Annotated in this window: 187 protein-coding genes, 1 tRNA gene, 2 rRNA genes and 3 pseudogenes (2 of these 193 running past the window's edge); 117 read left to right on the top strand and 76 right to left on the bottom strand. The window is 64.5% G+C overall.

The features are described from left to right. The 4 genes from E5673_RS11115 to E5673_RS11100 all read left to right on the top strand — a co-directional run. On the top strand, positions 1-1,221 hold the 3' portion of the coding sequence (locus E5673_RS11115; protein WP_136190051.1) for a DUF4173 domain-containing protein. It extends 396 nt beyond the left edge of the window; the window shows 1,221 of its 1,617 coding nt (coding positions 397-1,617); the start codon falls outside the window, past its left edge; the stop codon is at positions 1,219-1,221. 11 nt (positions 1,222-1,232) lie between these two features. Next, positions 1,233-1,940: a response regulator transcription factor gene (locus E5673_RS11110; protein ID WP_247599339.1), complete on the top strand. Its 708-nt coding sequence runs from the start codon at positions 1,233-1,235 to the stop codon at positions 1,938-1,940. Next, the gene (locus E5673_RS11105) at positions 1,925-3,532 is read left to right on the top strand and encodes a HAMP domain-containing sensor histidine kinase (protein WP_247599338.1); all 1,608 of its coding nucleotides are present in this window, start codon (positions 1,925-1,927) and stop codon (positions 3,530-3,532) included. The genes E5673_RS11110 and E5673_RS11105 overlap by 16 nt, the downstream gene beginning before the upstream one ends. Positions 3,533-3,875: 343 nt before the next feature. After that, positions 3,876-4,670: a class I SAM-dependent methyltransferase gene (locus E5673_RS11100; protein WP_136190049.1), complete on the top strand. Its 795-nt coding sequence runs from the start codon at positions 3,876-3,878 to the stop codon at positions 4,668-4,670. Positions 4,671-5,214: 544 nt separating this feature from the next. Here the strand turns inward: E5673_RS11100 and E5673_RS11095 are convergent. Continuing rightward, positions 5,215-6,129: a LysR family transcriptional regulator gene (locus E5673_RS11095; protein WP_168711610.1), complete on the bottom strand. Its 915-nt coding sequence runs from the start codon at positions 6,127-6,129 to the stop codon at positions 5,215-5,217. A 151-nt stretch (positions 6,130-6,280) separates the two neighbouring features. Here E5673_RS11095 and E5673_RS11090 point away from each other — a divergent pair, with 151 nt between their 5' ends. The 6 genes from E5673_RS11090 (at position 6,281) to E5673_RS11075 (ending at position 13,569) form a co-directional block, all read left to right on the top strand. Further along, a complete protein-coding gene (locus E5673_RS11090) occupies positions 6,281-8,548 on the top strand; it encodes a beta-glucosidase (protein ID WP_136190047.1) in 2,268 nt (755 codons plus the stop codon). Beyond that, positions 8,545-9,171 (top strand): hypothetical protein, encoded by a 627-nt coding sequence (locus E5673_RS20040; protein ID WP_247599337.1) that lies wholly within the window; start codon positions 8,545-8,547, stop codon positions 9,169-9,171. Before E5673_RS11090 ends, E5673_RS20040 begins: the two co-directional genes overlap by 4 nt. After that, positions 9,150-10,556, top strand: coding sequence for a glycoside hydrolase family 3 N-terminal domain-containing protein (locus E5673_RS11085; protein WP_247599336.1), 1,407 nt, complete (start codon positions 9,150-9,152; stop codon positions 10,554-10,556). Before E5673_RS20040 ends, E5673_RS11085 begins: the two co-directional genes overlap by 22 nt. Positions 10,557-10,899: 343 nt before the next feature. Next, the gene (locus tag E5673_RS11080; protein WP_136190046.1) at positions 10,900-13,185 is read left to right on the top strand and encodes a TonB-dependent receptor; all 2,286 of its coding nucleotides are present in this window, start codon (positions 10,900-10,902) and stop codon (positions 13,183-13,185) included. 7 nt (positions 13,186-13,192) lie between these two features. Continuing rightward, positions 13,193-13,357, top strand: a complete 165-nt coding sequence (locus E5673_RS19675; RefSeq protein WP_168711609.1) for a hypothetical protein — start codon at positions 13,193-13,195, stop codon at positions 13,355-13,357. Between the two features lie 26 nt (positions 13,358-13,383). Next, positions 13,384-13,569 (top strand): amidohydrolase family protein, encoded by a 186-nt coding sequence (locus E5673_RS11075; RefSeq protein WP_210731729.1) that lies wholly within the window; start codon positions 13,384-13,386, stop codon positions 13,567-13,569. Between the two features lie 162 nt (positions 13,570-13,731). Here E5673_RS11075 and E5673_RS11070 read toward each other — a convergent pair whose 3' ends face one another. Next, a complete protein-coding gene (locus E5673_RS11070; RefSeq protein ID WP_136190044.1) occupies positions 13,732-15,402 on the bottom strand; it encodes a carboxylesterase family protein in 1,671 nt (556 codons plus the stop codon). A gap of 47 nt (positions 15,403-15,449) precedes the next feature. Next, positions 15,450-18,425: a TonB-dependent receptor gene (locus E5673_RS11065; protein WP_136190043.1), complete on the bottom strand. Its 2,976-nt coding sequence runs from the start codon at positions 18,423-18,425 to the stop codon at positions 15,450-15,452. Between the two features lie 360 nt (positions 18,426-18,785). On the opposite strand from E5673_RS11065, the gene E5673_RS11060 reads away from it, so the two are divergent. The 5 genes from E5673_RS11060 to E5673_RS11040 all read left to right on the top strand — a co-directional run bounded on the left by E5673_RS11060 (position 18,786) and on the right by E5673_RS11040 (position 26,260). Continuing rightward, the gene (locus E5673_RS11060) at positions 18,786-21,053 is read left to right on the top strand and encodes a glycoside hydrolase family 3 C-terminal domain-containing protein (RefSeq protein WP_136190042.1); all 2,268 of its coding nucleotides are present in this window, start codon (positions 18,786-18,788) and stop codon (positions 21,051-21,053) included. A gap of 216 nt (positions 21,054-21,269) precedes the next feature. Then, on the top strand, positions 21,270-22,598 hold the full coding sequence (locus tag E5673_RS11055; RefSeq protein WP_210731863.1) for a citrate:proton symporter: 1,329 nt from the start codon (positions 21,270-21,272) through the stop codon (positions 22,596-22,598). Beyond that, on the top strand, positions 22,595-23,938 hold the full coding sequence (locus E5673_RS11050) for an acyclic terpene utilization AtuA family protein (protein WP_136190040.1): 1,344 nt from the start codon (positions 22,595-22,597) through the stop codon (positions 23,936-23,938). The genes E5673_RS11055 and E5673_RS11050 overlap by 4 nt, the downstream gene beginning before the upstream one ends. A gap of 1 nt (position 23,939) precedes the next feature. Continuing rightward, positions 23,940-24,248, top strand: a complete 309-nt coding sequence (locus E5673_RS11045; RefSeq protein ID WP_136190039.1) for a hypothetical protein — start codon at positions 23,940-23,942, stop codon at positions 24,246-24,248. An 11-nt stretch (positions 24,249-24,259) separates the two neighbouring features. Further along, complete coding sequence (locus E5673_RS11040; RefSeq protein WP_136190038.1) at positions 24,260-26,260, top strand: alpha/beta hydrolase domain-containing protein; 2,001 nt, start codon at positions 24,260-24,262, stop codon at positions 26,258-26,260. 147 nt (positions 26,261-26,407) lie between these two features. Here the strand turns inward: E5673_RS11040 and E5673_RS20035 are convergent, their stop codons facing one another. From E5673_RS20035 to ltrA, 6 genes are all read right to left on the bottom strand, one after another. Next, positions 26,408-26,593, bottom strand: coding sequence for a hypothetical protein (locus tag E5673_RS20035; RefSeq protein WP_247599335.1), 186 nt, complete (start codon positions 26,591-26,593; stop codon positions 26,408-26,410). Further along, positions 26,584-26,967 carry an alpha/beta fold hydrolase gene (locus E5673_RS11035; protein WP_247599334.1) on the bottom strand — a complete coding sequence of 128 codons (384 nt, stop codon included), beginning with the start codon at positions 26,965-26,967 and terminating at the stop codon, positions 26,584-26,586. The genes E5673_RS20035 and E5673_RS11035 overlap by 10 nt, the downstream gene beginning before the upstream one ends. 102 nt (positions 26,968-27,069) lie before the next feature. After that, on the bottom strand, positions 27,070-27,762 hold the full coding sequence (locus E5673_RS11030; protein WP_136190037.1) for a DUF4336 domain-containing protein: 693 nt from the start codon (positions 27,760-27,762) through the stop codon (positions 27,070-27,072). 213 nt (positions 27,763-27,975) lie between these two features. Beyond that, positions 27,976-29,625, bottom strand: coding sequence for a CHAD domain-containing protein (locus E5673_RS11025; protein ID WP_247599333.1), 1,650 nt, complete (start codon positions 29,623-29,625; stop codon positions 27,976-27,978). 193 nt (positions 29,626-29,818) lie between these two features. After that, positions 29,819-30,148, bottom strand: coding sequence for a multidrug efflux SMR transporter (locus E5673_RS11020; RefSeq protein WP_056481244.1), 330 nt, complete (start codon positions 30,146-30,148; stop codon positions 29,819-29,821). A 232-nt stretch (positions 30,149-30,380) separates the two neighbouring features. After that, complete coding sequence (gene ltrA, locus E5673_RS11015) at positions 30,381-31,670, bottom strand: group II intron reverse transcriptase/maturase (protein ID WP_210731728.1); 1,290 nt, start codon at positions 31,668-31,670, stop codon at positions 30,381-30,383. A 720-nt stretch (positions 31,671-32,390) separates the two neighbouring features. On the opposite strand from ltrA, the gene E5673_RS11010 reads away from it, so the two are divergent. After that, a complete protein-coding gene (locus E5673_RS11010; protein ID WP_136190035.1) occupies positions 32,391-34,769 on the top strand; it encodes a TonB-dependent receptor in 2,379 nt (792 codons plus the stop codon). 47 nt (positions 34,770-34,816) lie between these two features. Next, positions 34,817-36,025, top strand: coding sequence for an aminotransferase class V-fold PLP-dependent enzyme (locus E5673_RS11005; protein WP_136191459.1), 1,209 nt, complete (start codon positions 34,817-34,819; stop codon positions 36,023-36,025). Between the two features lie 156 nt (positions 36,026-36,181). On the opposite strand, the gene E5673_RS11000 is transcribed toward E5673_RS11005, so the two are convergent. From E5673_RS11000 to paoA, 6 genes are all read right to left on the bottom strand, one after another. Then, positions 36,182-36,964 carry a retroviral-like aspartic protease family protein gene (locus E5673_RS11000; RefSeq protein ID WP_168711608.1) on the bottom strand — a complete coding sequence of 261 codons (783 nt, stop codon included), beginning with the start codon at positions 36,962-36,964 and terminating at the stop codon, positions 36,182-36,184. 349 nt (positions 36,965-37,313) lie between these two features. Next, positions 37,314-38,069 (bottom strand): glucose 1-dehydrogenase, encoded by a 756-nt coding sequence (locus E5673_RS10995; RefSeq protein ID WP_136190033.1) that lies wholly within the window; start codon positions 38,067-38,069, stop codon positions 37,314-37,316. Between the two features lie 40 nt (positions 38,070-38,109). Further along, positions 38,110-38,520: a cupin domain-containing protein gene (locus E5673_RS10990; RefSeq protein WP_136190032.1), complete on the bottom strand. Its 411-nt coding sequence runs from the start codon at positions 38,518-38,520 to the stop codon at positions 38,110-38,112. 107 nt (positions 38,521-38,627) lie between these two features. After that, the gene (gene paoC, locus E5673_RS10985) at positions 38,628-40,838 is read right to left on the bottom strand and encodes an aldehyde oxidoreductase molybdenum-binding subunit PaoC (protein ID WP_136190031.1); all 2,211 of its coding nucleotides are present in this window, start codon (positions 40,836-40,838) and stop codon (positions 38,628-38,630) included. After that, on the bottom strand, positions 40,835-41,785 hold the full coding sequence (locus E5673_RS10980) for a xanthine dehydrogenase family protein subunit M (protein ID WP_136190030.1): 951 nt from the start codon (positions 41,783-41,785) through the stop codon (positions 40,835-40,837). The genes paoC and E5673_RS10980 overlap by 4 nt, the downstream gene beginning before the upstream one ends. Further along, positions 41,782-42,414: an aldehyde dehydrogenase iron-sulfur subunit PaoA gene (gene paoA / locus E5673_RS10975; protein ID WP_136190029.1), complete on the bottom strand. Its 633-nt coding sequence runs from the start codon at positions 42,412-42,414 to the stop codon at positions 41,782-41,784. The genes E5673_RS10980 and paoA overlap by 4 nt, the downstream gene beginning before the upstream one ends. Before the next feature lie 118 nt (positions 42,415-42,532). Here paoA and E5673_RS10970 point away from each other — a divergent pair, with 118 nt between their 5' ends. After that, positions 42,533-43,438: a LysR family transcriptional regulator gene (locus tag E5673_RS10970; RefSeq protein ID WP_136190028.1), complete on the top strand. Its 906-nt coding sequence runs from the start codon at positions 42,533-42,535 to the stop codon at positions 43,436-43,438. Between the two features lie 210 nt (positions 43,439-43,648). Here the strand turns inward: E5673_RS10970 and E5673_RS10965 are convergent, their stop codons facing one another. From E5673_RS10965 to E5673_RS10960, 3 genes are all read right to left on the bottom strand, one after another. Beyond that, positions 43,649-44,776 carry a PrpF domain-containing protein gene (locus E5673_RS10965; RefSeq protein ID WP_136190027.1) on the bottom strand — a complete coding sequence of 376 codons (1,128 nt, stop codon included), beginning with the start codon at positions 44,774-44,776 and terminating at the stop codon, positions 43,649-43,651. Positions 44,777-44,840: 64 nt separating this feature from the next. After that, a complete protein-coding gene (locus tag E5673_RS19670; protein ID WP_168711607.1) occupies positions 44,841-45,014 on the bottom strand; it encodes a hypothetical protein in 174 nt (57 codons plus the stop codon). A gap of 41 nt (positions 45,015-45,055) precedes the next feature. Then, entirely contained in the window at positions 45,056-47,581 is a 2,526-nt protein-coding gene (locus E5673_RS10960) for an HWE histidine kinase domain-containing protein (RefSeq protein WP_136190026.1), read from the bottom strand. Positions 47,582-47,875: 294 nt separating this feature from the next. Between E5673_RS10960 and E5673_RS10955 the strand changes: the two genes are divergently transcribed. The 5 genes from E5673_RS10955 to E5673_RS10935 all read left to right on the top strand — a co-directional run bounded on the left by E5673_RS10955 (position 47,876) and on the right by E5673_RS10935 (position 53,407). After that, complete coding sequence (locus E5673_RS10955) at positions 47,876-48,538, top strand: LuxR C-terminal-related transcriptional regulator (protein ID WP_136190025.1); 663 nt, start codon at positions 47,876-47,878, stop codon at positions 48,536-48,538. 76 nt (positions 48,539-48,614) lie between these two features. Continuing rightward, positions 48,615-49,079, top strand: a complete 465-nt coding sequence (locus E5673_RS10950) for a hypothetical protein (protein ID WP_136190024.1) — start codon at positions 48,615-48,617, stop codon at positions 49,077-49,079. A gap of 63 nt (positions 49,080-49,142) precedes the next feature. Continuing rightward, positions 49,143-49,898, top strand: a complete 756-nt coding sequence (locus E5673_RS10945) for a fimbria/pilus periplasmic chaperone (protein ID WP_136190023.1) — start codon at positions 49,143-49,145, stop codon at positions 49,896-49,898. Between the two features lie 271 nt (positions 49,899-50,169). Continuing rightward, on the top strand, positions 50,170-52,530 hold the full coding sequence (locus E5673_RS10940; protein ID WP_136190022.1) for a fimbria/pilus outer membrane usher protein: 2,361 nt from the start codon (positions 50,170-50,172) through the stop codon (positions 52,528-52,530). Further along, complete coding sequence (locus tag E5673_RS10935) at positions 52,499-53,407, top strand: hypothetical protein (protein ID WP_136190021.1); 909 nt, start codon at positions 52,499-52,501, stop codon at positions 53,405-53,407. Before E5673_RS10940 ends, E5673_RS10935 begins: the two co-directional genes overlap by 32 nt. Here the strand turns inward: E5673_RS10935 and E5673_RS19665 are convergent. From E5673_RS19665 to E5673_RS20230, 3 genes are all read right to left on the bottom strand, one after another. Further along, positions 53,385-53,918, bottom strand: coding sequence for a LuxR C-terminal-related transcriptional regulator (locus E5673_RS19665; RefSeq protein WP_210731726.1), 534 nt, complete (start codon positions 53,916-53,918; stop codon positions 53,385-53,387). The two genes, E5673_RS10935 and E5673_RS19665, sit on opposite strands and share 23 nt — an antisense overlap. 483 nt (positions 53,919-54,401) lie before the next feature. Beyond that, on the bottom strand, positions 54,402-55,397 hold the full coding sequence (locus E5673_RS20165; protein WP_136190019.1) for a GGDEF domain-containing protein: 996 nt from the start codon (positions 55,395-55,397) through the stop codon (positions 54,402-54,404). Between the two features lie 573 nt (positions 55,398-55,970). Beyond that, the gene (locus E5673_RS20230) at positions 55,971-56,294 is read right to left on the bottom strand and encodes a hypothetical protein (RefSeq protein ID WP_136190018.1); all 324 of its coding nucleotides are present in this window, start codon (positions 56,292-56,294) and stop codon (positions 55,971-55,973) included. 26 nt (positions 56,295-56,320) lie between these two features. Between E5673_RS20230 and E5673_RS10915 the strand changes: the two genes are divergently transcribed. Continuing rightward, positions 56,321-57,013 (top strand): OmpW family outer membrane protein, encoded by a 693-nt coding sequence (locus E5673_RS10915; RefSeq protein WP_247599673.1) that lies wholly within the window; start codon positions 56,321-56,323, stop codon positions 57,011-57,013. Positions 57,014-57,072: 59 nt separating this feature from the next. Beyond that, positions 57,073-57,801 carry a sterol desaturase family protein gene (locus E5673_RS10910; RefSeq protein ID WP_136191457.1) on the top strand — a complete coding sequence of 243 codons (729 nt, stop codon included), beginning with the start codon at positions 57,073-57,075 and terminating at the stop codon, positions 57,799-57,801. A 97-nt stretch (positions 57,802-57,898) separates the two neighbouring features. On the opposite strand, the pseudogene E5673_RS20020 reads toward E5673_RS10910, so the two are convergent. After that, positions 57,899-58,306 (bottom strand): annotated as a pseudogene (locus E5673_RS20020) (ABC transporter ATP-binding protein); the annotation flags it as partial. A 1,019-nt stretch (positions 58,307-59,325) separates the two neighbouring features. Beyond that, complete coding sequence (gene cydD / locus E5673_RS10900; protein ID WP_136190017.1) at positions 59,326-60,987, bottom strand: thiol reductant ABC exporter subunit CydD; 1,662 nt, start codon at positions 60,985-60,987, stop codon at positions 59,326-59,328. 120 nt (positions 60,988-61,107) lie between these two features. Between cydD and E5673_RS10895 the strand changes: the two genes are divergently transcribed. From E5673_RS10895 to E5673_RS10880, 4 genes are read left to right on the top strand one after another with little or no spacing between them, the layout of a single operon-like run. Next, positions 61,108-62,679, top strand: a complete 1,572-nt coding sequence (locus E5673_RS10895) for a cytochrome ubiquinol oxidase subunit I (protein WP_136190016.1) — start codon at positions 61,108-61,110, stop codon at positions 62,677-62,679. Positions 62,680-62,693: 14 nt separating this feature from the next. Next, the gene (gene cydB, locus E5673_RS10890) at positions 62,694-63,833 is read left to right on the top strand and encodes a cytochrome d ubiquinol oxidase subunit II (RefSeq protein WP_136190015.1); all 1,140 of its coding nucleotides are present in this window, start codon (positions 62,694-62,696) and stop codon (positions 63,831-63,833) included. Between the two features lie 25 nt (positions 63,834-63,858). After that, positions 63,859-63,981 carry a cytochrome bd-I oxidase subunit CydX gene (gene cydX / locus E5673_RS10885; protein ID WP_082470763.1) on the top strand — a complete coding sequence of 41 codons (123 nt, stop codon included), beginning with the start codon at positions 63,859-63,861 and terminating at the stop codon, positions 63,979-63,981. A 55-nt stretch (positions 63,982-64,036) separates the two neighbouring features. Then, positions 64,037-64,747: a Crp/Fnr family transcriptional regulator gene (locus tag E5673_RS10880; protein WP_136190014.1), complete on the top strand. Its 711-nt coding sequence runs from the start codon at positions 64,037-64,039 to the stop codon at positions 64,745-64,747. On the opposite strand, the gene E5673_RS10875 is transcribed toward E5673_RS10880, so the two are convergent. Then, a complete protein-coding gene (locus tag E5673_RS10875) occupies positions 64,744-65,280 on the bottom strand; it encodes a hemerythrin domain-containing protein (protein ID WP_168711606.1) in 537 nt (178 codons plus the stop codon). The two genes, E5673_RS10880 and E5673_RS10875, sit on opposite strands and share 4 nt — an antisense overlap. Before the next feature lie 60 nt (positions 65,281-65,340). Then, positions 65,341-65,955, bottom strand: coding sequence for a hypothetical protein (locus tag E5673_RS10870; protein WP_210731725.1), 615 nt, complete (start codon positions 65,953-65,955; stop codon positions 65,341-65,343). Positions 65,956-66,064: 109 nt separating this feature from the next. Between E5673_RS10870 and E5673_RS10865 the strand changes: the two genes are divergently transcribed. After that, complete coding sequence (locus E5673_RS10865; protein WP_247599332.1) at positions 66,065-66,685, top strand: GNAT family N-acetyltransferase; 621 nt, start codon at positions 66,065-66,067, stop codon at positions 66,683-66,685. Here the strand turns inward: E5673_RS10865 and E5673_RS10860 are convergent. The 5 genes from E5673_RS10860 to E5673_RS10840 all read right to left on the bottom strand — a co-directional run bounded on the left by E5673_RS10860 (position 66,677) and on the right by E5673_RS10840 (position 73,355). Then, positions 66,677-68,287 carry a SulP family inorganic anion transporter gene (locus E5673_RS10860; protein ID WP_136190012.1) on the bottom strand — a complete coding sequence of 537 codons (1,611 nt, stop codon included), beginning with the start codon at positions 68,285-68,287 and terminating at the stop codon, positions 66,677-66,679. The two genes, E5673_RS10865 and E5673_RS10860, sit on opposite strands and share 9 nt — an antisense overlap. Next, positions 68,284-70,902: an HAD-IC family P-type ATPase gene (locus tag E5673_RS10855; RefSeq protein ID WP_136190011.1), complete on the bottom strand. Its 2,619-nt coding sequence runs from the start codon at positions 70,900-70,902 to the stop codon at positions 68,284-68,286. Before E5673_RS10855 ends, E5673_RS10860 begins: the two co-directional genes overlap by 4 nt. Beyond that, positions 70,899-71,843, bottom strand: coding sequence for a L,D-transpeptidase (locus tag E5673_RS10850; RefSeq protein ID WP_136190010.1), 945 nt, complete (start codon positions 71,841-71,843; stop codon positions 70,899-70,901). The genes E5673_RS10855 and E5673_RS10850 overlap by 4 nt, the downstream gene beginning before the upstream one ends. Positions 71,844-72,001: 158 nt before the next feature. Continuing rightward, positions 72,002-72,703 (bottom strand): VIT family protein, encoded by a 702-nt coding sequence (locus E5673_RS10845; protein WP_136190009.1) that lies wholly within the window; start codon positions 72,701-72,703, stop codon positions 72,002-72,004. A gap of 1 nt (position 72,704) precedes the next feature. Next, complete coding sequence (locus tag E5673_RS10840; RefSeq protein WP_136190008.1) at positions 72,705-73,355, bottom strand: BON domain-containing protein; 651 nt, start codon at positions 73,353-73,355, stop codon at positions 72,705-72,707. A 171-nt stretch (positions 73,356-73,526) separates the two neighbouring features. Here E5673_RS10840 and E5673_RS10835 point away from each other — a divergent pair, with 171 nt between their 5' ends. From E5673_RS10835 to E5673_RS10800, 8 genes are all read left to right on the top strand, one after another. Further along, positions 73,527-74,345 (top strand): universal stress protein, encoded by an 819-nt coding sequence (locus tag E5673_RS10835; RefSeq protein ID WP_136190007.1) that lies wholly within the window; start codon positions 73,527-73,529, stop codon positions 74,343-74,345. Between the two features lie 262 nt (positions 74,346-74,607). After that, entirely contained in the window at positions 74,608-76,170 is a 1,563-nt protein-coding gene (locus tag E5673_RS10830; protein WP_168711605.1) for a PAS domain S-box protein, read from the top strand. Then, a complete protein-coding gene (locus E5673_RS10825; RefSeq protein ID WP_136190006.1) occupies positions 76,163-76,795 on the top strand; it encodes a response regulator in 633 nt (210 codons plus the stop codon). The genes E5673_RS10830 and E5673_RS10825 overlap by 8 nt, the downstream gene beginning before the upstream one ends. 82 nt (positions 76,796-76,877) lie before the next feature. Then, positions 76,878-77,294 carry a response regulator gene (locus E5673_RS10820; protein ID WP_136190005.1) on the top strand — a complete coding sequence of 139 codons (417 nt, stop codon included), beginning with the start codon at positions 76,878-76,880 and terminating at the stop codon, positions 77,292-77,294. A 38-nt stretch (positions 77,295-77,332) separates the two neighbouring features. After that, entirely contained in the window at positions 77,333-78,979 is a 1,647-nt protein-coding gene (locus E5673_RS10815; RefSeq protein WP_136190004.1) for an oleate hydratase, read from the top strand. A 69-nt stretch (positions 78,980-79,048) separates the two neighbouring features. After that, positions 79,049-79,627 (top strand): DUF1269 domain-containing protein, encoded by a 579-nt coding sequence (locus E5673_RS10810; protein ID WP_136190003.1) that lies wholly within the window; start codon positions 79,049-79,051, stop codon positions 79,625-79,627. After that, complete coding sequence (gene mgtA, locus E5673_RS10805; protein ID WP_136190002.1) at positions 79,624-82,131, top strand: magnesium-translocating P-type ATPase; 2,508 nt, start codon at positions 79,624-79,626, stop codon at positions 82,129-82,131. Before E5673_RS10810 ends, mgtA (E5673_RS10805) begins: the two co-directional genes overlap by 4 nt. A 6-nt stretch (positions 82,132-82,137) precedes the next feature. After that, positions 82,138-83,082: a lysylphosphatidylglycerol synthase transmembrane domain-containing protein gene (locus E5673_RS10800; protein ID WP_168711604.1), complete on the top strand. Its 945-nt coding sequence runs from the start codon at positions 82,138-82,140 to the stop codon at positions 83,080-83,082. Between the two features lie 40 nt (positions 83,083-83,122). Here E5673_RS10800 and E5673_RS10795 read toward each other — a convergent pair whose 3' ends face one another. The 5 genes from E5673_RS10795 to E5673_RS10775 form a co-directional block, all read right to left on the bottom strand. Beyond that, positions 83,123-83,407, bottom strand: a complete 285-nt coding sequence (locus tag E5673_RS10795; RefSeq protein ID WP_136190000.1) for a hypothetical protein — start codon at positions 83,405-83,407, stop codon at positions 83,123-83,125. A gap of 124 nt (positions 83,408-83,531) precedes the next feature. Beyond that, on the bottom strand, positions 83,532-84,557 hold the full coding sequence (locus E5673_RS10790; RefSeq protein ID WP_136189999.1) for an acetate kinase: 1,026 nt from the start codon (positions 84,555-84,557) through the stop codon (positions 83,532-83,534). Next, on the bottom strand, positions 84,545-86,929 hold the full coding sequence (locus E5673_RS10785) for a phosphoketolase family protein (RefSeq protein ID WP_136189998.1): 2,385 nt from the start codon (positions 86,927-86,929) through the stop codon (positions 84,545-84,547). The genes E5673_RS10790 and E5673_RS10785 overlap by 13 nt, the downstream gene beginning before the upstream one ends. A gap of 2 nt (positions 86,930-86,931) precedes the next feature. Continuing rightward, positions 86,932-87,963: an alcohol dehydrogenase AdhP gene (adhP, locus tag E5673_RS10780; RefSeq protein ID WP_136189997.1), complete on the bottom strand. Its 1,032-nt coding sequence runs from the start codon at positions 87,961-87,963 to the stop codon at positions 86,932-86,934. Between the two features lie 26 nt (positions 87,964-87,989). After that, complete coding sequence (locus E5673_RS10775) at positions 87,990-88,673, bottom strand: NAD(P)H-dependent oxidoreductase (protein WP_136189996.1); 684 nt, start codon at positions 88,671-88,673, stop codon at positions 87,990-87,992. Positions 88,674-89,171: 498 nt separating this feature from the next. Here E5673_RS10775 and E5673_RS10770 point away from each other — a divergent pair, with 498 nt between their 5' ends. The 8 genes from E5673_RS10770 (at position 89,172) to pelF (ending at position 99,287) form a co-directional block, all read left to right on the top strand. Beyond that, complete coding sequence (locus E5673_RS10770; protein ID WP_136189995.1) at positions 89,172-90,002, top strand: aldo/keto reductase; 831 nt, start codon at positions 89,172-89,174, stop codon at positions 90,000-90,002. A gap of 420 nt (positions 90,003-90,422) precedes the next feature. Continuing rightward, positions 90,423-91,820 (top strand): exopolysaccharide Pel transporter PelG, encoded by a 1,398-nt coding sequence (gene pelG / locus E5673_RS10765; RefSeq protein WP_136189994.1) that lies wholly within the window; start codon positions 90,423-90,425, stop codon positions 91,818-91,820. A gap of 14 nt (positions 91,821-91,834) precedes the next feature. Beyond that, positions 91,835-92,710, top strand: a complete 876-nt coding sequence (locus E5673_RS10760) for an endo alpha-1,4 polygalactosaminidase (protein ID WP_136189993.1) — start codon at positions 91,835-91,837, stop codon at positions 92,708-92,710. Then, entirely contained in the window at positions 92,710-94,431 is a 1,722-nt protein-coding gene (locus E5673_RS10755; RefSeq protein WP_136189992.1) for a hypothetical protein, read from the top strand. Before E5673_RS10760 ends, E5673_RS10755 begins: the two co-directional genes overlap by 1 nt. Then, positions 94,428-95,903: a hypothetical protein gene (locus tag E5673_RS10750; RefSeq protein WP_136189991.1), complete on the top strand. Its 1,476-nt coding sequence runs from the start codon at positions 94,428-94,430 to the stop codon at positions 95,901-95,903. Before E5673_RS10755 ends, E5673_RS10750 begins: the two co-directional genes overlap by 4 nt. Next, the gene (locus E5673_RS10745; protein ID WP_136189990.1) at positions 95,900-96,868 is read left to right on the top strand and encodes a hypothetical protein; all 969 of its coding nucleotides are present in this window, start codon (positions 95,900-95,902) and stop codon (positions 96,866-96,868) included. The genes E5673_RS10750 and E5673_RS10745 overlap by 4 nt, the downstream gene beginning before the upstream one ends. Further along, positions 96,865-97,779 carry a hypothetical protein gene (locus E5673_RS10740; protein WP_136189989.1) on the top strand — a complete coding sequence of 305 codons (915 nt, stop codon included), beginning with the start codon at positions 96,865-96,867 and terminating at the stop codon, positions 97,777-97,779. The genes E5673_RS10745 and E5673_RS10740 overlap by 4 nt, the downstream gene beginning before the upstream one ends. Then, positions 97,755-99,287 carry a GT4 family glycosyltransferase PelF gene (gene pelF / locus E5673_RS10735; protein ID WP_247599330.1) on the top strand — a complete coding sequence of 511 codons (1,533 nt, stop codon included), beginning with the start codon at positions 97,755-97,757 and terminating at the stop codon, positions 99,285-99,287. Before E5673_RS10740 ends, pelF begins: the two co-directional genes overlap by 25 nt. A 408-nt stretch (positions 99,288-99,695) precedes the next feature. Here the strand turns inward: pelF and E5673_RS10730 are convergent, their stop codons facing one another. After that, a complete protein-coding gene (locus E5673_RS10730; protein WP_136189988.1) occupies positions 99,696-100,010 on the bottom strand; it encodes a hypothetical protein in 315 nt (104 codons plus the stop codon). A 486-nt stretch (positions 100,011-100,496) separates the two neighbouring features. Here E5673_RS10730 and coxB point away from each other — a divergent pair, with 486 nt between their 5' ends. From coxB to E5673_RS10705, 5 genes are read left to right on the top strand one after another with little or no spacing between them, the layout of a single operon-like run. Beyond that, a complete protein-coding gene (coxB, locus tag E5673_RS10725; protein WP_136191452.1) occupies positions 100,497-101,465 on the top strand; it encodes a cytochrome c oxidase subunit II in 969 nt (322 codons plus the stop codon). After that, positions 101,462-104,008, top strand: a complete 2,547-nt coding sequence (gene ctaD, locus E5673_RS10720; protein WP_136189987.1) for a cytochrome c oxidase subunit I — start codon at positions 101,462-101,464, stop codon at positions 104,006-104,008. The genes coxB and ctaD overlap by 4 nt, the downstream gene beginning before the upstream one ends. Then, positions 104,005-104,388, top strand: a complete 384-nt coding sequence (locus E5673_RS10715) for a hypothetical protein (protein ID WP_136189986.1) — start codon at positions 104,005-104,007, stop codon at positions 104,386-104,388. Before ctaD ends, E5673_RS10715 begins: the two co-directional genes overlap by 4 nt. Continuing rightward, the gene (locus E5673_RS10710; protein ID WP_136189985.1) at positions 104,385-105,005 is read left to right on the top strand and encodes a cytochrome c oxidase assembly protein; all 621 of its coding nucleotides are present in this window, start codon (positions 104,385-104,387) and stop codon (positions 105,003-105,005) included. Before E5673_RS10715 ends, E5673_RS10710 begins: the two co-directional genes overlap by 4 nt. Further along, positions 105,002-106,030, top strand: coding sequence for a c-type cytochrome (locus tag E5673_RS10705; protein WP_136189984.1), 1,029 nt, complete (start codon positions 105,002-105,004; stop codon positions 106,028-106,030). Before E5673_RS10710 ends, E5673_RS10705 begins: the two co-directional genes overlap by 4 nt. 282 nt (positions 106,031-106,312) lie before the next feature. Here the strand turns inward: E5673_RS10705 and E5673_RS10700 are convergent, their stop codons facing one another. Next, positions 106,313-106,699 (bottom strand): helix-turn-helix domain-containing protein, encoded by a 387-nt coding sequence (locus E5673_RS10700; protein WP_136189983.1) that lies wholly within the window; start codon positions 106,697-106,699, stop codon positions 106,313-106,315. Between the two features lie 86 nt (positions 106,700-106,785). Here E5673_RS10700 and E5673_RS10695 point away from each other — a divergent pair, with 86 nt between their 5' ends. The 13 genes from E5673_RS10695 (at position 106,786) to E5673_RS20225 (ending at position 123,366) form a co-directional block, all read left to right on the top strand. Beyond that, on the top strand, positions 106,786-107,553 hold the full coding sequence (locus E5673_RS10695; protein WP_136189982.1) for an NAD(P)-binding domain-containing protein: 768 nt from the start codon (positions 106,786-106,788) through the stop codon (positions 107,551-107,553). A gap of 55 nt (positions 107,554-107,608) precedes the next feature. Then, a complete protein-coding gene (locus tag E5673_RS10690; protein WP_136189981.1) occupies positions 107,609-108,598 on the top strand; it encodes a zinc-dependent alcohol dehydrogenase family protein in 990 nt (329 codons plus the stop codon). Between the two features lie 277 nt (positions 108,599-108,875). After that, positions 108,876-109,139 (top strand): hypothetical protein, encoded by a 264-nt coding sequence (locus tag E5673_RS10685; protein ID WP_136189980.1) that lies wholly within the window; start codon positions 108,876-108,878, stop codon positions 109,137-109,139. Between the two features lie 1,512 nt (positions 109,140-110,651). Then, complete coding sequence (locus tag E5673_RS10680) at positions 110,652-110,945, top strand: hypothetical protein (RefSeq protein ID WP_136189979.1); 294 nt, start codon at positions 110,652-110,654, stop codon at positions 110,943-110,945. Continuing rightward, entirely contained in the window at positions 110,945-111,661 is a 717-nt protein-coding gene (locus E5673_RS10675) for a cellulose synthase operon protein YhjQ/BcsQ (RefSeq protein ID WP_136189978.1), read from the top strand. Before E5673_RS10680 ends, E5673_RS10675 begins: the two co-directional genes overlap by 1 nt. Beyond that, the gene (gene bcsA, locus E5673_RS10670; RefSeq protein WP_136189977.1) at positions 111,658-116,010 is read left to right on the top strand and encodes a UDP-forming cellulose synthase catalytic subunit; all 4,353 of its coding nucleotides are present in this window, start codon (positions 111,658-111,660) and stop codon (positions 116,008-116,010) included. Before E5673_RS10675 ends, bcsA begins: the two co-directional genes overlap by 4 nt. Beyond that, positions 116,007-119,369: a cellulose biosynthesis protein BcsC gene (locus tag E5673_RS10665; RefSeq protein WP_136189976.1), complete on the top strand. Its 3,363-nt coding sequence runs from the start codon at positions 116,007-116,009 to the stop codon at positions 119,367-119,369. The genes bcsA and E5673_RS10665 overlap by 4 nt, the downstream gene beginning before the upstream one ends. 5 nt (positions 119,370-119,374) lie before the next feature. Then, complete coding sequence (locus tag E5673_RS10660) at positions 119,375-119,821, top strand: hypothetical protein (protein ID WP_136189975.1); 447 nt, start codon at positions 119,375-119,377, stop codon at positions 119,819-119,821. A 22-nt stretch (positions 119,822-119,843) separates the two neighbouring features. Next, a complete protein-coding gene (locus tag E5673_RS10655; RefSeq protein ID WP_247599329.1) occupies positions 119,844-120,872 on the top strand; it encodes a glycosyl hydrolase family 8 in 1,029 nt (342 codons plus the stop codon). 422 nt (positions 120,873-121,294) lie between these two features. Then, positions 121,295-121,648 (top strand): tyrosine-type recombinase/integrase, encoded by a 354-nt coding sequence (locus tag E5673_RS10650; protein ID WP_136189973.1) that lies wholly within the window; start codon positions 121,295-121,297, stop codon positions 121,646-121,648. A 782-nt stretch (positions 121,649-122,430) separates the two neighbouring features. Next, positions 122,431-122,778 (top strand): AbrB/MazE/SpoVT family DNA-binding domain-containing protein, encoded by a 348-nt coding sequence (locus E5673_RS10640; protein ID WP_247599328.1) that lies wholly within the window; start codon positions 122,431-122,433, stop codon positions 122,776-122,778. Continuing rightward, positions 122,775-123,161, top strand: a complete 387-nt coding sequence (locus E5673_RS10635; RefSeq protein WP_136189971.1) for a type II toxin-antitoxin system VapC family toxin — start codon at positions 122,775-122,777, stop codon at positions 123,159-123,161. The genes E5673_RS10640 and E5673_RS10635 overlap by 4 nt, the downstream gene beginning before the upstream one ends. Positions 123,162-123,186: 25 nt before the next feature. Then, positions 123,187-123,366, top strand: coding sequence for a toprim domain-containing protein (locus E5673_RS20225; protein WP_348769898.1), 180 nt, complete (start codon positions 123,187-123,189; stop codon positions 123,364-123,366). A gap of 72 nt (positions 123,367-123,438) precedes the next feature. Here E5673_RS20225 and E5673_RS10630 read toward each other — a convergent pair whose 3' ends face one another. After that, positions 123,439-124,929, bottom strand: a complete 1,491-nt coding sequence (locus E5673_RS10630; RefSeq protein ID WP_168711603.1) for an alginate export family protein — start codon at positions 124,927-124,929, stop codon at positions 123,439-123,441. Between the two features lie 542 nt (positions 124,930-125,471). Between E5673_RS10630 and E5673_RS20015 the strand changes: the two genes are divergently transcribed. The 5 genes from E5673_RS20015 (at position 125,472) to E5673_RS10610 (ending at position 129,593) form a co-directional block, all read left to right on the top strand. Beyond that, positions 125,472-125,810, top strand: a complete 339-nt coding sequence (locus E5673_RS20015) for a hypothetical protein (RefSeq protein ID WP_247599327.1) — start codon at positions 125,472-125,474, stop codon at positions 125,808-125,810. 3 nt (positions 125,811-125,813) lie between these two features. After that, the gene (locus E5673_RS20010) at positions 125,814-126,023 is read left to right on the top strand and encodes a hypothetical protein (RefSeq protein WP_247599326.1); all 210 of its coding nucleotides are present in this window, start codon (positions 125,814-125,816) and stop codon (positions 126,021-126,023) included. 282 nt (positions 126,024-126,305) lie between these two features. Next, entirely contained in the window at positions 126,306-126,953 is a 648-nt protein-coding gene (locus E5673_RS10620; protein ID WP_136189969.1) for a BON domain-containing protein, read from the top strand. A 153-nt stretch (positions 126,954-127,106) separates the two neighbouring features. After that, entirely contained in the window at positions 127,107-128,615 is a 1,509-nt protein-coding gene (locus tag E5673_RS10615) for an acetyl-CoA hydrolase/transferase family protein (RefSeq protein WP_136189968.1), read from the top strand. A gap of 252 nt (positions 128,616-128,867) precedes the next feature. After that, entirely contained in the window at positions 128,868-129,593 is a 726-nt protein-coding gene (locus tag E5673_RS10610; protein ID WP_136189967.1) for an alternative oxidase, read from the top strand. 53 nt (positions 129,594-129,646) lie between these two features. Here E5673_RS10610 and E5673_RS10605 read toward each other — a convergent pair whose 3' ends face one another. The 4 genes from E5673_RS10605 to E5673_RS10595 form a co-directional block, all read right to left on the bottom strand. Continuing rightward, positions 129,647-130,042 carry a response regulator gene (locus E5673_RS10605; RefSeq protein ID WP_136189966.1) on the bottom strand — a complete coding sequence of 132 codons (396 nt, stop codon included), beginning with the start codon at positions 130,040-130,042 and terminating at the stop codon, positions 129,647-129,649. A gap of 131 nt (positions 130,043-130,173) precedes the next feature. Beyond that, positions 130,174-130,323 carry a hypothetical protein gene (locus E5673_RS19855; RefSeq protein WP_210731723.1) on the bottom strand — a complete coding sequence of 50 codons (150 nt, stop codon included), beginning with the start codon at positions 130,321-130,323 and terminating at the stop codon, positions 130,174-130,176. Between the two features lie 118 nt (positions 130,324-130,441). Next, positions 130,442-131,257, bottom strand: coding sequence for a histidine kinase dimerization/phosphoacceptor domain -containing protein (locus tag E5673_RS10600; protein WP_210731722.1), 816 nt, complete (start codon positions 131,255-131,257; stop codon positions 130,442-130,444). Between the two features lie 281 nt (positions 131,258-131,538). After that, positions 131,539-133,167 carry an oleate hydratase gene (locus tag E5673_RS10595; protein ID WP_247599325.1) on the bottom strand — a complete coding sequence of 543 codons (1,629 nt, stop codon included), beginning with the start codon at positions 133,165-133,167 and terminating at the stop codon, positions 131,539-131,541. Between the two features lie 299 nt (positions 133,168-133,466). On the opposite strand from E5673_RS10595, the gene E5673_RS10590 reads away from it, so the two are divergent. Further along, complete coding sequence (locus E5673_RS10590; RefSeq protein ID WP_136189965.1) at positions 133,467-134,450, top strand: zinc-dependent alcohol dehydrogenase family protein; 984 nt, start codon at positions 133,467-133,469, stop codon at positions 134,448-134,450. Positions 134,451-134,514: 64 nt separating this feature from the next. Here E5673_RS10590 and E5673_RS10585 read toward each other — a convergent pair whose 3' ends face one another. Then, positions 134,515-135,216 (bottom strand): VIT family protein, encoded by a 702-nt coding sequence (locus E5673_RS10585; RefSeq protein ID WP_136189964.1) that lies wholly within the window; start codon positions 135,214-135,216, stop codon positions 134,515-134,517. A gap of 559 nt (positions 135,217-135,775) precedes the next feature. Here E5673_RS10585 and E5673_RS10580 point away from each other — a divergent pair. From E5673_RS10580 to E5673_RS10565, 4 genes are all read left to right on the top strand, one after another. After that, complete coding sequence (locus E5673_RS10580; RefSeq protein ID WP_136189963.1) at positions 135,776-137,260, top strand: PAS domain S-box protein; 1,485 nt, start codon at positions 135,776-135,778, stop codon at positions 137,258-137,260. Next, a complete protein-coding gene (locus E5673_RS10575; RefSeq protein WP_136189962.1) occupies positions 137,257-137,880 on the top strand; it encodes a response regulator in 624 nt (207 codons plus the stop codon). Before E5673_RS10580 ends, E5673_RS10575 begins: the two co-directional genes overlap by 4 nt. A gap of 80 nt (positions 137,881-137,960) precedes the next feature. Continuing rightward, the gene (locus E5673_RS10570; RefSeq protein WP_136189961.1) at positions 137,961-138,377 is read left to right on the top strand and encodes a response regulator; all 417 of its coding nucleotides are present in this window, start codon (positions 137,961-137,963) and stop codon (positions 138,375-138,377) included. A 123-nt stretch (positions 138,378-138,500) separates the two neighbouring features. After that, the gene (locus tag E5673_RS10565) at positions 138,501-139,409 is read left to right on the top strand and encodes an HWE histidine kinase domain-containing protein (RefSeq protein WP_136189960.1); all 909 of its coding nucleotides are present in this window, start codon (positions 138,501-138,503) and stop codon (positions 139,407-139,409) included. 608 nt (positions 139,410-140,017) lie between these two features. On the opposite strand, the gene E5673_RS10560 is transcribed toward E5673_RS10565, so the two are convergent. From E5673_RS10560 to E5673_RS10550, 3 genes are read right to left on the bottom strand one after another with little or no spacing between them, the layout of a single operon-like run. Further along, complete coding sequence (locus E5673_RS10560; protein WP_247599324.1) at positions 140,018-142,183, bottom strand: copper-translocating P-type ATPase; 2,166 nt, start codon at positions 142,181-142,183, stop codon at positions 140,018-140,020. Positions 142,184-142,240: 57 nt separating this feature from the next. After that, positions 142,241-142,912, bottom strand: a complete 672-nt coding sequence (locus E5673_RS10555; RefSeq protein ID WP_210731721.1) for a hypothetical protein — start codon at positions 142,910-142,912, stop codon at positions 142,241-142,243. Beyond that, positions 142,854-145,511, bottom strand: a complete 2,658-nt coding sequence (locus tag E5673_RS10550) for an HAD-IC family P-type ATPase (protein ID WP_136189959.1) — start codon at positions 145,509-145,511, stop codon at positions 142,854-142,856. Before E5673_RS10550 ends, E5673_RS10555 begins: the two co-directional genes overlap by 59 nt. 337 nt (positions 145,512-145,848) lie before the next feature. On the opposite strand from E5673_RS10550, the gene E5673_RS10545 reads away from it, so the two are divergent. The 14 genes from E5673_RS10545 (at position 145,849) to E5673_RS10480 (ending at position 163,458) form a co-directional block, all read left to right on the top strand. After that, complete coding sequence (locus E5673_RS10545) at positions 145,849-147,324, top strand: FAD-dependent oxidoreductase (RefSeq protein WP_168711602.1); 1,476 nt, start codon at positions 145,849-145,851, stop codon at positions 147,322-147,324. Beyond that, positions 147,321-148,271, top strand: a complete 951-nt coding sequence (locus E5673_RS10540) for an NAD(P)/FAD-dependent oxidoreductase (protein WP_136189957.1) — start codon at positions 147,321-147,323, stop codon at positions 148,269-148,271. The genes E5673_RS10545 and E5673_RS10540 overlap by 4 nt, the downstream gene beginning before the upstream one ends. Positions 148,272-148,426: 155 nt before the next feature. Further along, complete coding sequence (locus E5673_RS10535; protein WP_247599323.1) at positions 148,427-149,788, top strand: MFS transporter; 1,362 nt, start codon at positions 148,427-148,429, stop codon at positions 149,786-149,788. A gap of 52 nt (positions 149,789-149,840) precedes the next feature. Next, on the top strand, positions 149,841-150,830 hold the full coding sequence (locus E5673_RS10530) for a 2-hydroxyacid dehydrogenase (RefSeq protein WP_136189956.1): 990 nt from the start codon (positions 149,841-149,843) through the stop codon (positions 150,828-150,830). Between the two features lie 112 nt (positions 150,831-150,942). Further along, positions 150,943-151,509, top strand: coding sequence for a general stress protein (locus tag E5673_RS10525; RefSeq protein WP_136189955.1), 567 nt, complete (start codon positions 150,943-150,945; stop codon positions 151,507-151,509). 5 nt (positions 151,510-151,514) lie between these two features. Then, positions 151,515-154,088: a magnesium-translocating P-type ATPase gene (mgtA, locus tag E5673_RS10520; RefSeq protein WP_136189954.1), complete on the top strand. Its 2,574-nt coding sequence runs from the start codon at positions 151,515-151,517 to the stop codon at positions 154,086-154,088. Continuing rightward, on the top strand, positions 154,060-155,091 hold the full coding sequence (locus E5673_RS10515) for a lysylphosphatidylglycerol synthase transmembrane domain-containing protein (protein WP_247599322.1): 1,032 nt from the start codon (positions 154,060-154,062) through the stop codon (positions 155,089-155,091). The genes mgtA (E5673_RS10520) and E5673_RS10515 overlap by 29 nt, the downstream gene beginning before the upstream one ends. A 98-nt stretch (positions 155,092-155,189) precedes the next feature. Further along, positions 155,190-156,011 (top strand): universal stress protein, encoded by an 822-nt coding sequence (locus E5673_RS10510; RefSeq protein ID WP_210731720.1) that lies wholly within the window; start codon positions 155,190-155,192, stop codon positions 156,009-156,011. 107 nt (positions 156,012-156,118) lie between these two features. Continuing rightward, the gene (locus tag E5673_RS10505; protein ID WP_136191445.1) at positions 156,119-157,348 is read left to right on the top strand and encodes a glycoside hydrolase family 130 protein; all 1,230 of its coding nucleotides are present in this window, start codon (positions 156,119-156,121) and stop codon (positions 157,346-157,348) included. A gap of 135 nt (positions 157,349-157,483) precedes the next feature. Next, entirely contained in the window at positions 157,484-159,865 is a 2,382-nt protein-coding gene (locus E5673_RS10500; protein ID WP_247599321.1) for a phosphoketolase family protein, read from the top strand. Then, the gene (locus tag E5673_RS10495) at positions 159,862-160,950 is read left to right on the top strand and encodes a class I fructose-bisphosphate aldolase (RefSeq protein WP_136189951.1); all 1,089 of its coding nucleotides are present in this window, start codon (positions 159,862-159,864) and stop codon (positions 160,948-160,950) included. Before E5673_RS10500 ends, E5673_RS10495 begins: the two co-directional genes overlap by 4 nt. Positions 160,951-160,958: 8 nt before the next feature. Further along, the gene (locus E5673_RS10490; protein ID WP_136189950.1) at positions 160,959-162,035 is read left to right on the top strand and encodes an acetate kinase; all 1,077 of its coding nucleotides are present in this window, start codon (positions 160,959-160,961) and stop codon (positions 162,033-162,035) included. 203 nt (positions 162,036-162,238) lie between these two features. Further along, positions 162,239-162,514 (top strand): hypothetical protein, encoded by a 276-nt coding sequence (locus tag E5673_RS10485; protein WP_136189949.1) that lies wholly within the window; start codon positions 162,239-162,241, stop codon positions 162,512-162,514. Further along, positions 162,511-163,458, top strand: coding sequence for a L,D-transpeptidase (locus E5673_RS10480; protein WP_136189948.1), 948 nt, complete (start codon positions 162,511-162,513; stop codon positions 163,456-163,458). Before E5673_RS10485 ends, E5673_RS10480 begins: the two co-directional genes overlap by 4 nt. Before the next feature lie 37 nt (positions 163,459-163,495). On the opposite strand, the gene E5673_RS10475 is transcribed toward E5673_RS10480, so the two are convergent. Further along, a complete protein-coding gene (locus E5673_RS10475) occupies positions 163,496-164,167 on the bottom strand; it encodes an NAD(P)H-dependent oxidoreductase (RefSeq protein WP_136189947.1) in 672 nt (223 codons plus the stop codon). Between the two features lie 98 nt (positions 164,168-164,265). Between E5673_RS10475 and E5673_RS10470 the strand changes: the two genes are divergently transcribed. Further along, positions 164,266-164,880, top strand: a complete 615-nt coding sequence (locus E5673_RS10470; protein ID WP_247599320.1) for a YoaK family protein — start codon at positions 164,266-164,268, stop codon at positions 164,878-164,880. Here E5673_RS10470 and E5673_RS10465 read toward each other — a convergent pair. Further along, the gene (locus E5673_RS10465; RefSeq protein WP_247599319.1) at positions 164,871-165,575 is read right to left on the bottom strand and encodes an NAD(P)H-dependent oxidoreductase; all 705 of its coding nucleotides are present in this window, start codon (positions 165,573-165,575) and stop codon (positions 164,871-164,873) included. The genes E5673_RS10470 and E5673_RS10465 overlap by 10 nt on opposite strands. A 316-nt stretch (positions 165,576-165,891) precedes the next feature. Here E5673_RS10465 and E5673_RS10460 point away from each other — a divergent pair, with 316 nt between their 5' ends. The 7 genes from E5673_RS10460 to E5673_RS10430 all read left to right on the top strand — a co-directional run bounded on the left by E5673_RS10460 (position 165,892) and on the right by E5673_RS10430 (position 172,997). Further along, the gene (locus E5673_RS10460) at positions 165,892-167,274 is read left to right on the top strand and encodes an NAD-dependent succinate-semialdehyde dehydrogenase (protein WP_136189945.1); all 1,383 of its coding nucleotides are present in this window, start codon (positions 165,892-165,894) and stop codon (positions 167,272-167,274) included. Positions 167,275-167,334: 60 nt separating this feature from the next. Beyond that, positions 167,335-168,468: an NAD(P) transhydrogenase subunit alpha gene (locus E5673_RS10455; RefSeq protein WP_136189944.1), complete on the top strand. Its 1,134-nt coding sequence runs from the start codon at positions 167,335-167,337 to the stop codon at positions 168,466-168,468. 10 nt (positions 168,469-168,478) lie between these two features. Further along, positions 168,479-168,820: an NAD(P) transhydrogenase subunit alpha gene (locus tag E5673_RS10450; RefSeq protein ID WP_247599318.1), complete on the top strand. Its 342-nt coding sequence runs from the start codon at positions 168,479-168,481 to the stop codon at positions 168,818-168,820. Between the two features lie 4 nt (positions 168,821-168,824). Next, positions 168,825-170,273: an NAD(P)(+) transhydrogenase (Re/Si-specific) subunit beta gene (locus E5673_RS10445; RefSeq protein ID WP_136189942.1), complete on the top strand. Its 1,449-nt coding sequence runs from the start codon at positions 168,825-168,827 to the stop codon at positions 170,271-170,273. 40 nt (positions 170,274-170,313) lie between these two features. Next, positions 170,314-171,393 (top strand): alcohol dehydrogenase AdhP, encoded by a 1,080-nt coding sequence (gene adhP / locus E5673_RS10440; protein WP_136189941.1) that lies wholly within the window; start codon positions 170,314-170,316, stop codon positions 171,391-171,393. 85 nt (positions 171,394-171,478) lie between these two features. Then, positions 171,479-172,624, top strand: a complete 1,146-nt coding sequence (locus E5673_RS10435; RefSeq protein ID WP_136189940.1) for an alkene reductase — start codon at positions 171,479-171,481, stop codon at positions 172,622-172,624. A gap of 91 nt (positions 172,625-172,715) precedes the next feature. Beyond that, positions 172,716-172,997 (top strand): flavin reductase, encoded by a 282-nt coding sequence (locus E5673_RS10430; protein WP_136189939.1) that lies wholly within the window; start codon positions 172,716-172,718, stop codon positions 172,995-172,997. Positions 172,998-173,018: 21 nt separating this feature from the next. On the opposite strand, the pseudogene E5673_RS20005 reads toward E5673_RS10430, so the two are convergent. Further along, a pseudogene (locus tag E5673_RS20005) lies at positions 173,019-173,087 on the bottom strand (hypothetical protein); the annotation flags it as partial. Between the two features lie 249 nt (positions 173,088-173,336). On the opposite strand from E5673_RS20005, the gene E5673_RS10420 reads away from it, so the two are divergent. Both E5673_RS10420 and E5673_RS10415 read left to right on the top strand, forming a co-directional pair. Continuing rightward, positions 173,337-173,573, top strand: coding sequence for a hypothetical protein (locus E5673_RS10420; RefSeq protein WP_136189938.1), 237 nt, complete (start codon positions 173,337-173,339; stop codon positions 173,571-173,573). 355 nt (positions 173,574-173,928) lie between these two features. Further along, positions 173,929-174,498, top strand: coding sequence for an alpha/beta hydrolase (locus tag E5673_RS10415; protein ID WP_168711601.1), 570 nt, complete (start codon positions 173,929-173,931; stop codon positions 174,496-174,498). Positions 174,499-174,610: 112 nt separating this feature from the next. On the opposite strand, the pseudogene yghU reads toward E5673_RS10415, so the two are convergent. The 9 genes and pseudogenes from yghU to E5673_RS10370 all read right to left on the bottom strand — a co-directional run bounded on the left by yghU (position 174,611) and on the right by E5673_RS10370 (position 184,043). Then, a pseudogene (gene yghU, locus E5673_RS10410) lies at positions 174,611-175,503 on the bottom strand (glutathione-dependent disulfide-bond oxidoreductase). A 459-nt stretch (positions 175,504-175,962) separates the two neighbouring features. Then, complete coding sequence (locus E5673_RS10405) at positions 175,963-176,397, bottom strand: hypothetical protein (protein WP_136189936.1); 435 nt, start codon at positions 176,395-176,397, stop codon at positions 175,963-175,965. 394 nt (positions 176,398-176,791) lie between these two features. Next, entirely contained in the window at positions 176,792-177,577 is a 786-nt protein-coding gene (locus E5673_RS10400; RefSeq protein WP_208622654.1) for a hypothetical protein, read from the bottom strand. A gap of 229 nt (positions 177,578-177,806) precedes the next feature. Next, positions 177,807-178,490 (bottom strand): hypothetical protein, encoded by a 684-nt coding sequence (locus E5673_RS10395; protein WP_136189935.1) that lies wholly within the window; start codon positions 178,488-178,490, stop codon positions 177,807-177,809. Positions 178,491-178,597: 107 nt separating this feature from the next. Then, positions 178,598-179,290: a hypothetical protein gene (locus E5673_RS10390; protein WP_136189934.1), complete on the bottom strand. Its 693-nt coding sequence runs from the start codon at positions 179,288-179,290 to the stop codon at positions 178,598-178,600. Positions 179,291-179,414: 124 nt separating this feature from the next. Beyond that, positions 179,415-180,557, bottom strand: a complete 1,143-nt coding sequence (locus tag E5673_RS10385) for a hypothetical protein (RefSeq protein ID WP_136189933.1) — start codon at positions 180,555-180,557, stop codon at positions 179,415-179,417. A gap of 162 nt (positions 180,558-180,719) precedes the next feature. Continuing rightward, positions 180,720-181,424, bottom strand: a complete 705-nt coding sequence (locus tag E5673_RS10380) for a DUF3142 domain-containing protein (RefSeq protein ID WP_210731719.1) — start codon at positions 181,422-181,424, stop codon at positions 180,720-180,722. Positions 181,425-181,446: 22 nt separating this feature from the next. Next, a complete protein-coding gene (locus E5673_RS10375; RefSeq protein WP_136189931.1) occupies positions 181,447-183,606 on the bottom strand; it encodes an outer membrane assembly lipoprotein YfiO in 2,160 nt (719 codons plus the stop codon). Continuing rightward, positions 183,600-184,043, bottom strand: a complete 444-nt coding sequence (locus tag E5673_RS10370; RefSeq protein ID WP_136189930.1) for a hypothetical protein — start codon at positions 184,041-184,043, stop codon at positions 183,600-183,602. Before E5673_RS10370 ends, E5673_RS10375 begins: the two co-directional genes overlap by 7 nt. Positions 184,044-184,336: 293 nt before the next feature. Here E5673_RS10370 and E5673_RS10365 point away from each other — a divergent pair, with 293 nt between their 5' ends. Continuing rightward, positions 184,337-185,386: a hypothetical protein gene (locus E5673_RS10365; RefSeq protein WP_136189929.1), complete on the top strand. Its 1,050-nt coding sequence runs from the start codon at positions 184,337-184,339 to the stop codon at positions 185,384-185,386. Positions 185,387-185,718: 332 nt separating this feature from the next. On the opposite strand, the gene E5673_RS10355 is transcribed toward E5673_RS10365, so the two are convergent. After that, positions 185,719-186,786: a reverse transcriptase domain-containing protein gene (locus E5673_RS10355; protein ID WP_210731718.1), complete on the bottom strand. Its 1,068-nt coding sequence runs from the start codon at positions 186,784-186,786 to the stop codon at positions 185,719-185,721. A gap of 992 nt (positions 186,787-187,778) precedes the next feature. Here E5673_RS10355 and E5673_RS10350 point away from each other — a divergent pair. Continuing rightward, complete coding sequence (locus E5673_RS10350) at positions 187,779-189,410, top strand: FAD-binding oxidoreductase (protein WP_247599317.1); 1,632 nt, start codon at positions 187,779-187,781, stop codon at positions 189,408-189,410. Here the strand turns inward: E5673_RS10350 and E5673_RS10345 are convergent. The 8 genes from E5673_RS10345 to E5673_RS10310 form a co-directional block, all read right to left on the bottom strand. Then, entirely contained in the window at positions 189,338-189,640 is a 303-nt protein-coding gene (locus tag E5673_RS10345; RefSeq protein ID WP_247599316.1) for a hypothetical protein, read from the bottom strand. The two genes, E5673_RS10350 and E5673_RS10345, sit on opposite strands and share 73 nt — an antisense overlap. After that, positions 189,630-190,688, bottom strand: a complete 1,059-nt coding sequence (locus tag E5673_RS10340; RefSeq protein WP_136189925.1) for a hypothetical protein — start codon at positions 190,686-190,688, stop codon at positions 189,630-189,632. The genes E5673_RS10345 and E5673_RS10340 overlap by 11 nt, the downstream gene beginning before the upstream one ends. Beyond that, positions 190,685-191,104: a DUF4383 domain-containing protein gene (locus E5673_RS10335; RefSeq protein ID WP_136189924.1), complete on the bottom strand. Its 420-nt coding sequence runs from the start codon at positions 191,102-191,104 to the stop codon at positions 190,685-190,687. Before E5673_RS10335 ends, E5673_RS10340 begins: the two co-directional genes overlap by 4 nt. Positions 191,105-192,431: 1,327 nt before the next feature. Continuing rightward, positions 192,432-193,346: a hypothetical protein gene (locus E5673_RS10330; RefSeq protein WP_136189923.1), complete on the bottom strand. Its 915-nt coding sequence runs from the start codon at positions 193,344-193,346 to the stop codon at positions 192,432-192,434. Positions 193,347-193,380: 34 nt separating this feature from the next. Then, positions 193,381-196,935 (bottom strand): hypothetical protein, encoded by a 3,555-nt coding sequence (locus E5673_RS10325; protein ID WP_136189922.1) that lies wholly within the window; start codon positions 196,933-196,935, stop codon positions 193,381-193,383. 2 nt (positions 196,936-196,937) lie between these two features. Then, positions 196,938-198,539 carry a hypothetical protein gene (locus E5673_RS10320; RefSeq protein WP_136189921.1) on the bottom strand — a complete coding sequence of 534 codons (1,602 nt, stop codon included), beginning with the start codon at positions 198,537-198,539 and terminating at the stop codon, positions 196,938-196,940. Positions 198,540-198,549: 10 nt separating this feature from the next. Next, entirely contained in the window at positions 198,550-199,077 is a 528-nt protein-coding gene (locus tag E5673_RS10315) for a hypothetical protein (protein ID WP_136189920.1), read from the bottom strand. A 15-nt stretch (positions 199,078-199,092) separates the two neighbouring features. Then, on the bottom strand, positions 199,093-200,334 hold the full coding sequence (locus E5673_RS10310) for a hypothetical protein (protein ID WP_136189919.1): 1,242 nt from the start codon (positions 200,332-200,334) through the stop codon (positions 199,093-199,095). Between the two features lie 398 nt (positions 200,335-200,732). Here E5673_RS10310 and E5673_RS10305 point away from each other — a divergent pair, with 398 nt between their 5' ends. The 13 genes from E5673_RS10305 to E5673_RS10240 all read left to right on the top strand — a co-directional run bounded on the left by E5673_RS10305 (position 200,733) and on the right by E5673_RS10240 (position 214,574). Continuing rightward, positions 200,733-201,989: a TerD family protein gene (locus E5673_RS10305; protein WP_168711600.1), complete on the top strand. Its 1,257-nt coding sequence runs from the start codon at positions 200,733-200,735 to the stop codon at positions 201,987-201,989. Positions 201,990-202,877: 888 nt separating this feature from the next. Continuing rightward, a complete protein-coding gene (locus E5673_RS10295; RefSeq protein WP_136189917.1) occupies positions 202,878-203,486 on the top strand; it encodes a TerD family protein in 609 nt (202 codons plus the stop codon). A 52-nt stretch (positions 203,487-203,538) separates the two neighbouring features. Beyond that, positions 203,539-204,705, top strand: coding sequence for a TerD family protein (locus tag E5673_RS10290; protein WP_136189916.1), 1,167 nt, complete (start codon positions 203,539-203,541; stop codon positions 204,703-204,705). Positions 204,706-204,747: 42 nt separating this feature from the next. Next, entirely contained in the window at positions 204,748-205,845 is a 1,098-nt protein-coding gene (locus E5673_RS10285) for a DUF475 domain-containing protein (RefSeq protein WP_136189915.1), read from the top strand. A 47-nt stretch (positions 205,846-205,892) separates the two neighbouring features. Then, complete coding sequence (locus tag E5673_RS10280) at positions 205,893-206,468, top strand: TerD family protein (protein WP_136189914.1); 576 nt, start codon at positions 205,893-205,895, stop codon at positions 206,466-206,468. Positions 206,469-206,562: 94 nt separating this feature from the next. After that, positions 206,563-207,144: a TerD family protein gene (locus E5673_RS10275; protein WP_136189913.1), complete on the top strand. Its 582-nt coding sequence runs from the start codon at positions 206,563-206,565 to the stop codon at positions 207,142-207,144. Between the two features lie 158 nt (positions 207,145-207,302). Next, on the top strand, positions 207,303-208,424 hold the full coding sequence (locus tag E5673_RS10270; RefSeq protein ID WP_247599315.1) for a serine protease: 1,122 nt from the start codon (positions 207,303-207,305) through the stop codon (positions 208,422-208,424). Between the two features lie 12 nt (positions 208,425-208,436). Next, on the top strand, positions 208,437-209,474 hold the full coding sequence (locus E5673_RS10265) for a DUF4236 domain-containing protein (protein ID WP_136189912.1): 1,038 nt from the start codon (positions 208,437-208,439) through the stop codon (positions 209,472-209,474). A 121-nt stretch (positions 209,475-209,595) separates the two neighbouring features. Continuing rightward, on the top strand, positions 209,596-210,741 hold the full coding sequence (locus E5673_RS10260; RefSeq protein WP_136189911.1) for a phosphoribosyltransferase domain-containing protein: 1,146 nt from the start codon (positions 209,596-209,598) through the stop codon (positions 210,739-210,741). Continuing rightward, the gene (locus E5673_RS10255) at positions 210,738-211,478 is read left to right on the top strand and encodes a sucrose-6-phosphate hydrolase (RefSeq protein ID WP_210731717.1); all 741 of its coding nucleotides are present in this window, start codon (positions 210,738-210,740) and stop codon (positions 211,476-211,478) included. Before E5673_RS10260 ends, E5673_RS10255 begins: the two co-directional genes overlap by 4 nt. A gap of 35 nt (positions 211,479-211,513) precedes the next feature. Next, positions 211,514-212,587: a cysteine protease StiP domain-containing protein gene (locus tag E5673_RS10250; RefSeq protein ID WP_168711599.1), complete on the top strand. Its 1,074-nt coding sequence runs from the start codon at positions 211,514-211,516 to the stop codon at positions 212,585-212,587. Beyond that, entirely contained in the window at positions 212,584-213,486 is a 903-nt protein-coding gene (locus E5673_RS10245; RefSeq protein ID WP_136189908.1) for an HpcH/HpaI aldolase/citrate lyase family protein, read from the top strand. Before E5673_RS10250 ends, E5673_RS10245 begins: the two co-directional genes overlap by 4 nt. A gap of 53 nt (positions 213,487-213,539) precedes the next feature. Then, positions 213,540-214,574 carry a toxic anion resistance protein gene (locus E5673_RS10240; protein ID WP_136189907.1) on the top strand — a complete coding sequence of 345 codons (1,035 nt, stop codon included), beginning with the start codon at positions 213,540-213,542 and terminating at the stop codon, positions 214,572-214,574. A 46-nt stretch (positions 214,575-214,620) separates the two neighbouring features. Here E5673_RS10240 and E5673_RS10235 read toward each other — a convergent pair whose 3' ends face one another. After that, positions 214,621-219,144: an AAA domain-containing protein gene (locus tag E5673_RS10235; protein ID WP_136189906.1), complete on the bottom strand. Its 4,524-nt coding sequence runs from the start codon at positions 219,142-219,144 to the stop codon at positions 214,621-214,623. Positions 219,145-219,312: 168 nt separating this feature from the next. On the opposite strand from E5673_RS10235, the gene E5673_RS10230 reads away from it, so the two are divergent. Together E5673_RS10230 and E5673_RS10225 are read left to right on the top strand one after the other, a co-directional pair. Further along, entirely contained in the window at positions 219,313-220,464 is a 1,152-nt protein-coding gene (locus E5673_RS10230; RefSeq protein WP_136189905.1) for a TerD family protein, read from the top strand. Positions 220,465-220,817: 353 nt separating this feature from the next. Beyond that, positions 220,818-221,294 carry a hypothetical protein gene (locus E5673_RS10225; protein ID WP_247599314.1) on the top strand — a complete coding sequence of 159 codons (477 nt, stop codon included), beginning with the start codon at positions 220,818-220,820 and terminating at the stop codon, positions 221,292-221,294. A gap of 49 nt (positions 221,295-221,343) precedes the next feature. On the opposite strand, the gene E5673_RS19850 is transcribed toward E5673_RS10225, so the two are convergent. Together E5673_RS19850 and E5673_RS10215 are read right to left on the bottom strand one after the other, a co-directional pair. Beyond that, complete coding sequence (locus E5673_RS19850) at positions 221,344-222,552, bottom strand: zinc ribbon domain-containing protein (RefSeq protein ID WP_210731716.1); 1,209 nt, start codon at positions 222,550-222,552, stop codon at positions 221,344-221,346. Continuing rightward, positions 222,549-222,983, bottom strand: coding sequence for a surface-adhesin E family protein (locus tag E5673_RS10215; RefSeq protein WP_168711598.1), 435 nt, complete (start codon positions 222,981-222,983; stop codon positions 222,549-222,551). Before E5673_RS10215 ends, E5673_RS19850 begins: the two co-directional genes overlap by 4 nt. 462 nt (positions 222,984-223,445) lie before the next feature. Here E5673_RS10215 and E5673_RS10210 point away from each other — a divergent pair, with 462 nt between their 5' ends. Both E5673_RS10210 and E5673_RS10205 read left to right on the top strand, forming a co-directional pair. Continuing rightward, positions 223,446-224,825 (top strand): hypothetical protein, encoded by a 1,380-nt coding sequence (locus E5673_RS10210; RefSeq protein WP_136189902.1) that lies wholly within the window; start codon positions 223,446-223,448, stop codon positions 224,823-224,825. A gap of 209 nt (positions 224,826-225,034) precedes the next feature. Beyond that, positions 225,035-225,802: a hypothetical protein gene (locus E5673_RS10205; RefSeq protein WP_136189901.1), complete on the top strand. Its 768-nt coding sequence runs from the start codon at positions 225,035-225,037 to the stop codon at positions 225,800-225,802. A 176-nt stretch (positions 225,803-225,978) separates the two neighbouring features. Here the strand turns inward: E5673_RS10205 and E5673_RS20000 are convergent, their stop codons facing one another. The 6 genes from E5673_RS20000 to E5673_RS10175 all read right to left on the bottom strand — a co-directional run. Next, on the bottom strand, positions 225,979-226,200 hold the full coding sequence (locus tag E5673_RS20000) for a hypothetical protein (RefSeq protein ID WP_247599313.1): 222 nt from the start codon (positions 226,198-226,200) through the stop codon (positions 225,979-225,981). 6 nt (positions 226,201-226,206) lie between these two features. Beyond that, positions 226,207-226,626, bottom strand: coding sequence for a hypothetical protein (locus E5673_RS19995; RefSeq protein ID WP_136189900.1), 420 nt, complete (start codon positions 226,624-226,626; stop codon positions 226,207-226,209). Between the two features lie 198 nt (positions 226,627-226,824). Continuing rightward, the gene (locus E5673_RS19990) at positions 226,825-227,400 is read right to left on the bottom strand and encodes a hypothetical protein (RefSeq protein WP_247599312.1); all 576 of its coding nucleotides are present in this window, start codon (positions 227,398-227,400) and stop codon (positions 226,825-226,827) included. A 100-nt stretch (positions 227,401-227,500) separates the two neighbouring features. Then, positions 227,501-227,577 (bottom strand) — tRNA-Met (locus tag E5673_RS10185). 121 nt (positions 227,578-227,698) lie between these two features. Next, positions 227,699-227,813 (bottom strand): 5S ribosomal RNA (gene rrf, locus E5673_RS10180). Positions 227,814-228,036: 223 nt separating this feature from the next. Beyond that, a 23S ribosomal RNA gene (locus E5673_RS10175) occupies positions 228,037-230,686 on the bottom strand; it runs 184 nt beyond the window's last position.

Genomic DNA, 230,686 nt, shown 5'->3' with positions numbered 1-230,686 from the left:
CGAGGGACGTCCTCCGGCGGCTTCCGCGCAATCGGGGCTGTCGTCGCGTTGCCCTCGGTAGGCGGTGTGGTTTTCCTTGGGCTGTTCGCGAACGCCAATCCGCTGATCGGTCAGGCATTTTCGCGGATCGTGCTGCCGGATCCGTGGGCAGTGACATGGCGGACGGTGTTCGGGCTCTGTGTGCTGATTACGATCTGGGCAAGCTTGCGGCCAAGTCGGCGCACGACGCGGGCAACGCAGATCGGCGAACGCTCGATCGGCACGGCGTTCGAGCCGGGGGTGGCGACGCTGATCCTGTCGCTTGTGACGTTCAATGTGATTTTCGCAGTCGAGAATGCGCTCGACATCGTGTTCCTGTGGAGCGGCGCAGGATTGCCTGCGGGCGTGACGATGGCGGACTATGCGCATCGTGGTGCGTATTCGTTGATCGTGACCGCATTGCTCGCCGCTGTGTTCGTGCTGCTGGCATTACGTCCGGGCAGTGCTGCCGCGGCGAGCCCGCTGGTGCGGCGGCTCGTGATGGTGTGGATCGTGCAGAACCTGCTGCTGGTGGCGTCGAGTGCATTGCGAACGCTCGATTATGTCGACGCCTACGGGATGACGGTATTGCGACTGTCCGCGCTTGCTTGGATGGGGCTGGTAGCGACGGGGCTGGCGCTGATCGGCTGGCGATTGCTGGCAGGCAAGTCAGCATCGTGGCTGATCAACGCCAATGCCCTGGCCGCGGTTACGGTGTTGGTGGGGGCGAGCGTCGTCGATCTTGGTGCGACCGCCGCGGCTTGGAATGTCCGCACGACACTCGTCAGAGGTAAGGCGGGACCGCCGCTAGACCTCTGTTATATGGCGCGGCTCGGGTCATCGTCGCTGGTCTCGCTGGCGATGCTGGAGCAGCACGCGAAACAGCCCGGTCTGCGCGACCGGCTGGCGTATCTGCGGTGGGAAAGTCAGGTCGAAACCGCGGACGGGCAAGCCTATTGGCGTCGCTGGACGCCGCGCAATGCGAGACGGCTTGCGACCGTCCGGGCGATGTTCGGCACCAAGGCGCCGCGTTTGCGGTCCGCGCCGGACGGACGAAGCTGCGACGGGCTGATCCTGCCGCCCCCAATGGTCGAGGAGACGTTGGCGCCGCTACCCATTCAGGCGTCGAAGACGTCTGCACCGCTGCCACCTTCACCTACAGCGCCAGCACCAAAGCCGTTGACGCCGGGCGCGCAACAATGATCCTATGCCCGATGCCCCGCACTATCCTGGTCGTCGACGACGATCCTCATATTCGCCAACTGCTCGTGTTCGCGTTCGACAAGGCCGGACTCAGCGCGATCGAGGCGGCGGACGGCGAAGCCGCGCTTGCGCTTGTCGAGACGCATGCGCCCGACCTTGTCGTGCTCGACATCAACATGCCGCGGATGGACGGACTGGAGGTATGTCGACGGCTTCGCGGCGGAGAGGGCGGGGCGGACATACCGATCCTTTTCCTGTCGAGCCGCGACGACGAGATCGACCGGGTGCTCGGCATCGAACTCGGCGCCGACGATTATGTGGTGAAGCCGTTTTCGCCGCGCGAGGTAGTAGCGCGGGTCATGGCGATCCTGCGCCGCACGTCCGCGCGGGCGCCGAACATCGAGGACGGGCGCGACCTCTCGCATGGCCGGTTGCGGCTCGATCTGGAAGGCTGGCGCGCGCTCTGGAACGAGGTCGAGATCGCGCTGACCGTTACCGAGTTCCAGATCCTGCGGCTGCTCGCGTCCATGCCGGGTCGGGTGTTTAGCCGCGACGCGATCATCGACCGGCTGCATGGCCCCGGTTTCGCGGTCACCGACCGGACGATCGACAGCCACATCCGCAACCTGCGCGGCAAGTTCGCGAAGGCCGGTGCCGACGACCTGATCGAGACGCGCGCGGGGATCGGCTATCGCCTCGGATCGTGCATGACTTCGTGATCGGCAGGATCAAGGACTGCGCGAAACGCCACTGGCCCCGGATGCGCTTACGGACGATCCTGTTCGCGACGCTGTTTCTGGTCGCCGCGCTACCCGGGTTCGGCGCGGTGTTCCTGCGTGTCTACGAGAACACGCTCGTTCGCCAGACCGAGGCCGAGCTGATCGCGCAGGGTGTGGCGCTGTCCGCGACCGCTGCGGCGCTCTGGCCTGCCGCACCCCTCGGTCGTGTCGCGCATCACGAGGTTGCAGGCGACGACAACCCCTACGTGCAGGCGCCCGCATCCGGCATCGACCTCAGCACGACGCCGATCGGTGCGGAGCGGCCCCCGGTCGCGGCTGGCCCTAGACCATCGCCCGACGCGGTGGTCGCCGCCGCGCTCCTTTCGCCGATCATGGACGCGACGCGGGCCACCACTTTCGCCTCGATCATCCTTCTCGATCGCAACGGCAGCATCGTCGCCGGGAGTTCGGCCATCGGCAGCTACGCCGCACTCCCCGAAGTTGCCGCCGCACTTGCTGGGCGCGCCACGACCGTGCTCCGCCGCAACGGAGCATACCGCGCGACGTACCGTTTCGAATGGCTGTCCCGAGCAGCAGCGATCCGCGTCCATTACGCGCGCCCGATCATCGTCGGCGACCGCGTGGTCGGCGTGCTCCTGCTGTCGCGCTCGGCCCGTGCGCTGTTCCGGGGATTGTACGAAGACCGCGGCAAGATAGCGTTGGGGATCGCTGCGATCTTCGGGTTGCTCGTGGTGCTGAGCGGCATCATCTCCCGCGGCGTCACGCGCCCGATCGAACAGCTCGGCGCGGCGACGCGCGCCGTCGCGAGCGGCCGCGGTCGCGTCCCCAATCCGCCACCGACCGCGGCGATCGAGATCCAGGGCCTCTACGCCGATTTCGCGGTGATGGCGGCGGCGATCGAGCGTCGCTCGCGCTATCTGCGCGACTTCGCCCACGCGGTCAGCCACGAGTTCAAGACCCCGCTCGCCGGCATCCGCGGCGCGGTAGAATTGCTTCAGGATCACCCCGATATGGTCGCGGAAGATCGCTACCGCTTCCTGGCGAATGCTGAAGCCGACGCGCGCCGGCTGACCCTTTTGGTAACGCGACTGCTGGACTTGGCTCGTGCCGACATGGCGGAACCGGAAGACGCTAGCATCAACGCCGGGGAAGTTGTCACGAGGGTCGCCAATTCCTGGAGAACGGCGAGTTTCGCGATCGAATTTGTCTGTGACTCCGCCCTACCCATGGTCCGTGTGCCAGCGGCGACGTTGGAGGCCGTTCTCGTAACATTGTTGGAAAACAGCCGACAGGCAAACGCCCGATCGGTGACGATCCGTATGCTTGTCGAGGATACCTCCCTGAAACTCCTAGTCGTCGATGACGGTCACGGCGCGTCTCTTGCAGACCGGGCACGATTGTTCGAGCCGTTCTTTACTACCAAGCGGGACAAGGGTGGGACCGGTCTTGGTCTCGCGATTGCTCGATCGCTGTTGGAGGCCAGTTCGGGGGAATTGGTGACAATGGACGGCGAGAATCTTGGGTTCATGATCAGCGTACCCATTCACTTCGCAATCAAATACGTGGCTTGAGCCGCCTAGCAAAAGAAGCAGTTACGTACAGTGCGAGCCCATTATAACGATTGATTGTATCGGCACGAATACCATTCAGCGCAAATCGCGTATCGTGACAGACCTATCGGCAGTAATGGCCCATCTCCGGTCATTCGGAGCGCACTTCGATCCGCCCGACTTTCGCCGCGTAAGCATTACGATTTGAATCCTGATAGCAGCCTATTGCCGTGATTAAACACAGTTGACGCCCTGGAACTCTTGGCGAGAAATCTCTGCGTATGGTCTTGAGGGTACCAGAAAGCGGACTTCTGTTGCGCGCCATGATCGGGTAACACTGCACCTCCCTCGCGAAAGGTACGTTATGCGTTCTGGCCCTGCCCTCCTCGCCTTGGTGCTTACCGCCGGCTCCGTCGCTGCCGCTCGGCCGGCATCGTCGCCTGCCCTGATGGCAGCGGTAAAGGCGTCAACGCGCTCACCTGCCAACGTCGCGCGCGATCGCTATCGCCACCCCGTCGAGACGCTGCGCTTCTTCGGGGTGAAACCCACGGACACCGTGGTCGAAATTTGGCCGAGCGGGGGGTGGTACACGGAAATCCTCGGTCCGTATCTGGCAGCGCATGGGACGCTGTATGCGGCCGGGCCGGACGACAAAGGGCTTGCTGCCGTCAAGGCCAAACAGTCCGCAGCGCCGTCTGCGTACGGCTCCGTGAGATTCGCGACATTCCCGGCCGGACCGGGCGCGACCTCGGTGCCAGCGGGCAGCGCGGACGTCGTCCTGACCTTCCGCAACGTCCATAATTGGCGCTTCGGTGCGACCGACCGGACGCAGGCGGCCTTCGATCAGATGTTCGCCATGCTGAAACCGGGCGGCACGCTGGGCGTCGTCGAGCATCACTTGCCCGAGGCGTCCGGTACGATCGAGGAGGCGCGCAGCGGTTACATGAAGCGTTCGTCCGTCCTCGCCTATGCGACCAAAGCCGGCTTCAGGCTCGCCGGCGAGAGCGCGATTAATTCCAATTCCAAGGATACGCACGACTACCCCAAGGGGGTGTGGACACTGCCGCCGGGCTTCGCGGACGGTGATCACGATCGCGCGCGTTACGCTGCCATTGGCGAGAGCGACCGAATGACACTGAAGTTCATGAAGCCGAAGTAATCGGGTGCGGTGACAGTATCCCCGAAGGTCGGCGTCGCGCCATTCCTGGCGTGCGCGTCTAGGTAGTCTGCCAAATCTGGCGCGATCGCCGACCGCTCGCGGAACGCAACCGCCCGCCTCCCGACCGCCGCTTGAAGTGAACCATGTCGCGCTATTCGATCTCGTGCGAGCGGCGACGCTTCCTGTGCCGTCTCCAAGGGTTGGCTCGAAGCGTTGACCGCTCGCTTGCTGGCAAACTGGCCTGCGCGGGATAGCGGTTGACGAAGAACCCTGGATACTTTGCGTCCGAGGCCAATGCTGCGATGATGTCCGACGACGAGAGCGCCGGATCGGTCGGGTTCCTCGCCTCGGGGGTTTGGACCCAGAAGCGGATATTTCGCCACCTTGCCTTGTTGCCCAACTTCAGACGCTCGGTCGGCGGATCGCCAGCGAAACTGTTGTCAAGTAAGGCGGCCTCCAAACTACCATCAGCCGAGGATACTCGACGAGGCAGAATACACTACGGACTCACAGAGTATTCTACTGGTATCCACGATTTACCAGATCAGCTCTTTGGATCGTTAGAGCTAGCCAAACTCACCGTGAGACGTGGCCAACGGGCCAGAACATGCTGGAGGAATGCCGACGCGGCTGGCGGCAAAGTGCGATCGGCGAGCCACGCCATGCCGATCGTCCGGCTAATCATAGGAGCCGTCAGCGGACGGGAGACGAGCGTAACCTGCCCCAGCATGGCGAGCGTCGATTGGGGTAGCGCGCTGATCCCGAGACCGGCCGCGAGCAACCCGCCCATCGTCGCAAGTTGCGTACATTCGTACAGTGGCTTCACGCTGACGGCCGCCTTGATGAAGGCCGTATCGGTCAGGGCACGGACGCTGCTCCGCGCCGCCATCGCGATGAACGGATTTTCCGCGAAGATCGACCAGTCGGCCGTACCGGGCAGATCGACTGCATGGCCGGTACGGCAGACCAGCACGTAATCGTCTTCGAGTAACGGTTCGAACTGGAAATTGTCCTCGTCGGGCGGCGTCGTGATGGCGAGATCGATCTGTCGATCCTGCATTTCCTGATAGAGCGTACCCGAGAGATGATCGTGCAGGATGATCTCGACCAATGGGTAAATTGCCTGGAAACCCGCGATCATGCCGGGGAGTGCCCCCGCCGCGACCGACGGCAGCGCACCGACGACCACGCGGCCTCGCTCTCCAGCGAAATTTTGACGCACCGAGGTAAATGCGTGGTCGAAGTCCGCGGTTAGACGCTCGACGATCGGCAGAAGAGTCTCCCCCGCCGTCGTCAAGGTGACGTTGCGAGAATTCCGGTCGAACAGGCGGACGTCCAGCGTCTCTTCGAGCAGGCGGATCGTACGGCTGAGTGCAGGTTGCGAGACGTTCGTCATCCGCGCGGTCTCGCTGAAGCTCAGATTATGCGCGATCTGCATGAACAGTCGAAGGCTAGACATGCTGGGAGACTTCGACATGCTGACCTCTTCATCGATACGGCGTTGGTCGCGAGCAATCACAAATACGAATTGATCTATGCGTAATCTCTATTTCTTAAATCATCGCGCGCCTTCGATAAGGGTGCAAGCGAGAAAAAAGCGGGAGAGGCATATGACGAGAACGATCTGGCAGGCCAGCGTGGCTGCAGCGGCGCTCATGACGAGCGTACCGATGGCAGCGCAGACCGCCCCGGCAAAGGCGTGGATGGACGCAAGCCGCACGCCCGACGAACGCTCCGCGCTGATCCTCGCGCAGATGACGCTCGACGAGAAAATTGCGATGGTCAACGGGACGTTCGGATCGGCGCTGAAGAGGGGCAATCCGAACGAGACGCGGACCGGCGCGGGGCATGTTCCGGGTGTTCCGCGGCTCGGTATTCCCGATCTGTACGAGAGCGACGCGAGTCTCGGCGTCGCGAACGGCGGCGAGATGCGCAAGGGCGATGTCGCAACCGCCCTCCCCGGCAGCCTGCTGACCGCATCCACCTTCGATCCGACCATCGCCGAGGCCGGTGGGCGCATGATCGGCAGCGAATCCCGCGCGAAGGGCTTCAACGTGCTGCTAGCGGGCGGCGCCAACCTGGTCCGCGATCCGTGGAACGGCCGCAATTTCGAATATCTGAGCGAGGACGTGCTGCTGACCGGCGTGATGGCCGGCGCGGCGATCAAGGGCATCCAGTCGAACGGCATCGTCTCGACGATCAAGCACTACGCGCTGAACGCGCAGGAGAGCGGCCGCAACGTGCTCGACGCGAAGATGGCCGAAGCGCCGATGCGCGAGAGCGACCTGCTGGCGTTCGAGATGGCGATCGAAGCCGGCAAACCCGGTTCGGTGATGTGCGGCTACAACCAGGTGAACGGGCATTATGCCTGCGAGAACGACTTCCTGCTGAACACCGTCCTGAAGAAGGACTGGGGCTATACCGGCTGGGTGATGTCGGACTGGGGCGCGGTGCACTCGACTGTCAAGGCGGCAACCGCAGGACTCGACCAGGAATCGGGCCAGGAACTCGACAAGCAGGTGTTCTTTGGTGCGCCGCTGAAGGCCGCGGTCGCCGCCGGCACCGTCCCGGCTGCGCGACTGGACGACATGGTCCGCCGGATCCTGCGGACGATGATCGCGCATGAGCTGGTCGATCGGCCGACCCCGGCAACCCCGCAGCCGATCGACTACGCCGCCAACGCGAAAGTCGCGCAGGCGACGGCCGAGGCGGGGATCGTCCTGCTCAAGAACGACCGCGACCTGTTGCCGCTGGCCGCGACCGCCAAGACGATAGTTGTGATCGGTGGCCATGCCGATGTCGGCGTGCTGTCGGGCGGCGGATCGTCGCAGGTCCGTTCGGTCGGCGGCGTGCCGCTCGAACTGCCGATGCCCGGCGGCGGGCCGCTCAGCAGCTTCATCAAGATTACCTATCACGCGTCGTCGCCGCTCGCGGCGATCAAGGCGCGCCTTCCTCAGGCTCAGGTGACCTATCTCGACGGCAACGACGTCAGGGCCGCCGCCGCCGCCGCCCGCGCGGCCGATATCGCGATCGTGTTCGGCGAGCAGTGGCGCACCGAAGCGCAGGACGTAGAAACGCTCGACCTGCCGGGGACGCAGAACGCGCTGATCGACGCGGTCGCCGCCGCCAATGCGAAGACCGTGGTCGTGCTGGAGACCGGCGGCCCCGTGACGATGCCATGGGCAGGTCGCGTCGGCGCGATCCTGGAAGCGTGGTATCCCGGCCAGAAGGGCGGCGAGGCGATCGCATCGATCCTGGTCGGCGACGTGAACCCGTCGGGCCGTCTGCCCGTCACGTTCCCCGCCAACGCCGCGCAGGCGCCACGCCCGACGATCCCCGGCCTGGCGCTCGTGAAGGCAGCGGACGCGCGCAACGCCGCCAAGCCCAAGGTGACGACGCTCGACCTGAGTACGGTCGACCTGACCGGTGGCGTACCCTCGTTCCCGGTCGAGTATCCCGAGGGCGCGGACGTCGGCTATCGCTGGTATCAGCGCAAGGGTGCCGCCCCGCTCTTCGCGTTCGGTCACGGCCTCTCGTACACCAAGTTCGCCTATCGCGACCTCAAGGTCGTTGGCGACGCGATCAGCTTCTCGGTTACCAACACCGGCAAGCGCGCGGGCGCGGACGTCCCGCAGGTCTATGCCGCGCCCGCCGGGCAGATGCACAGGCTGGTCGGATTCCAGCGCGTCATGCTGCAACCCGGCGAAACCAAGCAGGTCAGCGTCACGATCGATCCGCGCCTGATCGCGCGCTACGACACGGCACGGCCCGGCTGGTCGGTCGCGGCCGGTGCCGTGCCGATCACGGTCGGCCGCCAGGCGGGCGACGCGGTCCTGTCGGGCACGATGCAAGTGGCGGCGCAGGCCATCAAGCCATGACCGTGCGGTCGTCGTCGCCGTCGTCGTCGTCGTCGCGCTGGTTGATCGGCGCGGCGCTCCCGGCGGTCGCCTTGCTGGCCCAACCCGCCGCCGCCGATCCGCACGTCCAGAGCCGCAAGGGCCCGATGCTGACGGTCGAGGGCAGCCAGTATCGCGACCTCGATCGTAACGGACGGCTCGATCCGTACGAGGATTGGCGACTATCGCCCGAGCGCAGGACCGACGATCTGGTCCGTCGCATGACGCTGGAGGAAAAGGCGGGCACGATGATGCACGCTTCGCTGCCGGGCGCGGGCAGCGGCGCCAATGCGTCGATCGGCGTCTCAGCCGACGGTTACGACCTGAGGCGCGTTGGTGAGATGATCGGGCAGCGCGGTATCACCAGCTTCATCACCCGGCTGGCGTTGCCCCCGCGCCGTTTCGCCGAAGCGAACAACGCGGTCCAGCTGCTCGGCGAGGACTCGCGGCTCGGCATTCCGGTGACGATCAGCACCGATCCGCGCAACCATTTCCAATATGTGCTGGGTGCTAGCGCGCAATCGAAGGGCTTTCGCAATGGCCCGATCCGCTCGGCTTCGGCGCGATCGGCGATCCCTCGGTCGTGCGCGCGTTCGCGGATATAGCGCGGCAGGAATATCGTGCGGTCGGGATCCACGAGGCGCTGTCGCCGCAGGCCGACCTCGCCACCGAACCGCGCTGGTCGCGGATGACGGGCACGTTCGGCTCCAACCCGGCGCTCGTCTCGCCGCTCGTCGCGGCCTATGTCGAGGGTTTCCAGCACGGCCCGAACGGTGTCGCGCGCGACGGCGTGATGGCGATCGTCAAGCACTGGGTCGGCTATGGCGCGGAGCCGAACGGGTTCGATGCGCATAACTATTATGGCCGCATCGCGCGCCTGGACGATCGCAGTTTCGCCGAGCACGTCGCCGCGTTCGACGGCGCGTTTAAGGCGAACGTCGCAGGCGTCATGCCGACCTATCCGATCCTCCAGGGCGTGACGGTCGACGGTGCCCCGCTCGAACAGGTCGGCGCAGGCTTCAACCGCCAGCTGCTGACCGGGCTGTTGCGCGGCACGAAAGGCTATCGCGGCATCATCCTGTCGGACTGGGCGATTACCAACGATTGCGGTCCCGGATGCCGCGCGCCCGACAAACCGCAAGGCGTAAGAGACATTGCGATGCCGTGGGGCGTCGAGACGCTGAGCGAGGCGCAACGCTTCGAAAAGGGCATCATCGCCGGGCTCGACCAGTTTGGCGGCGTCGACAAGCCCGCGGCGATCATCGCCGCTGTGCGGGCGGGTCGCATCGCGGAAGCGCGGATCGACGACTCCGTTCGGCGGATCATGATCGCCAAGTTCGAACAAGGGCTGTTCGACGATCCCTATGTCGATCCCGCCGCAGCCGAACGTTTCGCCGCGCGTCCCGAGCATCAGCGCTTGGCGGACGCGGCACAGCGAAGGTCGCAGGTCCTCCTGGAGAACCGGTCGGGCGTCCTGCCCCTCACGGGCAAGCGCAGGGTCTTCGTCTACGGACTTTCACCCGACGCGGTGACCGCGAAGGGCTTTACCGTCGCCGCCCGCCCGGAGGATGCAGACGTCGCGATCATCCGCCTGGAAGCGCCGAGCGAGATGCTCCACCCGAACAACTTCTTCGGCAGCCGTCAGAAGGAAGGCCGGCTCGACTTTCGCAACGGCGACGCCGGCTACGAGGCGTTGAAGACGGCCAGCGCGCATGTCCCGACGATCGTCTCGGTCTATCTCGATCGGCCGGCGATCCTGACCAATGTTCGCGACAAGGCGGCGGTGCTACTCGCCAATTTCGGAGTGAGCGACGCCGCGTTGATGGATGTGCTGACCGGGCGCGCTAGCGCGTCGGGCCGGCTGCCGTTCGAACTGCCATCGTCGATGGCTGCCGTCAGCGCGCAAGATCCGGCGGTACCAGACGATTCCGCCAAGCCACTCTATGCCGTTGTTGCCGGGATCATGGGTGCGGTGCGCCTCAGGCGATGATCGACGCCGACACGCCTGCCGGGACAAGCTTTCTAAGCCGCATCGACGTCAGGCTAGGTCCCAACGAGCACTTGGGACGTCGCGTGAGCGTTGCCTGGAAGGCCTGACGGTGAACGCGATCTATCGGCGTTGTTCATGACGAGATCATGCACGGACGACGTAGACCCGACCAAACCTCTCCACGAGCATAACGGCATTGTATCGATCGATCACAAACTTGTATTTTACTGATCGAGATTAATCGTCGATCACGCTCTCTCAAGAACACGAGACGGAGACGCTCGACCGTTCCGACCATTCGAAAACGAACGGCGGACAGGTGGGGCGATAGGAGGGGAAGACGATGAGCAAGCGTTTGTTGGCATGTGGGGTTTCCGCGTTCGCGGTCTTTGCGACACCGGTCGCAGCGCAGCAGATCGGACCGCCGTCGACGCTTCCCGACCAAAGCGTGCAACGGGTCGGCGAAGCTCCGGCCTCCGCCACCGAGGCGGAATCGAACAGCGCGTTGCAGGCATCCGAAGGCGATATCGTCGTCACCGCCAACCGTAATGAATCCCTCGCATCCAAGACCCCGATCGCGCTGACCGCGATCACTGGCACGGCACTGTTGTCCGCAGGCATCACCAATCCGACCACGCTGGGCGAGCAGGTGCCGAACCTTTCGATCGATCGGGGCAACGGCCTGCAGATCACGATCCGCGGCATCACGAGCACGGATGGCACCGAAAAGGGCGATCCGTCGGCAGCTTTCATGACCGACGGCATCTACATCGCGCGACCGCAGACGCAGGAAGTGAGCTTCTACGACATCGCCCGCGTCGAGGTGCTGCGCGGTCCACAGGGTACGTTGTTCGGCCGCAACACGACCGCCGGCCTCGTCAACGTCATCACCAACCATCCGGTCGACCGGTTCGAAGCGTCGGTCGACGCGAGCTACGGCAATTACGACAGCCGCCTGCTGACCGGCATGATCAACGTGCCGATCTCCAGTTCGATCGCCGTCCGCGCGGCGTTCAACTACGATCGCCGCGACAGCTTCCTCGAGTCCGGGCCGCGAGTCCGTACCGACCTCAGCCCGTTCCGCGACAACGTGTCTGGGCGCTTGTCCGCCTCCTGGTCGAGCGGCCCGGCCAAGCTGCTGATCATCGGCGACTATTCGCATGTCGGCGGGCAGACCGTGAACAGCGTCCTGACGAGCAATTTCTACACCGGGTTCAACACCGTCGGGGTCGACCCCGTCTATAATCCGGTCTCGGGGAAGACGGCACAGCGTACCGTGGTCGCGCCGTATACGACCAAGCTCGGTCGCGACAACGACGTCTACGGCGTGCTGGCCGATTTCAGCTATGACTTTGGCGGAGTGACGCTCAACTATCTCGGATCCTACCGGAAGTTCGAGCGTCGCGAGGATTTGAGCCTGACGCCCGGTACCGGTGCCACCGTATTCCCGTCGCGCGACGATGCGGCGTACAAGCAGAACAGCCAGGAACTGCGTCTCTCGACCGACCTCGGACCACTCTCGATCCAGGCTGGTGGCTATTATTTCCACGAGACCGGGTTCCAGAATTACTACATCTTCGGCCTGCTCAACGCGACGCCGGGCGCGCCCGGCTATGTCTTCGGCTTTCCGCAGCGCTATGTGAAATCGGAATCGCTGGCGGGCTTCGGCCAGGCGACGCTGAAGCTGACCGACCGGTTTCGCGTGACCGGCGGGGTCCGCTATTCGCACGACGAGAAGGCGCGGATCGGGGCGACCGTCATCTGCGGCGCGGTCGCCTGCACCGGCGCACGGGATACGAGCACGGTCAACAATGCGGCGAGGACGTTTTCGAAAGTCACCTATCGCGGTGGCGTCGACTACGACCTGAACTCGCGCAGCCTGCTCTACGCGGTCGTCTCGACCGGCTACAAGGCGGGCGGGTTCAACGATGGCTGCGAAGCCGGAACCGGCGCGGGCTGTACGCTGAGCGCAACCGCACTCTATTATAACCCGGAGACGATCACCTCCTATGAGGGCGGCATCAAGACGCATCTGGCGGGCAACGTGCTGCGGGTGAACCTGTCGGGCTTCCACTATGATTTCGCGGGCATCCAGTTGAGCCAGCTCTCGACGATCTGCGGCGGCCCTTGCCAGGTGACCACCAACGCCGGCCAGGCCAAGGTCGACGGAGTCGAGCTGGAGACCGTGGTGAACCCCGGCCCGAACACGCGCTTCGATGCGTCGGCATCATGGCTGAACGCGCGCTATACGAACTTCTTCCCGACCCCTGCCGTCAGCTTTGCCGGCAGGAAGCTCGATCGGTCGCCCGAATGGACGGTGACCGCCGGGATCACGCAGACCGTCCCGCTCGCCGGCGGCGCGAACATCCAGGTGTCGGCGCGGACGCGACTGAGCGACAGCTATTACCTGTCGGCGCTGGGGACGCTCAACCAGTTTCGCCAGCCGAGCTTCACCAAGACCGACCTGTCGCTTACCTACAACGCAGCGGGCGAACGCTGGTATCTACAGGGCTTCGTGCGCAACCTCGAGAACAGCCTCGTGGTGTCGGGCGCGTCGTCGGGCGCCTATAGCGGCGTGACGTTGCAGGACCCGCGCACCTATGGCGTGCGAACCGGCTTCCGGTTCTAGACCCGTCATGCCGAGCATCCGCCGCCGCCCAGTGCCTGCCGTCGTGGCGGCGATAGCGGCGGCGGTCGTGCTGACTGGCGCCTTGCCTAGCATGAGCCTGTCGATCTGGCAGGCGCAGCCGAGCACGACGACTGCGGAGAGCGTGCCGCCTGGGTCTCGAGCTATCCGCTGAAGGAGGTCGACCGGTACATCGAGCGGTTGGTCGATGCAGGGTGCGAGGATCGCGTCATGTTCGGGACCGACGAACTCATCTGGCCGGGCTTGATGCGCTATTCGGTCGGCATAATCCAGAACGCAGACTATCTGTCGCGCGAGCAGAAGCGCGATATCCTCTACAACAACGCTGCGCGCTTTCTATGGTTGACGCCGGTGAGGGCCGGATAATATCACTGGCCGCCCGACCGACATTGGTCGCGCCGCTGGCGTTACTTGAACTCAACCACCGGCGACGTTCCCAACGTGGCCGCATGCCCAACGCATCACGGTCACGTCCAAGGTCTAGGCATGGTCGACGCGCCTGTATGGCACGTCGACCATGCCCATAACTCACGGACGCATCGACACCTTGGCCAGATCGGCGTCGATCGCCTTCAGCTTGGCATCGGTCAGTGAGGGGATGTAGGATTGCAGTGCCTCGAGCGTCACGCCGCGTGCCATGCCGATCTGTTCGCTCTTGATCACGTCGGGAATCTGGCGTTCGAGCACCGCCTTCGCCGCGGGGTCGTCGAGCATCTTGCCGAGCGGCGTGGTGATCGAGGTGTAGTGCCCCGAGGCCTGCGCACTGGCCAACCGCGCCTTGCCGGCTTCGATATCGGCGCCCCACGGATCCTTCTGCGCCACAGCCTTGCCGTCCGCACCGAAATCCATCAGCTGGTCGCCGGTGGCGGTGTAGGCGGGCCAGGACGGCAGGCCGCTTCCGTTCGGATTCCCGGTCTTGGCGAAGTTGACGACATAACCGCTGATCGTCTTGCCGACCGCGATGTCCTTGGCGGTGGTCTTGTCGCCATACTTCACCTGCGTGGTATCGAAGAAGAACGGGATGTCCGTGGCATGCTGCGCGCCGGGCTGACCGACCGAATCCGCGACGTAGGAGAAGCGATACTCCCAGACCGGTACGCCCTTGCCGGCGATCGCTGCCGACGCCTCGCGCGCGCCGGCGATCATGAAGCCCGACTTGCCCCCCATGTCGGCGCTGGTCGCGCCGATCACCGTCGGCACGCGCGCGAAGCGGTTCGCGGCATAGGCGCCGCCCAGATCGACGACGACCTTGCCGTCGACGAACGGACCGGTATTAGTCGGCGGGCCCGCCTTCGGGCGGAACATCTGCATCATGCTGAGTCCGTCGGTAACCTCCTCGGCGCTCAGAGCGCGCAACTTGGCAAGCGCGTCGGGCGCGGCCGGATCGATGTTCTTCGACCGCGCGAAATTGGCACCGATCTGCTCGACGTCGGCGAGCGTGCGCTTGTCCGACTGGCCATTGCCACCCGACATCACGAAGGCCTTGCTGAACAGGCCGCGGGCCAGCGGCGAGGTGTTGAGCATGTGCACCGACATACCGCCGGCGCTTTCGCCGATGATCATCACGTTCGCCGGATCGCCGCCGAACGACGCGATGTTGGCGCGGACCCATTTCAACGCCGCGATCTGGTCCATGATGCCGTAATTGCCGAGCATGCCATCATCGGCATTCTGCCGGGTAAGCGGCGGCAATGCGAACGTGCCGAACCGGCCGACACGGTAGTTGAAGCTGACGAACACCACGCCCTGCTTGGCGAGGTTGGCACCGGAATAGGTCGGCGGTGACGCGCCGCCATTCACGAAACCGCCGCCGTAGATCCATACGATCACCGGCAGCTTGGCCGACGCGCTCGCCGCCGCCGGCTTCCAGACATTGGCGTACAGGCAATCCTCGGCGGGCTGCGTCCCGAGCGGTGCGGCGTCGCTGGGGAACGGGACCTGCATGCAGTCGTGCGAGTAGGCGGTCGCGTCCTTCACGCCTTTCCACGCCGCAGCTGGCTGAGGGGCGCGCCAGCGCAGCGCTCCGACCGGGGCGGCGGCGAAGGGGATACCCTTCCAGCTGGCAACGCCGTCGGCGCTCGCGCCGCGGACTTCGCCGCGGTCGGTGGCGACGACATTGGCACTGGTTTGGGCGGTCGCGACGACTGGGCTCGTCAAGGCGACGATGGCGGCAGTTAGCAATAGGCGGTGTGCAATCATGAGCGGTAAATCTCCGAACGAGCAGGAATATGGCCAGGATGACCGGATCAGAAGGCCTTTGTCAGTTGGAACGTGGCGATACGTCCGAAGATGTTGGCGTTGGACGGATCATAGGCTCCGTAGTTGTTGCCCGCCTGCGTCAGTACCAGCGGGGGATCCTCGTTCGTCACGTTCTGGAAATTGGCGCTCAAGCGGACGCCACCCAGCACGCCGCTCGACCGGGGTACCGAATAGGTGATGCCGACGTCCAGCGTCTTCCATGACGGCACCTTGGTTTGCGGCCGGCCGGTGATCGGGATCGTGTTGTCGTAGGATCCGGTATAGTTCAGGAAGGCGTTGACCCCGACCCGCCCCAGCGTCCAGCCCAATTGGCCACGGCCACGCAGGCTCACCGGGTAATAATAGGTGTCGAGCACATCCTGCTTCGCACCACCGGAGACCTGTTGCAGCGACTGGTTCAGGATCTTGGTGACGCTTACGCCCACATTCCATTTTCCGATCCCGGTATCGAACTGGTAGGAGGTCTGGAAGTCCAGCCCATCCTGCGAGGTAGTCGCGGCATTGGCGCTGCGTGCATCCAGGATGACCCCGACCGTGCAGGCGCTGAGCACGGGCGTATTGTAGAGCGCGGGATTGGCGGCGATGAAATTCGCCAGTACCGGATCATAGGTCGCGGGACTGCCGTTCACGCAATTCGCCGGATTGTTCACCGGCGTGATGTACGGGCTATATAGCGCCGCATTCTGCGGGCTCGATAGGAACAGTCCGACATTCTGGCCGACGATCTGGTTGGCATAGCGCGTCTTGTAATAGGTCCCGGAGAACCGGAAACCCGATCCCACCGGCTTGACGTCGAAACCCGCCGACCAGGTCTTGGCGGTCTCCGGTCGCAAATTCCGATTGGCACCCAGCAACAGATAGGTGCTGCTGAACCCCGGGTATAACAGCGCGATATCGTTCCGCCCCGATGCGTTGGCGAACGGCAGACCGATCACCGCCGACGAATAGTTTTCGGGATTGGTATCGGTCAGTGCCGGGGCGCGGAATGACGTGCCCCAGGACCCGCGGACCGAGAGGAAATCGTTCACGGTCCAGGTCGCGCCGATCTTGGGATTGGTCGTGCCCCCGAAATCGGAATAATTGTCGTAGCGTACGGCCGCGTCGATGTTCAGCGCCTGCACGAGCGGAACGTTCATGTCCTCGCCGACCAGCGGCACGAACAGCTCGGCGAACACGCTGGCGGTGCTGCGATGCGTCGTACTGTCGTTGGTGACCGCAAAATTGTTGTTGGTGCGGTCCTGCTCGAACGCGTTGTTGCTGCCGTTCAGCAGGTGCTGGCGGTTGTAGGCGAGCTCTCCGCCGATCGCCGTGCGCACCTCGCCGCCGGGCAGCGAGAATAGCGGACCATCGACCTTGACCACGGAATCGATGAACGTGTTGTACGAGAACTGCGTGTTGGTGCCCAGGAAGCTTCCATATTGCCCGGCAGTCAGCGGCGTCGACTGGTACGGATTGATCGCTCCCGCCGTGATCTGCGATGCCAGCGCGGCACCATTGGCGTTGTTGTCGAAATTGCAGATGCCGCAGGTCGTATCGTGCGCGTAGGTGAAATAGGTATCGATGTTCCACCGATTGGGCAGGTGACCGGTGACGCCGCCGGTCACGCTGATCGTCTCGGTCGGGTTCTTGGTGACCGACGGGCCGCCGAAGAACGTGATCGGGTTGACTGCCACCGTCTGGGCGAGCCCACCGCCGCAATCGGCGTTGGCGGCCGACGCCGAGGCCGGCGCGCCGCTGATGTAATAGGGACTGCCCTGACAGACGAGCAGGTTGTTGCCGACGCGCGAGTTGCCATAGCTGCGGCTCGATGTCTGGCGCTTGGTGTAGAAGGATTCGAGGTAGACCGAGATCGACGGTGCCAGTTCCTGGTTGAAGAACAAAGCCGCCTGATCGCGTTTCTGTCGCGGCAGGAAATCGGTGTAGTCGGATTGGTCGGCAAGGGCGGCGCCCGGGGTCAGTTGTCCGAACGCGACGCCGGGACGCGCGTCGGGTGCCACCGTAAAATAGCTGTACGGGACGCCGTTGCCGCCGACGATCAGCGCCGGGCTGGTGACACCGAGGTTGGCGTTGTTAGCGCGAGAGTCGATACCCCCGAGCGAGCTGAGATCGCGCCGCAGGAATTTCGACCGACCGTTGACGAACGGACGACGATCCTCGTGATCGTAGGTCAGGATGATATTGCCCGTATCCCAGCTCTTCCCGCCGGTCACCGAGACACCCCAGGTGTTGTGATAGCGATCGACACTGTCGCGACCGGAGACTTCGAGCCCGTCGAACCGCTTGCGCAACACATAGTTGATCACGCCGGATACCGCGTCGGAACCGTAGATCGCGGAATTGCCGTCGCTGACCACCTCGATCCTCTCCAGCGCGGCGACCGGGATCTGGATGGATTCTGTGAACGTGCTGGCGGCACCACTCGGCACGACGCGGCGGCCATCCACCAGCGTCAGCGTCGCCGAGGTGCCGAGCCCGCGCAGATTGATCGCGTTGCCCTGTGTCGAATTGCCACCGTAGCCGGACGTGCCGCCCTGCCTGTAGACCGGGCCGGAGCCGCCTGAATTGGGGTTGTTCTGTACCTGCGGCAGCGTCTGCAGCACGTCGTTGACGTTGGTGTAGCCGGTGGCGAGCACCTGCGATCGATCGATCGCCAACGTCTGCGATCCGACCGGCTTGACGCCGGAGATGTTGGTGCCGGTGACGATGATGTCTTTTTCGCTCGCGACCTCCGCGGCGCTCTCGGCCGCTGGCTGTTCGGCGGTGGTGACCTTCGCGCCGGTGGTCGCGTCGGCCTGATCGGCGGCAGTCGCCTGTGCCGGCGCCACGGGCACGTCGCTGGTCGCCTGCGTCGCTTCGGTCGATCCGCTGGTGGCCTGCTGCCCTAACGCCGGCGCCGCCTGCGTGGCGATGACCAGTGCGAGTATGCTGGCGCCGCGGTGGACCAGGCGTATGTTCGGATTCATGACATCCCCCCTTGTTTGCCGGGGTCGTTAATCCGCCCCGTGCTAAACCAACCGTTCGTTCGCGCTGCGGGACGTCGAGTCATGCCGGCAGACCAGCATGGGTGATGTGTCGCGTCGGATCGACAGTCGATGCCTCTGCATGCGGCGCGCCAAGCCAATAGAAAAATATAATTTTCCGATCGACCTATTCATCCCCGACATAGATACTTGCTTGGCATCTATGACGAAGATGGATCGAGCGATCACTTTTTTCTGTTGGACGTCGCGGGTTTGATCCTTCTTGTTGAGGGGGACAGGTGTCCGATTCAGGATCGCCGCGCGGCTGTACCATGATCAGCCGAACACAGGGGGAGGCCAACCATGAGCGAACCACGTACCGGCAGGACGCTACGCACCGGCGCCGTTATCGCCGCACTTATGCTGTCGAGCACCCCGGTGGTCGGCCAGGCACCGGCCGCGGCACCATCCGCCTCGACCAGCGCGCATCCGTGGATGAACGCGTCGATTACCCCGGCGCGCCGCGTCGCGCTGTTGTTGCCGCAGATGACTCGCGCGGAAAAGCAGCTGATGGTCATGGGATATTTCGCGACCGATTTCCCACCCAAAAAGTTCAAGGCGCCAGCGGAAGCGCGCAACGGATCGGCCGGCTATGTGCCCGGCGTGCCGCGGCTGGGGATTCCGCCACAATGGCAGGCGGATGCCGGGATCGGCGTGGCAAGCCAGGGCGGTGCGCCCCGCAAGCGCGAACGGACCGCCCTCCCCTCCAACCTCGCGATCGCAGCGACATGGGACATCGCACTCGCTCGGCGGGGCGGCGCTATGATCGGCGCGGAAGCGCGTGCCTCGGGGTTCAACGTGCTGCTCGCCGGCGGCGTCAACCTGACCCGCGAACCGCGCAACGGCCGCAACTTCGAATATGGCGGCGAGGACCCGTTGCTGGCCGGAACGATGGTGGCCGCGCAGATCAACGGCATCCAGTCGAACCACGTGATCTCGACGATCAAGCATTACGCGATCAACGATCAGGAAACCGATCGCAACGCAGGCAATGCCGTGATCGACCGGGCGGCTGCACGCATGTCGGACCTGCTCGCCTTTCAGTTCGCGATCGAGGAGGCCAATCCCGGGTCGGTGATGTGCGCCTATAATCGCGTCAACGGCCCGTTTTCGTGCGAGAATCCCTGGCTGCTCGGCGAGGTGCTGCGCCGCGACTGGAACTGGCAGGGCTATGTGATGTCGGATTGGGGCGGGACGCACTCGACCGGTCCGGCCATCGCCGCCGGGCTGGATCAGCAATCCGGCTATCCGTTCGACAAGGAACCGTATTTCGGCGCCAATCTGGACGCGGCGCTCGCCGCCGGCACAGTCAAGGACGCGCAGGTCGATCGCATGGTCGGGCATATCCTGCACGCGATGTTCGACAAGGGGCTGTTCGACCACCCGATCACCGCGGCGCCGCTCGACCTGCCCGACGCGATGCTCGCCGATCACGCCGCGGTGACGGGACAGGCCGCGGCGCAGAGCCTGGTGCTGCTCAAGAACCAGAATGCCATTCTGCCGCTGTCGTCGACGATCAAGTCGATCGTCGTGATCGGTGGTCATGCCGACAAGGGCGTCTTGGCCGGCGGCGGATCGTCGCTCGTCTATCCCAAGGGCGGCAATGCGGTGCCCGGTATCGCGCCGACCTACTGGCCCGGGCCGGTCATGTATTATCCGTCGTCGCCGCTCGAGGCGATCCGGCGTCAGGCGCCCAATGCGCGGATCATTTTCGTCGATGGCGGCGACCCGCGTGCCGCAGTGGAGCAGGCACGTGGTGCCGAGGTGGCGATCGTGTTCGCGATGCAATGGGCCGGTGAGGCTTTCGACGTGTCGCTCGCCCTGCCCGATGGTCAGGACGCCCTGATCCAGAGCGTCGCAGCCGCCAACCCGCACACGGTCGTGGTGCTCGAGTCGGGTGGCGCGGTGCTGACGCCGTGGCGCGACGACGTCGCCGGCATCGTCGCCGCATGGTTTCCCGGAACGGCGGGGGGCACGGCGATCTCCGACGTGTTGTTCGGCCGTACCAATCCTTCGGGTCACTTGCCGATCAGCTTCCCTGCGGAGTTGGCGCAACTGCCTCGTCCCGCCGTGCCGACACCGGGCGACGTCCGCTATACCGAGGGCGCGGCGGTCGGCTATAAATGGCTCGACCGGCAGGCGTTACGCCCGGCCTTCGCCTTCGGTCACGGCCTGTCCTATACCAGCTTCGAGTACGGGAATTTGCGCGTGGCCAAGGACGGCGCGGGCTTGCGAGCCAGCTTCACCGTTCGCAACACGGGCAAGGTCGCGGGCAAGGCCGTTCCGCAGATCTATGTCGCTGGCGAGGGCTGGGAAGCTCCCAAGCGGCTGGGCGGATTCGCCGCGGTCATGCTGGCGCCGTCGGCTACGACCAACGTCACCGTGACGATAGACCCCCGCCTCCTTGCCAACTTCGATGAGACCACCCGCAGTTGGCGGATTGCCAAAGGTACCTATCGCGTGATGCTGGGTGGAGCGTCCGATGCGCTTGGGCAGCCCGTTACCGTTTCGCTCGACGCACGGTCTCTACCCGCCGCGTGGCATCCGCTTGGAAGTGCTGCGTCGCGCTGACCCGCGGCGTCTACTGATGACATCGCCGGATACCGGAGAGGGGCGTATCGTATGCGTACTCGCGGATGGCGAGGAGCCGTTTCCGTCACGCTCCGGTTTGCAACACCGCTCACCCCTCCCGCAAGAGACGATAGCTTTAGCTGATAGATCTATAAGATAATGGTAATTGATGAATAGGTCTTTGCGGGGCAATATCTATCCGTAGACACCGAACAGATACGGGAGGGGATCATACTGGCTTTTGTCGCCGCAGCGACCATCCTGTCGCTGCTCGCCGTCATCCTGTCCAACCGGGTATCGCCGCTGGCTGCGTTGATCCTGATCCCGATCGCGGGCGCGATCGCAGCCGGCGTAGCGCCCGGCATCCCCGGCTACATCGTCGATGGCCTTGCCAAGATCGCCCCGGTCGCCGGCATGTTCGTCTTCGCGATCCTGTTCTTCGGGATCATGACCGATGCCGGACTGCTGGCGCCGCTGGTCAATGCCGTCCTGCGCATGGTCGGCGAACGCCCTTCGCGTATCACGGTCGGTACGGCGTTGCTGGCGCTCCTGATCCATCTCGATGGCTCAGGCGCCGTGTGCTTCCTGATCACCATCCCGGCGTTGCGTCCCTTGTACGACCGGCTCGGCATGGATCGTCGCGTACTGGCCTGCACCGCATCGATGGCCGCCGGCGTCAACTTCCTGCCCTGGACCGGTCCGACGTTGCGCGCCGGGGCAGCGCTGAAGCTGCCTGTCGCGACCATCTTCACGCCGATGATCGGGGTTCAGGTCGTCGGCCTCGTCTTCGTCTTCGTCGTCTCCTGGTGGCTGGGCGTGCGCGAGGAACGGCGGCTTGGCCTCGGCGACCATGCCGCGAATGCCGAGATTCCGGCACCTCTCGGTGTCACGCCGAGTCACAGTGACGCCGAGCTGGCACTCCGACGGCCGCGGCTTTTCATCGTCAACGTCGCGATCACGCTGGTGGTCGTGGCGACGATGATCACCGGGCTGATCGAACCCGTGGTCGTGTTCATGGCGGGCACGGCACTGGCGCTGATCATCAACTATCCTTCGGCAGCGCAACAGCGCGAGCGGATCGATGCGCACGCTCGCGCCGCACTGATGATGGCCGGCATCCTGTTCGCAGCGGGCGCCTTTACCGGCATCATGACGGGATCGGGCATGATCAAGGCCTTGGCCCAGGCATCCGTCTCGCACGTCCCCGATGCGATCGGGCCGCGTATCCCGGTTCTGCTTGGCATGATCGCCATGCCGCTCAGCTTGCTTTTCGACCCCGACAGCTTCTATTTCGGAGTGCTGCCAGTGATTGCCGAGGTCGCCGGGCATTTCGGCGTACCCGCGGTCCAGGTCGCGCAGGCCGCTTTACTAGGCCAGATGACGACGGGTTTTCCCGTCAGCCCGTTGACCCCGGCCACGTTCCTCGTCGCCGGGCTGAGCGGCGTAGAACTCGGCGCGCATCAGCGTTTCGCGATCCCCTGGCTGTTTGCCGCATCGATCGTGATGACGCTGACTGCCGTTGCTTTTGGAATATTCTCGTTATGACCGGTCGAACCATCCGCATCGGCACGGGCGCCGGGTTTTCCGGTGATCGGATCGAGCCGGCGCTCGAACTGGTCGAACACGGTGCCCTCGACTATCTGGCGTTCGAATGCCTGGCGGAGCGCACGATTGCGCTCGCCCAAGCCGCGCGTCGGACAAATCCCGATGCCGGGTTCGATCCGTTGCTCGAGGACCGCATGCGCGCCGTCCTACCCGCTGCGCATGCCCGCGGCGTTCGGATCGTGACCAATATGGGCGCCGCCAATCCGATCGGTGCCGCACGCCTGGTCACGCGGATCGCCCGCGAGCTGGGCCTGACCGGACTGCGGACGGCAGCAGTCACGGGCGACGACGTCCTGGATGTCATTCGCGCAGGCGATTTCCCGTTGATCGACCGGCCCGGCCGCAGTGGCGATCTGGGCGACGCGATCGTCTCCGCAAACGCGTATCTGGGCGCAAGCGGCATCGTCGAAGCGCTGGCGGGCGGCGCCGATGTCGTCATCACCGGACGGGTCGGCGATCCAGCGCTGTTCCTCGGACCGCTCATCCACGAATTCGGGTGGGCGATGGACGATTGGGAAAGGCTTGGCCGCGGTACCGTCGTGGGTCATCTGCTCGAATGCGCGGGCCAGGTGACCGGCGGCTATTTCGCCGATCCGGGCGTCAAGGACGTGCCCGATCTCGCGCGGCTCGGCTTTCCTTTGGCGGATGTGTCGGAGGACGGCAGCGCGGTCCTGGGCAAGGTCGACGGATCCGGCGGCTGCCTGACCTGTGCCACCTGCAAGGAGCAGTTATTGTACGAGATCCTCGATCCGGCCGGGTATCTACAGGCGGACGTCGTCGCCGACTTCACCGGCGTGTCCTTCGAGCTGACGGCACCCGATCGCGTACACGTGCGTGGCGGCACCGGTCGACCGAGGCCGGATACGGTCAAGGTTTCGATCGGATACGAAGACGGCTTCGTCGGCGAAGGTCAGATCTCCTACGCCGGCCCGGGTGCCGTAGCGCGAGGACAACTGGCGTTGGACGTCGTACGCGAGCGCCTGCAGATGACCGGCGTGCCGATATCGGATCTCCGCTGCGAACTGATCGGACTGAACGCCATCGACCGGACGGGACAGTCGGACGGGCCGGAGCCCCGCGAGGTGCGCGTTCGGGTGGCCGGACGGACGCCGACCCGCACCGCCGCCGAACGGATCGGCGCCGAAGTCGAGGCGCTATATACGAACGGTCCGTTCGGTGGCGGAGGCGCCGTGTCCAGCGTCCGCGAGGTGCTCGCGGTCGCGTCGACCTTGTTGGACCGGACGCAGATCGTCCCTTCGGTCCAGTACGAGGTCGCCTGACATGATCCTGCGCGACCTCGCCCATGTTCGCACCGGCGACAAAGGCGACATTTCCCAGATTGCAGTCATCGCCTATCGCAGCGAAGACTTCGCGCTGCTGGCCAGCGCCGTGACCGAAGAGCGCGTCGTCGCGCATCTGGCCGACCTTTCGGTGCGCCGGATCACGCGGTTCGAATTGCCCGGCCTCGGCGCGCTCAACTTCGTGCTCGAGGGTGCGCTGCGTGGGGGCGTCACACGGTCGCTGGCACTCGACGCGCACGGCAAGACGCTCGGCGCACAGCTGCTCGATCTCGCAATCGATCCTCAATGAAAGAGACGCGAATGCGCCGGTCCTTTGTGCTTCTCGCAACGCCTGCGCTTGCGGCGCTAGCGGTCCCTGCCCCTGCGCGCCTGGTGCGGATACAGGTCGACAGCATCACGCCGGCTCCAGTCGGCACCGCGCCTGCCTCGACGCTGCCGATACCGTATGAGATCGTGCGGGGTCGGTTCTTCGGCGCGCTCGATCCTGCGGATGCGCACAATCACGTCATTACCGATATCGACGGCGCGCCCCGCGATGCGAAGGGACGCGTCCGGTATTCGGCGACGTTCGCGATCGCCAGACCCGTCGATCGATCGCGTGCCGCCGGGGTATTGTTCTACGACGTACCCAATCGCGGCGGTTCGCAGATCGGTGCAGATGCAGACGGATACGTCCGGGTCACCAGTGGTTGGCAAGGCGACCTTCCGCCCGGGCCGGATGTCCAGACCGCCAGTGTCCCGGTCGCTCATGGCAAGAACGGAAAGCCGCTGACAGGTCCCGTCCTCGCCCGCTTCACTGATATGCCTGCCGGTGCGCGGTCAATTGCGATCACCGGCAGCATCGGCAAACCGACTGCGCGGCCAGTGCCCGTGACACTCGATACGACGAAGGCACGGCTGTTCCGCCAAACCGCCGATCTGGCACCGCCCGTGGACGTGAAGCCCGGGGACTGGGCCTTTGCCGATTGTGCGACGACGCCCTTCCCAGGCAAGCCCGATCCGGCGAAACTCTGCGTGCGAGACGGGTTCGACGCTGCCTACGCCTATACGCTGATCTACGAGGGCAAGGATCCACTCGTCCAGGGGATCGGTTTTGCCGCGACCCGTGACCTTGTCGCCTATCTGCGCAGCGGCAAGCCGGACGATACGGGCAATGCCAACCCGGCCGGACGCATTCGCTGGACGGTGGCCAGCGGTACGTCGCAATCCGGCAATTTCCTGAAGAGCTTCGTCAATCTGGGCTTCAACGCGGACGAGAATGGGCGCCGCGTGTTCGACGGGGTCAATCCCAACATCGCCGCGCGCCAGGTGCCGTTGAACCTGCGCTTCGCCGTGCCTGGCGGTGCCGCGACGCTGTACGAGCCTGGGAGCGAAGGCACGCTGTGGTGGAGCCGCTACGATGATGTCGCCCGCGGCCGGGGCGTCAGCAGCCTGCTCGACCGCTGCACCGCGAGCAGGACCTGCCCCAAGGTGATCGAGACGTTCGGCTCGGCCGAGTTCTGGGGATTGCGCATGTCGCCAGGGCTGATCGGCACCGCCGCCTCGACCGATCTCCCGCTGCCGGCCAACGTTCGACGCTATTACTTCCCGGCGACCACGCATGGCGGATCCTGGACCGGGGGCTTTCCGCTCGGTGGCGATCCCAAGTTACCAATCTGCGCATTGCCGGGCAATCCAAACCCTTCGATGGACAGCCTGCGTGCGGCCCAGACGATGCTTGTCGCCTGGGTGCGCGACGGCACCACCCCGCCCCCCAGCCGTTACCCGACATTGGCCGGGGGCGATCTCGTCGAGGCGAACGCCGCGGCGATCGGATTTCCTTCCTGGCCCGGAGCACCCAGTCCGGATGGCAAGCTGAACGCCTTTATCGACTACGACATGGGAGAAGGATTTCGGTATCGCGACGTGAGCGGCCAAATCACGCGCCAGCCACCGGCGATCCGCGGGACGATACCGTCGCGCGTCCCCCGGGTCGATGCGGACGGTAACGAGACCGCCGGTGTGCCCTCCGTCCAGCTACAGGTGCCGATCGGGACCTATCTAGGCTGGAACGTTCAGTCCGCTGGATTCGGCAAAGGCGGCAGATGCGGGTTCTTCGGGGATTCATCCCGTTCGCCAAGACGCGGGCCGAGCGGGTGGCGCTCGGGGACCCTCGCTTGTCCCTTGCAGAGCGTTACGGCGATCACGCCGGTTTCGTCGCGAAAGTCCGCGCGGCCGCGGCGCTACAGCGCGCCGCCGGTTGGCTCCGCGAAGAGGACGCAGACAGGATCATCAGCCAGGCTCAATCCAGCCAAGTCCTAGCTGATTGAAGGCCAATCACCGTCACACTTGTCGTCATGCTTTCCACAGGGGAGGCTCGACGCAACTTAACTCGGACGCCAATCCATTCTTGTAGTAAAACGAAGTTTGCCGCTCGGCTTTCCCGCGTGGGGCTATCGAGATGAAAGATCAGCGCACGATCTGTCCGGCGAGATCATAACCACGGTCGAGCTCTTCCAAAACCAGCGCACGGTGAGCGCCCTCGTCGAAAGCGTAGCCTGTGCCGGCGATGCGTCTGGCAAAGGCTGAACTTCGCGACAGGAAACCGGGTCGATCGGAGGAAGGATGGGGCATCGGTTGCATCATCATCGCCATCGCATCCGGCGCAGCCTTCGGGAGTGCTGGATTGCCCGTGCTCGACATGATCGAAGTGCGCGCGATAAGACGCGATCTTTGTGTTCGCTGGCCATGATCTGAGCGATCATGCCGCCCATAGACCGTCCGACGATGTGCGCTCGCCCGATCCCCAGCGCGTCCATTAGTCCGACCGCGTCCGCCGCCATGTCGTAGAGCGTGTACGGCGCCTCGGGGCGTTGCCCCGCCTGAAGCGCTGCAGCCAGCGCGCCGAAATCCACGGCCGGGTGCGAGTCGAGATGCGTTGAATCCCCGGCGTCCCGATTGTGGAAGCGCACCACCCGGTAGCCGAGAGCTACGAGTTCGGCGCAGAACGGGGTGGTCCAGCGGATCATCTGGGTGCCAAGTCCTGCAATCAGGACGATTACTTCGCCGTATTTGCTATGACAGGCGTCAGGGCCAAGCGTGTTTGCAGGGACCGGGACCGTGAACGCGCGTTATTTTCGGAGCAACCATTCAAAAGCATGGGTAATCGCGTCGCGACCGTCATGCGTAATCGGTGCACAATGAGCTGTCAGTACTCCCAAAGTCGGCCATGCTATAATGCGTTGCACCGAAGTTCGCGCGATCTCCCGATTGCGAAACGACATTCGGAATTTCCGGGGAACGGTTGGCGCGGTCGCGGTAAGCAAATCGAGCTTTGCAACGATGGATCGCCATCCTCTGAACCAACCGGGCTCAAAGTGCTGGATCAGGTCAGTGAAGATCGCCGTTCGGCTTTGGCGGTGGAAGAAGACGACTTCCGTCGTGATACTGTTTCCCTCCACCATGATCTGATCGACCTCACCCGACCATTCCTTGGCAGGTGCGTCCTTCAGGTCATGATCCCACTTCAAGTCCGGCCGTTTGGCGCGCAACGCCGGCACGGCATATGACTTTGCTGCCGGGTATGCGCTTTGCCACTCGCCAACGAACATATGATGCAACGTGTTGGGAGCGACGATGTGACGGACCGGCCCAAGGCCATCAATCGCGATTTTGAGTTCACTGGATAGTGCTATGGGCGACCAAACGAATAAAGAGGCATCGGACAGCCGTATAACGATCGTCCGCGTCGGAAAGACGAAGCCAGCGACGGAAACACTTGGCCCGTCCGCCGTCCATATTTCTTTGCCAAATTGTCGCAGCATTTCCGCCCCCCTCGTCCAATGAACTCTAGGACAACCCCGAAGCAGTGGGTAGTGGAAGGCAACGTCATCTTCGCGGATGCACGACAATCTAGCCTCTACGCCGGCAGCTATGTCGAACGGCCTGACCGGTGCTGCCTATCATTGGACTTACCAAGGGCGATCAACCGATCCGGCCCACGCTCGATCGGTCGACCGGGCGCTTATCCTCCCGCCCTAACCCCAGAAAGTCTTGCGATCGAGGAGATCGGCGTACGCTCCAGCCGCGGCATCGATGATATTCGATTTTTTTCGATGCGCCATTAGTCTTTTGGCATCGGGATCGTCCCGCAAGCCCAGCCGGCCCAGAACCGATGGCGCCGTCGCCATATCGTTCAGCGCGCCGAGCTGATCCTGCAGCTTCTCCAGTGATTTAACGAACTTCCCGTAGCGACGTGCACGCTTCTGGCTCGGGAATAGGGAACCGAGAAACTCCGCGCCATAGCGTAGCCGTTTGGCGCCCTTGCGGACTTCATGCCGCTCCTCGTCCGTCTGGGAGGCAAGGGACTTACCACGCTTGCGGACGCGCCGCCTCAGCGCGTGAAGAGTCTCCGCCGCGAACTGTCTTGCTGGCGCGTCCCGAGCATCGCGCATTGACGGCGCGGTGCGCCATGCCCCGCACACCAGCCACTCCGTCAGATCGAGCATCAGCGCCCGAACCCGGTCCGAGCCCAACGCGGTGCCGACCGTAGCATAGGCAGCATTGCGAGCCCGCTCGAGTTCCTGAAACAATGCGACGCCGGGCTTCGCCCTCGCCAGCAACACGTCTAAGTCGCGCGCTTCGCCCAGCAACGAGCTCAGCCAGCGCAATTCGCTCTGGAAATGCGGCACTTCGTCGCCGGCGAGCAACGACTGGAAGATCGACAATGCGGACCGCAGCCGACGCAACGACACGCGAGCCTGATGCAGGGCCTCGGCGTCGGCTTGGTCGAGCAGAACAGTTTCGTTCAGGCGGTACTGACGTATGCACGAGCCTACGACTGCCTCGAAAGCGTCCGCTGCGGATGCAGTCCGGCTCAACGCGACCTTCTCCGCCTTGAACGCCTTGGATGCGGGACGAAGCAGGTCGTAGCCGCGCTCGGACTTGGTCACGACGCCCAGGCGGACCGGAAACTCCGCCGCTATCGTCTTGGCCAGCGCAAACAAGGCGGCGGGCTCTCCCCGCTTCAACTCCAGCTCGATCTCGCAGACCGGCGACTGGCGGTCACCCGCGGCGACGTACCCACGATCCAACACCAGTTCGATCGACGCCTCGCCGCAGTCGACCATCCACGTCAGGCGCTCGACCGCGACCGTGAAGATCGAAGTGACGGTGCCTGCCTCGTCGCCGAGCAGCGTGGGAATGGGCGTCCGGTCGTCAACGACCGGATTCATATCGGCCACCTCGATTTCCCATTCGGAGCGCGCGAAGAGCCCCGCCGCCTTTGCGTCCGCGACCTTGATCGTCTGTGTCAGCGTGTCGCCGGACTGGCGGATGCGCAACGAGACGCCACCTTGCGAAAGCGCTAGATCGGGTGTGTCGAAATAGACAGCGTGCATTTGCCGCGTACTCGCCGGGACATCGAACAGGTCGCCCCCTGCAAAGGCATCGGCCGCGGCGGCGTCCAATACCAACTTCAGTTCAACTTCCTGTGCCACCGGATACCTTCCCGCAAAATCGCGACGCCTTGTACCCAGGGCAACCTGTGATAGGTTCGCTGGTTCCCCGATAGTCGCACGCTCGGTCTTTGCGCACTCGACGCTATCGGGGGGCAAATCTATTCGCAGCCATTCTGGAAACGCATCTGTCGCAGTAGACGGCCTCAGTCGGACCGCCGGTGTGCTCACGCCCTTCCAGACATGCGGAGGCGGTCGCGCGGTGATATTCGCGGCGGTATCGCTTGTTACTCGCCAGACCGATACTCGGTCTTTCGAACGCCCTTTCCGTCTCAGCAAGTTGGTCGTCCGGTTGGACCGCAGCTTGCGGCGGCCGGGTCAACTGGCGGCAGGGCTAGAAACGAGAGGAAAGCCGCGGCCCGCTTCAGTGGCCCGACGCGTTGGAAAACACGTTCATGACAATGACACCGGCGACGATCAAGCCCATGCCAATGATAGCAGCGGTGTCGAGCTTTTGACCCTGGAATGCCCATGCAGCCGTCGAAATGAGAACAATGCCGGCGCCCGACCAAATAGCGTATGCAACGCCCGTCGGGATCGTACGGAGGGTCAGTGAGAGGAAGTAGAAGGCAATACCGTAGCCGACCACCGTAACGACGGTCCAAGGCATGCGGGTGAAACCATGCGACTGCTTCATTGCAGTCGTAGCACAAACCTCGGAGACGATCGCGATTGCGAGCATGAGATAGTTCATGCACGACCCGCTAGCACACGAAATGCGGCCAATTTGCGACGCTCCCTGCCCCGGGACAGGGACTCTTGTTATTAGGGGCGTCACCCGGCAGCGCGAAGTTAGCAGAGTAGAGTCAGGAAGTGGCGCGGTATCGTGCGGTTCGCCTGTGGGGCTCACCAGACGACCCGTTTCCACTCCCTGCTCATCGAACCGGACATGCGGATCTCCCTGCATCCGGCTCTCGGACAAAGCATCACGCCTTCGCCCACGGCGCGCCCCGACCAAGCTGGGTAAGCCGCACGAGCCCGTACTGCTCGTAGAGGTGCTGGGGTAGATAGGCTCCCGCCCTCTTGCCGGCTTTCCCGTGCTTGCGCCGAAACCACCGACGCAGCCGCACCACTGTATAGCTGTCGATCGCCCGATACGCCTTGCTCGTGGTACCAACCGAAAAGTAGTTGGCCCATCCGCGCAGCGCCCGGTTGATCTTGGCTACCAGCACTGTGGGATCCTGCCATGTAGACCGTCGTTCGGTGAGCGCGTGGACGGTGTCCACGGCCCGTTTGATGCTCTTCTTGGACGGCCGATGGCCCATATAGGCTCGCCCCGTCTTCGCCGAGTACATCCGCCCGAAGGTATAGCCCAGAAAGTCGAACGTCTCGTCCGGCACCTTGCAGATGCGAGTCTTTTCCTCGTTCACCGTCAGCTTCAGCTTGCCCATCAGCCTGCGCATTTGGTCGAGCGCAGCTTCCGCATTGCCCTTCTGACACAGGATGACGAGGTCGTCGGCGTAGGTGACGAGCCGAGCACCAAGACGTTGCCCAAGGCCGAGCTTCCGCCATCCCAGCACGAACCGGCGCATGTATAGATTTGCCAACAGTGGTGAGATGGGTGAGCCTTGCGGGATGCCACATCGCTGATCCCGGGCCGCCGTCGTTCGCGTCTTCCGACCTTTATCGTCGGTCTCTTCAACAGCACAATTCAGCCACAACCTGACCAGGTGCAACACGCGTGGATCGACGATCCGGCGTGCCACAGACTTCATCAGTTCGGGATGGGGAATGCTGCCGAAGTAGTCGGCGAGGTCGGCGTCCACGACATCGGGACGTCCGTGATACAGTTGGTCTTCTACCTCGACCACGGCCTGCTGGGCGTTGCGCCCAGCACGATAGGCGTAGATCTCTGGTGGAAGGTCGGCTTCGAAGATCGGTTCCAACACCAGCATCGCTGCTGTCATGCAGACCCGATCCCGCACGGTGGATATGCCCAGCGGCCTGAGTTTGCCGTTGGCTTTCGGTATATGGACCCGTCTGATCGGCTCCGGTCGGTACGTCTTCTCTCTGAGCGCAAGCGCCAGTTCTGCCAGCCACCGCTCGACGCCATACGCTTCGATATCCGCGAAGTCCTGACCGTCTACCCCGGGTGCGCCCTTGTTAGAGCGGCACTTGGCGTAGGCATGAGCCAGAATGTCGTCGCGGCTGATCTTGTCGTACAGCGCGTAGAACCGATAACCGGCTTCCGCCTTAGCTTTCGCATGTAACGCCATCTGCAGGTCCCGGACGCTTTTCGGAGTTGATAGGTTTCCCAATCCCCTGTCCCTCACCACTTGCTGCGTTTGCCTTGAACCAAGGCCCCTTCCCTCCACCGACATTACTCGGTTTCCACGGTACTACGGGCCTCTCCGCCACCCCATCGCGCCCGTCCCATCCCTCACAGGCGTCCGGTTGCTCATCCCTGAGCACGTGATGGGGCTTCCCGTGTTGCGTGCGCTTTCCTTGTGTACATGCTGCCGCCATTACCCCGGTGCAGCAGACGAGCTCCAAACGTCGCTCAAACTCGCCCGTCTGTATCAGCCTTCCCCGAAATGGGTGTCGGGTCGGCCTGCACATCGTCCTTTTCGAGGCTTGCTCAGCGTTCACTCACGTTGCGGCCTGCACACTCGCACGGTCACCTACGTGACCGTCATCCGGGGGCTTCAAACACTTCGTTACCTCCATGCCTGCCCCGGTTGCTTCCGGCTGGAGCTCTTAGCCGGGTGGGACTCGCACCCACTAGAAAACGCCGCCTTTGCACGGCGCACCCCACAACCGGACGTTCGTGCGCCCTCCCCGTCCCCACCTTCAGCCTCTCATCTACCTCAAATCCTCCGTAACTCGTTCTGGCGCAGTGTCATCGAAGTGCCGCTGTTCCGTCATCACCACGAAAAACGCACGGGCTAGCTGCCCCTCGAACCGGTGGAACAAAACCGGCAACCTCTAGGGGCATCATGAAATTCATCACCAGCAGCGCGCTCGTCGCGCTGCTCGCAGGCACGCCTGCGCTCGCTCAGACCGCGCAGGACCTTCCCGCGAACGCGTCCCAGCCGAACGACGAGAACCAGATCGTCGTCACCGGCACGCGCGACCGATCGCGCACGCAATTCGATACGCTCGCCCCCGTCGACGTCCTGTCCGGCGACGCGGTACGCTCGAGCGTTTCGGGCGATCTCTCCGATACGCTGGCGCAGTTGCTGCCCTCGTTCAACGTCCAGCGTCTGCCCGCCGCGGACGGGCAGGCCTTCGTGCGCCCCGCCACCCTGCGCGGTCTCTCCGCCGATCAGACGCTCGTGCTGATCAACGGCAAGCGATATCACCGTTCAGCCCTGCTCGGCACGCGGGGCGCGCAAGCGCCCGATCTGGCGGGCATCCCATCGCTCGCGATCAAGCGGATCGAGGTGCTGCGCGACGGCGCGTCCGCGCAATATGGCTCGGACGCGATCGCCGGGGTGGTCAACATCATCCTCGACGACACCGCCGGGATGGATGCGTTCGGCCAGTTCTCCCAATATTATAAGGGCGACGGCAAGGAATATCAGACCGGCGCACGCGGCGGCATCGCTCTCGGCGACCGCGGCACGATCGTCGTCACCGGCGAATACGACCACAGCGAAGCGACCTCACGCACGCGCCAGCGGCCCGACGCGATCGCGTTCCAGGCGGCGAATCCTACCTTGGTCGTGCCCAATCCAGTGCAACGCTGGGGCCAGCCCGACGAGGAGCGTATTCGCGGCGCGCTCGACGCGAACTATGCCTTTAGCGATGCCGCCCAATTCTACGTCTTCGGCACCGCGCAAAGTGGCGAAGGCGTGACCGACTTCAACTGGCGCAACCCTGCGGGCACCAGCAGCGTCTATGGCGCGAGTTCGGCTTTTCCCGGCTTTTCGTTCAAGAGCGTCTATCCGGTCGGTTTCTCGCCGCGTTTCGGCACGACCTATAGTGACTATCAGGGCGATACCGGTCTGCGCGGCGATCTGAGCGACCGGTTCAGCTATGATCTGAGCGCCGCCTTTGGACGCAGCCGGATCGATTATACGCTCAACGAGAGCCTCAACGCGTCGCTCGGGCCGGCGAGCCCGACCAGCTTCTATCTCGGCCGCCTCGAACAGCGCGAATTCAACCTGAACGCCGATTTCGTCTATCGCCTGCCGGTCGGCACGGCGGCGCCGGTCAATGTCGCGTTCGGTGCAGAACGCCGTCGCGAAACCTACCAGGTGTCGGCGGGCGATCCGGCATCCTACGCGATCGGCGCAGGCGCGGCGACCGGCCTCGCGCCCAATTCCAACGGCTTTCCGGGTTTCAGCCCAAGCCTGGCCGGCACGTTCGACCAGACGAGCTACGCCGGCTACCTCGATCTCGAATGGCAGCCGGTCGATATGGTGACGCTCGGTGCGGCAGGCCGGTACGAAGACTTTTCGGAATTCGGCGACACCTTCAATTACAAGCTTTCCGCTCGGTTCGAGCCGATCAAGGGCATTGCCGCGCGCGGCACGTATTCGACTGGCTTCCGCGCGCCCACGCCTGCCCAGCTCAACACGTCGCAGACCACTCAGGGTCTCGACACCACCACGCTCCAGGTATTCAACCAGGGCAGGCTATCGCCCAGCGATCCACTCGCGATCGCCCTCGGCGCTCGCCCGCTGACTCCCGAAACATCGAAGACCGCGACCGCCGGACTGACCTTCCAGAGCCGCTTCGGCCTGACCGCCAGCGTCGATATCTACCAGATCGACGTCGACAACCGGTTCAGCCAGTCCCGCACCTTCGCGGTCCCGGCCAGCTTCGCCAATCTGCAGCGTTTCACTGCGGTCAGCTACTTCACGAACGACTTCGATACCCGCACGCGCGGCATCGATGCGGTGATCGGCTATGGCCACCGCGTCGGGCCGGGCCGTGCAAATTTGAGCCTGGCCTACAATTACAACCAGACGAAAGTCCGCAGCGGCACGAGCGCCGCAATTCCCAACGAAACCCAGCGACGGATCTTCGAGGAGCGGCTGCCCAAGCATAATGGAACCGCAACGCTCGGCTACGATATCGGCCCGGTCGCGCTGCTCGCACGGGCACGGTATTACGGCGCCTGGACCGACGTCACCGGCAACGCGACGGGCGAACTGTCCCAGCGCTTCGGCTCGATCGCGTTGTTCGACGTGTCAGCCGCCTACAAGTTCGACGATCATTTCACGCTGCGGGTCGGTGCGGAGAACGTCGCCAACACCTATCCCGCCGAAGCCACCAACCAAGCTGTCCGCGGCCTGATATATTCGCGCAATGCGCCCTACGATACCGATGGCGGCCAATATTACGTACGGGTGGGAATGAGCTTCTGATGACGACGCCGATCGATCGCCGGCTGTTCTTGACCGGAGCTGCCGCCATGACGGCGGCTCCGGCGGGGGCGGCTCTATCCCCGTCGGCGACCGACGACACGGCGTTCTGGAAAGAGGTGGCGGCGCAATACGACCCGACGCTCGCGGTGATTCATCTCGAAAACGGCAATTGGGGCATGATGGCGCGCCCCGTCCTTCAAGCCTATGAAAGCAATCTCGAACGGGTCAACCGCGACACGAGCTATTACACCCGGCGCGGCATGGTGAAGGACTGGATGGCGGCACGCGATGCGCTGGCCGCCACGCTCCAAGTCCCGGCGGACGAGGTCGCTTTCACGCGCAACGCGACCGAGGCGCTGAAGGCGCTGATCCTGGGATACAACGCGCTGACGCCTGGCGACGCCGTGCTCTACGCGGATCTCGATTACGACAGCATGCAAGCGTGCATGGACAGCCTGAAGTCACGACGCGGCGTGTCGGTCGTGAAGATCGCGCTTCCCCAACCGGCGACGCGCCAGTCGCTGATCGACGCCTATGCCGCCGCGATGGAGGCCAATCCGCGGCTGAAGCTGATCCTGCTGACCCATCTGAGCCACCGTACCGGGCTGGTCCTGCCGGTGCGCGAGATCGCGGCGATGGCTCGCGCGCGGGGAATCGCCACGATCGTCGACGCGGCCCACAGCTGGTGCCAGCTCGACATGACACTGGCCGATCTCGACTGCGACTATGTCGGGATCAATTGCCACAAGTGGCTGGGCGCGCCCCTTGGCGTCGGCGCGATCCATATCCGACGGTCCGCGCTATCGGCGATCGACCGCGATCCCGCCAATCCTGCGACCGACCGCGACACCATAAACGCGCGCATCCATACCGGCACGGTAGATTTCGCCGCGCCGCTGACGGTGCCCGCCGCGCTGGCGTTTCAGGAGAAGATCGGCAGCAAGCGCCGCGCCAACCGCCTCGCTGCGCTTCGCGATCGATGGGTCGCGCAAGCCCGCGCGATCCCTGGAATCGAGGTACTGACCCCTGACGACCCTGTGCTGCACGGCGGCATAACCGCCTTCCGCGTCGCCGGAAAGACGAGTTCGGTGGATAACGTGGCGATCGCGAAGACCTTGCTAGATCGGTTCGGCATCTTCACCGTTCACCGTGACGGTCCTGCAGCAGGATCATGCGTGCGAGTGACACCTGCCCTGTTCAACACGATGGCAGACATGGACGCATTGGCAGCGGCTCTCGGCCGGCTACCGGTTTAGCACCCTAATGGTGAGCACTGAACAGGCGACTTTATCGCCATCACCTCTACCGCGCTGATCAGCGAGACCTGATCTATCATCCCGGTCTTGACCGACACGCCTCGAGACAGGCGACAGGGGACCAGTGCATTGCAAACTTGCCTTCCCCTGGCCGGACTAGCGCATGGCTACTTGCGTCGGCATCCCGCGCGGGGTGATCGTCATCACGCCGTCCTCGATCGTGACGCGTCCCAACCGAGCGATCTCGGGCTGTCCGAGCAGCGTGTAGGGGATGCCGGGCTGGCCGATACGCATCGTCATACGGCCGAGGCTCTGTCCGCCGATCTCGACCGACGCGACGCGAGCGACGCCGACCCGGGTGTAACCGCCAATGCCGACCGCCACCTCCTCGCGCTGCACGGCACGGTCGGCACCGGTCTCGCGCGCGTCTTCGGCCGAGAGGACGCTATATGCGCCGCCGGTATCGATGATCGCACGGATGGGCACGCCGTTAATCATCATAGACGCGACGAAGTGCCCGCCCCAAGAATCGCGATTGATCCGCAGGACGCGTGGCGTCCCAAGCGCGACCGGATCGTCGAGGTCGGCCGGGTCGATCTCGATGTGGGGTACGGGTGGCGGTGCATACGCCACGACGGCGACCGTCGTGCGCTGTGGCTCGATGCAGGTGACGACGGTACGCGACAGCACGTGACCGTCGCCGTCCTCGTCCGTGGTCTCGGTGGTGGTGATCGTCGCCATGCCAGGCGTCCCCACGCCCCCCTGCCATGCCGCATCGCCAACGCGCGTACGTCCGTTGACCGTGGTAACGGTGCGCACGGTGTTTGCGGGGACATCCTGGATCTGTCCCCCGATCTCGACGCGGACCTGAGCGGCGGCGGGTGTCGCGGTGAGCGCGAGCGCGATTGCCGCAGCGTGGACAGTTACTCTGGTGGCCATCGCCTCCCTCGTTTTCTCTTTCAGGGACATTCGTCCCTGAGGATCAGCGAGATTGTAGCGCGTGTTCGTTTACATACGGTTAGCGTGTGCGGCGGGGGTATGATGCCGCTCGTGTCGGTGCACGGGGCGGTCGGCGACTTTGCCCGGCTCCGCCGGCCTTGCAGCAGCATTCGGTCCGGCGCAACGAGATGAGTGTCGCTGACCGGAATCGACGACGAGTCGACCTATACCCGGATACTCGGAGCTTTGTCTGCGCCCTTTCCCTTCATCCGTTCGTCCAATTTCCATTCGCGACCCTGCTCCATTCAGTCGCCCCTGTAAGGCGGCGAGTGAATGGATGATCGCGTAGTTACAGCGACCAGCCGCCATCCACGGAGATGGCGGCACCGGTAACAAATCCTCCTAGGTCTGCGCTCATCCAGAGAACAGCGTCGGCGATTTCCTCGGGCTTGCCCAGGCGACCGACCGGCTCGAGATCAATGGCCTTCTGGATATCACCGTTGGTAAAGCGATCCATCATCGGCGTCTCGATGTTGCCCGGCAGAATCGCGTTCACGCGAATATTCTGCTTGGCATAGTCGAGCGCAGCCGATTTCGTCAGGCCGATGATGGCGTGCTTGGAGGCAGCATAGGAAGCACCGCCCGCCACACCCCGGACGCCGGCACCCGACGACGTGTTGACGATCACGCCCCTACCTTGCCGGACCATCTGTGCCAGTTCGTGCTTCATGCACACGAACGTGCCGCGAAGGTTGATGTCGAGGATGCGGTCCCACTCATCGAGCGCGATCTCGGCGACGGGTGCGGCCTTGTTCTCGACGCCGGCATTGTTGAAGGCGATGTCGAGCCGACCGAAGGTCTCGACGACCTGACGGATCGCCGCCTCGACCTGTTCCGGCTTGGACACGTCGCAAGCGATGACCAGCACCTGTGCGCCCGCATTCCTGACGGCATCGGCGGTTTCGGCAAGCGCATCTTCGGTAAGATCGAGGATCGCGACACGGGCGCCCTCGGTTGCGAACGCAACAGCCGTAGCGCGGCCGATGCCGCTAGCCGCGCCGGTGACAAATGCGACCTTGTCGGAGAAGCGATGGGTAGTGGACATGAAGTGACTTCCTAGTTTCGGTTATGCGTACGGCGGTCGATCATTCAGACCCAAGCGGCGCGAGATATTCGTCGTCCGTCACCTTCTCCATCCAGGTCACGGGCGAGCCGTCGACCGACTCCTGGATGGCGACATGAGTCATGCCTTGGTGCGGTGTTGCGCCGTGCCAGTGCTTGTGCTCAGCGGGGCACCACAGGATGTCGCCCGCATTGAACTCCAGCTTCGGGCCATCCGCGATCTGCGTCCAGCCGACGCCCTCGGTCACGATCAACGTCTGGCCGGCGGGGTGCTTGTGCCAGGCAGTGCGGGCGCCAGGCTCGAAATGGACGATGGCGCCGGAAACACGGGACGGTTCGTCGCGCTGAAACTGGCCGGTGATCGTGACTTTGCCGGTGAAATAGTCCTCCGGTCCGTCGACGGTCTTCATTTCCGTCTTGCGTGCGATGGTCATGTCGAAACTTCCTCTTTGTGCTTGAACAGAGCTGACGGACAACATCAGCGCTAGCAGGATGCCGAACTGGATCAGGAATGCTGCGCGTGCCAGCGTTGGTCGGGCGATCACGTCAGCGCCGGCAGCGCGTCGAGATGCTTGTCGAGCGTGATCGGATACTCGCGCACGCGGACGCCGGTCGCGTTGTAGATCGCGTTGGCGACCGCTGGCGCGACCCCGGTCAGACCCAGCTCGCCGACGCCCTTGGCCTTTACCGGCGAGATCGTCGGATCGACCTCGTCGATGAAGAAGGCGTCGAGATGCGGGATGTCGGCGTGGACCGGCACCTCATAGCCGGCGAGATCGTGATTCACGAAGAAGCCGAAGCGCTTGTCGATCGCCATCTCCTCCATCAGCGCCGCACCGACGCCCATCACCATGCCGCCGATCACCTGGCTGCGCGCGGTCTTGGCGTTGAGGATGCGTCCTGCGGCGCAGACCGCAAGCATGCGCCGCACCCGGACCTCGCCGGTATAGGCGTCGACCGCAACCTCGGCGAAATGCGCCGCGAACGTCTGCTGCTGGAACTGATCGGCGAGCTTGGCGAACTCCATCAGGTCCTCGACCACGAGGTCGCCGTCTTTTGCCGCGTCGGCGAGCTTCACCGAACGGTTGCCGCTGCGCACCTGGCCGTCCGCGAAGTCGACGTCGGCGGTGTTGAAGCCGAGTCGCTGGGCGACGGTTTCGCGAAGCTTCATACACGCCGCGTAGACGCCCGCCGTCACGGAAGGCGCGCCCTGCTGCCCGCCCGATCCCGGCGTTTCCGGGAAGGTGGAATCGCCGAGCTTGACCACGATCCGGTCGGGCGTGACGCCCATCATCTCGGCCGCAGTCTGCTGGACGACGGTGTAGCTGCCGGTGCCGATATCCGTCATGTCGGTTTCGATCGTCACGACGCCGTGCCGATCGAGCCGGGCCCGCGCGCCGGCCTTGGCGATCTTGCCGCCGCGGATCGCCCCTGCCATTCCGATACCGATCAGCCATTGCCCTTCGCGGACCGCGCCGGGCTTGCTCTGGCGCTTGTCCCATCCGAAGCGTTCGGCGCCCTCCCGCAGGCAACGGACGAAGGCTCGGGTCGAGAAAGGCTTGTTCGGATTTTCGGGATCGACCTGCGTGTCGTTCACCACGCGAAGCTCGATCGGATCGATCTTCAGCTTTTCTGCCAGCTCGTCCATCGCCACTTCCAGTGCCATCAGGCCAGGGGCTTCGCCGGGCGCCCGCATCGCGTTGCCCTCGGCGAGGTCGAGCGTGGCCAGCCGCATCCGGGTCAGCCGGTTCGCACCCGCATACAGCGTCCGCGTCGAGGTGACGGTAGGCTCGGTCCGCCCACCGACGAGGTTGCCCGACAGGCTGTCATGACCGATCGCGGTCAGCCGCCCGTCATCGCCCGCCCCCAGCTGCACACGCTGGATCGTCCTGGGCCGGTGGATCGTGGTGTTGAACATGATCGGACGTTGCAGCGCGATCTTCACCGGGCGCTTGACCATTCGTGCCGCGATCGCCGCCAGCGCCAGATCGACCTGCACGGTCCCCTTACCGCCGAAGCCGCCACCGATGTAGGGAGAGATCAGGTGGACGTTCTGCTTGGGAATACCGAGAATTAGCCCGAGGTCGCGCGTTCCCCAGTTCATCTGCTGGATCGACGTCCAGCACGTCACGCGGTCGCCGTCCCACTTCGCGATCGAGGCATGCGGCTCCATCATCGCATGTGCTTGGTCGGGCACGGTATAGGTCTCGTCGACCTTGACCGGTGCCGCGGCGAACGCCTTGGCGAAATCGCCGACCTGCTTCTCGTTGGGGCCGCCAAACTCGCCCTCCGGCGGAACCGGCGCGGTGGCGTTCTGCGCGGCTAGATCGAACCGCCCCGCCGTCCGCTGATAGTCGACCCGCACCAGCGCCGCTGCCGCACGAGCCTGTTCGAAGGTCTCCGCAACGACGACGGCTACCGGCTGATGATAGTGGTCGACCTCCGGCGCGGCGAGCATCTTCTGGACGTAGAACTTTCCGACCCCGGACTTGCCGGCGTTGAGGTACGTAACGATACCGACCACGCCGGGCGCACGTTCGGCATCGCGCGTATCGATCGTGGTGATCCGGCCCTTGGCGATCGCCGCGCCCAGGATGTAACCGTACGCAAATCCGGGCGCGACATCCTGCCATTCATAAGCATAGGTCGCGGTGCCGGTGGTTTTCAGATGCCCTTCGTAGCGATCGAGTGGCTTGCCGAGCACCTTCATCCGGTCGGTCGGATTGGCGCCTGCGGGTGTGTCGAAGATCATGACTTCACCTCTGAAATGACCGCCGCGAGGGTGCGCGTCGCGAGTGGGATCTTGAATGCGTTGTCGTCGGTCGGCCGCGCGCCGGCAAAGACGGCTTTCGACATTTCGACCGCGCCACTCGGCATCGCTGCCTCCGCAGCCTCCACGCGCCAAGGCCGATGGGCGACACCACCGAACGCTGCGCGTCCGTTGCCGTCGCGCTGGACGATGGCGGCGACCGAAACGAGTGCAAACGCATAGGACGCCCGGTCGCGCACCTTGCGGTAGACATGCGTACCACCGACTGGCGCGGGCAACGTCACCGCGGTGACGAGTTCGCCGTGATCGAGCACGTTCTCGCGTTCGGGCGTGTTGCCCGGCAGCGTATGGAAGCTGCCGATCGGGATGGATCGCGTCTTGCCGTCCGCCCTCACCGTCTCGACCGTGGCATCGAGCACGCGCATCGCAACCGCCATGTCGCCTGGATAGGTTGCGATGCACGCGTCGCTCGATCCGATGACGGCAAGCTGGCGCGAATAGCCGCCGATCGCAGCGCAGCCCGACCCTGGCTTGCGCTTGTTGCAGGGCTGGTTGGTGTCGTAGAAATACGGGCACCGCGTCCGCTGGAGCAGATTGCCCGCGGTCGTCGCCTTGTTGCGTAGCTGGCCCGAGGCACCTGCGACGATTGCGCGGCTGAGGACGCCGTAATCCCGCCGCACCCGCTCGTCGCTAGCAAGCGCTGTGTTGCTGACGAACGCACCGATCCGCAGCCCGCCAACGTCGGTCGGTTCGATCCGGTCGAGCTTAAGGTCCTGCACGTCGACCAGATGAGTCGGCGTCTCGATCTCAAGCTTCATCAGATCGAGCAGGTTGGTACCGCCGGCCAGGAATCGCGCGCCGGGATGGCTTGCGACGATACGTGCCGCGTCCGCAGGCGTCCGTGCCCGCTCGTAGGTAAAGCTTCTCATGCGCTGGCTCCTGCAACGTCGGCCATCGCCTCAACGATGTTGGAATAGGCACCACAGCGGCAGATGTTGCCGCTCATCCGCTCGCGCATTTCGGCGCCAGTCGGTTGCGGCGCTGCCATCAGATCGACCTGCGCATGGCTGGGAACGCCACGCCGGATTTCCTGCAGCACGGAGACCGCGGAACAGATCTGCCCCGGGGTGCAGTAACCGCACTGATATCCGTCACGCTTCACGAAGGCGGCCTGCATCGGATGCAGGTGCTCGGGCGTGCCGAGCCCCTCGATCGTGATCACGGCATCGCCGTCATGCTGGACCGCGAGGCTGAGACAGGCGTTGATCCGCTCGTCGTTGACCATGACCGTGCAGGCCCCGCACTGCCCGTGGTCGCAGCCCTTCTTGGTACCAGTCAGGTGCAGATGTTCGCGCAACGCATCGAGCAGCGTCGTCCGCGGGTCGAGCGTCAGCGCACAGGGCTTGCCGTTCACGGTCAAAGCGACCTCGTACGTCGGTAGGGCTTGCACCGGCGGCGCGGCGTCGGCCGTTTCACTCACGATGGCGGATGCTGCTGCCGTAGTAGCGGCGCTCCTCAGCATCTCCCGTCGTGACAATTGAAAACTCTCGCTGGCCATCGGCGATCCTCCTTGGGCGCGCCAAGGGGCGCCGATCAGGCCTATTAAACGCTTTTGCACGGAGACGGTTACCGCCACGGTGGTTGATGCAAGGATGAATCTGCTTCAACATCGCAAGATGCTCGTCACCCGAACCAACCTCACCGACCTCGCCTATTTCTTGGCGATCGCGCGGCACCGGAATTTCCGTCGGGCCGGTCTTGAGCTTGGCGTGTCCGCCTCCGCGGTGAGCCATGCACTGAAGAATTTCGAAGCCCGCGCTGGCGTCCGACTGATCAACCGGACGAACCGGTCCGTGACGTTGACGTCGGCCGGCAAGACGCTCGAGCAGTCGGTCTCCGGGTCATTTGCCGACATCGGCTCCGCACTCGAAAACCTGGATCAGCTTCGTGCCAATCCTGGCGGCAAGATCCGCATCAATGCCGTGGTCGATGCGGTAACGTTGGTCCTAGGCCCCGTGCTCGCCGAACTGGCTCGCCGTCACCCCGGTATCGAAGTGGATCTCGTCTCCAGCAACCGTATCGTCGATGTCGTCGGCGAAGGGTTCGACGCAGGCGTGCGCTATGGCGGCACCGTACCCGAAGACATGATCGCGCAGCGTCTTTCAGCCGACCTCAGATGGGTGGTTGCCGCATCTCCCGGTTATCTGGAGGAGCGTGGCACGCCGACGCACCCAGACGAACTGAAGCATCACCGCTGCCTGGGCGTTCGGCTCGGCGACGACAGCATCTACCGCTGGGAGTTCGAGGGGCCGGACGGCGACTTCGACGTGCCCATCAAAAGCGCCATGACCGCTGACGATAGTCGCTCGACATTGGCGATGGCACTGCACGGTGCGGGTCTGACATTTGGTCTTGAGGCCCTGTTTGCCGAGCATGTCGCCGATGGCCGTCTCCGCCTCGTGCTGACCGACTGGGCGACGATGGGGCCAGGCTTCTACCTCTATTACTCCGGACGGCGACAAGTGCCCGCGGGTTTGCGCGCATTGCTTACCATAGCGGCTAAGCTGAAACCGCTTGGCTAACGATATCTGATTATACGAACCGAACTCAAAACGCGGATCGGAACGCCGCCTCGTTAACTCAGCTTGTGTCCAACGAGACCCATAGGTCGCCGTTCTAGTGCCTCCATCGCCTTCAATTTCAGACGTTCGTAGTTGTGTAGGGCAATCTCGGAGGCGCCCTCATGCAATATCGGTTTCATGGCTCTTCGATTGCCCCTCAAGGCCCGGTGCCTAGACAGGAATGAACACTGTACCGTCCATCAATATGCGAGCGGATCTGCTGAACGAGGTACGTCTGATCCGCCAGCCGTCTTCGTTTTCGGACTCGGCGCCAACCGGAACAGATCCGGAGGCGTGGCCTATGCGCACCATGCTGCGAACGCCGGTGACCCTGCTCACAATGGTATTTGGAACCGCCGCCGCAGCTGCGATTGCCACCGTCCCTGTCCCCGTCATGGCGTGGTGAAGCTTGCCCATGGAGAATGTACGCGCCACCAAGTCGATCGAGGCCTCGTCCACGTGCGTTCCGCTGGCCGTGACATAATTCCGAGCGCGATTGACGTACGCCAGCTTGGGGCTCTGCCGATACCGCGCGGTAACCTCCTCAGGGGTTGCGGCAAAGCCCAGGCGAACCGCGGCATGAGCTCGCATCTGCTCGGCTTTAGCAAGCAGTTCCGGATTGGCGTTCACCTCCGCCGCGGTCTCCACGCCAGTCAGCCCCAGAGCGTCTGCGTGGACCAAGATCGTCGGGCTTCCGGCATCTATCAACGTTGCTTCGAAGGGTACCCCGCCCGACCACTCGATGACACTTGTCGGAGACCCTGTCGGAAAGAGATCAGGCGCATCTGGTCCGCTTTCGAAGTCCAGTCGAATTTCGGTCGCGGGGAATGCAACGCCGTCCAGAATGAAGTCGCCATGCTCCTTTACCAGACCACCGCGGAACGGAACGTGCGCCACGATCAGCCTTGCCGTATTGACCTGCCAGATGCGGATGGGAGCGATGCCGTCGCGGGGCACCTCCAACATGCCGCGATGGAACGCGAACGGGGCCACCGCCGCTGCGAGGTTACCGCAATTGCCGCTCCAGTCCACGAACGCGGCATCGATGGGTAGCGCAGCCGAGTAATAGTCCAGGTCGTACCCGGGGCGGGCACTCCTGCTGACGAGCGCAGCCTTGCTGGTACTCGAGCTTCCGCCGCCCATACCATCGATCTGCTGACCATAAGGGTCGGGACTGCCGATAGCGCGCAGCAACAGCCTGTCTCGAGCCAGAGGGTCGGCAGGCAGATCCGCGGGATCGAAGAACAGCCCCTTGCTGGTGCCGCCACGCATGAACGTCGCGCGTACTTCCATCCTCATTCGGGTCTCCGCTACCGCAATTCTCGCAGGGCTTGCCGCGCCATCGCGAACCGCTCGCCAAGCCCTATGCTTTGTCGTTCAGCCACTCAATCTGCGCATGAGCGATCGCCGTCATTTCGACCTGTGCAGCCAGCGCCGCGTGTAGCGGTGGAACGCCGCGGTCCTCAAGCGCTGCGGCAATAGCATCGGACAGGGCTGCGATCGTGGCGAGTTCGCGTTCCTGCAACGCTGGCGTCACCGAGATCAGTGCCTGTCGGAGCTTGGCAATGGAAACGGGATCTATCTCATCAGGGACTGGGTGGCCGCCATGCGCAAATTGGTAAGGCTGTACGGCTTTCCGACGATCGGTATGTCGGCGAATTCTGACGCCAGGCCGGGGCGTTCGTCGTAGCCGCTGGCGAAGAAGAAGGCGATCGACACGCTGGAGAGGCGGCGTGCCAGCGGTGCGCTGTTGAGGTCGCCTATACCGATATCGAGCATGACAATGTCGACGCCGCCGCGATCGATCGCTTTCTCGGCGCCGATCAGGTCGGCTGCGATCTCCACCTTCGCGGCACCCAGTTGATGAAGCAGGTCCTCCGCCTCGAGCGCGACGATCATGTTATCCTCGAGCAGGAGCACCGATAGTCCGGCCAGGGGACGTTCCGACGGTGCGTCGGACGATGCCGTTCCGATGGGAATCGCCACCAGCAGTTCGGCCTCGGCTACGACATGCGCCGCGGGCACGAAAAAGTCGGCTTCGAACCCTGCAGGTGGGTAGCGGGTCCGCGCGAGACCTTGCAGGTCGAACGGGATCATGCGTTCGATGATGACCGAACCGAACCCTCGCTCCCTTGGCTCGGAGGGGGTCGGACCCTGGCGCTCGCGCCACGCCATGCGCACGCCGTCGGTATCGTTGGTAATGTGCAACTCGACCGTCCCGCTGGTCGAGAACGCGCCGTGCTTGACGCTGTTCGTGACGAGTTCGTGGATGACGAGCGCCAATGTTGCCAGCGCCTGCGCATCGAACCGAACGGCGGGTCCGAACATCTGAAACCGATCGCGCCGGGTCGGTACGAACGCGGCGATCTCATCATCCAGCAACGCGATCAGCGTGCCGGAGATGCCATCGCCCCGTGTCGCGTGATCGTGCGCGCGCGCCAAGGCCTGGACGCGACCGCCAAGCGCCGCGACGTAATCCTCGGTTCCAATACCGTCGATTGCAGTCTGGCCGATCAAGCCGCGGATCAGCGTCAGGATGTTGCGGACCCGGTGGTTGAGTTCGGCGATCACCATATCCTGTCGCGCAGACCCTTGCTCGGCGTGACTGGCCTCGCTCACCAGCAGCTTGAGCAGGATGCGGTCGAATGCCGTTCGGATCATCTCCGCAGCACGGCAATCGCTATCGGTGAACGACGAAGACTGACCGAGGTTGCCGCGTACGAACGGACTGAAACTGGTTCTGGGATGCGGCAAGCTCGCTGCGTTGGGTGGTTCGCCTATGTCGACGACGACGACAGGATCTGGATCGCCACCCCAGCGCTTCTCTTGGGCGCGCGCCTGCCGGAACAGCAATAGATAGTCGCGAGGTGACCGGGCGATGGGAATGGCGAGAACGCCCGCCGCTCGCTCAGAATGGCCAAGACAGTCCGTTGCGCAGACTCGGTCGATATCCGCCCTGTCGAGGCTTTCGACCAGCGTCATGATTGCAGCCTTGTCGGGCACTGTCCCGGCAATGGTGAGCGCGCCGTTGTTCGTCAGCGCAATGCCGTCGCAGGCTATGACCTTCGCAATGGCCGTGCTCAACCACGTCGGATCGGCCAGCCACGTCGGGTCTGCCGTTGCCGCGGCGGCAATCTCCTCGATCGCGATACGGTTGCGTGCATCGTCCGCGGCGGCGCTGGCATGCAGCCGGTTCTCCAGCGTCAGGGAGAACATCGCGCCGAAGAGTTCGGCGGCGCTGCGCATGACGAAGCTCGGCAGCCGCGGCGTGAAATGGTGGCAGGCGAACAGGCCCCAGAGCGTGTTGTCTATGATGATCGAGATCGACAAGGAGGCCGCGACGCCCATGTTCCGCAGATACTCGATATGGACCGGCGATACCGCGCGGGTGACTGCCAGTGTCAGGTCGAGTGGTGGCGGCGGCGCAGTCCGGCCCGAGCCCGACGAGACCAGTGCAACGGGTGCCGCGGCGACGTTCGCGATGATCCGGAACGGGTTGCGGAGATACAGGCTTTGCGCCTGGCTGGGGATGTCGGTGGCGGGGAAGTGCAGTCCCAGCAGCGGATCGACATCGGCTTTTGCGGACTCGGCGATCACCTGCCCGGTACCGTCGTCGTCGATCCTATAGATGAGCGCGCGGTCGAAGCCGGTGATCGCGCGGACCTGGCGCGCGGCGTCGATGTAGAGCGAATCGACCGTAGCCTGCGACTGAACTTGCCCCATCATCGAACGCACCAGGGTCGCCGCACTGGCTGGCTGGTCGCTCCCGCAGGGCTCGCCTTCGATGATGAGGAGGTTGCCGCTAAGGTGAAAGGCGAGGTCGTAAAGATCTCCCCCCGGCCTCAAGCGCAAGCCAAAGATCCGGTCGATCCCCCGGCCGGCGCCGGGCATCGCAACGCGGTATCGCAGGTGATGCATCGCCGGCTGCGGGATCACGCGGTCGAGAAGCATGCCGATCGCGGACTTGGCCTCCATCCCGAGAAACTGGGACAGGTTCGCCGATGCCCTCTCGATCACCCAGTTGTTGGTAACCGCAAGCAGAAAGCCGAAACTCTGGATGCGTTCGGGAAACGTGATCGGTTCGCGCTCGCAATCCGCGTGCATCTCGCAATTATCCCCATCCCTCGGATTTTATTGAAGTATCACTCTACCGTGTCTGCAATATTCAAGATCCTGTTGGGTCATCATCCGACGACTTTTCCGACTAGCCAACATCAAGATCGACTACGGACTAGTACGTAAGGGCCATTACCTAAGTTGCCATACGTACTTTAACTTCGATTAGATTGGTTGGATGTAGGGACATGAGGGGTTGGGCGACCGACAAGATAGAATCCATCCCGAGATCGAAGCACGGAATATCTGCAACTCTGACAGCGGCACATTCCAAGGGGTCCTATGAGCGTCATCGACAGAATGGATATGCTATCGCGGCCCAGCCCGAGCGCACTTGCACAGCGTTGGAGCGTGGCCTGGTTCGAACTCGATGCGCAGGCCCGGCTGGTGCTCGACGATGCGCTGCGGCTGCAGCGAACGAACCAGGCGGGACAGCGATTGCTCGATGTCGGCATGGTCGCCCCGCATGTCGGCCACCGCCTGCGATTTGCCGAACCTGCATCCAATCGATTGTTCCAGCAGCAGGCGGCGCTCGCGCTGTCGCGCGACGAGGCGGTGGCGGCGTTGATCCTGCCTTTCGGCGTATCGCGCTGGGTCGCGGTGACGATTCTCAAGACCATCGTCGAGGGATCCTGGGTGTTGCTGGTCACGCTCGACGATATCAGTTCGCGCGCGCTGATCGACGCAAGCATAGCTGGCGCGATGTTCGGCCTGACGCCGTCCGAACTGCCAGTGTTCCAGGGGGTGGCCGACGCAGTCTGCCCGAAGGAGATATCGCGGACGCTCAACATCTCCGTGAACACGGTGCGCGCCCATCTGCGGTCGATCTATGCAAAGATGAATGTCAGCGGAGCACCCCAGGCGCAAAGAATAGCCTTGTCGCTATCAGTGCATGTTCAACGGAAATTGCAGCATATCGATAGTCAATCAGACCTATTCAACTGAACGATTTGTGAACGAAGGCTAGTGTGTAGACAAAGACCATCGGCGATCCAGTCGATCAACAGCACGGGAATTCATCATGAACGGATTTAAGGTTCTCTCCATCGCCATCGTTGCTTCGACCGCATTTGCCGGTGTTGCGAGCGCTGCTACGTTGACCACGACGGGCACGATCGTGCCGGTCTGCAAGGTCGACATGACCGCGCGTTCGTTCGATCCTTCGCACCAGACGCTGCAGAACATCGCGGGCGTGCTGGTCACCTGCAACAAGGCCGGCAACAAGGCGATCACCGTCGATGCCGCCAATGGCTATTTCGCAGGTCCGTCCTCGTCGCAGGTCCACTACAACCTGACGCTCGATCTCGACGGCAACCTTCTGCCGTTCAACAACGTCAACATGACCAGCGCAGCGGTTACGTCGGGGATCGGCGCACCGGATGCGACCGTCGCCAACGGCCTGCCGGGCAATTTCTCGGTCACGCTGCAGTCGCTGCCTTTCCTCGCTGGTTCTTACACCGAGAGCTGGGATGTGACGGTCGGCTGATTCTACTGGGGTGGACGCTGCAATCCGGTGGCGTCCACCTCCTTTTTTCCGGGGGGAAACATCGTGCTGAGAACATCGCGTCGCGTCATCGCCAGCCTCGCCCTTACGGCCCTCACATCGACGCTGGCCTTCGCCTACGGCGTACAGCCGATGATCTACACGCTGACGCCCAGCGGCGCGCGATCGACGGCCCGGATCACGGTGACCAATACCCGTGCCGAAGTCCTCAACGTCGAGCTCCAGCCGTTCTCGGTTACGGTCGACGAAGCCGGCAAGCGGGCCTTCACCCCGGCACCCAATGATTTCCTGATCTTCCCGCCGCAAGCCAGCATCGCCGGCGACAAGTCGCAGCTGATGCAGGTCCGCTATGTCGGTGCGCCGACGATGGACAAGGGCAAGGTCTTCGTCCTGCGCGTGAAGCAGACCAATTCCACCGAGATGGTCAAGCAGGACGCAGCGGCGGCGATGCAGAGCCACCTGGCGATGTCGCTCAATTTCAACACCACCGCGATCGTCCAGCCGGACTCGCTGAAGCCCGCGCTGGCGATGACCGGCGATCTCGTGTTCGGAAAGGACGGCGCGCTGCACGGACGAATGACCAACAGCGGCGCCGGTGTCGCGGACCTGACACTATACAGTTGGCAGTTGAAACGCGGTGACAAGGTCGAACCGCTCGCGCTCGACCAGATCCGCTACGGCGACGCCGTCTTCGTGATGCCTGGCGCATCGCGTGAAATGTCCCTTGTCGACACGATCAAGGGGCCCGCCCAGCTTATCATCGGCGCTCTTCCGGAGGAGCGAGGTGGCCGCGGGCTATGACCGCGCACGACGGTCTCCTTGGCGTGCCCAACGGTACTTAAGGCGATCGGCGGTCAGCCTCTGCGCACTGTCCTGCGGTTCGGCCGCGGGTGCAGCCGTTGTCCCGTTCGCGACGCTGGACGTCGCCGCGCTAATCGCGGCCGACGATGCCGTCGCTGGCGCCGGTGAGGCCCGGCAGGAGAACGGGCGCGGTCCCCCCACCCTCCCTCAGGATGTCCAGCCTGCGATACCGCCGCCCTTGGTGACACCGCCTCCAACGACAACCCCCCTGATGACCCCCCCCCTGGTGACACCGCCGTTGGTTCCGCGCGGCCTCGTCGACCTTGATGCGCCGTTGCTCGTGAACGGGCGCCTGGTTGGTGAGATCGGCGTTCGCGTCGATACGGCGGGCAATGGCGATATCGACGCCGTCCGCCTGTTGGCGCTGCTCGGTCCCAGCATCGACGCCACGCTGTTCGCCAAGCTGAAGGCGAAAGTCGGACCGGCTCTCCGGGCACGCTTCGACGCGCTCGACGTCCCGCCGTTCCATGTCGGCTATGATCCGGCCACGCTCGAGGTCGCCGTTACCGTGCCGGCGAGCGCGCTCGCGCTCCAGTCGCTCAGCATGCGCGGCGACGTTCGTCCCGATCCCTCGCGATACATGCAGCAGGCAAGGCTTGCGGGCGGTGTCGGGTTGGCGATCGATCAGGGATTCATCGACAGCGGGCCCGACCGCGGACGGTCGCCGTTGCGCGTGACGGCGGACGGGTTCGTCACGTTCGGCGCGTTTCCCGGCGTTACCCTCCGGTCGGGCGGTGTCCTCGCCGAGCATGACGGCGGGCATTACGGGTTCGATCGAGCGGTGACGCGGCTGACCTATGACGATTTCGACTCGGCTATCCGCTACGCAGCAGGAGAGCTGACGCCGCGCATCACGGGTTTCCAAGGCAGCAACACGATCCTCGGCATCGCGGTTGCGCGTGACTATCAGGGGATTCGGCCGTTCGAGAATATCCGTCCCTCGGGGCGCGGCGGTGTGACGCTCGACCGGCCATCGACGATCATCGTCGAGACGAACGGCGTCGAGACGCGCCGCCTGCGCCTCGATCCGGGCCGCTATCAGCTGACCGATCTGTCATCGCAGTTCGGCGCGAACGACGTCCGGCTGATCGTCGAGGACGATCTTGGCCGTCACGAGGTGGCATCGGCAGCCTTCTTCACCGCGACCGCGATGCTGGCCGGCGGGCTCACCGATTTCGGCGCCGCACTTGGTCGGCAGGAGAATGGCGAGCGCCGCTATGGCGGTCCGATGACCGCGACCGGCTATATCCGGCACGGGTTCGCCAACCGCTTCACGCTCGGCACGGGCGGGCAATATGCGGACGGCAACTGGCAGGTCAGCGGGGAAGGCGTGGTCGGCACGCCGATCGGGCTGTTCCGTGGCCAAGCCAGCACCAGCCGGTTCGACGGAAAGCAGGGGACCGCGTTCAGCATAGACTGGCTTCAGACGCTGACGCTCGACCGAGACACCTGGAATTTCACGGTCCTGTCGAGCCGCTACAGCAAGGACTTCTCGTCGCCCTTCGATCGCGACGGACGGATCAACGACGAGCGCTGGCATGTCGATGCCCGTGCCGACTGGCGACGCGGCAATTACGGTCTCGCCGCGATCGCAAGCTACGGCAGCACGCGCAGCAACACCGGACGGCAAGGCCTCGACCTGAACAGCTATGTCACGCGCGGTCGCTTCGTCTGGACGGCCACCCTGGGTGTCGAGCGCAACCTGCCGGGCGGCTGGCATCCGCAAGGCCTGCTCGGCCTGTCGATGCGCACCGGGCGACGCGATACGATCGCAGCCCGAGTTGACACCCGCCAGAATACCGGGGTGATCGAGGCCAGCCGGAGTCCGATCGACCAGGTCGGCGATCTGTCGGGCCGGATCCAGCTCGGTCGCAGCGACGAGCGTGCGGGCGTATCCGGCGATGCGCGCTATTTCGGCAACCGGTTCATCGCGTCGATCGAGCAGGACCTTCAATATTCCCGCTCGCCGACCGGCATCGGCGCGCGCGAGACGCGGCTGCGGGCCTCGACCTTTTTGGGTTTTGCGGATGGCAAGGTCTCGATCGGTCGCCCCGGCGTCGGCAATTTCGCGATCTTCGATCGACACGCCACGCTGGACGGCGCGGCGGTCACGATCAAGGACGAGGCTGGTTACATGGTCGGCCGACAGGATTGGCTTGGCGCGCCACTGGTGCCGCTTAACCGGGTGTTCAGCCCGATCCTCGACATCTACGACGTCGATCCGCTGCCGGCCGGCTATGATCTGGGCGATGGGCAATTGCTCGCCTTTCCGGGCTCCGCGTCGGGCTACCGAGTCGCGGTCGGATCGGCGGCGTCGCGGATCGCGATGGGGTTCATCGTCACCGCCAGCGGGCCGGTGTCGAGCTACTCCGGCGTCATCGAGAAGATCGGTGACCAGGCGTTCGGCAAACGGCCGATCTTCACCAACGACGCGGGCCGGTTCGCGGCCGACCATCTCTCGCCCGGTCACTACCGCGTGACGATCGAAACCGTAGCCACGGTCGAGTTCGTCGTCTCCGAACTCTCGAAGGGAATAGTCGATGTCGGTACGCTTCATGCAGTCCGCCCTTAGCCGCTGGCTTCCCGGCGCCGCGATCGTGCTGGGGTTGGCGATGCCCGTTACCGCGTTCGCGTGCGATGTCCGGATCGGCACGCTGGTCGCGAGCCCCATCGCCTACGACCCGTTCGGCATGACCCCCGGCGAGGGATCGCTGCGAACGACCGTCGATCTGGTCGAGGGTACGGATTGCGAGGCAACCGTCGCACTGGTCGACGATGCGTCGGCGCCGTTGCGCACGATCCGGTTCGGCGACGCGACACGGCCGCTCGTGTACCGGATCGAGGTGCAGCCCGGCGATGGCGTCGTGGCAGGGCTTTCCCCCGATCTGTCGACCGTCCGCCTGACGACGGCGCGGCCGCGCGTCACAATCGTCTGGAGACTGCTGGTCGACCAGGATTCGGTGATCGCGGCGGGTGAATATTCCCGGATCGTCCAGGCGATGCTCCGGACGCCCGATGCTGCCGACGGTTTCTCCGCGCGATCGACGCTCCTCTTGCGCAGCATCGCCCGCGCCCAGGCGAACTTCGCCGGGACCAGCAGTGGCTTTGCCAGCGGAACGTCGGCGCAGGCGATCGATCTCGGCACGCTCACCACCGGCGAACAGCGCACAGCGATGCTTCAGGTTCGGGCAAACACCGTCGCGCATCTGCTCGTCGTATCGGCGAACACGGGTCATCTGATCGGCAGTGACTCGGGGAAGGCGCGTATCCCCTACGGCCTTGCGATCGACGGAACACCCGTCGACCTGTCGGGGCCGTCGTCGCGCACGATCGCCCCGCCGCTGACGATCGACGGCATCGCGCTCGAACTCCGCGTCACCGTTGGCGAGGTGGCAGGCATGCCGTCAGGGCGTTACAGCGACACGATCACAATCGACGTGTCGCCCTGATCTCCGGGGTGTCGACGACCGGTTCCTCCGCCGACGTGTCGTCGCGCCGCCGATTTGCCGTTCCCGGCGAAAGCCCCAACTTCAGCCGTACCCAGTCGGTTGGTTTCTTGGAATGCAGCTTCACCGCCAGATTGGCGCGGTACACCTCGACCGTCCGGTGGCTGATCGCCAACCGCTTCGCGATCTCCTTGTTGGACAGGCCATCGATCAGCCCTTCGAACACGTTGCGCTCGCGCGGTGTCAGCGACGCCAACTGATCGACGCCAGCCCGATCCGCGGTCGTGGTCTGCAACTCCCGATCCAGGCTATCGAACCCTTCCGCCAACGCCGCGAGCAGATGCGATGCATCGAAAGGCCGCGCGAGAAACTGGATCGATGCCACCTTCATCGCCTCGATCACGGTCGCCACGTCGAGTGTGTCCCCCAGCAGGATCAACGACAACGGCGGCGATCGAGCGCTCTCTACGCGCGCAAGGGCGAGTTGCGCGAGTTGCACCGCGCTCGCTTTCACGACGACGCATCCCGGCTCGATATTTTCGATTTCGCGTACGAATTCGTCGAAATCGGGGATGCTGATGATAGTGTAATTCGCATTGCCTAGAACAAACCTGGATATCTCCTTGAACGTTTGGCCGGTTTTCTCGCCAACGATATAGATACACTGTACGCGGCGTCGATTGCTCGAATCCACCCTGCATTCTCCCGGTTGCGTGCTGCTACTTCTTCGAGGTGGCATTCACGTCCGCTAATCATGCGCTTCATATGCGAGCGATCATAACGAATTGCGGGTCAGTTTCGTATATTCGCGCATATGGTAAAGGCGTTGTAAATAATTACGGGCTTTTAGCATTCATGAATGCCGCGGTCGGACGCGTGACAACGGGCGAAATCGGAACAGGTCATCGCCGTAAGCACAATCCGTAGGCTATCGGTAAGTACCCTACGGCGTCCGGCCATGCCCAGTTGCGGTCATCACGCGTCCACTTCCGCCACCTCAGTGCAGGGCGCTGGGAGCAGGGATAACGCCGAAGACCTCTCGGTGGTCGAGAGGCGCTCCCGGGCCCGTCCAGCCGCCATCTTCCGGCACACCGGCAGTACGAATCCAGATGGCGCCTCCTTCGTTCTTGGCTTCGTACATCAGCCGGTCGGCAAGGCTGACATGGTCCTTGCGGATCGCGGTTTCGCTCAGGTCCAACACCAGGGCGCCGATGCTGCAGCCCAGCGCGAACGTCGTCTGCAGGCAGTTCATCCGCAGATGCAGCGTGGTGGCAAGCTCATAGCCTTCGGCTTCGCTGTCGACCGGCAGAAACAACAAAAATTCGTCGCCCCCGATGCGGGCGAACACGTCGTCCGATCGGATCAAGTCGCGCACCCCGCTGGCGAAGGCCTGTAGCGCCTCGTCCCCCGCGGCATGACCGTGGCGGTCGTTGATTTGCTTGAAACCGTCGAGGTCGACATAGGCGAGTATCCCCCACTGCTGACCCTTCGCGGCCGCCGTGGCATTGTCGTAAAAGGCCTGCTCGTTGACGAGCCCGGTCAAGGGATCACTCCGCGCGCGGTTCCATTCGCGGTCGTGCGAGCGGCGCGTGCCGGACATCAAAACGATGATGATCGTCACCGCCAAGATCCGCATCGCCATGTTCCAGGCGATCGCAGTGCGACCAAGGGGATAAGCCTCCAGTCCGTTCGCGGCGAGCGATACCGCCACGCACGTGGCGCTGGTCAGCGCAGCCTCGCGCCAGCCCAGGGTCCACGCGGGCACGCAGATGATCAGCAGGTAGATCGGGCCGAACCATAAGGCATCGCCGGTCGCAAAATCGGCAAGTCCTGCGACTACGACGGCTGCAGCGGTCACGGTGCGTGCCTGGGCGACCGAAAGCGCGGTCGACCAAGCGATCAGAGCGTCCAGACGATCATGCCAGCGCTGAACTGGCGGCATCGCTCGAGGCGACGAAGGTAGTTTCATTTTGTTGCCGTAACGATCAAACATGAAGCTTGTGTTACGAAAAATGCCTCAGACCACAGGATTGAATAGAGGAGGACTGCATGGCGCCTTCGTCTTGATCAGTGCAATCAACGGTTCCCGAATAGGCATTGCAGAAATCCGGTAACATCGGGCTTCTTAAGGCGGAGCCTCACCGCACGTTTCGCCGTCAAACCAGTTTAACGATATATCCGTACGACGAGTGTGGCCCGGAGGCTGAACTGGTAGCGAGGATGTCGGACTGTTGGCGTTTGCCACAAACGACTACATCGCCCGTCAGCGCGGCGAAATGTCGAGTTCTACAAGTTGGTTACGAGGCCCGGTTTGGTCGCTGTTGAACTTGGTTCCACCCGACAGGCGGTACAATCGTCTCGCCCAACGTTGCGTTCTTAAAATGACGATCCTGTCCCACCGCGTGGTGTAGCTCCAGCGGCGTAGCCGCTTTGATCTTCCGGCATGGCCGGGTCGATCACGCGACAATGAACGACAACGTGACGGCGGGGTCATCGCTTAATTCGTCACGCTTTCCAGTACCATGTAGCGCCCCCGATGTGCTGACCGGCCTCGTCTCCGGACCATTTAACGCCATGCCGCGCAGGTGCTGCACCCGCAATACCAGCAAATCTGCCGGCAATAGGGGATGTGCACGTAGAGCGAGACGGTTTCATCCTTGGCGATTCCCGTCAGCGCGGCGTGTATGTCCGCGGGGCGGACGGCGTCGGTGAACTCCGCGGCGGTCGGATAGCTGGTGTAGCGCGGCACCGCACCGCGAGCAGTTCTGGACGATAGGTCCACATGGCCGCGAAATGGGCGGCGGCCGGCGTGACGTCTTTGACCGCGGTCAACCCGATCCTTGTTCGCGATCAACGCCCGCGCCGCGCCGCGCGCGTAGCTCGACGGCATTGGATTACAGGAGCCGGACCATGAAAGTGTCGATCAAGAGCCTAGCTATCGGTGCGGCCTGTGCGGGTATGGCCGTGGCCGCCCCTGCCCTGGCGCAGACCGACGCGGCACCGCGCCAGGGCATTGCCGCCGGCGACGTGCTGCTGCGCGTGCGGACGATCCTGGTCGCGCCGAACGAGAAGTCCGGCAGCGTGCTGCCCTCGTTTCCCGGCGAGCATGTCAGGGTGAACGACAGCTTCATGCCCGAGGTCGACGTCACCTACATGGCGACCGATCACATCGGCTTCGAACTGATCGCGTCGACCACCAAGCATCACGCCGACGGCCGTACCGGCACGACCGGCTCGATCGGGAAGCTCGCCTCGACCTGGGTCTTGCCGCCGACGCTGACCGCGCAATATCATTTGAACCCGACCGGCAAGATCCGCCCCTATGTCGGTGCCGGCGTGAACTACACGATCTTCTGGAACGAGAAGGCGTCTGACGGTCTCGTCGCAGCCGTGGGACCGACCGACGTCCGCATGAAGGACAGCTTCGGATGGGCGGCACAGGCCGGCGTCGATATCGACATCACGCCGAAAGTGTTCCTGAACCTCGACGTAAAATATATCGACATCGACACGACCGCGCGGCTGCGGACCACGGCGACCGGCACGCAGCGGGTCGCGATAAGCCTCGATCCGCTGGTGTTCGGCATCGGGCTCGGCATTCGGCTGTGACGACCGAAGGGCCTGAGCGAGCGGAGCCGTTCTGGCGGCGCTCGCATCACCTCGACCGGATGACGTTGCGCGAATTGGCGGTCGCGTATCTCCAGCATCACGCCATCCTGGCTTATATGGCCCTAATCGCAGTATCGGTCGGCGTTTTCGTTTGGCGCCCGGCGGACGTGGTGACGACCGTCGCGACGATCGCGCTGGTCGTGCTCGCGTATCCGCTGATCTGGTACGGGCTGCACCGCTGGGTGCTGCACTCGCTGTGGATGTTCAAGACGCCGCTGCTCGCGGGCACCTGGAAGCGGATCCATTACGATCATCACCGCGACCCCAATCATCTCGAGGTACTGTTCGGCGCGCTCTACACGACGGTGCCGACGCTGCTGGTGGTCGCTGCGGTGCCGGGGTGGCTGATCGGCGGGACCGGAGGCGCGGCGGCGGGGTTCGCGACCGGGCTGCTGTGCACCTGCGTCTACGAGTTCTTCCACTGCATCCAGCATCTTTCGTACAAGCCGCGGGTCAAGTGGCTGGCGACGATGAAGGCGCGTCATATGGAGCATCATTTCCACGACGAGACGGGCAATTTCGGGATCACGAATTTCGCTTGGGACCGCGTGTTCGGGACGCTCTATCGCCGGGTCGAACGGCCGGCGAAGAGTCCGACGGTCTTCAATCTCGGCTATACCGACGCGGTTGCGGTACGGTATCCGTGGGTAGCGCGACGATCGAGTTCGACGCCGGAGCGACCGCGAGTTGCCGATCGCACAGCGCGACCATCGCCGGACGGTGGCTGACCATCACGAGCCCCTGCCCTGTCCTGCCGAGCCGGGCGGACAGGCGTTCGGCGACATGGCGTTCCGTGTCAGAGTCGAGCCCTTCGGTAGGTTCGTCGAGCAATAGCCACGGCGCGCGGACGAGATAGGCGCGGGCGAGCGCAAGCCGCCGGCGCTCGCCACCCGACAGGCGCACGCCGTGTTCTCCGATCCAGGTGTCGAGACCGTTGGGCAGGGCTTCGATCACGTCGGTCAGCGCAGCGTCGGCCAGCACCGCCCACATTGCGGCATTATCGGCCTGCGCGTCGCCGAGCGCGAGGGTGTCGCGGATCGTCCCAGCCAGCAAAGCGGCGTCCTGCGGTGCCCAGCCGAACGTCGCGCGACGGACGGCGAGCGGGACGTCGACGATATCCTTGCCGTCGATGAAGGCGGTGCCCGGGTTCGCGGCACGCAGGCCGAGCAGACTTTCCACGAGCGTGGTCTTGCCCGTCCCCGATGCCCCGACCAGCGCGACGCGGATGCCCATAGTGAGGTGCGTTCCGAGCAGATCTAGCGATCGCGCGGCGCCAAGGCACGCTGTCGGCTCGTCCTCCGTTATCTCGGAGTGCAGCAGATCGTCGAGCCGCGCTGTGGCCTCGCGCACGGCGCTTCGCTGGGCCAGGTTGCGCAACACCGGTCCGGCACCGTCGATCGCCATGACCGCCGCCAGCGCGCACAGCGCCGCGATCGGTGCGCCCGCGGGTGCAGCGAGGATCAGCGCCGAAACGCCTGCCACGCCGAGGGCGACCGCCTGGATGAACTCGAACCAGCCGGCCACGCCGGCCTGCGCGCGTTGCGCTTCCGCGAGGCGCAAGCTGCACGCATCGACGGCCTCCATCGCCTGCGCCTCGACGCCATAGCAGCGGAGTTCGGCCGCAGCATCGGCAACACCGGCAAAGGCGTTCTTGAGCGCCCCGGTCGCACGCTGCACCTCGCGCCCCGGTGCTCCGAGGCGGCGGGCCAGGACGCTTGCAACCGCCAGCACACCGACGAGGCACAGCACGAGCGCCGACGCCGGCCGCCACCCTCCCAAGGCACACAACAGCAGGCCGCTCGCGAGCGCCGCGATCATGCCGGGCATGGCGGAGAGCCGGACGAACTGCGCCTCGACGACATTCACATCCTGGACGATGCGGGCGGTCGCCTCGCCCTGGGTCAGCGCCAGCGCGTGTTCTGCGGGGCCGCGCGCGAGACCGAGGAACAACGCGGGGCGGATGCGGGTGAGTGCGTTGAACGCGGCGTCGTGGCTGGCCAGCCGCTCGCCGTAGCGCCCGGCGGTGCGGAGGATCGCGAGCAGGCGTATACCCGCGCTCGGCAGCATGTAATTGAAGCCCTGCGCGGCGATCGGCCCGGCCACTCCGGCGAGCGCCGCAGCGGTGATGAACCAGCCCGACAGGCCAAGCAGCACGACCGAGGCTATCGCGACGATCGCGGCATAGCCGCTCGCGCGCCACAGACCGCGTCGCTGCCGCCGGCGTTCGTTTGCGATGAGGACGTCGAACGCGGTCATGCCTGCTCTCCGAGCTCGATGACGAGATCGGCGATCGCAGCCAGCCCTGCACTGTGCGTTGCGATGATCGTGGTGCGCCCGGTGCAGGCGCGCGCGATCGCCTCGATCAGGCGCGCCTCGGACTCGGCGTCCAGATGAGCAGTCGGCTCGTCGAGCAACAGCACTGGCGCCGGCTTCAACAACGCGCGGGCGAGTGCGATCCTGCGCCGTTCTCCCCCCGAGAGCCCACTACCACGTGCATCGATCACCGCGGCCAATCCTCCGCGTGCGAGCAGCATCGGTGATAGCCCCGCGGTCCGTGCGACCTCCGCGATCCGCTCGGGCGATGCGGTTGGGTCGGCGAGTGCGATGTTCGAGCCGATCGTCCCGGGCAGGATTAGCGGCGACTGCCCCATCCACGCGGCGATCGGCGCGATGCTGCCGATCTCAGCGAGGTCGTCATCGCCGATCAACACGCGCCCCCCGGACAAAGGCGCTAAGCTCAGGAGCAATTGCAACAAGCTACTCTTGCCGCTACCGGAGGGGCCGACCAGCGCGACGATCATGCCGGGGTAAGCCTCGAACGAGACTTCAGATACCGCCGCGCGATCTTGGCCGTCATAGCGGATCGAGACGGACTCGAAGCGGATCTTTGGCACCGTGTTGGACCAAACGGGCACGACCGACGACGGCGCGGCCTTGGCCTGCTCGACTGCCGCCAGCCGCTCCGCCGCCGTCTCCGCCGCTTGTCGATCGTGGTAGGCCGCCGCCAATCGGCGCATCGGCGCGTAGAATTCGGGAGCGAGCGCCAGCACGAAGAACGCTCGGCCAAGGTCGAGCTTTTCGGGCACTGGAAACGGGAGCAAGCCCAGCAGGTTGAACCCGGCATAGACCGCGACCAGCGCGACCGACAGCGCGGCGAAGAATTCCAGCGCACCCGACGACAGGAACGCGACGCGCAGCACGCGCATCGTCCGCCGTGCCAGATCCTCCGCGACGTCGCCGAGCGCAGCAGCCTCGCGCCCCTCCGCTCGAAAGGCCAGCACGATCGGCAGCGCACCGATCCGATCCGCGAAAAGCTCCGACAACCGGGCGAGCGCGATGAACTGGCGGCGTGACACATCCGCAGCGGCGCCGCCCGCCAGGATCATCGCGGCCAGGAACGGAAAGAACGTCGCCACGAGGATGGCGGCCGCGATCGGGCTGGCGACAGCGGTCGCGCCGAGCACGATCAGCGGCGCGATCGACGCCGCCATCCGCGCGGGCAGGAAGCGCGACACATAGCCGTCGATCGCATCGACCTCGTCAATCGCGGCGCTCATCAGCGTGCCGGTCGTCGCCTCCGAACCCGGCGCGCGGTGCAGCGCCGCGTCGACGATACGCTGCCGCAACCGCGTCTTCGCCCGGTACGCACCACTTGCGCCAACGCGCGTCGCTAGCATCGCAAACGCACCGCGCGCTATCGCCGAGACGCTCGCCAGCAAAGCCCACGGCGCCATCACCGCGACGCCTTCGGGCACCGCGACGACCCCACCCGCCAGCCCTACGGCGAACCCGATCGCCGCGACGGTGTCGAGCAACAGCAGGCTCGTCGAAACCCGCACCCCGCCGCCATCCGCGACGGCAGCCCTCAGATAGGCTTGTGACGCCAGCGTTCGGTCTTTGGCGATACTGCTCATACCACCGCAATCGACGGAGCGGCCGCGCGCGTCTTTGACCGCGGTCAATGTTCGCGCCGTCGCTCGCGCCTAGCCCATCCCCCAGACAGGCCCGTCGACGGCCCTGTGGGGAGCTTCACCATGGACCTTGGGGTCATCGATCTGTCGCGGCTGCAATTCGCGCTGACCGCCTTGTACCATTTCCTGTTCGTGCCGCTGACGCTCGGGCTGTCGATGATGCTGGTCATCATGGAGGCCGTGTACGTCATGACGAACCGGCCTATCTGGCGCGTCATCACGCGGTTCTGGGGGCGGATCTTCGCGATCAACTTCGTGCTCGGCGTCGCCACCGGGCTGACGATGGAATTCCAGTTCGGCACCAACTGGTCGTATTTCTCGCATTATGTCGGCGACATCTTCGGCGCGCCGCTCGCGATCGAGGGGCTGATGGCGTTCTTCCTCGAGGCGACGTTCGTCGGGCTTATGTTCTTCGGCTGGGAGCGCCTGTCGAAGCTCGGCCATCTGACCGTCACGTGCATGGTCGCGCTCGGCACCAATTTGTCGGCGCTGTGGATCCTGGTCGCCAACGGCTGGATGCAGAACCCGACCGGCGCGGAGTTCAACGCCGACACGATGCGGATGGAAGTCAGCGATTTCGGCGCGGTGCTTTTCAACCCGATCGCGCAGGCGAAGTTCGTCCACACCGTCAGCGCGGGCTATGTCTGCGCCTCAGTCGTCGTGCTCGGCATCTCCGCCTTCTGGCTGCTCAAGGGCCGCTACACCGCGGTCGCGCGCCGTTCGATGACGGTCGCCGCCGCGTTCGGTCTCGCCGGCTCGCTCTCGGTCGTCGTGCTCGGCGACGAGAGCGGTTACGCGCTCACCGACAACCAGAAGATGAAGCTCGCCGCGATCGAGGCAGCCTGGCACACCGCCCCTGCCCCCGCCGGACTGACGCTGTTCGGGTTGCCCGATGTCGCCTTACGCGAGACCCGCTACGAGGTGCAGGTGCCCTGGGTGCTCGGCCTGATCGCGACGCGCAGCCTCGACAAGGAGGTGACGGGGATGTCCGAACTGGTGCTGAAGGCACAGGAGCGGATCACCTCGGGCGTTATCGCCTATAATGCTGTCCAGCACCTTAAGATCGACCGCACCGACCTCGCGCAGCGCGCGCGGTTCGAGGCGCACAAGCGCGATCTCGGCTATGCGCTGCTGCTGAAACGCCACGTCGCCGATCCGCGCATGGCAAGCCCGCAGCTGATCGCGGCGACCGCATGGGACGTGGTGCCGAACGTGCCGCTGATGTTCTGGAGCTTCCGGATCATGGCGGTCATCGGCTTCTTCATGATCGCCCTGTTCGGCACCGCGTTCGTGCTGACCTCGCTCAGGATGCATACCCAGACGCGCTGGTTCCTGAAGCTCGCCGTCATCGCGATCCCGCTGCCGTGGATCGCGATCGAGCTTGGCTGGATGCTGGCCGAGATCGGTCGCCAGCCCTGGGCGATCGAGGGCGTGCTGCCGACCTTCCTGGCTGCGTCGTCGCTGACCCGCGGGGTGCTGTGGACGACGATCATCGGCTTCACCGCGATCTATGGCACGCTTGCGGTGATCGAGGTGCGGCTGATCCTCGCGACGATCCGCAAGGGACCATTCGAGCACGACGAGGATCCACAGCCCGCGCCCGGCCCGATCCCCGCCGCCGCCATAACCGCCTGACAGGAGACACGACGATGTTCGATTATGAAACGCTGCGTCTCATCTGGTGGGTGTTGCTCGGCACGCTGCTGATCGGGTTCGCGCTGACCGACGGCTTCGATCTCGGCGTCGCGGCGCTGCTGCCGTTCGTGGGACGCACCGATGCCGAGCGGCGCATGGTGATCAACGCGATCGGGCCGACCTGGGAAGGCAACCAGGTATGGTTCATCGTCGGCGGTGCGGCGATCTTCGCGGCTTGGCCGTTCGTCTACGCGATCAGCTTCTCGGGCTTCTACCTCGCAATGTTCCTCGTCCTGGCGGCGCTGATCCTGCGCCCGGTCGGGTTCAAATACCGCTCTAAGCGGCCCGACGCGGCATGGCGCTCGCGCTGGGACTGGGCGTTGTTCGTCGGCGGGTTCGTCCCTGCGCTCGTGTTCGGCGTGGCGGTCGGCAATGTCCTGTCGGGCGCGCCGTTCCGGCTCGACAGCGACCTGCGCGCGTTCTTCGACGGCAGCTTCCTCGGACTGTTCACGCCGTTCACGCTGTTGTGCGGGCTGTTGTCGGTCGCGATGCTGGTGCTGCACGGCAGCGCCTGGCTGGCGATCAAGGTCGAGCATGGCCCGGTGCACGATCGCGCGCGCAAGTTCGGTACGATCGCGGGCCTTGCGTCGCTCGCGCTGTTCGCAGCCGGCTGGGCGTTCGTCGCCTATGGCGACATCGGCTACCGCATAGTCGGCGCGATCGATCCCTCCGGCCCCTCCAATCCCTTGCGCACCACCAGCGAACTGGTGCGCGGCGGTTGGCTCGCCAATTACGGCCTGTACCCGTGGATGATGATCGCCCCAATGCTCGGCTTCGGCGGCGCAGCGCTCGCATTGTTCGGTATCCGGCGTGGATCGGAAAGCGCGGCGTTTGCGGGATCGTCAGCCTCGGCGATCGACATCATCGCGACCGTCGGGCTGTCGATGTTCCCTTTCATCCTGCCGTCCAGCATCGACTCGCACTCCAGCCTCACCGTCTGGAATGCATCGTCGAGCGCCAAGACGCTCGGCATCATGCTGTTCGTCACCGTCGTGCTGTTGCCGATCGTCGTCGCCTACACCGCCTGGGCGTACAAGGTGATGTTCGGCCGCGTGACGACGCAAGATGTCGCGACCAACCCCGATTTCTATTGACCACGAACGCTAAGGATATCTGATCATGTGGTATTTTACCTGGGTGCTCGGCCTCGGCCTCGCGGTCGGCTTCGGCATCCTCAACGGCATCTGGCACGAGTTTCATCTGCCGATCGAAGACGATGCGGACGCGCCTGCAAACTCGTAACGGTCGCGTAAAGAATTCGCGCGGATATCGCGGGCCTTCATACTATACTCGATCAATGGCTCACCACGACATCTGCGCGGACTGCGCCGTACGCGACCAAGCCTTATGCAGCAGCCTCAGCGACGTCGAGTTGAGCGCACTGAATACGCTCGGCCGCCGTCGCACGATTGCGCGCGGCCAGACGCTGATCTGGGCAGGCGACGAGAGCATCATTTGCGCGAACCTGTTGTCGGGCGTGCTCAAGCTGGTGGCGGCGACGCCCGATGGTCGCGAGCAGATCGTCGGGCTGCTGTATCCCGCCGATTTCGTAGGGCAACCCTATGCGGGGCAAGCCGACTTCACGATCACCGCGCTGACCGAGTCGGAACTGTGCATCTTCCCGCGCGACGCGTTCGAACGCGTGCTGGAAGATCATGTACGGATGGAGCGGCTATTGTTGCAACGGACGCTGGCCGCACTCGGTGTTGCCCGCACGCGGATATTGTCGCTCGCTCGCAAATCCGCGCAGGAGAAGATCGCCGGCTTCCTGCTCGACATGGCATTGCGCGCCGATGCGACGGGATGCCGCGCGACGCCGGACGCGCCGATGACGTTCGACCTTCCGCTCACGCGCGGACAGATCGCCGACGTGCTCGGGCTGACGATCGAGACCGTCAGCCGCCAGATGACTCGGCTCAAAACCGCCGGCGTGATTGCCCTGCCTGGCGGCCGCGCGGTCACGATCTCGGACCCGGATGCGCTACAAGGCCGCGCCGAGGCGGCCTAAATCGCGTTTCGCTCGCCAAGCCCACGCACGAGCATGTCGCGCGAGCCCTGCGTCAGCCGCCCTGCGCCAAGTGTCAGGATCGCGAGTTGCGTGAAGTCCATCGCCTGCCGGGCCCCATCGAAGAAACTCCGCAACATATAGCCGAACGCTTCCGCACACGGTGTCGAAACGCCGGACAAGGCGGCAAGTATGTCGTCAGCCTGGATCGCATCGCTGATATGGCGCGCCCGCACGCGCCTCATCACTGCAGCCGTGAGCGGATCGCCTATCGACCGCGTGAACAGCGCATCGATCACCGCAGTCTCATCCCGCGCGTGACTGACCACAACGACGCGCAGGTCGCAGCAGATCGCATCGGCGTCAGCACTGGGCAATCGACCGGGCAATGCATCGGCGTATTCCTCCAGCCGATTGCACATGTCCCGAAGCCTGGCATGAGCGGCCAGTAGTGGTTCCAGGTCGAGTTCGCGGATGAAATGCCGGCGCACGGAGAACGGTACGACGCGCGTGGCAAACTCGTCATGCTCGATCATCGAGGCTCTCCCTGAGCCTTGATGACACGTCCTCCCGCGCATGACATTGACGGCGGTCAATCAAGCCGGTCGTTCCGCTGCCTCCGGCTCGCGAAGGCGGTCGCGAAACTGCGTCAATCGTGAGCGATAGCCGTCTGCGTCACCATATTCGAGGAACTCGTAGTAGCGGTGGAGCGGATCGCTGACGCGGAGCGCGTGCTTGATCGGGCACCAATATTGCTCGGTCCGGCTGCTGACTTCGCGGACGAACCCGACCAGCCCGTTGGCGTAGGAGCAGAAGGCGCAATTCAGCGCCTCGATCCGGTTCAGATAGGCCAGATGCGCGCGGTCGAACATGATGTAGTCGCCGCGTCGAACCCGCGCGATCCCGTACGCACGGAAACAGATCGCCTGGTACAGGCTCACCCACGCATCGACGATCAGCAGCGGCACGATCAGCGAGTAGATCACCGGCGCAGTCACGATCGAGACCAGATCGGAACGCGCGACGAAGCGCAGCACCGATACTTTCAACCGCCGTTGCGCATCGAGCACGCCGTGTTCGAACCCGACGATGCGGCCGGTCAGTTCGACGCCGAGCGCGCGCCGACGGCTTTCGATCTCGCGGTCGAGTTCGCCCTGAAGCCGGACGATCTCGTGCGCGAGATCCTGCATCCGCTGGATATCGATCGTCATGCGGCCTCCTCGCGGGCGGAGATCGCCCTTCGAAGCCAGCCTAGCCTCCGCCAATTGTGTCGGTAGCGTCGGAAACTACGTGTTTCCCGACGCTGAAGGAACATCGACTTTGTCGGTAGACCGAGGTGCATCGCTGTCGCGGCGGGCAATCGCAAAGGACAACACGATGGTCGAACTCGTCAGCGAACGTGCAGGCGTCGCGCATGCACTCTCGGCCGTGTCGTGGAGCGCCAACATGACGACGCGCGACGGCTATGTCTTCCACGTCCGCCCCGCGTCGCTCGCCGACGAACCCGAACTCGGGGAGTTCTTCGAACATGTCGACAAGGAAGACCTCCGGTTCCGGTTCCTCAGCGCAATCCATAAGGTCGGCCACGACCAGCTCCGCGCGCTGGTCACGGTCGATCACGAACATACCGAGAATTTCCTCGCCTTCGATCCCGCCACGAAAGGGATCGTCGCGACCGCAATGCTGGCTGCGGACGATAGCCTTACCCGCGCCGAGGTCGCCATCGCGATCCGCACCGACTTCAAACGCCGCGGGATCAGCTGGACGCTGCTTGATCATGTCGCGGCGTTCGCCCGCGCGAAGGGGATAGCGACGCTCGAGTCGATCGAGAGCCGCGACAACCATCAGGCGATCGAGCTGGAACGCGAACGCGGCTGGATCGCATCCACCTGCCCGGGCGATCCGGCTTCGTTGATGCTGCGGATGACTCTGTCAGCCTGACGCCGACATCTCCAATGCCTCAACATAGGTCGCGGTGCTGACTATCGGCTCGAGTCGAGCGCGGGCGACCATGGCGGCCGGTTGCGAGGCCATACCGCACAAGATCACGCGGGTTTGTGTGGTCCCGGCTCGCCGCAGCAGTTCGGCGATGGCCGCGACACCACTCGCATCGAGCATAGGCACGCGCTCCAGTCGCAGGATCAGCACGCGCGGCACGCTGCCCAACCGGCGATAGGTGTCCATCAACCCGGCCGCGACGCCGAAGAAGAACGGCCCGTCGATTCGGAACATCTCGACGCCCTCCGGCAGCGCGCCCCGCTCGGCTAGTATATCGTCCTCGGGGCCAGTGATCGCGACGGTCTCGCTCATCCGCGCCATGAACAGCAAGGCGGCGAGCGTCACGCCGACGCCGATCGCCACCGTCAGGTCGACGAGCACCGTCAGGCCGAACGTCAGCAGCAACACCGCGCGGTCGCTATTCGGCATCCGCAACAGGCCGACGAAGCGCTCCTGCTCGCTCATCCCCCAGGCGACGACGAACAGGATCGCCCCCAGCGCCGCCATCGGCACGAACGCCATCAGCCGTCCGCCGAACATGACGAACAGCAGCACGAACACAGCGTGGAGCATGCCCGCCACCGGGGTCCGCGCGCCGGCCTTGATCGCGGTCGCGGTGCGCGCGATCGCACCGGTCGCGGGCAGCCCACCGAACAGCGCCGAGGCGATGTTGGCGACACCCTGCGCGACCAGTTCCTGGTTCGACCGGTGCCGCGATCCGATCATCCCGTCCGCGACGACTGCGGAGAGCAGCGCCTCGACGCCGGCGAGAAACGCGATCGTGAACGCCGATGGCAGGACCGCCTGGAGCTTCGCCAGCGTCCACACCGGGAGCGCCGGCATCGCGATCCCGCTCGGCATCGCCGGAAACCGCGAGCCGATCGTCGCGACGTGCGCGCCACTCGCGACCACGACGATCGAGGCCAGCACGACCGCGACGAGGAACCCCGGCACGCGCGGTGCGACGCGCTTGAGGATCACGATGACGGCCAGCGCGCCCATGCCGACTGCGATGGTCGGGGCATCGACGGTCCGGATCGCCTTAGCATAGGCCAGCCATTTCGGCACGAAGTCGGCCGGAACCGCGGCCATGTCGAGCCCGAGGAAATCACGCACCTGGCTTGAGGCGATGATCACCGCGATGCCCGCCGTGAAGCCGGTGACGACGGTGTAGGGGATGAACCGGATCAGCGCGCCGAGCCGCGCATAGCCCGCGACGATCATGATGATGCCCGCCAGCAACGTCGCCAGGACCAGGCCGTCATAGCCGTGCCGCGCAATGACGGTGAACACCACGACGACGAACGCGCCGGTGGGTCCGCCGATCTGGACGCGCGATCCGCCCAGCGCGGACACGAGGAAGCCCGCGACGATCGCGGTGATAAGCCCCTTGTCGGGCGACGCGCCGCTGGCGATCCCCAGCGCCATCGCCAAGGGCAGCGCGACGACCGCGACCGTCGCACCCGCGATCGCATCCGCGCGCAACGTGGCAAGCGAATAGCCTTCGCGCATCGTTGTGACGATCTTCGGGATGAAGGCGGTCATCGATGGCGCTGCCAGGCTGCGACCGCCTGTTTAGTCGCTTCGGTGACCAGAATTGTTCCGACTACGGCGGCGAGGCAGAACCGCAATATCGCGGCCGAGACGGGCGCTGTCCCCAGCACGCTGCCGAGCGGCGGCCAAAACATTGCGGTAATCTGCAACGCAAGCGCGATGCAGACGCCGAGCAGCAGCCACGCGTTCGACAACACAGGCTCGCGGAAAATCGAGCGGCGCTCGCTGCGCATGCACAGGACATAGGCGTTCTGGAACAGCACCGTCATCAGCAGCACCGCGTTCTGGATTTCGGCGAGCGGGCGCGCCTCGCGGTGCATGCCCGCGACGAGATAGAGCGCGAGCCCGGTCATCAACAGCGCCGGCGGGATCATCAGCGCGATCGCACTCCGATCGAGGATCGGCGCGCTTGGCGGACGGGGCGGCTGGCGCAGTTCGTCGCCCTCGCCGCAGCCGAAACCGAGCATCACGTCCTGCGCGCCGTTGGTGACGAGGTTGAGCCACAGCAACTGCACGGCGGTCAATGGCATCGGCAGGCCGAGCATCACCGCGCCGATGAACATCCCGATCTCGGCGACCCCGGTGGCGAGCAGGATGATGACGATCCGCCGGACATTGGCATAGGTCACGCGCCCTTCCTCGACGCCTGCGACGATCGACGCGAAATTGTCGTCGGCGAGCACCAGGTCGGCCACGCCGCGCGCGACATCGGTGCCCGCGACGCCCATAGCCACGCCGATATGCGCGGCCTGGAGCGCGGGCGCGTCGTTGACGCCATCGCCGGTGACCGCGACGAGTTCGCCACTGTCAGCGAGGATGCGGACGATCTCTAGTTTCTGGACCGGTTCGATCCGCGCGAACACGCGTCCGCCGAGGATGAGCGCCGCGAGCCGCTCAGGCTGTTCTGCAAGCTCCGTCATCTGCGCGCCGGTAACGACTTGATCAGCCGCGACCTCAAGCCCGAGCCCGCGCGCGATGGTAAGCGCCGTGCCCGGATGATCGCCGGTGACCATCCGCACGCCGATCCCAGCCTCGGCACAGCGCGCGATCGCGGCGGGGACTTCGGGACGGACCGGGTCGATGAGCCCGATCCAGCCGAGCAACACTAGGTCGCCAGGTGCCATCGGGTCGGTTTTCGTCCGGCTGTCCGACGCGGCGACGGCGATCACGCGGTAGCCTTCGCTGGCCATTATGCTGGCGGTAGCGAGCGCGGTGGAGTCGATCGCACGACACATAAGTCGAATGACTTCGGGCGCACCCTTGGCGAACACCCGCACGCCGGCCCCTTCCGAGATCGCGACGGTCGAGAATTTGCGGACCGGTTCGTACGGCAGCGCCGCAGTCCGCACGACGGCATGGAGCGCGGCCAGATCCTCGCCGCCATCGCGCGCGAACCGCAGCAGCGCGACGTCGACCGAGTCCCCGACCGGTGCGCCATCCGTGCCGATCGATGCCTCGTTGCAGAGCGCGGCGGCGCGGCGCATCTCAGCAAGTGCGACCGCATTCCAGTCGGCCCGTTCGAAAATCCGTCCCTCGGCGAGCAGTATCTTCTCCACCGACAATATGTTCCGCGTCAGCGTCCCCGTCTTGTCGCTGGCAATGATCGTGCAGGCACCCAGCCCCTCGACCGCGGGCAGCGAGCGGACGATCACGTTGCGCGCCGCCATCCGCCGCGTGCCCGCCGCCAACGCCACCGTCACCGCGATCGACAGGCCTTCGGGGATCGCCGACACCGCCAGCGCCACCGCGAGCAGCAGGATCTGGTCGCCCGGACGCCCCTGCGCCAGCAGGACCAGCGCGAACGGAATGATCAGCGCGATCGTCGCGATGCTGATCTGCCGCGCCAACCGGTCAAGCCGGATGACGAGCGGCGGCGGCGTCGCCTTGGCTGTCCGCAACGACGCGTCGATCGCGCCGAGCGCGGTGTCCGCCCCGGTCGCGACGACGATCCCAGCGCCGCGCCCCTGCTCGATCATCGTCCCCGCCAGCGCCATCGTCGCGCGCTCGCCCGGCGGCGTCCGGTCGGGGACAAGCGCCGCGTGGTCCTTGACGACCGCGACGGACTCGCCGGAGAAGGTCGACTGGTCGACGCTGAGCGCACTACTCGACGACAGGCGGATGTCAGCGGGGACGGCCATGCCGCTTTCGAGCTCGATAACGTCGCCGACGACGATATCGCGGGCATCGATCACCGATACGGCATCGTCGCGCCGGACCATCGCGGTCTGGCCGATCATCTGCCCGAGCGCTGCGAGACTGTTCGCCGCCTTGCTCTCCTGCACCGTGCCGATCGCCGCGTTGACGAGCAGGACGACCGCGATGAACCCCGCATCGGTGCGATGGCCGAGGCCAAGCGAGACCGCCGCCGCCGCGATCAGCAGGTATATCAGCGGACTGTTGAACTGCCGCACAAACAGCAGCAGAACCGACGGCGCCGGCGGCGGCGCAAGCGCGTTCGGACCGTCGACGATCAGCCGCGCCGCTGCGGCCTTGAAGCTCGGCCCTCCGCGTCCCGTATCGAGCAACGCCGCCACACGGTCGATCGACGTCGCGTGCCATGCCGTCACGGAAGCGCGCGCGTTGTCGATCGGTCGCTCGGCGATCACTGGCCGGTCGCCTCGATGATCGTCACAGGGGTGCCGGTGCCGGCGCTGGCCAGCGTCTCGCGCGTCACCAGCAGCGTCGTGCCGGGCGTCATCACGGTCGCGAGCACGGCGCGGAAGCCATCCGGTAGGTGACCCTTGGCGCGGTCTTGCGCACTCAGTTCGCCGGTCTGCGGGTCGCCCGGCAGCGGCAGGCGCAGCCAGTGCTCGCCGTCGGCATCGATCGATTGCAACGTGAAGGCCGAGGTCCGGTCGATCGGGACGTCGACCGCGATGCCGCTCGATCCGATCTCGATGCCGTTGCGCAGGACGACCATGCGCCGGTCACGCCCGCTGACCACGATCGACACCGGGCCCTTGGGGGACAGTGCCGGGTTCCAGACATAGCGGCCCTCCCCGGTTGCTGGCCTGGCCGTCAGGATGGCCGGCGTCGACGCGACGACCGGAACGCGCGCATCCTGCGTGATGACGGCGGTGATCCCGAGCCGGGTGATCCCGAACAGCAATTTTGCGAACGCGGGCGGCAGTCGGATACAGCCGTGCGATGCGGGATAGCCCGGCAGATTGCCCGCATGCATCGCGATCCCGCCCCAGGTCAGCCGCTGCATGAACGGCATCGGCGCATCCTTGTAGACGTTCGACACGTGATCCGCGTCCTTCTGGAGCACCGTGAAGACCCCGGTCGGCGTCGCATGACCATCGCTGCCGGTCGACACGGTAGAGACCCCGATCGGCACGCCGTTACGATAGGCATAGGCCTTTTGCGTGGCCAGGCTGACGACCACCGTGACCGGGCCGGCGGGCGCGATCTCGGGCGCCCAGAGATATTCTCCGGGCTTGAGCCGTTCGATTTGGCCATCGGTGCCCGGCGGCACCTGCGCCGAAGCCGTCGTGGCGAACGTCAGCGCGAGCGCGAGGCGGCACGTCAGGCGGCGCGTCGTCATGATGGATTCCGATCGAAGAGGTGTCGCCGAACAGGGTGGTCGACCGGACGCTATCGATCTCGCCACGCCCGCATCACCATCGGAAACTACGCATCGGAATTGCAATCCTTTCCCGCCCGGGGAAGGATCGTCAGGTCAGTCGATCGGTCGGATGCGGATCACACCACGTCACCGATCAGACGCCCGATCGCGGCGGTCGCGGCCATCGCGAACGCACCCCAGAAGGTGACGCGGACCATGCCGCGCCAGACGATCGCACCACCGGTCTTCGCCCCGACCGCGCCAAGCAGCGCGAGGAACACCAATGATCCGCCAGCCACCGCCCAAACCAGCAACGCGAGCGGCACGATGAACACGGTCAGCAATGGCAGCGCGGCGCCGACCGTGAAGCTCGCCGCCGACGCGAATGCCGCCTGGACCGGCCTGGCCCGCGTCCCAAGCGTGATGTCCAGTTCGTCGCGTGCGTGCGAACCGAGTGCGTCCTTCGCCATCAGTTGCGCCGCGACCGTCATGGCAGTGGCAGCATCCACCCCCCGCGCGACGTAGATCGCCGCGAGTTCGGCCAGTTCACCGTGCGGGTCTTCGACCAGTTCGCGTCGTTCGCGCGCGAGTTCGGCGGTCTCGGTATCCGCCTGCGCGCTGACCGAGACATACTCGCCCGCTGCCATCGACATCGCGCCCGCGACCAGCCCGGCCGTGCCCGCGATGACAATCGCGCCGACCTGACCACCCGCGGCGGCGACGCCGATGATCAGGCTTGCGGTCGAAACGATCCCGTCATTGGCGCCGAGCACCGCCGCCCGCAGCCAACCGATCCGATCGGCGACGTGGCGTTCGCGGTGTGACGACAGCGCGCCCATGTCAGGCGATTTCGAGCATGTTCTCGACTTTCACCGCGCCGGGCGCCGCCCAGGCCGTGCGCTCGGCGACCATCCGGTCATGCGGCGAGTCGACCGAGCCAGTGAGCCGCACGGTGCCGCCGTCGACCGACACCTTGATCGTGTCGCCATCGAAGAACCACGAGCGGTGCAGCGCCGTCCGGATGTCGTTGCTGACGTCGGTCACGTCGACGCGCGGTTTCAGCGTGACATGGTTGATAACGCCGACGACACCCGCGAGCGGACGCACCGCCGCCTCCGCTGCATCCTTCTGGAAATGCCAGCGCACTTCGCCGCGCAGGCTGACCCAGCCGTCCTCGACCTGCGCCTTGATGCTGTCGTGCGGGACGGTCGTGTCCCAAGCCAGCCGCTCGACGATCGCGCTGGCAATCGCCTCGTCGCCCCGCTTGAAGCGATCCTCGAGCTGCACCTCGATCGCCTCGGCGACGGCCTTGACGCCGTCGACCCGCGCGGCGGCGCGTTCGGCGGCGTATTTCGCGGCGTAGCTGCCGGCGTGGCCGCTCAGCGTGACGACGCCGTTGTTCGCGGTGACGCCGATATGCCCGGCGGGGACGCTCGGATCCCAGTTGAGTTCGGCGAGCACGGCTTTCTGCAATCTGGCGTCGTGGGACATGACATGCTCCTGAGGACAGCGCGGAGAGGCCCGAGCCGATGACCGCACCCTATCGGCGCCACCGATCGGGGACAGCGTCGGGAACTACGCAGCCCGTGCTTATGCGTAGTTCCCGATAGTTTCCCGAACCCGCCCGAACGCCGACAGCTTGGTGAAAGAGGGAGACCGCGCATGACCTATTCGACCCTGATGGTGCATCTCGACGGCGGCCGCGCTAACGCGACGTTGCTCGACGTCGCCGCGACGCTTGCCGATCAGTACGGCGCCGCGGTGATCGGCATCGCCGCGTGCCAGCCGGTGCCGATCGGCACGTGCGACGGCTATCTCGGCGGCGAATATGCGGTGATCGAGCGCGATATCGTCGCCGACGAACTCGCCCGCGCCAAGACCGAGTTCCACGCGCACGAACGGCTCGCGAAACACGTCCTCGAATGGCGATCGATCCCGACGCTCGCCAACATCGCGCACGTCGTCGCGGAGAACGCGCGCGCCGCCGATCTCGTCATCACCAGCGCAGGTCCAGGGTTTGCCGACCTCGCGACGCACGCCGACACCGGCGACCTGATCCTGCGCGCGGGCCGCCCGGTGCTGGTCGTTCCCGACGGCGCCGCCACCGCGACCTTCTCGACGATCATGATCGCGTGGACCGATACGCGCGAATGCCGCCGCGCGATCAGCGATGCGCTGCCGATGCTCCACGCCGCCGACCGCGTCGTGATCGTCGAGGTCACGATCGACGCGATCGACGCGCGGAAACCGATCGACGACGTCACCGCCTGGCTCGCACGGCACGACGTCGATGCGGACAAGATCGTCGCGCGTATGAAGGGCACCAGCATCGACACGCTCGCCGGCATCGCGAACGACGTCGAGGCCGACCTCGTCGTCGCGGGCGCCTATGGTCACAGCCGGATCCGCGAATGGGCGTTCGGCGGCGTCACCCGCGACCTGCTGCTGCGCGACCGGCGCTGCACGTTGCTATCGCACTGAGCCATGACGGTCCTCGCTATCCGCAAGTATATCGATCCGGTCGCGGCAGCGAACCGAAGAATAGTCGTCGGCGCCACGATCCTGTCGGCGATCGCGATTGTCGAAGGACTATTAGCATATAGCAGGTCTTTGGCTTAACATGCGTCATGTTCCGAACGAGGGTATCGTATCATCGCCCCCCGCCGGATTGGACCAATGTGTCGAACAAGGCCGGCGTCTCAATGACTTGCCTCTGCGCTCCCCGAGCCACCGCACCGCCCGCATGATCGCGTCGCAGTCGCCGCACGATACCGACCCCCAGGCAGTGGCGCGCGGCGATGCGGCGCTGGCGGAGGAACTGGGGCTGCTGATCGACGGCGCTACGACCTATGCGATCTACATGCTCGATCCCCATGGCCGCGTGACGATCTGGAACCGCGGCGCCGAACGGATCAAGGGCTGGGCCGAGGCAGAAATCATCGGCCGCGATTTCGCGATCTTCTACCCCGCCGACGATATCGCCGCGGGCAAACCCGCAGCCGACCTCGCCCGCGCGCACCGCGATGGCCGGATCGAGGAGGAAAGTTGGCGGGTCCGCAAGGACGGCTCCGAATTCCTCGCGCACGTCACGATCACCGCGCTTCACGACGACGCCGGCGCACTGCGCGGGTTCGGCAAGGTCATCCGCGACATCACCCATGAAAAGGCCGCCGAGGCGGCGATCGTCCGGCGCGAACATCATCTCCGCTCGATCCTCAACACCGTCCCCGACGCGATGATCGTGATGAACGAGAACGGCATCGTCGCTTCGTTCAGCGCTGCCGCAGAGCTCGTCTTCGGGTACGCTGCAGGCGACGTAATTGGCCAGAACGTCGCGATGCTGATGCCGCAGGTAGAAGCACGCGACCACGACGCGCACCTGCGCAAATACCGCCACACCGGCGAGCGTCACGTGATCGGCAACGTCCGGCTCGAACGCGCGATGCGCAAAGGCGGCGAGACGTTTCCGATCGAACTGGCGGTCGGCGAGGCGTCGATCGCGGGCGAACGCATCTTCACCGGCTTCATCCGCGACCTCACCAACCGCCACGCGACCGAACGCCGCGTGCAGGAACTCCAGTCCGAACTCGTCCACGTCTCCCGCGTCAGCGCGATGGGCACGATGGCCTCGACCTTGGCGCACGAGATCAACCAGCCGCTGACCGCGATCGCCAACTACCTTGAGGCAACGCGGGCGATGATCGAGGACAGCGCAGATCCGCTGCTGGCCGATATCGCCGAGGCGCTCGACCTGGCGGCGGCGCAATCGCTGAGGGCGGGCACGATCGTTCGCCGGCTGCGCGCGTTCGTCGATGGCGGCGATACGGGCTTTCGCGACGAACGTCTGGACCTGCTCGTCGAAGAGGCGACCAGCCTGGGCCTGCTTGGCGCGCACGAGGCGGGGATCACCGTCGTCTACACGGCCTCGCCAAGCCCGGTCATTGTCCGCGTCGATCGCATCCAGACCCAGCAGGTGCTGGTCAACCTCATCCGCAACGCGATCCATGCGATGGCCGCGTCACCGGTCCGGACGCTGTCGATCGCTACCGCCTCCGACCGTGAAGGCTGGATGCAGATCACCGTCGCGGACACGGGCTCCGGCATAGACAGCGACGTCCGCGCGCGCCTGTTCGAAGCGTTTGCGACGACGAAGGAAGACGGCATGGGGCTCGGACTGTCGATCTGCCGGACGATCGTCGAGGCGCATGGCGGCCGGATCTGGGCGGATGGCGTCGCGAGCGGCGGCACCGCATTCCACTTCACCGTGCCGCTCGCCACGCTTCAGGAAAGCGACACCGATGACTGACCCACTCCGCATTGTGCATATCGTCGACGACGACGAGGCGATCCGCCAGTCGGTCGGCTTTCTCCTGCGCAAGGCTGGGTATGCGGTCGAGACCTATCCGGCGGGCACGCACTTCCTGAAGTCCGTGACGCGGGAGACACGCGGCTGCGTTCTGCTGGACGTCCGCATGCCCGATCTCGACGGGCTGGAGGTGCAGGCGCGCCTCGCGCAAAGCGGCATCGCGCTGCCCGTCATCATGCTGACCGGCCACGGCGACGTCACGCTCGCGGTCCGCGCGATCAAGGCGGGCGCGATCGAATTTCTCGAAAAACCGTTCGAGCGCAGCGCCTTGCTCGCCGCGATCGAGACGGCACTGGCGCACGCGGCACGGTCCGGCCGCGAGCACCTCGCCGCCTCGGACGCGCTCATCCGTCTTGCCGCCCTCACCCCGCGCGAACGCGACGTGCTCGACGGCATGGTGCTGGGTCGCCCCAACAAGCTGATCGCGTACGACCTCGACATCGCCACCCGCACCGTCGAAGTCCACCGCGCCAATCTAATGGAAAAGCTTGCCGCGCGCAGCCTGTCCGACGTCCTGCGCATCGCGTTTTCGGCCGGGTTGGGTGAAACCGCCGAGCCGGTCTGAGCCGCCCCCCACGCCCCTCGTCTTCTACGTACAGACGCGAGATTGTCCGCGTGTCATCGAAGGTCGCAACGAGGACCATCCGATGACCGACCAATCCAATCAATCCCATGACGGCATCGGCGTTTCGCTCGTCGATGGCGATCCCGCGATCCGTCGCGCGCGCCAGATCATGCTGCTGTCGGAACGCTACGACGTGCGCTCCTACGCGACCAGCGCGGCGCTGCTTGCCGATCCGCGCTCGCGTGATTTCCCGTGTCTCATCGTCGACATCGAGAGCGCAGACGGCAGCGGCATGGAAACCCTCCACGCGATGCGCGCATCTGGTTGGCGTGGCAAAGCGATCCTGCTCGACGGGATCGTCCCGCCGCCCGAACTGGTCCACGCCGCCGAACGTCACGGCGACCGGATCCTCGACCGCACCACGGGCGATGCCACACTCCTCACCGCGATCGCCGCTTCGATCAACCGCGGATGGTCCGGCTGGAACGCCGACGGCTGAGCTCCTCGGACCAGCCCCTCTTTATCAAGGACGTTCCTATGCTCACCACTGACCCATTCCACGAAGACCCCGACACCGCGCCCGTCCCTCGCGACGAAGGACGGGCCTTCTTGGTCGGCGGCGGGATCGCATCGCTCGCGGCAGCCGCGTTCCTGATCCGCGACGGCGACATGCGCGGGGCGGATATCACGATCATCGACGAGGGCGCGCTGCTCGGCGGCAGCCTCGACGGCGGTGGATCGGCGGAAAACGGCTATTCGCTGCACGGCGGGCGGATGCTGGAATCGAAATATCTCTGCACCTTCGATCTGTTCGCCTCGATCCCGACGCTGGACGGCGACAAGACCGTCACCGAGGAAATCTTTGACTGGAACGCGGTGATGAAGACGTCGTCGCATTCCCGGCTGTTCTCGGGCGGCAGGCGCCATGTCGCGCCGGAATTCGGGTTGACCGGCCACCATATCCACGGGCTCGAACGGCTGGCGATCACGCCCGAAACCATCCTCGACCGTTCGACCATCGCCGACCAGTTCGACGCAGGCTTCTTCAAGACCGGTTTCTGGCTGATGTGGTGCACGACCTTTGCGTTCCAGCCGTGGCACAGCGCAGTCGAATTCAAGCGCTATCTGCTCCGCTTCGCGCACATGGTCGGGGGCTTCAACCGACTCGAGGGGATCATGCGGACGCGGCTCAACCAATATGACTCGCTGGTCCGCCCGCTGCACGCATGGCTGGTCGCGCGCGGCGTGCACTTCCGGATGAACACGGTCGTCACCGACCTGCGCCTCGCCGACGACGAGGGAATGACCGTCGTCCGTGGCATCCGCATCGCCGAAGGTACGAGGACCAGCGAGATCCGTGTCGATACCGACGATTACGTGCTGCTGACGCTCGGCTCGATGACCGCAGGCTCAAGTCTCGGATCGATGGTCACCGCCCCAACCCTCCTCGGCGCGAACGCCGGCGGCGGATGGGCGCTGTGGGAGAAACTCGCGGACGGGCGGCCGCAGTTCGGCAGGCCGGCGGTCTTTACCGGAGATCTCGACCGCTCGAAATGGGTATCGTTCACGACCACGCTCCACGACGCGACCCTGCTGGCGCTGATCCGCGACGCGACCGGCAACGTCCCCGGCGAGGGCGGGCTGATCACCTTTTCCGAGTCGAGCTGGCTCGCCTCGATCGTGATCCCTTACCAGCCGCATTTCCTCGGCCAGCCCGACGACGTTGCGGTATTCTGGGGATATGGACTGAGCGTCGACACAACCGGCGATTTCGTGCGGAAACCGATGGCGGAGTGTACCGGTCGCGAGATCATGATCGAGATCCTCGGCCATCTCGGCATCGTCGCGGAGGCCGAGACGATCCTCGCCAGCGCGACCTGTATTCCGTGCATGATGCCGTTCATCACCAGCCAGTTCATGCCGAGACGGCACGGCGATCGACCCGACGTCATACCGGCCGACACCGCCAACCTCGCGGTCATCGGCCAATATTGCGAGCTCGCCGACGACTGCGTCTTCACCGTCGAATATTCGGTACGGTCGGCGCAAACCGCGGTGTACGCGCTGCTCGGCCTGCGTCGATCGCCGCCCGCGGTCTACAAGGGCGCGTTCGATCCGCGCGTGCTGTTCAAGGCGTTCGTCGCGCTTCACGATCTCGCGCCCGCCAGCACGCACGGTAGGTAGTTCCCGACGCTGGTGCCGCCGCACCCCGATCGTACGGTTTGGCAACGCTCCCTTACCGAGGATCACGCCATGAAATTCAGCCATTCGATCGTCGCCGTGTTCGACGACCACGCCCAGGCCGATGCCGCGGTGAAGGCGCTTGCCGCGTCGGGGTTCGGGCTGCGGCGGTTGAGCATCGTCGGCAAGGGCTATCACAGCGACCAGACCGCGACGGGGTTCTACAACAGCGGCGACCGGATCCGCTTCTGGGGTTCGCGCGGCGCGCTATGGGGCGGCCTGTGGGGGCTGTTCATGGGTGGGCTCTACGCGACCGTACCCGTCGTCGGCGGAGTCGTGCTACTCGGACATCTGGCCGCGACGGTGATCGCGGCGATCGAGGGCGCGGTCGTGCTTGGCGGCACCGGCGCGCTGGTCGCGGCGCTCGCCAGCGTCGGCATCCCCGAGGACTCGATCGTCACCTACGAGACCGATATCGTGTCCGACGGGTTCCTCGTGATGGCACACGGCAGCGAAGCGGAGATGGAGCGCGCCAAGCTGGTGCTCGAGCCGCTCAGCCCGCGCCGGATCATGGTCCATCACGACCACAGCAATACGTCGCCGCATGCGCAACTGACCGGTGAGCTTCCGATCGCTGAGCCGGTCGCCTGACGCAGGACGAGGCCCCGTTCTGGACCAGGTCAGCCGAGGCACTGCTGGCCGAACTCCAAACGTCACGTGACGGGCTGAGCGTCGCGGAGGCGACGCAGCGTCTCGTACGCTACGGTTGGAACAGCGACAGCGCGGAGACGCGCACCGGCCCTGTACGGGCAATCGCGCGGCGACTGCTCGAGCCGCTGTCGTTGATCCTGCTCGCAGCCGGGCTGGTGTCGGCAGCGACCGGCGATGCAGTCGGCGGATCAATCATCGTCGTAATCCTCGGATTCTCGGTGCTGCTCGACACCTATCAGGAGGGACAGGCGGTCCATGCCGCGGCGATCCTGCGCCAGTCGGTCGCAGTGTCCGCGCGCGTCCGCCGGGACGGCACGTTCGTCGCGGTCGCGATCGAAGCGGTGGTGCCAGGCGATATCGTCGAGGTCCGCGCCGGCGACATCATTCCGGCCGACGCGCTGATCCTCGACAGCGATGCGTTCACCGCGAACGAGGCCGCGCTGACCGGCGAACCCTATCCGGTCGACAAGTGCGCCGGCATCGTCACCGCAACCACCGCCGCCGAAGCTTCAAACGCGCTGTTCCGCGGCGCGATCGCGCAGACCGGGACGGCGACCGCGCTGGTCTTCGGCACCGGCCGCGCGACACTGTTCGGTTCGGCTGCCGCAGCGCTGGCAACTGCGGCCGAACCCTCCCCGTTAGAGCGCGATCTGCATGCTTATGGGCTACTGACGACGCGGCTGACGCTGGCGCTGGTCGTCGTGGTACTGACGGCGAGCATCGTTCTCGGTCGGCCATTGCTCCAGTCGCTGCTGTTCGCGGTCGCGCTTGCCGTCGGGCTCACACCCGAGTTGCTGCCGATGATCACCACCGTCACGCTGTCACGCGGCGCGATGCGGATGGCGAAGCGCAAGGTGATCGTGAAGCGGCTCGCGTCGATCCACGATCTCGGCGCGATGACGATCCTGTGCACGGACAAGACGGGCACGCTGACCTCTGCGCTGATCAGTCTCGCGCGTAGCGTCAACTGCGCCGGAGCGGACGATGCCGAAGCCGCCCGGTTAGGCGCTATCGCGGCTGGGCTCGGCGGGGATCATGGAGCGCTCGATACGGCGATGGTAACCGCGTCGCCGGAAGCCGCGAAGGGCTGGACGCTGGCGGCGCAGAGCGTGTTCGACTTTGATCGACGGCTCGGGACGGTATTGGCGACCAGCGAGGCCGGCACGATCCTGATCACCAAGGGTGCGCCCGAAGCGGTGCTAGCCGGATGCGCGGCGTTGACGGAAGCGGACCGAACGGCGGTCCTTGCGCAAGTCTGCACGCTTGCCGAACAGGGCCTGCGCGCCATCGCGATCGCCTCACGACCCTGGACCGGCCCCACGCATGCGCCAACCCCAGACGACGCAACCAACCTCGTCTACGCCGGGCTGTGCGCGTTCGCCGATCCGCCGAAAGAGACTGCCCCCGCCGCCGTCGCGCGTCTGCAAGCCGCGGGTATCCGCCTGAAGATCTTGTCGGGCGACGACCCCGTCGTGGTCGCCCGTCTCGCGGGGCTGGTAGGCCTTGCCACCGCTCGCGTGCTGTCCGGGGCCGACATCGCCAAACTCAGCGACGACGCGCTAGCGGTGCAGGTTCGCGACGTCGATGCCTATGGCCGGCTCGCCCCCGACCAGAAGGCGCGGCTGGTGCGCGCGCTCCAGGCGAGCGGTGCGATCGTCGGGTATCTCGGCGATGGCATCAACGACGCGCCAGCGTTGAAGCTCGCCGATATCGGCCTGTCGGTCGCCGGCGCGGCCAGCGTCGCGCAGGCGTCGGCGGACATGATCATGCTCGACAGCGATCTCGGCGTGGTCGCGGACGGCGTCCAGGAAGGACGTCGGACGTTCGCCAACATCCTCAAATACGTTCGGATGGGCGCCAGCTCGAACTTCGGCAACATGCTGTCGATGGCCGCGGCGTCGCTGTTCCTACCTTTCCTACCGATGCTGCCGACCCAAATCCTGCTCAACAACCTGCTCTACGATGTATCGGAGATCGGCATTCCGTTCGACAGCGTCCGGCCCGAAGCGGTCGCGCGGCCGCAGGTGTGGAGCATGCCCGCGCTGATCCGCTTTGCCGCAATGATGGGCCCGCTGTCGTCGGCGTTCGACCTGCTGACCTTCGCGGGGCTGTCGCTCGTCTTCCACGTCGCGGCACCCGAGTTCCGCACCGCCTGGTTCCTCGAATCGATGGCGACGCAGATCCTGGTGATCTTCGTGATCCGCACCAACGGGCGGCCCTGGGCGGACCTGCCGCGGCCCGCGCTTGCGCTATCGTCGCTGGGCGCGCTGCTGGTGGCGATGGTGCTGCCGTTCACGACGGTCGGCGGCTGGTTCGGCTTCGTCGCGCCGCCGCTCGTCGTGGTTGCGAGCCTTGGTGGCGTCACGCTCGGCTATCTTGTGCTGGCCGAGCTGTTGAAGACCTTCCTGTTCGATCACCGCCCCACCAGACACGCGCGCCACTGAATGAGCGTGGCGGCACTCTGGCGCGGAGCGTTGCGCCACATCGGCTGGGTGCTGGGCGTCGCGGTGATCGCGATCGTGGTCGGCGCGGTGCTGCGGATCGGCGACCTGCATGCGTTCGTGACGATGCTCGAAGATGCACATCCCGGCTGGGTGCTGGTCGCACTCGGGCTGCAGGCGACCACCTATGCGAGCGTCGCGGCGGGCTGGAAGATCGTGCTGGGTCAGACCGCCACGCCGCGACCACTGCGCCGGCTCTACTTGATCGCGGTTGGCAAACTGTTCGCGGATCAGGTCATTCCGGTCGCGGGAATGGGTGGCAACATGTTCCTCGTCGACCAGTTGACCGCGCTCGGGGTCAAGCGCGGCAACGCCGTCGCGACGCTGCTGGTTGCGATGATCGGCTTCTACACGGTGTACGGAATTTGTGCGCTGGCGATGCTGGCGGTGCTGTGGATCAAGGGGCTGGCGTCAATCTGGATCGCCGGATTCGTGCTCGTGTTCTTGGTCGTAGCGACCGCCATCCCCGGGCTGGCGCTGTGGATCCGCCGGCGCGGACGGCGTCCCGTCTCGCCAATGCTCGCCCGGTTCGCAAGCATCCGCGCACTCGTCGCGATCGTCGGGGAGGCACCCAAGCGACTGCTGGTCGACCGCCGGCTGATCGTCCGCGTTGCGGCGTTCAACGGCCTCGTCTTCCTCGCCGACGCCGCCAGCCTGATGGTATGCTTCCTCGCGCTTGGGCAACCGATCGGATTCCCGGTCGCGTTCGTCGCGGTGATGACCGCATCGATGATCGCGACGCTCGGTCCGATCCCGCTCGGCCTTGGTACGTTCGAGGCGGGCGCGACGGGGATGCTCGCGTTGATGGGCGTGCCGGTCGAGGCGGCGCTCGCGGCGACGTTGCTGCTGCGCGTTTCACGCTGTGGCTGCCGCTCGTCCCGGGCTTCATCCTGATCCGAGGCGCGCTGTGGACTAAATCTGCGCAACAGCGCGCCTAGCAGGCGAGCTTCAGCGTTAGGCGCGAGCGCGGCATTGCGGTACGCAGGACGCGCAAGCCGACCGACCGATCCGGTCGCAGCGCGCGCGATGCGAATGTCAGCGGCGGCTCCGCGATCAGGCACGCCAGCTTCGCAGCGAGCGTCGCCAGAGTATCGGCGTAGAGGCCCGCGAGCGTCTCGTGCGCGACCCGCGCACACGGTCCCGCTGCGGCGGCGGCCATGACCTGCGTGGCGGCCAGGCGGCGCTGAAAATACAGCATCTCGGTGTGGACAGCGTTCATCACCAACTCCCCCGTCCGCCCCCATGCCGCACGATGCAGACATGGTCCGGGCCGATCGATGAAGGGAAGTTAGCGCGCGATCGGCGCGGCGTCGGGAGTCGGGAAGCACGTAGGCCCGCCTCACTCAGACGAGCGCGGCGGCGTGGCGCGCGATCTGCGCGTCCTCCTGCGAGGCGAGTATCCGGGTCTCGAGGCCGGGAACCCACGCGAGACCCGCGCGGATCGCTCGGGCGGTCGGCGCGTCGTTCTCCCCGATGCCCCCCGTCAGCACGAGCATGTCGGCGCCCCCGAGAGAGGCGATCATCGCAGCGATCTGCTTGCACACCGACCGTTCGAACATGCGGGTGGCGAGGTCGGCGTCCGCGGTCTCGGCAGTGCGCAGGACGCGCATGTCTCCGGACAGGTCGGAGACGCCTGCCATGCCCGATGCGTGATCGACCAGTGTGGCCAAGGCCGGCGCATCCAGCCCCCTCTCGCGCAACAAGTGGAGCAGTACCCCCGGATCGAGATCGCCCGTCCGCGTCGCCATCATCACGCCGCCGGACGGAGTCAGCCCCATGCTCGTGTCGATCGATCGGCCGTTCAGAACCGCCGTCACGCTCGCACCGTTGCCGAGATGCGCGATCACCAGCCGCCTGGGCAGGTCGTCGCCGAGCTGTCGGACGATCGACTCGCAGGACAGGCCGTGGAAGCCATAGCGCCGCACCCCGCCCGCCTGATACGCGCGCGGGATCGGCAGCGTCTTGGCAACGTCGGGCATCTCGGCGTGGAACGCGGTATCGAAGCACGCGACCTGCGACACGCCCGGATAGCGCGCGCGCGCCGCCCGGATCAGCGCCAGCGACGCCGGTCCGTGCAGCGGTGCGAACGCGCATGCCGCTTCCAGATCCGCCATCACCGCATCGTCGATCCGACAATGCGCGTCGCGGCGCGGGCCACCGTGGACGATCCGGTGACCGATCACCGTCGGCACCGGCCACCCCTTCAACGCGGTCTCGATCGTGTCGAAGAAGCGCGCGTGATCGTGGCCATCATCGTCGAGCGTCTCGATCGTCCCGCTGACGAGCAGAACCGGCTCCGGATCGACCGCATACAGCCCGTATTTCAGAGACGACGACCCGCTGTTGAGCGCAAGAACTACCGCGACCATTGCCAGTCACGCACCTCCGGCAGATCGTCGCCCTGCTCGGCGATGTATAGCTTGTGCCGCTCCATCGTCGTCCAATACCGCGCCGTCTCGCGCGGCACGCAATCGCGCAGCCGAGGCACGCGCTCGATCGCGTCGAGCGCAAGCCGGTATCGGTCGAGATCGTTCAGCACGACCATGTCGAACGGCGTCGTCGTCGTCCCCATCTCCTTGTACCCGCGGACGTGGATATTGGCGTGATTGGCGCGCCGGTACGTCAGCTTGTGGATCATCGCCGGATAGCCGTGGAACGCGAAGATCACCGGCTTGTCGCGCGTGAACATCGCGTCGAACTCGCGCTCGTCGAGCCCATGCGAATGTTCGGAGCGTGGCTGCAACACCATCAGGTCGACCACGTTGACCACCCGGATGCGGATATCGGGCACGTACGCACGCAGCATCGTCACCGCCGCCAGCGTCTCCAGCGTCGGTACGTCGCCTGCGCTCGCCATCACCACGTCGGGGTCAGCATCGTCGCCCGCCCACGCCCAGATCCCCGCGCCCGCGGTGCAGTGCCGCACCGCTGCGTCGATCCCGAGCCATTGCCACTCCGGCTGCTTCCCTGCGACGATCACATTCACATACCCACGACTGCGCAGGCAATGATCGCCGACGGACAGCAAGCAGTTCGCATCGGGCGGCAGGTAAATCCGCGCGACGTCCGCGGTCTTGTTCGCGACGTGATCGATGAACCCCGGATCCTGATGCGACAGACCGTTGTGGTCCTGCCGCCAGACATGCGAGGTCAGCAGATAGTTGAGCGACGCGATCGGCCGCCGCCACGGGATCGCCTTGGTCACCTTCAGCCACTTGGCATGCTGGTTGACCATCGAATCGACGATGTGGACGAACGCCTCGTAACACGAGAACAACCCGTGCCGCCCGGTCAGCAGATACCCCTCCAGCCAACCCTGGCAGAGATGCTCGCTTAGCACCTCCATCACGCGGCCGTCGGGCCCGAGATGCTCGTCGACCGCCTCGACCTCCGCCATCCAGACTTTCCCGGACACGTCGTACACGTCAGCGAGCCGGTTTGATGCGGTCTCGTCCGGCCCGAACAGCCGAAAGTTCACCGTCGCCAGATTGAGTTTCATCACGTCGCGCAGATACCGCCCGAGCACCCGCGTCGCCTCGGCCTTGACCGTGCCCGGCGCGTCCACCGCCACCGCGAACGCATGAAAATCGGGCAGCGACAACGGCACCATCAGCTCGCCGCCATTGGCATGCGGGTTCGCCCCCATCCGCCGATGCCCGGTCGGTGCGAGCGACGCATACTCCTCCAGGAATTTGCCCGCCTCGTCGAACAGTTCTTCGGGTCGGTAACTCCGCATCCACGCCTCGAGCTGGCGCAGATGCTCGGGATCCTTGAAGTCCGCGATCGGCACCTGATGCGCGCGCCACGTGCCCTCGACCGGCTTGCCATCGACGAACTTCGGCCCGGTCCAGCCCTTCGGCGTGCGGAACACGATCATCGGCCAGCGCGGTCGCTCTAGCGCCACACCCTCGACACGCGCCGCCGCCTGGATCGCCTGTATCCGCGCCAGCGCCTTGTCGAGCGCGGCGGCAAGCTGCTGGTGGACCGCCGCCGGATCGCTGCCGCTGACATAATAGGGCTCATGCCCATAGCCGCGCAGCAACGCGTCGAGCTCATGCCCGTCGATCCGTGCCAGGATCGTCGGGTTGGCGATCTTGAAGCCGTTGAGATGCAGGATCGGCAGCACCGCACCGTCGCGCGCAGGATTGAGGAACTTGTTCGAATGCCAGCTCGCCGCCAGCGCGCCGGTCTCCGCCTCGCCGTCGCCGACCACGCACGCGACGATCAGGTCGGGATTGTCGAACGCCGCGCCATACGCGTGTGCGAGCGAATAGCCGAGCTCACCGCCTTCATGGATCGATCCCGGCGTCTCGGGCGCGACGTGGCTCGGGATGCCGCCCGGCCACGAGAATTGCCGGAACAGCCGGTGCATGCCGCTGCGGCTCCGCTCGATCGCCGGATAGCGTTCGGTGTACGAGCCCTCCAGATAGGTGTTGGCCACCAGCCCCGGCCCGCCATGCCCCGGCCCGATGATGTTGATCATGTCGAGGTCATGCTCGACGATCAGGCGGTTGAGATGGACGTACAGGAAGTTCAGCCCCGGCGTCGTCCCCCAATGCCCAAGCAGCCGCGGCTTCACGTCGGCGATCGTCAGCGGCCGATCCAGCAGCGCATTGTCGCGCAGGTATATCTGGCCGACCGACAGGTAATTCGCCGCCCGCCAATATGCGTCCATCCGCCGCAGCATGTCGGGGGATAGCGGGTGTGCCTTGGTCGGCGTCAGCGTTGCAATATCGGCCATGTTCAGCTCCCGAAATCGAGGACGACGCGCGACGCGACCTGCCCGTGTTGGAGCCGGTCGAAGATGTCGTTGATCGCCGACAAGGGCTGCACTTCGATGTCGGCCTTCACCTTGCCATCCGCGGCAAAGGCGAGCGCCTCGGCCATGTCCTTGCGCGTCCCGACGAACGAGCCGCGCACCGTGATGCACTGCGCCACGACATCGAACAGCGGCAGCGGAAAGTCGCCCGGCGGCAGGCCGACCAGCACGCACGTCCCCTTGCGTCGCGTCATCGCGACGCCCTGGTTGAACGCGGTCAAGGAAGGCGCGGTAATCAGCACGCCGTGCGCGCCGCCCCCCGTCCCGTCCTTCATCGCCGCGATCGCATCGGGCTTGCGCGCGTCGATCGACAGTTCCGCGCCCAGTGCCTTGGCATGCGCGAGCTTGCCTTCGTCGACATCGACGGCGGCAACGCGCAACCCCATCGCCTTGGCGTACTGCACCGCCAGATGCCCCAGACCGCCGACGCCCGAGATCGCGATCCACTCGCCCGGCTTCGCGCCCGTTTCCTTGATGCCCTTGTAGGTGGTGATGCCCGCGCAGATGATCGGCGCAGCCTCGATCGCGGACAGCCCAGCGGGAATATGCGCGACGTAGTTCGGGTCGGCGAGGATATACTCCGCGAACCCGCCATTGCGCGTGTAGCCACCGAACTCCGCCTCGGCGCACACGGTCTCCCATGCGGACAGGCAGTATTCGCAATGCCCGCACGCCGAGTATAGCCACGGCACGCCGACCCGGTCGCCCAGCTTGACGATCGTCACCCCCGCGCCGACCTCGACGACGATCCCGATCCCCTCATGCCCCGGAATGAAGGGCGGCATCGGCTTGACCGGCCAGTCGCCGTGCGCGGCATGTAGATCGGTATGACACACCCCGCATGCTTCGGTCTTGACGACGATCTGCCCGGGCCCTGCGACCGGTATCGGCCATTCGCGTAAAGTTAGGGGCGCGCCGAACGCCTCGACGACGGCGGCTTGCATCATACGGGTCATGAACTTTCCTTGAAGATGCGAAGGGATCAGCTTGCCATCCGGGCGACGAGCGCGGGATCGGCAAGCAGCGCCTCGTCCCCGAACGCGATCTGCGCACAGGTCCGCTGCGCCTGGCCCGCGACCTCGCGCAGATACTGATCGGCAAAGCGCGCGCTCAGCCCCGGCACGATGTGAGCAAACCGCCGGTGCTCCTGCGACCGCATCCCGAACGCGTGCACCAGATACTGGTCGAAGACGCTGTTGAGCCCCTGCCCCTGCCCCTGTTCGTCGAGCCAGATCTTGCTCGCCGCCGAGGTCGAGAAGCTCAGCAGGCGCTTGCCGCCGAGTAGTTCGGTCCGCACGCGTCCCTGCAACGACTCCGGCTGGACGCCGGCGCCGAAGACGCGCTCGACATAGCCCTTCAGCATCGCCGGCGGTGTGCCGAACCAGATCGGATAGACCAGCACAAAAACATCACAGCCTTTGATCACGTCCATTTCGGCCAGCACATCTGCGCCATAGACAGCGGCGACGTTGGTGGGTCGCTCCGCCGCCTTCAGCACGGGATCGAAGCCGACCGCATACAGGTCGCGCAGCACAACCTCCTGCCCCGCCGCGCGAACCGCGTCGCAATAGGTGCCCGCGATTGCATGATTGAAGCTCGCCGGATCGGGGTGACATAAAATCACGGCATGCCGGCCTCCCGTCGTACCATGTTCGGCAACCACCATCGTTCCATCCTCGTCTGAGTGTCACGATCCCTGCAGGCTGCGCCGAAGAGCGGCGCTGTCGTGCAGGGTTCTGGTCGAGGAGGGTATGCGCCGAAAGCTATCGAAGTGACCCTCGGAAACTACGCATGCCGAAATGCTTAGGCGGCGTTTATCGAAAGGTATCCAACCCTTTCCGGCATGATTTAGTCACTGGGGATCATGCAACAGCGGCAGCCGGGTTCATGCGGCTGTGAAGATCCGCAATCTCATTGGGTTGACCCGTAGCCGGTCATTTACACCCGGCTCCCCGCTTTCCAACTTCAGGCGCTTGCTCATCTCGTCAACCGCCGATGATCCGCGACTGCGTGACCGGCATAAGTCAGCCCGTCCAGTTCGTACCGCCCGGCTTTCAGTGACCCCTGTTCATCGTTCGATCGACCTTCTTTTCAGCCCCCCAGCATGCATCTGACCTTATCTTCATTCGTTTGCTGGGTATCACGTAGTTAGCCGAGGCAAAGCATGCGAACAGTATCGTTACCGGGCGGCGAACGGATACCCTCACTGGGTCAAGGCACCTGGATGCTGGGGGAGCGATCCGATCGCCGGTCAGAGGAGATCGCTGCGCTGCGTCTGGGAGTCGATCTCGGCATGACGTTGATCGACACGGCAGAGATGTACGGTGACGGCGCTGCCGAAGAGCTGATCGGCGAAGCGTTGGGGGACGTTCGCGACAAGCTCTTCCTCGTCAGCAAGGCCTATCCCCAAAACGCGTCCCATGCTCGCCTGCATGCCGCCTGCGAGGCAAGCTTGAAGCGGCTCGGCACCGACCGGCTCGATCTCTACCTGCTTCACTGGCGGGGATCGGTGCCGCTCGGCGAGACGGTCGAGGCGATGGAGGCGTTACGAACGGCCGGCAAGATCCGCCAATGGGGCGTTAGCAATCTCGATACGAGCGACATGGAGGAACTGCTGGCGGCTCGCGGCGGCGGCTGCGCCGTCGACCAGATCCTCTATAATCTTACCCGCCGCGGCCCCGAGCATGATCTGCTGCCATGGCTGGAAACTCACGCCATTCCGGCAATGGCGTATAGCCCGGTGGAACAGGGCCGCCTCCTCGCCGACCAGACACTCCGTAGGATCGCTGAGACGATCGGCGCTACGCCCGCACGGGTCGCCCTCGCCTGGACACTTCGGCGGGGCGACGTGATTGCCATACCCAAGGCGGGCAGCGTCGCGCACGTCCGCGACAATCGTGCTGCGGTCGACCTTTCCCTGTCTGGCGATCACCTGGCTGCGCTCGATGCCGCCTTCCCCGCCCCGCGCAGCCGCCGCCCGCTCGAGATGCTGTGACCGGCGTAACTCTGTTCTTTACCGCCGACACCCATTTCAGTGATCACCGGACGCTGAATGCCGGCGCGTGCGCCGATAGAGGCCGGTTCGAGGTAGAGGGGGATGGGCCGCATGGTCGTCGCGCGACCTGAGTACCGATTTCGCTATTTGTGAGGACAAGATCGGCCTGTGAATGATCGAGGCAAACACGACGCTGTTTGCACGCGGCGACCTGGTGTTCACCTCATCGCACGACGGGCGAAGTTTACCGCACCGGCAGCTTTGTTACAGCTACCATATGATCGGCGGGGAGGAATCTACCGTCTTAAGAGCAATGCCGACCGCGGTTCGGCATGCGATTGCTTGATCGCCCTGACCGGCCAACTCGTCCTGACCGCGAACGATTTGTTCATGTAGTCCACGGCATAGGCCGCCGGTGTTATGGCAGGTATAGGCTTCCAGTTAGCGAGAACTGCGCGTGAAGGCGGTGTCGGCGGGATCGTGGGCGCCGCCGCATTCGGTGCGGTGATCAGCGCCGGGCCGTGGCTCATCACGGCGGTCGCGATGGCGATGCTCAACCACTGGTCGGGCACGCATCTCGGCGCCGATGGCGCGCGGACGGTGCAGACGATCCTGGTCTATGCGTTCAGCCTGTCCGCGCTCGCCGCGGCGCCGGTCGGCATTCTCGCGACGCGGATGGTCGCGGACCGGATCTTCGCACGCGATGCCGGCGGCGTTTCCGGCATCATGCTGGTAGCACTCGCTGCGGGCGGCGCGATCTCGCTGGCAGTCGGCGCGGTGGTGTTCGGGACGCTCGCTCGGCTCCCACTTGGTGAGGCGGCACTCGCGACGCTGATCCTCGCGTGGCTGACGCAGGTCTGGATCGCGGCTCCCCTACTCACCGCTCTGCGCCGTTACCGCGCGATCCCCCTCGCCTATCTGCTCGGCATCGGTTTTGCGACGATGTTGCTGGCGCTGTTGCCGAAGCCGGACGTCGTCACCGTGCTCGCGGTGATCGCAGGGGGCATCGGACTGACACTGGCAGCGATCGTGACCGTCATCCGTCGGCATTTCTCCGCGCCGCCCGTGCTGCCGACGCGGGATGCGATGACGCCGCGGTTAGCGTGGATCGTCGCGGCGGCGGGCATAGCCGGGGTCGCCGCGATCTGGATCGACAAATGGCTGTTATGGGCAGGTCCCGACAGCATCCGCGCGATCGGGCTACTACGGCTCAATCCGATCAACGACCAGGGCAGCTTTCTCGGGTTGCTGACAATGGTGCCGGGCCTGACGCTGTTGCTGATCGTCACCGAGACGCGGTTCGATCGCGCGTTCGGCGACATGATCGTACGGTGTACCGGCACGTCGACGCTGCAACGGATCGAGGAGGCGCGCAGCGAACTCGCGCGGACGATGTTCGACGGGCTGCGGATCATGCTGCTGGTGCAGGCGCTCGTCGCCGCGCTCGCCTGGGTGTTCGCGGTGCCGCTGTTCGAATTGATCGGAGCGGACGCACGTGCGATCTTCGCGTTTCGCCAGACCTCGCTCGGCACCGTCTTCCACCTCGTGGTGATCGCGACGACCGTCGTTCTCGCCTATTACGACCTGTTCGGGCGGATCCTGCTGACCTGGACCGCGTTCGCGATCGGCAGCGGCGTCGCGACGCTGCTGCAATGGGATGCGGGGTTTGCCGCATTCGGCTGGGGCTATATGGCGGGCGCGGTGGTCGGTGCGTCGGTCGGCATGGCGCTGGTCGCCGAGGCCACGGTCAACCTCACTTACCTGCTGTTCGTCGGCAACAATCCCTCGGTCGTGGGGCACGGAGGGCGTCTGTTGTGACGGGAATTATGGATATGTCGCGCCGGAAGATCATGCAGCGGATGCTGGCGATAGGTGCAACGGCTCTGACGCTTGGCGTGCGGTCGCGATCGGATGCCACCCCCAAGCCGTCCGGGAACGCCGCGCTGCGCTGGGGCGTCGATTACGGCGCAACGACCGATCCCGTATTGGCAAAGGCGTGCGCATTGCTGGTGCTGGAGCCGCACCACGCCCGCCCGATCGCACCGCTTCGTGCACCCGGCAGCGTCCTGCTCGGCTATGTCAGCTTCGGCGAAGTCGAGCGCAGCCGGCCGTATTTCGCCGGGCTCGAAAAGGCCGGCGCGCTGAGGGACGCCAATCCCAACTGGCCCGACGCGCGGCTGGCCGACCTGCGTCATCCGGCGTGGCGCGCGGCGGTGCTCGACCGCCTCGTCCCAGCGATCCTGGCGCTCGGTTATGACGGAATCTTCATCGATACGATGGACAATGCCGAAGCGATGGAACGGCAGGATCCGGTGGCCAACAAAGGCATGGTGGCAGCAGGCGTGTCGCTGATTGCCGCCGTACGCGCCCGCTTTCCCAGAATGCGCATCATGCTCAACCGCGGCTATGCCTTGCTACCCGACGTCGCGCCGAAGATCGATTACCTGCTCGGCGAGGCGATGGCGTCGCGCTGGAACTTCACCGCCAAGCGCTATGAACTGCTCAGCGATTCGGACTGGGCCTGGCAAGCCGGTCGCCTGCGTGCGGCCAAGACCCGAAACCCGGCGCTGAGCCTGATGACGCTCGATTACTGGGATCCGGCCGACACGAAACAGGTCGCGGCGCTGTACGCGCGCGAACGCGCCGCGGGGTTCAGCCCCTATATCGCGACGCTGGCGCTCGACCGACTGGTCCCGGAGCCGAGCTGATGAGGATCGACCGCCGACGCGGACGGCTCGCGATCGTCCTGCCCGCGTTGGCGGGGCTCGGCCTGCTTGCGGGCGGACTGATGCTGTTGCCGAACGACCGAGAGATCCGCCACGCCGCGCGCCGTGCACAGCCTTTGCCGACGGCGAGCAGTTCGCTCCCCGCCGCGCCGGTATCGCCACCGGTGCAACCGCCTGCGCACCCGGCGATCGCGGCGCAGATCGCGACTGCCGATGCAGCGACGCTTGCCGCGCTGACCGCGCAACTGATCGCCGAGGGCCAGTCGGTGTCGACGCTACAGGTCGCCTATGACCTGGTCGCAGCGAAGCGGCCGGCGGTGGCGCTCGGCTATCTGGCGGCACGGCCCGACGGCGGGGCGCCAGCGACGTGGCGGCTGCGTGTCGACCTTCTTCGCCAAACCGGGCGGACTGCGGATGCGGCCGCGCTCGTCGCGCGGGCGGCGCAGACGCGCGGGGCGGTGGCGGCTGCGGATATCGTTGCGGCGGCCTATGCGATCGATCGGCCCGACCTCGTGATCGTAGCAGCGGCGAACCACGTCATCCCGCCGCCCGATGCCGCGCTGTCGCTCGATCTGGCCCGGCGCGCCGACAAGGCCGAGCGCACTGACCTGATCGCGCTGCTCGACAAGGCGACGACCGCGAACTGGCGGGCGGCGGATCCCTGGCTAGCGATCCGTGTCGCGGCGCGCGCGAAGGATACCGCGGCAGGGCTGAGAGCGGCCGACTATCTGCCGGTCGAGCAGCGGGCGACCGCGCGCGAGGCGATCCTGACCGAGGCAGGCGACCGAGATGGCCTGCGTACCGAAATGCTAGCGCATGCCGCAGCGCCGGGCGCGCAACTCGAGCGGGAGGCGGAACGGCTGCTTGCAACGGGTTACCGCGGCGATGCGATGGCGGTACTGCGACGGGCGGCGACCGGAATGGCGCCGACCGCACCGGTAGCACAGCGCCTCCTGTACCTGATGGGGCCGCGCCCGGGGGCCGACGATCTCGCCTGGCTCAAACAGCAAAGTTTGCAGGGCATCGCGGACCAGCAGCGCGCCTGGCTGACGCGCTATGCCGAGCGCGATCGACCGGGCGAGGCGCTAGCGTTCCTGTCGCGGCATCCGCTTGCGAGCCAGACCGACGTGATGCTGATGCGGCTGTCGCTGGCCCGCGCGGCTGGCAATGATACCGCCGGTCGTGCGCTGCTGGCGTCGTTGCTCGACGGCCGCTCGCTCGATCCGGCGCAGGTCGCCGCGCTGTCCGCCGCAGCCCCCACGAAGGTAGACCCGGCACAAGCGGCGGCGATCGCGAAACGGCGCGTTGCAGCCGGGGTCGCGGCGCCGCGGGATCAGCTCGACCTTGCCTGGACGGCGTGGAACGCGGGCGATGGCAAGGGTGCGGTGAAGTGGCTCGACCAGCATCTGGCGAGCGATCCGACCGACCTCCCGGCGCTGCGGCTGATGGCCGACGTGCAGGCTCGGGTCGGGGGAGAGCGTGCGGCACGGCCTTGGCTAAACCGCGCGCTCGCTCAAACGCCGGCCGCCAGCAAGGCTCGCGCGGAAATTCTGGAAAAGCTCGGTCGTCGGGCCGAGGCCGTCGCGCTGGTCGAGACGCTGCGCGCCGAGACCCCGCGCGACCGATCGCTCGCCGCGTTGCATGCCCGCCTGCTGATCGCGCAGGGGCAACCGGGCCGCGCGCGAGCGGTGTTGGCGCAATGATCGCGCTGCTCCTCTGCCTGACGGACGCGCCGGCGCTGACTGTCCCCCATAGCGTTTTCGCGGATAGCCGGGTCGTGGTGCCCGAGTCCGTGATCGCCTGGCCCGACCAAGCCGTCGTCCGGATCGAAGACCGCGATGGAGAGCTGGTCGCGCGGTTCGATCAGCCGATGAGCGCCGACCGGATCGCCGCGTTCCGCGAGGCGGCGGGCGATGCGATCGGCGATCTTCGCTGGAACGACGACAGCCTCGTCCTACGTCCCGCCGCCGGCTGGTCGATGACGTGGCGGCAGGCGGGCGCAACGGTCGCGGTAACCTTCTCACCGCCGTACTCGACCGAACCGCTCGCCGAGACTGGCGACGATACCGCATCCGATGCCGCGCTTACCGCGATCGAGGCGGATGCCGCAGCCGGATATCCGGGGCCGGCACGACGCGCCGCGACGCAATTGGCGAAACGCTATCCGACCGACCCACGCGCGGCGCGCATGCTCGCCGACACGCGGCTGGCCGACGGTGACGTGCGCGGGGCGGCACGTGACTACCGTGCGCTCGCCGCCGACGACCTGACTGCACGGCGCGCGATCGCTGCCGCATCGGGGACAGCCAGCATCGGCGTCACCGCGCGCGACGGCAGCGACCTGTCGCAGGCGGAGTTCGCCACAAGGATCGACGCGGCGGTGGGCGACACCCTCGTCGCCGGTGGTGGCCTCCGCCATGTCGTCAGCAGATTCGGCACGGACGCGCAGACCGTGCGAACCGGCGATACCGTGGTCGATGCCTCGCTGGCCGCCGCGTTCGACGGCGCGGTCCGCGTCCAGCTGCTCGCGTCCGCCGCGCTCGACGACGGCGTCACCGGAGGCGGTGCGAAGGCCGTCGCCGGGTCCGCCAATGCTCAGTTTCGCGTCACGTTGACCCGGCACATGCCCGATTACTCGACGCCGGCGCAGGTTCTGGCAGGCGGGTATCTGTCACGCGCCCTGCTCGGGGTTACCTATCGCCTGACTCCGGGCCTCGTCGTGCAAGGCGATATCGGCGCCAACCGCTACGGGCTCGCCGGGAGCGGCGGCGCGAGCGACACCATCGTCGCGAGCGGCGGGGTCGATTATCTCATTCGTCGCCAGTTTCCCGCGCTCGGCCTGACCTATCGGTTCGAGGCGGAATATGTTGAGCGCATGCAGCTCGGCGCGGACAGCCTGGCCATCATCCCACTCGCCACGCGCGAGAACCATACCGTCCAGGGCCTGCTCAGCGGCGCGCTCGGTACGGTGCAGATGACCGCACTGGCAGGCTGGACCGTCGATAGGTTCGGTGGCGACGGTCCGACCGCCAGCCTCGGCATCGCGGCCCCGATCGGCGTCGCGTGGCGGGTCGAGGGCAGCGGTGGCATCACGTCGATCGCACGCCCAGGCTTTTCGGGTCGCCAACTTTACGCACGGGCGCTGCTGACACGCAGCCTTGGGGATACGCAGTGACTCACGACGAACAGGCGGCCAAGTGGCACACCAGATGGCGACGCTCCGCGAGGATCGCCGCAGAGATCGCCATCGCGTTCGCCGCGCTGATCGTGCTCGACTGGTGGCTGACCGGCGGATCCGGCTTCGCGCACGTCCATCCCAACCCGTATTGGGTGCCGGTGCTGATGATGGCGCTCGCCTACGGCACGGGCCCTGGCGTCCTCGCCGCGGCCGTCGCATCGGGATTGTGGCTCGCACATGTGCAGGACAGCGCAGGCGAACGCGACTATCTCGACCATCTGTTCCATCTCTCGCTTCAGCCGTTGATGTGGTTCGTCGCCGCGGGGATCATCGGCGAAGTGACGATCATGCGGACCGGGCGTCACGATCGGCTGGAAAAGCGCGGCCGTGTTGCGACGCGCAACCTGGCACGGCTGACCGACGCGTTCGCGACGCTGTCGCAGACCAATCGCCAGTTGCAGGTCCAGATCGCGACGGAAGCGCATACCGTCGGCCATGCGATCGAGACCGCGACACGACTTTGCTCGCAGGAACCGGCTGTGCGGCGCGGCGCGATTGGCGAGTTGATCGCTCTGGCCGCTCGGACCCCAGATTTCACCTGCTACCGCGTTACTGGCGACGAGGCACGCGCGTGGGTCCGCGGGCCGGTCACCGCAGGGCGGCGCGACGTGTTGCCCGTGTCGCTGCTGGAGCGGGTCGAACGACACCACGGTCTCTTGCATGTCGCAAAGCGCACCGATCGCCGCGTGCTCGACAGGATCGGCGTCGCCGCGATTGCCTTGCCGGATCCGGATACGGGCGAAATCGTCGGCTGTTTGGTCCTCCACGCGCTGCCGTTCGAGACACTCAACGCCAGCCGTACCGCCGAACTTGCGGAGATCGCCGCGTGGCTGACGCCGCTGCTCGCCGATACGCTCGCCACAACGCAGCGGCCTTTGCGATCCGCCGGGCTGGTCGCATGATCCGCCGCCTGATCGCGCTCGCGGTTCTGGAGATGACCATCCTCACCGCCTGCTGGATGGCCGGTATTGCGGTCGGCTCGGCCCTCGCAGTCCATGCGGCATCGAGCGCAATCGGGTTAGTCACGTGGTTGCGCCATGACACGGCAACCGGTTTCGCCCCCGCCATGCTCGGCGTGCTGGGGCCGCTCGGTCTGCTCGCCGCACTTCCCCTCACGCGCATATTTCGGCCCTCGGTACAACGCAGCGACGACGAGATGTTCGGTCCGGTAGCAGGGCATTCGACCCAGCGCGGCGCGCGTCTTGCCGTTGCGCGGATGCTCGACGGGCGGGTTCATCATGCGACGCCCGATACGCTGAGTTCACTGGTCACGATCATGCGTCACGGTGGGGTCGCCGAGCGGCGGCGTGCGTTGGAAACCGTGGTGCGATCGTTCGAGCCGGCGCTGTCGCCGCTCATTGCATTGGCGCTGACCGATGGTGACCAGACCATCCGCGCGCTGGCGGCGGCCGCATCGGCGCGGGTCGCGGAGAACCTCGTGCTGGCGCGAGCGCGGCTGTCGGCGCGCGTTGCCGATGGGGTCGCTCCTGACGCAGCAACGAGCTTGGCAAAGTTGCTGGCGGACCACGCACGCTCGGACGTGCTGCTCTCCGATTCCCAACGTCTACACCTCCGTGAAGATGCGGTCGCGACGATGACCGCCGCGATATCTCACGGGGCAGTTGATCCGCGTTCGGCGACGCGCGACGCGCTGACGATGGAGGCATTGTGGGCGGCCGGCGATTATGACGCGATCGACCGCATGGCGGCTGCGATCGAGGCGTCGTCGGAACGGCCCGATCCTCCCATCGACACAGGCGACCGCAGCGCGAAGACGCTGGCGAACTGGTGGCTGACGGGGGCTACGGCGTGATCCGGCTTGCGGGGCTCGCCGAACGGTCCGGGCAAACGTCGATCGATATACCGGAGGCGGACATCTGCCTGATCGTCGAGGGCGCCTATCCCTATGTGATCGGCGGGGTCTCCGGCTGGTTGCAGGATCTTATCACCCACCTGCCCGACGTCCGGTTCGTAATCGCCGCGATTAAGCCGGGCGCCGGACTCCTCCCGTTCCAGCTGACGCCGCCGCCCAACGTCGTCGCGGTAGTCGAGATCGGTTTGGCGCCCGAGCCTGCCGTACCCCGCGCGATCCCCGACCGGGTAGCAGTACCGATCGCCGATGCGCTGGTTGCATTCGTCGCGACCGGTGGCGCGGAGTGGCTCACGACGCTCATCGACCTGATCGGCGGCAACGCCCGGCCGCTCGCGCCCGGCGACATCCTGTCGCACCCCGCAGTGTTTGCGCGGCTGAAGCGCCATTACCAAGCGATGTTGCCCAAGGCGTCGTTCCATCATTATTTCTGGGCGATGCGCGTGCTGCTGGGCGGGCTGCTTGCTGTACTGACGACGCCCCTGCCCCGCGCCCGCGCCTACCACACGATTTCGACCGGTTTTGCCGGCCTGCTCGCCGCCCGCGCCGCGCGCCAGACCGGGCGCCCGGCGTTCATTACCGAGCATGGCATTTACCTGCTCGAACGTCAGATCGAAGTGATGATGGCCGACTGGATCGGCGATCAGGTCGATACCGGGCTCGAGCTGGAACGCAGCGTCCGCGACTTACGCGATCTGTGGGTGCGCGCGTTCACCAGCTATGCGACCGCCTGCTACGACAACTGCGATCCGATCGTCGCGCTGTACGGCGAGAATACAGCGGTCCAGCGCCGGCTGGGGGCTGCCGCCGACCGTGTCCGCGTTATTCCGAACGGCATCGATTCGAAACGGTTTGCCGCACTCCCGGACCAGCGCGATCCGGCGCATCCGCTGGTCGCATTGCTCGGCCGCGTCGTTCCTATCAAGGACGTTAAGACCTTCATCCGCGCCGCCGCGATCGCGCATGCAGAACGCCCCGACATTCGCTTCGTCGTGCTCGGCCCGGAGGACGAGGACCCGGAATATGCCGCGGAATGCACGCGGCTGGTCGAGGATCTGGCGCTGACGCCGGTCTTCCGCTTTGCCGGACGCGTGCGGATCGAGGACTGGATGGCGAAGATCGACCTGCTCGTGCTCACCAGCCTGTCGGAGGCACAGCCACTGGTTATCCTGGAAGGCGGCGCGTGCGGGATCCCGGTGGTCGCGCCCGATGTCGGCAGTTGCCGCGAGATGATCGAGGGCCGCGGCGGCGCGGACTCAGGACATGGCGGCATCGTCACGCCGCTGGTCAACCCGGCAGCGACCGCGGCGGGGATCTTAGCGATTGCCGGCGATCCCGCGATGCGTTTAGCGATGGGCGAAACGATGCGCGAACGGGTGCGCCGCGACTATGACCATGACACGATCCTCGGTGCCTATGCGCAACTCTATCAGACCCTGCTCGTCCAATAGCAGGAACGCTTCTTATGCTCGTTCAGAAAGGTTCGAGTCCCGCTGGTAACCACAGTATCGCTCGAATCTACGCGTCAGGACCAGCTAAACGCTTAGTCCTAGTGTATAGTGGATCGATCAATAATGAATCTATCTGGCTTTTACGTCATATTTTAGCATTAGTTGCCGATCGGCGCGCCGCGGGCAACCCACCGCGCGTCTTAGAACATATCCGATGCCTGAAACTGCGCAGTCTGCGGCGACGACATCCCCGAAGGTCAGCGTCGTGCGCTTGCTGCACCGTAGATTTGCGTGACGTGCCAGACCAGCCGCAGCCATCAATCGGCAGCACCGCAAGGACTATCTCCTGCGGTGACGACTTCCGCGTCAACGCTAGTTTCGGTCGACCAGAATCACATGAATGCAAAGTCAGCTGCCGTTCCCGCGCGCTCCGTCGCGCGCCAGTGCATTCGTCTTTTTCCAAGCATCGGTTCGAAGCGCGTCAAACCGCTCGTTGTCTTCTCCCGGGGCAACTCCACCGGATTGCAGAATCACGTCGTTCAGCGATCCCATTCCACCGTAGAGGCACAAAAGCCGGTCGACGCCGTGATAGTCGGATTGCGCGATACTCGATCTACACCGCTCGATCTGCTCGGCCCATCCGTTGTCACCGTGCAGCTTCAGCAATATCGTCATGGCTTCAAGTGTTTCAGCAAGCCGAGCGACATCAGGATGCAATGCCATTTCACTAACGTAGCGGGTCAATTGGAATGATAGCAAGTGGGCGAACACGCCCTGCCTTATTGCTTCCGGGGTTCCTCGCCAGCGGAGTTTTAGGATGGCCGCACGGCCCCACATAGCGACGTTCAGACTAAATAGATCACGCCCGGCAAGGCACTATTCTGATAAACTGGAGCAAGCGCTAGAACGCGGCGGCACGCCGCTGGTTACCGCAAGCCGCGAACACGTCGACATTTGCGGGGAAGTAAGGCCGCTAACGTTGCCGTTCAGCGGCCGGCGCCGCCGGCTCGTCGCTGAAAGCCGGACGGACTATCGCCAGCCGACCTTTTTTGCTCGGCTACTCCGGCGGCACGAACCGAACGTCTAGGTCGGGCATGCCTACACGATCGCCCAAGCTGACAGGCCTACATGACATTTCTGTCATTTTGGGTTTACGCCCCCCCGCCCTTCCGTCTAGGGGACGCCCTTCTAAAGGGTGGCAAGGTGATGATGCGGAAGGCTATTTTTCTTTCCGTGGGCGCGTGCCTGCCGCTGTTGGCGGCGTGCAACCGGCACCAGTCGACGCTCGCGCCGTTCGGCGAGGAGGCGGACAAGGTCCTCTCGATCACCATCGTTCTGGTCATCGGCGCAATCGTTCTCGCTGGCGGGCTCGCGTTGCTGATGCGCCACGCGATGCGCGCGCCGGAGGGTCGGCTGACGCACAAGGGCGGGATGAAGCTGGTGCTGTGGCTCGGCGGCATCGGTCCTTCTATCCTGCTGCTGGGCCTGCTGCTCTACGCCCTGCCCGCGATGCGCCCGCGCGAGGTGGCAAATAGCGACCTGCGCATCGGTGTCGAGGGCGAGCAGTTCTGGTGGCGCGTCCGCTATGCGCCGCCGGGCGGATCGGTGGTCGAGACCGCGAACGAACTTCGCCTACCCGTCGGTCGTACCGTCGAACTGTCGCTCCGCAGCCCGGACGTCATCCACAGCTTTTGGGTCCCCGGTCTCGCCGGCAAGATGGACATGATCCCCGGCCGCACCAACCGCCTCGTCGTTCGCGCGACCAAGGCGGGGACGTACCGCGGCGTCTGCGCGGAGTTCTGCGGGCTCGGCCATGCGCTGATGGCGTTCGACGTGATCGCGATGGAGCCTGCCGCGTTCGAGCGCTGGCTCGCCGAGCAGCGTAAGCCCGCCGTAGTTACCGCGTCGCCGGGCGCGCGCGTCTTCGCGAGTTACGGCTGTAGCGGGTGCCACAGCGTTCGCGGCGTCGGCCCGGTCGCGAAGATCGGCCCCGACCTGACGCACTTCGGGGCGCGCCCGACACTCGCTGCGGGTGTCCTACCGATGACCCACGCCAACATCGCCGGCTTCGTGCGCGATCCCGGCAAGACCAAGCCGGGCGTGCGGATGCCGGCCTTCCCGCAGATGTCGACCGCCGAAGCCGACCAGATCGCAAGCTACCTTCAGGGGCTCAAATGACCACCGAGAGCACCCAGTATATCGCGCCCGACCAGAACGATCCCGCGGTCCGCAAGGGCCAGGAAGATCGTTTGCGCGAGGTGTGGAAGCCGCCCACCGGCTGGTTCTTCCGCTGGACCGACGTCAACAACAACCGGATCGGCGTGTGGTACACGCTGACCGCGTTCGGGTTCATGCTGTTCGCGGGCGTGCTCGCGCTGATCATGCGCACGCAGCTGGCGGTGCCGAACAACGACCTCGTCACGGCGAACACGTTCAACCAGTTGTTCACGCTGCACGGCTCGATGATGATGTTCCTGTTCGCGGTACCGATGTTCGAGGCGGTGTCGATCATCCTGCTCCCCCAGCTGCTAGGCGCGCGCGACCTGCCGTTTCCGCGGCTGTCGGGGTTCGGCTATTGGAGTTTCCTGATCGGCGGCGTCTTCGTGTCGGGCTCGATCTTCTTCGACGCGGCGCCCGATGGCGGCTGGTTCATGTATCCGCCGCTGACGACGCGGAACGATCTGAGCGGGCTCGGCGCGGATATCTGGATGCTGGGCTTGAGCTTCATCGAGGTGTCGTCGGTCGCCGCCGCGGTCGAGCTGATCGTCGGCGTCCTGAAATGCCGTCCGCCGGGCATGCGGCTCAACCTGATGCCGCTCTACGCTTGGTACATCCTGGTCGTTGCGGTAATGATCCTGTTCGCCTTCCCGCCGCTGATCGCCGGCGACGTGCTGTTCGAGATGGAACGGCTGCTGAACTGGCCGTTCTTCAACGCGGAGAAGGGCGGCGACCCGCTGCTGTGGCAGCACCTGTTCTGGATTTTCGGCCACCCGGAAGTCTACATCGTCTTCCTGCCGTCGATCGCGCTGTTCGCGATGCTGATCCCGACCTTCGCGCAGCGGCATCTGCTCGGCTATCCGTGGATCGTGCTGGCCGCGGTCGGCACCGCGTTCCTGAGCTTCGGGCTGTGGGTCCACCACATGTTCACGACCGGCTTGCCAAAGATCAGCCTCGCCTTCTTCGCAGCGGCGTCGGAAGCGGTGGCGATCCCGACCGGCGTCCAGATCTTCGTGTTCATCGCGACTTTGTGGGCGGGCAACGTCAAGAAATCGACGCCGCTGCTCTATGCGAGCGGGAGCCTGGCGGTGTTCGTGATCGGCGGGCTGACCGGCGTGATGGTCGCGGTAGCGCCGTTCGACTGGCAGGCGCACGACACCTATTTCATCGTCGCGCATCTCCACTACGTGCTGATCGGCGGCACGCTGCTGCCGCTGTTCGCCGGGCTCTATTATTACTGGCCGCTGATCACCGGCAAGAAGCTGAGCGACAGGCTCGGGCGGATCGCGTTCTGGATCATGTTCGTCGGCATGAACATGACGTTCTTCCCGATGCACCTGTCCGGCCTGCTCGGGATGCCGCGGCGCGTGTTCACCTATCCGGAAGAGCTCGGGATCGGCGGGCTGAACTTCGCCTCGACGATCGGATCGTACATGTTCGCGCTTGGCGTGCTCATCGTCTGCATCGACTTGGCGCTCTCGCCGCGTCGTCCAAAGGCCCCACGCAATCCGTGGAACGCCGGCACGCTGGAGTGGCTCGCACATCCGGACGACGAAGACTGGGGCATCCGCTCAGTGCCGCTGATCGAGAGCCGCTATCCTATCTGGGACCAGAAGAACTTCGTCCAGAAGGTCGACGAGGGCCGCTTCTTCCTGCCTGACGCGGAGGAGATGCGGCGCGAGTCGATCATCACCACCGTGCTCGATGCTCGCCCCCTCCAGGTGATCCGCTTGGGTACGCCGAGCGTGAAGCCGATGATGACAGCGGTCGCGTTGGCCGGCGTGTTCATCCTGACGACGTACCATCTGTATATCTGGTCGGCGGTCAGCGGCGTCGCGACGCTCGCCTGCGTGCTGTGGTGGCTGTGGACCGGGACCGCCGAAATTCCCGATAAGCCGACCAAGCATATCGGACACGGCATCGAAGTACCGCTCTACACCTCCGGGCCGTCGGCGCCGGGCTGGTGGGCGATGTTCATCACGATGATGGCGGACGCGACCGCGTTCTCGGGACTCGTGTTCGGCTATTTCTTCTTCTGGACGATCCACAACGACTTCCCGCCGAGCGGAGTCGGGCTCAACGGGCCAGGCGTATTCTGGCCGATGGTCGCGCTGGCGCTGACGCTGACCGGCTGGGCCGCCACCGTCGGCGCGCGCGAAGTGCATCGCCGCGGCAACGTCGCTGCCGGCCGTGCGCTACTGGTGGTCGGGATCGTCGCGACGCTGGCGAGCCTGTTCGCCGGGCTTGCCGGGCCGTGGTATTCGGGGCTCGATCCCGAACTCCACGTCTATCCCGCGATCGTCTGGACGCTGGCGATCTGGACCGCGGTCCACGCTGCGATCGGGGTCATCATGCAGGCCTACACGCTCGCTCGCAGCCTCGCAGGCAAGATGACGCCGGTCTATGACGCCGACCTGCGCAACATCACCGTGTACCATCACTTCCTCGCGCTAACGGGCATCGTGACGTTCTGCACGATCGGCCTGTTTCCGGGTGTCGCATGAAGAAACATTGGGCCCGCGACCTGAAGGTGACGCTGTGGACGCTGATCGTCCCGCCGACGATCTGGGCCGTGCATTTCCTGTTCTGCTATCTGTGGGTCGCGGTGACCTGCGCGAAATCCCCGACCCCGGGAACGGCGTTGACCGGCTTCCCGCTCGCGACACTGATCGCGACGATCGTGGCGCTGCTGGGGATCGTCGCGGCTGGTTATATCGCGCGCGTCCAGTCGGAGACGCCGGGTGATCCGGCCCCGCACGAACAGGGCACCGCGATCGATCGCCTCCGCTTCCTCGCGCTGTCGACGCGGTTGCTGGCGGGGCTGAGCTTCGTCGCGGTGATCTTCACGGCCTTGCCGGTCATCATGTTCGGCGATTGCCGATGAGACGCGCGAGCCTCGCACTGGGCGCCGTGCTAGTCCCGCTCGGCTGGGCCTTCGCCGCGGCGCCGCTCGGGATGCTCGGGCACATGGCGGGTCACATGATAGCGGTCGCCGTCGCCGCGCCGTTCCTGGCGTACGGGATCGCCGGAAGCCGCTTCGATCCGGCCGAGCGCTGGGCTGCGGTGGTGACTCCGCTCGCGATGTCGCTTGTCGAACTCGTGATCGTATGGCTCTGGCACCTCCCCGCGCTGAGGCTCCGCGTCAACATGCAACCACTCGCGCTACTGATCGAACAGGCCAGCTTCCTCATTGCCGGCGTCCTTCTCTGGAGCGCGGTGCTTGGCACACGCCTCGGCGGCGCCACCGACCGCCGCGCGTCCGGCGTTGCGGCGTTACTGCTCACCTCGATGCACATGACCTTGCTCGGCGCATTGATCGGCCTTGCCCCGCGACCGTTGTACGCGATGATGGCGATGCACCCGGCAACCCACGGCCTCGACGCGCTCGAAGACCAGCAACTCGGCGGCGTCGTCATGCTGATGGTCGGTGCGGCGAGCTATTTCATCGGCGGGCTGGCGATGCTCGGCGGATTGTTGAAGACACGGGGTGTAGCCGCATGACGATCCGGATCACTTGGGCACGTGCCGCCGCCGCCATCGTCGCGCTAGCGCTCGCAGGGTTGCTGTTCGCGTGGTCGGGCGTATTCAACATCGCCGCCTCGTCGGGCCACTGGAAGATCACCGACTGGTTCCTCCACTGGACGATGCGCAACTCGGTCCGCACCTACGCCGCAGTCACCGCGCCCGACGATCCCAAGGCTAAAGAGGGTCTCGTCAGTGCCGCAGGGCTGTTCAAGGCAAGCTGCGCCTCGTGCCACGGCGCCCCGGGCGTTCGTCCGCTGCCCGTAATGCAGGCCGCGACGCCCCCTGCCCCCAACCTCTCGGTCAACGCGCGCGAGTGGACCGACAAGCAGATCTTCTGGATCCTCAAGCACGGTGTCAAATACACTGGCATGCCCGGTTGGGCGGCCAAGGACCGCGACGACGAAGTCCGCCGCATGGTCGCCTTCGTCCGCCTGCTGCCGGAAATGTCACCTGCGACCTATCGCTCGCTAACCGAAGTGCCGGGCGTCACCGATGCCAAGATCGCGACCTGCGCAGGCTGTCACGGTGCCGACGGACGTGGTCGAGGCCAGCCCGACATGCCCGTGCTCGGTGGGCAGAGTCCAGCGTATCTCCGTGCCGCGCTCGAGGCGTACGCAACCGGCAAACGCCAGAGCGCGGTGATGGCAAACGCTGCCGCGACGCTTACACCTGAGGAAATGAAGCGTCTCGCCGACCACTTCGCGGCGATGCCGGGGATCGGCGGCGTCACGCCATCGGGATCGACCGCGGCGGCCCGGATCGACCGCGAGGGGTTGCCGAAGGTGCAGCTCCCCGCGTGCTCGAGCTGCCACGCCCCCGGCAAGCCCTACCCCGTGCTCGCCGGCCAGCGCGCCAGCTACATAGCCCAACGCCTCCGCAACTGGCGCGGTGACGAGACGGTGGTCGACGCGCGGAAGTCGCAGTCGACGATGCCGGTCATCGCCCGCCGTATCCCCGAGGAGATGATCGATCCGCTGGCGCAGTATCTGGCGGGCCGCTGAATTACCGCACAGGCGATGCCGCCGACTCTTGAACGAAAGGCTCAAGCTTCGTGCTTAAGCATGCCCGCGATCATAGTTTAGTGCTCGATCCCTAGCGGCGATCTTAATGCAGACCCACAATCAGACGCTCACGCCCATCCCCTCGCTTCCCAACTTCAGACGCTGGATAATCTTTGCGAATGACCGATTTCGGAGGGCGGCTATCCGCTCGCGAATGTCGTGATGGGAGAGGAAAGCGGCCATCCGCTTTTGGTGCTTGAATCGAATTGGCAGCCGTCTAAGCTACAGTAACCCTCGTTCCCCCGATTTAGCCGACGTCTCGGCCTTACGTCGCATGAACGTCCAATCGATTAGCGCTTCGATCGACGGCCCGAGTGCCAGGCCGATCTCGCTCAGCGCGTATTCGACCCTGGGCGGAACTTGAGGATAGATCGTCCGGGTGACGATCCCGTCCTTTTCCAGTTCTTTTAGCTGTTGAATAAGCATCTTCTGATTCACGCCTTCGACACGTCGTTCCAGCTCGGAGAAGCGCAAAGGCGCTCGTGCGGCAAACAGTTGGAAGATGATCACCATCTTCCACTTGCCCTCCAGAACGCGGAGAGCTTCGCTGGTCGCCGCAGCCCAGACAAGCTGCTGCTGCGGGTCCTCGCATTGCCAGTCACGCTGCATAGGTCACTTACCTTTTGGTGGGTAACCCACCTTTGGGTAGGTTCTTGTCACTTCTGGTACCTGACCATAATTTCCGGTGCGAGGCAATGATCGCAGAGGAACGACACATGAAAATCGGCATTCTTGGGACAGGACACATCGGCAAGACACTCGTCACGAGGTTGAGCGAGGCGGGCCATGAGGTAAAGGTGGCCAACTCGCGCGGGCCCGAGACGATCGATCCCGAGCTCCGGTCAGCCGGCGCCCGCGCCGTGACGACGGAGGACGCGCTGGCCGACGTCGAGGTCGTCATCCTCTCGATACCTCTCAACCGTATTGCCGCAATTGCACCGTTGGTGGCTCGCCTGCCTGACGAGACGGTCGTGATCGACACCTCCAACTATTACCCGTTCCGGGACTCCAACATCCAGGCGATCGAAGACGGACAGGTGGAAAGCCTGTGGGTGGCTGAGCAACTTTGCCGCCCGATCGCAAAGGCATGGAATGCGATCGGCTCCGCCTCTCTTGCCAAGAAGGGCAAGCCGGCAGGGACACCGGACCGGATAGCCATTCCGGTTGCAGCGGACCGTGAGCGCGATCGGCAGGTCACGATGGAGTTGGTCAGCGATACCGGCCTGGATGCCTTCGATGCCGGCTCGCTGGCGGCCTCGTGGCGTCAGCAAGCCGGCGCGCCAGTCTATTGCACCGACCTGACCCTTGCCGAGATTCCTGCGGCTCTCGACGCTGCGGAGAAGGACAGGCTCCCCAAGCGCCGGGACCTGGCGGTCGCGGTGATGCAAGAGCGCTTGGGCGACGGAACCACGAACCCTGACGAGGACTGGGGCGTTCGCCTCGTCCGCGCCATCAATATGTAGACGCCGCCCGAACCGCTCCATTCCAATAGCCATCTATCTACCAGAGGATCAGACCATGACCCGCGTTGTACGCTTTCACGAATACGGCCCCGCAGACGTACTGCGCATCGATGATATCGAGGTTCCTGCACCTGCCGCCGATGAGGTGCAGATCGCAGTTAGAGCGATCGGCTTGAACCGCGCAGAGGTGATGTTCCGCAACGGCGCTTACCTGCAAGAGGCGGAGTTCCCGTCGCGGCTCGGGTACGAGGCCGCAGGCTTGGTCAAGACCATCGGCAGCGACGTGTCAGGCTTTGCGGAGGGCGACGCCGTTAGCGTCATCCCGACGCTCGATATGTCGCGCTGGTCGACCTATGGCGAGATCATCAACATCCCGGCGCGCTACGTCGTCAAGCACCCCGCCGCCCTTTCGTTCGAGAAGGCAGCCGCCTCCTGGATGAAGTATGTCACCGCCTGGGGTGCGCTTATCGATCAGGCGAAGGTCACCGCAGAGGACTTCGTCATCGTGTCAGCCGCATCGAGCAGCGTCGGCATCGCGGCGATCCAAGTGGCTCGCAGCGTCGGGGCGACAGTGATTGCGACCACTCGTACGAACGCCAAGGCGCAGGCGCTGGCTAATGCCGGTGCTCATCATGTGATCGCCACCGCCGACGGCGATCTGGTAGCGCGCGTGAAGGAGATCACCGGCGGCAAGGGTGCCCGCGTGGTATTTGATCCGATCGGCGGTCCTGCCATCGCCCAATTCGCGGAAGTCATGGCCATGGGCGGCATTCTGCTGGAATACGGCGCCCTAAGCCCGGACGAGGGATCATTCCCGCAGTTCGCGGTTCTCGGCAAGAGCCTGACGATCAAGGGCTACCTCTATACCGAAATCGTCGGCAATGATGAAGCGCTGGCGCGAGCCAAGGTATTCATCACCGAGGGACTGGAAAGCGGCAAGCTGGACCCGCTGGTGTCGCGGACATTCCCGTTCGATCAGATCCAGGAAGCGACCCGCTTCCTCGAGTCCAACGAGCAGGTCGGCAAGATCGTCGTGACTGTCTGATCCGCTATCGGGAGGGCCCTCTTAGGGTTCTCCCGATATGAAATGGGTGTGGCAGTCTAACGACTACGACTGCACCGCAGCGTCCGAGCCGAACGAACGGCAGCTTCCGGCTTTAGGTATTCGCTCAGCGAACGACAGTTTTAGGGCGAATGCACCCCGCCTTCCGGCTTCCGGCCAGACCCATTGCCATACACTCAAGAGCGCTTAACGGCTTCCGAACAAGCGGACGCTCGTTCCGCGCTCGATCGGGTGACCGGGCGGCCGGTGGAAGTACGTCGTGACGGACGTCACGGAGGCCGCATCGCGTACCGGCGAGCGGATGGCGTTCGTATACGACCGCCGCAAGGTTGCGTTCGGTGGCCTCGCCGGGGAGATTGTCCTACCGCCCGAGAACGTCGACACGGAGGTGCTCCAGTTCGCCCGCACGCCGTTTGTATGCGGCTTCAAGGCCGGCTTGGCGCCGATGGACCCCTGCACGATCCACATCTACTACGGCAAGGGTATCCCGCTCGATAGCCGCAGGCTGGAGGATATCCGTTAGCCGGCCAGGTTCCTGGCCAAGCGCGCCTAAGACCGGCGCTCCCGACAACCTTATCCTGCTCGGCGACTTCAACTTATTCACCGCAGGCGATGCAACGCTGAAGGCAATCAACGATGCGGGTTTTCGATCCCCAAGGTGCTGACCGACCGCAAGGGCAGCAACATCGCTAAAGACTAGTACTACGACCAGATCGCCATCTGGCGAGGTCGCCGCTTCGACTCCACTGACCGGGGCGGCGTACTCGACTACTACGGCGCCATCTTCCGCGCGGAGGACGAGGCGGCCTACGCGGGCGACATCGTTGCTTCAAAGTCCGGTAAGCCGCCAAAACATGCGAGTGGAAGACCTACCAGATGTCCGATCATCTCGGACTATGGGCGGCCTTCAAGGTCGACTTCGTAGACGATTATCTCGCCGGACTGGCCGCCGTTTAGCCGTACCGCTTGCCCAAAATACGGCCCAACGCCACGTTCTCACCACGTGGCGCAGCAAGCCAGGCATCCGACATCTTCACCGGCTGTCAGGCCCACAAATGGTCATTCACGGACCATCTCGCCTCTCTCAACTTGGACGCCCGTTAAGGTAGAGCGCTACGTTACCTCGGGCATTAAGTGCCCCATTGAATCGATCCGAAGGAAACTCAGGCGCCGGTGCCGATTGAGTTAGGCTCAGGAGCCGTTGAGCAGAGCCAGAAGATAACGGAGGCAGCGAGGGCCACAGCGAAGAAGAAAACGGTCGGACATCAATTATAGCCAATGGCGATGCGGCGTCAGTCCGTCAGACGGTCGATCGGAATCTCGATACCGCTCCGGCTTCGACAGCGACGCTAGTCGTATTCGACAGGCATGATCCGGAATTTTTGCGTCGAATAATAGAGTGTTACGCCCTTCGCCCTGTAGGGCGTCCCTCTACTGGTCCGCATCATAGCCGCGGCTGCCCAGCTTCCACTGCGCCTTGGGTAGATCGTCGAGTAGCACGGCAGCGCCGGTATGATTACTACCCTGACCAGATGTCATAACGAAGCTGAGCGGTCTTCCTTCTGCGTCGCTTGCGGCATGCAGATTCGTATTCATACCGCCTTTGATGCTTGTTACGGAGCCTGAGTCAGATCGCGTCTTTTAAAATCTATGGGACCCTACCCTAACCGAGCAATCCTTGAATCATAACTTTGAGTCATGCCGATGCTTTGCGTTTGCTTACAAGACACTTACACCTTTTCGGATAAATAAATAATGTTTTCAGCTTGATACGTAGATTTCGATAGCCGTTTAATTTCAGATCTGAATATCACCCATTCGCCGCATACCGATTCCACATTTTTCGAAGCATGCGGCCCAACAATTATGCCCTCATCAATTTATTTTGCGAATTCTATTCCAAAGTAACGCACTGACAATAAGCGATAGTTTTAATGCAACCTTTAATAAACGGCGTCTATTGGAAGTAAATTACTGCCAGTATTAACCAATTGATCTGCAATTTAGGCGAGGGGTCGGAAACAAGGAGTTCCCGATGCGACCCGATGCCAAGGCACTATTAGCGAGACTGGGACAGCGTGATTTCCAGTATCGCCAGTTCGCCGACCCAATTGCCGACGTCGAGCCGTGGCCGTTGTTCGCGGCGTTGCTGGAGGACGAGCGCGTCGTCGGTCGTGCCGACCGTGCGACGGAGGAGAAGGCGCCAGCCAAGAACTTCCTGAGCGATTACAACGACATGTCGGCCCGCGGCGAGCCTGGCCAGCGCCACGGCGGCAGCCTGCGCGCGTTCCTGTCCGGGCTTTCCGACGACCATACGGAGCGCCGTTGATGCCATTGATCCTGTGCCATTCACCGGTCGGCGGCGTCGGAACCACGTTCCTGACCGCGCGTCTCGCGCTTGGTCTCGCCGCACGGGGGCACGACGTCTCCGCGATTGATTTCACGCATGCCGATGCGCTCAAGCTGTTCTTCGGGATGCTCCCCGCGCAGGAAATCCCTGCGATGACGGATGCCACGACCGAAGGCATCGTCGTCGACGGGGTCGAATTGCTGTCGGGCTATGCCACCGTCCAGAGCGGCGCGTTCGGGCGCCTGATCGCGCGGTCGGGCGCGTCGCCGTTCGACAGCGGGCGCATCGTGATCGCCGATGTCGCTTCCGCAGACCTCGCGCTGAAGACCAGCCTGTTGCCGCACGCCGCGCTGCACCTGTGCGCGCTCGTGCCGCAACCGACATCGCTCGCGGCGTTGGCGAAGGTCCAGCCGGGCACGCCGACGATCGACCTCGAACAGACCGTGTTCGTGCTCAACCAAGTCGACGACACGCGCAAATTGTCGCGCCATTCGCAGATATTCCTACGCGCGCTGTTCGGCGACAATCTGATCGCGACGGTGCGCCGCGACGAGGCGGTCAACGAGGCATTGGCGTCGTTCCAGCCGATCGCGCGCTACGCCAAGCAGAGCGTCGTGCTCCCCGATCTTGCTGCGATGACCATCGCGATCGAGGCGCGATGCGGTCTCGTCGCCGCCACGGAGCCGGCGGAATGACGCGCGGGTCGGTCCGCAAGGCGTTTCGCGCCGATACGCTCGGCATCGTCGTCGCGGCGCTGTTGACGCTGGTCGTCGTGACGGTGCCGCTCGACCTCAAGTCGCAGTGGATCTTCGCCGGCGTGTCGATCCTGGGCGCAATCGTGCTCGGCCGGTCGAAGTCGCGTCGCGGGACGCTAGTGCTGGCCTTGCTGTCGTTGGTCGTATCGACCCGCTATCTGTTCTGGCGGACCACCGCGACGCTCGAATTCGAAAGCGCGCTCGGCACCATATTGGGCATGGGTCTGTACCTCGCCGAACTCTATGCGTGGGTGATCCTCGCGCTCGGCGTGCTCCAGACCGCGTGGCCGCTCGATCGCCAGTCGGTCGAGCCCGAGTGCGAGCCGCATGAATGGCCGACCGTCGACGTCTATATCCCGACCTATAACGAAAGCCTGGAGATCGTCCGGACGACGGTGCTCGCCGCGCTCGACATGGATTATCCGCGTGATCGCTATCACGTCTACCTGCTCGACGACGGTCGCCGACCTGAATTCCGCGCGTTCGCCCGATCGGTCGGTTGCGGCTACATCACGCGTGCCGACAACAACCATGCGAAGGCGGGCAACCTCAACGCCGCGATGTCGAACACCGAGGGCTCGCTGATCGCGATCTTCGACTGCGATCACGTGCCGACGCGCGCCTTCCTGCAGATGACGGTCGGCTGGTTCCAGCGCGACAAGAAACTGGCGCTCGTCCAGACCCCGCATCACTTCTATTCGCCCGATCCGGTCCAGCGCAACCTGGGCTCGGTCCGCGACCTGCCGGGCGAGGGCGACCTGTTCTACGGCGCGGTCCAGCGTGGCAACGACCTGTGGGACGCCGCGTTTTTCTGCGGATCCTGCGCGATCATTCGCCGCGAGGCGCTCGCCGATACCAATGGCTTCGCGTTCGAGACCGTCACCGAGGATGCGCATACCGCGCTTCGCCTGCAACGGATGGGCTGGTCGACCGCGTATCTCGGGATCCGTCTTTCGGCCGGGCTCGCGACCGAGCGACTGGTGCTGCACATCGGCCAGCGCATTCGCTGGGCACGCGGGATGACGCAAATCCTGCGTATCGACAATCCACTGTTCGGGCGTGGCCTCAGCCTGCAGCAGCGGTTTTGTTACTTGAACGCGATGCTGCATTTCCAGTTTCCGCTGCCGCGCATCGCTTTCCTGACCAGCCCACTGGCGTATCTGATCCTGGGCGAGAACATCATCCACGCTTCCGCCGGTATGATCTTCGCCTATGCCGCCGCGCATCTCTACTGCGCGCAGGTATCGGGTGGGCGGTTGCAGGGCGGCGATCGCCGGCCGTTCTGGGGCGAAGTGTACGAGACGATCCTCGCATTCCACCTCGTCCGACCGACCGTCGTCACGCTGTTCCGGCCGCACGGCGGCAAGTTCAACGTCACCGACAAGGGCTCGCTGCTCGACAAGACGCATTTCGACACCGCGACAGCGCGCCCGCATCTCATCTGCATCGGCCTGGTACTGTTCGGGATCGCCTTCGGGTGCGTCAAATATTTCTTCTTCGCGCATCTGTTCAACATCCAGGGCGATACGCTGGTGCTGAACACGGTGTGGGCGGTCTTCAGCCTCGTCATCCTGCTCGCTGCCGTATCGGTCGCGCGCGAGACGCGGCAGGTCCGCGAATATATCCGCATCCCCGTCCAGTTGCCGGCGACGCTCTATTTCGCCGACGGCCACGTCGTCGATGCGGAGACGATCGACCTGTCGATGGGCGGGCTTGCGATCACCGCGCCACCCGGCGTGACGCTCGCCGACCGCGAGGTCACCCACGTCGCACTCCCGATGGGCGATGAAATTCTCACGCTCCCCGTCCAGACGCAACGCGTCGACAAGAACATGGCCACCATGCGGTTTCTGGAACTCGACATGCTTCAATTACGTCAACTCGTCCGCGCCGTCATGGGCCGCAACGATGCCTGGGAACCGGAAGCGCCCCGCGCTCCGATCTCGACGCTTCGATCGCTCCGCGACATCCTGGTCGTCGATCTCGTCACGCTGAAGCGCCTGCTCGGCTTCAACCGTGCCGAACGCCGCCGCGAGCGCACCCGGCTGAAGGCCGCAACCGCAGCGCTGGCCGCCGCCGCGTTGGTGATGAGCGTAGGCCTGCCGCAGCCGGTCGCCGCGCAGGCTACAACCGTACCGGTTTCCGCACCCGAAGCACCGGGCGGTATCCGCCAGGAGCGCCTGACGCTACGCGACCTGCGTATCCGCAGCGCGATCCGGCTTGCCGGCACCCGCGGCGAGATCGCGATCCCGTTCGGGCTTCGCAGCAACGAGGTCGTCACGGCAGCCAACCTGACGCTCGCGCTCGCCTGGTCCCCTGCATTGCTGCCGGATCTGAGCCAGTTCGTCGTGATCCTGAACGGCGAGGTCGTCCGTACGGTTCGGCTCACCCCCGACGGTGCCGGCGGTCAGCAACTCACGATGGCGGTCAATCCCGCGCTGTTCCTGCCGGGCGACAACCAGCTCAACCTGCGCCTGATTGGTCACTACACCCGCGATTGCGAGGATCCGTTCCACAGCTCGCTCTGGGCGAACGTCAGCAATACGCGCTCGGCGCTCGACCTGACGATCCAGCGTCTGCCGCTCGGGCCGGACCTTGCACGGCTGCCGTCGCCGTTCTTCGATCGCGCCGACAATTTGCCGCTCAACCTGCCGTTCGTGTTCGGTGCGGCGCCGTCGAATGGCGAACTCGAGGCCGCGGCCAGCGTCGCATCCTGGTTCGGACGGCTGGCCAGCTATCGCGGGTTCGCGTTCAAGCCGAGCTATGGCCGCATCCCGCGCGGTAATGCGATCGTCTTCCTGCGTCCCGGCATGCGCGTCGGCAGCTACGTGCCCAATATCACCGGGCCATCGGCGCTGGTGATGCGCAATCCGTTCGATGGTTTCGGCCAGCTGCTGCTGGTCATGGGCCGCGACGAGCGTGAGTTGAAGCTTGCCGCCGCAGCGCTCGCGACCGGGCGCGGCACGATCGGCGGTGCGGGGGCATCGTTCGACGGTGTCCGCATCCCGACCTATGCGCGCTACGCCGCACCCCGCTGGCTCCGCTCGGACCGTGCGGTCAAACTGGGCGAGATCATGGACCCCCGCGCCCTGCAAGGCGTCGGTCTGCCACCGGGCCCGCTCACCGCGGCGTTCCGGACTGCGCCCGACTTGTTCTTCTGGCCGCGGGGTGGCGCATCGCTCGACCTGCGCTATCGCTACCCGTCGGCAACGTGGCTCGACCGTCGGGCTTCGCGGCTCGATATCTCGATCAACAACCAGTATCTGCGGACGCTCCCGCTCGCCGGCGCGGCGTGGTGGAAGGCGCTGATCGGCGGTCAGGACGGCGCATCGTCGAGCCAGGACAGCGCCAAGGTCGAACTGCCGAACTATAATCTGTTCGGCCAGAACGAGCTGATCTTCGATTACAATCTGATCCTCGGCACCAAGAAGAAGTGCGAGGGCACGCTGCCCGAGAACGTCCATGTCGCGATCGACCCGGACAGCGCGATCGACCTGACGCACGCCTATCATGCGCAGCGGATGCCGAGCCTCGCGACCTTCGCCAACGCAGGCTATCCGTTCACGATCAGTCCCGACTTGGCCGAGACCGTCGTTGTCGTCCCCGCCTCGCCCGACCTTGGTATCGTCGAGGCGTTCCTGGCGATGATGGGCCGCTTCGGCGACTCGACCGGTGCCGCGACGACGGGCGTGACCGTCACGCAGGCCTCGGACGGCGACCGGCTCGAAGGCCATGACGTGCTGGTCATCGGTATCCCACGGACCGCCGGCGCGACCGCGCTGTTCGCCGGTGCGCCGGTGCGGATCGAGAATGGCAGACTGCGCGTGGTCGAACGCAATCCGATCGAACGCGTCTTCGGGCTGATCTCGCCCTATGGCGCGAGCGACGTCGGCGAGACCAACGCGTTCCTGACCACGGCCGAACGTTTCGACGGGTTCGTCAGCTTCCGCTCGCCTTATGATGCGGCGCGGACGGTGGTGGCGGTGATGAGCACCAACACCGCCGACCTGCCCGAACTGGTGCAGGGTCTCGCCGAGCAGCGGATCAACGCGCAGGTCCAGGGCGATCTGTCGGTGACCAATGGCGAGGGCATGCGCAGCTTCGCGGTTGGCCAGACCTATTGGTCGGGATCGCTGCCGGTGTGGATGCGGATCGGCTGGTGGTTCAGCGAGCGGCCGTTGCTGATGGCGCTCAGCGGACTCCTGATCGCGCTGCTGCTGGCAGGGCCGCTGTATCTGCTGCTGGTGCGCCAGCAGCATCGCCGGCTCGGGTCGGAGGACGCGGCATGATCCGCTTCACCACGCTTGCGCTGCTGACCGCGGGGATCGCGTCCCCGCTCCTCGTCCAGCCCGCGGTGGCACAGGTTGCCGGGGTCGGCGCGCTCGTCCAGCAAGGGCGGTATTGGCAGTCACGTGGTCGGGCCGACCTCGCGCGGACCGCCTACCGCCGAGCGCTCGCGATCGATCCTTCGAACGCCGAAGCCCGTCGCGCCTTGTCAGCGTCGAACGCCCCGGCTGCGGCACCCGCCGCACGACCGAGCAGGGCGCCCGCGCAGGCTGCTCCGGCGAGCATGACCGGTCCCGCACCCCCGCCGGCCACCGCATCGCGGACGATGCCAACTCCAGCCCCCGCACGCAGAGCAGCACCGACGCCATCCGACCGCGGCGGCGATTCGCGCGCAGCAGGCTTCCGCTCGCTCGAACAGGGCGATCTCGCCCAGGCGCAACGCCAGTTCGAGGCAGCGCTGGCCAACAACCGCAACGATGCGGATGCGGCAGGTGGCCTCGGTATCGTCCGGTTGCGACAGTCGCGCTTCGCCGAGTCCGCGGAACTCCTGTCGCGCGCTTCGGAGCGTGGCAACCGGGCGCGCTGGTCTGAAGCCTTGGCATCCGCGAAATTCTACGCCGGGCTCGACGACGCCCGCGCGCGGCTCGCGGCAGGCGATGTCGTCGGCGCACAGACCCAAGCCGAAGCGCTCGCGCGCACCGGCGTCAAGGATCGCGGCCCCGCACTGGCGTTGCTCGCCGACATCTACGAACGCCAGGGGCGCTATGCGGACTCTGCCGATCTGGCACGCCAGGCGGGATCCGCCGGCGGCAGCGCGGCGCAACTCGAAAGCCGCGTGGTGCGCAACGATGCGTTGCAGGCCGCCACGCACGGCGATCCGGCAAAAGCCGACGCGCTCTTCCAGCGCGGGCTGATGCTCGATCCGGCGGACCCGTGGATCCGTTACGAATACGCGCGGTATATGATCGGGCAGGGCCGCGCGCCTGAGGCCGAGGCGCTGATCCAGTCGATCCAGACGATCGGTACCGCCGACGCACTGTACGCTGCGGCGATGCTCCACAACGAGCGCGGCCGGCAGGCGCAGGCGACGTCGTTGCTGTCGCGACTGACCGAAGCGCAGAAGACACCCGCGATCCGCCGGTTCGAGGCACAGATCGCCGTCGATGCCGCCGTCGCGCGTGCCAAGGCGATCGCGGCACAGGGCCGTGGCGGGGAGGCGATCGCAACCTTGCGCCAGATCGGCATGACTCCAACGCTCAGCGCAGCGTCGCTCGCGGCGATCGCCGGCGGTCTGAACGATCTGGGCGATCAGGCCGGCGCCGTCCCGCTTGCCGAGCGTGCGTTGGCCGCAAGCCCGGCGACCGCGGCGGACTATGAGCCGATCGTCCGCGTGCTGGCACGGACCGGACAGGATGCCGCGGTCGCCAGCGCCATCGATCGCGCGCGGACGGCATCGGCCGGGTCTGCTTCCGCAGCGCCAGCAATCGCAAGGCTCGAAGGGATTGCCGCGTCGTCGCAAGCGGACCGGATGCGGCTGGCAGGCCAGAACGCGCAGGCCTTCGACCTGCTGCAACAGGCATGGGCCGCGTCGCCAGGCAATGCCGACGTGCTGGGTGCGCTCGGTCGGCTGTACCAGTCGGGCAACATGCCGTCGCAGGCCGCACAGACGTATCAGATGGTGCTCGCCGCAAATCCACGGGACAAGGGCGCGCTGATCGGCTTGATCGGCAGCGCAGGGGCCGGCGGCAACCACGACGTCGCCACCGCCACCGTCGACCGCGCGCTGGCTGCTTATCCCGACGATTACGAAATCTACGCCGCTGCCGGCCAGATGGAGCAGGCCCGCGGCGACCGCGGCGCGGCGAAACGCTATCTGCGTCGCGCCGAAACGGCCTATGCCGTGCGCTCCGGCACCGGCGCCACGCTGAGCGGTGCCAATCCGTTCGCCGCGGGCATGGGCTCGGGCAATCCCTTTCGACAGGCGGAACAGACGCCCGTCGTCGCTGCAAACCCGTTCGCCCTCAGCGCAGGACCGATCCAAGCTTCGTCCGCAGGACGGTCTTCGACGCCGATGGCTTTCACCGTGGCACCTGGATACGGCGCAGGCTCACCCGGCGTTCCGGTACCAACAGGCTTCGCATCGGGCGGCTACGCATCCTCGAACGGCGCCGTACCCCAGGCCGGCGTTGCGGGCGGCGACGTCACGCTCATCCGTCTACGCGACGATATCGCTCGCCTGAGCGACGACACCGGCCCCCGTGCGGAAATGAAGCTCGGTTTTCGCGAACGCTCCGGCGAGACCGGCCTGAGCGAACTGCGCGAACTGTCGGGTACCGCGACGCTCTCTACCGGTGTCGCCGGCGGTCGCGTTTCCGTCTCGGCAACACCGGTCGTGATCGACTCCGGACGCCCGACCGGCTCCGCGCTCGCTCGGTTCGGCCGCAACGCCACGCCGGAGGCGCAAGGCATCGTCAACGCTCTGCCCTCCGTGCTGACGCAGGCGGATACGCAACACGCGTCCGGCGTCGCGGTCGCGGCATCCTACGACAGCCCCGGCGTCCGGATCGAGGTCGGATCGACGCCGATCGGGTTCGATAATACCGAAGTGACGTGGGGCTTCACCGGGAAACCCAAGATCTCGCGTACGGTGTCGGCGCAGGGCTGGGTCAAGCGCGAGCCGGTGACGGACAGCGTCGTGTCCTATGCCGGCACGCGCGATCCCGTCACGGGTGAACGCTGGGGCCAGGTCATGCGGACCGGCGGCGGCGCGTCGCTGTCGTGGGACGACGAGGGGACAGGCGTCTATGCCGATGTCTCCGGCTACCGCTACACCGGCGAGAACGTCCGCCAGAACCGTGGGTACCAGGCGAACGCGGGTGGCTATCTGCCGCTCTACCGTGACGGGCATTCGACGCTGACCGGCGGCCTCAACCTCAACTGGCAGGCGTTCGACAACAACCAGAACTACTTCACCTACGGGCATGGCGGCTATTTCAGCCCGCAGAGCTTCCTCAGCATGAGCCTACCGATCCGCTACGCGTATAATTCGACACGGTGGGAGGGGCGCCTGGGCGTCGCACCGGGCTATCAGAGCTTCGAACAGGATCGTGCGCCGATCTATCCGACCGACCCGAACGCGCAGGCCGAACTCGATGCGCTGAAGGCGCGGAACACCGACGTCCGGTCCTATTACGACAGCCTGAGCAACACCGGTTTCGCCTTTTCGGCGAACGGATCGTTGTTCTATCGCCTGAACCCGAACACCCGGATAGGTGCTTCGGCCAGCGCCAACACGTTCGGGACCTATGACGACTACCGATCGACTTTCGAATTGCGCCAGTCCCTGGGGGGAGCCAAATGAACGCGATGAGTGAATGGTCCACCGACAATGCGACCGAGACCACTGCCGCCTCCTTGTTGCTGGGAAGCATCGTTGCCGAAGTCGGGGGGGGCGCCACCACCGCGCAGCGCCGCGCGTTCTTTCGCGCGGTCGGCGCACGGATCGCAGGCGCGCATCCGGTCGGCGACGCGCAGGATATCGCTGCGCTCGCCACTTCGATCAACCGGTTGTGGCGCGAGCATGACTGCGGCGAAGTGCGGTTCGAACTGGCCGAGGACGGCCTGCTGATCACGCATACCGGCTTTGCCCGTCGGCTGGCGCCGATCCTCGGCGGTGCAACCGAACAGACGCTGCGACCATTGCTGGAGGGGGCGTATGACGCGTGGTTGCATACGCTGGGCAGCGGCGCCAATTTGACGACACGCACCCTGTGGTGGAGCGATACGGAGGCACGACTGAAGCATGGACGTTGATCGTCGACACGTCATGGCGGGAATGGCCGGTCTGGCCATCGCCGGATGCAGCAAGGCACGGGCACCGGACGACAGGGCACTCGCCACCGAAAACAGCGCAGCAATCGAGCCCCCGGCCCTGCCAGCGACCGGCACGGCAAACGGCGTGAACTGGGCAGGCTTCAAACGGCGGTTCATGGCCGACGATGGCCGGATCGTCGACAACGGCAATGGCGGCGTCAGCCACAGTGAAGGCCAGAGCTATGGTCTGCTGCTGTCCCAGGCGGCGGGTGATCGAGCGGCATTCGACAAGATCCTCGGCTGGACCGAAGCCAAACTCGCCCGGCCGGACGTCGCACTCTACGTCTGGCGCTACGATCCACGCGCCGCCAATCCGACCGCCGATCGCAACAACGCGACCGATGGCGACCTGCTCATCGCCTACGCGCTGGCCAAGGCGGCGAACCGGTGGCGCGAGCCCCGGTATGCGGCGCGGTCGCGGGCGATCGTCGATGCGATCGCCACGCGGCTGGTCAAGACGGTCGGCGGGCGGATGCTGTTGTTGCCGGGGCTGGACGGGTTCTCGACCGCGGCAAGAACGACGATAAACCCCTGTTATTACGTCTGGCCCGCGCTGGACCTGTTTGCGAAGACCGGCAACGCGGCGGTGTGGCGACGGGTCATCACCGACGGCGAGGCTCTGATCGCCGCGGCCCGGTTCGGCGCACACCGCCTGCCGACCGACTGGATCGACGTCTCGAATACCGGCGCGGTCGCACCCGCCGCAGACAAGCCGCCAAGGTTCGGCTTCGACGCCATCCGCGTCCCGCTGTTCGCCAGCGTGTCTGGCCGCAGCGCGCTGGTCGAGCCGATCCGGACTTGGTGGCGATCGATGCCCGCGGACCGCATCCCTGCCTGGACAGACGTGGTATCGGGGCAGGTCGCCGAATACCCCCTGTCCGCCGGCGGTCGCGCGGTGGTGAGCCGCACACTCTGCGCGCACGCCCCCGATACGCTCGCCACCGACTATTACGCGGCCGCGCTGCAATGTCTCGCTGCGGCCTTCCCCTGATCCTCCAGCGGTCAATTTACGGCAGCGAGCGAGACGAGCCGATATATCAGTCGAACTAAAGGGTACCGCCACAGCACGACAACTGGCGCAACTCTGCCGCTTGTTCACCGGGATCGGCGCCAACCATAAATGAAAACGAGTAATTTACCTTCCTGAGGGTACTAGCAGTGGTAACTCGACACTTTGGAAATATGCGATGGGGCACGCACAGTAAAATCTAGCCTTCATGAACTCCGCCCCTGGAATGAGGGTGGAGTGAGAGGCGCAAAGCGCGCCCTCAAACCTCAGCAAGTTTGAGCCATTCGATTTTGGCTGGACCAGCACCGGCGTCTCCGGGACCAAGCTCCTTTCGACTTTACGATCGATAGCAAGCCCGGATCCGGGATCGCACGGCTGTAGTGCAGTAAAAAACCAAATGCCCCGTGCAGTTCGAAATCGTCGAACCGGCCCGCAAGCCGTTGGTTGCATGGCTTGAGCGTCGCGGCGGCACTTTGAACGACTTCGTCTTCCCGAGCCGCAAAAGATTATATGAAGCACATGAGCACGAGGCAGTATACCCGCCTCGTTCGCGAGTAAATCACCGGCATTGGCCTCAAGCTGAGGATTATGGCACTCACTCGCTGCGACGCACTAAAGCATCGATCATCTACAAAGCGACGGGAAAAATACGCGCGGTGCGGATCCTGCTCGGTCATGCAAAGATTGAGAGCACGGTCCTCTACCTTGGCGTTGATGTCGAAGACGCATTGGAATTGGCAAAGCGGACGGAGGTCTGACCCAATCATTAAACCCACAAGTGGACACTCGCGAACTCTTCCCGGCTCTTCAACTTCGGCCATTCATTCATATTTGCGGCGGTGGTTCGGTTAGAGTTGCTTCCCACTGGACGCGAAGATTCGTGGCGCAGGCTTATCTGGCGACGCATCATGGACTGAAGGTCTGGCCGCAATTGTCGGGAGAACGGCTCAGCCTACTGCCCGATTTCGGGTGACACCCCTCGCCCAAGCAGCTAAATCTACGATATGGCTGCAGTTCATTCTCGGCATTTGTCTTTAATGCAGACAATATGTAACTACGTGCGTAGTCAGGTGGCGTTGGGACATTACAATAGTGCAAGCGAAGTTGTTCGTGATGCTCTGCAAATCCATGTGGTAAAAGAAAGTAGATCTTTCAGCAGAGATTATTGAATCGCCGCCATCTCGGACGCGAAGCAACTCGAACGCATAGCTCGGTACAAACGACGACGCCGCCCGTGAGGGCGGCGTTGTCGTTATAGAGATGGTTGCGGGGACAGGATTTGACCGCTGTAGAACTCGATTTCGGCTACTCGGCGGCACCATCGTAAGTCTGTGACGATGACCTGAGCAACGCTACCTAAGCCTCGGCTTCCATCTGTCCGATCAGGTTCTAGACCCGTCGCACGAAGCGTTCAATATCCCTGCAACGGACCCTGATTTTACACGAAAGTGTTCAATCAAACGTGTTCATTCACGGTATACCCATATTGACGATTGCCGCTATGCATCTTCATAGTAACGGCATATGGCGGCCTTGTGACATGCCGATCAATATGGCACTAGCCTATTCCTGGCATAGCTTGGAGAACGGGCCGGTGACTACACAATCCATAGATGTTAGGGTAGCCGGCAACGGCCGCATGATCTTACCGGTCTCGGTTCGTAAAGCCATGGGGCTACATGGCGAGACTAAGGTCATACTGACGATTGACGACGATCAGGTTCGGCTGTCTCCGATCGGCCATGGCGTCTCACGTGCTCAAGCCCTGTATCGGGAGCATGCCAAGCACGCTCGCACGACAGACGACTTTTTGAGTGATCGGAAGGCGGAGGCAGTCGCAGACGCCGGTGAGCCACTGGCAACCAATCAGCAGCACGATCCGAAATGACGTCGGTTGTTTTGGATGCGTCTGCGGTTTTGGCGCTCATCCGGGATGAACCGGGTGCCGACAAGGTCGTACCACATATTGGGCGAGCTGCGATTTCCGCCGTCAACCTCCAAGAAGTGATCAAAGAAATGCTCCTGAGTGGACTTAACGACCCGACCGTCCGCGAACTCCTTGGCGAGCTTCGCCTTGATGTTCGGGCGCACGATGCCGAAGCGGCCTATGCGGCCGCAGGCCTTCACGGACAGACACGGGAGTTTGGACGCGGGCTTGGTGATCGTTCTTGCTTGGCCCTAGCCATGCAGCTCGATGTTCCTGCCCTTACGGCGGATCGCGAATGGAAAAAGGTGAAGGTCAAGGGTCTCAAGGTAGAGCATATTCGCTAGCGTTTGATGCGCCCATGCTTACCCTATCGCGACCTTCACAGCAGTCCTGTGCTTCCGTGCGGTTGCCCATTGCGAACAGCTCGGGCGAGACGAGGCGCGAGATCATCTTGAGGCAAACGGTCGTGAGCTCGTATGCCGCGAGCCTAAACATCACGACGATTGGAATGACGCTTGGAGGCAATCTTCGCGCAACTGTCTCCGGTGACGAGCCTCAGTTATATTGATTCAGCTAATCACGTGGTACCCGGATGCGGTTCAAGGCTGTCATAACGGCGCGCTAAAACTTGAAGTCTGACTGGATGCCGAGATAATTGCCGTTCTTGCCGCCGTAGCTCGTTAACGAGCCGCTGGCGGAAAAGAAGGTTTCATATAGCGTAAATTGCAAGTGCTTGGTGGCTTGCCAGTTCGCCTGAAGATTAAGGTCGGTGCCGGTGAACCGACCCGAGCCATATGCCGCGAACGCAGCGCCGGTCGCGCCGATATAGATGCCGTCTGCGCGGCTGTTTCGCCACAAGAAGTCGGGCCCCACTGTTACGGTGATGTCGCGATGAGGACTGAGCGTTAGAGACGGATAGATGTCCATGAGGTTGGACAGGTTGAAGAAGGCTGCCTCGCTGATCAGGCCGAACCGAGGAAACGCCGGGACGAATGTTCCGCTGGCCTTCCCGCTGGGATCGTGATTTCCGCTGAACACATTTGCGCGCAGGCCAAGCCTCGGAGTCATCGCGGTCTTGGAAAGGGTCACGCCGCTTTCGAACATAACTGCCCAAGCGGCAATGTCCCTACTGCCAAAAGTGCCGGTTTGATACGCGCCCTCTACATCAAGATCCCAGTTCGAGGTGCGTTTCCACGCTCGCATGCCCCAGGTGTTGCGGCGATCTTCACCGCTGCGCGGACCAAGCACCGCTACCTCCCGGTCGAGCCTATACCAATAGGCGTCGGTGCCCAGCCCGAACGGCCCCTTGGCGGCACTGACATAGACGCCGCGAAACGAACTCACATGGCTCGGGCCGTCGTTGAACGTTCCGGGCTTGAGACTGACCGGCCGCACTGCGAACACATCGACGCTTAGACTGCCGTGAAGGATGTAGGTGGCGCGCAGCCCCTGATAGGTGAAGCGTTCGTTCATGGCGTCGCGCACGCTCACAAGCTTGTTGTTGCCGAGCGGCATCTCGAAGCGACCGGGCCGTAGCGTGATCGATCCCGAATTACCGAGCGGTAGCGTCAGGTCGATGAACGCCTGCTGGAGATTGAGCCTGCCGCGATTGGGAAGTGTCGCGAACTGCGCGCCGAATTCCCGATTGTCGCCAACTTCCACGAACGCCCGCACATGCGGACCGATATGAAGATCGGCAAGCAAGCGAAGTCTGAGCTGCAGCGGGTCGTTATCATCAGCCGCGCGCAAGCCGAGCGCGGAGTGCTGCCAATCGGTATAATAGGCGCGTATCTCTCCTCCGAGCGAGAGGTAGGTATCGCTCGAACCAAGCGGGATATGTCGGATCCTGTCGACTAGAGGCGTACCCGGCGCGGGCGGGGCAGACCAATCCTCGGTCCAACGAAACAGCTGGAGCACCCCGGATGGGCCAGGACGACCGCCTGGTAGGATTTCGGCTTGTGGTGCCGCCGGTGTCGGGATGCTCACTGCGCTAGCCGCCGAAACGGGATCTGAAGCGACGGCCTGCGCTAACGCGCTCGACTCGCCGAGCATTGGAACAAGACCCGCGGCGAATGCGGCGAGCACCGTCCAACGATTTCGTGTCGCGAACATAGGGTCGTCCTTCATGGCATTCGGTGACGACCGAGGACGTTCACGGCCCGTCACGAGCAGCCGCACGGATTGCTGATGTTGGCCGCGAAAGATCTCGCCCGAGAAATCAGCCTGTTTTTGAGAGGTAGAGCGCGGGCAGGCCCGGATGGTCGAACTGCATGTTCGGCGGTCCTGTTACGGGTTAGGTCGTTGGCCCGACGATCTAGACAGGGAACCATGCGGTTCGCACAGGCTCGGAAAGTACGCAGACCGACAGCGCCTTCGCGAAGCTGGGCCGGTCATGAACACCGGCGAACGAAATTCCTTCGTCGCGGACTCCTCTCCAGCGAGCGATGGTCGCCACGCGTGCGTGCCGCGCGGGCCGCGAGGCTGCCTCGGATCGTGAGGCGCACCATCCGCGGTTCGGTACCCATCGGAAACTACGCAACTACACCAGGCACGGTGGTGATTAGACCAAGACGTGAAACGCATCGCCGCGGCGACAGCCCGGCATTCGCAAGGCTGGCGTGCATGTCAGGCCGCGCAAATCGGGGAATAGGCAGATGGATGATTGTAACCAACACCTCACGACACGAACCGGTTTCCGACTGCACGTCCGCCCGGCGCGCCCGGCAGACGCAGGCACGGTCGCCGAGTTCTTCACCCATGTGACGCGGGAAGATCTCCGGTTCCGGTTTCTGACCGGGTTGACCGTCGTAGGCGACAGCCAGATTGCTGCGCTCACTCAGGTCGACCATCGTCAAACCGAGGACTTCCTGGCTTTTACCGAAGACGGCTCGACGATGATCGCGACCGCCATGCTGGCGTGCGACGCGGCGATGGCCCGCGGGGAAGTCGCGATCGCAATCCACAAGAATTTCAAGAACAAGGGTCTCGGGTAGACCTTGCTCGACCATGTCGCGCGCTACGCCGAAGCCAAGGGCATCAAGACGCTGCAGTCGATCGAGAGCCGAGACAACCATATGGCGATCGCCGTCGAACGCGACATGGGGTTCAGCGTTGTATCCGACCCAGGCGATCCATCGACGGTGATCGTCACACGCAACCTTACGTCCGCCGCGGGGCCGGATCCGGTGATACCGTCCTGGGCTTGAGCCCAGCGATCGCAGGCTAGCTGAACGCTCGGGACGCGCAAGCGGACGGTGATCGTTTCCCCCGCCCGTCGCCCCCGCCTGCCAGTACCGACGCCTCATAAGGGTCTCCAGGGCTGTGCTCCTCAGTCTTTAAGTACTTCCCGAAGCTATCGGTGTGTGAGCGCTATTCTACATTCGAGCTTCCGGTTGATCCGGCTGAGAACGTGCCCAGCCAAGAACGATCCGGAGCAACTGGTCGGCGCGATCGTCCGCGTTGGCTCATCCGATATGACAGGAGAATTTATGTCTCAGGATCGTCAACTCCAGGAAGCCGTTCTCGCCGAATTCGCGTGGGAGCCGAGCATCAACGCGGCCCATATCGGTGTGATCGCCGACGCCGGCATCGTGACGCTGACCGGACACGTCTCGAACTATCTCGAAAAGCATGCCGCGACCGTCGCAGCAACGCGCGTGAAGGGCGTGAAGGGCGTCGTGCAGGAGATGGAGGTCCGCATCCACTTCTCCGCCGAGCGTAGCGACGAGGAGATCGCCCGCGTGGCGATCGATCACCTCATCTGGGACGTATCGGTGCCCGCCGACGCCATCAAGGTGCGGGTCGAAAAGGGATGGGTCACGCTCTCGGGCGAGGTCGAGTGGCATTTCCAAAAGGAAGCCGCGGAGCGTGCGGTGCGCGGCCTTTACGGCGTAGTCGGGGTTTCCGACCTGACGACGATCAAGCCGAAGCCCGATGCGGTCAACATCAGCGCGGATATCAATACCGCGCTGCATCGTTCGTGGTTCGATCCGGACAAGGTCAAGGTCACTGCGAGTGGCGGTAAGGTCAAGCTGACCGGGACGGTCCACTCGTCGAGCGAGCGCTGGACTGCGGGATCGACCGCCTGGGGCGCCCCCGGGGCGACGAGCGTCGAGAACGACCTGATCGTCGCCTGAGAATCCTACCCCGGCGGCCTCGTCGGCGGGGTAACGACGACCGGGCCTCGGCCGTTTGCCGCATCCGTGGCGCCGTGGAACACAGGTGTAACACGCCGCGATCTGGCCCAAGGCTCGATGCTCGCGACACGCCGCGAAGCGGAGAGAAACGACATGAGCCGTATGCACTGCGAAGCCCTGCGCGACCGGATCATGAGCGCAGAGGACGCGGCTGGCCTGATCACCTCATGCAGCACGGTCGGCCTCAGCGGCTTCACCGGCTCAGGCTATCCCAAGGCTGTGCCGATGGCGCTCGCCGCGCGGATCGAGGCGGAGCATGCCGCGGGCAACCCGTTTCGCATCCGCGTGTGGACCGGTGCTTCGACGGGCCCCGAACTCGACGGCGCGCTCGCCAAGGCTGACGGCATCGAATTCCGCCTTCCCTACAATTCGGATCCGATCGCCCGCGAGAAGATCAACCGCGGCCAAATGGAATATTTCGACATGCACCTTAGCCAGGTCGCGCCGATGGCGTGGCAGGGTTTCCTGGGGCCACTCGACACCGCCGTCGTCGAAGTGTCGGGCATCCGCGCCGACGGGTCGCTGATCCCCTCTTCCTCGGTCGGCAACAACAAGACCTGGCTCGACCGCGCGGACAAGATCATCCTCGAGGTGAACGCTTGGCAGAACCCGGCGCTCGAGGGGATGCACGACATCTATTACGGCACCGCGCTGCCGCCGCACCGCGTGCCGATCCCGCTGGTCCGCCCCGACGACCGCATCGGCGAGGCCTATTTCCGCGTCGACCCGGACAGGATCGTCGCGATCGTCGAGACCGAGGCGCCCGACCGCAATTTGCCGTTCGCGGCGCCCGATGCGTCCGCGCATGCGATCGCCGGGCATCTGATCGAGTTCTTCCGCCATGAGGTCTCGCGCGGCCGCCTGCCCGCCTCGCTGCTGCCGCTGCAATCGGGGGTCGGCAACATCGCCAATGCGGTGCTGACCGGGCTCGTCTCCGGGCCGTTCAGCGACATGACCTCCTACACCGAGGTGATCCAGGACGGGATGCTCGACCTGCTCGATTCGGGCAAACTGCGCATGGCGTCGGCAACGGCCTTCTCGCTCAGCCCGGAGGCGGCGGCGCGGCTGAACGCCGACATGGGCGCCTATCGCCAGAAGATGATCCTGCGCCCGCAGGAGATCAGCAACCATCCCGAACTGATCCGCCGGCTCGGCTGCCTGGCGATGAACGGGCTGATCGAGGCCGACATTTACGGCAACGTCAATTCAACGCACATCATGGGGTCGCGCATCCAGAACGGCATCGGCGGCTCGGGCGACTTCGCGCGCAACGCCTATGTCTCGATCTTCATGACACCATCGACGGCCAAGGGTGGCAACATTTCGGCGATCGTGCCGCAAGCGAGCCATGTCGATCATATCAGCCAGGACGTGCAGGTGCTTGTCACGGAACAGGGCCTGGCGGATTTGCGCGGTCTGAGCCCCAAGCAGCGCGCCCAGCTTATCATCGAGAAGTGCGCGCACCCCGACTACCGCCCTGCGCTGGCCGATTATTACCGGCGCGCCCGCGAAGGTTCTTACGGGCAACAATCCCCATCCCTGCCCGGCGAGGCCCTGTCCTGGCATCAACGCTTCCTCGACACCGGTACGATGCGCTGCTGACTTTGACACCGTGCAACGCGCCATCCGGCGCGTGCCTATCGCAGCAGGAGCCGCACGGCGGGCCTGGGCCTAAGTCGCCCTGAAGCGGACTGGGGCGAGCGGGCGGTAGGCCGAAGCGAGAAGTTCTACGTGTTAGCCGAGCCTGCGCGCTGGCCAGGTTTCCGCCTACACGATCGAGGAACGATCAGCTCCTGCTCGCTCACGCTGATCGCGCCGCCAACCCGGTAGGCGCTGCCATTTAGGAAGACGGACATGGTCAATTCCATCCTCAGCCCGGACGCACGGGCACTGGTCGAGGAGCGCGCCGCCGAACCCGTCATCCATCATGTCGCCAAGGGCTTCTCCGATCATTTCGCGCTTGGGTTCACCAAGCTCCTGCGGCTCAGCGCGGACACGTTCTTCGCCAAGCGTTACGGGCACCGCGCGATCGTCCTCGAAACAGTCGCTGCTGTCCCAGGGATGGTGGGCGCCATGTTCACCCATCTGAACTGTCTGCGTTGGATGCGCGACGACGAAGGCTGGATCCGCACATTGATGGAAGAGGCCGAAAATGAGCGGATGCATCTCATGACGTTCATCGAGATCGCCAAGCCGACTTGGTTCGAGCGCATGGTGATCCTCGGCGTACAGGGCGTGTTTCTGGTGGGATTCTCGGTACTGTACCTCCTCTCCTCACGCACTGCACACCGTGTCGTCGGCTATTTCGAAGAAGAGGCAGTCACCAGCTACACGCTCTATCTCCAGGAAATCGACGAAGGTCGGTCGCCAAACGTTGCCGCACCCGCGATCGCGCGCCACTATTGGCAGATGCCGGATGACGCGACATTGCGCGACGTTGTACTCGTCGTCAGAGCCGACGAAGCACACCACCGCGACGTGAACCACGGCTTTGCCAGCACGCTGGCGGGAACGCACGACGATACCGCGACCATCGCCCCATATCCGCGCCATGCTACCGAACTGGCGGTGGGCGCGTAATTAGCCTGCCGGAGGGGAAACGGGCGCTATGCTCGGTCCTCTCCGGTACCGCGTTACTCGGTGTGGCTCGGGCCGCTCGCGTTGAGCAGGTGCGACACGGCCGTGACGATCTGACCGTTTACGAACGGCTTGGCGATCATAATGCTGTTGGGAACGCCGTTAGCCGTCCAGTCCTGACCGCTCGCTCCCGACATGTAGACAATCGGGATGTCGGCGGTCAGCTCGCGCGCGCGGCGGGCGACGTCCCATCCGGTAAGCTTGTGCGGAACAAGGTTCACATCGGTCACGATCACGCGGAAGACTGTTTCGGTCTGCTCCAACAGTGCGATAGCGTACTCGGCAGACTGTGCAGCCACCACCGTATACCCGGCATCTTCGAGGCCCGAGACAACGAGCTCTTCGATGAGCGCTTCGTCATCGACTACGAGAATCAGTACGTCATTGGTCACGATGAATCGATACCTTGGTCGGGGGCGCGATGGAGCGCGATGCGCCCGTGCTGCTATAGTTACCCAACGCGCCAAGTGGCGGATGAGCCGGGATGATGACAATTATCGGTCAGATTTCTGCGGCATAGCGTCTACCCCGCCGGTCGCTGGGCGACAGGCTGGATCGCCTGACCGACCGTGACCGAATAGCCGGTCGCATCAGACGCCGTGCAGACCTTGGCATCCAGTTGCTTAGCCAAAGCCGCCACGATTGTCGTGCCGAGCCCCCCTTCGGTCTTCACCGGTTTGTCGATCGCTTTGCCAGCTCCGTTGTCCGACACGATCAGCGCCCAACGGCCGTCCTCGATCGTGTAGCCGACCCGGATCGACGCTTCGTCATTCTGCTCGGGGAAGGCGTATTTAAGGGGCGTTGATCACGAGCTCGGTGACGATGAGCCCAAGGCTGACGGCCTTAGCCGACGGTATCATGCCCTTGTCCGAGGTAACAACGATCGCGACGGGTTGGGAGTCGCTGACCATCGACGAGCCGAGTCCGGCGCAAAGCTTGGCGAGATAGGTGGCGACCTCGATCTGATCGATGCCGTCGGTCGTATCGAGATGCTGCTGCACAGCCGCGACCGACATCACGCGTTGGTGCGCGTCGCGTAGGTGGAAGCGGGTTTCGTCGGAAGCCACGGCCCGCGCCTTGAGCAGCAGGATGCTGGCGATAATCTGCAGACTGTTGGCGACGCGGTGCTTCATCTCCTGCAGCAGCACCTCGTTCTGGCGGCGCAGATCCTCCGATCGTTTGAGCAGAGCCTCCTTTTCGGCCTCGATCGCGCGGCGCTCGGTCACGTCTCGAAACGCGAGCAGGATCGCCATCGTGTCGCTCTCGTCGTATAAAACCTTGCGGGCGTTGAGCAGCATGACGCGGTGACCGAGCCCCGGAAAATCATGGTCGACTTCGAATCCGTCCATCGCGACCCGTTCGGGAAGGATCGTTTCGAGCAACTCGCGCAGGCGCGGAATGTCCCACTGCCCGTCTCCGAGCGCATAGAGCAGGCAGCCCTGGGTCTGGGCGGGCTCGACCATGAAGATTTTATAGAAGGAGCGGCTCGCCTCGAGCACGCGCAGGTCGGCGTCGAGCACGAGAAACGGCTCGGGGATCGTGTTCACGATCGCCTGAGCGAGACGATTGGCCTCGTCGAGGTTCCGAACCGGAAGGGTCGTGGACACCCCGGTCAGCCGATCGAACGGATATGAAGCATCTTGTAGAACATCGCCAGCCTCGCACTTGCAGGCGGGGGCGCTATCGTCCCTCGGTCACGGGACGCCTGCAGGAGCGTTCTGGTGATGCATGCCCGTACCATGGCGTCGTTTCCGTGCCTATGTTTGTTCGAGATCGAGGTGGCCGGCCGCCAGACTCGCTCGCGTGACGCGGAGCCGGGAAGCTTGGCCGAGCCGTTGCTGTGCCTGTCGCCGGCTGTTTGCGCGAGAACGGCGCCCATAGTGGGCGCCTAGCGGTGCATTGTCCGGATCGCGTCGACGATCACCTGGGGGCTATGCAGCCCTTTGTAGACCGGCGGCGGCTTCTTGTTCAGCTTGAGCAAGGAGTAGACGGCGGTCATGGCGCTTCGCACCGAATATTCGACCGTGAAAACCACGTCGTCGGGCTGCTCGGCATACTGACCGAGAAAGGCGAGATTGGTCGAGCCGTCCGGAACGACCAGCGGCCGGTCTTTGCCAGTCCGGACCATGAACTGGCTGGTGATGTATGGCATGGTGCACGGGATGCAGTTCGAAGCGGCCATGATGGCATCCTGATCGCCGCTCGCGAAGTGCAAATGGCCGAGCACTTCCTCGAGAATTTCGCCACCGGTGCACTCGACCATTGGCTTTTTGACGAAGTTGCCCGGGCGATCGTGGAACAGGCCATACCCCCACCAGACCGCGACACCTTCGGGCTGCTCCGGGAAGAACGGCTGATGGTAGATCGAAATAGTGATCAGCCAGTTTGAATCCTTGAACGTGATCAGGCCGCCCATGCCGGCCGGCTGTCCGCTGAACTTCTCCATTAGTTCGAGGAACAGCGGGTCCTTGACGGTGACGGTGTAGGATATCCACGACGACTCTGCGATCACGCTGTTGAACGCCGCAGGGTTGCCGAACTGCGGGCGCCCCTCGGCCAGCTTCTCCCACAAGCGCCACGCCCCCGAGGAGTCACTGCGATTGACGCCCGGCGCCTTGGTCATCGAACCGAACGTCTTGTCGGCGGTCATCGAGCCGTTGGTGACGAACACCAGATCGCTGGTCTCCACCGGAATGCGCTCGGCGGCGCCATCGCTGCTGGTCGCCAGGCCGGTGACCGTGATCGCATCGCTGCCGGAGGCGAAGCTGAGGTCTTCGACCCGCACCCCGAAACGGAAGTCGACCTCATGATCTTTCAACCAGTTCGTCAGGGGCACGGCGAAGCTGTCATACTGATTGTACAGGCTCCGGTAGATGCCTTCTTGCGTATCGATCGTCGAAAAATGGTGGACGAAGCGTCGCAGATAGCGCCGGAATTCGATCGCGCTATGCCACCGCTCGAATGCGAACAGCGTGCACCATTCGAACCAGAAATTGGTCTCGAAGAAATGGTCGCCGAAGCAGTCGGTAATGCGTTTGCCGTCGAGCAGTGCTTCCGGTTCGGCCATGATCGCCACGAGCTGAATCCGGTCTCGTTCGCTGAAACCCATCGTGTGGAAGTCCGGCACATGCCCGTCACGGTCGACCAGCCGAACCTTGTTGTGCCACGGCCATTCGGCATTGGCCTGGTCGGTCTCTTCCTTGACGGAAATGTTGGGATTAGTGGCCGACGGGATCGAGGCCAGCAGGTCGAAGGTACATTGGTACATCGCTTCGAACATGCGGCTGCCGCTCATGAAATAGCCGTTCTCGGCGTCGCCATGCGCGTCGAAGGCCCCCCCGAACTGGTGGCTTTCTTCGAAGATGACGATGTCGCTCCCGGACACGCCGCCATCTCGAATGAGAAAAACGGCGCCCGCCAGCGAGGCAATGCCGCTGCCGACGAAATAATATTTGCTCATGAGAGAGGCACCTAATTTGGAAAGCTGGCGTAGTCGGTAGAGGCGCCACTCATTCAAGCCGGCGCACTTTGATGTCTCAGCAATGCTCGTGATCGCCGCGCGGGCGAACCGTCGGGAACTACCTAAACGGAGACTCGAGCTGAGGTTTTCGGCTCGGGGCGCGGTCCGCGCCAGACTTCGGGAGCAGGCCGCGACTTCCGACCGCAGCGATGGTCTAAGGGCCTGCGCGATCCAAGGATGGAATCGCGTGCACCTGCGTAGTTTCCGACGCTTTCTCGGACGGGTCGACATGACCACGAAATTGACGGCCCGCCGCCTCCTCCAGGCGCACGCCGCTAATTTGAAAGAGCCGAACGATGCACGCCATGATCCTAAGTGCGATCGGTCAGCCGCTGCAGTGGACCGAACTGCCCGAGCGGACGCCTGGCCCCGGTCAAATCCGTCTGACGGTCGCGGCATGCGGAGTTTGCCGTACCGATCTGCATGTCGTCGATGGCGAACTCGCTGCGCCGCAAGTGCCGATCATTCCCGGTCATGAAATCGTCGGTCGGATCGATGCGATCGGTAGCGGGGTCGAGGGTCTGCGCGTCGGCGAGCGTGTGGGCGTACCCTGGCTGGGCCATACCTGCGGGATCTGCTCCTATTGCCAATCGGGCCAGGAGAATCTCTGCGATGCGCCGCTCTTTACGGGGTACACGCGCGACGGCGGCTTCGCGACGTCGGTGATCGCCGACGCGCGCTACACCTTTCCGCTCGGCGATGAGGGCGATGATGCGGCACTCGCACCGTTGTTGTGCGCCGGCCTGATCGGATGGCGTTCGCTCGGTAAAGCCGGCGAGGGAAAACGGCTTGGTCTCTATGGGTTTGGCGCGTCTGCCCATATCGTCGCGCAGGTGGCGGCCTGGCAAGGGCGGTCGGTCTATGCCTTTACGCGGCCAGGAGATCTCACGACCCAGGCGTTCGCCAGAACCTTAGGCGCAGTCTGGTCTGGGGGATCCGACGAGATGCCGCCCAAGCCGCTAGACGCCGCGATTCTCTTCGCGACCGTTGGCGATCTCGTGCCGCTCGCGCTGAAGGCGGTGCGTAAGGGCGGCCGGGTTGTCTGCGCCGGGATCCACATGAGCGACTTGCCCAGCTTCCCCTACCGGCTGCTATGGGAAGAACGCCAGCTTGTCTCGGTCGCCAATCTGACCCGCCAGGACGGTCTAGATTTTCTGACGCTCGCCCCCAAGATCGGCATCGTCACGACGATCAACCGGTATCCGCTCGCTCAAGCCAACGCGGCGCTCTCAGATCTTCGTCACGGCCGGTTCGAGGGTGCGGCCGTGCTGACCGTCTAGTCTAAGCGAGCCGTTCGACACCCCGAGGCGAAAACCATAGTGGCTGAGCCCGCCCCCCGGCTCTTCAAACGGACGTCCCGAACAGCGCGCCCACACCGGCGGTCACCGCCATGGCGAGCGCGCCCCAGAAGGTCACGCGCAGCGCGCCGATCGCGACGCGCGCGCCACCGGCCTGCGCCACGAGAGCGCCGAGCAGAGCAAGCGACAGCAGCGATGTCAGCGAAACCGCCGCGGTCAGGCTCGGCGGAGGCGCGAAGCGGGCAACGAGCACTGGAAGTGACGCCCCGGCCGCAAAGCTGGTCGCGGAGGCGAGTGCCGCCTGGATCGGCCGCGCACGTAGTTCGTCGCTGAGCCCGAGTTCATCGCTCGCATGCGCGCCCAGCGCGTCATGCGCCGTAAGCTGGTCTGCCACTTTGGTGGCAAGATCCGCATCGAGCCCCCGACCTACATAGATTGCGGCGAGTTCACGGGTTTCGCCGGCGCCGTCAGAAGCAATCTCCGCGCCCTCACGTCGCAGATTCGCTTTCTCGGCGTCGGCCTGAGAATGAACTGAGACATATTCACCCGCCGCCATCGACATGGCCCCTGCGACCAAGCCTGCGGCGCCTGCGATCAAGATGGCCTGTGGCGTGCCGTGCGCTGCCGCCACGCCCAGAACCAGGCTCGCCGTCGATAGGATGCCATCGTTCGCACCGAGTACCGCCGCCCGCAGCCATCCGACATTTTGGGTCGTATGGTGCTCGAGATGTCGAACCGATGGGATCACGTAGTATCTCCGGCAGCGATGGGGCAGAGCGAGCCGCTCGTCAGATGAGGCATCCCGTTTGGACGGGCTCCGGGCCTAGCTGCGTGAGCCGGCGACGACAAAGCTCGGAAACTACGCAAACGGCCGAAGACCCACGCATTTCCGTGCAATGTGTAAAACCACAATAGGTGGGCCGCCCGCGCTCCATCACCTTGGCCAGGCAACGAAACGGATTTCCGAAATGGCTCACACTCTCAATCTCTATCTGCGGCCGCTCTTCCGATCCCTCCCCTCGCTCAACATGCGCGCCAAGATCGGTGGCGGTGTTCTCTCGATTCTTATCCTAGGTGAGGCAGCATTCGCTTACGGCGCCGGACTGATGTAAGAGGGACGGACGCCGGCTGCCTAAGCAGAGCTCGTATCGGCGTCCGGCGCCCCAAAGCCTCTGATCCAGAAGGCGGACGCTCAGATGATATCCCGACCCCCGGCTCCGGCCACCCGCGCGCGTGCCGTTTTGAACGCCGATCAACCGACGTCCGTAGCCGCAGCACTCGCCGGTGTCGCTCGGAGCAATGCCGAAATGCACGAAGAACTAGGTCTACTGATCGACGGTGCCACCAATTACGCGATCTATATGCTCGACCCCGAGGGCCGGGTGACGATCTGGAATTGCGGCGCGCAAAAGATCAAAGGCTGGACCGAGGAGGAGATCATCGGTCGGGACTTTTCAATCTTCTATTCCCCTGACGATGTCGCCGCCGGCAAACCAAAGCGCGACCTGGCGCGCGCGAATGCCGAAGGCAGCGTCGAGGAGGAAAGCTGGCGGATCCGCAAAGATGGATCGGAATTTCTAGCCAGTGTGACCATCACCGCGCTGCGCGACGACAATGGTGCGCTTCGCGGCTTCGGCAAGGTGGTCCGCGACGTCACCGATCAGAAAGCGGCCGCGGCTGCCGTTTCACGCCGAGAACACCATCTCCGCTCGATCCTCGCAACCGTACCGGAGGCCATGATCGTGATGAACGAAACTGGCACGGTCTCCTCGTTCAGCAGCACGGCCGAGACGATGTTTGGGTATCTTGAAGCCGATGTCGTTGGCCGCAACGTCAGCATGCTGATGCCGGAAGCCGAACGCACGACCCATGATGGCTATCTGAGCACCTATTTGGACACCGGGGTGCGCCATATCATCGGCAGCATCCGCGGGACCACGGCGCTCCGCTCGAACGGCGAGGAATTCCCGATCGAGCTCGCGGTCGGCGAGGTGTCGATCGGCGGAGAGCGAATCTTTACGGGCTTCATCCGCGATCTCACCTCGCGTCGAGAGGATGAGCGCAAGATGCAGGAACTGCAGTCGAAGCTGGTGCATGTCTCGCGCGTCAGCGCGATGGGGACGATGGCGTCGACGCTCGCGCACGAGATCAACCAGCCGCTGACGGCGATCGCCGCCTATCTCGAGACAAGCCGCGACATGATCGGTGAGAGCGCAGATCCGTTGCTTGCCGAAATCTCCGAAGCGCTCGACCTGGCGGCCGCCCAGACCTTGCGGGCTGGCGAGATCATCCGGCGGTTGCGGTCCTTTGTGGACGGCGGCGACACCGGATTCCGTCTCGAGCGTCTCGACGCCCTGGTGAACGAGGCAACCAGCCTCGGCTTGCTCGGGGCGCATGAGGCCGGGATCACTGTCACGATGACGATCGCCGCAGGCCTCGACCATGTCCTCGTCGATCGCATTCAGATACAGCAGGTGCTGGTCAATCTGATCCGCAACGCGATTCAGGCGATGTCGACAGCGTCGACCAAGCATCTGACGATCTCGACCGCCCCTGATCGGGCAGGATGGGTGCGGGTGAGCGTGAGCGATACCGGTAGCGGCATCGAGGATGCGGTTCGCGAGCGTCTGTTCGAGGCATTCGCGACCACCAAGGAGAGCGGCATGGGCCTTGGCCTGTCGATTTGCCGTACCATCGTTGAAGCGCATGGCGGCCGCATCTGGGCCGACGCAGTACCCACCGGTGGCACGGTCTTCCATTTTTGCGTTCCACTCGCTGGAGAAGACGAATGACCGATACGCCCAACATCGTTCATATCGTTGACGACGACGAAGCCATCCGCCAGTCGATCGGTTTCATGCTCCGCAAGGCGGGACACGTCGTGAAGACCTACACCTCGGGCACGGAATTCCTGGGGGTCGTCGACCGCGAGACGCGGGGCTGCATTCTTCTCGATGTCCGCATGCCCGGAATCGACGGACTGGAAGTGCAGGATCGCCTGTCGTCGCAAGGGATCGGACTGCCGGTTATCATGCTCACCGGCCACGGCGACGTCACCCTGGCGGTTCGCGCAATCAAAGCCGGTGCTCTGGAGTTCCTGGAAAAACCGTTCGAACGCGCCGCGTTGCTCGCCGCGATCGATGAGGCGTTCAAGCATGCCGCGCGCGACCAGCGCGATCATGTAGCCTCTGCGGACGCGGTGGTGCGACTTGCAGCGTTGACTCCACGCGAGCGCGACGTGCTGGACGGCATGGTGCTTGGCCGGCCCAACAAACTGATCGCGTTCGATCTTGGTATTGCGACCCGCACCGTCGAGGTCCACCGGGCAAACCTGATGGATAAGGTCCACGCTCGCAGCCTGTCCGAGGTGCTGCGCATCGCTTTTGCCGCAGGGCTCGGCGAAGCGGCCTGATAGTGGCCGCACCCCTCGCTTATTACGTAAAGACAGCCCCAGGCAGAACATGCGACCCTTGGATTTCACAAGGAATTTGCATGACCATGAAGGATATTACTTCTCCGGAAAGCATCGGCGTCTCGCTCGTCGACGGCGACAGCGATATCCGGCACGCGCGACAGATCATGTTGCGTTCGGAGCGCTATGACGTCCGATCCTATGCAACCTGCGCCGCACTCCTCGCCGACCCTCGCTCGCGCGATTATGCCTGCATCGTCGTTGATATCAACATGCCCGCGGTCGATGGCTTCGAACTTCTGCGTGAGATGCGTGCTACCGGCTGGCGGGGCAAGGGCATCCTGCTCGATGGGCTGGACCCCGAAGGCAAGCTCGCCCAGGAAGCAGCAGAGAATGGCGACAAGGTGTTTGATCGCAATATCGGCGATCGCCCCCTCGTCGCGGCGATCGCCGCCTCGGTCGATCGCAGCTGGAGCAGCTGGACCGCCGCGGGATAACCACTGCCCAGACGTTGAAGGATCAAGAATATCTCTACTGACGCCAGGTCCGTACCCCTTTGGGGCGCGAAGCGCCTGCGACTTGCCGTTGAAGCGGCGGGCATCGCGCTGTGGTCCTGGAACATGGAAACCGACATCCTTGAGATGGACGATGTCGCCTTCGCACTCTGGGGCTTAAAGCCCACTGACTCGGTGACATTCGAGGATCTGTCGGCGCACATCCATCCGGAGGACCGCGGGCCGGTTCGTGCCGCGTTTAACGCCGCACGTGCCGAGCTAGGCCTGTACGAGATCGACTTCCGGATCTTCGTCGCCGACACGACCCGGTGGATCTCGGCGCGTGGCAAAGGTGACGATACTGAGGCGGCTGAACAGACCTTGTTCGGAATTTTCTTGGACGTCAGCGGCCGCAAGCATGCGGAAGAGAGCCACGAACTGCTCGCAGGCGAAATGAGCCACCGGGTGAAAAACCTGCTGACCATCGCCACCGGCCTGACTCACATAACCTCGCGGGGGGCTGCATCGGCGGCCGATATGGCGCGCGATCTGACGCAGCGCCTCTCGGCACTTGGCCGGGCGCACGATCAGGTTCGCCCGATCGCCGGCAGCAAGCCGAGTGGCGCTCTGCTTGGCGATCTGCTGACCATCCTTTTGGAGCCATATGATGAAGCCGATTTGTCCGGTCGCGTGCGGGTTTCGGTGCCACGCGTTGCCATTGGCGAGCGCTCGGCCACGGCGCTTGCGCTGGTGATCCACGAACTCGCCACCAATTCGATGAAATATGGCTCGCTATCGACGCCGGACGGTCGGTTGAACCTGACGCACAGTGCGGAGGAAGAAGCGGCGTTCGTTCTCCGCTGGATCGAAACCGGTGGACCGGCGATCGTCGGCGCGCCGACGACAGGAGGTTTCGGTAGCAAACTGATCGTCCGCACCGTGAAGGCCGACCTTGGGGGCTCCATCGACTTTGATTGGGCGCCGGGGGGCGTCATTATTACCCTCACGATCGACCCGGAACGCCTGCCGCTTTAAAGGGAGCGGCGGCGCGTCATTCGACCCTAACGTTCATCGTGCGTCAGTAGAAAAGCGTGACGACAATCGGATCGGCATAATCTGATCGCGACTCTGGTGCCCGGCCGCCACGCTTCACCACCCTCGCCACTTTAATTTCGTTATCTCCAAGGCGTATCTGGAGGGGTGGCCTTCCATGTCCAGCTTGGCTCAACATGTGTGAGTGCGATTACCGCAAGCGACGCTAACACGCCGCCGACGATTGGCAGGACGACGAGAACAAGGAAGCCTCCACTTGTGAGCACTGGCAATACCATTCATAATTGGAGTGAAGAACAGCCTTTAGGATCGGTTTATGCTGATTGGATAAGATAGGTGGACGGCTGGGCATTTCGTTCATCTTGCTTAACGGGTCTCTGCATATCACGATCGATCGACATGGTTTGGCTGGATAAAGAAAGCATAGCTGTATTGCAGGCAATCCACGGGCCAGACAGGGTCGGGAAGTACGGAGGAGCGGGCTATGCAAGACGCCACAAGCGCTTCACAGCGCGTTCCGCCAAAACGAGGCGTCCCCCCCCGGGCGGCTTACACGTGATGCTCGTGCAAACGTTCGGCACGTCCCTCGCTCAAAGCCTGACTGAACTCAGTCGCAGCGCGTTACCGACTACAACTAGGCTCGACACCGCCATCGCCGCCCCAGCGATCATCGGTGAGAGAAGCGTCCCCGTCAGGGGATAAAGGATGCCGGCGGCTACCGGCACGCCGACGCCGTTGAAGACGAGCGAGAAGAACAGATTCTGGCGAATGTTGCGCATCACCGCGATAGAGAGTCTGCGCGCCCGCACCAGCGCGGAAAGGTCGCCCTTCGTGAGGGTGAGACCTGCGCTCGCGATCGCCACATCGGTGCCGCTACCCATTGCCACGCCGACATCAGCTGCAGCCAGCGCCGGCGCATCGTTTACGCCATCGCCCGCCATTGCGACCTTTGCGCCCGCGGCCCGCAGCTCCCACACGATCCGTGCCTTGTCTTCCGGGCGCAGATCCGCCCGTACCTCATCAATCCCGCCAACCGCCTTCGCGACGGCCATGGCCGTCGCCAAATTGTCGCCGGTCAGCATCACGATACGCAAACCGTCCGCGCGCAAAGCCTGGATCGCCGGGCCACTGGCGCTCCGCACTGGGTCAGCCACGGCGAGCAAGCCGACCAGGTGGCCATCCACCGCCACGAACATCGTGCTGGCACCCGTGTTTCGATAGTGATCGGCGGTCTCCTCGAGCGGGACAGGTTCGATGCCGACCCGCTCCATCTGCGATGCGTTACCAATCACGACCGAGCGGCCATCGACCCATCCACTGACGCCCAGCCCTGCCTGCGACTGAAAATCCGCGACCTCAGCAAGGGCGAGCTTGCGGTCACTCGCGCCAGCGACAATCGCGAGCCCGAGCGGATGCTCCGACCGAGCCTCAAGTGCGGCGGCCAACGCCAGGACGGCATTCTCAGGCTCGCGGCCGAGCGTCTTGATCGCCACCAGCTTTGGATGCCCCTCGGTCAGCGTTCCGGTCTTGTCGATCACCAGCGTATCGACCGCCGCCAGCGCCTGAAGCGCCTCGGCATTCTTGACCAGGACGCCTGCCTTTGCGCCCCTCCCCGTTCCGACCATGATCGACATGGGCGTTGCCAGCCCGAGCGCGCAGGGACAGGCGATGATCAGGACCGATACCGCATTGAGCAGCGCATGGCCGAACCGCGGCTCCGGGCCCACCACGAGCCAGATGACGAACGTCGCGACGGCGATCGCGATCACCAGCGGCACGAACCAGCTCGAGACGCGGTCCGCGACCGCCTGGATCGGGGCTCGGCTGCGTTGCGCCTCCGAGACCATGCGAACGATCTGGGCGAGCATCGTGTCGCTGCCGACCGCACGGACACCGAGAATGAGACTACCCGACCCGTTAAGGGTGCCGCCGGTCAGCGCGCTCGCCGGCGTTTTCTGTACCGTCGCCGACTCCCCCGTCAGCATCGACTCGTCGACTGAAGAGCGCCCCTCCAGCACCACGCCGTCAACGGGCACCGCTTCCCCGGGGCGTATCCGTACCCTGTCGCCGATCACGACCTCGGACACCGGCACGTCAGTCTCGCTCCCGTCCTTGGCAATGCGGCGCGCCATCTTCGGCGCAAGGTGCAACAGCGCGCGGATGGCATTCCCCGTCGCTGCCCGCGCGCGCAGTTCGAGAATTTGGCCGAGCAGCACCAGGGTGACCACCATGCCCGCCGATTCATAATAGACCGGCACCATCCCGCCATGACCGCGCAGGCTCGGCGAAAACAGGTCGGGAAGGACGGTCGCGATCAGGCTGTATAAAAACGCAGCGCCGACGCCCAGGCCGATCAGGGTAAACATGTTAAGCCGCCGCGTCACCACAGAGGTCCATGCTCGGCGGAACACCGGCAGGCCCGCGCCGGCGACGATCGGTGTGCACAAGGCGAGCTGAATCCACGGGGAGACGCCTGCCGGAACGAGCCTAGGCCGCAGCATATCACTACCCATTGCGAGCCCCAGCAGCGGAATACACAACAGGGTTGCGGCCCAGAAACGACGGGAAAAATCGGCCAGTTCCGGGTTCGCGGAGTCATCGACCGACACCAGCACCGGCTCAAGCGCCATCCCGCAGATCGGGCAGATTCCGGCATGCGGCTGCCGGACCGCGGGATGCATCGGGCAGATCCATGCCCCGGCGTCCGCCGAACGTTCGCCGACAAAAACTGAACCGTCGTGGTGTTCGATCGTCATTGCCACTCCATCGGGCTTGGCCAATTGGCGAAAGTCACTCCTTCGCTGCGTCAGGATTCAGCCACGGAGACGATCGCGAAATTCGGCCAGTCGCGTCCGGTATCCGTCGGCATCGCCATATTCGAGGAATTCGTAATAGCGTTGCAGCGGATCGTTCACGCGCAGCGCGTGCTTGATCGGACACCAATATTGTTCGGTACGACTGCTGACCTCGCGAACGAAACCGATAAGACCATTGCCGTAGGAACAGAACATGCAATTCAGCGCCTCGACCCGGTTCAGATAGGCCAGATGCCTGCGGTCGAAGAGGATATAGTCCGAGCGTCGTACCCGCTCGATGCCATAAGCCCGGAAGCAGATCGCCTGATAGAGGCTTACCCATAGATCGACGAGCACGAAGGGCACAATCAGCGAGTAGATCACTGGGGCGGTCAGCCAGGAGACAAGCTCCGACTGCGCAATGAAGCGCCCGACCGACACCCGTAACTGGCGGTGGGCCTCGAGCACACCGCGTTCGAACCCCACGATGCGTCCCGCGACCTCAACGCCCAATGCCCGCTTGCGGCTTTCGATCTCGCGATCGAGTTCGGCTTGTAGCCGAACGATCTCCCGGGCGAGGTCCTGCATGCGCTGAGTCATAGGACCGCGCGCTTGCCGGAGTCGATCACGCTCATGCGCTTTTCCCTTGCGTGCAGAGTGGTTCAGGACATCGCCAGCGTGCCACAACATGCTTGGTCACTTCCGTGACGACGACGGTCGCGGCGGTGGCGATTAGGCAAAACCACAGGGTGGCGGCCGAGACGGGCGAGGTTCCCACGACCCTGCCGAGGACCGGCCAGAACATCGCTAGGAGTTGCAACGCGACCGCAACGCCGACGCCGAGAAGAAGCCAGGGATTGGAGAAGGGCGACTGGCGCAGGATCGAACGTCGCTCGCTGCGCATGCACAGCACATAGACATTCTGAAACAGGACCGTCATCAGCAGGACCGCGTTCTGGATTTCGGCGAGCGTGTTGCCTTGCCGGTGCATGGTGTCGACCAGGAACAGCGCCAGACCCGTCATTATCACGGCCGGCGGGATCATCAGTGCGATCGCGCTGCGGTCGAGGATCGGCTCGCTCGGGGGCCGTGGCGGCTGGCGCAACTCGTCGCCCTCACCGCGACCGAACCCCAGCATGACATCCTGCGCGCCGTTGGTGACGAGATTTAGCCACAGCAGTTGTACGGCGGTTAGTGGCATGGGCAGCCCAAGCGCGACCGACCCCAGAAACATCCCGATCTCGGCAATGCCCGTTGCGAGCAGGATGATCACGATCCGACGGACGTTGGCATAGGTGATTCGCCCCTCCTCGACACCCGCCACGATCGACGCGAAATTATCGTCTGCCAGGACGAGATCGGCCGCGCCGCGCGCGGCGTCGGTGCCGGCGATACCCATCGCAACGCCGATATGCGCGGCCTGGAGCGCGGGGGCGTCGTTTACACCGTCGCCCGTCACCGCGACCAGTTCGCCGCTTGCCGCGAGGATGCGGACGATCTCAAGCTTCTGCACCGGCTCGATCCGCGCGAAGACCCGACCGCCGAGCACCAGCGCGGACAGGTCCCGCGGGCGGTTCGTCAAGGCGCTCATCTGAATGCCGGTGATGACTTGCGACGCATCGACGTCGAGGCCCAGGCTGCGCGCAATCGTCAGCGCGGTACCCGGATGGTCGCCGGTCACCATGCGCACGCCGATACCTGCGAGGGCGCAGGATGCGATGGCAGCGGGAACCTCCGGGCGAACCGGATCGATTAAACCGATCCAGCCGAGGAAAATGAGGCCGCTCGGGTTCGCGGCGTCGATCGTCGTCGGCCCGTTGGAAGCCCCGACCGCGATTATCCGATAGCCTTCTTCGGCCATCGCGGTGGCCTTGGCAATCGCCGCGGGGTCGATCGGACCGCACATCGGCCGGATGATCTCGGGGGCGCCCTTGGCAAAGACATGCCGGCCTTTCCCTTCGTCAATGGCGACGGTTGAGAATTTGTTGGCGGGTTCATACGGAAGCGCCGCCAAGCGCACGATGGCCCGAAGTGCCGGCAGGTCGGCGCCAGAATCCGCTGCGAATGCCAGCAGTGCCACGTCGACGGTATCGCCGACCGGTGCGCCATCCGCTCCGATCGACGCCTCGTTGCAGAGCGCGCCTGCGCGCCAGATGGCGGCGAGACCGTCTGCATGCGAGAACCACTCCGCCCGATCGAAGACGGACCCGTCGGCCAGCAAGACGCGCTCGACGGAAAGGATGTTCCGCGTCAGCGTGCCCGTCTTGTCGCTGGCGATGATCGTGCACGCGCCCAGCCCTTCGACGGCTGGGAGCGATCGGACGATGACGTTGCGCGCCGCCATCCGGCGGGTGCCCGCTGCAAGCGCGACGGTGACCGCGATCGACAGTCCTTCGGGAATCGCGGACACGGCAAGCGCGACCGCCAGCAGCAGGATCTGGTCGCCCGGGCGCCCCTGGTAGAGCAGAATCATTGCGAACGGTACGATCAGCGCGATCGTCGCGATGCTGATCTGCCGGGCCAAGCGATCGAGCCGGAGGCTGAGGGGTGGTGGCGTCGCCTTGGTCGTTCGTAGCGATGCGTCGATCTCGCCGAGCGCGGTGTCTGCTCCGGTTGCCACGACGATCCCGGTAGCGCGGCCCTCCTCGACCATCGTACCGGCCAGCAGCATGGTGACCCTGTCACCAGGCGGGGTCTGTTCGGGAATGACGGCGTCCGAATCCTTCGTGACCGCCACCGACTCGCCACTGAAGGTCGATTGATCGACACGCAGCGCGTTGCTGGACGAGAGCCGAATGTCGGCGGGAACCGCCATTCCGCTTTCAAGCACGACGACGTCCCCGACTACCACGTCGCGCGCGTCGACGACCGATACCATGCCCCCGCGCCGGACGGTCGCGGTGTGCCCGATCATGTCGCGCAAGGCGGCAAGACTTTCGGCAGCCTTGCCTTCCTGGAAGGTGCCGATGACGGCATTGATGATCAGGACGACGCCAATGAAGGCGGCGTCGGTCCGATGCCCAAGGCCGAGCGAAATCGCCGCCGCGGCGATCAGAAGGTAGATCAGTGGGCTGTTGAACTGGCGGACGAACAGCAGCACCGGCGAAGGCGCAGGTGGTGGCGCGAGCTCGTTGAGACCATCCTTCACCAACCGTGCGGCTGCATCCTTTGGCTGCAGGCCATCATCGGTGGTGCCGACCCGCGCTGAGATGTCGATGCTCGATATCGCATGCCACGCAATCGGGCCGTCGTGCTGGGCGACGGTATCGAAGGGATGTTGCACGTTCATCGCGCGCCCATTGCCGGTATGTCCGTCGATCGGTTGATGCTCATCGCTGCAGGGTCCGATCCGGTGTGTACCGTATCGTCGCCCGTCGGTTGGGAAACGACATTCCGGCGCATCATATCGGTCGATCCGGAGCAGGATCACCGTCGGGAACTACGCATGGCCGGCCACTCAGTGCCCGCTCGCGATCTGTCCCTCGCTCTCTATGCGTAGTTCCCGATAGGCTCGGAGGCTGGGTTCCTTCGATACATCGGGGTCGCACTCAAAGCGTCCGGATGCCCTCTTCTCCGCACGTCAAGCTAAGCGAATGCGCTCACGCGCGCCCCGAAAGGCAACCATCATGACACCGGCGCCACTCCATTGGGATGAAGAGACCGACGTGATCGTCGTCGGCTATGGCTATGCAGGCGCAACGGCGGCGATGACCGCGCAAGAGGCCGGCGCGCAGGTTCTATTGCTCGAAAAGGCGCCCGAAGCGCACAAGGGCGGTAACAGCCGCGTCTCGGCCAATATCGTCTTCTGGCCAGCCGATGCGGAGACAGCGAAGGTCTACTTCCGGTCGATGGCCGGGCCGTACATGGACGACATCTCAGACGAGCTACTCGACGTGTGGGCCACGGAGATGTTCGCCAACAAGGCGTGGCTCGAAGGCCTGGGCATGACCCCGGTCGAAATGCCGTATGTCGAGTTCCCCGAACTCGCCGGGTCTGACTGCGTGCGCGTGCTGCTGAACGGGGAAGGCCCGGTCGGCGGCGAACGCCTCTGGCGCCTGGTCGAGGCCGCCGTCGAGGCCCGCCATGTGCCGATCTCTTATGACACGCCCGCGGTCAGCTTGGTGATGGAGGAGCGCCGGATCGTCGGTGTCATCGCCGAACGCCGGGGCAAGCGCGTCGCGATCCGCGCGCGCCGCGGCGTGGTGCTGACGTGTGGCGGGTTCGAGAACAACCCGGCCATGATCCGCAACTACGTGGATGGACTACCGCGCGTGCACCCGGTCGGCACACCCTACAACACCGGCGACGGCATTCGCATGGGACTCGAGGTCGGCGCCGACCTCTGGCACATGAGCAACGTGTCTGGCCCAATCCTGTCGTTCAAGGCGCCCGATATCCCGGTCGCGCAGTGGCTGAACCTTCCGCATGGGCAAAGCTTCGTCTTCGTCGGCGCCGACGGCAGCCGGTTCACGATGGAGGGCGAACCCTGCTCGGTGGGCGACGCACACGGCAAGGTGAAGCGCCACGGTCACTGGGGGCGGCAGGCGATGCCCTTGCCGATCCACATGATCTTCGACGAGACTTACCGCAAGCACGGCCCGATCGGAAAGGCCGGGGCGGACTGGGACGTCAGCCACGGCAATCTGTACGACTGGAGCGACGACAATCTGCGTGAGGTCGGCAAGGGCTGGATCAAGACGGCGGGCACGCTGCGACAATTGGCGAAGCTGATCGACCTTCCGCCCGCGGCGCTCGAGCACACGATCAGCCGCTTCAACGAGTCCGCGCGCAACGGCGCCGATCCGGACTGGGGTCGCAAACCTCAGACGCTCGGTGCGATCGAGGCGGGTCCCTTCTATGCGATGGAATTGACTCCTGCGCTCGTGAACACGCAGGGCGGACCGCGGCGCAACGCGCAAGCGCAGATCGTCGGTACCGACGGCAGCGCGATCGATCGGCTGTTTTCCGCCGGCGAGCACGGCTCAATCTATTCCTTTCTCTATCAGGGCGGCGGCAACATCGCGGAGTGCTTTGCCTTTGGCCGCGTTGCCGGTCGCAACGCGGCGCTTTGTGGGTCGGCCGCCGGTGCGGCGCGGGCATGACCGCAGTGCTCGACTGTGTCATCATCGGCGGCGGTCCTGCGGGCCTCACCGCAGCGACCTATCTCGGCCGGTTCCGACGCAACGTTCTGGTGATCGACAAGGGGTGGAGTCGTGCCAAATGGATTGCGCTCAGCCATAATCTGCCAGGCTTTCCCGAAGGCATTTCCGGTGTGGACCTGCTCGCGCGCATGCGCGAGCAAGCGCGCCGCTATGGCGCCACGCTCGAGCATGGTACGATCGAGACGCTGTACCGCGCGGACGACGGCCTGTTCCTGGCGAAGATGGGACAAAATACCATCCTTGCGCGCACCGTGATCCTCGCGACGGGCGTGGTGGAAAACAACCCTCCGGTCACGCACGTCGCCGAAGCCGTCAAGGATGGCCTCATCCGCACCTGTCCGATTTGCGACGGTTTCGAATCCATCGGCAAGAAGGTCGGCGTGCTCGGCAACGGCGAGCATGCCGCCGCCGAGGCGCTGTTCATCCGCACCTTCTCGTCTCAGGTCAGCTTGCTGCTGCCCACGGGCGAGATCGCGCTGTCCCTGGAGACCCGTGCCGCACTGGCGGCGGCACGCGTCGAGATATTTCAGGTCGCGGTCGGGTCGGTCGCGATGGAGACAGATGGCGTCACCGCGGTCGCAGTCGGCGACGGGGTCACGCACCGGTTCGACCTGGTCTATTCCGCGTTCGGCATCGTCCCCCAGACGATGCTGGCGATCGCGGTCGGCGCGGCGGTCGACACGGCGAACCGGCTGTTCGTCGACGGGCATCAGGAAACCTCGATCCCCGGGCTATTCGCCGCCGGCGATCTGGTTCGCGGCCTCAATCAGATCGCCGTCGCCGATGGCGAGGCGGCCATTGCCGCGACCGCGATCCACAATCGACTTTCAAAGATTCTCGCCCAGCCGGAGCCTTCGACAGCGGGTCTGAGTAGTTCCCGAGCGTAGCGGGCAAGCAAGCCGGTACGCTATTGAAGTTCGAGCGAACAGGCACCCGTCAAACTCGACGAAAACGGACCCACCGGAACAGGCAGTGCTTGTTCCGATGGCGACACCTGGACCGCTGCCATCCCCTGCGGGGCCGTTTCAAGAGGATCCACCTTATGCCGAGTCCTGTTCGGGCGCGGGCCGACATCATGCCCGCGGCAACGCCGGTGGTGGTCACGAGCCCCGAAATGTCGCCACCCAGCGTCCTCAAGCCGCTCTTCTTCCTGGCCTGGGCCCTATGCGCGATCTTCTACTTTTTCCAGTACGCGGTCCGCTCCGCGCCGGGCGTGATGCAGCACGAGCTGACCCAGGCATGGGGCGGCAACCACATCGGCGGCATGATCTCGGCCTATTATGTCGCGTACGCGCTGATGGCGCTGATCGCGGGTGTCTTGCTCGACCGCTACGGGCCGCGGCGAACGATCCCCTACGGTATCGCCGTCGTCGGCCTTGGATGCCTCGTCTTCGCTCAGGGGAGCGAGGCCGCCGGCGTAGCCGGTTTCGTCATCCAGGCGATCGGCGCGATCTTCGCCTTCATCGGCGCCTCCTATGTAGCCGCGCGCTATCTGCCCTCGCGGATGCTCGCGATGTTCATTGGCCTGACCCAGTGCCTGGGGATGGCGGGGGCCGCCTTCGGCTCCAAGCCGGTCCATATGCTCATCGATCCGGCGGGCAGCTTCCACGTGCCGTGGCAATATGTCTGGGTCGGCTTCGCCTGCGCCGGTTTCGTCCTGGCAATTGCGACGTGGGTTATCATGCCGCGCGATACGGGCGACAGTGAATCCCATCACGGACCCCTTTCGACGGCGAGCCTGATCCAGCCGTTCAAAACCGTATTCTCCAATCCGCAGAGCTGGCTTGCCGGTGTGATCGGCGGGCTACTCTTCCTGCCGACGACGATCGGCGCGCTCGTGTGGGCAACGTCCTTTCTCAACGGCGGCAAGGACATGTCGATGTCCGCCGCCGCAATGGAGGCGTCGATGGTACCGATCGGCTGGGTGATCGGCTGTCCGTTGCTTGGCTATCTTGCCGACCATCTCGGCCGCCGCAAGCCGGTGCTGATCCTCGGCGCGCTCGTCATGCTCGCAGCGGGCCTGACCGCGATCTACGCGCCTGTCGGCCTGTTCCCGCCCTACAGCATCGCACTGCTCCTCGGCATCGCTTCTGGGGCCGCAATGATCCCCTTTTCGATGATGAAGGAGACGAACCCGTCGCAGGTCAAAGGCACGGCTGCGGGGGTGATGAACTTCCTTGTCTTCGTGACCAGCGGCATCGTCTCGCCGTTCATCTCACGGCTGATGATCCCGCAGGGGACGCCGCTGACCCTACACGAGTTCCAGAACGGCTTCATGCCGCTGGTGGCCGGTGTCGTCGTTGCGATCGGCCTGAGCTTCTTCCTGAAAGAAACCGGTCATCACGCGGACAAGGTCGTTCCCCTCGCCGAACCGACGGCACCTATCCTGGCGGCGGCGCACTAAGCACCGCGCGCGATAGCTCCAGCATCCCCGACTTCTTCAAAGGCAAATTCCCATGATCGTCACCGTGTTCAGCACCAAATCCTATGACCGCACGTTCCTGGAGCCGGCCGCCGGCACCGCCCACAGTCTGAAGTTCGTCGAGAGCCGCCTGACGCACGAAACCGCGATCCTGGCGCGCGGTTCGAAGGCGGTCTGCGTCTTCGTCAACGACCAGGTCGACGAGGCCGTGCTGAAGGTGTTCAAGGAGATCGGCATCGAGATCGTCGCGCTGCGCTCGGCGGGCTTCAACAATGTCGATCTCGTGGCCGCTAAAAAGCTCGGCATCGCCGTCGCCCGGGTGCCGGCTTACTCTCCCGAAGCCGTTTCAGAACATGCGGTGGCGCTTATCATGGCGCTCGATCGCAACATCCACCGTGCCTATGCGCGGGTTCGCGAGGGCAATTTCGCGCTCGAGGGGCTCTTGGGCTTCAACCTCCATGGTCGCACCGTGGGGATCGTCGGGACGGGTCGCGTCGGCACCAGCCTTGCCAAGATCATGCTCGGCTTCGGCTGCAAGGTCATCGCTTATGATGTCATGGCCAACGAGGGGTGCGCTGCGATGGGCGTCACTTATACGACGCTCGAAAATCTGCTGAGCCAGGCCGACATCGTGTCCCTTCACTGCCCGCTTACCGACGCGACACGGCATCTCATCGATGCGGCAGCGATTGGTCTCATGAAGCACGGTGCGATGCTCATCAATACCAGCCGCGGCGGCATGATCGACACGGCGGCGGTGATCCAGGGGCTGAAGAGCGGCGCGATCGGTTATCTCGGGCTCGATGTCTATGAGGAGGAAGACGATCTCTTTTTCGAGGATCTATCCAGCGCGGTGATTCAGGACGATGTTTTTGAACGGCTGCTGATGTTCTCGAACGTGCTCGTGACCGGCCACCAGGGCTTTTTCACAAAGGAAGCCCTGAGCGCGATCGCCGCGACCACCATGGCTAATTTGTCGACGTTCGAGGCAAGCGGACAAGCGACCTACCAACTCGCCGCTTGAACGCGCGTCCCTTCGCAGACGCGCTCCGTGAGCACCGGTAGGTACTTCCCGACGCTGGTACCTCCGATTGGGGGTTTTAAGGTGTTGCGACGTGCAATCTGAGGATCATCCGATGCAGTTCCCCCATTCGATCGTCGCGGTGTTCGACGATCACGAAGAAGCCGATGCCGCCGTCAAGGCGCTGGCAGCGTCGGGTTTCGAGTTCCGCCGACTGAGCGTCGTCGGCAAAGGCTATCACACGAGCGAGACCGCGACCGGCTTCTACAATAGCGGCGACCGGATGCGCTTCTGGGGATCGCGTGGCGCGTTCTGGGGCAGCCTCTGGGGTCTGTTCCTCGGCGGACTTTACGCGACGGTGCCGATGGTCGGCGGCGTTGTGCTGCTCGGCCATCTGGCTGCCGCCGGGATATCCGCGATCGAAGGTGCCATCGCACTTGGCGGCGCCGGTGCCCTCGTGGCAGGCCTCGCGAGCCTTGGAATCCCCGAGGCTAGCATCGTCACCTATCAGGCCGAGGTAGCCGCAGACGGCTTTCTGGTCATGGCGCATGGCACAGCGGGCGAAATGGATCGTGCGCGCGCGACGCTAGAGACTCTGTCGCCGCGGCGGATCACTGTTCACGATGCGGACCAGGCTGCATCTGCTCCAGCCCTGGCCGCGGTGACCGATCGCGCGGACTGACGATCGTGACCGTCGATCCTGCCAGGCCGCCGGTGGCGGCTCCTTTCTGGACCGAACCGGTCGAGGTAGTGTTGGCCAAGCTCGGCGCCTCGCGCGACGGGCTCAAAGGATCGGAGGCAACCGAGCGTCTCAGGCAGCACGGCGCGAACAGCGACGCGGTCGGGAAGCGGACAGGTCCCGTCCGCGCGATTGCGCGGCGCCTGCTAGAGCCGCTGTCTTTGATCCTGCTCGGCGCCGGGATCGTATCGGTGGCAACGGGCGACGCAATCGGCGGTTCGATCATCGTCGTCATCCTCGCTTTTTCTGTGCTGCTCGACACCTATCAGGAAGGACAGGCGGTCCATGCGGCCGAGATCCTGCGCCAGTCGGTCGCAATCTCGGCGACCGTCCGGCGCGACGGCGCCTTTGTGCAGGTCCCGATCGACACGGTCGTGCCGGGTGATATCGTACGCATTCAGGCGGGTGATATCATCCCGGCCGACGGCCTTATCCTCGACAGCAGCGCCTTCACCGCGAATGAGGCGGCGCTAACCGGCGAACCCTATCCGGTCGAGAAAAGGCTTGGAGTGGTCACGGGCACGTCGGCGGCGGAAGCGTCGAACGCACTGTTCCGCGGTGCGATTGCGCAAACGGGGTGCGCGACCATGCTAGTTGTCGGCACCGGGCCCGACACCGTATTCGGATCGGCCGCGGCCGCGCTGGCGACCGCGGAGGGCCCGTCGCCGTTCGAGCGCGATCTCCACGGCTATGGCTTGCTGACGACGCGGCTGACGCTCGCGCTCGTCGTGATCGTGCTCGCCACCAGCATCTTCCTCGGCCGGCCGCTGCTGCAGTCGCTGCTGTTCGCGGTCGCGCTGGCGGTTGGCCTTACGCCGGAATTGCTGCCGATGATCACGACCGTCACGCTGTCGCGCGGGGCGATGCGAATGGCGAAGCGGAAGGTCATCGTGAAGCGGCTCGCCTCGATTCACGATCTCGGCGCGATGACGATCCTGTGTACCGATAAAACGGGTACGCTCACCTCCGCCCAGATCAGCTTGGCACGAAGCATTGCGCCCTCCGGTGCGGACGGCCCCGAGCCGGCCCGGCTAGGCGCCATTGCCGCCGCGCTCGGTGGCGGCCAGGGGGCGCTCGATCTGGCGTTGGTGGCGGCGTCGGCTAAGGCGGTCGAGGGTTGGACGCTCGCCGCGCAAGGGGTGTTCGATTTCGATCGGCGGCTCGGGTCGGTCCTGGCCCAAGGTCCCGATGGGCCGGTCCTGATCCTGAAAGGCGCACCGGAAGCCGTCCTGACCGCCTGCGCGCAGGGCCGCTCGGGCGCCGGCGCGACGCCGCTCGATCCCGAAGCCCGCGACGCGGTGGTACGCCAGGTCCTGTTGCTTGCCGGGCAAGGATTGCGTGCGATCGCCATCGCGTCGCGGCCTTGGGTCGGCGCCATCCACGCACCCGAGACCGAAGACGAGGCCGACCTCGTATACGAAGGGCTGTGCGCGTTTGCCGATCCCCCGAAAGCGACCGCGCATGCGGCGGTCACACGGCTAAAGGCGGCGGGAATCCAGCTGAAGATCCTGTCGGGCGACGATCCGGTCGTGGTTGGGCGGCTTGCAGGGCTGGTCGGGCTCGCCACGCGGAAAACCCTGTCGGGCGCCGACATCGCCCGGCTCAGCGACGATGCGCTGGCTGTGCAGGTCCGCAGCGTCCATACCTTTGGTCGGTTGGCGCCCGACCAGAAGGCACGGCTGGTCCGCGCGCTCCAGACAGGCGGCGCGGTGGTCGGGTATCTCGGCGACGGGATCAATGATGCGCCGGCGCTCAAACTCGCCGATATCGGCTTGTCGGTAGCGGGCGCCGCGAGCGTCGCCCAAGCGTCGGCGGACATGATCCTGCTCGACAGCGATCTGGGGGTCGTTGCCGACGGCGTCGAAGAGGGGCGGCGGACCTTCGCCAACATCCTCAAATATGTGCGCATGGGCGCGAGCTCGAACTTCGGCAACATGCTGTCGATGGCAGCCGCCTCGCTATTCCTGCCCTTCCTGCCAATGCTCCCGACGCAGATCCTGCTCAACAATTTGCTCTACGATGTATCGGAGATCGGCATTCCGTTCGACGGGGTCCGGCCCGAAGCAGTCGCGCGACCCCAGGTCTGGGACATGCGCGCGCTAATTCGGTTCGCCGCGGTGATGGGCCCGTTATCGTCGGCGTTCGATCTGTTGACCTTTGCCGGGCTCTCGCTCGTCTTTCACGCAGCGCCTGCGGAATATCGGACGGCATGGTTCCTGGAGACGATGGCGACCCAGATCCTGGTGATCTTCATCATCCGCACCAATGGTCGCCCCTGGGCGGATCTGCCGCGACCGGCACTGGCAGTCTCGTCGCTGGGCGCCCTTCTCGTCGCGCTGGCGCTCCCGTTCACGCCTGCGGGCCAGTGGTTCGGCTTCGTTGCGCCGCCGCTCGAGGTCGTCGCCGGGCTCGGGCTGGTCACGATTGCCTATCTGGTCTCGGCCGAACTCCTCAAGACCTTCCTGTTCGACCACATGCCACGCAAGCACGTGCGTGGCCTTCGCCGTCGGCGAGCGCGCTAGCGTGGTACTGCTGCGGTGGATCTGGCACGCCATGTTGCGCCATACCGGTCTGGTCCTCGGCATGGCGGCGATTGCAGTGGTATTCGGGGCAGTTGCCCGGATCGGCGATCTTGGGGCGTTTGCCGCGCTGTTGCGACGGGCCCGACCCGGCTGGCTGCTGGTTGCTGCTGTATTACAGGCGTCGACCTATCTGTGCGTCGCCAGCGGATGGAAGTTCGTCCTGACGGCGGCCGGTTCGCCGCGGTCGTTCCGACGGCTCTATCCGGTCGCCATCGGCAAATTGTTCGCAGATCAGGTCGTTCCCGTCGCCGGCATGGGCGGTAACCTGTTTGTCGTCGAGCGGCTGACAGCATTGGGCGTGGACCGTGGCGTCGCGGTGGCCGCGCTGCTGATCTCGATGACCGGCTTCTACGCGGCCTACAGCGCCTGCGCGCTCGGGATGCTGACCCTCCTTTGGAGCAAAGGCATCGCCTCGCTTTGGATGACCGGCTTCGTGCTTGTCTTCCAGGTCGTGGCGCTTGCCATTCCGGGGCTCGCCATCTGGATCCGCCAGCGCGGCTTACGCCCCCTCTCGCCTGCCCTTTCCCGTTTCGCCGTGGTACGCAACCTGCTCCTGATCGTTGCCGAAGCGCCCAAGTCCTTGCTTGTTAACCGCGGCCTAATCGGTCGCGCTGTGGCGGCGAACGGTCTTGTCTTCTTCCTTGATGCGGCAAGCTTGCTGGTCTGCTTCCGCGCTCTCGGACAGGATGTCAGTTTCTCGGTCGCGTTCGTCGCGGTGATGGTCGCCTCGATGATCGCCACATTGGGTCCGATACCGCTTGGGCTCGGCACATTCGAAGCCGGCGCGACGGGGATGCTTAGTCTTATGGGCGTTTCTGTAGAAGCAGCGCTTGCGGCGACCCTGCTTCTTCGCGTGTTCACGCTCTGGCTGCCGTTGCTGCCCGGATACCTGCTGATCCGAAGGGTCTTGCGCACAAAGGGCGAGACCCTCTCACCTGCGTAGTTTCCGACGCTGGTGGCGCGTCCCCGCCCCTGCAACTTGGGACCTGCGGCGAGACGTCGCGGCGTGACCCGCTCGATCGAGCAATCGGGAGACATTGTGTGACCTACGCAACACTGATGGTGCATCTGGATGCGGGTTGCACCAACGCGCCGCTCCTCGCGATTGCCGCCAGCCAGGCCGAGCGCTTCGCCGCGGGCGTGATCGGGATCGCCGCCGGGCAGCCTGCCCAGATCGGCAATTGCGACGGCTTTTACTCTGGCGACTTCGCGGTCGCCGAGCGCGATATCGTCGATGACGAGCTCAAACGCTCGGAGACAGAGTTCCGGAACTGCGTGGCGCTCGAGCCGTATGTGCTCGAGTGGCGCTCGGTTCCGGCGCTCGAGCCGATCGCCCACGTCGTCGCCGCCGAGGCGCGGTCCGCCGATCTCTTGATCACCGGGGTCGGGAAAGGCAGCCGCAACAACGGCAATACGCATGCCGATACCGGCGACCTCGTCCTGCGGGCAGGCCGGCCGGTGCTCGTCGTTCCTCCCGCTGCAGCACCGGGCGTGTTCGCGACCGTGATGGTCGCGTGGAACGACTCTCGGGAATGCCGCCGGGCGATCGCCGATGCGCTTCCCTTCCTCAAACGCGCCGACCGTGTCGTCGTCGCAGCGGTGACGGCCGAGATGACCGATGCGCATATCGAGGTCCGGCAGGTCATTGCCTGGCTCGAGCGCCACGGCGTCACAGCGGACCGGCATCTCTCGCCCCTGGGTGGCAACGTCACCGAGCGACTGTCGAAGATCGCCACCGAACACGATGCCGACCTGATCGTGGCTGGCGCCTATGGCCACAGCCGAATTCGGGAGTGGGGATTCGGCGGCGTGACGCGCGACATGCTGCTCAGCGACAATCGCTGCGCCTTACTGTCGAACTGATCATCGTGTCTGCGCTGTCCGAAGACCCGACGCCCGCACACGAGATCGTCGAACATCTGGCGCTGACGCTCCATGCCGACCCGTCCCGGGTGGTGATCCGGCCGTTCATGCCGGCGTACGATCCGCCTGCGTTCGCGACTCCCGGAGTGTCCCGAGCGCAACGGATCGCCAATCGGGTGCTGAGCCTGGATGGACCCGAGCTGGATCATGAATGGGAGCGCGTATTGAGCGGGTTGGCCGATCGACACCGCGATATCGAGCACACGCTGGCACGTCGGTATCATGAGGTGAACGGGCCGGTGATCGATGCCACTGCCGTTGCGCCGCGGCAGGCGCTGCTGATCGGCGGGTATTTCAGCGAGGAATATTCGTTCGAGGCGGCCGCTTTGTTCAACCCAAGCATCGTCGCGCATCCCGATCAGTCGGCGGTCGCGCCCGACGCGATGCGGTTCATCCTGTCGCTGCGCGGCGTCGGCGAAGGCCATATCTCCTCGGTGACCTTTCGCACCGGCGTATGGGCTGGCGACGGGTCTGTGGTGCTTGATCCTCCCAGCGCCCAGGCGATCTCGCCGCGCATCGAATTGATCCCCGGCGGCGCGCCCGAAGATCCCGGAGTGCGGTTGTATTGCGACGGCAGCCACGATCTTTCGGAAGTTGTCATCTACCCGATCACCGATCGCCAGCGTCAGGGGATCGAGGATCTCAGACTGGTGCGCTTCGTCAATGACGACGGAATCGTCACGTATTTCGGGACCTATACCGCATTCGGCGGCGGCCTGGTCCGTCAGGAGCTGCTGCGCACGACGGACTTTGCAACCTTCGAGCTAAGTGGCCTTCGCGGCGATGCGACAGTCAACAAGGGCATGGCGCTGTTCCCGCGCAAGATTCATGGCCGCTACGTCATGCTCAGCCGGCAGGATCATGAAAATATTTGGCTGCTGACCTCAGACGATCTGTACGAGTGGAACGGCGGCACCAGGACGGTGGCGCCCCTATGGCCGTGGGAGTTTGTGCAGGTCGGCAATTGCGGCTCGCCGATCGAAATCGACGAAGGCTGGCTGGTGATCACGCACGGTGTCGGCGCAGTCCGCAACTACTGCATCGGTGCCTGCCTGCTCGACAAGGATGATCCGTCGAAGGTGCTGGCACGGATGCGGCATCCCCTGCTGCGGCCCCGCCGCGCCGAACGCGACGGCTACGTGCCCAACGTTATCTACAGCTGCGGCGCGGTCCTGAAGGAGCGAACGCTCCTGCTGCCGTATGCCATCGCGGACAGTTTCACGACCTTCGCCAAGGTCGAGGTCGGCAATCTGCTCGCCGCTATGGAATGGGAATAGGTACTTCCCGAGGCTGATGCGCCAGTCCCTAGCTGCGTAGATCCCAAGCTCAGATCTCCTGAAAAAGCAGGCTCATCGCTTCGATATCGGATCGCGGCGTCGGTCTCAACATGCTGGAATTGACCGATGGACGCTATGGTAACACAACCACAGCCCAAAGCCCTGAGCGATGGCGAGCTGGGCTTGCTGGACGCCTATTGGCGCGCCTCGAACTATATCTCGGTCGGGCAGCTCTATCTCTACGACAATCCGATGCTGCGCGAGCCGCTGACGCTCGCCCATGTGAAGCCGCTGGTAGTCGGCCATTGGGGCACGAGCCCGGGCCAGAATTTCATCTACACCCATCTCAATCGGGTGATCGTCGAGCATGATCTGAACATGCTCTATGTCGCGGGGCCCGGGCATGGCGGCCCGGCGATCGTCGGCCATACCTATCTCGAGGGATCGTATAGCGAGGTCTATCCGAACATCAGCCAGGACATGGCCGGCCTGAAAAAGCTGTTCACGCAATTTTCCTTTCCGGGCGGCATCTCCAGCCATGTCGCCCCCTCGACGCCGGGGTCGATCCACGAGGGCGGCGAGCTCGGCTATTCGCTCGCGCACGCGTTCGGCGCGGTGTTCGACAATCCCGACCTGATCGTCGCGTGCGTGGTCGGCGACGGCGAAGCTGAGACCGGGCCGCTGGCGACTGCCTGGCATTCGAACAAGTTTCTCGATCCCGTGGGCGACGGCGTCGTCCTGCCGATCCTGCATCTCAACGGCTACAAGATCAGCAGCCCGACCGTTCTGGCACGTATTCCGCATTACGAGATCGAGCAGTTCTTCCGGGGATGTGGCTGGAATCCGATCTTCGTCGAAGGCTCAGATCCGATGACGATGCACCGGCAGATGGCCGCCGCTACCGACCAGGCGATCGCGCAGATCCATGCAATTCAGGCAGAGGCGCGCGGCAACGGCCTTAGCGAGCGCCCTCATTGGCCAATGATCGTGCTGCGCTCGCCCAAAGGCTGGACCGGACCGAAGACAGTCGACGGACTGCCGGTGGAAGGCACCTTTCGCTCGCATCAGGTGCCATTGATCGTCGACGCGGCGCATCCGGAAAACGTCGCCCTGCTCGAAGAATGGATGAAGAGCTACCGCGCCGAGGAACTGTTCGACGAGGACGGCCGATTGATCCCCGACCTTGCCGCGCTCGCGCCTAAGGGCGATCGGCGAATGGGTTCGAACCCCCACACCAATGGCGGAATGTTGCTGCGCGACCTGCGCATGCCGGACTTTCGCGATCATGCGTTCACGATCGAAGCGCCGGGATCGCGCGAGGCGCAGGACATGCGCGTGCTCGGATACTTCCTGCGCGACGTGGTCAGCCTCAACGATGAGGCGCGCAATTTTCGCATCTTCGGGCCCGACGAGACGCTGTCGAACATGCTCAGCGGCGTATTCGAAGTGACCGACCGCCAGTGGGACGCCGAAGTCGTTCCAGGCGATGAGTCGCTCGCCCCCGCAGGCCGCGTGCTTGACGGCATGCTCAGCGAGCACCAATGCCAGGGCTGGCTAGAGGGCTATCTGCTGACCGGACGTCACGGACTGTTCGACAGCTACGAAGCCTTCATCCGCATCGTCGATTCGATGTTCAGCCAGCATGCCAAGTGGCTCAAGGTCACATCCGAGCTACCTTGGCGACGCGACAGCGCCTCGCTCAACTATATCCTGTCGTCGCACGTCTGGCAGCAGGACCATAATGGCTTCACGCACCAGGATCCTGGGTTTCTCGACCATGTGATCAACAAAAAGGCCGATATCGTCCGCGCCTATCTGCCGCCGGATGCCAACTGCCTGTTGTCGGTGGTCGATCACTGCTTGCGAAGCCGACAATATGTGAATGTCGTGATCGCCGGCAAACATGCGCTTCCGCAGTGGCTGACCATGGACCAAGCGATCGCGCACTGCACGCAGGGGATCGGCATCTGGCAATGGGCGAGTAACGACCAGGGCGGCGAGCCCGATGTGGTCATGGCATGCTGTGGCGACACGCCGACACTCGAGGTGCTGGCCGCGGTCTCGATCCTACGCGAACATCTGCCCGAGGTGCGCGTGCGCGTGATCAACGTCGTCGACCTGATGCGGCTCCAGCCATGTGCCGAGCATCCGCATGGTCTGAGCGACGCCGACTATGACTCGCTGTTCACCCGGGACACGCCGATCGTCTTCGCGTTCCACGGCTATCCCGGGCTCGTGCAGCGGCTGACCTACCACCGCGCAAATCGAAACCTGCGCGTGCGGGGCTATCAGGAAGAGGGCACGATCACGACGCCCTTCGACATGCGCGTTCAGAACGGTATCGATCGCTTCCACTTGGTCCAGGATGCGGTGGATGCGTTGCCCGTGCTTGGCAGCAAGGGCGCCTATCTCAAGCAGCAGATGCGTGACAAATTGGTCGAACATGATCGTTATATCGATGCGCATGGCGAAGATCTCCCCGAGATTCGCAGCTGGAAGTGGGGTGTGCGCGGGTGAGATCGCATTCCCTAGTCGCGACGGCGGCGCAGTTGCTCGCCAGCGACAAGGGTCTGCTGGCGATCGACGAGAGCATCGCTACCTGCAACGCGCGCTTCGCAACGCTGGGCATACCGCAAAGCGAGGAGAGCCGGCGCGCGTATCGCGAGATGCTGCTCACGACGCCGCGGCTCTCCGGTTCGATCAGCGGCGCGATCCTGTGCGACGAGACGTTCCACCAATCCACCGCGAACGGCACCGCCTTCCTCGGCCTGCTAGCCGAGTCCGGTATCCTGGCCGGCATCAAGGTTGACCTTGGGGCGGTGCCGCTGGCGGGGCGGGCGGGCGAGACAGTGACTGAAGGCCTCGACGGATTGCGGCAGCGGCTGGCCGGCTATGCCGAGCTGGGAGCCCGCTTCGCCAAATGGCGCGCGGTCTTCCGGATCGGTCGGGAGACACCCAGCATGATGTCGATCCATGCCAACGTGCACGCTCTGGCGCGCTATGCGGCACTTTGTCAGGAGGCCGGGCTGGTTCCTATCGTTGAACCCGAAGTCGTGATGGACGGTGCGCACTCGATCGAGCGGTGTGGGTCGGTCACCGAGGCGGTGCTGCACGCGGTCTTCCGCGCGCTATACGCGCAGGATGTCACGCTCGAAGGCATGATCCTGAAGCCGAACATGGTGCTTCCCGGCGCATCGTGCCCCGATCCGGTATCGCATGAGGACGTCGCCTACGCGACGATCGACTGCTTATTACGATCGGTGCCGGCGGCGGTACCGGGGGTTACCTTTCTTTCGGGTGGACAGCCCGCCGAACCGGCCTCGGCAAGGTTGAACGCGATGAACGGCCGATCGAAGGATGCCATGCCTTGGGCGCTGTCCTTCTCCTTTGCCCGCGCGGTCCAGCAGCCAGCCCTCGATCTCTGGGGCGGCAGGGCCGAGAACGTGGACGTCGCGCAACACGCCCTTGAGCTTCGAGTGGCCATTAATCGGGCAGCGTGTCGGGGTGCCTATAGGCCTTCGATGGAGCACGACGATACCAGCTCCAGCGCGCTCCGCGCGGTGTTCGCGCCGCGTCGCGGACCGTCTGGATCGAGTGCATGAACATGGCCATGACCACGAAACGCAACTCCGCCGATCCGGGCGCAGTCGTGCTGGTGCTCAACAGCGGATCCTCCTCGCTGAAGATTGGCCTGTACGAGGTCGGCGCCTCCCAACTGTCGGAGCTCCTAACCGACGACATCGAAACGGGCTCAAAAGACGAAAATCCCTTCGAGCGGATCGATCGTCTCATTGCGAAGAATGCATTGCCAGCGCCGGTCGCGATCGGTCACCGGATCGTCCATGGCGGACCCAATCTCACCGCACATTGTCGGATCGATTCCGCCGTGCTGCTGCATCTCGAGGCGGCAGCGATCTTCGCGCCGCTCCACGATCCAGCCTCGCTGGCGTTGATTCACCAGGCAGTCGCGCACTATCCGACACTCCCACAGATCGCCTGTTTCGATACCGCGTTCCACGCGACTCTCCCGGAACTCGCCTATACCTTGCCGCTTCCGCGCGCCCTGCGGAGCGAAGGCGTGCGGCGCTATGGCTTTCACGGCCTGTCGTGCGAATCCGCGGTGGAGGCGCTGAGGCCAGATCTGCCTGACCGCGTGGTCCTCGCCCATCTCGGCAATGGCGCGAGCATCACCGCGATAAAGGGCGGACGATCGATCGATACGAGCATGGGACTGACCCCATCGGGCGGTGTGATCATGGGAACGCGTAGCGGCGATCTCGACCCGGGCGTCCTGCTCTTCCTCATGCGGGAAAAGAAGCTGGATGCGACGTCGCTCGAGCAGCTGATCGACCAGCAGTCAGGGCTTTTCGGTATCTCCGGCTGCTCGGGCGACATGCGCGTACTCGAGGAAAAGGCGAGCGAGGAGGCGGACGCGCGGCTTGCCGTCGATATGTTCTGCTACTCGGCAAGCAAACAGGTTGCCGGCATGATCGCAGCGCTGGGCGGGATCGACCTGCTCGCCTTCACCGGCGGTATCGGAGAACATGACGCGCACGTACGATCAGCGATCTGCGCGCGTCTGAAATGGGCGGGCGACTTTGCGGTCCGCGTGGTTCCCGCCAAAGAGAATGCACAGATCGCCCGCCACTGCGTCGCCATTATGGCACAGGACGGCGCGCAAGTCTGAGGTTAGACGGACGCAAAAGCATCGCGCCGAACCCGCATGTCGCGTTGGCACGGCGATAGGCGACCCCGGCCTGCACCTCCTAGGATCGGAAAGTACGCAGGTGCGCGGGTCGGGTACGTGTTTTCCGATGCCAGACGATCGGCACCGCCCACTCTACCGACATACTCGATCGCGAGCCGAGACCGGCGGCGAGCCAGGAAATCATGATGTATATCGAAAATGCGGAATTCCGGTATGTGCAGCAGCGCGTCGTGCAGTCGCTGCGCATGGCGCGCGCGGCCGCTGACCGTTGCGCACGCACTGTCCACGAGGATCTCGCAGCCCGGTACGCCACACGCCTCGAGACAATTATCGAGACACGTGAGGGGCGGACTCTTGGGTCGATTTCCTTCGACCGACAGTCCTCACCGCTGACGTCGACGCTTGTCGGGCTGGTGTCGCCCTTCGCATTGCCGCCAATGATGCAGCAACCACAGTGAGCGTCCGGCTCGTCGCGATACTTGTCGCCCTGGCCAGCACGACGGCCGCCATCGGGCAGAGCCTGCCCGTTGCAGTGGACGGACAGATCGAACGCATGAAGCCGGGCGAGTTCTTATGGGCACCCCAGATCGCACCCGAGGGTCCTGTCACCGTCATCGTCAGCTTGAAGACGCAGCGGGCCTACGCCTATCGGAACGGCGTTCCGATCGGCGTGTCGACGATTTCGAGCGGCACGCGCGGTCACGCGACGCCGACGGGCGTCTTCACCGTGCTGCAAAAAGCGGTGGATCATAAGTCGAACCTCTACTCCGACGCGCCGATGCCTTTCATGCAACGCCTGACCTGGGGTGGCATCGCGATGCACGCCGGCAATCTTCCCGGCTATCCGGCGTCGCATGGCTGCATCCGTCTTCCCCGTGCCTTCGCCAAATTGCTCTATGGAATAACGCGCTTGGGCATGACGGTGGTCATCACCGACGATGCCGCGGTGCCGGTCGCGGTGCCCACCCCTCCGCTTCTCTCAGGGAAGGCCGAAGCAGCCGCGAGCCCCTTCGTCTGGCACCCCGAGCGTGCCCCGACCGGCCCGGTCTCAATAGTCGTGAGCGGTCGCGACCGGCGATTGATCGTTCTGCGGAACGGCGTCGAGATCGGTTCCAGTGATATTGCCGTCGACGACCCGGTTACCGTGACCGAAGCCTTCACGCTGGGATCGAGGGATGCCAGCGGCGCGCATTGGCTTCGTCTGCCGTTACCCGGACAGGCTCCGGGTGCCTCGGCCGAGCTTTCGCCGGAGGACGAGGCCAAAGGACATCTTCCTCCGGGGTTCGGCGCGTTGTTGGAGACGGTCCTTACGCCGGGCACGACCTTGCTGATCACCCGCGACACGCTGAAGGATGCGGGCACCGGCGAGCCTCTCACCGTCATCGCGACCGATGGACCGTAAACGCGGCGGGTCACCGTCCCACGGCATCGGTCGTTCGTTACCCCCGATCGACGAAAAGACTTTCCACAGCGGCCGCGTGGCGCTCGGCCAAGGCCGTGCTGCACAGGACACGGGCTTTCTCTTCGACCGCAAACAACGTCTCAGCCGCGTAGAGTTGATCGAGCGGATCGACGATCGCGTCGAAATGGGTGTGGCCGCCATCGCGCATGCCGAAGATCGACAGGAGATAGGCGTCGAACGCCTGATGCAACGATTGCCACTGCCCCTGCTCTTCGAGCCAGGCCCGCGTCGTGGCCGACGTCGAAAAGGTCGCAAAACGCTTGCCGTTCAGAATCGCGTCCGGGATGTGGTTCTTGATATCGCGCGGCGTCAGCGCCTCCCCGAGCACTCGATCGACATAGCCCTTGATAATTGCTGGCGGCATGCCGAACCACAGAGGATAGATGAACACGATTACGTCGGCCCCGTACAAAAGTCCGAGCTCGCGCGACACATCTCCCGAAAGATGATTTGTCGGAAGGCCGGGGAGTCTGTCGGCGTGCAGGCGGGGATCGAAGTCGAGAGCGTAGAGGTCGCGCAACACGACCTCCTGCCCGCAATCGCGGACGACCTCGCAATAGCGCTCGGCAATCGCGCGGTTGAAGCTATGGGTAGCGGGATGGCCCAATACGACGACATGGCGAAGCGGGGCATGGGTTGCGGTGTTCATGGAAAATCTCCGATGAACCGACTTAGCCACCAACGCGAGAGCTTGCGCTTGTGGAGTTTACGTACAGGCCTTGGCCGGTGAACCGTCTAGCGCCTCGCGTGCGTGCGTTCGCGGGCGTTGCCTCCTGTGTCGCCGGCTTCGTCGATGCGGTCGGTTTTCTCGCCCTCGGCGGTTTCTTTGTATCGTTCATGAGCGGCAACACGACGCGCATGGGGGTTGGCCTCGCGGACCGCGCGCACGACGGACTGGTCGCTATCGGGTTGATCGGCACGTTCGTCCTCGGAGTGATCCTCGGGTCCACGATCAGCCGGATCGCCGGCCGCCATCGGCGCACATGGGTATTGCTCGTCGTGGCCACTCTTCTCGCAGCGGCGATCGCGCTGCACACCGTCGGCGGACGCACGCTCGCGTTCACCGCGATGGCTCTGGTGATGGGCGCCGAGAATGCCGTGTTCGAACGCGACGGCGACGTGCAGATCGGCCTAACCTATATGACCGGTACGCTCGTCAAGCTCGGCCAGCGGCTTGCCGGTGCGGTCGCTGGCGGCGAGCGCTGGGCCTGGCTTCCCTACCTCGCGCAGTGGCTGAGCCTCGCGACAGGCGCCTTGTCCGGAGCGTTGCTCTATCCCTACGTCGGAATTTCAGCGTTGTGGCTGCCCGTGATCGTGTTGTTGGCGTTGTCCGCCGCCGCGCGCCGGCTCGATCATCCCTGAGCGCGGCCGGCCCCATTCGAAAGCGCACTGATCTCGACGCAGACGCGCTTCGCTTCTTCCTCGACCTCAAGCAGATATTGCTGAGCGAAATGATCGCTCATGTCCGCGGTGATATGGTCAAAGCTGACGTGTGACTGCTTCCGCATGCCAAAGGCATGAACGAGATACAGGTCGACCACCTGACGCAGGGCCATCGGCTGGCCCTGCTCGTCAAGCCACACGTTGGTGGTGGCAGATGTCGTAAAGCTCAGCAGCGTCTTGTGGCCGAGCAATGCGGTCGGGCCGCCCTCGTGTACTGTCTGCGGCCTGACACCGGCTCCTAGCACGCGCTCGATATAGCCCTTCAGCATTGCCGGCGGGGTGCCGAACCAGATCGGATAGACCAGCACGAAAACCTCGCAGCCGGCCAGTTCCTGTAATTCCCGCGCGACATCACGAGCTGGCGCGAATGCCTGGTCGGAGGGCTGCTCGTCAATCTTGAGCACCGGATCGAAGCCCATCGCATAGAGATCGCGGATCACAGCGTCGTGCCCTGCAATTCGTACCGTCTCAGCGTAGCGCAACGCAATTGAATGATCGAAGCTATGCCGGTCGGGGTTGCACACGATTACGGCGTGACGGCCTCCCCGATGCTGGTTGTTTTCTGGCAGGGGCTGCATTGCCGATGCCGGGGCGAATTGCGCGATGGATGTCATGTCGTCTCCTGACCCTCTGCGTCGCATCGCCCGCGCCGAAGATCGGCGTGTTCGCGCGAGCGGCAGATCGCCGTTGCAAGCTGCAGGATAGGTGAGCCGGGATGAAGTGCTCAGCCTCGGGAACTACGCATCCGATCCTCAGAGCTGCATCGATCGAGGATCAGGTGATCTGTAGGTAGTTCCCGAGGCTGCACCGCGGCCCCAGCAGAAGCCTAAATCGGCGGACGATCAACGCCATACCGGCGTGCCCCGATTTTGCAGGATGGGATCGACGTGCTGCGGCGCGCCCCCAGGTTCGTTCCAGAAGGAAGCTCGCATGACCTATCAAAGCCTCAATCCGTTCGATGGGAAGACGCTGCAGAGCTTCGCGGACATTGCCGACGCGGAGCTGGAGACGAAGCTCGCGACGGCGCAGACCTGCTACGAGGGCTGGCGTCTGAAGAGCTATGCCGAGCGCGCAACGATTCTCAACAAGGCTGCTGAGCTGCTCCACGCGCAGGTCGATACCTTCGCTCACACGATGACGCTCGAGATGGGCAAGCGTATCGGCGAGGCGCGCGGCGAAGTGGAGTTCAGCGCGCGAATCCTCGCCTATTACGCCAAGAATGCCGAGCGCTTCCTGGCCCCCGTCAAGCTCGACCCGACCGTCGGCGAAGCGCATATGGAGAGCAGCCCGATCGGCGTGATCTTCTGCGTCGAGCCGTGGAATTTCCCCTATTACCAGCTGGCGCGGATCGCTGGCCCGCATCTGATGGCTGGCAATGTGCTGGTAGTGAAGCATGCCGGAATCGTTCCGCGGTGCGCGATCGCCTTCGAGCAGTTGCTGATCGAGGCGGGTGCGCCGGCCGGCCTCTATACCAACCTCCTGATCTCACACGACCAGTCCAACCGGATCATCGACGATCCCCGCGTCAAGGGCGTCGCGCTGACAGGTAGCGTCGCTGCCGGACAGAGCATCGCGGCGCGCGCGGGCAAGAACCTGAAGATCTCGTCGATGGAATTGGGCGGCAGCGACGCGTTCATCGTGCTCGACGACGCCGATCTCGACCACACCATTCCCTGGGCGGTGTGGGGGCGGATGTACAATACCGGCCAGACCTGTTGCGCCGCCAAGCGCTTCATCGTCGTGGAGTCGGTCGCCGATGCGTTCCTCGCGCGCTTCCAGGCCGTGCTGTCGGCGCTCAAGGCGGGCGACCCGCTCGACGAGACCACCACCCTAGGGCCGCTCTCGAGTGAACCAGCGTTGGTCCAGCTGCTCGGCCAAGTCGACGCTGCCGTCGCCGCTGGTGCGAAAGTGCTGATCGGTGGCAAGCGCGTCGATCGACCGGGATCGTTCATGCAGCCGACGATCCTGACCGACATCGCGCCCGACAACCCTGCCTTCCGCGACGAGTTCTTCGGCCCCGTCGCCTCCTTTTACCGCGTGAAGGACGAGGCTGCAGCGATCGCGCTCGCCAACGATTCCGACTTCGGGCTTGGCGGGTCGGTGTGGACCCAGGACGAGGCGCGCGGCCGCCGCGTCGCCAGCGCGGTCGAGACGGGCATGATGTTCATCAACAACATCGACTGGACCGATGCCGAGCTGCCGTTCGGTGGTATCAAGAACTCAGGGTATGGCCGCGAGCTCGGCGACATGGGCATCCAGCAGTTCGTCAACAAGAAGCTGGTCCGCGTCGCGAAGATGGCCGCGCCCGCCTGAACGTGTCCGGGCGGGGCCCGTCCCCGCCCGCCCTCGGCCCTTCAGCACACGGAATTTCAGATGTACGTGAATCTCGCCGTTCTCAAGGAAACGCGCGCGCATGAACGGCGCGTCGCGCTGACCCCATCGGTCGCACCCAAGCTGATCAAGCTCGGCGCCAAGCTCCACATGGAGAGCGGCGCTGGCGCGGCGATCAAGCTCGCCGACAGCGCCTTTGCCGACGTGGCGTTCTGCGACGATCGCGCAGCGATGGTACGCGACGCCGATGTGGTGCTGTCGGTCCAGCCTCCCGCACTCGAAGTGATCGACGCGATGCAGGAAGGCGCGATCCTTGTATCCTTCATCTATGCCCAGAACGAGCCGGCACTCGTCCAGCGTTTGCTCGACCGGGAAATCACCTGCTTCGCCATGGAGCGCGTGCCGCGGATCTCGCGCGCGCAGGCGATGGACGCGCTGTCGAGCCAGTCGGCGCTCGCCGGCTATTATGCGGTCCAGCTCGGCGCCACGCATCTCGCACGCGTGCTGCCCAAGATCACGACCGCCGCCGGCACGATCGGGCCGGCCAAGGTGCTGGTGATGGGTCTCGGCGTCGCCGGGCTTGAGGCGATCGCGACCGCACACCGGCTAGGCGCGGTGGTCGAGGGGTATGACGTGCGCCCCGAAACCGAAGAACAGGCGCAGTCGCTAGGCGCGAGCTTCGTGCGGACCGGCGTCGATGCCCGCGGCAAGGGGGGATACGCGCGCGCCCTCACCACTGAGGAGCAGGCGAAGGTTGCCACGGTGCTCACTGCCCATATTCAGGCCGCGGACCTCGTCATCACCACGGCGGCGATCCCGGGTCGGGCCTCGCCCAAGCTGATCAGCAAGGCGCAGGTCGCCGGGATGAAGGCCGGCGCGGTGATCGTCGATCTCTCGGCCGAGGGCGGCGGCAATTGCGAGGACACCCGAGCGGGGCAAACGATCACGGTCGGCGGCGTGACGATCGTCGCACCGCTCAACGTCCCCTCGCTGCTCGGCGACGATGCGAGCGAGCTCTACGCCAAGAACCAGTACAATCTGCTGCTGCTCATGATGAAGGACAACATCGTCAGCATCGACTGGACCGACGAGGTCCTGCGGCAGACCGCGCTCACGCACGCCGGCAAGCTCTGCGACCCGGCTGCAGCGTCCGCCCCCACTGCCAAAGCCGCGTGAACCGGAGACGATGATGGACTTCCAGATCAGCATGACGGGCTTCGTCGCCCTCTACGTCTTCCTGCTCGCCGGGTTCGCGGGCTGGGTGATCATCGGTCATGTGCCGGCGATCTTGCACACTCCGCTGATGTCGGGCTCGAACTTCGTGCACGGCATTGTCGTGGTCGGCGGGCTCTACACCCTGCTGGGCGCGCGCACCCCGACCGAACAGGCGATCGGCTTCGTGGCGGTGCTGCTCGGCGCCGGCAATGCCGCAGGCGGCTTTGCGGTCACGCGGCGCATGCTGGCGATGTTCCAGATCGCGGAAGTGAAGCCCGCGCGCGCCAAACCCCGTCACACGAAGAAGGGCTGAGGATATGCTCACCTCCCTGCCACCGCTCGTCATCGGCTTGGCCGATCTCGCTGCCGCGTTCCTGTTCCTTTATGGCCTGAAGCGCATGTCGTCGCCTGCGACCGCCTCCTCGGGCATCTTCGTCGCCGGCATCGGCATGGTCGCCGCGATCCTCGCCAGCTTCCTATACGTGTTCGACGTGGGCGAGGCAGCGCGGCCGCATCTCTACGCCAATATCGGCCTGGCACTGGTGGCGCTCGCGATCGGCGGGGGTCTCGCCTGGTGGAGCGGCAAGCGGGTCGCGATGACCGCCATGCCGCAGATGGTCGCGCTCTATAACGGCATGGGCGGCGGCGCGGCCGGCGCGATCGCCGCGGCCGAACTGTTCGGCGACCGCACCAGCGGCGCGACCGAACTCGTCGTGACCCTGCTCGGCGCGCTGATCGGCGCGGTCTCGCTGTCGGGATCGCTGATCGCCTGGGCCAAGCTCGACGGCGTCATCACCAAGCCGTTGCGTTTTCCCGGGCAGCAGGTCGTCAACGCAATCGCCTTGATCGCCACGCTCACGGTCGGCGGCATCGTCGTCGCGGCGGCGTTCGGGGCTGCGGTGCCGTTGCTCAGCCTGCCGATCTGGATCTGCGTGTTCTTCGGTCTCGCCATGCTGTTCGGCGTGCTCATGACGCTGCCGATCGGCGGCGCCGACATGCCCGTCGTGATCTCGATCTTCAACGCTTTCACTGGGCTCGCAGTCGGGCTCGAGGGTTTCGTACTGCAGAACCCCGCGCTGATGATCGCCGGCATGGTGGTCGGCGCCGCCGGACTGCTGCTCACTTTGCTGATGGCCAAGGCGATGAACCGCTCGATCGCCAATGTGGTCTTCACCAATTTCGGCGACGCGCCTAAGCAGAAGCAAGGCGCGGTCGTCGGCAGCCTCAAGCCGGTGCAGGCGGCCGACGCCGGCATTGCTATGCGCTACGCCAAGTCGGTGATCATCGTGCCCGGCTACGGCCTTGCCGTCGCCCAGGCGCAGCAGAAGCTCTTCGAGTTCGTCAAATTGCTGCAGGGCGCGGGCGTTGTCGTGAAGTTCGCGGTTCATCCCGTTGCCGGCCGCATGCCGGGGCAGATGGATGTGCTGCTCGCCGAGGCTGGCGTGCCGTACGACATGATCTTCCAGCTCGACCAGATCAACGATGAGTTCGCGACCACCGATGTCGCGCTGGTGATCGGCGCCAACGACGTCGTCAATCCCGCCGCGCGTACCGACAAGGGCTCGCCGATCTTCGGCATGCCGATCCTCAACGTCGACAAGGCCCGCCACGTTTACGTGGTCAAGCGAGGCGAGGGCAAAGGCTATGCCGGCATCGTCAACGCCCTCTTCTACGGCGACAATTGCGACATGGTTTACGGCGATGCGAAGGTCGCGCTCGTCGCGATGATCGAGGCCGTGCGCGGCCTGACCGCTGCCGCAGCCTGAACCCTCCCCTTTTACCCAAAACCCACGAAGGAAAACCGTCATGGCCAAGACAATGCAGGCTGCCGTCGTCACGGCATTCGGAAAGCCGCTGGTCCTCCAGGAACTGGCGATCCCTACCCCCGGTCCCGGCCAGATCCTCGTCAAGACTGAAGCGTGCGGTGTGTGTCACACCGACCTTCACGCAGCCAAGGGCGACTGGCCGCTCAAGCCCAATCCGCCGTTCATCCCCGGCCATGAAGCGATCGGCATCGTCGTCGCACTCGGCGCGGGCGTTACCACGGTCAAGGAAGGGGACCGGGTCGGCGTGCCGTGGCTTTATTCCGCGTGCGGGCACTGCGAATATTGCCTGTCCGCCTGGGAGACGGTGTGTGGCGAGGCCAAATTTGGCGGCTACACGCAGAACGGTGGCTTTGCCGACTATCTGCTCGCCGACCCCGACTATGTCGCGCACATTCCGCAGGGTTTGAGCGCATTCGAGGCGGCGCCTTTGATTTGCGCCGGGATCACCACCTACAAGGGCATCAAGGAAACCCAGGCCAAGGCGGGGGAATGGGTCGCCATTTCGGGCTGTGGTGGGCTCGGCCATATGGCAATCCAATATGCCAAGACGATGGGTCTGAACGTGGTCGGGATCGACATCGATGACGGCAAGCTCGCGCACGCCACCCGCCTCGGCGCGGATCTCGTGATCAACGCCAGGACACAGAATCCCGCGGAGGTACTGAAGAAGGAAACCGGCGGCGGCGCGCACGGTGTGCTGATCACCGCGCCCTCGCTTGCGGCGTTCAAGCAGGGTGTCGAGATGACCCGCAAGCGCGGCACCTGCGTGCTCGTCGGCCTGCCGCCCGGCGAGTTTCCCGTGCCGCTGTTCGACGTCGTTGCCAATTGCATCACGGTGCGCGGATCGTTTGTCGGCACGCGCAAGGACATGGCGGAGTGCCTCCGATTCGCTGCCGACGGCAAGGTCAAGGCCGATATCGAGCTGCAGCCGCTCTCGGCGATCAACACCGTGTTCGATCGCCTCGAGCGCGGCGACGTGCCGTCGCGCGTTGTGCTCGATTTCTCTGACGCGAGCGCAGTCGCGCCGGAGGCGACCGCGCGCGAGCTGGCGACGGTGTGACCTAGCCCCTCGGTCGGCCGCGCTGGCCGAGGGTTTGGCCACAGCTCGGCTGATATGCTCCACACCATTGCTTCGGAGGCTTACCGTGCGTTTTCAACACGAACATCTTGCTACCCCATCCCTGTTCGAACCCGTCTGCGTCGGCGCCCTAGACCTGGCGAACCGGATCGTCATGGCGCCACTCACGCGAGACCGTGCCGGCCCCGGCCTGGTCCCGGGCACGTTGGCAGCGGAATATTATGCGCAGCGTGCGACCGCGGGCCTGATCATCAGCGAGGCGACCCAGGTTTCCGCGCAGGCGCAGGGCTATTCCGACACGCCGGGCTGTTACAGCGACGCGCAGGTCGCCGGCTGGAGAAAAGTCACCGAAGCCGTGCACGCGGCCGGTGGCAAGATCATCGTCCAGCTCTGGCATACCGGGCGCGTCTCGCACGTCAGCTTCCAGCCAGGTGGTGCCGCACCGGTCGCGCCGTCGGCGATACGCGCCAAGACGAAGACCTTCGTAGCAAGTGAGGGGTTCGTCGATACGTCCATGCCGCGCGCGCTGATGTTAGACGAGATCCCAGGCATTATCGCCGATTTCCGGTTTGCAGCAGGACGGGCGATCGAGGCTGGTTTCGATGGTGTCGAACTGCACGGCGCACACGGCTATCTGCTCGATGCTTTCCTGCGCGATGGCAGCAATCAGCGAACCGACATCTACGGTGGCTCGATCGCGAACCGCGCGCGGCTGCTGGTCGAAGTCGCGACCGCCGTGGCGGCGGAAATCGGCGCCGATCGCCTCGGCGTGCGGCTTTCCCCGGTCTCGCCTGTTAACGACGCCCACGACAGCGACCCGCAGGCGCTGTTCAATCACGTGGTAGATGGCCTGAACCCCTTAGGTCTGGCTTTCCTGCATATCGTCGAAGGCGCAACCGGCGCCGCACGCGACAATCTGCCTTTCGATTACGCCGCCCTCCACGCCCGGTTCGACGGCCGCTGGATGGTCAATAATGGCTATGATCGTTCGATGGCGATCGACGCCATCGCCAGCCATCGCGCGGACCTGGTGTCGTTCGGACGAGCCTATATCTCCAATCCCGATCTCGTAGCCCGGCTGCGCGCGGATCGCCCGTTCGCCCCACTCATGGCGCCCGAGACGCTCTATGGTGGTGGCGCGCATGGCTATACCGACTATCCCACGCTGACCCCGGAAGCGGAAGACTCGCCGACAGAGTCCAAGGCAGCCTGACCCAAGAGCGCAAGCGGTAGCCCTCGGCCCGTACCGCAAGCCGGCCTTGGACATTACCGTCAGAGGGATGCGCGGAGATGGAAGATCAGCAATGACAGGAGCACGAAAACAGGCGGTGCCGGTCAGCGGGGCCAGGCGATTTCTGGAGCCTGGCCCGGTCATCCTGATCTCCTCGCTTCATGATGGTGGCGCGAACATCATGACAGCAGGCTGGCATCAAATACTGGAATTCACGCCGTCGCTGGTCAGTTGCCTGATCTCAAGCGGTAACCATAGCTTCGAGATGATCCGCGAAAGCCGAGAATGCGTGATCAATGTTCCGACCACCGCGCTCACCGACACGGTGGTGTACCGACCGCACGAGATCGAGTGATGCTCGCCGCAGGTGCTCGTGGGTCATCACGACCGTTTGCTGGCTACGGCTACGGGTGGTCTGCTGGAAATCGGCATATTTGATCTTCACGGTAACCGTCCGACCGAACCCTAGTCATAGCGACAGCCCAGCCCGGCAGGGTCGCGATCGATAGCGCGGCGCTCATAGCTCGCGTTCCTTGGCAGCGTTTGAGATTGCCCAACTCACCGGCTGCGCCGCGGGAAGCGCAGTTCGTCGCGTGCCACTGTAGGGCGAGCTCAAACGGACCCACGCCGGTCTGGACGCAGCACTCCCCGCGTTCCACGTCTGCAATCTACCGGGGGCCCGGAGATGATAAGCGTGTTGAAAACCATGTTGAACATGCCCGCCAAGCTTATGCGGGAAGCGGACGAGAACGACGACGCCGCGCAGGACAACGAACCGATCGCATCCGGATCGCTCGCGCAGATGGTGCAGGCATTCACCGCGCTTGATCCTGCCGAGGTGGAAGGGTTGGTCATTAAGTGTGCAGGTCGTGATCGCCCCATAACCTCTGCTGAAGCCCGCGACCTGCGGCTGACGGCGGCAGCAGCCTGAGGCATTGGCCGCCCCGCTGGAGATGACGCTGTAAGAAGCAGCGAGGTCATGTTGCGATCTTTCGGAGCGACGTGACGTTCGCGTCGCTTGCTCCGCCGATGCGCTCGCCGTCATCCGAAGCGCCGGCCGCACCGGTTCGCGCCGCCCACACTCCGGTCGATCGTCTCAACTTAAACCTGCTCGGGTTCAGCTTTGCACCGCCCAATGAACGGGACAGTCGTATCGCCACAGACGCAACTCGCCCGAAAATCAGCCGAGAGCCAGGATAGAACGGTGTGGCCCGTATCCGGTCAACTGCATTGCGCCGTCGATCTGAACTAGGCAGCATATGTGCTCATCGAACGGGAGACGGGTTGTGTCTGTTGCTGTTTTGGAGAGTCAACGGCTGAGGCTCATCGCGCTGGTCCCCGAAAATGCTGTATCTGTCTTTGACGGGTTCCGGGAATTTCCGCGATTTGGCGACATGCAGCAGATCGCGGTTCGGGGCCGGACCGCTGCTGAGCGAACCGCAATGGCGGCGCGCATTGATGCCGCGGTGTCGATTTCCGATCGTGCAGTCATGTTCTTGGCGCAGGGCAGCGCTTGCGCGGCGGCGGCGTGGTGGGCGCGCCTGTCGCCGAAATCCTACACAGCAAAGGTCTCTGGCGCCCTGCTCGTGGCTCCCGAACGGACAGGCCTTAATCGTCAGGGTTTTGCGTCCCCAAAGATGGTTTTGCCCTTCCCATCGATCGTCGTCGGCGCGGATGACGAAACGCAGCGACTAGGCGTCGAATGGGGAAGTCGCTTGATCGATGGCCCGCTTCTGACGGCTGCAGCAGCGCCGACCGGTCGCCTGCGCACCATCATCGAACGCTTCACCTCCGCCGTCGTAAAGCGCGACGTCGAGGCGGCATATCGCATCCTCCACGCCATAGGAGATGGCTAGGCATCGCTCGACCGGACCTGATGCCGGAGCAGGCATCGATCCGTGTCGAGCTACTCTGGCGTCGCCAAGGCGCTAGACCTCGAAACGAACGCTCAGCGTCTTTGGCAAAGCGTCATCCCGGCGCGCCGCCGGTCGCCGCAGCGTCTAGCTTGTCCTGGGTCCGCGTGTCGAAATCACCGGCGTCATGGCGTTCGGGGAGCTGACTGGAAGTTTCGCCCATCACGCGGTTGACCATCCGCCCACGCGCCACTGCGGGCCGCGCAGCAATTAGGTCTGTCCAGCGCAGGACGTTCTTGTAATCCGTCACCTGAAGGAACTCGGCAGCATCATATACCAGCCCTTTCACAAGAGCGCCGTACCAGGGCCACACCGCCATGTCGGCGATCGAATAGTCGTCGCCGCCGAGATACTCGCTTTCGCCCAGACGCCGGTCGAGGACGTCGAGTTGCCGCTTCACCTCCATCGCGAATCGGTCGATCGCATATTCGATCTTTACCGGCGCATAGGCGTAGAAATGCCCGAACCCGCCGCCGAGCATTGGCCCCGCCCCCATCTGCCAAAATAACCACGACAGCACCTCGGCGCGCTTGGCGGCATCGGTGGGCAGGAACGCGCCGGATTCTCGGCAAGATAGACCAGGATCGAGCCGGACTCAAAGACGCGGATCGGACTTGCGCCGCTGCGATCGACCAGCGCGGGAATTTTAGAGTTGGGATTGGCTTCGACGAAGCCGCTGCCGAACTGGTCGCCGTCCATGATCTTGATGAGCCAGGCATCGTATTCGGCACCCGTGTGCCCAACGGCGAGCAGTTCCTCGAGCATCACCGTCACCTTCACCCCGTTGGGCGTTGCCAGCGAATAGAGTTGGAGCGGGTGCTTGCCGACCGGCAATTCCTTATCGTGCGTGGCGCCGGCGACCGGGCGGTTGATGCTGGCGAACCGGCCCCCGCTCTCCTTGTTCCAAGTCCAGATCTTGGGCGGCGTGTATTCGGCGGTCTCGGTCATTCGGATGCTCCCCTACGGTCGTTCCTTGTCGGCGGATTGAGCCGTTGCAGAATTTGACGCAGCGCGGAGGAGGTTTGGTGAGGCCGGTAAGCCTGTTTGGCTGTTGCACTGGGTTTGTACATCACCTTCTGGCCGATGTTCGAAGACGACCCACAAACAGACGTTCACGGACCATTCTGCCTTTCCCAACTTCGGACGCCCGTTAATGTGAGCCGATACGTCACCTCGGGTATCGAGCAGCCCCTTGGTGTAAACGTGCACGCTATCTGGCGCATGACGCTTCGCAATTAGCGCCGCGTGCAGACAGCTGAAGCTGACATGCTGCGGCGATTGTGCCGATCGCCAACATTATACATACCGCATGAGGGTAAGCGTCATTGCCGATCAGATCGGCGGGGGTCGCGGACTATTCCGTCTGGCCAGTTCTCTAGCGATCGGTCCTGTTCGCCAGGCGTCCCGTCATAGCGGCGCCTTGATGCCTGAGCCGGATGTCATGCGCTTCATCAAAGCGACTGCGCCAGCATGACTGATCTGTTCGACATGCCCGAAGGTTTCCGTTGAACAATCGCCGGTCGCGAGCAGGTCACCACCATTCTGCACCTCGGCGAGCGACGGGATGTACCCGTCCAACCTGTAGCTGATCGACCAGCTTGCTACCGAAGTCGCCGTCGGCGCGTCGAACGCATAGATCGACAGAAAGCCTGGCCGCTTCCCGGGTGCCGACACGACGAAGTAGTTCGTCCCGTCCGAAACCATCGACGCGCAGTACAAGGCCTGCACCTTGAACCCGGCGTTCCTGAAGGCTTTGACGGGGTTGAAGTTCAGCGGCTGCCCCTCCGGCGCGGACCATTCGAACGTCATCTCCGGCACGGTCGCGGTCCGGGGAATTGTCATCGTACCGCCTCCCAGGGTTCCGACCTGCCGACCGTCTTTATCCGTATGGGAACGAGGATCCGTCCACAGGACTTGAGAGGCCTTTGCCCGAAGCATCGCTATGGTCGGAGAGCCGGTCGAGCGCGCCTCCGGGCTAAACGCGAGGATCGCTTCGGCAAGGGCGTCCATCGACGTCGAGTGCGCGGTCGGGGCCCGAATAGAGCGCTTCCTTTCGCTTCCGGGTAGCGGGTGTTCGGCGGCCGCTGTCGCAAGCCCCATGGGTCCGATCAAGGCGATCGCGCCAACTACGCTACGGGATAGCCTACCCACTTTGTCTCCTCCTATCATTTCGGATCGGGCAATGCGGTCAACCGTCTGTCCGACCGGGCGAAAAGCGATGCCAACTGCAGCGGCATCAACACCACAATGCGCCATGCAACATATGGGGATTGGCGCAGCCGGATTGCGGCAGCGGCAAGGGCTGTCCCACCCTCCACAAGCCGAGTCGCCGTTGGATACCCGGCATCTCGGAGTCGATCACCGCCAGACGGTTTCCATCGCCGTACGTCGTCGCGCTGCGGTAGCGCAGCACTTGCTTGTAGACGCCTGACGCGACGGACCGGTTGACGATGATCCAGAAACCGAACGGTGCGTCGCTGGTTGGTTCGGCCGAAATGACGGATCCTCTAAGCACGCCTTTGGCGATGTACCGTATTTCCTGATTGTTGTTCTTGCGGGTAACGTGTGCGTAAACCCGGGTAAACACATCCCGCCCGCGATCATATCCGAACAGTTGCGTTGCGACCCGTCGATCGCCGTTCACGGCCGAGAGACTGCCGATCTCGACGAGCAGCAGGGTCGTTGCGTCACTGGGATGCACCAATGCGACGTTGCCCAGAACATGAGGTTCGGAAAACGCATCTTTCCCGTCCTCGGGCACGAGTATGTCGTCGGCGTCGGGGCGGCAAGATTGACCGTTATCGTTGCTGATACACAGCGAGACGGGTCCTGGTGCTTCTTCGCCCGATAAACCCTCGACATCCTCACCCTGGGTAGCGGTGAACCGCCAGGGTGATCGTGTCGCGAACGGTTTTGATAAGTCGATCGTCGATATGGCTCGCGCTGTTGCAGGCGAGCCTTCAGCTACAGGCGACACCAACGCGCTGAGGATCATCGCCGAGGCCGCAAAGCGCAACGTCATCGTTACAGTCTCTTTCCCGCTCGTCGCGTCGTATTGGCGCGTCCTGGTTTATGTAACAACTCCAGTTTTAACGAGACGGTAGGAATGATGCGGATGCCATGAACCCCGGGCATCGAGCATCCCGGAATTGCGGGTGTTGGCGCTCGTGGTGATCTGCGTGATCCGAAGGCAGCCTGCCAAGTCGCCTCGCAGTCACGCCACTCCCGGCTGCGCGCCTTCCGCGAAGTAATCATCGTGGCGGGCGAGCCTCACCCTCTTCGACCATCCGTCGAATATCCGCGCCCGCCTTGCGCATCGTATCCTCGGCGCCACGTGCCGCAGCCAGGAAATCCTCCTGAGACGCCACGGCGTAGTTGCACCCGACCAGCAGCATCTTCGTATCCGGCGACGGCGGCTCCTTCGCGGTCTTCGCCCCCGGATCGCCGCCGAAGGCGTCGACAAACACTTTCGCCATCGCATCACCAGTCGGCGCGAACCCGCCGATCATCGGCCCGGTCTCGGGATCGACGAAGCGGTAATATTGTTCCGTCATCGCGATCGGCGCGCGCGTCATCTTCTGGGCAGCAATCACCCGCTCGGCGCTTGCGCGGGGCAGTAGCGCGACGACCCAGTCGCTCAAAAAATAGACGTGGTCGACCGGCTCCCCGAACACAGAGACCTTTCCCTCGACCGCGAAGCCATACAACCCGATCATACCGTCGAGCGCCGTAGGCAGTTCACTCGGGCGCATCCACGCTGGCGGGCGGTTCTGCAGGAAAAGCAGCTCGGCGAAGGTTCCGAGCGCGTCGCGCGACTGGCAGGACAGCACCTGCGTCAGCGATGCCGGCGTCGCCACCGCCTCATCCTCGGCTTGGGCCACGGAGGGCGATGCCGCCAACGCGCTGGCGACCACGGCGACGATCATCGCTCGCACGGGAATACGCCTCAGAGCAGAGCCCGTTGACAACGTGGTCGTGCGGTGGTTGCGATGATCCATGCTCGGCGTATTACCCCGCCAGTACGCAGGATCAACTCCACCGTTTACGGATGCCGCTCGTACCGGCCCTTACCCGCGCCGTTCAGGAGCAGCGCACCATGGTCGATTTGCAGCCGCAATTGCCGGAAGGCCGGTTCTGCGCCAGCGCTGTGCCCGGTCTCTAGCAGGACCGCTTCGCCATCGATCCGCCATTTGCCCTCCGCCGCCTGATCCGCGGCGCCATAGCTCATGAACCAGGCGAAGCTTCCATCGGGACGTAGCACCAGCTCCGATCCCGTCTCCATCACACCTGTCAGGTAGTAATGACCGGTGAGCCCGCGACTGGTGCCGGATTCAACCGCTGATGCGTCCTGGGCGTAGCGGGCGTTGCACCGCAGCTCGCGCATATCGTGCGACGACATGTACAGGAACGATGTCATCTGATCGCCGGCGTTGGCGTTCTTGTGTACATAACGTCGGCCACCACTGAACACGAATGTCATGAAGCCACCGTCGTCGATTTCGAATTCGGTGATCGCTCCTCGAGCGTGCGGAGCCTGATACGTCATCGCCACCAGGTCGAAGCTGTAGCTTTCCTCGGCCTCGCCGCTGCGACGCTCGCAGGTCTTTACTTCCCCGCACGCCCAGGTCGTGACCGCGGTACACCGCAGACCGATGGGCGAACGTGTCGCGGCATACGCCCCGGGGGTGACTAGCAATCCCATGGCCGCCACCGCCGATCCAACTCGCTTGAACACGATTCATCCTTCGGCCGACACTCCGGAGCGCCGCGTAGCACGACGCCTCCGATCGAAAAAGTTCGTGCTTCGAAGGCACGCGTCGGGCGGATCCCTCCCGGCGTCACCCCCTGCGCGTGCGCGCTCAGTCACAGGCATGGGCGTTCTGCAGAATTCCCAGCAGCGCATTCCGCGCCATCGTGGCCGCCGCTGACGGGGTTTGGTGGATATTGGCGACATAATACGCAGTGAGATCCGCCTGGACGGTCGCCGTATCTGCCTTGGTGACACCCTTTCGAGCAGGCAGCGACCAAGTCTTCGCGACGGGCGCAAATCCCAGGCGCGCTTGGTCAACGGCGCGGCTGAACGTGCGATAGGCGGCATAGCGGATCGTCCCCTGGCATTCCGGCCAACGGGCATTGAGCTTTGTTACGAGCGCATCCAGCGAAGGCAGTGGTGGCAGGCTTGCGCTGCAATCGTTGCTAAGAACGAAATTATCCATCGTCGATCCGAATACCGGGCCTGTCGCGTCGAGCAGCTTGGGGTGGCGGACGATCGCGGCGCAAGGCAGGTTGCGCGGCATGCGGGAAAGCTTGGGCTCGTTCAAATAGGGACCGAGCACGTTGAGGAAGGCGGCGAAATGTCGTTCGGAATGGAATAGATCATCGATCTTCCGCACGGCGACCCCGTCGGTGCCCGGATCGCTCAGGATGGAACTGCCGAACGACTGATCGGCGTTAGTCTGCAACGACGTGAGATAAGGCTGCAGCAGCGCAGCGATCCGGTCGCGGCCCTGCGCGCGTTCCGGTGCCGACCAGTTCGCATCCATCGGTGCTTCCGACCATAATTGGACGGCCTCGAGAATTGGCGCGAAAGCGGGGTCCCCGGCTCGTAGCACAGGAAGCGCGGTGGTCGGCGCCTTGATCAGCACGGCGATCGCCAGCTCCTGGTTACGAACGACGTAGTGCTCTCTCAGGCAAACAGCGAGCGGTTGCGCTGCCCCCGCCGCCGCGCATGCACGCATCTCCTGCAGCGCAGTTCGCTGCGCCGGCAACTGGTTGGACGTACCGGTACTGAACGCGCCCTGCTGCGCCAGCGCGAACAACTGCGCCATCTGGCGATCCAGGGCGCGGAGCTTCGGATCAGCACAGATAGTCTTCTCAGTCGCAGTCGTCGCGGACGAGCAGGAGAAGCTCGGGCCGTTGCCGGAAACCTGCGCCGCCCCCGTCGCGACCCGTGCCGGATGCGCAACCGAAAGTGTCACGAGTGCGAGCGCGATCAACGCCAACCGAGCCAAAACGCTCTCCTTCCAGGGGCCAGACGCGTGCACCGTTACCCCGCTCCGCTTCGGGAAGCGAGCCGCGGGGCTTTGCACTTGTTGCTTAGGTGCCCGATCTATCGGCACATTGCTTTTCAGCCGAACTAAGGCGGCGGCGCCCTGCTCGTTCCCTCAGCGGTTGATCAGAAAGACGACATAGCCCTGAAATTTGGGATTTCGGCTCAACCCAGACGGCGCGCTCCATTCGCCGCCCTGCAGGAGGCCGATGCGGAAAGGGATTTTCAGGCGGCCGAGTTTGGCAAGGTAGACGCTGTACCCCGGTATGACGCGCCGGCCCTGATAGATCTGTAGCACCACTTCATCGACGACGCCCGCGAGCCGATCGAGACCTTCCGGGTCGCCGTTGGCGCTCCAGTCGAGCAGGCCGGTTATCCCGAGCTTGTACCGCGTCGGAAGCGCTTCCCGCAGCGTCTTCAGGAAAGCGGCGTAGCTGGCGAGGTGGTGCGTCCGTGCGTCGAAATCGATCTGGACACCGGCCACCCGGTTGCCCGCCCGATGCCAGCGTTCGAGGGCGGCAAGCAGCTGCGCGTGGATCTGCGGCGTCCAGGCTAGCGTCTCTACCCGTAGAACCATCCATAATTGTGCGTGCGCGACGTGGGGAGTGGCCGGCCGTTGTGCCACCAGCCGCGCCTCCTCGCCGCCGACGACGGCGCCCTGCAACAGGTAGATTCGATTGGCGCGATCGAGCGCGGGCTGGGGCCGCACGCCCGCCCAGAGCCAAAAGGCATCGTAGCGGTTCGCATCGACGGGTGCGTCGGGCGGCGTCTGCGGCGGGGCCGCCGACAGCAACAGCGGTGGCACCAGCAGCAGCGGCAACAACCGCCGCCACCCCGCGCGCTTACCAATAATAATGCAGCTCCTGCGCCCAGCGCGACTTGGGATAATCATGCTTCAGGCGCTGGAACCAGGCCTTGCGCGTTACCGGGTCCACCCCCTTGCCGCCGCACGCGTTCGATCCCCCCGGGGCGTAGCAATTGACGGCACGGAACAGCGCATAGGCCTTGTCGTCGGGGGACGCCTTGGGCGACGCCATCACCGCCTGATAGGTGACCAGCCGCGAATAGGGTGCGCCGGCGTAGAGCGACGGGCTGCCGCCGAGTTCGTCGGCTGAAGGCTGGCTATCCAGGAAAGAGCCGTCGAAGCCGTTCGCGCGGACGAACTCGCCGTCACAGATCAGGGCCTTGGCATCGTCCGCGCTCTCGGCGAGGCGGCGTTGGGTCTCCAGCAGAGGTGGACAGCCATAGTCGCCCAGCTTCGTACCCTTGATGAAGAGCGCCGTGGCGAGGTGCTCGGACGTAAAGCTGTCATAGTAGGTCGCGTCGCTGGGCGCACCGGCATGAATGAGGAGCACGTCGCGGACGAAGTCGCGATGGGAACCGCGCGTCGCTTCCTTGTAGAGCAAGGTGAAAAGCGCGACGTCGCGCTCGTGATCGGGCGCGCTCGCGGCCTGCGCCTGCTGGCGGAGCAGCTTCGCATCGGCGACGTAGACGAGCAGGGTCTCGCGAATCTCCGGCGTTCGTATCGGCGAGTCCGGGGCGAACACGCGCACAAGGGCGTGGTCGCGCTCCTCGTGCATTGCCAGCGCCAGCTCGACGAGCGGCCGTTGCGCAGGGCGCTTGGCGCCCGCCAGCAGATCGATCCAGAAGCCCCGGGCGTTGCGATCTCCGCTGGCATCCAGCGCGATGCCGCGCAGCATCTGGCGGCTGAACTCGATATAACTGAAGTCGGCCTGTTTCGACGCGTCCAGGAGGAGGCGTACGACTGCGCCTGGCTGCGGCGCGACGAAATGGGCGTGCACGGCCAGCAGATAGGCGAACAACGCTGGCTTGCCGGTGAATTTCGCGCGCTGCGCTTCCAGTGCCGCGCGCGAAATAGCCGTGCAACAAGGCTCCCCGTCATAGCTCTTGCTGCGCATGTGCATGAGATCGAACACGGCAAGCAGCGTCGGTTCATGCAGCGTGTCCGCGGTGGCGGACGACAGGAGCTTTGCGTCGATTTCCTGCGCCAGCGAGACGGCGTCGATGCCGCGTTGCGAATCCGGCAATGCCAGCAACGCGGCATATTCCGCCTCGAGCTTCGCACGATCCTGACCGAGCCAATAGACACGCCGGAGCAGGCCGCGCGCGGAGAAGAAATACGCGCCTTTCGGATAGGCCTTCAGATAGCCGCGCAGGGCTGTTTCGGCGTCGCTGAGCAATGCCGGGGAGATTTTCATCGTCTCCTTGGGCGATCCATATTCATCATAATAATCGACTTGTGCACGGTTCACTGCGACGCGGCCGAGCATGTAGCGGGCCGTCTCGCGTAGCCAAGGATCGCGTGCAGTCCCCAACGCTGTGAACCGGGCGGTCGCAGCGTCGAAATCGGCGCCGTAGAACGCCGCCGCGCCATCGAGATAGGCGGCGAAGGATTTGCCGCCCTCGGATTTGATCCCGGCCATCGCGCCGAGTGTGCCGCCCTGCGCGCAGTCGGGCTGAAAGCCGCGCCGGGCAGCGATCAGTGCAACGCGTTCCGGTTCGGGCACCTTGGTATTGGTACGCAGCGCGGCTTCGAAATCGGCGGTGCCGGCCGCGTTGCTTCGGCAGCGCGACCCTTCGCCATCGGAAAAAAGGCTGTCCTGCTGTTCGAAAGGCGGCGCGAGCGACGCCGCGTCCAGGAAGATCGAAGGCTTGGCGGGCCCCCGTGCGCGCGCTGTGCCGGGCAGATCCGCCATCAGCAGGATCAGATTGGTCCGGCTGTCGTTGCGGGGGCCGATCATCGCGGTGTCGTCACACCCGCTGTACACCGCGAAGCTGAGCTTCCGGCTGGCGCTGCAGCCGATATCGCTGCTGGCCTTCGCCGGCATCGACCAGAGCACGCTCGCGCAAAGCAACAAGAACAGCGCTATCCTGATCATCGAGCCCATCTCGCAATGGTGTGTGCCAAGAGCGTATCGGTTCCAGCGGGGATCGGCGTTGACGGTCTTCAGGACGCAGGATCGGTCGGTCGCGTTCAGCATGCCACGCCCCAGATACCGCGCATGCTCGTTGCGACGCCGGCCCGATCGATCGTCAGCACGGCGCGTCTGCTGCTGCTGTCCGATGCGGGGTTCGAGGTAGCTTTGCCGGACGATCGGATGCGCAGCCGATAGCCTGAACAGGAGACGGTTCCCCGCCCAATCTCCAGATCCTCGGTGGCGACCGTCGTCAAGCGGCAGGAATGCAGCCCCTGTTGATCGCGGAGGAGAAGTTCGGTGCCGACCAGTTGCAGATAGTCGTGCCCGCCGACAGCGAACGTCGATGTGCACCCGGTCTCTTGCGTAGACCATTCGTCCTGATCGCTCAGCGGGAGAAGGGCCGCGCTCGCTTGAGCACGGGATTCTGCGTGAGCACGCACCGGCGTCCACGCAGCCGCGGCAACGACGGCGGTGAACATCACCACGCGGAACGACAGCATCGTGCTTCTCCCCTGTTACGCCGAACGCGTATGACCCGAGCGTTTTCGCGCAACAGGTGCAGTTGGTGAACCCTGTGGCTGCAGTCACACTGAAACGCCACTGCATACGATGTCGCTTGCCTCCGAGCAGACCATTGGTCGGCGCGGGCCGGCCCTGATTGCCGCCATCCGTCATGTCTGTTTGCGGTCGCCGTCGGCGTGGAGATGCCTTAACGCGGGGCTTCATACCCATCCCACGGTTCGGTCTTTCCATGCATCGACTTCATGTTCTAGCCGCCGCGTTCTGCGCTCTGATGCTGCCGACAAGCGCTTCGGCTGCGCCGGAAACGGTGTTCGAAGGCGTGGCCGGTACCGCGCGCATCGTCGTGGCGATGACGGAGGACAAGGGCGAGGTCGATGGTCACTATTTCTACCAGACGTCGCGGCTCGACATCGACCTTTCCGGCACGGTTGTGGGAACAACGCTGACTCTGGAGTCGCGCACGACCGGCGATCACTTGCTCTTGAAGCGAATTGGACCGAACCTTGTCGGCACGCTGACGACTGCCAAGGCCAGACGCCTGGCCGTAAGCCTGCATCCGGCCGCCGGTCCGGCCGGGCTTCCGGCCGACCTGCCGCCCAAACTCAGCGTTTATGAGCGTTGGCGTCTCGCTGGTCTCCACCTCACCCCGCAGCAGGGCGAGACGATCAACGGCAAGACGATCCGGTGGTATCGGGAACCGCTTTCCGGCATCCGGCTGTTCCGGATCGAAAGCGGCTATTCCACGGCGGCGGTGGTGGCGGTCAACCACGCGCTTGCCCGCAACCAATGGCAGAATGTCTCCGCGTGGTTTGCCTGCACCGGATCGGACGGAAAGCCCGGCACCGATGTTGCGGCGGCGGAAAAGCCCTGGCTCGGGGTGAACCATATGAGCTATGTCTGGACGAGTAGCTGGAGCTGTGCAGGTACCGCACACCCGGACTTCGGCACCGAGGGCCATAGCTATGACACGGCTACCGGCGGCGAGATGGTACTGGACGCGCTGCTCCCCTTCGGATCGGAACCGGTTCCGGCGGAAAATAGCGACGCGTGGTACACATATCGCAGCAACCGCTTCGCGCCGGGCGTCGTCGCGTTGCTGAAGCGCTTTCATCCCGAAGAGATGGCGCCGCCGAGCAAGGGCGACGACGACGCATGCGATTATTCCGATCCCGAAGTCTGGGATTTTCCGGCATGGGCGCTTTCCGAAAAGGGCCTTTGGCTGGGCGCCTATTTCCCGAGAGCGCAGCGCCCATGCGACGCGCCGGATTGGGCGGTCATCCCGTGGTCATCGCTGCGTCTCCCGCGCGCTACTCGACCGTAGCCGTATCCTACGGATGCGCGTTGCAAAGCCCGACCCCTTCGGGCAGCGGATCGGCGCTCAGATATCCAAGACCGGAGGCCCATGATGTTAGCGATCATTGCTTTGGCGTTAGCCGTTGCAGTGCCCGATGCTGGCCAATGCCCTGGATCGTCGACGCAAGAAATCGACGCTTGCCTCGCAGGTCGTTTTGACAAGGCCGATGCCGAGCTGAACCGCTATTACAAGGCCGCGATAAAGCGCCTTCGAGAAGAGCGTGAACTCGCATCGGAACAGAAGCTCGTTCAGGCCGAGCGTTCATGGGTGGCCTATCGAACATCCGAATGCGGCGCCGTCTATGAAAACTGGATCGGTGGCAGCATTCGAGGGAGCATGGCGCTGAATTGCCAGATCCGGCTTACAAGGATGTCCACGGCCCGTTTGATGCTCTTCTTGGACGGCCGATGGCCCATATAGGCTCGCCCCGTCTTCGCCGAGTACATCCGCCCGAAGGTATAGCCCAGAAAGTCGAACGTCTCGTCCGGCACCTTGCAGATGCGAGTCTTTTCCTCGTTCACCGTCAGCTTCAGCTTGCCCATCAGCCTGCGCATTTGGTCGAGCGCAGCTTCCGCATTGCCCTTCTGACACAGGATGACGAGGTCGTCGGCGTAGGTGACGAGCCGAGCACCAAGACGTTGCCCAAGGCCGAGCTTCCGCCATCCCAGCACGAACCGGCGCATGTATAGATTTGCCAACAGTGGTGAGATGGGTGAGCCTTGCGGGATGCCACATCGCTGATCCCGGGCCGCCGTCGTTCGCGTCTTCCGACCTTTATCGTCGGTCTCTTCAACAGCACAATTCAGCCACAACCTGACCAGGTGCAACACGCGTGGATCGACGATCCGGCGTGCCACAGACTTCATCAGTTCGGGATGGGGAATGCTGCCGAAGTAGTCGGCGAGGTCGGCGTCCACGACATCGGGACGTCCGTGATACAGTTGGTCTTCTACCTCGACCACGGCCTGCTGGGCGTTGCGCCCAGCACGATAGGCGTAGATCTCTGGTGGAAGGTCGGCTTCGAAGATCGGTTCCAACACCAGCATCGCTGCTGTCATGCAGACCCGATCCCGCACGGTGGATATGCCCAGCGGCCTGAGTTTGCCGTTGGCTTTCGGTATATGGACCCGTCTGATCGGCTCCGGTCGGTACGTCTTCTCTCTGAGCGCAAGCGCCAGTTCTGCCAGCCACCGCTCGACGCCATACGCTTCGATATCCGCGAAGTCCTGACCGTCTACCCCGGGTGCGCCCTTGTTAGAGCGGCACTTGGCGTAGGCATGAGCCAGAATGTCGTCGCGGCTGATCTTGTCGTACAGCGCGTAGAACCGATAACCGGCTTCCGCCTTAGCTTTCGCATGTAACGCCATCTGCAGGTCCCGGACGCTTTTCGGAGTTGATAGGTTTCCCAATCCCCTGTCCCTCACCACTTGCTGCGTTTGCCTTGAACCAAGGCCCCTTCCCTCCACCGACATTACTCGGTTTCCACGGTACTACGGGCCTCTCCGCCACCCCATCGCGCCCGTCCCATCCCTCACAGGCGTCCGGTTGCTCATCCCTGAGCACGTGATGGGGCTTCCCGTGTTGCGTGCGCTTTCCTTGTGTACATGCTGCCGCCATTACCCCGGTGCAGCAGACGAGCTCCAAACGTCGCTCAAACTCGCCCGTCTGTATCAGCCTTCCCCGAAATGGGTGTCGGGTCGGCCTGCACATCGTCCTTTTCGAGGCTTGCTCAGCGTTCACTCACGTTGCGGCCTGCACACTCGCACGGTCACCTACGTGACCGTCATCCGGGGGCTTCAAACACTTCGTTACCTCCATGCCTGCCCCGGTTGCTTCCGGCTGGAGCTCTTAGCCGGGTGGGACTCGCACCCACTAGAAAACGCCGCCTTTGCACGGCGCACCCCATACCCAGACATTCTCGGGTATTTTCAGCCGCTCAGAACTGGACGTTCGTTCACGTCGCGAAAGCCATCTGGCGCATGCCGACAACTGCGACGCGGACCGCGCTGATGGGCGGGGCAGAGGGTGACTGGCATAGAAATCTTTGCGCATCGAGGATGCGGCATCAATCGAGAGTGATGAATAGAGGCGGTCGAGGGCGAGCCGGACGACGAACGGATCTCTGGCAGTAGCGAGCGGACTCGTCGGTCACCGCCGATCCGGGTTCTGAGCGATCAAAACACCCCTTCGACAGGATGTCCTCGCAACCGGACAGCGATGGGGCAACCGAGACAGCCGGCTTTGACCCTGCGTGGCCAACTGGGTTTGCATGGCTGCCCTCAGCGAGTTAGCAACGAACATCATAGACGCGACCTTGGCAACGGCTCGGGCGCGATCATGGCGCAGAAGGCGAGGTCCCGTGTCACGACGCCGATATCTTCTCGTGGGCGTCTCCGCCTTGGCACTAACCGCCGGCGCCGGGGCGCTTTATGTCGCACCTCTCGCGGCTGACCCGACCGGGCCCAAGGACTGCGCCGACGTTCTACCCCACCTGCCCGGGATTGCGTCATCGACTGCGTCGGCCACTCTTGCCGAGCCGCGCTGGTCGCAACGCGGCGGCACCGTCAACGACGCGAGCTGCCTCAGCCGTACCGCCGTGGCGGGCGTAGTCCGCCCACGCAGCGAGGCCGATGTCGCGACCGCGCTCGCCTATGCACGAGCACACCACCTACCGGTATCGGCGGCAGGCGTGAAGCATTCGATGGGCGGACAGGCGTTTCGCGCGGGTGGCGTGGTGCTCGACATGCGGGGGATGCAGACGATCCGGCTCGATGAGAACGCGCGGACGGTGACCGTCGGCAGCGGCGCGACTTGGCATGCGATCCAGCTTGCGGTGCATCCCCGCTTCGCGGTGAAGGCGATGCAGTCGACCGACATCTTCTCGGTCGGCGGGTCGGTCTCGGTCAACGCGCACGGCATGGATCATCAGGCGGGCGCGGTGATGGGATCGTTGCGCAGCCTGCGCGTGATGCTCGCCGACGGCCAGGTCGTCACCGCCTCGCGCAACGAGAATGCCGATCTCTTCCGCCACATCGTCGGCGGCTATGGGCTGTTCGCCGTGATCCTCTCCGCGGTGCTCGATGTCGTGCCGAACGACATCTACCGCTCCGAACGCCAGCTGATCGACTATCGCGCGTTTCCCGACACGTTCGCGCGGATCGCCGCGGATCCCAGTGTCGGCCTCAGCTACGTCCACCTCTCGACCGCGCCCAAGACACTGCTGCAGGAGGCGCTGGTGTATGAGTATCGGCGCTTCCCCGAGGATCAGGCGCTGCTGCGGCAACCGTTGGGCGAGGTCGCGTCGACCAAGGTTCGGCGGCTGACGGTCAACCTCGCCAAGAAGAACGACCTGTTCAAATCGCTAAAATGGTGGAGCGAAAAGAACATTGAGCACCGGATCGAGACATGTACCGTGACGCGCGCGCGGGCGCAGGGGGCGGGCGAAGCCTGCTTGGTCGCGCGCAACGACCCGATGCACGATTCAGTCGCCTATCTGTTCAACGACCTCCCCGGCGAAACCGATATCCTCCACGAGTATTTCGTGCCGCGCGACCGGATCGTGCCGTTCATCGATGGCATGCGCGACATTTTCCGGGCGCAGGACGCGAATGTCGTCAACGCCTCGATCCGTGCGGTCGGGATCGAGGACAACGCGCTGTCCTATGCCCCTGCCCCCGCCTTTTCGGTCGTCCTTTACCTCAATCAGCCGACCACCGCGGAAGGGACTGCGAGGATGCGCCGGCTGACCAGCGACCTCATCGACCTGACCTCGAAGCAGGGCGGGCGGTTCTTCCTGCCGTATCAGCTTCACTATTCGTCCGCGCAGCTCGAACGCGCCTATCCCGAGATCGGCGCGTTCTTCGCCGCCAAGCGTGCTTGGGATCCCGACGGTCTCTTCAGCAACACATGGTACGCGCGCTACGCGCCCGCTTTCGCGAAGCAACCAGCGGCTACCCGCCCCTCGATCACGAGCGGCGCCCCCTCGGCGTAGAGCGATGCCACGAAGCGGGGATCGGCAGAGCGCGCCAGCGTCGCACCGCGGCGGACCTCGACGACGCTGCCGCCCGCCGCTGCGATCGCCTGCACCGCAGCGGCGCCGTCGCCTATCACCGCTACCTGTCGGCCCGCAGGGCCGACGAACGGCATCGCGATCATCACCAGCGCCCAAAGTCCGAGCACCAGCAGGGCCAGCGCCGCCCCGCGCGCGACCCTAGTAATCATAGACGTGCTCGATCGTCGCCCCCGATGCGCGGACAGCGGCGATGCGCGCCGTCAACTCCGTCACCGGTAAGGTCACGCCGTAGCGCGACCAGCCCGGGCGATCGCCGAGCGGCATCGCGAGCAGCGCCGTGCTGGGCACCGCTTTGGTCGGCGCAAGCACCGTCATGAAGATGGTGCGGTTGCCGGCAATGCTCTCCACCTCAAGGCGATGTTCCGCCAGCTTGAACAGCAAGTCGGTGAACTGCCCGTAACGCGGCGCGCTCACGCGCGTGCGCCCGTTCCCCGTCGCCAGCGGACGCAGTCGCGGATCGACGGCCGCGATCGCCTGGGGCGATGCATTTACGGTCATGACCAGCGTCGTAGCGTCGGGCTGCATCGCCGCGAGCGCGCCGATCCCCTTCGCATACACTGCCTTGATACCATATTCCGCGCTCAACGCGACGCGTCGCTCGGGGCGGCGGACGATCGACCAGGCGCCATGCGTGCTCCACAAACCCGCGAGCGCGCCGACGAAATCGAAACCGTACCACGGCACCTCATGCATGAAGGCGCCATAGCGTTGCTGAACACCGGCAGCGTAGCGATCCTCCGGGCTGTGCCAGCCACCCAGCCATTCGCTGACCCGGCCGATCGTCGACTCCCAGCCCGCCTTGACTGCCATCTCGACAGTGAAACTGATGCCGATGACGTAGATCATCTGCTTGGCGTCGGCGGCACCCGGCTGTGCCCCGGCGATGCGGTTGATCGCGCAATAGCTGCGCCAGAAGCCGGCGACATCCGCACCATAGTCATACCCGCTAGGCCGCCCGCCCTTGCGGAGATACCGACCAAGGCTTTCCGCCGAATAGACGATGTGCCATTCGGGATAGGTCAGCCAAGTCCGCGCCTCCGGCCGACGCGCGGCGACGGGAACCATGCTCAGGCCCGGCGGCATCTTGGCGCCCCCCGGCACCGCGGGACAGCCCAGTTCGATCCCGCCGATCGGCACCAGCACCAACGCGGCTGCTATAGCGCCAAGGCCCGTGAGCAGGCGCCAGCGTCGCTTCACGCGACCGCCGTCCGTTGCGTCTCAGCCAACCGATAGCCGACCCAGATCGCATACCCGCCGATCAGCAAATGCGGAAGATTGGCGAAGACATGGGCATAGAGCGACTGTTGGATTGGCCCGTACAGGAAGATGCCGCCGTCCAGATAGCCGCTGCCCAGGAACAGCCCCATCACCCCGTCGGCAAAGTAGAGCGGACCGAACAGCCGGAAATAGGTTCGCGTCGCGGCATAGGACCACCAAGCTGCGACCCCGGCCCATATTCCCGAGAATGCGTGCAGGCTGTCGTCGTACAGGTCGAGCTTGAACAGCCCGAACAGATTGCCGTTGGCATCGTGGAATGCGGGAACATACCCGATCGCGACGACCGCCATGAACCCGATGAAATAGAACCAGCCAATCCGCCGTATCGTGTCCATCGCGCCTCTCCCCGATCGATTAGTTTGAGCCTGACAGCCAAGCGAATCCAGTTCAACCGAAAGCCCGTCCCGCTTGCCGGGGCCAGCATCGCTCATGTCGCTGACCGACGACAAGCCCTACGCAGGTACCCCGCCTCCTTATCGGGCCCGGCGACGGTGGTTGTTCGTTCGATCAAATGATGTGGCCTCAAAGGTGCAAAGTCACGATGACGCACCCCCTTTTCGCAGTTCAGTTTATGCTGATGAGTGTCTGGAAGACCGACTTCCGGCCACTCGGCTCATTAAAGTGCTAAGCGGGCGTCCATTCAGCTACCATCGCACAGCAGTGTTACGCTCCGTAGTATCTTTCGATCTCGTCCAATCGGAGCGTAAGCGCTCTGCTGGGCAAATGGATAGTTATTCTCTGTCGTTCGTCTCCGTTGAAACGAGCGGCCTCATTTAAAAGGTCAAGAATGGCTCCGCGACCTACGACCCTGTCGCTGCCAAGCCAGCCAATGCCAAGCGCAATCTCAGGTGCTAGGATAAGGAGGCCATAAGCGTCAGGTGTGAGATGCTCGATTATGACGATGGCGTCCTTTTTGCCGTGATCGCGGCATGCCTTTTATACCGAGGATCTTTGCTTGGCGACCGGCGGGCCTTTGACCCATACCCGGTCGTTCAGAGGCTCTTTGGAGCTTCCCAACTTCTGCCATCTATTCATGTTAGGCAACGGGACGGCCGATCGGGACGGCTCCGGTCGCGACCCGCCCCGTATGAGCGAGGTAGGGACCGCGGAATTTGCCATAGCGCCTTTGCCCGAAAGTCGAGGATAGAGCATGGGCAGCGTGGACGATCATATCAGGGACCGTCCATTCGGAGGCTGCGCTCCATTGGCCCTCGCTATGGGTCCCCTCGGATGGGGTCTCGTTATTTTTTGCGATCGAGATTCAGGGCCAATCTACATCGGCCATATCGAGGGCAGCAACTGGGCGCATGTTCAAACCCTTACGGGCGTGCCAATCCGCCCTTGCTCCGAGCAGGACCACCACCCGCTGGGGCGCCAGTCGCGTAACGACCGGTTTGCGCGTCGTCGGGGCTGCCCAGCAGACCGCCGCCTTGGAGCCAGTTGCGCGTCGTACGCGCCACCGGCTCCAAACGTCGCGGCCATTAAGATCGCCATCGCGACCTTGAACATACACGTTGATAGTCCTGCCTCAACCAACGGTGCCATTAACGACACCCCCGCATACCATTTCATAGATCTACTTCCACACTGGTGCACAACGGTACGCCAACCGCGCGCCGGCGGTCCCGATGCCTGTAGTCCTGCGACTTCACCAAATAGCGCTTAGCCGGGATTGAGCCCCGACAACCGTCCGGGCGAGCTCAACCGCCACACCCCTTCGAGACGTTCGGCGTAGGCAGGCTCCACCAACCTGAGGACCCCGGAGCCATCCTCCACCAGTTCGAACGTCTGGCGCGTCACGGAACGCAGGCTGAGCGCATTCGCGAAGTTGGTCGCGAAGTCCACCACCATTCGGCCAGCCGGCAGGACCATCGCCCTGTCACGACCCAGCGGAAGGAGGACGAGAAGCCCACCCGCTTCCCGGTCAAGCGGCCTAAACGTGCCGTCGTCCGTCGCCTCGCAGCTCTCACCATCGTGATCGTCTGTCCAACGGTTGATCTCGGCCTTTCTCGGCTGGGCTATGAGCTTGCGGTATTCATCGAGCACCTCGACCTCGCGCTCGCTTGTAGCCGCCTGCGAGGGGGGCGGTTCCGAAGCGGGGGCGACCCAAGGCTTGGCCACCTGCTCCGCCGCAGGCGCCGGGGCCGTCCTGTCGGCGGAGGCGCGCTCCTCCGGGAACGGTTCGAAGGCGCGGCCCTTGAGCCCCTGGCCATCGCTACCGATGTCTACAATGAGTTTTGGTGCGGCGACGGCGCGTTCGGCCGATGCCGACGGTTGAGGTGGGGATGGGGGTGGCGGTGGAGGTGGCGCTGCGGATGCAGGCGTCGGCGAGGAGAAACTGGGCCGTAGGGTGGCAACGGCCTCGTCAAGGCGCCTCATCTGGTCCAGCAGGACTTGAAGCATGGAGGCGGTGCGGTCGATGCGTCCGGCGTCCTCGGCGGGTCGCGGCAGTTGCCGGACACGCTTGTCGGTCTCCGACAACGCGCTGCGCAGCCCGCTGAGCTGCACGAGCGCGATGATGAGGAGGACGAGGCAGACGCCGGCCACACACAGGCCGACGATGGTGGGAATCCCCATTGTTAATCACCTTGCCGATGGCGGGCCACGGCCCTCATTTCCAAACCGTCTTCGGACGCATGTTCTCGGAGGGCTTGAGCCTTATCAGCCCCACCAGAGCCTTCAGGACCGCTGCGAACTCCGATTGCCGCGGTCGTCCGTCCCGCTCATCCTCCCGGTCGATGTCCGCAACGCCGTTGATGAGCTTGGCCCGCTGATTGTCGTCTATCGAGACGGTGAACCCGGAAACGCGCGCGAAGGCCCTGAGGAAGGGATCGAGATCCTCGATCCCGACGTCCAGCGGCAATGCCGAGTACACCTGATCCTCCGGCGTCTCGGCGAGTACGGTCGGCTCCGCGCCGACCTCGTCACCGAAGTCGATCCCCGCGTGTGTCGCGTCGGCACTGGCCGGCGCAATGAACTGGTCGTCCCTAGCGGCGATGATCATGCCGGCGGCGACTTCGATCTTTGGGAACGGCGAAACCTGAACCTGCGGATAGGCGGGCCGCGTCTCGCCCGCCGCCACGGCGATCAGCAGCATGAGCTTGCTGATCTCCGTCTGCGCGCGGGGATCCGGTCCGTGGAGCCGGACGAACAGACCCGAACCGCGACCGCAGAACGCGACCGCGATGTCGCCCAGCGCGGATCTCGGAATTTCGCCGTCGCGGATGAGGTTGCGCAGCAGGCGGCCTACGAACCACGCCAGCCCGCCGAGGAACAGGTATGAGGTCTCCTTCAGCGAGCGGACGTTGTCGGTGCCGCTGACCCGGCTCCATTCGCGTTCGATCGCATTGTCGAGCGTCCTTCCGCTGAACAGCAGTTCGCCGATGTAGTGTATGTTGGCTCGCAGCTCCGCATCCGACTCCTTGTTGAGCTGCTGGATGACGCTCGACCACGCCTTCAGCCCGAAATCCTCCAGGATCTCCGGATTGCGCATGATGTGGTCGGTGAAGAAGTCGCCGCCGGCCAGCCGCATCGAGGTCGAGAACAGCTGCTTGATCGGCTTTCCGTTGTCCCAGATCGCGATGTCGGTGGTGCCACCGCCGATGTCGAGGATGATGTTGACGGCGCCCCGGGTCCCCTGCGCCTTGGTGTTCTCGTCCAGGATGTATGCGGCGGCGGCATCCCCCTCGTACCTTATCGGACGAACGGCGTCCGCCGCCGGCGTCGGCACGACGTCGGCCAGCGCGAGCTTGAGCTGGCGAAGGAAATCGGCGTCGTCTCCCATGTCCTTGGGGCGCGAGAAGTGCCATTTGAGATTGGCGGGGTTGCCGCCCTTGGCGGTCCATTCACAGGCAATCATCAGCATGAGCTGACGCAGGAACCGCCGTGCGGCGTCGCGCATCTCCGGAGCGCTGGACCACTTGAGGTTGTACTTGATGTTGTTGAGCAGCGCCGACCACTCCTTGATCGGGATGGCGCTGATGGTGCCGTCTTCGGCGAAGTCCGGCTGAAAGTACATCAGGTGCCTGATGAGCAGCGCGTCGTTCAACGCACCATCGGCATCCAGCAGCTCACGTCCGGGCGCGTCAAGCGGCCGCCCTATGATCACGGTCGGGCTAGGTAGGCTGCGCTCGTCGGCGGGAAGGAAGTCGCGGAACTTCTGGTTGAGTTCCGAGGCCTGGAATGCCGACCCCTTGTCGTTGGCCGGTTCCACGGGATGCACGATGCGGGCGGCCAACCGCAGCGGTACCGTCTCGTTCAGGCAGGCGACCGTGTTGGTCGTCCCGAAATCGATGGCGGCCACGCCGATACGATCGTTGGGATTGGCGACCTCAGGGATATGCAGGACGCTCAGGCCCGCCGGATACGGCGGCTCGTTCGGATCTACCGCGACCGAGAAGAACGCCGCCTCGTACGGCGTGGTCGAGATCTGGATCTCGGATGCCCGACCCCCGGAGTTGCTGGCCCGCAGTCGCGTCAATCCCGGTCCGACGAACTTGCGGCCTTCGAATTCCGGGATGCGGTCGAGCACAGCGGCGGTCCCGCGGTTGTCGAGCGGGGCGCTGTTCGCCCACGGCGCCATGTGATCGGCGCGCCGTTCCGGGCTCTGCGCGTCACGCATGAAATCGGCCAGCAGCCTCCCCGACATGGCGAAGCGGCCACGCAGACGGTTCAGACTGTTGCTGGAGTAATCGATCCTCGCGCAGTAATGCCGCCAGACGTCGCTGCGGAAGTTCGGCCACAGCGCGAAGTCGCCGAGCCCCCAGTCCACCTCGCGCAGAAGCCTGCCCTCGGTTCCCTGAGGCGCTTCGACGTACCTGCGCGAGACGACGTGCGGTCGGCCGCTGACGGACAGGGCCAGTTGGACCTTGCCGTCCCGGTTGACGGACGTGCTCGACGCGAGCTCGTCCGGCTTGCGGATCAGGAGGACGAGCGGGGAGAACGGCAGCAGGCAGTTGTGGAGCCCGTCCGGGTGGGACGCTATGCGCGCCGGCCGCTCGTCGTCGTCGAGCGTCACCAGCACGCGGGTCAGGAGATCGTCCGGAGTGACCATCAGGTAGCCCGCCTCCGCTATGATCTTTCGGATACCCGCCTGCTCGGACACGGTTCCCGAGATCACCTGGTGCAGTGTCTTCGTGCCCCAGAAGCCGATCCGCGACGCTGGGCGATCGACCGTCGCCAGTGCGGGATCGAGCAGGACGAGGCCCTTGAAGGGGGGCGCGTCTCCGAGATCGTCCCGCAGGCGGATGATGCAGTCGGACGTCCCAGGCTCGGGTGCCTTCGCGCGCATGGGGCTGGCGAGCAACTCGTACAGGTGGGGCAGGCCCTCTCCCCATTGCTCACCCGGCTCTATGGTGACCGTCCGGGTCCCGACGTCCGGGTGCAGCCTTACATCCAGGCAGTCGTCGCGGAACGACTGCAGCCTGTCCCGCAGATTCTTAAGGAAGGCCTGCTGATCGGCGCCGCCTCGGCCCAAACACATCTTCGCGACTTCGCCGTCCAGCCGCTGCACGTAGTCCCCCAGCATCTGCAGGGCGACCGGTGGCAACGCGTCGTTGCCGACGAGGCGCGTGGGATCCGTGATGCCCCTCAGCATCCACGGGATGCCGGCGACCCGAACGGCTTCGCCGTCCCGTCCCGCGGCCACCAGACTGGCGGGATTGAGGATGCCGAGATCACGACCGGCACCGGTCGGTCGACGCTCCTTGTCGAGTTCGAACAGGCGGACGATGATGGGGCGGTCCCAGGCGTGGCTGACGTCGCCGTCGGGCGCCGCCAGGCTCGTCTGTGGCAAGAGGTGCGTCATGACGCTGGCGAAGCGCGAGCTCCGACCCGAGAGCGGCACGGCGACCAGCGAAAGCTTGTAGACGTCCTCGTAGTAAGCGCTGAGCCCGAAGAGGGCGATCAGTCCACGCCATTGAGCGACCAGCGCCCCGGACCGATGGGCGGGGTTCAGAATGGCGTCCGCGAAGCTGCGCGCCTGCGCCCAAGGATCCGGCGTGGAACGCACCACGTCGACCTGCGCCTTCTCGTCCACGTCGAGTGCGCCGCCCAGTTCGCCCAACGTGCCCGAGATCGGCTGCCAGCTGCCGAAACCGGTGGCGTCCTTGAAGTTGTGGCCGCCCTTGCGCAGCGGCGTGAGAAGCAAAATCGGTTCGTTGGCCATCTTCAGTTCCCGGTGCGAAGAGGACGTGCGACATGGTGCACCGCGGACACCAATCGGCCCAGGCCTTGGCTGTCACCGGTGGGGACGGTCTCGTTCAGTTCCTTGAAGACCACCGCGGCGCCGGCTAGCTTCCCACCGTCGTCGCTGGCGTACAGTATGGCATCGAGGTCGTCCTGAGACTCTTCCTCCGAACGGCTCGGATGGAATTCCACGGGCGACGTCGGTCTGCTCCGTTCCGTACGCGCCCAGAGCCGCTCGCCGTTCCACAGCGAGAATGCGCCCAGCGTTCCGCTGCTGAAGAGGCGGATAGCCGATGCCCAGTGGAGCAGCGAGTCGACGTACTGCATTATGTCCGTCCGGGCTTCCGGGGTGTCGACCTGCCAGTTCGTGTCGACCGCCTGCTTCTTCAGCCAACCGGCCCTGATGCTGCCGAAGACGTTCTTGTCGTCGATCGCCGGCTCGACGCGGTAACGCCACCACAGGGCGAAGCGCAGCGTCCGTCCCAAGCGGTCGTACAGCGGCCCCTTCAGTTTGGGGTGCGCCGGCAGATCCGCCCATCCGAAGGACTCGCTCTCGCGGCGCGCCGCGATCAGCGGGGAGCTGGCAGGCAGGTCCTTGGCGTCGAGCGTGAAGAAGTCCATCGCGGCGAGCGCTGCGACCAGTTCGGGAAGCAAGGCTGGGTTGCGCTGCTCCGCGCGGCCGGGCTCGTGGTAGCCGAGATCGAACATCTTCTCCCAACCCGAGACATAGAGTCGGTCAAAGACCTTCTCCTGTTGCAGGAGGCTCTGGTAAAACTCTACGGCGACCCGCGCCTGTGGAAGGAGTTGAGCGGACGTGATGACGTTCGCGTTCTCGTCGTTCGGCGGACCGAAGCGGAAGTAGGGCAGCATCAGCGAGCCGCCGATGTGAATCTTGTCGCCCTGTATGCGCTGCCTGTTGTCCGGCCCGCGCAGCTTGTGCAGGAGCCGGGCGATCGTCGGAAAGCCTGCGGCGCCCGTGCCGCCGAACAGCGAGCCCGCCATGAAGATGCGGACCTCCTCGCCCCCCGCGCTCGCCTGCATGAGCTCTACGAGGCGCGCCAGGAACTCCGGCTGATCGTGGTTGATCGCCGAGACGAGCGCCGCTGCGCCTACGTGAGCACGGCCGCGGTACCCCTCGCCCAGGTCCATCGTCTGCTCGGCGTCCGCCGACGACGCGCCGTCGCCCCGGAACATCAGGTCGAACAACGCCTTCTCGTCGTCCGACATGTCCTGGTGCTGCATCACGTGCCGCAGCGTCGGCATGTTGTCCGGAGACGGACGCCAATGAGCGTTCTCGGCGAAGAGGGGCTCGACCTCTATCGAGAACAGGTTCGACCCCCCGGCGGCCTCGTCCGTGCTCCAGTCGATCCGGTTGGCCTTGCCCGCCGCGAAATGCCCGCGCAGGCGCACGAGCAGCTTCAGCAGCTGCTCGGTCCGGACGACGTTCCCGTTGCTGTTGTCCTGATCCACGAGCCCGATGATCACCTTGGGCTTCGGTCCGACGCCGGCGGAGAGAAGGTAGAGCGCGGACTCCACGATCTTGGCGCCGGTGCCGCCTATGCCGATGAGTATGTTGATGGCCATGTCGGGTCCCTCAGCCGCCGAACAGGCCGCCGCCGGGGACGGCGACCTTGGTGCTGGCTGGCGCGAACGCCGCGGTGCTCAGCCAATAGCCAAGAGCCACCAGAATGACGCCCAGGCCGGCGGCGTTCACAGGCACGCTCGCCGCCAACAGCGTCGCGATGGGGGCAAGGACCACCTTCGCGCAGAACAGGCCGACCGCCGCCACGAGCGCGAGTATCATCAGCCCGGCCCAGGAGCCGCGTTTGCCGCGCGCGGACTTGTCGCCGATCGGCGGATTGCGGTCGATCAGGACCAGCCAGAGGCATGCGAGCACCGCCGATACCAGCAAGCCGCCGATCCCCGCCAACAGCACTTCCCGGGTCATCTCCTCAAGATAGGCCGAGATCCGCGATGGGTCACCATCGAGGCGCTCGATGAGATCCGGCGCCAGCGACTTCTGCTTCGCGAAGCAGAACTCGACAACAGCCCAGTAGAGCGCGCCGATCGCCGCGTGCACTCCGAGGACGCCGAGCATGCGGGTGATGAGATTGGATGACACTGTCTGTTCCGTCCCTTATTCGATTTCGACCGCGACCGCGAAGCCGCCGATGTTCATGGGTTTGGACTCGGCCGACTTCAGCAGCGCGACCTCGAGGAGGCGCGCGGTCTCGGCCAGGTTGAGAGTCGGCATGACCGGCTGCTTCACGGCGACCGCCTCACCGGCCGCATCAAAGCTCCAGTCACGCATCCACTGCGTCGCTGGGTTGGGCGAGAGCAGGGACGTGCGCCGGACCGAACCGACCAGAAGATACGTGGCCGGTGGCAAGGTCGCCAGCTCCGACGGATCGAGCGTGAAGCGGGCGCCTCCGTCGGTCGGCCAGCCGCCTGCCAACTTCCCCTCCTCCCGCCAGTCGCCGCCCTTCGGCAGGCACTTGTCGCCCAACCGGCGATAGAGCTTCGTCGTCCCTTGGCTCGTGCCCTGCCAGACCGCGCCCGGCAGCACACCCGTTTCGGGGACGCCTCGCCAGCTCGCGCCGCCGCCGCCCGACGACCGGAGCGCGGCGCCGCGGTCGAGATGGTATTGCGGCACTCGAACGCCGGTCCTGACAGTCAGGAAGCTGGCCTTCGTCAACGGCCCGCCGGCCTTCAGCTCGAAGGGCTGGGTGCCATCCGAGGCGGTGACGACCGGATCCAGGGTGAACAGCGAGTAGTGGGCCTCGCCGTTCCCCAGCGCTCGCGCGATCGACGCTGACGGGGCGTTCCTCATCGCGTCCCGGAATGCCCGCAGTCGCTCGACCGGTCCGGCGACGACCAGGAACAGGTGGCGACGGGCCGCCGTCACCGTCCTGCTGCCGCTGGGGAGGTCGCTTACGCGACCGGAATAGGGGCTCTCGAACCCGTACACCGCGACGCTCCGTCCGCTCGCGAAGATGTCGGCCAGCGGCTTGGAGAGGGCGACGCCGTCCGTGGTCCGCACTTCGCTGTTCGCCAGCCATAGGTCGCTGACGATGACCGACAGTGACTTGGGATCCTCAGCGGCAACCCGGCCCAAAGCCTGGTCGATGTGGCTCTCCTGCGCGTCGCAGTTGCGGTTGCCCGCTGGACACAGGTACCCCGCCTCGGTCTGCATGCGCGACACGTCGGCCGACTTCAGGTCCGTGAAGCTGCGGTCGAAGCGTGAGATCGTCAGCTTGGCGTGGTCGATTGTGTCGAGCGAGGGCAGCATGCCGATCAGATCGGCGAGCGGCTTCTCGTCCGCCGTACCGCCGCGGATGAACCCGACCATGCTTGCCGAACCGTCGAGGTAGACCGACATCGGACCACCGGGATCGCGCGCCGCACCCGACGCCCCTGAGGCGCCGGAGATCCAGGCGCGCGCGGCCTCGGGATAGCAGGACGCCCCGTCGATCGAGGGTGATTCCCCGCCTCCGCAGGAAGTAAGACCCGCAGCTGCGACGATCACCAATACTTTACGCAAACGTCTTGTCATCGTCCCCCCGTAACCTCCCGACAGTTCACGATGGGCAGGTATAAGTCCATAGCCTTGTATCGTTTGCTTGCTCTGCGATTCCGTTGCCGACCAGGGCCCGAAGTCCCCCACACAGTCGACCGGAATCGTCGCCGACATGATTTTACGGCGTGTTAGGCGCCTGATCTTTGCAATTCCCGTCAATGTGCTAGTCGATGCGCACCCCGTCGTGCCAGGATCCGGTCATGCAGAACTTAGTCATGGGCGCGAACGCGCCCCTACCGGCGGCCCGGTTCGAAATACTCATAGAATGGCCGGCTGCCGCGGGAACCCTGGACTCGTCGACCTACCTGACCGGACCGGACGGCAAGGTCCGCACCGACGCGGACATGATCTTCTACAACCAGCCCTTCGACGCGGCTGGATGCGTGAGGATCACGGACAACGAGCCGGGCAGCACCCGACTCGCGTTCGATCTCGCGCGCGCGCCTGACGGCGTGGACCGGATAGTGATGTGCGTGACGATCGAGGATCCCGACCGCACGATGGCCGCGTTTCGCGGAACCGCCGTCACCATGATCGTCGACGGCGAGCCGGTGATGTCCTTCAAGCCGGATCTGAGCGGGGCGCAGGAGGTCGCGATGCGCCTGGCAGCCGTCTACCGCCGAAGTGGCGCCTGGAAGTTCCGCGCGGATGGCCAAGGCTTCAACAACGGGCTTGCGCCGTTGGCGAGGTCGTTCGGCATCGACGTCGCGGAGGACGACAGCGCTCCGCTCCGGGACGCAGCGGCAAGCAACCCGCCTGCGCCCTACGCACCGGCACCGGAACGGGAGTTCGAACTCGTTCGCGACGCCGCCGGCGCCCGGCGTTCCCCGCCCGCCGCGCCGGTACCGGCGCCACCCCCCGCGCCGCCCGCTCCCAAACGCGACGATGGCAGCACGAAGCTGTCGGCCGACCACCCCGCCGCCTCATGGGAGGGAGACCTCGGCGAGATCGCCGTCAAGCTCGCATGGGACAGCCAGTGCGGCGGCCTGCATGGTCGCCCCCGGGTGCTGCGTCCGGAACTAGGCTGCTTCTATCGGCTCGACGACGGTCGCCGGGGACTCGTGCAGTCATGGGACGGCAACGGCCAGTTCGACACGGCGCCGTTCGTCCACCTGACGCATGCTGAGGTCGACGGGATCCGCGGCGGACAGGGGCTGCGCTTAAACGGGGGGCGGTGGTCCGCCATCGCGGAGCTGACGCTGTTCGCATACCTCCGGTCGGACGCTCCGAACTGGCGCACGGCAGCCCTTTCGCTGATGCTCTCCACTCCCGGCCGGAAGCCCGTCTCGCTGTCGCTCGAGGGCGGACCGGATGGCAACGGGATGGTCGCCCTGGTGAAGCTCGCGAACCGCGAAGGCGTCGTCGACATCTCCCGCCTCGCGCTGTTCACCGTCGGTCACCAGGAAATGGACGAGCGCCTCGGCTGGGATCTTCGCTGGAAGACGCGGTACGCCTAGCCCCGCGCGCGGGACTCACCGGCGGAGGACGCGCCGCCGGTGGATGGCGCACGTGTATTCCGACAACCGACCAGACGCCCGTGGGGGTCGTACCTCTCCCAGCGCAGCGCCGTGCCGGACCTGATCATCGCGCAGCTGAGATCCCCGTCGCCATTGGAGCACGTAGCGACCGTTCGCGCGTAGCTCATGCCCTCGCGATGGCATCGTAGGACGCGGTTCACGGATAGCCGCAACAACTCCGCTTTGGCTTCTTCTCCCGACGCGGCGGGACAGGGCTGGTTCGATCGGCAACTGCCGTTGATCTCGCGCGCAGCCAGGCCGGCCAGCCGTATCTTGATCTTCCTGCCCTCCCGATCACGCTCGCGGCAGTAGATCGGTCCGTCGCCGTCGTGCACTCCCTCGACGGTGCAGGCGAAGTCGTCCGGATCAGCCGCCGCGGCTTCCGCGGCGGGGAGGCGTACGGGTGGCGGCGGGAGAGTGCCGCCGCCCCCGGGCGACAGGGCGGCAAACACCCACACCAGTGCCAGCACGACCAGACCGCAAAGGAGTGCGATCGCTGCGGGGGGCGTCTTGCTCAGGGTGGTATCCCGTCTGATTGACTGATCACGGTGGAGCGGCGAGGACCGACGAGCGGTTCTCGAACGGTCGTTAGGTCGTCTTCGCCGATGCGACAACCGTTCGCGTCGCGGAGCCGCGCCATCAGCGACGCCCGCCGCCTCCGGAGCGCAACGGGACCGTTCAAGCACCTCTATCACCGCGGACCGTCGATCTCTTTGTCGTGCGTGCTCCACGGTACCAGACGGGTCGGATGCTGTTACCTGCCGCCGATTGACTTGCGGGCGGGAACCCTCTTGGTATGCATCCTCGAATCTTAGGGGGTAAGGAATCATGGCAATCTCGTTGCAGAAAAACGCTTCGGTCAGTCTTGCAAAGGAGGCCGGCGGATCGGGTCTCAGCAAGATCGCCCTCGGCGTCGGCTGGGATGCCGTGCAGCAGAAGAAGAAGGGTGGTTTCTTCGGAGGCCTGCTCGGTGGGGGCGCCGCCGCTGAAACCGAGATCGATCTCGACGCATCATGCATCGCGTTCGACGGCAGAGGCTCCGTCGTCGACCTCGTCTGGTTCCAGAAGCTCGCCAGCGACGACGGGTCGATCCGGCACAGCGGGGACAACCTCACCGGCGAGGGTGATGGCGACGACGAGACGATCTCGATCGACCTCGCCCGCCTGCCGGCCACCATCGAGACCCTGGTGCTTACGGTGAACAGCTTCAGGGGCCAGACGTTCAACGAGGTCGAGAACGCGTTCGGGCGGGTCGTCGACCTGAGCACGAACCGTGAGCTCGCTCGGTTCGACATTACGGACGCGGGGACGCATACGGGCATCATCCTCGCTTCGCTCAAGAAGGCGGGTGGCGAGTGGGTGTTCAAGGCGCTCGGCGAGCGCACGAGCGGCCGCACCGCGCAGGACCTGTCGGGAGCGGCCCGCGGCCTGATCTGATCCGCTGGGGGAACCTCCTCACATCAATTCAAACGACATTCCGGAGCGGCGAATGCAGTTACAGCGCGGCGAGAAACGGGCGCTTGCCGATCTCGGTATCGGCAACGCTTGCGTCATCAAGTTCGACTTCGAGCTTCCCGGCGCCGACGTCGCCGCCTTCGGGCTGAACAAGGACCGCAAGATCGGGGACGACCGCTACGTCGTCCTCTTTTCCAATCCGCGTTCGCCGGACGGCTCGATCGCCATGTCGGCCACCTCAGACAGCGCGGTCTTCACGGTCGATCTGGACTTGGTGCCCGGCGCGGTGGAGCGAATCGTGTTCACCGCTACCCATGACTCCCGGCCGATATCCGAGGCGCGTCCGCTCGTCGTCTCGATCGACGGCGGAAAGGCCAGGTTCAACGTCGCCGAACACCTGACCTCCGAAAAGGCGGTCATGATGGTCGAACTCTACCGCCACTCTTCCGGGTGGCGCGTCGGCACGATCGCGGCCGGCTTCAACGGCGGCCTCGGCAGCCTGATCCAGCATTTCGGCGGCGAGGTAGACGCGCCCGCGCCGTCAGGGGCGGCTGCACCCGCCTCCCGGCCGGCACCGCCTCCCGCACCCCCGCCCGTCAGCCTCAAGAAGATCTCGCTCGAGAAGACGAACTCGTCGGTGAGCCTGAAGAAGACCGGCGGCTCATTCGGCGAGATCGTGCTCAATCTGAACTGGAACCAAGGGACGCAGAAGCGTGGCCTGTTCGGCGGCGGGAACAAGGGCGTGGACCTGGACCTCGGCGTCCTGTTCGAGATGCGCGACGGCGGCAAAGGAGTGATTCAGGCGCTGGGCAACAGCTTCGGCCGATACGACCAGATGCCTTGGATAGAGCTGTCCGGCGACGACCGCACCGGGGCCGTGTCTGGCGGCGAGACGATCCGGGTCAACGGCAGGTTCTTCGACAACATCAGCCGACTGGCCGTCTTCGCGAATATCTACGACGGCGCGCCCAACTGGGCGAAGACCGACGGCGTCGTCCGCATGAACATCCCCGGACAGCCCGAGATCGAAGTCCGCATGGACGAGGGCCGCGACAACTGCCGGCTCTGCGGCATCGCCGTGATCGACAACGTCGGGGGCGAACTGAAAATCGACAGGCACATGCGATACTATCGCGATCAAAAGCAGTATGCGGATACCGTCGGCATACTGCTCAGGTGGGCCGCCGGCTCGAAGGACTGAGAGCGGCGCGCGCTGTGCGCCGATGAATGCACAGGGGGAACAATGAAAACATTCTACGGGTCGATGGCGTTCACGGTGATCGCCCTGATCCTGGCTGGCGTGCTGGGCTTCAGCCAGAGTGGCGACCTCGGTCTCGCGTTGCAGTTCGTGTTCCTGGCGCTCGTGCTCGGCGTCATGGAGACGTCGCTCAGCCTCGACAACGCCGTGGTCAACGCCTCGATCCTGAAGGACATGTCCCCGGTCTGGCAGCAGCGCTTCATTACCTGGGGTATCCTGATCGCAGTGTTCGGGATGCGTATCGTCTTCCCGATCCTGATCGTGTCGGTCTCGGCTTGGGTCAGCCCGTGGGAGGCCACCCGGATCGCGCTCGTCGACCAGGCACGGTACGAGGACATCGTAACCGGCGCCCACATCGGCATCTCCGGCTTCGGTGGCGCGTTCCTGATGCTGGTGGGCCTCACGTTCTTCTTCGACGCTGAACGCGAGCACCATTGGCTGCGCTTCATCGAAGCCCCACTCGCCAGCTTCGCGCGGATCCCGTTCTCGCCCTACCTCGCCACCATCGCGATCGTCGTCGGGCTTTCCTTCATGGTCGAAGGCGGCGAACAGCGGACGTTCCTGATCGCGGCATTCTGCGGTATCGCGGCGTTCTTCGGCGTCCAGAAGATCGGTGATCTGGTCGGTGGCGACGAGGACGCGACCGGTCGGGTGGTGCGCTCGGGTCTGGGCGCGTTCATCTACCTCGAGTTCCTCGATGCCAGCTTCTCGTTCGACGGTGTCATCGGGGCGTTCGCGATCACCAACAACATCATCCTCATCGCCCTCGGACTGGGAATCGGCGCGATGTTCGTGCGCTCGATGACGATCGCGCTCGTTCGCGGCGGACATCTCGCCGAGTTCCGCTTCCTCGAGCCGGGCGCCTTCTACGCGATCATCGGCCTTTCGGTGATCATGCTCCTCAGCATCCGGATCGAGACCCCGGAGGTCGTGACCGGCCTGATCGGCGCATGCATCATCGGGCTCTCGCTCTACGCCTCGATCCGGCACAAGAAGCTGTTCCCGGAGGAATACGCCGAGGACGGCGAAGCCGAGGTTATCCTGCCGACCGGCGACATCGCCACCGGCGTGCAGACCAGCTGACCCCAATCGACACCCACGACACGACACAGAATCAGGAGATCATCACGATGGCAATTTCACTGTCCAAGGGCGGCAACGTGTCGCTCTCCAAGGAAGACCCGACGCTTGACGAGATCATGATCGGGCTGGGCTGGGACGCGCGTGCGACCGACGGCGCCGACTTTGACCTCGACGCGTCCGCATTCCTACTCACCGCGGCCGGCAGGGTCCGCAACGACCTCGACTTCTGCTTCTACAACAACAAGAACGTCGGCGAAGCTGTGGTCCACCAGGGCGACAACCGCACGGGCGAGGGCGAGGGCGACGACGAGCAGATCAAGATCACGCTGTCAAAGCTGCCCGCCGAGATCGACAAGGTCGCGATCGCGGTCACCATTCACGAGGCGGAGGCGAGGCGGCAGAGCTTCGGACAGGTCTCGAACGCGTTCATCCGCCTGGTGAACCAGAAGACGGGCGCCGAAGTCGTCCGCTACGATCTCGCCGAGGACGCGTCGGTCGAGACGGCCCTCATCCTTGGAGAAGTCTACCGCCACGGCAGCGACTTCAAGTTCCGCGCCGTCGGCCAAGGCTTCAAGGGCGGACTGGGGCCGCTCGCGACGAGCTTCGGCGTGAGCGTCGGCTGACCATCGCCCTGCCGCCGCATGCGGCGGCAGGGCCCGCGGTGCCGGAGCCGCTTCAGCGACCGTGGACACAACTTCTAGTACAGGATCAGGACCAATGGCAGTTTCACTCGTGAAGGGCGGCAACGTCTCGCTTTCCAAGGAGGCCCCCGGACTCAGCTCCGTCACCGTGGGACTCGGTTGGGACACCCGCCAGACCGATGGCACGGCCTTCGATCTCGACGCGTCGGCGTTCGTGGTCGGCGACAACGGTAAGGTGCTGAGCGACTCGCACTTCGTGTTCTTCAACAACAAGGCGTCGCCTGATGGGTCCGTCGTGTATGGCGGCGACAACCGGACCGGCGACGGCGATGGCGACGACGAGACGATCAAGGTCGATTTCGCCCGGTTGGCCGCGGACGTGAAGAAGGTGGTCATCGGCGTTACGATCTACGAGGGTGCCGAGCGCCGTCAGAACTTCGGCTCCGTGTCCAACGCCTACGCCCGCGTGCTGAACGATGCCGACGGCAAGGAGCTGGCGCGGTTCGATCTGTCCGAGGACAGCAGCACCAACAGCGCCATGGTGTTCGTGGAACTCTACCGCGGCCCGCAAGGCGACATCAAGGTGAAGGCCATCGGAGAAGGGTGGGAGAGCGGCTTGGCCGGCCTGGCCGGCAGCATGGGCGTAAACCTGGGCTGAGGGAGGAACCGACCGGTCCGTTCCGGTTGCGGAAGCGGTTCTCGCCGAGTGAAGGCGCGGGTACGAACAACCGATCCATGGCGGATGGTGATCAGCGTGGTTGGAGCCGTTCGGCGGTACCATCTCCCGGGCAAGCGGCAATGTGAGAGGAGGACGCGTTGACCAACCCCATGTCCGGTGAACGCCTTTCCCTCTTGGGTGCGGCGCAGTGCCTCATACGAATCGACGGCAGCAATGCCGATAGGATCGCAGCCGTGGCCGTGGGCGCCTCCGGCACCGTCGTGCCCCTCGAACAGATCGCGGCGAACGAATGGTCCCTCGGAAGACTGCTCCGGGGCAGCGAGGCGACCGAGATACTGCTCTACGTCATCGACGACCGCCAAGGCGGCTTCGTCAACGACAGCTATCCCGTCACGATGCGCATCGACGGCGTCGAGCATACCCTCCCCGCCCCGACCGAGCAGCTCGCCGCGGTCATCTTGGGCGAGATATACCAGAAGGCCGGGGCACCGCGGCTCAAGGTGTCCAACGAGGGCTACATCTTCGGCATAGACGCATACGCGCGGGCGCGGGACTTAAGGGTGCCCGCCTTCCCCAAGCGGACCAGCCCGAGCGAGCGGCCACATTCGGAAGGGCGGGACGACCGCCCGCCCCCGCCGGCCGGTTCCGCGCTCGGCTCCGGAAGCGGGATCCTGATCGCGCCGGGGATCATCGTCACCAACGCGCACGTCATCGAGGACGGCTCGTCGTTCCAGGTAGGGCGCGGCCGCCATCCGCTGACGCCGATCGCCGTCGACCGGATGCACGACCTCGCGCTGCTGCGCGGCGACGTCGAGGGAGTGCCGCTGCCGTTGCGCTCGTCCTCGCCCATCTGGCTGGGTGAGGCCATCATGGCCGCCGGATACCCGCTGATGGACCTGCTCGGTGCGGACCTGAAGGTGTCGACCGGCAACGTCTCCGGCATGACCGGCTCGCACGGCGACGTGGCCAGGTTCCAGTTCACCGCACCGATCGGATCGGGATCGTCGGGAGGCGCCGTAATAGATGAGTTCGGGAACCTGATCGGCGTCACGTCGGCCTCGCTCGCGCATGAGAACGTCCGGGGTCGGGGATCCATCAGCGAGAACGTCAACTTCGGGATCAAGGCGAGCATGGTGCACGAGCTGCTCGCTGCTGCCGGCATCGACGCGCCCGCGACGCCGCTCGCAACCGAGAGCGCCCGCCGGGAAGTCGTTCAGCGGTTGCGGCGCAGCGTGATCAGCATCAACGTCATGGCTTGAGGAGCATCTTCCATGGCTTTCAGATTCTCCCGACGCATCAAGATCCTGCCCGGCGTTCGCATAAACGTCGGCAAGCGCGGGGCGTCGCTCTCGATCGGTCCCCGCGGCGCGTCCGTGACGATGGGTCGGAACGGCATCCATGGCAACGTCGGCCTGCCCGGCACTGGGATCAGCTACCGCGCGAGGCTGGACGCCGCATCGCCCGCTCCGCGCAAGGAGGCGCCGACCCTGCCGCCACGGCTCACCGCGATGGTCGAGCAGGACCGGATCGTGTTCGCGGACCAGGACGGCACGCCGCTCGCCCCCTCGCTGCATGCTGCGGCCCGCCGATCGATGAAGGACGAGCTTCGCACGTTCCTCGAGCAGGAGAGCGAAGACCGCAACGTCGAGCTCGTGGCGCTCGAACAGCTCCATCACGACATCCCGGATACGGTCGCGAAGACCGTTCCCCGACACGGAAAACCGGAGCGTGACGGCTATCCCGACCAGCAGCAGTACATGGCCGCTCTGATGGCGTGGCGTGCCAAGGCGGCGAACGAGGGACCTGACCCGGAATCCGTCGAGCAGGCGCTCTTGGAGTGGCTGGGTGCGCTCGAATGGCCGCGCGAGACGGACATCGCCGTGTCGCTGCGCGGCCGCCGCCTACTGCTCGACGTCGACCTGCCCGAGATCGAGGACATGCCGGCCCGCCGCTGGGCGCCGAACCACACCCAGCTCGTCCTCAGCGAAAAGCCACTGTCGCAGAAGGATGTCGCCGCGACGTACCTGGCGCACGTCTGCGCTATCGTCTGTCGCCTGATCGGACACGGCCTCGCGGCGAGCGACGCCATAGAAGCGGTCGGGGTCTCCGGTTACACCCAGCGCACCAGCACCACGGGCCGGCTCGATGATGACTACGTCATCGTCGCCGACGTCACCCGTTCCGCCTGGTCGACCATCGACGTGGCCCGCATGACGTCGATCGATCCGGAAAACCTGTTGCGGCGGCTGGGCGCCCGCTTCGAGGCGAACGCGCGGGGCATCCTGAAGACGCAGAAGCCGCTGACCTGAGCACCAGCGACGCCGGACGCATCGTGCGGTAACGACGCACCCAGTTCGCAAACCCATAATCCACAAGCGGATGCAAAGCCTCACGCTCCGGACGCCCCCAAACACGAGAGTCAACGAAACCATGCCGTCGCCAAATGCCGCCACGATCACCGTCGAAATCCCGACGGGCCTGCTCGCGCTGCGCGCCCGGGACGGAAATGACATCTCGGCTCTCTGCGACGTCGCCGCGCGGGCCAATCCCAAGCGCGGATTCCTCATCGTGTCTCGTGTCCTCGGCCGCCACCTTCCCACCCGGCCCGCGGCCATGCGGCGAACGATGGACGAACTCGGCGCGATGGTCGCCGACGACACACCGGAGCCCATCGTCTTCCTCGGGATGGCCGAGACGGCCACCGCGCTCGGTCAGGGGGCGTTCGCGGCCTACCGCCGGCGCCGGCCGGGTGCCCGCTGCGCGTACCTCCAGACCTCCCGCCAGCGGGTGCGGGGAGCGCGGACGATCGCGACGTTCGAGGAGGGGCACAGCCATGCGACGACCCACCTCGTCCAGATCCTGGGAGCCGAGGTCGCATCCATCGTGCGGTCGGCGAGGACGCTCGTCATCATCGACGACGAGTGCAGTACGGGACGGACCTTCATCGCCTGCGCCGAAGCCATGGGTCCGGCGATGCCTCTGCTGACCCGGATCGAGACCTGCTGCATCACGGACTGGAGCGATGGCGGCTATGTCGCGGACATGCCGATCGAGACTAGGATCCACTCCGTTCTGGACGGCGCGATGGAGTGGACGCCGGGGCCGACCGGCGCGGCCACCGCCCTGCCGCTCGGCAGCAATCGGCCCGGTACCGCGCCGGCCGCCGGCATGCGCAGCCGCACGGGCGTCATGGCACCGGAGAGCGCGCACCGGGAGCGGATCGAGGTACGGGTCGGGGAGCGCATACTGGTGCTCGGCGAGGGCGAGCACTCCTACGAAGCCCTGCTTCTGGCCGAGGAGCTGGAAGCCGCAGGAGCCATCGCCGCCGTCCAATGCATAACGCGCAGCCCGGCGCTGCCCGGTGGGGCCATGCGCAGCGTCTCCAGGTTCACCGACACCTACGGCAGCGGCGCCCCGTGCTTCCTCTACAACCTGCTCGGTCACGCCCCGGATCGCGTGGTGATCGTGTCCGAAGTGGCAGGCGATCAGATCGCGGAGGCGCGGGCGGCGTTGGCCGAACTCGGAGCGGACCTGCCTGTCGAACGGCTCGAATGCCGCTACGGGTCGGCGTCATGACCCCCATCGTCTTCTCCGACCTGGACGACACCCTCTTCCAGACGCTGCGGAAGTGCCCGGACGAGGGCGACGGCCTCAAGGTGATGAGCACCCTCCTCGACGGCAGCCCGAGTGGATATTCCACGCCGCGGCAGCAGGCGATGCTCGCCTGGCTGTCGTCGGGACGGCTGATCCCAGTGACCGCGCGCAGCACGGTCGTCCTCGCGCGGGTGGACATCGCGCAGGCGCCGGCCATCTGCTCCAACGGCGGATGCATCGTGTTGGAGAACGGCGGCCTCGACCTCCTCTGGCACGATCGGCTGGCCGAGCAGGCGCGGTGCGACCATGCCGTGCATGACGTGCACCGGTCCCTGACGGAAACGCTCGACGACGAGATGTTCCGGCACTGGGTGGTCGCGGAGAACGGTCTTCCCCTGTACGTCGTAATCAAGAGCAACGCCGGATCGACGGGCGAACTGGCGGAGCTGGCGGAGCACCACCGGGCCCTGGTTCCGACGGGTTGGCGCCGGCACGTCAACGGCAACAACCTCGCATACATGCCAGGTTGGCTGAACAAGCGGCACGCCGTCGGCTACATGATCGGGAAGATCCGCGCGGCCGAACCCGACCGACCTATTCTCGGCGTTGGCGATAGCCTGTCCGACGTGGGCTTCATGGACCTCTGCGACTTCGCGATCGCACCGACGGGATCGCAGTTCTGGCGCGCCGCCACCAGCAACAGCGACTGGCTGTCGTAGCGATGGGAACCGCGGCGACAGATGCCTGCCCGACGATGTTCTCCGGCTCCTATGACCCGGAAGACGTCAGCATTCTGCTGAAGCCGACGTTGATCACGCCGGTCGCGATCGAGGAAAAGGAGCGGCTGATACAGAGCGGCGCCCGGCACTATTCGGAGATGCTTTCTAGTGAGGCCGTGCCCGATCAGCGCTACCTGACGCTCTACGCCGAAGCGCTAGCGCGAAACGCCGGACGGCTGCGCTCGGACATATCGAGGCTCGCCCGCATGATCGCGGATCGTCCGGCCACGCGGCGCGAATGCGTCGTCGTATCGCTGGCCAGGGCCGGTACGCCGATCGGGGTCCTGCTAAAGCGGGAGCTGGCGCGTATCGGGATCGTTGCGCACCACTACTCCATCAGCATCATCCGCGACCGCGGCATCGATCTGAACGCACTGCGCTTCATAGCGGCGCGCCATGGCACCACTGCCGCGGTGTTCGTGGACGGCTGGACGGGAAAGGGAGCGATCAAACGCGAACTCATGCGCTCGCTGGCCGATGACGATCTCGGGTTCGCCCCGTTCCTTGCCGTCGTCGCCGATCCGGCGGGATGCGCCGAGGCCGCCGCGACGACCGACGATTACGTAATCCCGAGCGGACTGTTGAACGGCATCGTCTCCGGGCTGATCAGTCGATCGGTTCTCCGGGACGATCTCGTCGGGCCATCGGATTTTCACGCCTGCCTCTACCAGACCGACCACGCCGCCTACGACCTGTCGCGCGCGTTCATTCACGACGTCGAGGCCGCCGGTCCGCCCCTCGTCGACAGCGGGCCTTGGAACACGGACCTGGCGGCAGTGGCGCGCGGACGCAGTCGCGCGCTGATGGAGGAGCTGATGAACGAATGCGCGATCACCGACGCGAACAGGATCAAGCCCGGCATCGCCGAAGCGACGCGGGCCATCTTGCGCCGGGTTCCCGACCTGCTGTTCGTTGGCGACCGCGCCGATCCAGAGGTAAGGCACCTCCTGCATCTGGCGGCGAAGCACGATGTGCCCGTCCGCGAACGCGATCTGCATGCGTACCGGGCGGTGACCGTGATAAGAGGTCTCGGGGGAGGACAGGAATGAGCGCTATAGATTTGGGTGCGTCGCTGTACGTGCCCGCCCTGAACGCAAACGCCGAACGACTGGCCTACGGCGAGATGCAGGGGCTGCGGTCGATCGTCATCTGCCTGGAGGATTCGATCCGCGAGGATCAGGTCGGCCGGGCGCTGCGGGAACTCGGGAGGATCCTTCTGCAGTTCGCGGGACGTCCTCCAGCGATCGGTGTGTACGTGCGGCCGCGCGACATCGGCATGCTCGCCCACATCTGTTCACTCCCGGGCATCGATCGGATTCAGGGCTTCGTGCTGCCGAAGGTCACGACCAGCAGCCTTCCGCTCTGGCTGAGCGCCGTGATGCACGACGATCACGCCATCATGCCGACGATCGAAGGAGACGAGGCGTTCGACCGCAGCGCGCTCGCCCGGCTCTGCGACCAGCTGCGCCCCTACGTCCACCGCGTGTCGGCGGTGCGCATCGGGGGGAACGACATCCTCGGTCTGCTGGGCATACGCCGGTCGCGGGTGCGGTCCGCATACGAAGGCCCTCTTGGCAACGTGATCCGGGACATCGCCGGCGCCTTCATACCGAACGGGTTCAGCGTGGCGGCGCCAGTGTTCGAGCACTATGCGGCGCTCGATGTCCTTCGCACCGAGGTGGAGCAGGACATCGAACACGGACTTCTGACCAAGTCGGCCATCCACCCTTCCCAGATAGCCGTGATCCAGGGCGCCTACCGGCCATCGGCCATCGAGATGGCGGAGGCCCGGACAATCCTGGACGTCTCCACCCCGGCGGTGTTCGGGTCGCATGGCAGCATGTGCGAGCCCGCGACGCACGCCAGGTGGGCGCAGTCCATAGTCAGCCGAGCCAGGATCCACGGCGTGCGGGATCAGGTTCGCGGCCCGGAAGCCAAGGTGGCCTAGGACATTCGACCACCATATGAAACGCACACGTCATCGGATTCAAAGCCGCCCACATGCTGAGCATAGAACCACCGGCACCCTTCCCGCCCGCCTCGACCGCCGGCGCGATCGACGTTCCCATAACCGAGGAGGCCAGGACGCGTCTCCGGGCCAGCGCAGACCGCTACGTCGAGGAGCTCGTGTCGCTTCCGCCCGATGGTCCCGATTTCGCCATCAAGGCAGACCAGTTGTCGAACGTCGGGCGACGCGAGGTCTCCGCTCTTGCGGGTCTATCGAGCCGCCTCGTGGCGCGGTCCGGCGGCTCGTCGGCCCCCGACGGGGTCGGACCCGCCCTCCACCGCCTGAGGGAGATCATGGAGGATCTCGATCCGGCGAGGGACGGAGACCTACTGGCGCCGCGGCGCATCCTCGGCATCATTCGGGTCGGCTCCGGGATCGGTTCATATTTCAGGCGCTACGAGCCAGCGCAGAAGGCGATCGACGGGATACTGCGGACGCTCGCCGCCGGCAGGGACTCGGTGTTGCGCGACAACATCGCCATCGACGGCGACCGCCGAAGGATGTGGGCGCTGATGGAGGACCTTGAAGTAGCGATACAGGGTTCGCGCAGGCTGGACGACGGACTCGAGCGGGCCGCTGCGAAAATGGAGCTCAGCGCGCCGGAGAAGGGACGTGCGCTACGCGAGCGGGCGCTGTTTCGGACACGCCAGCGGATCACGGACCTGCTCACGCAGATGGCCGTGTCCCTACAGGGCTACATGGCCCTTGGCGTCGTCAGAAGGACCAACGAGGAACTCATCAGCGGAATCGAACGCGCATCGACGACGACCATTGCCGTGCTGCACACTGCAGTCGCCGTCGCCCAGGCGCTGGCAGGGCAGAGGCTTGTCCTTAATCGGATCAGCGCGATCGACGGCAGCGCTGCCCCTATTATCGAGGGAGCCGGGCGCCCGCTGCCCGGCGACAGGAACAGGATCGTGCAGCCGGCTCGCCGCGATGACCTGGACGCGCTTCAACGGGCGTTCGCCGAAGTGCGTTCCACGTTGGACGAGGTCGACGCGTTGAAAAGGGCGCGCGGGGTCGCCTGAACCCGACCCACCTTGGGCCGGGGGAAGAACAGGGCTGAAGAAGCGGTCAGAACGGATCGGCCGGGACGAGCCACGCATACGGGACCAGCTCGATCGACGGATCAGGCGCGCTCCGCCAGCGACGATGCTCGGTATGCCGGATGACGAGTCGATCGGCGTGCAAATTCGGGGAGATGCCGCGGGCCGTCAGTGCGGCGGTCAGCTCAGCCATGACCGCGTCAGGATCGCGGACGAAGCGGGACGCGAAGCACCGCCAAACCGTCCAACCGGCTCGTTCCAGCATCCGCTGTCGCGCCATGTCGTCGGGCCAGCGATCGGGCCCGTGATAGGCATCACCGTCGCACTCGATCGCCAGCCGCCGATCCTCCGCGCCTTCGACCACCAAGTCGATGCGCTTCGTACCGACGCGCACCTGCGTGTCGATCCGGTAACCGCGTTCGACGAGCCGATCGAAGACAGCCGCCTCGAACTGCGATTCACATCGCGCGCGGCGATCCTCGACGAGGGCGCTCTCACCGGCGAACGGCGCTTGAAAGTGCTCGATCAGACTACGACGCAACTTGTCCGATGGCCGAAGCTGTTCCAGCTCCACCGATCTGACCAGCACCATGCGGTCGCGCGCACGCGACGCGGCGACGTTGAAGCGCTGCTCGTATCCGAGGCCGGACAAAGGGCTGCTATCGCGGTCGGCCACCAACGATACGAACATGATGTCACGCTCGTCGCCCTGGAACGCGGTCGGCTCGCCGACGCGGATGTCGTGCCGGATCATCGCGTCTATGCCCAGCACCTGTTCGATCGCCTGCAGGATTGCCATCGCCTGTTCCTGGCCGAGAAGCGTCGTGACCCCGATCGTCCTATGAGCCATCATCGGATCCCGAACGATCCGCCCGATCTCGTCGATTATGCAATCGACCTCCGGGAGGTTGAGCTTGCCTTGGCGACAGCCGTCCTCGACCAGGATGTCGACCAGGGGCGGATCGAGCCGCTCGGAAGCCGAGGGAAGGCGCATCGGAACCAACTGGTGGCTGTAGAACTGCCCTTTCGAATATTCGATGATTGGAGCGACGCACCGGAAATGCTCCTTGAGCAGGATCGCACCGCCAGCGAAGACCACTGTGCCGAGGTCGTAGAGCGACCGGTCCTCACGCATCGTGGCGCGATAGTCCGCGACCTGGTCGCCGAGATGCCGCTCGGCCAGCATCGTCAGTCGCGCCTCCTGACGAAACCCGGCGTCAGGACTGACCTGCCGATCATCGCCGACGATGAGCACCTGCTTCGCGCGCAGCAGGGCCGGGAGCGCGGCCACCGTCGATTGCGATGCTTCGTCGATGATCACCAGATCGAACAGACCGAGTTCGGCGGGGAGCGATTCCGACACGCGGTAGTGCGGCATGATCCAGCACGGCAGCGCGTTCTTCGCGCGATCCGCCGCCGCGCGTGCGTCGGCGCGGTGCCGACCGGCCCGAATGCCGGTGCCGCGACCGATCTTGCGCATGGCCTGGGCATATGCGGCGAGCGCCGAGCGCACCTGGTCGCTAGCCTGTTCGGCGAGCCGGCACCACGTGCGCGTTTCGATCGCATCCTCATAGGCGCGGGTCAGCCTCGCCTCCTGTTCGAACCGCTCTGCGGACAGCGCGCGCAATCGAGCATGGTGGTCGATACCGTCGAGCCATACCGTCATGCGGCGGAGGTTCCAACGGACCCGCCAGTCGCCGGGCGTCAGAGGATCCTCGCGCCCGTCGACGCTCTCGGTCCGCAACCGCATCGCCCACCGTGGTGCGCCGTTCCGCGAAATCAGGTCCGTCACGTCGCGGATCGTCGCGAAGGACGGCTGAAGCCGGCGCAACGTCTTGGCCTCCGAAAGCGCCGCGGACCAGGAGAGGTCGATCGCATCGCGCTCGGCGGTCTCGTCCCCGACCAACCCGGCGGCGGCCCGCAGAGCCTGCCCTGCAGCGCCCGAGACGTCGGCGAGACGTGTCTCGATGTCGTCGAGCGTCGCTTGCGCCGCCTCCAGGTCTAGCCGTCGGCGGTGCTGCCGCAGCACCCCTCGCAGATCAGCGGCGCTGGTCGCCACGCTGCGCCGCCAACCGGGCAGAAGCCGGCGCGCCTGACCGTTGATCGCGTCCTCGCGCGCCACCGCATCGCGTAGACGTGCCAAGTGGGAGAGTTGGCGGCTCATCGCCTCGGCGCCCCCCAGCCCGTCTCCCGTAACCGCATCCATGCCGGCGTGCATGGCCGCATGCGCCCAGACCACCCGCAGCTGGTCGGCGGAATCGAGTGCCCGGCAATAGCGCTCGACCTCGCTCCATCCCGCCGCGTCGGCCACGGGGCGGCCTGCCAGCCTGACCGCCGCGATGCGGCCCTTCACCGCTCGCGCGAAGATCGACTGGAACAGGCCCAGCTCCTCGCCGCGAGAAAGTCCGGCGATCGCTTCGCGGAAGGCCGGATCCGCAACGGCATCGGCTTCGATGGTGACCGGGCACGTCAGGAAGTGGCGGGTTTCCCCAGTGGCCGCGTCGACTTGTTCCAACAGGCCGGCGATCGCCGCCGCCGGAGGGTCGTAGGCATCTGCCCGCAGGCGGTCGAGCAGGGCGTCCGACCAGTCCGACCGAGCCCCGGCGATCGCCGCCTTGAGCTCGGTCAACTCATCGAGCGCCGCTTCCAAAGGTGCAATCGCGGCGATGTCCGTCCCCTGCACGAGCTCTGCCCCGACAGCGATGCCGCGGCGCGCCGTCGCCGCTTCCATCAGCGTCTCGTGCAACGCCAGCATCGTTCCGGAACTCGGCAGATCAACCGGGGGCGGCGACATGTCGAGCGAGTTCAGCCGATCACCCACGTCCTTGCGTGCGGCGCGAAGCCTGCCGATGGCATCTTCGTCGAATGCGGGCTCGAACGCGGGCAAGGCTTCCAACTGATCGTCGATCCAGTAGGCGAGCCCATTCGCAGCGACGACCCGCCGGGCAGCATCGACCGGCTCCACCGGCGCACCGTCGATCACGACCGCCGTCATTGCCTGACGACCGATCGCATCGACGTCGCGATCGATGCGGGCCAAAGCGCGGTGGATCGCATCGATCCGCACGTCGAGCTCGGCTATCTGAGTACGCGCCTCGCCGATCCGCGTCCGCTGCAGCCGGTCGGCGATGATGTCGACGGACTCCTGGAACTGCTTGAGCCCGTCGCGGTCGCTCTCCAGCAGGCTCACCGCCAACGGCCGCACCGCTTCCGGCAGCTTGTCGCGGAGCACCTTCAACGCCGGCGCCTTCTGCGACGTCACCAACACCCGCTTGCCCAGTGCCAGATAGTGGCTGACGATGTTCGCGATGGTGTGGGTCTTGCCCGTCCCCGGCGGTCCCTGGACGACCACGCCGGCCCGGTTCGACAACCGCTGGATGACCTCGACCTGCTCCCGATTGAACGGCTTCGGGAAGAACAGATCGTCCCCGGATCCGTCGGACGACGTGACCCCGGGGATCGTCGAAACGCCGCGCATGGGCGGATACGCTTCGCCCGTCGCGATCTCGGCAGGCGCTCGCAGCAGGATGCGCACGGCCTCGGGGATCGCATCCGCGCTCTCGACCGAGTCGACCACGGTCCGGAAACGGCGCAGGTCGTCCATCAGCTGCGTCCCGCGTCTGGGGCGCTCGAAGATCACCCAGCTGCCATCCACGCGTAGGATGTCGCTTTCGGGCGCTCGGCGATCGCCTAGATCCGGGAGGTAGCAGGCGTCCGCTTGCAGCACCGCGACGGCCCGGCGTAGCACCGGAGCGAAGCCGAACGCGTCGAACGGAGTAAGGCCATCTCCTTCCAAACCGGCGATGTGCGCCTCGGCGAAGCGCCGGAAGTCGTTCAGGCCGCTGGCGTCGAGCAGGTCGAGCGCGTCCGTCTCGATCCCCGGCGGCGTCTCGCTGCGCGGACGGACCTGGATCGCATGCGTCGTCTCGTCCAACGCGAGTTCCACCGCAACCGTCAGCAACGGGTAGCGCAGCTTGCCCGTTGAATGAGCCCATTGCGCGACGCCGATGCCCCACACGAGCTCGACCGGCCGGTCGCCCGCCCCTTCGAGCAGCTGACGCAGCGCGAACAGACTGTTGTACAGTTCGATTGACTGCCGCCGGGGGCGTTCCTCTTGCGCCCATGGGGTCCACCTCTCGCGGACATAGGCGGTCAACGCGGCGTCCAGCTTCGTCCGCGCCGAGTGGTCGGCCAGGCGGACCGTCGCGGCGTCCGCCTCCGCGACGTCGAAACCCGCGGCGCTGACCGCCACTCGTGGAACTTCTGCCTTCAGCGTAGGCGCGACGTTGGGCTCACCGGACACATCGGCCCAGACCCTGAGTTCGGCATCGTCCACCGCTGGCGGCGGGCACCGGACCATGCGGTCGACCACCATCCAGATGTGATCATCGCCATTGCGGACATCGAGCTGGACTCCGGGCAATCGGATCGTCTCGTCGCGGAAACGACGGAAGCCGCGATGATCGGCCACGTCCCACGCGACGCTGAGCCGATCGCGTTCCGTGGCTTCGACATAGTCGATCAGACCCTGAAGCCTGGAACGCTCAATCATCGGATGACACTCTTCAATGAACCAAAGCCATTAGTCGCACGCGATCCCGCACCGAAACAAGGGGATCAACCAGATGAACCCGGTTGCGGGTGACGGAGCCTTCGCGCTAGCCTCGACGACAGCGTATCTGCAGGCGGCGCATCCGCAGGCGACGGGGAACGAACGAAGATGCAGGATATGCAGCAGGGCGAAAATGCTCCGATCGCGATTTCTCGGCTACGCGTCGAGTTCAAATGGTCGCCGGTCGCCGGGCGTGGGTTGGAGGCGGACGTCTCGGCCTACCTGCTCACCCCGTCGGGGAAGGTCCGCAGCGATCGCGACATGGTGTTCTATAATCAGACCGACGGCGGCACCGGCGCGGTGCGCTTCCACGCCGGTGATGGCGGCGCATTCGATGTCGCCCTGAACCTCGTGCCAGACGACGTCGAGCGTATCGTCTTCTGCCTGACGATCGACGAGGCGCAGGCAAAAGGCCATACGTTGGCGTTGATCGAGGATGCAGCGATCACCGTGTCGGACGGAGCCGCAGGCATGATGAGCTTCCGTCCGGACCTCGTCGGCGCCACGGAGGCAGCGATGATCTTCGGCGAGCTATATCGCCGCGGGGGGCAGTGGAAGTTCCGAGCAGTAGGGCAAGGGTTCAACGGCGGCTTGGCTCCGCTCGCGTCGTCGTTCGGCATCGACATCGCGGCCGACGACGCCCCTCAGCAGCTACCGCCGGTGAAGAGCCTTCAGCTGGCCAAGCTGTCGATGGAGGAACCCGACCAGTCGGTCACCCTTACGCCGGATGCCGATGGCTTCGGCACTATCGTCATCACGCTTAACTGGTCCCATGGTCGGAACAACTACTCGACCGGCGCGGGTGCGATCGATCTCGACTTGGGATGCCTGGTGGAGATGCAGGACGGGCGGAAGACCGCCATCCAAATGCTCGGCGGCATGACGGGCGCGATTGACCAGCCGCCGTTCGTAATGTTGTCCGGTGACGACCGCACCGGCGACATCGGTGAGACGCTCGAGATCGATGGCAACCACTGGAAGGAGATCAAGCGCCTCGCGGTGTTCTGCAACATCCATGATGGCGTTCCCGACTGGCGCAGGACGTCGGGCCTCGCGTTGTTGACGGCTCCCGGCCAGCCGCCGATCGAGATCCAGCTTGCCGATGGCCGCAACGACTGCCGCATCTGCGGGATCGTATTGCTGGAGAATGACGCCGACCTGATCAAGGTGACGAGGCTTGTCGGTTACTTTGAGAACCAGCAGCGGCTGGATGAACGTCTCGGCTGGGGAATGCGCTGGCGAACCGCACCCCCGAAGTAGCGGCGCTCCGAATTCGAGGACGCCGCCGACCAAGGCAGACGCTAACGCCGATGGGAGCGCGAACTGCATCAAGCACACGCGCGGCGATCCGGAACGGATTATCGCCGATTTCGAAGGGCGGGAGAAATTCGCGGGGCGCCCTCCTGGACAGGACGGACCGGGTCCGAGGACTGACAAGTTGTCGTCGCGAAATGGATCCTGACCGGTCGCGCGCAAGCTCGAAGCGATTGTCCCTGGCCGCCACAATCGCTTTCCACAGCCAGACCTGGCGAATAAGGTCCGGAAGGTCGATCTGGCCGCGGAGGAGGTCGTCCGGCGTGCGGCGGGAGAGAAACGGTGGGTGGACGGTGACCATGTTTGATAGGCTCAGCCGCCTCTTCGCACCGGCGAGCACGCCTTCGGAAACGCTTCCGTCCCTGCCGGGCGTACCCACGCCCCCGCCCGTGGCGTTCGACTTCGAGGACGACCGTCTGCCGGACGGTGCACGCGTCAAGATCCGGCGGATACTGGCCTGCCTCGACGAGGCGGCTGGCGCGATCCAGCGCGAACAGGTGCCGGGGTTCACCCGCGTGGACATGGAGCAGATGCGGGAAATCCATCTGCCCAAGCTCGCGCGCAGCTATATCGAGATACCGTCCGGCTACCGCGGCGACATTTTCAGGCGGACTGGGAGGTCGGCGAGCTTCATCCTGATGGAGAGTCTCGACCAGATGCAGACCAGGATGGACGACATCCTTAAGAACCTGGCTCAAAGCGACATCGATGCGTTCACCGAGAACGTCCAGTTCATCGGGCAGCGTTACGGGGACGAAGACAACCCGTTCAGATGAAGACTGCCGGACAGCGCCGCTGCCCGCACTGATCCGGAGTCGCCCGGCGTCAGTCGGCGTTAGCCGGGTCGGGGACGACCTCGTCCACGCCGGCTGCATCGGGAGGCGACCACCCGTTGGCGACGTATCCGTGCTCTTTGAGGAAGGCGAGCAGCGCCTCAGGATAGCTCTTGTACACGATCCGGGATCCCTCTGGACATTGCTCGCTCGTTCGGACTACGCAGCCGCTCGGCAGTTCCCAATCCATATCCGCCGCATAGGACCGGACCATCTCGGCCCAAGCCTCGTCGAGCCGGCCTACGCGAGCGGCGGAGGCGACGTAGGAGGGGCAGGCGCCGTTCCGGTCCATGCCCTCGGCTCCCGTACGGCAAATCTCGCCCGACGTGGCCATCTCGTCGAGGTAGAGCTGGCGGAACGCCGCACGCTTGGAGACGTCGATCACGCGCCCCCCGGTCACGTTCAAGACCTTGGGCGGCGCGGCGCTCATCGCGTAGGCCGCGAACGCGTAGAGGAACGCGTTGTCCCGCTCGACGAAATCCGCCACCCCGTCGCCCGACAGGTCGACCGGCAACGCGATCTGGTCACCGTCCCACGAGCCGAGGTCCACGACCTTGAGACGACCGCCCGAGACGCCGGCGAGCTGAACGTGGTTGCAGCAGTGGGCACCGCCGCTGAAACTCTGGAGCATCACCACGGGCGGCGCACCCGCCTTGTTGCGCACAGCGGAGATCCGGTGCGTATACCCGCTGGAGACCGCCTCGCCTACGATAGTCACGGTCTCGGTCCCCCGGGACACCGACACCACCGGTGCGATCATGTCCTCGTCAATCTTCCGCGTCACCCTGACGACCATCGTGCCGATCTGCCGCACCGTCTCCTCGGGCGCGCCATCCGCACTCCACTCCAGACTTTCGCCCGCAGCCAGCTGCGGTCCAGCGAGTACTTCAGTTACCGGCACTTCGGCGGCGGCAGCGGTTTCGCGCACGGCCCCATTGACGACGACGGGCCGCTCGACCTTGGGAGACATGGCCCAGGCCAGCACGGCCACGAGGACGATCGAGATCACTGCGCCCGCGGACCACAGGTATCCCCGGGGCGGCGAGGTGCGGCGTGTCGACGCTGCCGCGCCGCCCGTCGCAGCAGCGTCGACCTTAGCGAGGCTGACCCGCCCGAACTCGTGTCCGCAATAGCGGCATACCTGCGCGGCGGCCTTGACGCGCTCCGCGCACCGCGGACAGACCTTCGTCGCGCCGATCATCGGGCCGCCTCCGACCCGCAGACGAGTTTGGCCACGTCCTCCGCGATAGTCTCCGGCGTGATGGGATTGTAGCCCATCCCGTAGTCGGGATTGGTGCGGGTGGAGATCGTCTTGCCGTACGAGTCATACTTGTTCTCGGCCAGCGTCCGAATGGTGGACGCGGAGCAGTCGATGCTGACGAGGGTCATCGACGATCGCGCGCGCTCGGTACGGTCCCGGCTGTGATCGCCCTTCATCCAGACCTGTCGGCGTCCGCCAACGGTCCGAATTCGTTCGGGATCGATCGAACAGACAGTCCCGTCGGCGGCCGAGGTGACGGGATGCCACTCAGCATGCGCGATCGAACCAGCGTGCAGCAGGATCGCCGCGGCGACCGCCCCGGTTACTCGTATGATCGAATGCCTGAGCGCTACCCCTTCGTCGTTCCCCACCAGCATCGTTATCGCCATCCTCATGCTTCCGGAAGACCAAGACCGATTACGTCGTCAATGCGGATGTGACGCTGTACCGGACAGTAGAGATCAATTTTTGAGAGCGGTGTTAGCCTATGCACCGCGGAGATGAACGAACGTGCATTATTACCGCCCTTCGTTCCAAAGCGGACGAGCCGCTTTCCACCAGAAAAAACGTCCCTCATTAATCGCACTGCAAATTAGCTCTTGACAAAAATGGCGTTCTCGCACCACGCTTAACGTCAATCAGTCGAGCCTATGACGCAAGTCGGACGGCGGATTGAGCGATCCGGTATGCTTCGATACCGCGGAGAGTCGACGAGGCGCAGCGAGCCTCCTCTTTCTCACGGGCCTCCCTCGGCAAGTGGAGGCATGTTCCCCGCCTGGGACGACCGAGATCGCGCTAAGCCGCGATCTCCTCATCTGTCTCAGGAGGTCGTCATGGTTTACGCAGCTATTCGCTCGTTGGTTATCAACGTTTCATCGTCAAACATGCCATCAGGCCCGCTACCCCCTTTCACGGGGGCGGACCGGCTCACTGGCATAACAAGACAAGAAGCAGCGGAAGCCGCAACGCGCAATGTTATCGACAGCCAACACGACGTAAACATACGTCGACTGGTCGATGATTTAATACGGTCGAAGGGCAGCACTTCGGCAAAGTCTCGGAAAGCTCTAAAGGAGTTTTCTAAAGGAAATTCGTCGAAATTTAAAATAAAACCCTACCGATCGTCGATATTCATAGATCCTAAGAACCTAGATCACACAGTTCATATAAATGAGATACTCTCGGCTTCATCACACGCGCTCACACTCGGCCCTATACTTAAAGAGGTGATGAATGGTTATCTCTGCGAGCACAGTGAGAACCTAGACTGGCTGCGTGAGCGATATTCCCACGTACACTATCTCCTCGTTCTCGGAGAAACAAAGGCGATTGTTGCCTATCTGCTTTCCCATCCCATCCCTCCCGAGGATATTGCAAAAGTTACCCAAATCATCGCACACCATATCAAGTTATTTGCTGTTAGAACAGCTCAGGATTTGGCTGCCATGATAGGTATCATGTACACAAACCCTTATCGTCATTGCTTCTCGGGTTTCAATCATTGGAAGTCGACATCGCATGTCGTTCTCAGCACTCTTGCTGCGCCAGCATCTGTGCTTCAGCGTCTGATAAAAGACATCCCTAAGGAGATCGATCCGGAACACGATGATGACAAGGCAGTTGCGAAAGCAATTGAAAACGGGACAATCTCGAAGGCGTACGCTTTAGAGATAATTGCCCTCGCGAAGGCCACATCGTTTTGGAAGCGACAACAATCGAACGGAAATCAAAACATAGATATTTGGAACGTGCTGCAACGTGTGGCGACACGCGCCCAACCCGCAGCAGCGCTGAAACTTGGTCATATGCGTACCGCGAATTTTATAGAGGAGCAGTATGTGGAACACCATCTACTCCTGACCGCAGCGGAATCGGTGACGTACGTGGCAGTCCAATTGCTCAAAGCATGCTCTAAAATCGATCGAGCTATTCCCGCGATGTTAAATAGCGGCCTTGTGCCCCCAAACGATCCTGAGCCATTCATAAAGGCCTCGGGAAACGTTGGTTTTCTTCTGAGAGCTGGCGGCAGATCCGACCCAAGTGCCGCGGCCCATATGGATCGTCGAAAGAATAAACCTAAAAACTTCGACCGGTGCAATTTTCCAGGCCGCGACCATTTTGCGTCTATGAACAGAAAACTTTCTGATCCTTCGATTGCGGAGTCGGCATCCCGCCATCTCAGCATCGACGCGAATGAATGGCTGCTACGCTGATCCGGCACTGAAAGTGCATTTTGGTATACCCCTTAAGGTCTAACGCTCCGCGCTATTCGAGACGGGATGCAACCCGCTCCGCCTTCCCCTGCAAGCAAAGACGTCCCACCGGACGACCTGGTCGTGTGGGACCTGACGGACTTGGTGCGCCTGCTGGCGCGGCAGGCGGCGGCGGAGCAGCATCGCTCAAACCGAGAGGATATGAAGCCATGAACGACACTGCAGTATCGGACGCGACCAAAACCCTGGCTGCCATCGCCGCCCTTCCCAGCCACTTCACACTGCAGCCGTCTCGCAACGGCTTCGCCGGGAAGCTGGTCGACGGCGGCAGACTCGACATGATCCTCTCGCCTCGCGGTCCAGTCATGACCTTTCGTGACCAATATGGGAAAGTGCAGCAGAATCTCGTTCTGAATGTCATGGGCGATGCGCACAGCCCTGCCTATTGGTCACCTACCGGGCAGATCGATCCCTGGCACCGCGGCGAAGACTGGGGAGACATCACGACCCTCAACCTGTCCTCGCTCATCGAGCGCCTACGTGCCCTGCTTCAGAAGGTGACCTTCGTGAACGCAGACGGCGCGATCTCTCTCCGCGGAAAGGCCAACACCGCCATGCGCTACATCAGGTCCATGAGCGGCTTTCCTCATCCATGGCTGGTCTCATGCGCCTCGCCGTTCGAAGTGTTTGCAGATGATGACCCAAGTGGCGAGGCCACGTTCTTGATGGACACACTGCCGCCAGGCTTGTGTGAGATAGGAGAGTGTGCGGTCGTAAGCGTTGATCAGGACGGTAATCAGACGATCGTCACGGCGCGGCCAGCCATGCTCGAATTCAAGACTATGGTTTCCGGCACGGGGACGGATCAGGCTCGCGCCCGAAAAGCGCTTAGCGATGTTGGCTTTACCGGCGACGAAATCGCCGCGCTCGATGCCGCCTCCGCCACGGCCAGGGGATACCTTCCAGCTCGCTACTGAGGCGGGATCCTGTGAGCGGGCTGGGTTGGCGACAAGCCTGCTCGGCCCTGTTGCTTCAGACTATTGTGGAGATCAGCATGAAGGCGAACCCGCAGCCGAGGATCATATTGTATGGACGCCACTCGACAAGGATGCAAACCGCCACGTCCAGCGTCGATCAGGTCGCATCCTGCGTCTCACTGGTCGACCGCCTCGGCGGTGTCGTCATCGACACCTTTGTAGATCCTGAGCTCTCGGGTTACCGGCGGAACCGCCCTGGACTGACGAAGATCATCCAGGCCGCAAAGGCCGGTGTCATCGACATCATCGTCTGCGAAAGCCTCGACCGCCTCGCACGCGATGCTGAGGACGTCGCGTGGATTGGCAAGATACTCGCGTACCACCGCGTCCAGCTGCATACGGTATCAGAGGGTCATGTCGACGAGATCAAGTTCGCGGTTGCGGGCTTGCTTGGTACGATCTTTCTCAAACACCTGGTCGACAAAACTATCCGCGGCATGGAGGCGGCCGTGCTTGCTGGTCGGTTCGCCGGAGGGCGTGCCTACGGGTACAAACGTGCCGCCAAACTCGATGCCAAGGGCGAAGTGATCCCGGGCATATTGGAAATCGATGAGGAGACGGCTCAGGTCGTACGCCGGATCTTTGCCTGGTTTGCCGCCGGCTTGTCTTCGATCCAGATCGCGACACGCCTCAATGAAGAAGGCGTACCTGGACCTCGAGGTGGCCAGTGGAATGCATCCACCATCCGCGGCGACCCGAAAAAGCTCGTCGGCATTCTCAACAACCCGCTTTATGAAGGCCGACTGGTCTGGGGACGTCGGCAATGGCGCAAGAACCCGGACGGCGAGCAGCGCGAACGACGCTATCGGCTACGTGATCCGTCGGAATGGGTTGAAGTCGACGTTCCCGATCTCCGCATCGTGGGCGAGTTGGATTGGGAGGCTGCGCGTTCGGAGATGACCCGACGCCGGCGCCAGCCGAGTTCAGCGTCTCAGGCGGGCAAGCCGCGCGCGAAGCATCTGCTATCGAGCCTTATCCGATGTTCGATCTGCGGGTCGAGCTACACGATAAGCGGCAAGGACTATTATCGGTGCGCCGGCCAAAAGGAACGTGGCACCTGCACGAACACGATTTCCGTTCGCAAGGAACCCATCGAGACGGCGACCCTCGCCATCCTGCAAAGCCATCTCCTTTCGGAGGAACACGCCCGGATCTTCGTCGAGGAGTTTCAGCGAGAGGCAGCGCGGTTGGTCAGACTGGATAGCCACGCGGACGAAGCCGGGCAGGTCCGGCGTCAACAGCTCGAGGTGGAGCTTTCCAACCTTACGCAAAATCTTCTCGGTGGCCTCGTTAGTCCCATCCTGATGGACATGATCTCGCACCGCGAGGCGGAACTCGCGCGGCTGTCGGCTCACACTGCCGGTGCGACGGCGCGCAAACCCGCGGATATCCTGCCGCATCCGGTTCTGCTGGAGCGTTTCAGCCAGAAGGTCACCGCGCTCCGGACGTCCCTGAACGATGTGACTATCCGTTCCGAGGCCGCGTCTGTGCTCGCGACACTCATCGAGAGCGTAACGATCTACCCGCATGGCGAGCATGGTCCGGAAGCGGAGGTGGTGGCTAAGGTGTCGGATTTGCTGGCGTTTGCCACAAACGACAACACCGCCCGTGAGGGCGGCGATTGTAGTTCTATAGCGGTGGTTGCGGGGACAGGATTTGAACCTGTGACCTTCAGGTTATGAGCCTGACGAGCTACCGGGCTGCTCCACCCCGCGCCGAGATCCCATCGAAGTGGTACTTCGATAGGGACCCGAGTTCCCGTGAGGGAATAGGTGTAGAAGAAATTGTGAATGGGTTTTGGATATGTTGCGTTTTGCATGTTGCACGGGCTTCAATGCCTGGCGACGACCTACTCTTCCATCGCTTGAGCGATAGTACCATTGGCGCAGTCGGGTTTCACGGCCGAGTTCGGAATGGGATCGGGTGGGACACCGACGCTATAGCCACCAGGCAATGGAGCCGGTGCGACATGCGAGCGCGTCATATCTGGGTCCCTCAGGGTTTCGCATTGCTGCGAAGCCTGAGGGTTTAAAATCGATACCGTGCAAGGTTTGTAGTGGTATTCGACCAATCCCTCGACGGCGAGGGGATTGGCAATCTGGCGTCGTCTTAATCATCCGCACGCATCTTATGGCTAGCTAGTTGCCCAGTGTTGTCATTGATGGTGTGAGACTCTCAAGCGCGAATAGAGCAATTAGTATCGGTTAGCTCCATGCGTTACCGCACTTCTACATCCGATCTATCAACGTCGTGGTCTCCGACGGCTCTATGAAATCTTATCTCGAGGGAGGCTTCCCGCTTAGATGCTTTCAGCGGTTATCCCGTCCATACATAGCTACCCAGCTGCGCTCCTGGCGGAACGACTGGTACACCAGAGGTATGTTCAACCCGGTCCTCTCGTACTAGGGTCAACTCCTCTCAAATTTCGACGCCCACGGCAGATAGGGACCAAACTGTCTCGCGACGTTCTGAACCCAGCTCACGTACCACTTTAATTGGCGAACAGCCAAACCCTTGGGACCTGCTCCAGCCCCAGGATGTGATGAGCCGACATCGAGGTGCCAAACAACCCCGTCGATATGAGCTCTTGGGGGTTATCAGCCTGTTATCCCCGGCGTACCTTTTATCCGTTGAGCGATGGCCCTTCCACGAGGGACCACCGGATCACTATGACCGACTTTCGTCTCTGCTCGACTTGTCAGTCTCGCAGTCAGGCGGGCTTATGCCATTGCACTCTAACAGACGGTTTCCGACCGTCCTGAGCCCACCATTGCGCGCCTCCGTTACTCTTTAGGAGGCGACCGCCCCAGTCAAACTACCCGCCACAGAGGGTCCCTGTTCCGGCTTACGGAACGAGGTTAGACATCAGAAACAAACAGGGTGGTATTTCACCTATGGCTCCACATCAGCTGGCGCCGATGCTTCAAAGCCTCCCACCTATGCTACACAGTTTCTTCCTAATGCCACTCTGAAGCTGCAGTAAAGGTGCACGGGGTCTTTCCGTCTAACCGCGGGTACTCCGCATCTTCACGGAGAATTCAATTTCGCTGAGCATGTCCTGGAGACAGTGGGGAAGTCGTTACGCCATTCGTGCAGGTCGGAACTTACCCGACAAGGAATTTCGCTACCTTAGGACCGTTATAGTTACGGCCGCCGTTTACCTGGGCTTCATTTCAGAGCTTGCACCCCTCCACTTAACCTTCAGGCACCGGGCAGGCGTCAGGCCCTATACGTCGTCTTGAAGCCGACTTAGCAGAGCCCTGTGTTTTTGCTAAACAGTCGCTACCCCCTGGCCTGTGCCCCCTCAAAGTGCTTGCGCATAGTGAGGGCCTCCTTCTTCCGAAGGTACGGAGGCAATTTGCCGAGTTCCTTCAGGACACTTCTCTCAAGCGCCTTGGTATACTCTACCTGACCACCTGTGTCGGTTTCGGGTACGGTCTATACGGTGGGGCTATTTCCTGGAACCATTTCGAAGCCATCCCAATCCGATAAGGGATGACAACACACATGATCCGTCACACACCACCAGGCCCACGAATATTAACGTGGTTCCCATCGACTACCCCCTTCGGGCTCGTCTTAGGGGCCGGCTCACCCTGCGCGGATTAGCCTTGCGCAGGAACCCTTGGTCTTTCGGCGAGAGGGCATCTCACCCTCTTTATCGCTACTCATGTCTGCATTCGCACTTCCGATACCTCCACGACCCATTACCAGATCGCTTCACAGGCTTACGGAACGCTCCGCTACCGCGTACCACATAAGTGGCACACCCTAAGCTTCGGCACGTATCTTGAGCCCCGTTACATCTTCGCCGCAGGACCTCTTGTTTAGACCAGTGAGCTGTTACGCTTTCTTTAAAGGATGGCTGCTTCTAAGCCAACCTCCTGGTTGTTTTGGAAGTCCCACATGCTTTCCCACTTAGATACGATTTGGGGGCCTTAGCTGTAGGTCAGGGCTGTTTCCCTTTTGACGACGGACCTTAGCACCCGCCGTCTGTCTCCCGCATATCACTCTTAGGTATTCGGAGTTTGGTTAGGTTTGGTAGATCTCGCGACCCCCTAGCCCATCCAGTGCTCTACCCCCTAAGGTGTTCGTGCGAGGCACTACCTCAATAGTTTTCGCGGAGAACCAGCTATTTCCCGGCTTGATTGGCCTTTCACCCCTAAACACAACTCATCCGGTAACTTTTCAACGTTAATCGGTTCGGACCTCCAGTGCATGTTACTGCACCTTCATCCTGGTCATGCCTAGATCGCCGGGTTTCGGGTCTAATACATCAAACTCTGGCGCCCTATTCAGACTCGCTTTCGCTGCGCCTACACCTATCGGCTTAAGCTTGCTTGATACATTAAGTCACAGACCCATTATGCAAGAGGTACGCTGTCAGGCCATAAAAGCCCTCCAACTGCTTGTAGGCAATCCGTTTCAGGTACTGTTTCACTCCCCTCATCGGGGTGCTTTTCACCTTTCCCTCACGGTACTAGTTCGCTATCGGTCACATACGAGTATTTAGGCTTGGAGGGTGGTCCCCCCATGTTCAGACAGAATTTCACGTGTTCCGCCCTACTCGAGTCCTGAATTCTCACTTTCGCATACGGGGCTGTCACCCGCTATGGCGCTACTTTCCAGAAGCTTCTGCTAGTTGAAATTCAGGCACTGGCCTGGTCCGCGTTCGCTCGCCACTACTAACGGAATCTCGGTTGATGTCTTTTCCTCCAGCTACTGAGATGTTTCAGTTCGCCGGGTTCGCTTCACGAAGCCTATGTATTCAGCTAAGTGATACCTAACCTAACTAACCCAATACCCTGCGTTACGGGCACCCAT

Origin of the sequence: Sphingomonas sp. PAMC26645, assembly GCF_004795835.1 — a bacterium.
Taxonomy (GTDB): Bacteria; Pseudomonadota; Alphaproteobacteria; order Sphingomonadales; family Sphingomonadaceae; genus Sphingomonas.
Note: the sequence above shows the minus strand (reverse complement) of the source record. Positions and strands in the feature narration are given on the sequence as shown.

What these genes read in the sequence shown, in the direction of transcription:
- E5673_RS10635 (WP_136189971.1), top strand. Translation starts at nt 122,775, where the DNA reads ATGACGTCGGTTGTTTTGGATGCGTCTGCGGTTTTGGCGCTCATCCGG.
- E5673_RS10700 (WP_136189983.1), bottom strand. Translation starts at nt 106,699, where the DNA reads ATGCAGCGTGACTGGCAATGCGAGGACCCGCAGCAGCAGCTTGTCTGG.
- E5673_RS10675 (WP_136189978.1), top strand. Translation starts at nt 110,945, where the DNA reads ATGCCATTGATCCTGTGCCATTCACCGGTCGGCGGCGTCGGAACCACG.
- E5673_RS10710 (WP_136189985.1), top strand. Translation starts at nt 104,385, where the DNA reads ATGAGACGCGCGAGCCTCGCACTGGGCGCCGTGCTAGTCCCGCTCGGC.
- E5673_RS10775 (WP_136189996.1), bottom strand. Translation starts at nt 88,673, where the DNA reads ATGGTGGTTGCCGAACATGGTACGACGGGAGGCCGGCATGCCGTGATT.
- adhP (WP_136189941.1), top strand. Translation starts at nt 170,314, where the DNA reads ATGGCCAAGACAATGCAGGCTGCCGTCGTCACGGCATTCGGAAAGCCG.
- E5673_RS10980 (WP_136190030.1), bottom strand. Translation starts at nt 41,785, where the DNA reads ATGAGAAGCTTTACCTACGAGCGGGCACGGACGCCTGCGGACGCGGCA.
- E5673_RS10790 (WP_136189999.1), bottom strand. Translation starts at nt 84,557, where the DNA reads ATGGTCGCGGTAGTTCTTGCGCTCAACAGCGGGTCGTCGTCTCTGAAA.
- E5673_RS10875 (WP_168711606.1), bottom strand. Translation starts at nt 65,280, where the DNA reads ATGATCGAGCATGACGAGTTTGCCACGCGCGTCGTACCGTTCTCCGTG.
- E5673_RS11070 (WP_136190044.1), bottom strand. Translation starts at nt 15,402, where the DNA reads ATGATTGCACACCGCCTATTGCTAACTGCCGCCATCGTCGCCTTGACG.
- E5673_RS10240 (WP_136189907.1), top strand. Translation starts at nt 213,540, where the DNA reads ATGCTGAGCATAGAACCACCGGCACCCTTCCCGCCCGCCTCGACCGCC.
- E5673_RS10850 (WP_136190010.1), bottom strand. Translation starts at nt 71,843, where the DNA reads ATGACGACGCGCCGCCTGACGTGCCGCCTCGCGCTCGCGCTGACGTTC.
- E5673_RS10325 (WP_136189922.1), bottom strand. Translation starts at nt 196,935, where the DNA reads ATGGCCAACGAACCGATTTTGCTTCTCACGCCGCTGCGCAAGGGCGGC.
- E5673_RS10955 (WP_136190025.1), top strand. Translation starts at nt 47,876, where the DNA reads ATGAGCGTCATCGACAGAATGGATATGCTATCGCGGCCCAGCCCGAGC.
- cydB (WP_136190015.1), top strand. Translation starts at nt 62,694, where the DNA reads ATGTTCGATTATGAAACGCTGCGTCTCATCTGGTGGGTGTTGCTCGGC.
- E5673_RS11095 (WP_168711610.1), bottom strand. Translation starts at nt 6,129, where the DNA reads ATGTCTAGCCTTCGACTGTTCATGCAGATCGCGCATAATCTGAGCTTC.
- E5673_RS10405 (WP_136189936.1), bottom strand. Translation starts at nt 176,397, where the DNA reads ATGACAATTCCCCGGACCGCGACCGTGCCGGAGATGACGTTCGAATGG.
- E5673_RS11065 (WP_136190043.1), bottom strand. Translation starts at nt 18,425, where the DNA reads ATGAATCCGAACATACGCCTGGTCCACCGCGGCGCCAGCATACTCGCA.
- E5673_RS10290 (WP_136189916.1), top strand. Translation starts at nt 203,539, where the DNA reads ATGCAGTTACAGCGCGGCGAGAAACGGGCGCTTGCCGATCTCGGTATC.
- E5673_RS10345 (WP_247599316.1), bottom strand. Translation starts at nt 189,640, where the DNA reads ATGATTACTAGGGTCGCGCGCGGGGCGGCGCTGGCCCTGCTGGTGCTC.
- E5673_RS10265 (WP_136189912.1), top strand. Translation starts at nt 208,437, where the DNA reads ATGGCTTTCAGATTCTCCCGACGCATCAAGATCCTGCCCGGCGTTCGC.
- E5673_RS10690 (WP_136189981.1), top strand. Translation starts at nt 107,609, where the DNA reads ATGACCCGCGTTGTACGCTTTCACGAATACGGCCCCGCAGACGTACTG.
- E5673_RS10355 (WP_210731718.1), bottom strand. Translation starts at nt 186,786, where the DNA reads ATGGCGTTACATGCGAAAGCTAAGGCGGAAGCCGGTTATCGGTTCTAC.
- E5673_RS10230 (WP_136189905.1), top strand. Translation starts at nt 219,313, where the DNA reads ATGCAGGATATGCAGCAGGGCGAAAATGCTCCGATCGCGATTTCTCGG.
- pelG (WP_136189994.1), top strand. Translation starts at nt 90,423, where the DNA reads ATGGCAGGTATAGGCTTCCAGTTAGCGAGAACTGCGCGTGAAGGCGGT.
- E5673_RS10940 (WP_136190022.1), top strand. Translation starts at nt 50,170, where the DNA reads ATGACCCCCCCCCTGGTGACACCGCCGTTGGTTCCGCGCGGCCTCGTC.
- E5673_RS10485 (WP_136189949.1), top strand. Translation starts at nt 162,239, where the DNA reads ATGATGTATATCGAAAATGCGGAATTCCGGTATGTGCAGCAGCGCGTC.
- E5673_RS10250 (WP_168711599.1), top strand. Translation starts at nt 211,514, where the DNA reads ATGTTCTCCGGCTCCTATGACCCGGAAGACGTCAGCATTCTGCTGAAG.
- E5673_RS10370 (WP_136189930.1), bottom strand. Translation starts at nt 184,043, where the DNA reads ATGCTGTCGTTCCGCGTGGTGATGTTCACCGCCGTCGTTGCCGCGGCT.
- E5673_RS10365 (WP_136189929.1), top strand. Translation starts at nt 184,337, where the DNA reads ATGCTGCCGACAAGCGCTTCGGCTGCGCCGGAAACGGTGTTCGAAGGC.
- E5673_RS19990 (WP_247599312.1), bottom strand. Translation starts at nt 227,400, where the DNA reads ATGCTCGCCATGCGGGTAGATCGTTACGCTCTCGATGAGTGTCGCGAG.
- E5673_RS10970 (WP_136190028.1), top strand. Translation starts at nt 42,533, where the DNA reads ATGCTCGTCACCCGAACCAACCTCACCGACCTCGCCTATTTCTTGGCG.
- E5673_RS10820 (WP_136190005.1), top strand. Translation starts at nt 76,878, where the DNA reads ATGACCGACCAATCCAATCAATCCCATGACGGCATCGGCGTTTCGCTC.
- E5673_RS10845 (WP_136190009.1), bottom strand. Translation starts at nt 72,703, where the DNA reads ATGGGCGCGCTGTCGTCACACCGCGAACGCCACGTCGCCGATCGGATC.
- E5673_RS10465 (WP_247599319.1), bottom strand. Translation starts at nt 165,575, where the DNA reads ATGACATCCATCGCGCAATTCGCCCCGGCATCGGCAATGCAGCCCCTG.
- E5673_RS10310 (WP_136189919.1), bottom strand. Translation starts at nt 200,334, where the DNA reads ATGTCGGTCTACCTCGACGGTTCGGCAAGCATGGTCGGGTTCATCCGC.
- E5673_RS10205 (WP_136189901.1), top strand. Translation starts at nt 225,035, where the DNA reads ATGAACGACACTGCAGTATCGGACGCGACCAAAACCCTGGCTGCCATC.
- E5673_RS10535 (WP_247599323.1), top strand. Translation starts at nt 148,427, where the DNA reads ATGCCGAGTCCTGTTCGGGCGCGGGCCGACATCATGCCCGCGGCAACG.
- E5673_RS10580 (WP_136189963.1), top strand. Translation starts at nt 135,776, where the DNA reads ATGCACGAAGAACTAGGTCTACTGATCGACGGTGCCACCAATTACGCG.
- E5673_RS10825 (WP_136190006.1), top strand. Translation starts at nt 76,163, where the DNA reads ATGACTGACCCACTCCGCATTGTGCATATCGTCGACGACGACGAGGCG.
- E5673_RS10525 (WP_136189955.1), top strand. Translation starts at nt 150,943, where the DNA reads ATGCAGTTCCCCCATTCGATCGTCGCGGTGTTCGACGATCACGAAGAA.
- E5673_RS11020 (WP_056481244.1), bottom strand. Translation starts at nt 30,148, where the DNA reads ATGAACTATCTCATGCTCGCAATCGCGATCGTCTCCGAGGTTTGTGCT.
- E5673_RS10715 (WP_136189986.1), top strand. Translation starts at nt 104,005, where the DNA reads ATGAAGAAACATTGGGCCCGCGACCTGAAGGTGACGCTGTGGACGCTG.
- E5673_RS10560 (WP_247599324.1), bottom strand. Translation starts at nt 142,183, where the DNA reads ATGACGATCGAACACCACGACGGTTCAGTTTTTGTCGGCGAACGTTCG.
- E5673_RS10400 (WP_208622654.1), bottom strand. Translation starts at nt 177,577, where the DNA reads ATGACGTTGCGCTTTGCGGCCTCGGCGATGATCCTCAGCGCGTTGGTG.
- E5673_RS10755 (WP_136189992.1), top strand. Translation starts at nt 92,710, where the DNA reads ATGAGGATCGACCGCCGACGCGGACGGCTCGCGATCGTCCTGCCCGCG.
- E5673_RS10810 (WP_136190003.1), top strand. Translation starts at nt 79,049, where the DNA reads ATGAAATTCAGCCATTCGATCGTCGCCGTGTTCGACGACCACGCCCAG.
- E5673_RS10615 (WP_136189968.1), top strand. Translation starts at nt 127,107, where the DNA reads ATGAGCCGTATGCACTGCGAAGCCCTGCGCGACCGGATCATGAGCGCA.
- E5673_RS10730 (WP_136189988.1), bottom strand. Translation starts at nt 100,010, where the DNA reads ATGGCATTGCATCCTGATGTCGCTCGGCTTGCTGAAACACTTGAAGCC.
- E5673_RS11010 (WP_136190035.1), top strand. Translation starts at nt 32,391, where the DNA reads ATGAAATTCATCACCAGCAGCGCGCTCGTCGCGCTGCTCGCAGGCACG.
- E5673_RS11100 (WP_136190049.1), top strand. Translation starts at nt 3,876, where the DNA reads ATGCGTTCTGGCCCTGCCCTCCTCGCCTTGGTGCTTACCGCCGGCTCC.
- E5673_RS11035 (WP_247599334.1), bottom strand. Translation starts at nt 26,967, where the DNA reads ATGATCCGCTGGACCACCCCGTTCTGCGCCGAACTCGTAGCTCTCGGC.
- E5673_RS10655 (WP_247599329.1), top strand. Translation starts at nt 119,844, where the DNA reads ATGGCCGGTCTGGCCATCGCCGGATGCAGCAAGGCACGGGCACCGGAC.
- E5673_RS11005 (WP_136191459.1), top strand. Translation starts at nt 34,817, where the DNA reads ATGACGGCGGCTCCGGCGGGGGCGGCTCTATCCCCGTCGGCGACCGAC.
- E5673_RS10935 (WP_136190021.1), top strand. Translation starts at nt 52,499, where the DNA reads ATGTCGGTACGCTTCATGCAGTCCGCCCTTAGCCGCTGGCTTCCCGGC.
- E5673_RS10760 (WP_136189993.1), top strand. Translation starts at nt 91,835, where the DNA reads ATGTCGCGCCGGAAGATCATGCAGCGGATGCTGGCGATAGGTGCAACG.
- E5673_RS20015 (WP_247599327.1), top strand. Translation starts at nt 125,472, where the DNA reads ATGGATGATTGTAACCAACACCTCACGACACGAACCGGTTTCCGACTG.
- E5673_RS10750 (WP_136189991.1), top strand. Translation starts at nt 94,428, where the DNA reads ATGATCGCGCTGCTCCTCTGCCTGACGGACGCGCCGGCGCTGACTGTC.
- E5673_RS10860 (WP_136190012.1), bottom strand. Translation starts at nt 68,287, where the DNA reads ATGACCGCCTTCATCCCGAAGATCGTCACAACGATGCGCGAAGGCTAT.
- E5673_RS20000 (WP_247599313.1), bottom strand. Translation starts at nt 226,200, where the DNA reads ATGCAGCTGGACGCGGTGGTACGCGAGTATCTTGCCAATCCACGCGAC.
- E5673_RS10330 (WP_136189923.1), bottom strand. Translation starts at nt 193,346, where the DNA reads ATGGGGATTCCCACCATCGTCGGCCTGTGTGTGGCCGGCGTCTGCCTC.
- coxB (WP_136191452.1), top strand. Translation starts at nt 100,497, where the DNA reads ATGCGGAAGGCTATTTTTCTTTCCGTGGGCGCGTGCCTGCCGCTGTTG.
- E5673_RS11090 (WP_136190047.1), top strand. Translation starts at nt 6,281, where the DNA reads ATGACGAGAACGATCTGGCAGGCCAGCGTGGCTGCAGCGGCGCTCATG.
- E5673_RS11060 (WP_136190042.1), top strand. Translation starts at nt 18,786, where the DNA reads ATGAGCGAACCACGTACCGGCAGGACGCTACGCACCGGCGCCGTTATC.
- E5673_RS11050 (WP_136190040.1), top strand. Translation starts at nt 22,595, where the DNA reads ATGACCGGTCGAACCATCCGCATCGGCACGGGCGCCGGGTTTTCCGGT.
- E5673_RS10335 (WP_136189924.1), bottom strand. Translation starts at nt 191,104, where the DNA reads ATGGACACGATACGGCGGATTGGCTGGTTCTATTTCATCGGGTTCATG.
- E5673_RS10990 (WP_136190032.1), bottom strand. Translation starts at nt 38,520, where the DNA reads ATGACCATCGCACGCAAGACGGAAATGAAGACCGTCGACGGACCGGAG.
- adhP (WP_136189997.1), bottom strand. Translation starts at nt 87,963, where the DNA reads ATGACCCGTATGATGCAAGCCGCCGTCGTCGAGGCGTTCGGCGCGCCC.
- E5673_RS10550 (WP_136189959.1), bottom strand. Translation starts at nt 145,511, where the DNA reads ATGAACGTGCAACATCCCTTCGATACCGTCGCCCAGCACGACGGCCCG.
- E5673_RS10895 (WP_136190016.1), top strand. Translation starts at nt 61,108, where the DNA reads ATGGACCTTGGGGTCATCGATCTGTCGCGGCTGCAATTCGCGCTGACC.
- E5673_RS10375 (WP_136189931.1), bottom strand. Translation starts at nt 183,606, where the DNA reads ATGCTGAACGCGACCGACCGATCCTGCGTCCTGAAGACCGTCAACGCC.
- E5673_RS10245 (WP_136189908.1), top strand. Translation starts at nt 212,584, where the DNA reads ATGAGCGCTATAGATTTGGGTGCGTCGCTGTACGTGCCCGCCCTGAAC.
- ctaD (WP_136189987.1), top strand. Translation starts at nt 101,462, where the DNA reads ATGACCACCGAGAGCACCCAGTATATCGCGCCCGACCAGAACGATCCC.
- E5673_RS11110 (WP_247599339.1), top strand. Translation starts at nt 1,233, where the DNA reads ATGCCCCGCACTATCCTGGTCGTCGACGACGATCCTCATATTCGCCAA.
- E5673_RS10660 (WP_136189975.1), top strand. Translation starts at nt 119,375, where the DNA reads ATGAGTGAATGGTCCACCGACAATGCGACCGAGACCACTGCCGCCTCC.
- E5673_RS10910 (WP_136191457.1), top strand. Translation starts at nt 57,073, where the DNA reads ATGACGTTGCGCGAATTGGCGGTCGCGTATCTCCAGCATCACGCCATC.
- E5673_RS10995 (WP_136190033.1), bottom strand. Translation starts at nt 38,069, where the DNA reads ATGTCCACTACCCATCGCTTCTCCGACAAGGTCGCATTTGTCACCGGC.
- E5673_RS10455 (WP_136189944.1), top strand. Translation starts at nt 167,335, where the DNA reads ATGTACGTGAATCTCGCCGTTCTCAAGGAAACGCGCGCGCATGAACGG.
- E5673_RS10450 (WP_247599318.1), top strand. Translation starts at nt 168,479, where the DNA reads ATGATGGACTTCCAGATCAGCATGACGGGCTTCGTCGCCCTCTACGTC.
- E5673_RS20230 (WP_136190018.1), bottom strand. Translation starts at nt 56,294, where the DNA reads ATGCCGTCGAGCTACGCGCGCGGCGCGGCGCGGGCGTTGATCGCGAAC.
- ltrA (WP_210731728.1), bottom strand. Translation starts at nt 31,670, where the DNA reads ATGGCGTTACATGCGAAAGCTAAGGCGGAAGCCGGTTATCGGTTCTAC.
- E5673_RS10835 (WP_136190007.1), top strand. Translation starts at nt 73,527, where the DNA reads ATGACCTATTCGACCCTGATGGTGCATCTCGACGGCGGCCGCGCTAAC.
- E5673_RS19675 (WP_168711609.1), top strand. Translation starts at nt 13,193, where the DNA reads ATGCCGAGCATCCGCCGCCGCCCAGTGCCTGCCGTCGTGGCGGCGATA.
- E5673_RS10540 (WP_136189957.1), top strand. Translation starts at nt 147,321, where the DNA reads ATGACCGCAGTGCTCGACTGTGTCATCATCGGCGGCGGTCCTGCGGGC.
- E5673_RS10320 (WP_136189921.1), bottom strand. Translation starts at nt 198,539, where the DNA reads ATGGCCATCAACATACTCATCGGCATAGGCGGCACCGGCGCCAAGATC.
- E5673_RS10255 (WP_210731717.1), top strand. Translation starts at nt 210,738, where the DNA reads ATGACCCCCATCGTCTTCTCCGACCTGGACGACACCCTCTTCCAGACG.
- E5673_RS10570 (WP_136189961.1), top strand. Translation starts at nt 137,961, where the DNA reads ATGACCATGAAGGATATTACTTCTCCGGAAAGCATCGGCGTCTCGCTC.
- E5673_RS10565 (WP_136189960.1), top strand. Translation starts at nt 138,501, where the DNA reads ATGGAAACCGACATCCTTGAGATGGACGATGTCGCCTTCGCACTCTGG.
- E5673_RS10880 (WP_136190014.1), top strand. Translation starts at nt 64,037, where the DNA reads ATGGCTCACCACGACATCTGCGCGGACTGCGCCGTACGCGACCAAGCC.
- cydX (WP_082470763.1), top strand. Translation starts at nt 63,859, where the DNA reads ATGTGGTATTTTACCTGGGTGCTCGGCCTCGGCCTCGCGGTCGGCTTC.
- E5673_RS10590 (WP_136189965.1), top strand. Translation starts at nt 133,467, where the DNA reads ATGCACGCCATGATCCTAAGTGCGATCGGTCAGCCGCTGCAGTGGACC.
- E5673_RS10305 (WP_168711600.1), top strand. Translation starts at nt 200,733, where the DNA reads ATGCAGAACTTAGTCATGGGCGCGAACGCGCCCCTACCGGCGGCCCGG.
- E5673_RS10960 (WP_136190026.1), bottom strand. Translation starts at nt 47,581, where the DNA reads ATGCACGCGGATTGCGAGCGCGAACCGATCACGTTTCCCGAACGCATC.
- paoC (WP_136190031.1), bottom strand. Translation starts at nt 40,838, where the DNA reads ATGATCTTCGACACACCCGCAGGCGCCAATCCGACCGACCGGATGAAG.
- E5673_RS10275 (WP_136189913.1), top strand. Translation starts at nt 206,563, where the DNA reads ATGGCAGTTTCACTCGTGAAGGGCGGCAACGTCTCGCTTTCCAAGGAG.
- E5673_RS10785 (WP_136189998.1), bottom strand. Translation starts at nt 86,929, where the DNA reads ATGGCCGATATTGCAACGCTGACGCCGACCAAGGCACACCCGCTATCC.
- E5673_RS10285 (WP_136189915.1), top strand. Translation starts at nt 204,748, where the DNA reads ATGAAAACATTCTACGGGTCGATGGCGTTCACGGTGATCGCCCTGATC.
- E5673_RS20035 (WP_247599335.1), bottom strand. Translation starts at nt 26,593, where the DNA reads ATGGCGATGATGATGCAACCGATGCCCCATCCTTCCTCCGATCGACCC.
- E5673_RS10545 (WP_168711602.1), top strand. Translation starts at nt 145,849, where the DNA reads ATGACACCGGCGCCACTCCATTGGGATGAAGAGACCGACGTGATCGTC.
- E5673_RS10740 (WP_136189989.1), top strand. Translation starts at nt 96,865, where the DNA reads ATGATCCGCCGCCTGATCGCGCTCGCGGTTCTGGAGATGACCATCCTC.
- bcsA (WP_136189977.1), top strand. Translation starts at nt 111,658, where the DNA reads ATGACGCGCGGGTCGGTCCGCAAGGCGTTTCGCGCCGATACGCTCGGC.
- E5673_RS10610 (WP_136189967.1), top strand. Translation starts at nt 128,868, where the DNA reads ATGGTCAATTCCATCCTCAGCCCGGACGCACGGGCACTGGTCGAGGAG.
- E5673_RS19850 (WP_210731716.1), bottom strand. Translation starts at nt 222,552, where the DNA reads ATGATCGGCGCGACGAAGGTCTGTCCGCGGTGCGCGGAGCGCGTCAAG.
- E5673_RS10840 (WP_136190008.1), bottom strand. Translation starts at nt 73,355, where the DNA reads ATGTCCCACGACGCCAGATTGCAGAAAGCCGTGCTCGCCGAACTCAAC.
- E5673_RS10830 (WP_168711605.1), top strand. Translation starts at nt 74,608, where the DNA reads ATGATCGCGTCGCAGTCGCCGCACGATACCGACCCCCAGGCAGTGGCG.
- E5673_RS10500 (WP_247599321.1), top strand. Translation starts at nt 157,484, where the DNA reads ATGGTAACACAACCACAGCCCAAAGCCCTGAGCGATGGCGAGCTGGGC.
- E5673_RS10475 (WP_136189947.1), bottom strand. Translation starts at nt 164,167, where the DNA reads ATGAACACCGCAACCCATGCCCCGCTTCGCCATGTCGTCGTATTGGGC.
- E5673_RS20165 (WP_136190019.1), bottom strand. Translation starts at nt 55,397, where the DNA reads ATGTTTGATCGTTACGGCAACAAAATGAAACTACCTTCGTCGCCTCGA.
- E5673_RS10210 (WP_136189902.1), top strand. Translation starts at nt 223,446, where the DNA reads ATGGTTTACGCAGCTATTCGCTCGTTGGTTATCAACGTTTCATCGTCA.
- E5673_RS10430 (WP_136189939.1), top strand. Translation starts at nt 172,716, where the DNA reads ATGACAGGAGCACGAAAACAGGCGGTGCCGGTCAGCGGGGCCAGGCGA.
- paoA (WP_136190029.1), bottom strand. Translation starts at nt 42,414, where the DNA reads ATGGCCAGCGAGAGTTTTCAATTGTCACGACGGGAGATGCTGAGGAGC.
- E5673_RS10665 (WP_136189976.1), top strand. Translation starts at nt 116,007, where the DNA reads ATGATCCGCTTCACCACGCTTGCGCTGCTGACCGCGGGGATCGCGTCC.
- E5673_RS10695 (WP_136189982.1), top strand. Translation starts at nt 106,786, where the DNA reads ATGATCGCAGAGGAACGACACATGAAAATCGGCATTCTTGGGACAGGA.
- E5673_RS11040 (WP_136190038.1), top strand. Translation starts at nt 24,260, where the DNA reads ATGCGCCGGTCCTTTGTGCTTCTCGCAACGCCTGCGCTTGCGGCGCTA.
- E5673_RS10795 (WP_136190000.1), bottom strand. Translation starts at nt 83,407, where the DNA reads ATGAACGCTGTCCACACCGAGATGCTGTATTTTCAGCGCCGCCTGGCC.
- cydD (WP_136190017.1), bottom strand. Translation starts at nt 60,987, where the DNA reads ATGAGCAGTATCGCCAAAGACCGAACGCTGGCGTCACAAGCCTATCTG.
- E5673_RS10555 (WP_210731721.1), bottom strand. Translation starts at nt 142,912, where the DNA reads ATGTTGTGGCACGCTGGCGATGTCCTGAACCACTCTGCACGCAAGGGA.
- E5673_RS10950 (WP_136190024.1), top strand. Translation starts at nt 48,615, where the DNA reads ATGAACGGATTTAAGGTTCTCTCCATCGCCATCGTTGCTTCGACCGCA.
- E5673_RS11045 (WP_136190039.1), top strand. Translation starts at nt 23,940, where the DNA reads ATGATCCTGCGCGACCTCGCCCATGTTCGCACCGGCGACAAAGGCGAC.
- E5673_RS11000 (WP_168711608.1), bottom strand. Translation starts at nt 36,964, where the DNA reads ATGGCCACCAGAGTAACTGTCCACGCTGCGGCAATCGCGCTCGCGCTC.
- E5673_RS10770 (WP_136189995.1), top strand. Translation starts at nt 89,172, where the DNA reads ATGCGAACAGTATCGTTACCGGGCGGCGAACGGATACCCTCACTGGGT.
- E5673_RS10620 (WP_136189969.1), top strand. Translation starts at nt 126,306, where the DNA reads ATGTCTCAGGATCGTCAACTCCAGGAAGCCGTTCTCGCCGAATTCGCG.
- E5673_RS10280 (WP_136189914.1), top strand. Translation starts at nt 205,893, where the DNA reads ATGGCAATTTCACTGTCCAAGGGCGGCAACGTGTCGCTCTCCAAGGAA.
- E5673_RS10260 (WP_136189911.1), top strand. Translation starts at nt 209,596, where the DNA reads ATGCCGTCGCCAAATGCCGCCACGATCACCGTCGAAATCCCGACGGGC.
- E5673_RS10460 (WP_136189945.1), top strand. Translation starts at nt 165,892, where the DNA reads ATGACCTATCAAAGCCTCAATCCGTTCGATGGGAAGACGCTGCAGAGC.
- E5673_RS10295 (WP_136189917.1), top strand. Translation starts at nt 202,878, where the DNA reads ATGGCAATCTCGTTGCAGAAAAACGCTTCGGTCAGTCTTGCAAAGGAG.
- E5673_RS10445 (WP_136189942.1), top strand. Translation starts at nt 168,825, where the DNA reads ATGCTCACCTCCCTGCCACCGCTCGTCATCGGCTTGGCCGATCTCGCT.
- E5673_RS10490 (WP_136189950.1), top strand. Translation starts at nt 160,959, where the DNA reads ATGACCACGAAACGCAACTCCGCCGATCCGGGCGCAGTCGTGCTGGTG.
- E5673_RS10815 (WP_136190004.1), top strand. Translation starts at nt 77,333, where the DNA reads ATGCTCACCACTGACCCATTCCACGAAGACCCCGACACCGCGCCCGTC.
- E5673_RS10705 (WP_136189984.1), top strand. Translation starts at nt 105,002, where the DNA reads ATGACGATCCGGATCACTTGGGCACGTGCCGCCGCCGCCATCGTCGCG.
- E5673_RS10575 (WP_136189962.1), top strand. Translation starts at nt 137,257, where the DNA reads ATGACCGATACGCCCAACATCGTTCATATCGTTGACGACGACGAAGCC.
- E5673_RS10965 (WP_136190027.1), bottom strand. Translation starts at nt 44,776, where the DNA reads ATGAGGATGGAAGTACGCGCGACGTTCATGCGTGGCGGCACCAGCAAG.
- E5673_RS10235 (WP_136189906.1), bottom strand. Translation starts at nt 219,144, where the DNA reads ATGATTGAGCGTTCCAGGCTTCAGGGTCTGATCGACTATGTCGAAGCC.
- E5673_RS10680 (WP_136189979.1), top strand. Translation starts at nt 110,652, where the DNA reads ATGCGACCCGATGCCAAGGCACTATTAGCGAGACTGGGACAGCGTGAT.
- E5673_RS20040 (WP_247599337.1), top strand. Translation starts at nt 8,545, where the DNA reads ATGACCGTGCGGTCGTCGTCGCCGTCGTCGTCGTCGTCGCGCTGGTTG.
- E5673_RS10640 (WP_247599328.1), top strand. Translation starts at nt 122,431, where the DNA reads ATGCCGATCAATATGGCACTAGCCTATTCCTGGCATAGCTTGGAGAAC.
- E5673_RS10505 (WP_136191445.1), top strand. Translation starts at nt 156,119, where the DNA reads ATGCCGGCGTACGATCCGCCTGCGTTCGCGACTCCCGGAGTGTCCCGA.
- E5673_RS10630 (WP_168711603.1), bottom strand. Translation starts at nt 124,929, where the DNA reads ATGTTCGCGACACGAAATCGTTGGACGGTGCTCGCCGCATTCGCCGCG.
- E5673_RS11080 (WP_136190046.1), top strand. Translation starts at nt 10,900, where the DNA reads ATGAGCAAGCGTTTGTTGGCATGTGGGGTTTCCGCGTTCGCGGTCTTT.
- E5673_RS10530 (WP_136189956.1), top strand. Translation starts at nt 149,841, where the DNA reads ATGATCGTCACCGTGTTCAGCACCAAATCCTATGACCGCACGTTCCTG.
- E5673_RS10225 (WP_247599314.1), top strand. Translation starts at nt 220,818, where the DNA reads ATGTTTGATAGGCTCAGCCGCCTCTTCGCACCGGCGAGCACGCCTTCG.
- E5673_RS11030 (WP_136190037.1), bottom strand. Translation starts at nt 27,762, where the DNA reads ATGCTGCGACAATTTGGCAAAGAAATATGGACGGCGGACGGGCCAAGT.
- E5673_RS10870 (WP_210731725.1), bottom strand. Translation starts at nt 65,955, where the DNA reads ATGACGATCGATATCCAGCGGATGCAGGATCTCGCGCACGAGATCGTC.